Genomic DNA, 199,255 nt, shown 5'->3' with positions numbered 1-199,255 from the left:
GACCTGATGCTGAATGTTCAGGGAGTGGACTGGCCCTACCATGCGAAGGCCTATCTTGTGCTCAACAAACCGGCAGGTTTTGAATGCTCGCAAAAACCTTCCGCTCACCCCAGCATCTACACCCTTCTGCCAGCGCCTTTGCGCCAGCGACCCAACAAAAGCGCGATGGCGGGTGTGCAGGCTATCGGCAGACTTGATCAGGACACTACAGGGTTGCTCCTGCTCAGCGACGACGGTCAGTTCATCCACCGCATGAGCTCGCCCAAGAAACGCATGCCCAAGGTCTACCAAGTGACGACCAAGCATCCCGTGACCACGCAGCAGGTGGAACGCCTGCTCGCCGGGGTGGTGCTCGACGACGATCCCAAGCCTGTCAAGGCGGCCGATTGCGTGCAAACGGGCGAGTGCCGCATCGACCTTACGCTGACCGAGGGCAAGTACCACCAAGTCAAGCGCATGGTGGCTGCCGTAGGCAATCGCGTCGAAGGCCTGCACCGCTCGCAGATCGGAGCGCTGGAATTGCCGGCCGACTTGGTACCTGGCCAGTGGCGTTGGCTTGCCGCCGATGAGCTGCGCTTGCTGCAGGGATAAGCCTGTAGGTGTAAGCAGGCGTCAACCCGTGCATGCAACAGCGCGTTGACACACGCTCCAGCCTGCGGATTACGGAAAATGGTGACCTGTGCAGCAGCAGAACGGTGCGTCACTTTTCGGCACAGCACGGTAAACACCGGCAATCGTCGGCGGCTTCGACAACGAATGGGAACAGTGTGAAAAGCAACGGACGATGGATAGCTGCTCTGGCAATGAGCGCCTTGATGGCAGTGCCGAGTGGGGCGCATGCCGCTGACGAGCCGCCTGTCTTCGTGCTCAACTCGCTGCAAGCGGACGTCAGTGTGGTCGACCCCGTCACCTGGGCCGAGCGCGCGCGCATCGCCACCGGCAAGGAGCCCCACCACCTGTACCTGACGCCGGACGAAAAGTCCCTGATCATCGCCAACGCGCTGGGTGACAGCCTGACCTTCGTCGATCCTCGCACCGCCCAAGTGCAGCGTACGGTCAATGGCATCGTCGACCCGTACCACCTGCGCTTCTCACCCGACATGAAATGGCTGGTGACGGCCGCCAACCGCTTGAACCATGTGGACTTCTACCGCTGGGACGGCAGTGATCTGACCCTGGTCAAGCGCTTGGCTACCAGCCGCACGCCCAGCCATTTGTGGATCGACGCCCCCAGCCGCACCGTGTATTCCTCCATGCAGGACAGCGACGAGCTGGTGGCCATCGACATTCCCACGCAGACCATCCGCTGGCGCACGCCCACCGGCGCCATGCCGGCCGACGTCTATGGCCGCCCGGACGGCAAGCTGCTCTTCGTCGGCTTGACCGGCAGCGACAGCGTGGAAGTGTTCGACATCAGCGGGGCACAGCCGCGCAGCGTGCAGCGCATCCAAACCGGCAAGGGGGCGCATGCCTTCCGCGCGGCGGGCGACGGCCGCCACCTGTTCGTCAGCAACCGTGTGGCCAACACCATCAGCAAGATCGACATGCAGGATTTGCGCGTGGTGGACAGCTACCCCGCGCCCGGCGGGCCCGACTGCATGGACGTCTCTGCCGACGGCCGCTACCTGTACGTAAGTGCCCGCTGGGCACGCAAGCTGCTGGTGATCGACACGCAGCAGCGCAAGGTGGCGCACGAGGTGCGGGTGGGCAAGTCGCCCCACGGGGTGTGGACGCTCAGGCATGCGCAGCGCTAAAACCCATGGGCCTCTGCTGCGTAGCAGTGCTGCTCTGGTATTGATAGCTGCCAGCGCTTTATCCACGGGCTCTATAGCCCAAAATGGCTGCAAGGGCGCGGTCTACCTCACCTTCGACACCGGCCACATGGGCATCGCGCCGCTGGTGGCTCAAGTGCTGGCGCGTCAGCAGGTGCGGGTGACCTTCTTTGCAGCCGATGAGCGCACCCAGGACGGTGGCAGCAGCCTGGACGAGCATTGGGCGCCGTGGTGGCGCGCCAGGGCGGCCGAGGGGCACGAGTTTGCCTCCCACACCCTGCACCACACCTATTGGCAGGCGGACGTCCGGCAGGGCGGCGCGACGGCTTTTCGCGTCAAGCCTTCGGCCGGTCCACGCGCCGGGCAGAGCTTCACCCTCACACCGGCCGCCTATTGCCAGCAGATCGAAGCAGCCGCGCAGCGCCTGCGGGTCATCACGGGCCGCGAGCCCCTGCCGCTGTACCGTGCGCCCGGCGGCAAGACCTCGCCCGCGCTGCTGGCCGCCGCCAAGCGCTGCGGCTACACCCACGTTGGCTGGTCCAGCGCCGGCTTCCTGGGTGATGAACTGCCCAGTGACAGCCACCCCCACCAGGCCTTGCTGGCGCGCAGCCTGCGCAGCATCGGAGACGGCGACATCCTGCTGGCCCACCTGGGCATCTGGTCGCGCAAAGACCCCTGGGCCCCGGCGGTCCTGGAGCCGCTGATCGAGGGGCTCAAGGCCCGCGGCCTGTGCTTTCGCACGCTGGCCGAGCACCCTGCCTACGCGCCGCTGCTGAGCGGCCCACGCCCATGACCGACGTGCTGACCTGGCTGGCGGGCGGCTTCGATGCCGCCCAGCAGTGGCTCTTTGAAGCGGCCATGCAGCCGCTGATGTTCGCCCTGGGCCTGGGCAATCTGCTGGAGGACGGCTACACCGCCACCGGCTGGCTGCTGGTGGGTGTGCTGGAATTGGCCATCATGCTGGCGGTGATCGCGCCGCTGGAGCGATGGCGCCCCGTGGAGCCAGTGCATGACCGTGCCGCGGTGCGCACCGACATGGCCTACAGCCTCATTCACCGCCTGGGCCTGTTTCGTGTGGCACTGTTTTTCACCGTGCAGCCGCTGTGGGACGACCTCTTCGGCGCGCTGCGCGTGCAGGGCTGGCACGGCCTGCAGTTGGACGCGCTCTGGCCCGGCGTGACCGACCGCCCCATCGTCAGCCTGCTGCTGTACCTGCTGGTGTTCGACTTCGTCGACTACTGCATCCACCGCGCCCAGCACCGCTTCGGCTGGTGGTGGCGGCTGCATTCGCTGCACCACTCGCAGCGCCAGATGACGCTGTGGAGCGACAGCCGCAACCACCTGCTGGACGACCTGCTGCGCTCCATCATCATCGTGCTGGTGGCCCAGGCCATCGGCGTGGCCCCGGGGCAGTTCGTGGCCATCGTGGCGCTCACGCAGTTGAGCGAAAACCTGCACCACGCCAACCTGCGAACCGGCTTTGGCCGGCTGGGTGATCGGCTGTGGGTCAGCCCGTGCTTTCACCGGCGCCACCACGCCATCGGCATTGGCGAGCCGGCGCAGGGGCCGCGCCGCAACGTCTTCGGCGGCTGCAACTTCGGCGTGCTGCTGCCCTGGTGGGACATGCTGCTGGGCACGGCGGACTTCGCCCGGCGCTACGACCCCACGGGCGTGCGCGACCAGGTCGAGCCTGGCCGTGACGGCCGGGTGCGGGACTACGGGCGCGGCCTGTGGCAGCAGCAGTGGCTCGGGCTGCGACGCCTGTTCGGTGCCGGCTGACGCAGGCATAGCCAAAGCGGGCGCTATGCTTGCCGCCATGGGCCCGCTCATTGATTCCTTCTGGCGCGCCGCGGCGGGCTGCCTGTCGCCGCGCGTCATCCTGCTGTCGCTGCTGCCGCTGGCGGTGATCGCTCTGGTGGCGGCCGGCAGTGGCTGGCTGCTGTGGAGCAGTGCCGTGGCCTGGGTGCAATCGGTGCTGGAGAGCACGCATTGGCTCGCCTCCCTGTGGGGCTGGCTCGGCCACGTGGGGGTGGGCGACCTGCCCGTGGCGCTGGCGCCGCTGCTGGTGGTGATGGGCGCCACGCCGGTCATCGTCATCGTCTGCGTGCTGGCCGTGGCTGCCCTCATGACGCCGGCATTGGTGCGCCTAGTGGCCGAGCGGCGCTTTCCCCAGCTGCAGCGCAGGCATGGCGCCTCGTTGCTGGGCAGCCTGGTGTGGGCCACCGGCAGCACCATTGCCGCACTGGCGGCGCTGATCGCGTCCATACCGTTGTGGCTGATACCGCCCCTGGTGCTGGTGCTCCCGCCGCTCATCTGGGGCTGGCTGAACTACCGCATCATGGCCTTCGACGCCCTGGCCGAGCACGCCAGCCGGCCGGAGCGCCAGCTCCTGCTGCGCCGCCACCGCTGGCAGCTGCTGGCGATTGGCGTGGTCTGCGGCTTTCTGGGCGCGGCGCCCGGGGTGGTGTGGATCTCGGGCGTGGTCTTCGCCGCGGCCTTCCTCATTCTGGTGCCGGTGGCCATCTGGATCTACACCCTGGTTTTCGCCTTTTCCTCGCTGTGGTTCACCCACTACTGCCTAGCCGCGCTGCAGCGGCTGCGCAGCGAAGAGGCAGCTTCCGAACCCTCAACCCCATGACACCTCCAGCCTTCGGCCTGATCATCGTCGGCGACGAAATCCTCTCGGGCAAACGCGCCGACAAGCACTTGCCCAAGGTCATCGAACTGCTGGCCGCGCGCGGCCTGGGCCTGGCCTGGGCCACGTGCGTGGGCGACGACCCGCCGCGCCTGACGGCCCTGCTGGCCCAGGCCTTCGCGTCGGCAGACGTGGTGTTTTGCTGCGGCGGCATTGGCGCCACGCCGGACGACCACACCCGCCAGTGCGCCGCCGCGGCGCTGGGTGTGGCGCTGCAACCTCATGCCGGCGCGCAGGCGCTGATCCGCGAGCGCATGCAGGACATGGCGCGCGAGCAGGGTCAGCCCTTCGAGCCCGAACGCCCCGACAACCTGCAGCGCCTGCAGATGGGCGTGCTGCCGGCGGGCGCGCGCCTCATCCCCAACCCCTACAACAAGATCCCGGGCTTCTCGTGCGACGGGCCCGGCGGCGGCGCGGTGCACTTCGTGCCGGGCTTTCCCGTCATGGCCTGGCCGATGCTGGAGTGGGTGCTGGACGGCAGTTATGCCCAGTGGTTCGGCCGGGCACCGCAGACCGAGCACTCCGTGGTGCTCTACGGCGCGATGGAGTCGGCTCTGACGCCGCTGATGGAGCGCATCGAGGCCGCCCACCCCGGCATCAAGGTGTTCAGTCTGCCCAGCGTGGACCATCCCGTGCACGGTCGCCACATCGAGCTGGGCGTGAAGGGCGACGCCGCCCTGGTGCCCGCGGCCTGGCAGGCGCTACAGGCGGCTTTGCACCAATTTGGTGCAGCCCTGGGCCCTGAACTGGTGCGCCGGCGCTGATCCGCACCCCGGTTTGGCGCAGGCCAGCGGCACAATGGCAGGTTGTCGCCCCTGGCACGCAAAATGCAAATACCGTTTCGACATCCCCCTGGATGAGCCGTTCAACCCTGGAGAACCCTGATGGCAAAGACCGTTGCTGACGTGATGAACATGGTGGAGGAGAACGAAGTCAAGTTCGTGGACTTCCGCTTCACCGACACCCGTGGCAAGGAGCAGCACGTCACCGTGCCCGTATCCCATTTCGACGAAGACAAATTCAACCATGGCCACGCCTTCGACGGCTCGTCCATGGCCGGCTGGAAGGGCATCGAGGCCTCGGACATGCAACTCATGCCCGATGCGAACACGGCCAACATCGACCCGTTCTTTGAGGAAACGACACTGATCCTGCAGTGCGACGTGGTCGAGCCCGGCGACGGCAAGGCCTATGACCGCGATCCGCGCTCCATCGCCAAGCGTGCCGAGGCTTACCTGAAGGCCTCCGGCCTGGGCGACACAGCCTATTTCGGTCCGGAGCCTGAGTTCTTCGTGTTCGACGGCGTGCGCTGGAGCAACGAGCCCGGCCGCACCTTCTTCGAGATCGAAGAATACGAGGCGCCGTGGAACACCGGCACCAAGCTTGAAGGCGGCAACCGCGGCCACCGTCCGACGACCAAGGGCGGCTACTTCCCCGTGCCCCCCGTGGACAGCACGCACGACATGCGCGCCGAGATGGTGCTGATCCTGGAGCAGATGGGCATCCCCGTCGAGGTGTTCCACCACGAGGTGGCCGGCGCCGGCCAAAACGAGATCGGCACCCGGTTTTCCACCCTGGTGCAGCGTGCCGACTGGACGCAGACCATGAAGTACGTCATCTGGAACGTGGCCAACGCCTACGGCAAGACGGCCACCTTCATGCCCAAGCCCTACGCCGGCGACAACGGCTCGGGCATGCACGTGCACCAGTCCATCTGGAAGGATGGCAAGAACCTGTTCGCCGGCGACGGCTACGCCGGCCTGTCGGACTTTGCGCTGTACTACATCGGGGGCATCATCAAGCACGCTCGCGCGCTCAACGCCATCACCAACCCCGGCACCAACAGCTACAAGCGACTAGTGCCCGGCTTCGAGGCGCCGGTCAAGCTGGCCTACAGCTCGCGCAACCGCTCGGCCTCCATCCGCATCCCCTACGTGGCCAACCCCAAGGGCCGGCGCATCGAGGCGCGCTTCCCCGATCCGCTGATGAACCCCTACCTGGGCTTTGCGGCGCTGATGATGGCCGGCTTGGACGGCGTGGAAAACAAGATCCACCCGGGTGAGGCCGCCACCAAGGACCTGTACCACCTGCCGCCCGAAGAGGACAAGCTGGTGCCCACCGTCTGCCACAGCCTGGACCAGGCGCTGGAAGCGCTGGACAAGGGCCGCGCCTTCCTGACCAAGGGCGGCGTGTTCTCCGATGGCATGCTGGACGCCTACATCGAACTCAAGATGGCCGAGGTGCAGCGCTTCCGCATGGCGCCCCATCCGGTCGAGTACGACATGTACTACTCGCTATAAGGCGGTTTTTTGCGGCGGAATGTGATTAGGGGATACTCGCCCGCAACGTGCCCGTGCCCTCCATTTGGTGGCACGGGCCCAGCGAGGACCACTCTTTCCATGAAGCACACCCTGATCCTGATGACCCTGGCCTGTGCGGCGCTGACGCCCGCCTGGGCCCAGGACCGCATCTACCGCTGCGGCAACGAATACACCAACAACGCCAGCCAGGCCAAGGAGCGCGGCTGCCGCCTGGTGGAGGGCGGCAACGTCACCGTGCTGCAGGGGTCGCGCCCGGCCTCGGCCGCCGCGCCCGCCGCAGCGCCCTCGGGCGGCGCGGCCGCGGCGTCGCCGGCCAATGCGCCGCGCGTCAACGCCGCCGACCAGCGCGCTCGCGACTCGGACGCCCGCGCCATCCTGGAGTCCGAACTGCGCAAGGCCGAGGCGCGGCTGGCCGAACTGCGCACCGAATACAACGACGGCTCGCCCCAGCGCACGGCGCTGGAGCTGCGCAACCCGCAGGGCTACATCGAGCGCACGGCCGAGCTGAAAGCCTCGGTGACACGCGCCGAAGCCGACGTGGCCGGCATCAAGCGCGAACTGGCGCGCCTGAACAAATAGCCGGCAGCGCCGGCAGGGGCAGGGCACCATCGCGCAGCAGCCAAACACCCCCGCCCCGGCGCAGGTCCGCGCCGCCGAACCCTACCAGCCGCTGGACTGGGTGCGCACCCTGGTCGCCGTGCTGGCGCCGGACGGCACCACCCTTTTCGTCAACGCCGCGCTGGAAGACGCCCTGGGGCTGTCGCGCCGCGCGCTGCGCGGGGCCGACTTCTGCCCGCTGCTGGCCGACCCCGCGCCGCTGCGCCAGGCCCTGGCCGGCGTGCGCGCGCAGGATTTTGCCGCGCTGCACTTCACCGTCGAACTGCATGGCGCGCGCGGCCAGCTGCTGCCCGTGCAGGCCACAGCCAGCCTGCACGAGCCCACGGGCGGCGTGCTGCTGGAGCTGTGGCCGTTGTACGCCCAGGCCCGGCACGAGCGCGAGGAGCAGCTGCGCGCACAGGGCGAGACGCACAAGGAGCTGATCCGCAACCTGGCGCACGAGATCCGCAACCCGCTGGGCGGCATCCGCGGCGCAGCCCAGCTGCTGGAGCTGGAGCTGCCCGCCCCCGCCCTGGCCGACTACACCCGCGTCATCATTCGCGAGGCCGACCGCCTGCAATCTCTGGTGGACCGTCTGCTGGAGCCACACCGCCATCCCCAGCACATGGCCGACGTGAACATTCACGAAGTCTGCGAGCACGTGCGCGACCTGGTGCTGGCCGAGCACCCGCGCGGCCTGGAGGTGGTGCGCGACTACGATGCCTCCATCCCCGAGCTGCGCGGCGACCGCGACCAGCTGGTGCAGGTCGTGTTGAACATCGTGCGCAACGCCGCGCAGGCGCTGCAGGCGCGCATTGCGGCTGGCGACGCCCGCATCGAGCTGCGCACCCGCGTGGCGCGCCAGCTCACCCTGGGGCGCCAGCGCCACCGGCTGGCGCTGCTGCTGGACGTGGTGGACAACGGGCCCGGCGTGCCGCCTCATCTGCAGGAACGCATCTTCGTGCCCCTGGTCACTGGCCGCGCCGAGGGCACGGGCCTGGGGCTGACGCTGGCCCAGGCCTTCGTGCAGCGCCACGGCGGCATCATCGAATGCGAAAGCCGGCCCGGCTGCACGCGCTTCGGCGTGGTGCTGCCGCTGGCCACTTCTTCATAAACACACCTCCACACCTCCTCAAGAAAAGCCATGGCGCCTGTCTGGATCGTGGATGACGACCCCTCCATCCGCTTCGTGCTGGAGCGCGCGCTGGCGCGCGAAGGGCTGGACACGCGCAGCTTCGAGGCCGCCGCCGATGTCCTGGCCGCGCTGGACGACGCGGCCGGGCAGTTGCCGCGGGTGCTGCTAACCGACATCCGCATGCCCGGCATGAGCGGACTGGAGCTGCTGGCCCGGCTGCGCGAGCGCCAGAGCGGCCTGCCGGTCATCGTGATGACGGCGTATTCGGACCTGGACAGTGCCGTGGCCGTGTTCCAGGGCGGCGCCTTCGAATATCTGCCCAAGCCCTTCGACGTGACGCACGCCGTGGCCCTGGTGCGCCGTGCGTTGCACGAGCGTGCGGCCACGCTGCCGCCCGAGCCGGCGCAGTCTGCCGCGCCCGAGATGCTGGGCCAGGCCCCGGCCATGCAGGAGGTGTTCCGCGCCATCGGCCGGCTGTCGCAGAGCACGGCCACCGTGCTCGTGACAGGCGAATCGGGTACCGGCAAGGAACTCGTGGCGCGCGCCCTGCACCGGCATTCGCCCGTGGCGGCGGGGCCGTTCGTGGCCATCAACACCGCCGCCATTCCGCGCGAGCTGCTGGAGAGCGAACTGTTCGGCCACGAGCGCGGCGCCTTCACCGGCGCGGCAACCCAGCGGCGCGGGCACTTCGAGCAGGCCGAGGGTGGCACGCTGTTCCTCGACGAGATCGGCGACATGCCGCTGGAGCTGCAGACGCGGCTGCTGCGCGTGCTCTCGGACGGCCAGTTCTACCGCGTGGGCGGACACAGCGCCGTGCGCGCGCGGGTGCGCATCGTCGCCGCCACGCACCAGGACCTGGAGCAGCGCGTGCGCGCCGGCACCTTCCGCGAAGACCTGCTGCACCGCCTGAACGTGATTCGCCTGCAGCTGCCGCCGCTGCGCGAGCGGCGCGAGGACATTCCGGCGCTGGCGCGCCACTTCCTGGCGCACAGCGCGCGCCAGCTGGGCGTGGCGCCCAAGCAGCTGCAGCCCGACGCCCTGGCCCGGCTGGAACGCTTCGACTTTCCCGGCAATGTGCGCCAGCTGCAAAACGTCTGCCACTGGCTGGCCGTCATGGCGCCGGCCCAGCGCATCGCTGCCGCCGATCTGCCGCCCCAGCTGCTGCAGCCGGCGGCCAGTAGCGCCCCCGATGGCTGGGAGCAGGCCCTGGCAGCTGAGGCCGTGCAGCGCATGCGGGACGGCCAGACGCAGGTGTGGGACCAGCTGGCGCGCCGCTTCGAGTCGGCACTGATCGGCGCCGCCCTGTCGCTGACCCAGGGCCGGCGGGCCGAGGCGGCGCAGCGCCTGGGCGTGGGTCGCAACACGCTGGCGCGCAAGCTGCGGCCGGCGGGCGAAGACGAGAACGACGACACGCAGGACTAAGCAAGCCGAAAAGGGCTCCAGCCCTTGTCTGGCAAGCGCTGGCAGCTATCAATAGATGAGCTAAACGTATGCGCCTGGCTTACCGCTTGCGACAGCAGGCGTCCTACAACCCGCCGATCCGCCTGCTGACCCGACCGCCGCAACCCGGCTTTGACAATGAATTTCATTGTTCAACCAACCGGAGTCAAACACATGTCGGATTTCAAGGATGCCAACCGCGACCCCCTGACCAATGAGCCGGGTGCCCACCCCGTGGGGACCGGCGTGGGCGCCGCCGGAGGCGCCGTTGCCGGCGCTGCGGCGGGCTCGTTCGGTGGGCCCATCGGCGCGGCAGTGGGCGGCGTGGCCGGCGCCATCGTCGGCGGCCTGGCTGGCAAGGCTGCGGCCGAGTCGGTGAACCCCACGGCCGAGGACGCCTACTGGCGCGAAAGCTACGAACGCGAGCCCTACTACCAGGCTGGCCGCACCTATGACGAGTACCGCCCCGCCTATGAGCTGGGCTGGAGCTCGGCAGGCCGCTACGAAGGCGACTTCGCCGCCGTCGAACCCGAGCTGTCCCGTGACTGGGGCACGCGCCGCGGCACCAGCTCGCTGGAATGGGAGCACGCCCGCCCGGCCACACAGGCCGCCTGGGAGCGCGCCCGCCGCAACGTGGCCACCGGTGCCACCACCATGCCCATCACCGGCAACAACCCCAACACGCCCGTCACCGACACCGTGAGCAACGATGACGTGGTGGACGTGCTGGACGACCTGCTGGAGTGCAGCCGCGATGGTGAATATGGCTTTCGCACCTCCGCCGAGCGGGCCGACAGCCCTGAGCTCAAGCAGATCCTGCAGCGCCACGCCAGCGAGTGCGCCAGCGCCGCGGCCGAGCTGGAGCGCGAGATCCGTGCCCGCGGCGGCGAGCCGTCCTCGGGCGGCACGGTCAGCGGCGCGCTGCACCGCGGCTGGGTGTCGGTCAAGACGGCGCTCAGCACCAATGACGACAAGGCCGTGCTGAACGAGTGCGAGCGCGGCGAGGACGCCGCCGTGGCCCGCTACCGCAAGGCCCTGAAGGCCACGCTGCCGGCCGACGTGCGCGCGCTGGTGGAGCGCCAGGCCCAGGGCGTGCAGCGCAACCACGACGAGGTGAAGGCCCTGCGCGACCGTTATCAGGCTGCTTCGTAAGCGCCTGCTACAGCGCCAAAGCGCTGAAGCGCCCATGATAAAACCAGCCCCGACGGGGCTGGTTTTTCTGCGCCTGGGGGGAGTTGAGGCCGTCAGCCGCCCAGCGTCGCCACCACCGGGGCATGGTCGCTGGGCTGCTTGTTCTTGCGCGGCGCGCGGTCCACGTGGCAGGCCGTCACCTGCGGGCGCAGGGCGTCGCTGACGAGGATGTGGTCGATGCGCAGGCCACGGTTCTTCTGAAAGCCCAGCATGCGGTAGTCCCACCAGGAAAAGGTCTTGTCCGGCTGCTCGAACAGGCGGAAGGCGTCCGTCAGGCCCAACTCCAGCAGCGCGCGGAAATGGGCGCGCTCTTCCTCCGTGTGGTGGATGGTGCCGGCCAGGCCCACCGGGTCGAAGGAGTCGCGGTCTTCCGGCGCGATGTTGAAGTCGCCCACCAGCGCCAAGCGGGGGTGCTGTGCCAGTTCGCCTTGCAGCCAGGCGCGCAGCGCGTCCAGCCAGCCCATCTTGTAGGTGAACTTGTCGCTGTCCGGCGCCTGCCCGTTCACGAAGTAGCCGTTGACCAGGCGCAGCGGCCCGCCGGGCAGGTCCAGCGTGGCGGCGATCACGCGCGCCTGCTCGTCGTCGTGCCCGGGGATGTTGCGCACCACGTCGCGCAGCGGCGCGCGGCTGACGATGGCCACGCCGTTGTATGTCCGCTGGCCGAAGCTGACGGCCTGGTAGCCCAGGGCGTTGAAGGCCTCGTGCGGGAATTTTTCGTCCACCAGCTTGAGCTCCTGCAGGGCGAGCGCATCCACGGGGTTGGCCTGCAGCCATTCCAGCACCTGGGGCAGGCGCACGGACAGGGAGTTGACGTTCCAGGTGGCGATTCTTTGCATGTTTTTGGCCTCTAGCCCTTGCTGATCAAGCGCTGGCAGCTATCAAAAAAAGAGTGCTTCAGGTGCCGCGGCGCTGGTAGCGCACGAAGCTGAAAGGCAGGCCCTGGGCGCTGACGTGCCGGCTGCGAGCGGCCTCCAGCCAGTCGCTGCCCAGCGGCTGCACGAAGGTGTCGCCGCCAAAGTCGCGCTCGATCTCGGTGGCCTCCACCCGGCTGGCCAGGGGCAGCGCCAGGTCGAACAACTGGGCGCCGCCGATGACCCAGGCGGTGGGCGCGCCCTCGCGCCGGGCCATGTCCAGCGCCTCGTCCAGGCTGGCCGCGCGCCGCGCGCCGTCGGCTTGCCAGTCGCCCTGGCGCGTGACGACGATGTTGGCGCGCCCGGGCAGGGGACGAAAGCGCGGGGGCAGCGAGTCCCAGGTCTTGCGGCCCATGATGACCGGGCCGCCCTGGGTCAGCGCCTTGAAGTGCGCCAGGTCTTCGGGCAGGTGCCAGGGCATGGTGCCGCCCTGGCCGATGGCGCCGTTGGCGGCGCGGGCGTAGATGAGGGCGATTTCCATGGTGTCAGACGGCCACCGGCGCCCTGATGGCCGGGTGGTGTTCGTAGCCCAAGATCTCGAAGTCGTCGTACTCGTATTCGAAGACCGACGCCGGTCGGCGCTTGATGTGCAGCTGCGGGAACGGGTAGGGCGTGCGCGCCAGCTGGGTGCGCACCTGCTCGACGTGGTTGTCGTAGATGTGGCAGTCGCCGCCGGTCCAGATGAAGTCGCCCACCTCCAAATCGCACTGCTGCGCCACCATGTGCGTCAGCAGCGCGTAGCTGGCGATGTTGAAGGGCACGCCCAGGAAGATGTCGGCGCTGCGCTGGTACAGCTGGCACGACAGCCGCCCCTCGGCCACATAGAACTGGAACAGCGCGTGGCAGGGCATCAGGGCCATCTGGTCCAGCTCGGCCACGTTCCAGGCGCTGACGATGATGCGGCGCGAGTCGGGGTTGGCCTTGAGGGTGTCGATGACCTGGGCGATCTGGTCGATGTGGCCGCCGCCCGGCGTCGGCCAGCTGCGCCACTGCACGCCGTAGACGGGGCCCAGCTCGCCGTCCGCGCGCGCCCACTCGTCCCAGATGGTCACGCCGCGCTCCTGCAGCCAGCGCACGTTGCTGTCTCCGCGCAAAAACCACAGCAGCTCCAGCGCGATGCTCTTCCAGTGCACCTTCTTGGTGGTGACGAGCGGAAAGCCCTCGCGCAGGTCGAAACGCATCTGGTGGCCGAAGACGCTGCGCGTGCCGGTGCCGGTGCGGTCGCCCTTGGGACAACCGTGCTCGAACACGTGGCGCATGAAGTCTTCGTACTGGGTGCGGACGGGGGGGCTGGTCATGGGGATGGGGCAGCGGGACGATGTCCCGCAGGAATAATGGTCAAAAACGGCTCTAACCCTTGTTGGAAAAGCGCTAACAGCTATTCTTTCAATAGCACGCAGCCCGGGTTCATGATGCCCTGCGGGTCCAGCGCCTGCTTGATGGCCCGCATCATGCCCAGCGCCACGGGTGACTTGTAGCGCACCAGCGTCCCGGCCTTGAGCGCGCCCACGCCGTGCTCGGCGGAGAACGAGCCGCCGTGCGCCGCCACGGCGTCGTAGACCAGCGCGTTGACGCGCGGCTCCTGCTCGCGCAGAAAGGCGGCGGCGTCACCGCCCTCGGGCGCCTGCACGTTGTAGTGCAGGTTGCCGTCGCCCAGGTGGCCGAAGGTGACCAGGCGCGCGCCCGGCACCTCGCGCGCCAGCAGCGCATCGGTGTGCGCGACGAACTCAGGGATGCGCGAGGCGGCCACGGAGATGTCGTGCTTGATGTTCAGCCCCTCCTGCGCCTGGGCCAGGGGGATGCTCTCGCGCACGTGCCACAGCTCGCGTGCCTGGGCGATGCTTTCGGCCACCACGGCGTCCAGCACGCAGCCGTCCTCGAAGGCCAGCTCCATCAGGTGCTCAAAGCGCGCGCGGGCGTGCTCCTCCGACTCGCTGTCGCTGTTTTCCAGCAGCACGCACCAGGGCGCGCCCTCCAGGCCGGCGAACGGCACGCGCAGCTGCGGCATATGCCGCACCACCAGCGACAGGGCGAACTGCCCCATGGCCTCGAAGCCCGTCAACCCGGCGCCCAGGTGGCGGTGCGCCAGGCCCAGCAGCTGCACGGCGGCCTGCATGGACGGCACGGCTGCCCAGGCGGTGAGCCGCGCCACCGGCTGCGCGTGCAGCTTGAGCGTGGCGGCGGTGATGATGCCCAGCGTGCCTTCGCTGCCAACCAGCAGGTCGCGCAGGTCGTAGCCGGTGTTGTCTTTCCTCAGGCCCGACAGCCCGTCCCACACCTCGCCCTGGGGCGTGACCACCTCCAGGCCCAGGCACAGCTCGCGCGCATTGCCATAGCGCAGCACCTGCGTGCCGCCGGCGTTGGTGGCCAGGTTGCCGCCGATGGTGCAGCTGCCCTCGGCCGCCAGCGACAGCGGAAACAGCAGGCCCGCCTGGGCGGCGGCCTGCTGCACCGATTGCAGGACGCAGCCGGCCTCCACCGTCATGCTGAGGTTGTCCGCGTCGATGCCGCGCACCCGGTTCATGCGCGCCAGGCTCAGCACCACCTGGGTGCCGCTGGCGTCCGGCGTGCTGCCCACCGACAGGCCGGTGTTGCCGCCCTGCGGGACGATCGATGTGCCGGCGGCGGCGCAGGCGCGCACCACGGCAGCCACCTCGGCCGTGCTGGCCGGGCGCACCACGGCCAGCGCGCGGCCGCGCTGGCGCCGGCGCCAGTCCTGCTCATAGGCCGCCAGGTCGCCATCGGTCAGCACGTGGGCGGCGCCGACGATCTGGCGCAGGGTGTCGAGCAGGGCAGCGGTCATGTCGTGGATTCCAGCAGAGAGGCCCTCAGGCGGCCAGGGCGGCGGCGCGCGCGGCGCGCTGGCGCAGCCGCACGTGCAGCGCGCAGGCAACGAAGAGCAGCAGGCACAGGCCCACCTCGGCCAGCGCCAGCCAGCGGCCGGGCGCGGCGTCGCTCCAGGCGCGCACCACGCCTTCGGTGAAGTACAGCCACACCAGCAGGCTGACCCAGCGGTAGGTGTACATGCGCCGCTTGAGCAGCCCGGCCAGCGGCAGGGCCAGCGGCAGGCACTTGAGCGCCAGCCACGAGCCGCCCGGGCGCAGCGGCGCCAGCCACAGCTCCCAGGCCAGGCTCAGCACGATCAGGCCCAGCAGGCTGGCCACGGCCAGCCAGCGGGTGGCGGCCACGTCGGCGGCCGGCTGTGCGGGGGACAAAGGGGCGGACGCGGGCATGGGGCTGGCATCATATCGGCCATGCCGTTGACCCTACAGTCCGCCGTGCAGCGCCTGGAGGCATGGCTGCTGCAACTGTCGCAATTTCCCTGGCGCACCACCGCGCACACTCTGCGCGAGCGCTACCGCGAGGATCGTCTGGGCTTGACGGCCAGTAGCCTGACCTTCACCACGCTGCTGGCGCTGGTGCCCTTCATGACGGTGGCGCTGGCGGTGTTCACCGCGTTCCCCATCTTCGGCACCATGCAGCGCGGGCTGGAGCGCTGGCTGATGGACAGCCTGATCCCCGCCACCATCTCGCGCCAGGTGCTGGACTACATCACCCAGTTCGCCGCCCAGGCCAGCCGGCTGGGGGCGGTGGGCTTTTCCATCCTCACGTTGACGGCGCTGGCGCTGGTTTTGACCATCGACCGCACGCTCAACAACATCTGGCGCGTGCGCCGCCTGCGCCCGCTGGGCCAGCGGGTGCTGATCTACTGGGCCGTGCTGACGCTGGGCCCGCTGGTGCTGGGTGGCAGCCTGGCGCTGACCAGCGCCGTGGCCTCGGCCGCCTCGCGCGGCCTGGGCGAGGCCCTGCCCGGCGGGGCGCGGTTGCTGTTCGACGGCATCGAGTTCCTGGTGCTGACCAGCGGCATGGCGGCGCTCTACCACTATGTGCCCAACACGCACGTGCACTGGCGCCACGCCTGGGCCGGCGGGGTGTTCGTGGCGGCGGGCATCTCGCTGGCCAAGAACGTGCTGGTGCTGTACCTGGCCTCGGTGCCCACTTATTCGGTGCTGTACGGCACCTTTGCCACGCTGCCCATCCTGCTGCTGTGGATCTACGTGGCCTGGGTGGTGGTGCTGCTGGGCGCGGTGGTGGCCGCCTACCTGCCCAGCCTGCTGGCCGGCGTGGCGCGCCCCGTGGGCGGGCAGGGCTGGCTGTTCCAGTTGGCGGTGGAGGTGCTGCAGCAGCTGCACGCCGCGCGCCAGGAGCCGGACCACGGCCTGACGGCCGTGCAGCTGGCCTGGCGGCTGCGCGTGGACGTGCTGCACCTCGAACCCGTGCTGGACGCGCTCACCGCGCTGGACTGGGTGGCGCGCATCAGCGAGGCCGCGGCCAACGAGTCGGATGCGGTGGACGCGCGCTACGTGCTGCTGGCCCCGCCGGCCGAGACGGCCATGCAGCCGCTGGTGCAGCGCCTGCTGCTGGCACGCACCGAGCCGCTGGAGCGTTTTTGGCACCACACCGGCATGGAGATGCTGACCCTGGCCGATGTGCTGCAGCGCCCCGAGGCCATGCGCCCGCCGCCGTCCATGCTGCTCAAGCCATAGCCCGTTTCGGGGGGCGTGTCGCCTGCGGCGCCCGGTCGGGATGGATCGCCTGGCCGTAGCCCATCGGCGCGGCCGTGCAAGGGCTTCAACCCTGCCGGCCCAGTGCCTGCGCCGCCGCGGCGCCGTGCAGCACGGCGCCCTCCAGCGTCGCCGGGTAGGGCCCGGCGACATAGTCCGCGCAGCACAGCAGGCCCTGCGCCACCTGCAGCGGCGGGCGCTGCAGGCCGGGGCTGCAGACAAAGGTGGCCCGCTTTTCCACCACGGTCTGCACGAGGCGCAGGCCGGGCAGGGCCATGTCCTGCGCGGCTTGGGCCAGCACGGCGGATTCCAGCGCGGCGCGTTCCCCCTGGTGGGCGCTGATGACGAAGGCCAGCAGCCCGGCCGGCCCCCCCAACTGGCCGCGGTCGAAAGCGAACTGCGCCGGGCGTCCGGGCCCGGCGCGCAGCGCCAGCATGGGCGAGGCCAGCAGCGGGCCGGACGCGCCGGGCTGCTCGGCATAGACGGTGGCAATCGCGCCGAAGGCCAGCTGGCGCGCCAGCGTGGCCCAGCGCTGCAGCGCGGCGTGCTCGTGTGCGAAGGCGCTGGCGTCCCCCACCAGGCGCGCGGCCTCGGTGCTGCTGGTGGCCAGCAACACGGCGTCGAAAGGCTCGCCATCGACCCACCAGCCCGGGCTGCTCGCGTCGCGCTGCAGCGCCTGCACGCGCCGGCCGGTGTGCACGGCGTGGCCGCGCGCGCGCAGCCAGGCGGCGGCGGGCTCGGGCAGCAGGGCGCCCAGGTCGGTGCGCGGCAGCAGCAGGTGCGAGCCCCCGCGCCCGGCGAACAGGCTGTCTCGCACCACGCGCAGAAAGGTCTGGCCACAAGCTTGCTGCGCCGGTGTGTTCAGCGCCGACACGCACAGCGGATCGATGAATTCCTGCACCAGCCGCTGCGGCAGGCCGATGCACAAATCGGCCACGCTGTGCCCGGGCGGGCAGGAAAAGCCGGCCAGCTGCCAGCGCGCCGCGCGCCGCAGCAGGCCCAGGCGCTCGCCCAGGCTCCAGCCGCGCGCGCGGGCGATGCCGGCCAGCGCGTCCCAGGGCGGGGCAGCGTCGGGCAGGGCGATGCCGCTGCCGTCGGGAAAGCGCAGCGCCAGCGGCATGCGCAGCAGCGCCGCGCCCGTGTTCACCCCCACCGTGCGCATCAGCGCCAGGCAGGCGGCGTAGGCGCCGATGAGGATGTGCTGGCCGTTGTCCAGCAGCACCTGGCTGCCGTCCGCCAGCGTGGCCGGCACGGCCCGCGCCCGCCCGCCCAGCGTGCGCGCGGCCTCCAGCACGGTGACCCGATGCCCGGCCTGCGCCGCATGCACGGCCGCGGCCATGCCGCCCCAGCCAGCGCCGATGACGGCGACCTTCATGCCGCTCCCAGCAGGTCGAAGGGATCATGTGCCCTGTGCGGCGGGCGCGTCTTTGCCAGCGGACGGCGCGCAAGGGCCGCCCCGCAGCGCTGCCGTCGTCCCCCCTCCCGCGCGCAGCGCGGACAAAGAGGGGGGAAGCGGCGCAGCCGCTCAGGGGGGTGCTTCACACCTTCAGGGGGGTGTGTCACAGCTTGCCCAACGCCTGCACCTTCCACGCCAGCCACAGCTTGCGCAGCGGGGTGAGGCTGGTGCGCTGGTGCAGCACCTGAAAGCCGTCGGCCTCGATCTCGCGCAGCAGCGTGCGGTAGATGCTGGCCATCATCAGCCCGGGCTTTTGCGCGCGCCGGTCGGCCGCAGGAAGCAGGGCGAGGGCCTCGTCGTAGAGCTGGTGCGCGCGCTGCGCCTGAAAGCGCATCAGCGCCGTGAAGCGCTCGGAGTACTGGCGCTGCGTGATCTCGTGCGCCTTCACGTCGAACTGCTGCAGCTCGCTGATCGGCAGGTAGATGCGCCCGCGCAGGGCGTCCTCGCCCACGTCGCGGATGATGTTGGTGAGCTGGAAGGCCAGGCCCAGCTTGTGTGCGTACTGGGTGGTGGCGGCTTCGGTCTGGCCGAAGATGCGGGCCGCGACCTCGCCCACCACGCCGGCCACCAGGTGGCAGTAGCGCGCCAGGCCGGCAAAGTCCAGGTAGCGCGTCTGTGTCAGGTCCATGCGGCAGCCTTCGATAACGGCCTGCAGCTGCTCCTGGCGCAGGCCAAAGGGCTGGATGTGCGGGGCCAGCGCCAGCGTCACCGGGTGGGTGGGCGTGCCGGCGAAGGCCTTGGCGATCTCGCCGCTCCACCACGACAGCTTGGCGTCGGCCACGCCGGGGTCGGTGACCTCGTCCACCACGTCGTCCACCTCGCGGCAGAAGGCGTAGAACGCCGTGATGGCCGCGCGCCGCTCGCGCGGCAGGAAGAGAAAGGCGTAATAAAAGCTGCTGCCGGAGGCGGCAGCCTTTTGCTGGACGTACTGCTCGGGGGTCATGTGGGCGTGGATTGTCCCATGGCGGGGCGCAGCGCCGGCGGCCTTGCGATTAATGGCCAAAAAGGCCTCCAGCGCTTGTGGAACAAGCGCCGGCAGCTATGAATAGGTGAGCGCCTTCTACATGCGCACCGCGCGCGCCAGCATCAGCAGCCAGTCGCCGGCATGCAGGCGCGGGCGCCGCACCAGGCTGGCGCCGCCCAGGGCCTGCACCTTGTCCAGGATGCGCAGGCCGCCCTGCACCACCAGCCGCAGCTCCCAGCCGGCGCGCCCGGGCAGGCGATGGACCAGCGGCGCCCCCTCCAGCATCAGCGCGCGCGCCCAGGCGGCGCAGTCCAGGACCAGGGCGTCGCTGTGCGGCGTGCGGCGCAGCGCGGCCAGGTCGGCGCGCGCCACGCCGTGGGCGGCGCAGTCGGCGTCGGCCAGGTAGTGGCGCCCACGCGGCAGGTCCACGCTCAGGTCCTGCCAGAAGTTGATGAGCTGCAGCGCGCTGCAGATGGCGTCGCTGTGCGCCAGCGCGCCGTCGTCGTGCACGCCGTACAGGTGCAGCAGCAGCCGGCCCACCGGGTTGGCCGACAGGGCGCAGTAGCGCAGCAGGGACGCGCGATCGGCGTGGGTGGCGCCGGCCTCGGTCATGGCCACGTCCTGCTCGAAGGCGCAAAGCAGGTCGTCCAGCAGCTGCACAGGCAGGGCATGGCTGCGCAGCACGGCCGCCAGGGGGGCGAAAACAAAGGCCCAGCGCGGCGCAGGGGGCTGGCCGGCCGCCGCGGCGTGCAGCTGCTCGCGGTAGGCCTGCAGGTCCGCCAGGCGCTGCGTGGCGCTGGCCGTGCCCTCGTCGGCCAGATCGTCGGCGGTGCGGGCAAAGGCGTAGATGGCCGCAATGGGAGGCCGCAGCGCCGGCGGGCACAGCAGCGAGGCGACGGGGAAGTTCTCGTAATGCGTGACGGGCGGCGGCAGGGCGGGTGCGGCCGCGGCGCGGGGGGCTGGGGAGTTCACGGCCGCGATTGTCGTGCTTGACAGGCCCGGGCTGCCTCTTCCAAAATTTACTAACCAGTCAGTCAGTAACCAGCCCCGGGCTGTCCACCATGCCTTTTCCTGATTTCCTCCTGCGCTCCTCGGGTGCAGCCGCACGGCCTTCGCCCTCGCCCCAGCCCGGGGTTTTTTTGTGGGTCGGCCGTGCCGCGGCCGCGGGCGCCGCGGTGCTGGCGCTGGCCGGCTGCTCGCGCCCGGCGCCGCCGCCCGAGCCGCTGCGCGCCGTGAAGCTGGTGACCGTGGGTTCGCAGGCAGTGCAGGCACAGCATGAGTACGCGGGCGAGGTGCGGGCGCGGGTGGAGTCGCGCCTGTCCTTCCGCGTGGCCGGCAAGATCGTGCAGCGCCCGGTGGAGGCCGGCCAGCACGTGCGTGCCGGCCAGCTGCTGGCCGAACTGGATGCGCGCGACTACGAGCTGGCCGCCCAGGCGGCCCGCGCCCAGGTCAGCGCCGCGACCACGCAGCGCGACCTGGCGGCGGCGGACTTGGAGCGCTTTTCGCGCCTGCGGGCGCAGAACTTCATCAGCGGCGCCGAGCTGGACCGGCGCGAGGCCGCCCTCAAGTCGGCCCAGGCGCAGCTGGCCCAGGCCCAGGCGCAGCTGGCCGCGCAGGGCAACCAGGCCGGCTACACGCGCCTGCTGGCCGACGCGCCTGGAGTGATCACCAGCGTGGACGCCGAGGCCGGCCAAGTGGTGGCCGCCGGCACCCCCGTGGTGCGCATCGCCCGCGACGGCGCGCGCGACGCGGTGTTTGCCGTGCCCGAGGATCGCGTGGCCGGCGTGCGCGTCGGCCAGGCCGTGCAGGTGGCCGCCTGGGCCGGCGGCGCGCCGCTGGCCGCGCGCGTGCGCGAAGTGGCGGCCAGTGCCGACCCGGTGACGCGCACCTTCCTGGTCAAGGTGGCGCTGGAGGGCGGCGAGCCGCCCCCGCTGGGCGCGACGGTGCAGGTCACGCTGGCCGACGAGGCCGCACAGGGTGCGCCGGCGGGCGTGGCGCGGCTGGTGCACCTGCCCAGCAGCGCGCTGCGCCAGGACGCGGGCCAGACCGCCGTGTGGGTCTACGACCCGGCCAGCGCCACGGTGCGCTCGCAGGCGGTGCAGGTGCAGGGCCTGCAGGGCGGCGACGCCCTGATCAGCCAGGGGCTGGAGCCCGGCATGCAGGTGGTGGCCGCCGGCGTGCACGTGCTGGCGCCGGGGCAGAAGGTGTCCGTTTACAAGCCAAAATCGGCTCCAGCCCAGGCAGGGCAATCGTCAGCAGCTATCAATAGCGAAGCAGCGGACGGTGCCACGGCCCCGGCCGCGCGCTGAAAGCGGGGCGCCCGACATGAACGCCGCGCCGCAGCCCGCCCGCAACCAGGGCTTCAACCTCTCGCGCTGGGCGCTGGAGCACGCCGCGCTGACGCGCTACCTGATGGTGGTGCTGATGCTGCTGGGCGTGGCCGCCTACTTCCAGCTGGGGCAGGACGAGGACCCGCCGTTCACCTTCCGCGCCATGGTGGTGCGCACCTACTGGCCCGGCGCCACGGCGCAGCAGGTGGCCGAGCAGGTCACCGACAAGCTGGAACGCACGCTGCAGGAGGTGCCCTACGCCGACCGCATCCGCAGCTACAGCAAGCCGGGCGAGTCGCAGATCATTTTCGAGATCAAGGACTCCAGCAAACCGGCCGAGGTGGCCCAGGTCTGGTACCAGGTGCGCAAGAAGATCGGCGACATGCGCTGGCAGCTTCCGGCAGGCGTGCAGGGGCCGTTCTTCAACGACGAGTTCGGCGACGTGTACGGCGTGATCTACGCGCTGTCAGGCGAGGGCTTCACGCCGGCCGAGCTGAAGGACTTCGCCGACGACGTGCGCCAGCAGTTGCTGCGCGTCAAGGACGTGGCCAAGGTGGAGCTGTTCGGCGTGCAGGACGAGCGCATCTGGGTCGAGGTTTCGCAGCAGCGTCTGGCCCAGCTGGGCCTGGGCATGAACACCGTGCTGCAGCAGCTGGCCGGCCAGAACGCGGTGGAGGGCGCCGGCCAGATCGATTCTCCGCACGACGTGGTGCAGGTACGCGTGGGCGGGCAGTTCACCAGCGTGGAGCAGCTGCGCGCTATGCCGATCCGCGGCGCGCAGTCCAACGCCCAACTGCGCCTGTCCGACATCGCCGAGGTGCGGCGCGGCTACGTCGATCCGCCGTCGGTCAAGGTGCGCTTCCAGGGCCATGAGGTGGTGGCTCTGGGCATCTCCATGGCCCGGGGCGGCGACATCATCGCCATGGGCAAGGCGCTGCGCGCGGCCGTGGACGGCATCCAGGCGCGCCTGCCCGCCGGCGTGGAGCTGGCGCAGGTGCAGGACCAGCCGGCGTCGGTGGCCGCGTCGGTCAACGAGTTCGTGAAGGTGCTGATCGAGGCGGTGGTCATCGTGCTGGCGGTGAGCTTCGTGTCGCTGGGGCTGCACAAGGGCGGGCGTTTCGGCTGGTACGTGGACTGGCGCCCGGGGCTGGTGGTGGCCATCACCATCCCGCTGGTGCTGGCCGTGACCTTCCTGGCCATGCACTACCTGGGCATCGGGCTGCACAAGGTGTCGCTGGGCTCGCTCATCATCGCCCTGGGCCTGATGGTGGACGACGCCATCATTGCCGTGGAGATGATGGTGCGCAAGATGGAGGAGGGCTACGACAAGCCGCGTGCCGCGACATTTGCCTACGAGCTGACGGCCAAGCCCATGCTGACGGGCACGCTGATCACGGCGGCGGGCTTTCTGCCCATCGGCATCGCTAAGTCGGTGACGGGCGAATACACGTTCGCCATCTTCGCCGTCACCGTCATCGCGCTGGTGCTGTCGTGGATCGTGTCGGTGTATTTCGTGCCCTACCTGGGCACGCTGATCCTGAAGGTGAAGCCGCACGACCCGGATGCACCGCCGCACGAGCTGTTCGACACACCGTTCTACAACCGCTTTCGCCGCGCGGTGCACTGGTGCGTGGAGCACCGCTGGCTGACGATAGGCGCCACGCTGGCCATCTTCGCGCTGGGCCTGGTGGGCATGGGACGGGTGCAGCAGCAGTTCTTCCCCGATTCGAGCCGGCCCGAGGTCATGGTGGAGCTGTGGTTCCCCGAAGGTACGCCGCTGTCCGCCAACGAGGATGTCACGCGCCGTGCGGAAAGCGCACTGATGCGGCTGGACGGCGTGCAGAGCGTGGCCACCTGGGTGGGCTCGGGCACACCGCGCTTTTATCTGCCGCTGGACCAGGTGTTCCCGCAGTCCAACGTTTCGCAGTTCATCGTGCTGGCGCAGGACCTGCACCAGCGCGAGCTGCTGCGCCAGCGCCTGCCGGAGCTGCTGGCGCAGGAGGTGCCCGAGGCGCGCGCCCGCGTCAAGCTGCTGCCCAACGGGCCGCCCGTGCCCTATCCGGTGCAGTTCCGCGTGGTCGGCAGCGACCCGCAGCAGCTGCGCCTGCACGCCGAGGAGGTCAAGGCCGTACTGCGCGGCAATAGCCACATGCGCGGCGTGAACGACAACTGGAACGAATCCGTGAAAGCCCTGCGGCTGGAGGTGGACCAGGACAAGGCGCGCGCCCTGGGCGTGTCCAGCCAGGCGATTGCCCAGGCCACGCGCACGCAGTTCACGGGCACCACCGTGGGCCAGTACCGCGAGGGCGACCGGCTGATCGACATCGTGCTGCGCCAGGCGCCGGGGCAGGGCGAGGGCGCGTCCGGCATCGAAGGCGTGTACGTGGCCACGGCCTCGGGTCGCTCCATCCCGCTGGCGCAGATCGCCCGCGCGCAGCTGGCCTGGGAGCCGGGCGTGATGTGGCGCTACGGGCGCAACTACGCCATCACCGTGCAGGGCGACGTGGTCGAGGGCCTGCAGGGCGCCACCGTCACGGCCGAGCTGCTGCCGCAGCTGCGCGAGCTGGAGCAGCACTGGCGCGCGCAGGGCCAGGGCGACACGCGCATCGACGTCGCCGGCGCGGTGGAGGAAAGCAGCAAGGGTTCGAGCGCCATCGTGGCCGGTGTGCCGCTGATGCTGTTCCTGGTCTTCACGCTGCTCATGCTGCAGCTGCACAGCTTCAGCCGCTCGATGCTGGTGTTCCTCACCGGGCCGCTGGGCATCGCCGGGGTGGCGGCGGCACTGCTGCTGCTGAACCGGCCCTTCGGCTTCGTCGCGCTCCTGGGCGTGGTGGCGCTGATGGGCATGATTCAGCGCAACTCGGTCATTCTGGTGGACCAGATCGAGCTGGACCGGGCCGCCGGCGTGCCCGCCTGGGATGCGATCGCCGATGCGGCCGTGCGCCGGCTGCGCCCCATCGCGCTGACGGCGGCGGCGGCCGTGCTGGCCATGGTGCCGCTGTCGCGCAGTGTGTTCTGGGGCCCCATGGCGGTGGCCATCATGGGCGGGCTGATCGTGGCGACGGTGCTCACACTGCTGGCCCTGCCGGCCATGTACGCGGCCTGGTTCCGCGTGCGCCGGCCCACCGAAGAGGAGGCGGCCAGGCCTGAAACTGGCGGCGGGCTGCCGGCGTCAGGGTAAAATCCGCCGTTTGACCAGTTTCACCGGGCTTGCGGCAATGGCGCAGCCTGGTGGCACGAAAAGAACCGCGCGGGTGGCGAAATTGGTAGACGCACCAGGTTTAGGTCCTGACGCCAGCAATGGTGTGGGGGTTCGAGTCCCCCCCCGCGCACCAACGTGACACTGACGCACGCAGCCCACCGCCAGCGCGGCTCGCTGTCACGACCCCCTGCCTCCGACACCAGGAAACACCATGGCCGTAAACGTTGAAACCCTTGACAAGCTCGAGCGCAAGATCACGCTGAACCTGCCCCTTGCCTCCATCCAGAACGAAGTCGACGCGCGCCTGAAGCGCCTGGCGCGCACCGTGAAGATGGACGGCTTTCGCCCCGGCAAGGTGCCGATGAGCGTGGTGCAGCAGCGCTACGGCTACTCGGTGCAGTACGAGGTGCTCAACGACAAGGTCGGCCAGGCCTTCTCGCAGGCCGCCAACGAGGCGCAGCTGCGTGTGGCTGGCCAGCCGCGCATCACCGAAAAGGAAGGCGCGCCCGAGGGCGAGGTCTCCTTTGACGCCGTGTTCGAGGTCTTCCCCGAAGTGAAGATTGGCGACCTGGCAGACGCCGAGGTGGAGAAGCTGTCTGCCGAGGTGACCGACGAGGCCATCGACAAGACCGTGGACATCCTGCGCAAGCAGCGCCGCACCTTCGCCCAGCGCGCCAAGGGCACGCCTGCCGAGGACGGCGACCGCGTGACGGTGGACTTCGAGGGCAAGATCGACGGTGAACCCTTTGCCGGCGGCAAGGCCGAGGACTTCCAGTTCCTGGTCGGCGAAGGCCAGATGCTCAAGGAGTTCGAGGATGCCGTGCGCGGCATGAAGGTGGGCGAGAGCAAAACCTTCCCGCTGGCCTTCCCCGAGGACTACCACGGCAAGGACGTGGCCGGCAAGACGGCCGACTTCATGGTCACCGTGAAGAACATCGAAGCCGCTCACCTGCCCGAAGTGAATGAGCAGCTGGCCAAGTCGCTGGGCATCGAGGCCGGCACGGTCGAGGGCCTGCGCGCCGACATCAAGAAGAACCTGGAGCGCGAGGTCAAGTTCCGCCTGCTGGCGCGCAACAAGCAGGCTGCCATGGAGGCGCTGCTGTCCAAGGCCGAGCTGGACCTGCCCAACGCCGCCGTGCAAGGCGAGATCGAGCGTCTGCGTGACGCCGCCCGCGCCGACCTGAAGCAGCGCGGCATCAAGGACGCCGACAAGGCTGAGATCCCCGACGACATCTTCCGCCCGCAGGCCGAGCGCCGCGTGCGCCTGGGCCTGGTGGTGGCCGAGCTGGTCCGCGCCAACGAACTGCAGGCCAAGCCCGAGCAGCTCAAGGCCCACGTGGACGAGCTGGCTGCCAGCTACGAAAAGCCCGAGGACGTGGTGCGCTGGTACTTCAGCGACCGCAACCGTCTGGGCGAGGTCGAGGCCGTGGTGGTCGAGAACAACGTCACGGACTTCGTCCTGGGCAAGGCCAAGGTGACGGAGAAGGCCGTGTCCTTCGACGAACTGATGGGCGGCCAGCCGGCCTGAGGCTCGCGTCGTCAGCCTGCCGCTGGCAGCGGCCTTGCGGGGCTTGTGCTTTGCGGCGCAAGCCCCATTTCCTTTGGTGAATCTGTACCGCAACGGAGAAAGCAACACATGAGCGCACTGGACACCCAGGCCCTGGGCATGATTCCCATGGTCATCGAGCAGTCGGGCCGCGGCGAGCGGTCCTACGACATTTATTCGCGCCTGCTCAAGGAGCGCGTGATCTTCCTGGTGGGTGAGGTCAACGACCAGACCGCCAACCTGGTGGTGGCGCAGCTGCTGTTCCTGGAAAGCGAGAACCCGGACAAGGACATCTCGTTCTACATCAACTCCCCGGGCGGCAGCGTGACGGCCGGCATGGCGATCTACGACACCATGCAGTTCATCAAGCCCGACGTGTCCACACTGTGCTGCGGTTTTGCCGCCAGCATGGGCGCCTTCCTGCTGGCCGCTGGCGCCAAGGGCAAGCGTTTCTCGTTGCCCAACTCCAAGATCATGATCCACCAGGTGCTGGGCGGGGCGCGCGGCCAGGCCACCGACATCGAGATCCATGCCCGCGACATCCTGCGCACCAAGGAGCAGATGAACCGTATCCTGGCCGAGCGCACCGGACAGTCGCTGGAAAAGGTCAAGACCGACACTGAGCGCGACTACTTCATGACCGCCGACGAAGCCAAGGACTACGGCATCGTCGACCAGGTGATCGCCAAGCGCCCCTGAGCAAAAGCCGCTGTCCGGCGGCTGCTGAAAACGGCGTTTCCCACACGGGAAGCGCCTTTTTTATTTCGTTATCATCCTTGACAACTGTTTTGATCTAAGGCAACTGCATCCATGGCCGAGAAAAAAGGCTCCTCCGGCGAGAAAACCCTGTACTGCTCCTTTTGCGGCAAGAGCCAGCACGAGGTGAAGAAGCTGATCGCCGGCCCCTCCGTCTTCATCTGCGACGAATGCATTGACCTGTGCAACGAGATCATCCGTGACGAGTTGCCTACGGGCGAGACGGGGCAGGATGCACGCGGCGACCTGCCTTCCCCGTCGGAGATCAAGGCCAACCTGGACAACTACGTCATCGGCCAGGAAAAGGCCAAGCGCACGTTGGCCGTGGCCGTCTACAACCACTACAAGCGCCTGCGCCACAAGGAAAAGGCCGGCAAGGACGAGGTGGAGCTGTCCAAGAGCAACATCCTGCTCATCGGCCCCACCGGCTCGGGCAAGACGCTGCTGGCACAGACCCTGGCGCGCCAGCTGGACGTGCCCTTCGTCATGGCCGATGCCACCACGCTGACCGAGGCCGGCTACGTCGGCGAGGACGTGGAAAACATCGTCCAGAAGCTGCTGCAAAGCTGCAACTATGAAGTGGAGCGCGCCCAGCGTGGCATCGTCTACATCGACGAGATCGACAAGATCTCTCGCAAGTCCGACAACCCCAGCATTACCCGTGACGTGTCGGGCGAGGGTGTGCAGCAGGCCCTGCTCAAGCTCATCGAGGGCACCATGGCCAGCGTGCCGCCGCAGGGCGGGCGCAAGCACCCCAATCAGGACTTTCTGCAGATCGACACAACCAACATCCTGTTCATCTGCGGCGGGGCGTTTGCAGGGCTGGAGAAGGTCATCGAGGCGCGCACCGAGGCCTCGGGCATCGGCTTCGGCGCCACGGTGCGAGCCAAGTCGCAGCGCTCGCTGACCGAGATGTTCCAGGACATCGAGCCCGAGGACCTGATCAAGTTCGGCCTAATTCCCGAGCTGGTGGGCCGCATGCCGGTGGTTACGGCGCTGGCCGAGCTGGACGAGGATGCGCTGGTGCAGATCCTCACCGAGCCCAAGAACGCTCTGGTAAAGCAGTACAGCAAGCTGCTGGCCATGGAGGGCGTGGACCTGGAAATCCGCCCGGCGGCGCTCAAGGCCATCGCACGCAAGGCGATTGCACGCAAGACCGGCGCTCGCGGCCTGCGCTCCATCCTGGAGCACGCGCTCATCGGCACGATGTTCGACCTGCCTACCGCTACCAACGTGGAGAAGGTGGTCGTGGATGAGGCCACGATCGAGGAAAGCAAGGCGCCGCTGCTGGTCTACCGCGAGGCCGCCAAAACCGCCTGAGCACCGGCTGCGCCAAAGCGGGCAGCAACCGGTCGAGCCCGGCGCGCAAGCCGCACCGGTTGAAATAACCCGCCCATGGACCATATTCCATGGAGCTTTTCAAGGATTGCCCATGTCCGGACACACGCCCCTGCCTGACACGCCCATCGACCTGCCGCTGCTGCCCCTGCGCGACGTGGTGGTCTTCCCCCACATGGTGATTCCGCTGTTCGTCGGCCGTGCCAAGAGCATCAAGGCGCTGGAACAGGCCATGGAAGGCGACCGCCGCATCATGCTGGTGGCCCAGAAGGCCGCCTCCAAGGACGAGCCTCAGGTAGCCGACATGTTTGAGGTCGGCTGCATCTCCACCATCCTGCAGATGCTCAAGTTGCCCGACGGTACGGTGAAGGTGCTGGTGGAGGGCCAGCAGCGCGCAGCCGTGGTGGCCGTGCTGGAGAACGATAGCCACTTCACCGCCACCGTGCGCCCGCTGCTGCCCGAATCGCAGGAAGAGGGTGACACCAGCGAGGTGGAGGCGCTGCGCCGCGCCGTGATGCAGCAGTTCGACCAGTACGTCAAGCTCAACAAGAAGATCCCGTCCGAGATCCTCACGTCGATTGCCAGCATCGATGATGCCGGCCGGCTGGCCGACACCATCGCCGCCCACCTGCCGCTGAAGCTGGAGAACAAGCAATCCGTGCTGGGCCTTGGCAACGTGCGCGAGCGGCTGGAGAACCTGTTCGGGCAACTCGAGCGCGAGGTGGACATCCTCAACGTGGACAAGCGCATCCGCGGCCGCGTCAAGCGCCAGATGGAGAAGAACCAGCGCGACTTCTACCTGAACGAGCAGGTCAAGGCCATCCAGAAGGAACTGGGCGAAGGCGACGAGGGCGCCGACATCGAGGAGATCGAGAAAAAGATCAAGGCCGCCAAGATGCCTGCCGAGGCGCGCAAGAAGGCCGAGAGCGAACTCAAGAAGCTCAAGCTCATGTCGCCCATGTCCGCCGAGGCGACCGTGGTGCGCAACTACATCGACACGCTGGTGGGCCTGCCCTGGAGCAAGAAGACCAAGGTGCGCCACGACTTGGCGCTGGCCGAAGAGGTGCTGAACGAAGACCACTACGGGCTGGAGAAGGTCAAGGACCGCATCCTCGAATACCTTGCCGTGCAACAGCGCGTGGACAAGCTCAAGGCGCCCATCCTGTGCCTGGTCGGGCCGCCTGGCGTGGGCAAGACCTCGCTGGGGCAGTCGATCGCCAAGGCCACGGGGCGCAAGTACGTGCGCATGGCCCTGGGCGGCATGCGCGACGAGGCGGAGATCCGCGGCCACCGCCGCACCTACATCGGCGCCATGCCGGGCAAGGTGCTGCAGAACCTGAACAAGGTCGGCACGCGCAATCCGCTGTTCCTGCTGGACGAAATCGACAAGCTGGGCACCGACTTCCGGGGTGACCCCTCCAGCGCGCTGCTGGAGGTGCTGGACCCCGAGCAGAACCACAAGTTCGGCGACCACTACGTGGAGGTGGACTTCGACCTGTCTGACGTGATGTTCGTGGCCACGTCCAACTCCATGAACATCCCGCCCGCGCTGCTGGACCGCATGGAGGTCATCCGTCTGTCGGGGTATACCGAAGACGAGAAGACCAACATTGCCCTCAAATACCTGCTGCCCAAGCAGATGGAAAACAACGGCGTGCGGGACGGCGAGCTGACGGTAACCGAGCCCACGGTGCGCGACATCGTGCGTTACTACACCCGCGAGGCCGGCGTGCGTTCGCTGGAGCGCGAGCTGTCCAAGATATGCCGCAAGGTCGTCAAGGCCGTGCAGCTCAAGCAGACCAACGGGCCGGTGGAGGTCACGCCGGAGAATCTGCACGACTACCTGGGCGTACGCAAATACACCTATGGCCGCGCCGAGCATGACAACCAGGTCGGGCAGGTGGTGGGCCTGGCCTGGACAGAAGTGGGCGGCGACCTGCTGACCATCGAAGTGGCGACCATGCCCGGCAAGGGCCAGATCACCCGCACCGGCTCGCTGGGGGACGTGATGAAGGAGTCGGTGGAGGCCGCGCGTACGGTGGTGCGCAGCCGCGCACGCATGCTCGGCATCAAGGACGAGGCCTTTGAAAAGCGCGATCTGCACATCCACGTGCCTGACGGCGCCACGCCGAAGGATGGCCCAAGCGCGGGCGCGGCCATGACGACGGCCATCGTCTCGGCGCTCACCGGCATTCCCGTGCGTGCGGACGTGGCCATGACCGGGGAGATCACGCTGCGCGGTGAAGTGACTGCCATCGGCGGTTTGAAGGAAAAGCTGCTGGCGGCGTTGCGCGGGGGCATCAAGACGGTGCTGATCCCCGAGGAGAACGTCAAGGACCTGCAGGACATACCGGACAACGTGAAGAGCGGCCTGGAGATAGTGCCCGTCAAGTGGATCGACAAAGTGCTGGACGTCGCGCTGGAGCGCAGCCCCGAGCCCCTGACCGACGAAGAGGTGGCGGCCCAGGCCGCGCAGCGCGCGGCCCAGAGCGCACATGTCGCGGGCGCGGGCGCCGCGCCGCACTGACGGCGAAGAATTTGACGCATTTGCCGGCGCGGGCCAAAAAATGCGTTAAACTTCTCTCATCGACACCAAACGTTGTACAATGTGAGGCTTCGATAAATGCGGGAATAGCTCAGTTGGTAGAGCGCAACCTTGCCAAGGTTGAGGTCGTCGGTTCGAGACCGATTTCCCGCTCCAGATTCTTGAAAAAAGGGGTGCCAAGGCTCCCCTTTTTTTCGAAGAAAAAGGTTTGGCGCGGTAGCAAAGCGGTTATGCGTCGGATTGCAAATCCGTTGAGGCCGGTTCGACTCCGGCCCGCGCCTCCAGCCTTGTTCACCCTGAGGTAGCAAAAACGTTTGCACTTCGCGGTGAAGGTTGGAAAAAGTGCTAGAATTTCTTTCTTTCCGAAATGCAGCGCGAAAGTGCTGTAGCAGGAAAGAACAATGCGGGAATAGCTCAGTTGGTAGAGCGCAACCTTGCCAAGGTTGAGGTCGTCGGTTCGAGACCGATTTCCCGCTCCATATTTCGCAAGGGAAGCCTCGGCTTCCCTTTTTTATTGGTCGCATCCAGGCCGTTGCCATACCCCGCAATGCGGTCTGGCAGCCATTGCATGCAGGCGCCGGCGCGGTTACGCTGGCCCTCAGCCGGCCGGCCATGCCGGCCAGCGCCCCGGTGGTGAAATTGGTAGACACTGCGGACTTAAAATCCGCCGCTTTCCTGCAAAGGGGCGTGCCGGTTCGACCCCGGCCCGGGGCACCAGGGAGATTTCGCATGTCAGACTACAACGCGCCTTTCGAGATCCACGTGCATGGCCAAGTGCAGCTGCGCCCCGACGTGGACTTCAACCAGTTGCAGGACGCCCTCAAACCCTTGTGGACCTACGCTGGCGCCCGTTCGCTGGCCGATGGCGCCGAGAGCGCCTATGAGGACGAGCCCGGCATCCAGTTCGACCCCAAGGAGCGCGTGCTGCAAATGTGCTGGACGGTGCGCGGCGATGAGGACTTCCGCCAGTCGCTGGACGACATGTGCATGAGCCTGAACGAACTGGCCGAGCAGGGCGCCGCCATCGAGGTGACCTTCTACGACGCCGAGTTCGACGAGGAAGAGGCCGAGGACGAGGACGAATCGCGCGACGACTTCCTAATGCTGTTCGTCGGCCCCACGCCTGCGGCCATCATGCAGGTGCAGCGCGACCTGCTGGTGCAGGACGTGGTGAATCTCATGGAGCGCCACTTCGACGGCGCAGAACTGGGCGGCGTGGTGGGCGAGATCGACAAGCTGTTCTCCGAGCGCTTCGACGCGCTGGTCAGCTCGCTGGAGATCGGCAAGCCGCCGCGCGGCACCGGCGGTGCGGGCGGCAGCGGACATGGCGGCGGGCGCCGTCCGCGCCACTTGCACTGAGTGATAGGAGGCATTGCGCGTGCTATTGAAAAAATAGCTGCCAGCGCTTGATGGACGGGCCTTAGGGCCCGTTTTTCTTTATAACTCTGGCAGAAGTGTGCAGGCCTGCGGCGGCAGGCCCAGCCAGCGTCCGGCCGCAGCCTGCAGCGCGGGCAGGACGCCGGTGGTGAACAGCAGGGCCGCGGGTTCATCGCGCGGTGCATCCGGCGCCAACGTGTTGGTGGCTTCCAGCATGCGCCGCGTCTGCCGCGCCACGGCCTCGCCGGTGTCTATCAGTTGCACCTGCGGGCCGACCAGACTGCGCAACTGCTCGCGCGCGAACACATAGTGGGTGCAGCCCAGCACCAGCGTGTCGATAGCGCCCGGCTCGCTGCCGAAGCGGCCCAGCGCTTGCACGTAGCGCGCGCACAGGGCGGCGGTGCGGGCCTGGGCCGCGGCGGCCGGGGCGGGCTCGGCATCGGTGCTTTGCTCGATGGCATGGGCCAGCCCGTCGCAGGCCTGCACGGAGAACCGCACCTCCCGTCCCTCGTGCGCGCCGCGCAGGCGCGCGAAGCGCCCGCTGTGCACCGTGCCCCGCGTGGCAAGCACGCCGACGTGGCCGGTGCGCGTCAGGGCGGCGGCGGGTTTCAGGGCGGGCTCCACCCCAATCACGGGCAGGCCGGGCAGCTCCGCACGCAGGGCTTCCACCGCGGCGGCCGTGGCCGTGTTGCAGGCCACCACCAGGGCCTTGATGCCATGGCGCGCCAGCAGCCAGCGGGCGATGGCCAGCGAGCGCGCGGTGACGTAGGCGTCGCCCTTTTCGCCATAGGGTGCGCAGCCGCTGTCGGCCAGGTAGACGAAGCGCTCGTGCGGCAGCTCGCGGCGCAGTGCGGCCAGCACGCTCAGGCCGCCGATGCCGCTGTCGAATACGCCGATGGGTTGCTGGGCGGAAGGCTGGGGGTGCGGCAGGACGGACACGGGCGGCGGCGGGCTGGAACGGGGCGCCAAGTATGCCCGCGCGGGCCCTTTCCCGCAGGCCGGTGCGGCGGTTGGGGCTGCGACATAATGAATTGCTATCGACCCGCGGTACTGGCGCGCGGCGCAGCCCACGAGGCGCGTCGCCTGTCCAGGCCGGTCATGCCGGCGCGACAGGCCGGACTGCTTGCTTCACTCCACACCAGCGAATACGCCGTTCCCCTTTTTCTCTTTTCCCGCGCAGGTCCCACGATGCCCGAATACCGTTCCAAAACCTCCACCGCCGGCCGCAACATGGCGGGCGCACGCGCGCTGTGGCGCGCCACCGGCATGAAGGATGCCGACTTCGCCAAGCCCATCATTGCGGTGGTCAACTCGTTCACGCAGTTCGTGCCGGGCCACGTGCACCTGAAGGACTTGGGCCAGCTGGTGGCGCGCGAGATCGAGGCCGCCGGCGGCGTGGCCAAGGAGTTCAACACCATCGCCGTGGACGACGGCATTGCCATGGGCCATGACGGCATGCTGTACTCGCTGCCCAGCCGCGAGATCATCGCCGACAGCGTCGAATACATGGTGAACGCGCACTGCGCAGACGCCATGGTCTGCATCTCCAACTGCGACAAGATCACCCCTGGCATGCTGATGGCCGCCATGCGGCTGAACATTCCGGTGATCTTCGTCTCCGGCGGCCCCATGGAGGCCGGCAAGGCCAAGCTGGCCGTGCCGGGCCAGGCCACGGTGAGCTTCACCAAGAAGCTGGACCTGGTGGACGCCATGGTCATGGCCGCCGACGACAAGGTCAGCGACGCCGACGTGGCCGAGGTCGAGCGCTCGGCCTGCCCGACCTGCGGCTCGTGCTCGGGCATGTTCACCGCCAACTCCATGAACTGCCTGACCGAGGCCCTGGGCCTGTCGCTGCCGGGCAATGGCACGCTGCTGGCCACGCACGCCGACCGCGAAGAGCTGTTCAAGCGCGCCGGCCGCCGCATCGTGGAACTGGCGCGCCAGTACTACGAGCAGGATGACGAGCGCATCCTGCCGCGCTCGGTGGGCCTGCCGGCGTTCGAGAACGCCATCACGCTGGACATCGCCATGGGCGGCTCCACCAACACCATCCTGCACCTGCTGGCCATCGCGCAGGAGGCGGAGATCGCCTTCACCATGAAGGACATCGACCGCATGTCGCTGCAGGTGCCGCAGCTGTGCAAGGTGGCGCCCAATACCGACAAGTACCACATCGAGGATGTGCACCGCGCCGGCGGCATCATGGCCATCCTGGGCGAGCTGGACCGCGCCGGCAAGCTGCACACCGACGTGCCCACGGTGCATGCGCCCACCCTGGGCGAGGCGCTGGAGCAGTGGGACATCACGCGCACGCAGGACGAGGCCGTGCGGCGCCTGTACCTGGCCGGCCCCGGCGGCATCCCCACGCAGGTGGCCTTCAGCCAAGACGCGCGCTGGCCCAGCCTGGACCTGGATCGCGAGCACGGCTGCATCCGCAGCTACGACCACGCCTACAGCAAGGAAGGCGGCCTGGCCGTGCTGCATGGCAACATTGCGGTGGATGGCTGCGTGGTGAAAACAGCGGGCGTGGACGAATCCATCCTGGTGTTTGAAGGTCCGGCGCACGTCGTCGAATCGCAGGACGATGCCGTGGAACACATCCTGGGCGATCAGGTGCAGCCTGGCGACGTGGTCGTCATCCGCTACGAAGGTCCCAAGGGCGGCCCCGGCATGCAGGAGATGCTCTATCCGACCAGCTACCTGAAGTCCAAGGGCCTGGGCAAGGCCTGCGCGCTGTTGACCGACGGGCGCTTTTCCGGCGGCACTTCGGGCCTGTCCATCGGCCACGTCTCGCCCGAGGCGGCCTCGGGTGGCGCCATCGGCCTGGTGAGAAACGGCGACCGCATCCGCATCGACATCCCGGGCCGCACCATCAACGTGCTGGTCAGCGACGAGGAACTGGAGCGCCGACGCGCCGAGCAGGACGCCCGGGGCTGGAAGCCGGCCGAGCCGCGCCCGCGCAAGGTGTCCGCGGCGCTGAAGGCCTACGCCAAGCTGGTGACCAGCGCCGACAAGGGCGCCGTGCGCGACCTGTCGCTGCTCGATTGAGCGCCTCTGCGCCCGTTGCCCTGGTCACGGGGTCGACGTCGGGCATCGGCGCAGCCGTCGCGCGGCGCCTGGCGGGCGAGGGCTACGCGGTCATCGTGCATTCCCGCAGTTCCGCGCAGGCCGGCCAGGCACTGGCCGCCGAGCTGGGCCGCGCGGTCTACATCCAGGCCGACCTGGCGGTGGATGCGGACCGTGTGCGCCTGGTGCGCGAAGCCGTGGCCGCCTGGGGCCGGCTGGACGTGCTGGTGAACAACGCCGGCATCAGCCGCGTGGTGCCGCACGACGACCTGTTCGCCGCCACGCCGGACCTCTGGCACGCGCTGCACGAGGTCAACGTGGTGGCCCCGTTCCGCCTGGTGGCAGAGGCGCGCACCGCGCTGGAGGCGGCGGCCGAGCGTGGCCGGGCCGGCTGCGTCATCAACGTCAGCTCGCACGCAGGCGTGCGGCCCAAGGGCGCGTCCATCCCGTATGCCGCCACCAAGGCGGCGCTGAACCACGTGACGCGGCTGCTGGCCGTGTCACTGGCGCCGCGCATCCGCGTGAATGCCGTGGCGCCGGGCCTGGTCGATACGCCGCTGACGGCCGACTGGACGCAGGCGCAGGCCCTGTGGCGCGAGCGTGCGCCCCTGCGCCGCGCCGCGCAGCCCCAGGATATTGCCCAGGCCGTCGCCCTGCTGGCCGCCAGCGACTACCTGACGGGAGAAGTCCTGTTGCTGGACGGCGGACTGAATCTCACCTGACCCCTGCCTGTAAAAAATGCGACCATGAACGACCTGCACCAGCGCATCGCCACCAGTTTCGACGCCCAGGGCCTGATGGCCACGCTGGGCGCGCGTCTGATCCTCGTGGAAGACGGCGAAGTGCGCATCGAGCTGCCCTTTGCCGCCGCCTTGTCCCAGCAGCACGGCTACGTGCACGCCGGTGCCATCACCAGCGTCGTGGACAGCGCCTGCGGCTACGCTGCGCTGACGCGCGGGCCCGAGAACTGCGAGGTGGTGACGGCCGAGTTCAAGACCAACTTCCTGCGCCCGGCCATCGGCGAGCGCTTCGTCGCCGTGGGCCGGGTGGCCAACGCTGGGCGGCAGCTGGCGGTGGTAACCGGCGAGGTGCTGGCCTACGCCGCCGGCGCAGCCGAGCCCAAGGTGGTGGCCATGATGCAGGCCACCATGGTCTACGTGCAGCCGCGCGGCGGCTGAGGCGCCCCGCTGCCGTTGATTCAGTGCGCGGCGGCGCCTGTCGCGCGCATGCCGCCGAAGCGGCCGCTGCGCAGGTCGTCCACGGCCTGCTCGATCTCGGCGCGGGTATTCATCACGAACGGGCCGTAGCCCACGACCGGCTCGTTGATCGGCTCGCCCGATAGCCACAGCAGCGTGGCGGGGCCGTTGACGGCCTCGATCAGCACCTCGTCGCCCTCGCGGCCCAGCTGCACCAACTGGCCGGCGCTGGCAGACTCGTCGCCCACCCGCACCGCGCCATGCAGCACCACCAGCGCCAGCGTGTGGCCGGACGTGACCGGCAGCCGTGCCTGGGCGCCGGCGGACAGGCGCGCGTCCCACACCTGCAGCGGCGTGAAGGTGCGTGCCGGGCCGCTGGCGCCCTGCAGCGCGCCGGCGATCAGGCGCACCTGGCCGGCGCCGCCGGGCAGCTGCACCGACGGGATGTCGCCGGCCAGCAGCGTCTGGTAGCCGGGCGCGGCCTGCTTGTCCTTGGCAGGCAGGTTGACCCACAGCTGCACCATCTCCAGCGGCCCGCCGCGGGCGGTGAAGGCCTCGGAGTGGAACTCCTCGTGCAGGATGCCCGAGGCGGCCGTCATCCACTGCACGTCGCCGGGGCCGATGGTGCCGCCGGCGCCGGTGGAGTCGCGGTGCGCCACCTCGCCCTGGTAGACGATGGTCACGGTCTCGAAGCCGCGGTGCGGGTGCACGCCCACGCCGCGCGGCCGGGCGGCGGGCTCGAAGTGGTGCGGGCCGGCGTGGTCCAGCAACAGAAACGGCGACAGCGCGCGGCCGTGGTCGCCGTAGCTGAACAGCGAGCGCACGGGAAAGCCGTCGCCCACCCAGTGGCGGGGCGGGGCGTTGTGAACGGATTGGACGGTTCGCAGCATGGTCATGGGCTCCTCATTGGATGCAAGCGGCGGGCAGGCCGCCAAGGCACATGACTTGCAGATGGGGCCGCCGGAGTGACCGGGTAGGGGCGGGCGGCAGGTTTCAGCGTTGCATCGGTGGAACGCTGTGCCTGCGCCCCCCGTATATCAAAAATGTGAGCTGCCAGCGCTTGCCTGGCGGGTGTTTGGGGCTGTTTTAGCTTGGATCGGCGCCTGCGCCCATCTGGCTTTGCAGATAGTTCTGCAAGCCCACCTGCTCGATCAACGAAAGCTGCTTTTCCAGCCAGTAGGCGTGGTCTTCCTCGGTGTCGCGCAGTTGGGCCAGCAGCAGGTCGCGGGTGACGTAGTCGCGCTGGCGTTCGCACAGGGCGATGGCCTCCCTCAGGTTGGCGCGCACGCGGTACTCCGTCTCCAGGTCGATGCGCAGCATGTCCGGCACCGTCTCGCCCGGCGTGAAGGGCTCGGGGCGCATGTCCGGACGGCCCTCCAGCATCAGGATGCGGCGCAGGATGGCGTCGGCGTGCTGCGTTTCCTCCTGCATCTCGTGGTCGATGCGCTCGTACAGGCGCATGAAGCCCTGGTCCTCGTACTGGCGCGAGTGGATGAAGTACTGGTCGCGCGCGGCCAGTTCGCCGCGCAGCAGCGCTACGAGGCAGGCGATGACGTCGGGGTGGCCTTGCATGGTGGGATCTTCTTCTGGAAAAAAGGGCGGAGGTGATGGCCGGAGTATCGCCCGCGCGGCTCGGGGTGCCAATGCGCTGCGTCACAATGCCCGCCATGCTGATGTACCCGCAGATCGACCCCGTGGCCCTGCAGATCGGGCCCCTGGCCATCCACTGGTATGGCCTGACCTACCTGGCCGCCTTTGCCCTGTTCATGCTGCTGGGCACGCTGCGCCTGCGCCACGTGCCCTATGCCGCCCAGGGCTGGACCCGAAAGGACGTGGAGGACATCCTGTTTCTGGGCGTGCTGGGCGTGGTGGTGGGCGGGCGCCTGGGCTACTGCCTGTTCTACAAGCCGGGCTACTACGCGGCGCACCCGCTGGAGATCTTCGCCATCTGGCAGGGCGGCATGAGCTTTCACGGCGGGCTGCTGGGCGTGATCGGCGCCATGCTGTGGTTCGCCCACTCGCGCCGCCGGCCGTGGCTGGAGGTGGCGGACTTCGTCGCCCCCTGCGTGCCCACGGGGCTGGCGGCGGGGCGCATCGGTAACTTCATCAACGGCGAGCTGTGGGGGCGTTTTGCGCCGCCGGACCTGCCCTGGGGCATGGTGTTTCCGCAAAGCGGCTCGATGCTGGCGCGCCACCCCTCGCAGATCTACCAGTTTTTGCTCGAAGGCCTGCTGCTGTTCGTGCTGCTGTGGCTGTATGCCCGCCGCCCGCGCAAGCGCGGCGAGGTGGCCGGCGCCTTCCTGGTGGGCTATGGCGTGCTGCGTTTCACGGCCGAGTATTTCCGCGAGCCCGACGCCTTCCTGGGCCTGCTGGGCCTGGGCCTGTCCATGGGTCAGTGGCTGTGCGTGCCCATGGTGGTCGCCGGCGTGGCGCTGTGGCTGGGCGCGCAGCGCCAGCCCCGGCCGGCGCATATATAGCCAAAATGGCCTCCAGCCCTTGCCAAATAAGCGCTGGCAGCTATGATTTTTGATATTTCAATCGCCATCCATTCCCATCCACCCACCCCTTGAAGGAACGATGACCGCTTCCGCCACCACCCCCGATTCCTCTGCTTCGCCGTCTTCCTCGTCCTCCTGGATCTCGCGCAAGGTCGGCAGCCTGCGGGCGGAAAAGGGTGACAAGCCCGCGCCGCCCGAGCGCAGCACGCACGAGCGCCTGCAGGCCACGCTGCGCCGCGGCAGCGAAGCACTGGCTCCGCGGGCGCTGCGCCGGGTGCTGACGGACCTGCAGGAAGTGGTGGCGCCGCGCGTGAGTGAGATCGAGGCCGGCCGCCGGGCCCAGGCGGTGGCCGACTGGTATGCCGCCGCCGCGCCCGAGGAGCGGCGCGACCTGTGGTTGCTGATGTGCGAGCAGTTCGCCCCTGACGCCTCGCAGGTGCAGTCCGCCCAGCAGCGCTACAGCGAGGCCGCCGGCACGCAGGACGCGCCGCAGGCCGAGGCCCACCTGCGCCGCGCCCTGGTCTCGCCGCGCACGCGGCTGCTTCAGCGCTTTGCCGTGTTCCCGCAAGGCATGCGCTTCCTGGTGGACCTGCGCGCCGAGCTGCTGCCGCAACTCAAGGCCGACCGGCGCCTGCTGCCGCTGGACGCGGAGCTGGAGCAGCTGTTCTCCACCTGGTTCGACGTGGCCTTCCTGCAGCTCAGGCGCCTGTCATGGGATTCGCCCGCGTCGCTGCTGGAAAAGCTCATCAAGTACGAGGCGGTGCACGACATCAAGAGCTGGGCCGACCTGAAGAACCGGCTGGACAGCGACCGGCGCTGCTACGGTTTCTTCCATCCGCGTCTGCCCGATGAACCGCTGATCTTTGTGGAGGTGGCGCTGGTGGACGCCATGTCCGACAGCGTCACGCCGCTGCTGGACGAAGACGCCGCGCCCGCTGATCTGAAGCGCGCCACCACCGCCATCTTCTACTCCATCAGCAACACGCAGGTGGGCCTGCGCGGCGTGAGCTTCGGCGACTCGCTCATCAAGCACGTGGTGGAGACGCTGACCGAGGAATTCCCCCGCCTGCGCACCTTCGCCACGCTCTCGCCCATCCCCGGCTTTCGCTCCTGGCTCGCCAAGCAGGGCGCTGCGCAGCTGGCCCAGCTGCCTGCCAAGGAGCGCGCCGAGCTGGCCCGCGCGCTGCAGGCCCCGGGCGAACCCGAGATCGCCCAGGTGATCGCCGTCGCGGCCGACGGCGGGCTGCAGCTGACGCCGAAGTCGCCGGTGCGCCAGTTCGTCACCCGCTGCGCCGCCCTGTACCTGGGGCGCGAGACGAAGGACGGCCGCCCGCTGGACGCGGTGGCGCGCTTCCACCTGGGCAACGGCGCGCGCGTGGAGCGGCTGAACTGGGCCGGCGACCCGTCGGCCAAGGGCGTGAAGCAGTCCTTCGGCCTGATGGTCAACTACCTGTACGACCTCAAGCGCCTGGACCGCCACCGCGCGCAGCTGGCCGAGGGGCGCATCCCCGTGTCCAGCGAGATCGACGGCCTGTGCAAGGGCTGAGCGGCGTGGCGGGCGACACACGTGTGGCGGCCGTCGCCGCAACCCAGGAGGAGCCGGGCATCCTGCGCGTGGTGCTGCGCCACGACGGCCGGCTGAACGCCATGACCCGCGCCATGTGGCGCCAGTTGCGCACGGTGTTCGAGGACGCGCAGGCGCGCGCCGACCTGCGCTGCGTGCTGATCGAGGGCGAGGGCGGCGCGTTCTGCGCCGGCGGCGACATCTCCGAATACCCCGATTTCCGTTTCGACGCGCAGCAGCTGCGCGACTTTCACGAAGGCGACGTCTGGGGCGGCCTGGGCGCCATGCTGGCCTGCGACGTGCCCATCGTCGCCGCCATCGCCGGCGCCTGCATGGGCGCGGGGGTGGAGATCGCCAGCTGCTGCGACGTGCGCATTGCCGCCGCCGACGCGCGCTTCGGCGCGCCCATCGCGCGCTTGGGCTTTCCCATGGCGCCGCGTGAGGCGGCCCTGGTGGCGGGCGCCGTGGGCGAGACCATCGCCCGGCAGATGCTGCTGGAGGCGGCCACCTTCGGCGCCGAAGAGATGGTGCGCGCCGGCTTCCTGAGCCGCGTGGCGGCGCCGCAGGACGTGCGCGAGCAGGCCCTGGCCAGCGCCCGGCGCATCGCCGCACTGGCTCCGCAGGCGGCCCGCCTGAACAAGCAGACGCTGCGCGCCTGGCGCGAGTCAAAAATGGCTCCAGCGACCGCCAGTCAAGCGGTGGCAGCTATCGAAAAGGTAGCGGCCGACCCTTATGCCTATGCCAGCAGCGCCGAGCACCGCGAGGGCGTCGGCGCCTTTCTGGCCAAGCGCAAGCCCGTTTTCTGATGGATTGTTTGTTTGATCGACTGATTCACCGACCGCCAGCCATGCCGGACACCCTTTCGCCGCCCAGCCAGAACCTGTTTGCCGCCCTGCGCGCCGCCTTTCCTGCCGACCTGGACGCCGTCGCCATCGAGGCCGTGGCGCCCGATGGCCGTCCCCTCGCCTATAGCTGGCGCGACCTGGAGCACGCCAGCGCCCGCATGGCCAACCTGCTGGCCTCGCTGCAGCTGCCGCCGGGCAGCCGCATCGCCGTGCAGGTCGAGAAGTCGGTGGAGGCGCTGGTCCTGTACATGGCCACCCTGCGCGCCGGCCACGTGTACCTGCCGCTGAACACCGCCTACAAGAGCGCCGAGATCGAGTACTTCATCGGCAACGCCGAGCCGGCCGTGGTGGTGTGCACGCCGGGCAACTTCGGCTGGGTCTCGCGCATCGCCTTTGTGGCCGGCACAGGCCACGTCTTCACCCTGGGCGACGACCGCACGGGCAGCCTGCTGGAGCGCGCCGTGCACTTCGGCGACACGCACCTGCCGGTCGCGCGCGCAGCCGACGACGTGGCCGCCATCCTCTACACCAGCGGCACCACCGGCCGCAGCAAGGGTGCCATGCTGACGCACGGCAACCTGCTGTCCAACGCGCTGATGCTCAAGGGCTACTGGGGCTGGAGGACGCCCGAGGAGGGCGGCGACGTGCTGATCCACGCCTTGCCCATTTTCCACGTGCACGGCCTGTTCGTGGCCATCCACGGCGCCCTGATCAACGGCAGCAAGATGATCTGGCTGCCCCGGTTCGAGCCGCGCGCCGTGGTCGAGGCCCTGCCGCGCGCCACCGTCTTCATGGGCGTGCCCACGCTGTACGTGCGCCTGCTGGCCGAAGCCGGCCTGACGCGCGAGGCGGCGCGGCACATGCGCCTGTTCATCTCCGGCTCGGCGCCGCTGCTGATCGAGACCTTCCGCCTGTGGCAGGAGCGCACCGGCCACACCATCCTGGAGCGCTACGGCATGAGCGAGACCATCATGCTGACGTCCAACCCCTACCAGGCCGATGCCCGCTATGAAGGGCGCAACGAGCGCCGCGGCGGCACCGTGGGCTTTCCGCTGCCGGGCGTAGGCCTGCGTGTGGTGGACGAGCAGGGCGCGCCGCTGTCTGCAGGTGAGACCGGCCACATCCAGGTACGCGGGCCCGGCGTGTTCAAGGGCTACTGGCGCATGCCCGAGAAGACGGCCGAGGAGTTCACGGCGGACGGGTGGTTCCGCACCGGCGACGTGGGCCTGCAGGACGCGCAGGGCTACGTCACCATCGTCGGGCGCAGCAAGGACCTGATCATCAGCGGCGGTTACAACGTCTACCCGGCCGAGGTGGAGGGCGCCATCAACGAACTGCCCGGCGTGGCCGAGAGCGCCGTGGTCGGCGTGCCGCACCCGGACTTCGGCGAGGTGGGCGTGGCCGTCGTCGTGCCGCGCCCCGGCGCGCAGCCGCAGGCCGATGCCATCCTGGAGGCGCTGAAGACCCAGCTGGCCAACTACAAGGTGCCCAAGCGCTGCTTCATCGCCGCCGAACTGCCGCGCAACGCCATGGGCAAGGTGCAGAAGAACCTGCTGCGCGAGCAGTACCGGGGGCTGTTCGCCTGAACGCCCGCCTGCGGCGGAGAGGAAAAACGGGCTCCCGGGCCCGTTTTGCTATTGAAAGAGGAGCTGCCGGCGCTTGATGGATAAGCGCTGGAGGCCAATTTGACCCTTAACGCAGCACCAGCACCGGAATGTGCGAGTGCGTCAGTACGTGCTGCGTCTCGCTGCCCAGCAGCAGCCGCTTGATGCCCTTGCGCCCGTGTGAGGCCATGACGATCAGGTCGCAGTCGTGCTTCTTGGCGGCGGCGATCACCGCCTCGGCGATCAGGTCGGACTTGACCACCACCGGCTTGACGATCACGCCATCGGCCTTCGCGCGGGTCTTGATGGCCGTCACCATGGCCAGCGCCGCCTCGCTCCACTGCGCCTCCACGCGCTTGATCTCGGCCGGGTCGACCGCGGCGCCGCCCTCGAAGTAGCTGCGCGGGTAGCGCGGCACGACTTTCAGGGCCACCGCCGAGGCGCCGCACAGGCGGGCCAGCTCCAGACCGCTTTGCACGGCTTTTTCGGACAGTTCGGATCCGTCGGTGGCAATCAGGATGCGCTGGTACATGGAGTGGCTCCTCGTTTGTGGGTGATTGATTTGGCCTTGGTGTGCTTCGAGCATAGGATGGCTGGCCCCTGCAATCTTGATTCAAGTCAATGAGCCTGTCACGCGAGGCGGGTAATCTTTGCCTCATGTCAATTCCCTCATCCGGCCCGTATGCAGACGCTGGAGCGTCCGCCGTGGCCGATGCCGCGCCCGAACCGCAGGCCCTGGCCCTGCTGGACGATCCGCAGGAGTGGTCCGCCTTCGGCCGCCCGCACGGCGCAGGCGCAGCCGGCGCCGCGCCGCAGGACACGGCCTGGGAGTCGCACGTGGTGCTGGGCGGCATGCACTGCGCCGCCTGCGCGCTGACCATCGAGGAAGCGCTGCGCCGCGTGCCCGGCGTGTTGGAGGCCGACGTCAGCGCCGCCACCTGCCGCGCCCGCGTGGTCTGGCAGCCGGGCCAGGTGCTGCCTTCCGACTGGATGCGGGCCGTGGGTCGCGCCGGGTACCAGGCCATGCCGGCCATGGATGCGCTGGCGCGCGAGCACCGCGTGCGCGAGCACCGCCGCGCCCTGTGGCGCTGGCTGGTGGCCGGCTTTTGCATGATGCAGGTCATGATGTACGCCTGGCCCGCCTACCAGGCCATGCCCGGCGACCTGAGCATGGAGATGGAGCAGCTGCTGCGCTGGGCCTCCTGGGTCATCAGCCTGCCGGTGGTGCTGTTCGCCTGCGGGCCGTTCTTCTCCAGCGCGCTGCGCGACATCCGCCAGCGCCGCGTCAGCATGGACCTGCCGGTGGCTGCGGGCATGCTGATCACCTTCGTCGTCAGCATGCTGGGCACCTTCGACCCGACCGGGCCGTTCGGGCACGAGGTGTACTACGACTCGCTGACCATGTTCGTGTTCTTCCTGCTCACCGGCCGCTGGCTGGAGCTGCGCCTGCGCGATCGCACCGCCGGCGCTCTGGAGGCAGTGATGAACCGCCTGCCCGACAGCGTGGAGCGGCTGGACGGGGAGAAGGGTGGCTTCACCCGCGTGGCCACGCGGCGCCTGCGGGTGGGCGACGTGGTGCGCGTGCTGCCGGGCGAGGCCTTCCCGGCCGACGGCTGCATCGTCGCCGGCAGCACCCAGGCCGACGAGGCGCTGCTGACGGGCGAATCCACCGCCGTGGACAAGCCCCAGGGTGCGGCCGTGACGGCCGGCAGCTACAACCTGCGCGCCGCCGTGCAGGTGCGCGTGCAGTCGCTGGGCGAGGACACGCGCTTCGGCCAGATCGTCGCGCTGATGGAAAGCGCCTCGCTGCAAAAGCCGCGCCTGGCGCAGCTGGCCGATCGCATCGCCCGGCCGTTCCTCATCGGCGTGCTGCTGGCGGCCGCTCTGGCCGCCGCCTGGTGGTGGCCCACCGACCCCAGCCACGCACTGATGGTGGCCGTGGCCGTGCTGGTCGTCACGTGCCCCTGCGCGCTGTCGCTGGCCACGCCAGTGGCCATGCTCACCGCCGCCGGCACCCTGGCGCGCCGTGGCGTGCTGGTACGCAACCTGCAGGCGCTGGAGACGCTGGCGGGTGTAGACACGGTGGTGTTCGACAAGACCGGCACGCTGACGCGCGACGGCCTGTCCTTGCAGGAGGCGCACGTGGCGACGCAGGCCGGCCTGGCGCGCGACGACGTGCTAGGCCTGGCGGCGTTGCTGGCGCGCCATTCGCTGCACCCGGTCTCGCGCGCCGTGGCGGCCGCGGGTGGCGCTGACCTGACCGGTTGGTCGCTGGGCGAGGTGCAGGAGATCGGCGGCGCCGGCCTCGTCGCCGCCGTGCAGGGGCCGCTGGCCGGCACGCTGCGCCTGGGCTCGCCCGCGCATGCGCGCCTGGCCCCGCAGGGAGAGGGCCAGCAGGCCGCGCTGTCGCTGCAGCGTGGCGAAGAAGTGATCGAGCTGGCGCGCTTTGCCTTCGCGGAGGAGCTGCGCCCCGAGGCCGTGGCCGTGGTTCGGCAGCTGCAGCAGGCCGGCGTGGCGGTGCAGCTGCTGTCGGGCGACCGCGGCGGCGCCGTGCAGCGCGTGGCCGCCCGTGCGGGCATCGACACCGCCCAGGGCGACTGCACGCCTCAGGACAAGCTGGAACGCCTGCGAGCGCTGCAGCAGGCCGGCCACCGCGTGGCCATGGTGGGCGACGGGTTGAACGACGGCCCGGTGCTGGCCGGCGCTCACGTGTCGTTTGCCTTCGGGCGGGCCGTGCCCCTGGCCCAGTCAAAGTCCGATCTCGTGGTTATGGGCGACAATCTTGGCTTGGTCGCCCAGACCCTGACGCTGTCGCGCCGCACCTTGCGCATCGTGCGCCAGAACCTGTGGTGGGCGGCCGGCTACAACGCCCTGGGCGTGCCACTGGCCATTGCCGGGCTCATGCCGCCCTGGCTGGCCGGCTTGGGCATGGCACTCAGCTCGCTGCTGGTGGTGGCCAATGCCGCCCGCCTGGCCCGCGATCAAGGCAATGCCCGCGCCCTCGCAATACCCTCTGACGCGCCGCAGCCGGCGCCCATTCCGTTGGAGATGGCCTGAATGGACATTCTTTACCTCCTGATCCCGCTGTCCGTCGTGCTGGTGCTGTTTGTACTGGCCGGGCTGTGGTGGGCCGTGTATCGCGGCCAGTTCGAGAACGTGGAGCAGGAAGGTGAACGCATATTGAGGGATGGTTGACCCGGGTCAAATCCCATACCAGCTGTCTGGTTAACACTTTTGCCGCAATTACAAGAGGTCTCCGATGGAAACTGCAAATACGAAAGTAGCGCATTACGACGACACCGTCGTGCGCCAATTCACGATCATGTCGGTCGTGTGGGGGGTGGTCGGCATGCTGGTGGGGGTGTTCATCGCCGCCCAGCTGACCTGGCCTGAACTGAACTTCGGCATCCCGTGGCTGAGCTACGGACGCCTGCGACCGCTGCACACCAACGCGGTCATCTTCGCCTTCGGCGGCTGCGGCCTCTTCGCCACCAGCTACTGGGTGGTGCAGCGCACCTGCCAAACCCGGCTGTTCCTGCCCAAGCTGGCCGCCTTCACCTTCTGGGGCTGGCAGCTGGTCATCGTGGCCGCCGCCATCAGCCTGCCTCTGGGCTACACCTCGGGCAAGGAATACGCCGAGCTGGAGTGGCCCATCGACATCCTGATCGCCGCCGTGTGGGTGTCCTATGCCATCGTGTTCTTCGGCACCATCGGCACGCGCAAGGTCCGGCACATCTACGTGGCCAACTGGTTCTTCGGCGCCTTCATCATCGCCGTGGCCCTGCTGCACATCGTCAACAGCGCCGCCATCCCGGCCGGCTTCATGAAGAGCTACTCGGCCTACGCCGGTGTGCAGGACGCCATGGTGCAGTGGTGGTACGGCCATAACGCGGTGGGCTTTTACCTGACCACGGGCTTCCTGGGCATGATGTACTACTTCATCCCCAAGCAGGCCGGCCGCCCGGTGTACAGCTACCGCTTGTCCATCGTGCACTTCTGGGCGCTGATCTTCACCTATATGTGGGCCGGCCCGCACCACCTGCACTACACCGCGCTGCCCGACTGGACGCAGTCCGTGGGCATGGTGTTCTCGCTGATCCTGCTGGCGCCCAGCTGGGGCGGGATGATCAACGGCATCATGACCCTGTCGGGTGCCTGGCACAAGCTGCGCGACGACCCCATCCTGCGCTTCCTGATCGTGTCGCTGTCGTTCTACGGCATGTCCACGTTCGAGGGCCCGATGATGTCCATCAAGACCGTCAACGCCCTGAGCCACTACACCGACTGGACGGTGGGCCACGTGCACGCCGGCGCCCTGGGCTGGGTCGGCCTGATCACCATGGGTTCGCTCTACTACCTGGTGCCGCGCCTGTTCGGCAAGGAGAAGATGCACTCCATCAAGGCCATCGAGCTGCACTTCTGGCTGGCCACCATCGGCATCGTGCTGTACATCGCCGCCATGTGGATCGCTGGCGTGATGCAGGGCCTGATGTGGCGCGCGGTGAATGCCGACGGCACGCTGACCTACACCTTCGTCGAGAGCGTGAAGGCCACCTATCCCTTCTACGCCATCCGCTTCGCCGGCGGCGTGCTGTACCTGACCGGCATGTGCATCATGGCCTGGAACGTCTGGGTGACCGCCATCTCGGGCCGCTCCGTCCGCCTGCCCATCCCCGCCGTGAACGCTGCGCACGCCTGAGCGCCGAGGAGCCTTGAACCATGTCCAACACGAATAAAAGCACCGGCTTCACGCACGAGAAGGTCGAGACCAGCAACTTCCTGATGATCGTGCTGATCCTCATCGTGGTCGCCATCGGCGGCCTGGTGGAGATCGTGCCGCTGTTCTTCCAGAAGTCCACGACCGAGGCCGTGCAGGGCCTCAAGCCCTACACCGCGCTGCAACTGGCCGGGCGCGACGTCTACGTGCGCGAGGGCTGCTACAACTGCCACTCGCAGATGATCCGCCCCTTCCGCGCCGAGACGCTGCGCTATGGCCACTACTCGGTGGCCGGCGAGTTCGTCTACGACCACCCCTTCCAGTGGGGTTCCAAGCGCACCGGCCCGGACCTGCACCGCGTGGGCGGCAAGTACAGCGACGAGTGGCATCGCATCCACCTGAACAACCCGCGCGACGTGGTGCCCGAGTCCAACATGCCGGCCTACCCCTGGCTGGAAAAGAACCTGGTGGACGCCGAGGCCATGCCGCGCCACATGAAGGCGCTGCGTACCGTGGGCGTGCCCTACAGCGACGACGAGATCGCCAAGGCGAGCGCCGACGTCAAGGGCAAGACCGAGATGGACGCCGTCGTGGCCTACCTGCAGGTGCTGGGCCGCGCGCTGCGCTGAAGCCAGCGAAGCAACAAAGGAAAGCAAGTCATGGACATCACCACCATGCGCATCGTGGCCACGCTGGCTTCGCTCGCGTGCTTCCTGGGCATCTGGTTCTGGGCCTGGCGGCGCAGCAACCAGAGCCGCTTCGACGAGGCGGCGCAGCTGCCCTTCGCCGAGGACTGAGGGACTCGGCAAACACAACAAGAGAGATAACCCATGAGCGATTTCACCAGTAATTTCTGGTCCCTCTATGTGGCCGGCATCACGATTGCCGGCGTCGTCGGCTGCGGCCTGCTGCTGTGGCTGACCTCGCGCAAGAAGATCGAGTCGGCGGCCGACAACACCACCGGACACGTCTGGGACGAAGACCTGACGGAGATGAACAACCCCATGCCGCGCTGGTGGATGTGGCTGTTCGTGCTGACGCTGGTCTTCGGCGCCGGCTACCTGATCGCCTATCCCGGCCTGGGCACCTATAAGGGCCAGCTGGGCTGGACGCAGCTGGACGAGTACCGCGCGGAAGTCAGCAAGGCACAGACCGAGCTGGAGCCCATCTACGCCCGCTTTGCCAGCATGAAGACCGAGGAGCTGGCCGGCGACCCGGCCGCCATGGCAATCGGTGACCGCCTGTTCATGAACAACTGTGCCCAGTGCCACGGCTCCGACGCACGCGGCAGCAAGGGCTTTCCCAACCTGACGGACGGTGACTGGCTGCACGGCGGCACCACTGACAACATCCACCAGACCATCAAGGACGGGCGCGTGGGCGTCATGCCGCCGATGGCTGCCGCCGTGGGTTCGTCCGAGGACGTGCGCAATGTGGCCCACTATGTGCTGAGTCTGTCGGGCAGCCCGCACGACTCGCTGAAGGCGTCGCTGGGCAAGTCCAAGTTCACGGCCTGCGCCGCCTGCCACGGCATGGACGGCAAGGGCAACCCGGCCCTGGGCGCGCCCAACCTGACCGACGACATCTGGCTGCACGGCTGGGGCGAAGCCGCCATCGTGAATATCATCAACAACGGCAAAACCAATGAAATGCCGGCGCAGAAGGACAAGCTGACTGATGCGCAGATCAACGTGCTGACGGCCTACGTCTGGGGCCTGTCCAACAAGGCCGCCGCCCGCTGACGGCCTGCCGCCAGGCCGGCGCACCCGCTGTGGCGGGGCGCCGGCCCTTTTTCGTTTCCGCAAGCCAGGGAACTGACGCCCTGCTTGCCCTGCAGAGATAGCGTCCATGAAGCCAGACGACGGCCAACCCCGCAAGAAGATCATTCCCATCGTGCCTGCCGCGCAGGACAGCTCGCAGGGCGAGATGATCTCGCTGTACGAGGCGCAAAAGAAGATCTATCCGCGCTCCATCAGCGGGCTGTTCGCGCGCTGGCGCTGGGCCATGGTGTATCTCACGCAGCTGGTCTTTTACGGCCTGCCGTGGCTGCAGTGGGGCGAGCGGCAGATGGTGCTGTTCGATCTGGGCGCGCGGCGCTTCTACATCTTCGGGCTGGTGCTGTACCCGCAGGATTTCATCTACCTGACGGGCCTGCTCATCATCTCGGCGCTGTCGCTGTTCCTGTTCACGGCGGTGGCAGGGCGGCTGTGGTGCGGCTTTGCCTGCCCGCAGACGGTCTATACCGAGATCTTCATGTGGATCGAGCACAAGATCGAGGGCGACCGCAGCGCCCGCATGCGCCTGGACAACGGCTCCTGGACGTTCGAGAAGATCTGGAAGAAGACGCTCAAGCAGGCCGTGTGGATCGCCGTGTCCTTCTGGACGGGTTTCACCTTCGTAGGCTACTTCGTTCCCATCCGCCAGCTGGGTGGCGAGCTGATGGCGCTGCAAGGCTCCTGGCAGCTGTTCTGGGTGGTGTTCTACGGCTTCGCCACCTACGGTAATGCCGGCTTCCTGCGCGAGCAGGTGTGCAAGTACATGTGTCCCTACGCGCGTTTCCAGAGCGCGATGTTCGACAAGGACACCATGGTCGTGACCTACGACCCCGAGCGCGGCGAGCCGCGCGGGCCGCGCAATAAGAACATCGATCACAAGGAAAAGGGCCTGGGCGACTGCATCGACTGCACGCTGTGCGTGCAGGTCTGCCCCACGGGGATCGACATCCGCAACGGCCTGCAGTACGAGTGCATCGGCTGCGGCTTGTGTGTGGACGCGTGCAACACCGTCATGGACAAGATGAAGTACCCGCGCGGGCTGATCCGGTTCTCCACGCAAAACGGCGTGGCCAATCACTGGACCCAGTCGCAGATGATCAAGCGGGTGTTCCGTCCCCGCGTGCTGCTGTACAGCGGCGTGCTGGTGGCGCTGTGCCTGGGCATGCTGGCCAGCCTAGTGGTGCGCACGCCCTTCAAGGTCGACATCGTGCGCGACCGCGCGGCGCTGTCGCGCATCGTGGCCGGGGGCAAGCTGGAGAACGTCTACCGGCTGCAGATCATGAACGCCACCGAAAAACCGCAGCACTACACCATCGGCGCGCGCGGGCTGGAGGGGTTGGAGCTGGCCTCCGAGCCGCAGGTGGAGATCGACGCGGCCGACTCGCGCTGGGTGTCTGTGCGCCTGCACATCCCTTACGGCTCGGCGCAGCCGGGCTCGCACACCGTGTACTTCGACATCCGCGCCGAGGAAACCGGCGCCCAGGTCTCGGAGAAATCGGCCTTCCTCGTGCCGCGCTGATGACGCGGCCTCTGGGGCGGCCGTGCGCCGCCCCGGCCCTTGCGGCCCCGCTGCCGGGGCCTGAAAAAACTTCGAGAAATCATGTCCATCTCTTCGTCTCCCTCCGCCGCGCCCGAGCAACCCCCACAGTCCAAGCCCTGGTGGAAGTACGGCCACGTCTGGCTGATCATTGCCGGGCCGGCCATCGTCGTCGTGGCCGGTTTTTTCACGCTGTGGCTGGCGGTGCACGACCCCGACCCGGTCATCGCCGAGGACTACTACCAGCGCGGCCTGGACATCAATAAAACCCTGAACAGCGACAACCCCCAGGCCAGCATGCAGCCGGCCGTCAAGGGTCGCAACCACGCTGCCACGCCGGAGAAGGACCAGCCGCGCTGAGCGGGAGCAGGCGGAGGTAAACGCGCCCAGGTCCGACACAACTTCGGGTGAGCCACCTTTGCACGGCACATTCGCGGTGCTAGGCTTTGATCCATCGCAAGGAGGCTCTCGAATGCTGATGCAACGGATGATGTGGATCGCCTGGCCCGCCTTTTTGATGGCGGGCGTGATGGAGATGGTCGTGTTCGCGTTCGTCGATCCGGGGACACTGTACTGGTTCGACCAGCCGTTGCAGGTGTCGCGCGAAGGCATCTACACGCTGGCCTTCTTCGCCTTCTGGGCCATCATCATGGCCTCCAGCGCGCTCACCACGCTACTGGCGCTCTCGCCCTTCGAGATGAACCGCTGCCCGGTGCCCACGGACGAGCGGCCCCTCGACTGCGCCAAATACTCCCTCTGACGCGTCCGCCGGCGCCGCCGCGCCCGCTCAGCCCCGGCTGATGGCGGCGGCCACCGCCTGGCCCACCTCGGCGGTGCTGGCGCTGCCGCCCAGGTCGGGCGTGCGCGGGCCGCTGCGGATCACCTCTTCGATGGCCGCCACGATGGCGTCGTGCGCGGCGCGCCCGGCCCCTTCGCCCCGGGTCAGGAAGTCCAGCATCAGCGCGCCTGACCAGATCATGGCAATCGGGTTGGCGATGCCCTTGCCGTAGATGTCCGGCGCCGAGCCGTGCACCGGCTCGAACAGGCTCGGAAAGTTGCGCTGCGGGTTCAGATTGGCCGAAGGCGCCAGACCGATGGTGCCCGTGGTGGCCGGCCCGAGGTCGGACAGGATGTCGCCGAACAGGTTGGTGGCCGCCACCACGTCGAAGCGCCCGGGCTGCAGCACGAAGCGCGCGGCCAGGATGTCGATGTGCTGCTTGTCCAGCGCCACGCCCGGGTACTGACGCGCCACCTCGTCGGCGCGCGCATCCCACCAGGGCATGCTGATGGCGATGCCGTTGCTCTTGGTGGCCAGGGTCACGTGCTTGCGCGGGCGACTGGCGGCCAGATCAAAGGCGAACTTGAGCAGCCGTTCGGCGCCGTGGCGCGAATAGACTGATTCCTGGATGACGATCTCGCGGTCCGTGCCTTCGTACATCACGCCGCCCAGCGACGTGTATTCGCCCTCGGTGTTCTCGCGCACCACCACGTAGTCGATGTCACCGGGCTTGCGGCCGGCCAGCGGGCAGGGCACGCCCTCGAACAGGCGCACGGGGCGCAGGTTGATGTACTGATCGAATTCGCGGCGGAACTTCAGCAGCGAGCCCCACAGCGAAACGTGGTCCGGCACCGTGGCCGGCCAGCCCACGGCGCCGAAGAAGAGGGCGTCCATGCCGGACAGCTGCGCCTTCCAGTCGTCGGGCATCATTTTTCCGTGCTGGGCGTAGTAGTCGCAGTGCGCCCAGTCGAAGGTGTGCAGCTCCAGCGCGATGCCGAAGCGCTCGGCGGCGGCCTGCACGGCCCGCAGGCCTTCGGGCATGACCTCGCGGCCGATGCCGTCGCCGGCGAGTACTGCGATCTGGAAGGGCTGTGGCATGGGTTTGTCTCCTGGGTCGTTTGCTATGGATAGATGAGCTACCAGCGCTTGTTTCATAAGCGTTTCAGGTTCGAAACGATCTGAAGTCGTTGCCTGAAAAGCGCCAGCAGCTATGAATAAGAGAGCGTCAGCGGGCCAGCGCGGCCTTCACCGCGGCCGACACCAGGCCCATGTCGGCCTTGCCCGCCAGGCGCGCCTTGACCGCGCCCATGACCTTGCCCATGTCGCCGGGCCCGGCGGCGCCCAGCTCGGCCACGATGGCCTGAACGGCCTGCTGCACCTCGGCCTCAGACATGCGCTCGGGCAGGTAGGCGGCCAGCACGGCCAGCTCGGCCTTTTCCTTGTCGGCCAAGTCCTGGCGACCCGCGCCTTCAAAGGCGGTGATGGAATCCTTGCGCTGCTTGATGAGCTTGTCGACGATGGCGACGACGGCCGCGTCGTCCAGCACGATGCGCTCGTCCACTTCCTTTTGCTTCATCGCCGCCTGCAGCAGGCGGATGGTGCCCAGGCGCTCGCTGTCCTTGGCGCGCATGGCGGTCTTCATGTCTTCGGTGATCTGGTCCTTGAGGCTCATGTCTGTGGCTTTCGGTAAAAAACAAAAAACCCGCGCTCGGCGTCCCTAGCGCGGGTTTTGTGGGCGATTCCTGTGAAGGACGGCGCCGAAGCGGTGCTTAGTACAGCTTCTTGGGCAGCTGCATGCTGCGCACGCGCTTGTAGTGGCGCTTGACGGCGGCGGCCTTCTTGCGCTTGCGCTCGGCGGTGGGCTTCTCGTAGAACTCGCGGGCGCGCAGGTCGGTCAGCAGGCCCAGCTTTTCGATGGTGCGCTTGAAGCGGCGCAGGGCCACGTCAAAGGGTTCGTTCTCTTTTACACGGATGGTGGTCATTAGCTAATGTGTCCAAAATTTTGCCGTCAGAGGGCGGCCGGGAAGATCGGGCCCGGCAGCCTTGCACGGCGGGTGTGCCCGTCTCTAACTAGTATTGGCCGACGGGCGTTTGCCAGCAAAGCCCGAAATTATAGCGTTTCCCGTGTGGGAGAGAGCAGGCGGCCGCCGCGCTGTTGCTAGCCCGCTCCCGCCGCGTGGGCCGTGCGCGAATCGGCCGGCGCCTCGTCGCGCTCGCGCAGGCCGTAGTCGCGCAGCACGGCCGCCACGCGCAGGCGGTAGCCGGCGAACACGCTCGCGCGGCCTGCGGCCTGGGCCGCGCGGTGCTCGGGCAGCGTGCGCCAGCGCGCTACGGCCGCTTCGTCGCGCCAGAAGCTCAGCGACAGCAGCTTGCCCGGTGTGGACAGGCTCTCGAAGCGCTCCACGGAGAGGAAGCCGTCGATGGCCTCCAGCTGCGCGCGCAGATCGGCGGCCGTGTCCAGGTAGGTCTGGAGCCGACCGGCGGCGGGCTGCACCTCGAAGATGACGGCGATCATGGCTGCAGGGCGGCGCGGGCGAAAGTGCCGTCCACCACCTCGGTGAAGGTGCGCTGCTCGCGCACGATGAAACGCTGCTGCTGCGCCCGCTCGAAGTTGGCGCGGCCTTCGGGGTCGCTGCGCAGGCGGGCGCGGTAGGCCTCGTAGGCGGCCAAGCTGTCGAAGGCGATCAGGCCCCAGGCCTCGTAGTTCGTGCCCTCGCTGGGCAGGAAGTAGCCGACCAGGTGGCCGCCGCAGCGCGGAATGATGCGGCCCCAGGCCTGGGCATAGGCGCGGAAAGCCTCGCGCTGGAACGGGTCGATCTCGTAGCGGATGAAGCAGGTGACGGTCATGGCGGTCGGGCTCCGGTGGTGGTTGATGCCCGCCATGGTGCGCGGCGCCGGGCGGCCGATGCTTCGCTCGGGAGCGAAGCGTGCGCGCCGCGGCCTGCGGCACACTGGCGCCATGAACACCAACCGGCTCGCCCACGTCGCCGCCCTGGTGGGCGAGCCGGCCCGCACCGCCATGTTGCTGGCCCTGATGGACGGGCGGGCGCTGACCGCGCGCGAGCTGGCCGAGGCGGCGCGCGTGTCGCCCGCCACGGCCAGCCGGCACCTGGGTCTGCTGGTGGAGGCGCAGCTGCTGGCGCTGGAGCGTCAGGGCCGCCATCGCTACCACCGCCTGGCCTCGCCCGAGGTGGCGCGCATGCTCGAAGGCCTGATGCAGCTGGCCACCCCGGCCTCCGGGGCGCACCGCGCCGTGGTGACGGGCCCGCGCGACGCCGCGCTGCGCACCGCGCGCACGTGCTACGACCACCTGGCGGGGCGCCTGGGCGTGGCGATTGCCGCTCACCTGCTGCACGAGGGCGCCATCGCCTTCGACGGCGAGGACGGCGGACGCGTCACCGGGCGCGCCGCGGCGCTGCTGCAGCCGCTGGGGCTGGCGCTGCCCGAGCTGCCCGCGGCGCGGCGCCCGGCCTGCCGCCCGTGCCTGGACTGGAGCGAGCGGCGCCCGCACCTGGCCGGCCGCCTGGGCACGCTGCTGTGCGCACACTGCCTGGACAGCGGCTGGCTGCGCCGCCTGCCGGGCTCGCGCGCGCTGCAGATCACGCCGCCGGGCGCGCGGGTGCTGCGCGATTGGCTGGGCCTGGCGCGCTGGCAGGACGTGGTGGAGGCGGGCGCGGCCTGAAGCCGGCCAGGGTGGCGCGGTGCGCTCAGCCAGCCGGCAGCGCCTGCGCGCAGGCGTGCGCGCTGGCCCAGGCCCACTGGAAGTTGTAGCCACCCAGCCAGCCCGTCACATCCACCACCTCGCCGATGAAGTACAGCCCGGGCTGGGACTTGGCCTCCAGGGTGTGCTGCGACAGGGCGCGCGTGTCCACGCCGCCCAGCGTCACCTCGGCCTTCTTGTAGCCCTCGGTGCCGCTGGGCGTCAGCTCCCAGCGCGCCAGCTGCTCGGCCAGGCGGGCCAGGGCCTTGTCGGCGGCCTCGTTCACGGGGCGCTGCCAGTCGGCGCTGCGACCGGCCCAGGCGTCGGCCAGGCGGGCGGGCACCAGGGCGGCCAGCTCGTTGGCGATGAGCTTGCGCGACGAGCGCGCCTTGGCCTGCGCCAGCGCCTGGTGCATGTCGGTGCCCGGCGCCAGGTTGATGGCCAGCGGCGTGCCGGGCCGCCAGTAGCTGGAGATCTGCAGCACCGCCGGGCCGGACAGGCCGCGGTGGGTGAACAGCAGATCCTCGTGGAAGCTGGTGCGCGACTTCTTGCTGCCGGTGCTGATCTCCACCGGCAGCGCCAGGCCGGCCAGCTGGGCGTAGGGCGCCCAGGCTTCGCCGTCGAAGGTCAGCGGCACCAGGCCGGGGCGACGTTCCACCAGCGGCAGGCCGAACTGCTGCGCCAGCCGGTAGCCAAAATCCGTCGCGCCGATCTTGGGGATGGACAGTCCGCCCGTGGCGACGACCAGGCTGCGCGCCTCCACGCGTCCCCGGTCGGTATCGATTTGATAGCTTCCAGCGCTTGCCCCGCCTGGGCTGGAGGCCGAAAAGACTATATTTTTCACGCCGCAGGGCTGCCAACGCTGCACGCCGCCATCGGCGCATTCGGCCAGCAGCATGGCGATCAGGTCCTCGGCCGAGCGGTCGCAAAACAGCTGGCCCTTGTGCTTTTCATGGAAAGCGATGCCGTGGCGCTGGACCAGCGCGATGAAGTGCGCCGGCGTGTAGCGTGACAGGGCGGAGCGGGCGAACTGCGGATTGCCACCCACGAAGTGGCGCTGCGGCGCGTGCAGGTCCAGGTCGCGGTTGGTGAAGTTGCAGCGCCCGCCGCCGGAGATGCGGATCTTCTCGGCCACGCGCGGCGCGTGGTCGATCAACAGCACCTTCAGGCCGCGCTGGCCCGCCTGCGCGGCGCAAAACAGGCCGGCGGCACCGGCGCCGACGATGACGGCATCAAAGCTGGAGGAGGAAGAGGGCACGGACAGGGCGGAGCGGGAGGGCAAAGCCGGCGATTCTCCCCCAGCCGCCGCGCGTGCCGGGCCGGCGGCTAGCGCAGGTACTGTCCGCCGGGGCCGATCACGGCGATGTCCACGAAGCTGGAGCCGTGGTGGTTCTGCGCGCTGAACTGGTAGGCGTGCCCGCCCAGGTCCAGCCGGCCCAGGCCCTCCATGGCCTGCACCAGGCTGGGGCCGGTCACGCCGGGGCCGGCGGCGCGCAGGCCTTCGGCGAGCACGCGCATATCCAGGTAGCCGACATAGCGGTCGTAGCTCGGCTCCAGCCCGCGGCGCTTCATGGACGCCTGGAACTCGCGCGTGACGGCCAGACTGGTGCGCAGCGGCGAAGGTGTGGCGCGCGCCACGGCCAGGCCCCGGGCGTCGTCGCCCAACGCCTTGATGACCTGCTCGCCCGCGCCCAGCGACAGCGTGTACACCGGTACGCCCATCTGCGCGCGGTGGGCGCGCACGTAGGCCACCACGGACGGCCCGGCCGCCACCATGATCACGGCCTGGGGCTTCAGCGCATGCAGGGCGCGGGCGGCGGCGGCCGCATCGCTGCCGCTGCTGTCCATGGGCTGGCTGCCCACCAGCGTGGCCCCCTCGGCGGCGGCTGCCTGCTCCACCAGGGGCAGGGCGAGCTTGCCGAAGTCGTTGTTCTCGAAGGCCACGCCGATGCGTGTGCTCTGCACGGCCACCAGGTTGCGCACGATTTTGGTCAGCTCGTCGGCGTAGCTGACGCTGGTGGTGAACAGCCAGGGGCTGCCGGCCGCGCGCACCGCCGGGCTGCCGGTGTAGACACTCACCAGCGGCACGCGGGCCTGGGCCAGGTAGGGCAGCAGCGTCAGCACCTGCGAGGTGCCGGCCTGGCCGAACAGGGCAACCACGCCCTCGCTTTCGATCAGCGAGCGGGCGTTGGCCAGGGTGCGCTGGGGGTTGAAGCCGTCGTCCAGCGTCACCAGGCGCACCTTGCGCCCGGCCACGCCACCGCGCTCGTTCAGGTCGGCCAGGGCCGCCTCCTGCCCTTCATGGATGGGCGCCAGAAAAGGCGCCAGCGGACCCGACAGGGCGGTGGAGCGGCCGATGCGGATTTCGCCCTTGCCCGCCGGCGTGCCCTGCGCGCGGGCCAGCGGCGGCAGCGCCAGGGCCACGGCGCCGGCAGCAAGGCCGCGCAGCGCCCGGCGGCGACTGGGCAGGGAGGGGGCAGGGCGGCGCGGGCGAATGAAAAGGGTCACGCGGTCTTCCTCGAGCGGTCGTGGTGGAGGGCGGGTGCGGCCGGCATTGTTTCTGCGATGACCCCGCGCGTGCTGAGGACTAACCCGGCAATCGTGCCGCGCGCGTGACAGTGCAGGCGCGCGTCGCGCCCTTTTCAGCGCGACATCTGCGCCTGGTCAAGCGGGGCGTCCGCCCGCATGGCGCCGCCGCCTTCCCCCAGCGCGGCCACGCCGCGCACCACGTCGCCGACCACGATGACCGAGGGGCTGCCGAGCTGCTCACGCTGCACCGTGGCGTGCAGCTGGCCCAGGGTGGTCAGCGCGTGGCGCTGCTGCGGCAGGCTGACGTGCTGGATCACCACCGCCGGGGTGTGTGCCGGCAGCGCGGCCAACAGGCCGGCCTGGATGTGGGCGCAGCCGGCCATGCCCATGTAGATGACCAGGGTCAGGTGCGCGTCGCGCGCCGTGGCAGCCAGCAGCGGCCAGTCCGTGGCGCCGCTGCCCGGCTGCTGGTGGCCGGTGATGAAGAGCACGCCCTGGGCATGCGCGCGGTGCGTCAGCGGCGCGCCCAGCGCCGTCATGCCGGCCAGGCCAGCGGTGATGCCGCTCACCACCATGGGCTCGATGCCGGCCGCGCGCAGCATCTCCACCTCCTCGCCGCCGCGTCCGAAGATGAAGGGGTCGCCCCCCTTCAGGCGCACCACCGTCTCGCCCGCCAGCACCTCGGCGACCATGAGCCTTTCGATGAAGGCCTGGGGCGTGCTGCGGCAGCCCCCGCGCTTGCCCACGCGCACGATGCGCGCCTGCGGCGAGGCCAGGGCCACGATGGCGTCGCTGACCAGGTCGTCCACCAGCAGCACCGTGGCGGCAGCGATGGCACGGGCGGCCTTGACGGTCAGCAGCTCCGGATCGCCCGGGCCGGCGCCGACCAGGGTGCAGCTGCCTTGTTTTGGCGTGGTGGGGGTCGCGGTCATGCCGTGGTCTCCTGAGAAATATCGTGCGCCAGCCGCGCGATGTGCCGCACCTGCTCGGCGATGGCCGGCGGCACCGGCAGTTCGCCGGCCACCACGGCGCGGGTGTAGCGCGCGGTGCTGGCCACGTCGATGGCCTCGGGCAGGCCGGGCACGGTGGCGGCGGTGCCGGGCTGCTGCTCGGCCAGCAGACGGTGCCGGCCGGCCACGAAGCCGTCGTAGCGCGGCTGGCGGCGCGGGTCGGCGACCACCTCGCCCTCCAGCCCGCGCGACAGCAGCAGGTGCATGGCGCGCTGCTGCGCCACGGCGCTGCTGAGCTCGAAGTACTCGGCATGGGTGTAGCTGGACACCACCAGCGCCGGACCGTCGCACGGTGCCAGCAGCTTGACCACGCTGTGCGCCGGCGTGCGCAGGCCGATCTCCTGGCGCACCGCCAGCAGGCGGGCCAGGCCCGGGTGCAGCGCGGCGGTGGGCACGTGCGCGACCGTGCCTGGCGCCACGTTGTCGATGGCTGCGAGCGCAGGCGTGCCCAGCGCCTCCAGCACGTCGGCTGCCAGCACGCGGCGCTCCTCGGTGCGCATGCCGTGCAGCAGCACCGGCAGTCCCTCGCGCGCCAGCAGCAGCGCCAGCAGCGGCGTGAGCACCGGCAGCCGGCGCGCGCCGTTGTAGCTGGGCAGCACGATGAGCGGCAGGCCGCCACCTGCGGCAGGCACGCGGGCGATGCGGGCTTGCGCGGCATCGAGAAAGCCGCACATCTCCTGGGCCGTCTCGCCCTTGACGCGCATGGCCACGCAGAAGGCGCCCACCTGCAGGTCGCTCGCGCGCCCGTCCAGCAGCTGGCCGAACAGATCGGCCGCCTGCGCGTGGTCCAGCGCGCGGGCACCACGGGCGCCGCGCCCGATCTCCTTGATGTAGTGGCTGATGGCCATGCTGCGGTCGATGCTGATAGGGCGAAAGCGGGAATTTTCGGGCAGGTCTTATGCCTAGCAGGAATGGGCTTATCCGGCCCCGCGAAGGGCAGGGTCTCAGCCGGGCAGGCGCTGCGGCGCAGTGCGCAGGTGCGTGGTGTAGAGCGTCAGGCCGGTGAAGGCCAGGCCGCCCAGCAGGTTGCCCAGAACCACCGGGATCTCGTTCCACAAAAGATAGTCCAGCACCGAGAAGTTGCCGCCCATCATCAGCCCCGACGGAAACAGGAACATGTTCACCACCGAGTGCTCGAAGCCCATGGCGAAGAACAGCATGATGGGCATCCACATGGCGATGACCTTGCCGCCGACGGTGGTGGAGATCATCGCGCCGACCACGCCGGTGGAGACCATCCAGTTGCACAGCACGCCGCGCATGAAGATGGTCAGCCAGCCCATCAGCCCGTACTGCGCGTAGCCCAGCGTGCGCGCCTCGCCGATGTGCCCGATCTTTTCCCCGATCTCGCCCGGGGGCACGGAAAAGCCGAAGGTGAAGATGAAGGCCATCATGAAGGCCACGGTGAGCGCGCCCAGGAAGTTGCCGGCAAACACCAGCGCCCAGTTGCGCCCGATGGCGCGCCAGGTGGCACCGGGGCGCCGGTCCAGCCATGCCAGTGGGGTGAGCATGAACACGCCCGTGAGCAGATCGAAGCCCAGCAGGTAGAGCATGCACACGCCCACCGGGAACAGGATGGCGCCCACCAGCGCCGAGCCGCTCATGACGCTGGCCGTCACGGCGAACACCGCCGCCAGCGCCAGGATGGCGCCGGCCATGAAGGCGCGGATCAGCGTGTCGCGCGTGGACATGTGGATCTTGGCTTCGCCGGTGTCCACCATCTTGGTGACGAACTCGGCAGGGGAGAGATAGGCCATGGCGGGCGCTCCTGGTTGCGTGGAAGAAAGCGAAAGAAGGCGGTGCGTGCGGCGCCGGCTCAGGCCGACAGGGTGGGCGCGCCGGCGCCCGCCGCGGTCAGCGCCGCCGCCGCGGTGGCGCGCAACGCCGGGCCGGCGCGCTCTCGCCTGGGCTCCAGGGCGTGGTGCGCCAGCTCCTGCGCATCCAGGTGCACGGCGCCGTCCTCGTCGGTGCGCACGCGAAAGCACGGCGTGCTGCCCTCGTCGGGCGCCTGGGCCTGGCCGTCGGCCAGGCCGATGGTCCAGCCGTGCAGCGGGCAGGCCACGGCCGTGCCGAACACCAGGCCCTGCGACAGGGGGCCGCCCCGGTACGGGCTCCAGTCCAGCAGGGCGTAGATGCGGTCCTCCGCGGTGCGAAACAGCGCTACCTCCAGCCCCAGCGGCCGGGCCACGCGGCGCGCGCCCTGGCGGGGGATGTCCTCGATCCGGCAGATGTAGGTCCAGTGCGTCATTGCTATGCTTTCAGTAGCTGCCAGCGCTTGGTGGGTATGCGCTGGAGGCGTTTTTGATTGAAAGAAATCCGGCCTTCAGGCCACGGCGATGGGGATGAACTGGCGCGCGTCCACCTGGGCCTGCTCGCCTTCGAACCAGGGGTCGGGCTCGCCATCGAGCGCGAATTGCAGGCGCTGCCACAGCGCCTGGCGGTGCGCCGCGTCCTGCAGCACCTGGCGCTTGACGTGCTCCAGGCCCACGCGTGCCACGTAGTGCGTGGTGCGCTCCAGGTACCAGCCTTCCTCGCGGTACAGCTGCAGGAAGGCGCCGGCGACCTCCAGCACCTCTTGCGCGGTCTTGACCTTGGTGAAGAAGTGCGCCACCTCGGTCTTGATGCCCCCGTTGCCGGCGATGTGGATCTCCCAGCCCGAGTCCACGCCGATCACGCCCACGTCCTTGATGCCGCTTTCCGCGCAGTTGCGCGGGCAGCCGCTGACGGCCAGCTTGACCTTGTGCGGCGCGTACATGCGCCACAGCGCGCGCTCCAGGTCGCGGCCCAGCTGGCTGCTGTCCTGCGTGCCGAAGCGGCACCACTCGCTGCCCACGCAGGTCTTCACCGTGCGCAGGCCCTTGGCGTAGGCGTGGCCGCTGGGCATGCCGATGTCGCGCCACACGGCCTGCAGGTCCTCCTTCTTCACGCCCAGCAGGTCGATGCGCTGGCCGCCCGTGACCTTCACGGCCGGGATGCGGTACTTGTCCACCACGTCCGCGATGCGGCGCAGCTCGGCCGCGCTGGTCTCGCCGCCCCACATGCGCGGCACCACGCTGTAGCTGCCGTCCTTTTGGATGTTGGCGTGGCTGCGCTCGTTGATGGCGCGGCTTTGCGGGTCGTCCCGCGCCTCTTTGGGCCAGGTGCTGATCAGGTAGTAGTTGATGGCCGGGCGGCAGGTGGGGCAGCCGTCGGGGGTGCTCCATTCGAGAAAGGCGAAGACCTCTTCCTTGCTCAGCAGCCGGTGCGTGCGGATGGCTCCCCTCACGGCCTGGTGCCCGTGCTGCGTGCAGTTGCACAGCGGCTGCGCGGCGGGTGTGGTCGAGTGGTCGCCACCCACCGTGGCCACCAGGATCTGCTGCACCAGCCCGGTGCACGAGCCGCAGCTGGCGCTGGCCTTGGTGTGCCGACGCACCTCCTGCAGCGTGAACAGGCCCTTGTCGCGGATGGCCCGGCAGATCGTGCCCTTGGTCACGCCGTTGCAGCCGCAGATCTCGGCGTCGTCCGGCAGGCTGGCGGCGTGGCTCTGACCGGCGTGGCCGCCCTCGCCGATGTTGCTTTGGCCAAAGAGCAGCGCGTTGCGGATGTCGCCCACCGGCCTGCCTTCACACAGCAGCCGGAAGTACCAGCCGCCATCCACCGCGTTGCCATACAGGCAGGCGCCCACCAGCTTGCCGTCCTTGAGCACCAGCTTCTTGTACAGACCGCTGCCGGGGTCGCTCAGCACCAGGCTCTCCGTGCCCTCGCCGCCCTGGAAGTCGCCGGCGGAAAACAGATCGATGCCCGTCACCTTGAGCTTGGTGGAGGTCTGCGATCCCGTGTAGCGGCCGATGCCCAGCTCCGCCAGATGGTTGGCCGCCACCCGCCCCTGCTCGAACAGCGGCGCCACCAGGCCATAGGCCACGCCCCGGTGGGCCACGCACTCGCCCACAGCGTAGATGCGCGCGTCGGTGGTGGTCTGCAGCGTGTCGTTCACGACGATGCCGCGGTCCACGTGCAGGCGCATGCGCTCGGCCAGCTGCGTGTTGGGGCGAATGCCCACGCACATGACCACCAGCTCGGCGGGCACCTCGCTGCCGTCTTCGAAGCGCACGGCGCACACGCGGCCGGCACCGTCGTCCAGCAGCGCCTGGGTGCGCGCCTGCATCAAAAAGCGCATGCCGCGCGCGGCCAGGCTGGCCTGCAGCATGCGGCCGGCCGTGGCATCGAGCTGGCGCTCCATCAGCCACTCGCCGGCATGCACCACGGTGACCTGCATGCCGCGCCGCATCAGGCCGTTGGCCGCCTCCAGCCCGAGCAGGCCGCCGCCGATGACCACGGCGTGCCGCTGGTGTGCGGCGGCGTCGATCATGGCCTGCGTGTCGGCGATGTCGCGGTACGCCAGCACGCCGTCCAGCTGCGCCCCCGGGATGGGCAGCATGAAGGGCACGGAGCCGGTGGCCAGCACCAGGCGGTCGTAGGGCGCGCTGATGGTCTGTCCGTTGGCGCGGGTGGCCTGTACCAGGCGGCGCTGCCGGTCCACGTGTGTCACGGTGCAGCCGGCATGCAGGGTGATGCCGTGCTGCTCGTACCAATCCCAGTCGTTGAGCACGATCTCGGGCAGCTGCTGCTCGCCCGCCAGCACCGGCGACAGCAGGATGCGGTTGTAGTTGGGGTGCGGCTCGGCACCGAAGATGGTGATGTCGTACAGATCGGGAGCGACCTTGAGCAGCTCCTCGATCGTGCGCACCCCCGCCATGCCGTTGCCCACCATGACCAGCCGGTTTCTTTTCACCTTGCATCTCCCAGGGGCGTAGCCCCATGTCGCGGATCGGGCCGGCGCCTGCCGCGCCGGTTGCCAACCTGTTATTGCAACGGCTGTGCCAGCGCGGAAAATTCAAGGCAAAAAGGGCTGCAGCGCTTGTACAGCAAGCGCGAGCAGCTATGAAAAATATAGTGAGGTCGGCAGTGCATGGTGCACTGCAATGGTGCACACCGGCGCCCAAGCACGTGCGCTGGCGCCTGCTGCGGTGCGCGCACGGCGGCAGGCGCCGATGCGCGCAAGCTGCATTTCAAAAGGCGCGCCGCGCGGGCCGGCGCGCCGGCGGGGCTACTGCGTGGCGACCCCTTGCCACTGCCCGCCCAGCGCCTTGTACAGCTGCACGCGGTTGGCCTGCTCGGCCAGCTGCAGTGCGATGAGCGCCTGCTGCGCGGTGTACAGCGAGCGCTCGGCGTCCAGCACCGCCAGGTAGCTGTCGGCCCCGAGGCGAAAGCGCGCCTGCGACAGCTCCAGCGTGCGCTGGGTGGCGTCCACCAGCGAGCGCTGGGCGTCCAGCCGCTCGGTGAGCGTGGCCCGGTCGGCCAGCGCGTCCGCCACGTCGCGGAACGCCGCCTGGATGGCGCGCTCGTACTGGGCGATGGCCGTCTCGCGCGCCACCTCGGCCACGCGCAGGTTGGCGCGGTTGCGCCCGGCGTCGAAGATGGGCAGGCGAATCTGCGGGGCGAAGCTCCAGGTGCCGTTGCCGGCGCCGAACAGGCCGGACAGCTCGTTGCTGGCCGTGCCCACGCTGGCCGTCAGGCTGATGGACGGAAAGAACGCCGCGCGCGCCACGCCGATCTGGGCGCTGGCCGCCGCCAGCGAGCGCTCGGCCGCGCGCACATCGGGCCGCCGCAGCAGCACGCTGGAGGGCAGGCCGGGCGCGATGGAGGGCAGGGCGGTGGCGGTGGCTGGCGGCTCGGCGGTGCGCGGCTCCCCTGCGGGCGCCGTTCCCTGGGGCTGCGGCTGCGCCGCGGCGGGCTCGCGCACCGCTGGCTCGACGTTGGGCGGAAGCAGGTTGATCGGCACTGCGCTGCCCACCAGCAGCGCCAGGGCATTGCGCCCGCGCGCCACCTGCGCCTGGTAGGCGGCGACGTCGGCGCGTGCGCCATCCACCGTGGTCTGCACCTGCGCCAGGGTCAGGCCCGAGGCTGCGCCCAGCGCGTGCGTGCGCTGCGTCAGCGCGAACTGCTGCTGGCGCGCGCGCAGCGTGGCGCGTGCCAGCAGCAGGCGGCGTGCATCGGCGTCCAGGTTCAGCCAGGCTAGCATGACGTCCGAGGCGATGGCGATGCGTGCGCTGTCGCGGCTGTCCTGGCTGCGCAGGAACTCCTGCAGCGCCGCCTCGTTCAGGTTGCGCACGCGGCCCCAGAAGTCGATCTCATAGGCCGCCAGGCCCACGCTGGCGCTGTACTGGCCGGCGACGTTGCCGCGCCCGGCGGTGGTCAGGTCGTCGGCCGTGCGGGTGCGGGCGGCGTTGCCCGTGGCAGTCACCGTGGGCAGGCGGTCGGCCTGGGCGATGCCGTACTGCGCACGGGCGCGCTCCACGGCCAGCACGGCGACGCGCAGATCGCGGTTGTCCGCCAGCGCCATGCCCAGCAGCGTGCGCAGACGCGCGTCCAGCACGAAGGCGGGGCCGGTGGGCTCAGGAGCCAGCGCGGCCTCTGCGGGCGCGGGGGCATCCAGCGTAGCCGGCACGGGCGGCGCCGGCAGCTCGTGCGGCGGCGCCAGCGACATGCAGGCGCTGAGCAGCAGCAGCGGCGCGGCGGCCAGCGGGGCGCGCGCGAGAAAAAGCGGGCGAAGCATCGGGATCGTCGTCGTTATCGTCGTCATGGCGTGGCGGTGTGGGCCTCCGTGGCAGAGGCGCTCGCGCGGCGGCTGAACAGCCGGCGCACCACCAGGAAGAACACCGGCACGAAGAAGATGCCCAGCAGCGTGGAAAACACCATGCCGCCCAGCACGGCGGTGCCGATGGCCTGGCGCCCGCCCGCGCCCGCGCCGGTGCCGATGGCCAGCGGCAGCACGCCGAAGCCGAAGGCCAGCGAGGTCATCAAAATGGGCCGCAGGCGCAGGCGCACGGCCTGCACCGTGGCATCGATCAGGCCCAGGCCGCGCTCTTGCAGCTGCACGGCGAATTCGACGATCAGGATGGCGTTCTTGGAGGCCAGGCCCACGGTGGTCAGCAGGCCCACCTGGAAGTACACGTCGTTGGCCATGCCGCGGGTGTAGGTGGCGATCAATGCGCCGATCACGCCCAGCGGCACGGCCAGCATGACCGACACCGGCACGCTCCAGCTCTCGTACAGCGCGGCCAGGCACAGGAACACGAACAGGATGGACACAGCGTACAGCAGGGGCGCCTGCGAGCCGGACTGGCGCTCCTGCAGCGACGCACCCGTCCACTCGAAGCCGATGCCAGGTGGCATCTTGGCCATGATGGCCTCGACGGCGGCCATGGCGTCGCCGGAGCTGGCGCCAGGGGCGGTGCCTGCCTCCATCTCCAGCGCCGGGCTGCCGTTGTAGCGCATGAGCTGGGGCGAGCCGCTGGTCCAGTGCGTGGTGGCGAAGGAGGCGAAACGCACCATCTCGCCGGTCTTGTTGCGCACCGCCCACTGACCGATGTCCTGGGGCAGCATGCGGTACGGCGCGTCGCCCTGGATGTACACGCGCTTGACGCGGCCCTGGTGGATGAAGTCGTTGACGTAGCTGCCGCCCAGCGCGGCGGACAGCACGCTGTTGATGTCGCCGGTGGACACGCCCAGGGCGGCGGCCTTGCGGTCGTCCACCTCGACCTTCAGCTCAGACGTGTCGTCGAAGCCCGTAGTGCGCATGTTGGTCAGCTGCGGCACCTCGCGCGCGGCGGCGATCAGGTCGTCCCTGGCCTTCATCAGTGCCTCGTGGCCCAGGCCGTTCAGATCCTTCAGCACGAAGTTGATGCCGGCGCTGGAACCCAGGCCGCGCACCGGCGGCGGCAGCGTGACGAAGATGCGCGCGTCGCGGATGCTGGCCAGCTCCCGGTTGGCCTGGCGCGCGATGGCCTCGGCGGATTGGTGCGGCAGCGGGCGCTCGTCCCACGAGGTCAGGCGCACGAACATGCTGCCCGAGCTCTGGTTGCCGTTGAAGCCCAGGATGGCGTTGGTGCTGAACACCTCGGGCTGGTCCTTGAAGTACAGCCGCACCTGGTCCATGACGTCGGCCAGGCGCGCGTCGGTCGCTCCGGACGGCAGCGTGACGTTGACCCGCACGAAGCCCTGGTCCTCGTTGGGCAGGAAGGACGTGGGCAGGGTGCGGAACATGAAGGCCACCGCCGCCAGCACCACGCCGAACAGCACCGCCATGCGCCCGGTGCGGCGCAGCAGCCGGCCCACGCTGCCCTGGTAGCGTGTGGCGTTGCGGTCGAAGTGGCGGTTGAAGCCGTTGAAGAAGCGGTCCACCAGCCCCAGCGGGCCGGGACGCGGCGTGCGCCCGTGCTGGCCGTGGGCCACGGGCCTCAGCAGCGAGGCGCACAGCGCCGGCGTCAGCGTCAGCGCCACCAGCACCGACAGCGCCATGGCCGCCACGATGGTCACCGAGAACTGGCGGTAGATGACGCCCACCGATCCGGCGAAGAAAGCCATGGGCACGAACACCGCCGACAGCGTGAGGCCGATGCCCACCAGGGCTGGCGTGATCTCGGCCATGGACTTGCGCGTGGCCTCCTTGGCGGGCAGGCCTTCCTCGCTCATCACGCGCTCGACGTTCTCCACCACCACGATGGCGTCGTCCACCAGCAGGCCGATCGCCAGCACCAGGGCGAACATGGTGAGCATGTTGATGGAGTAGCCCATGGCCGAGAGCACGCCCAGCGTGCCCAGCAGCACCACCGGCACGGCGATGGCCGGGATCAGCGTGGCGCGGAAGTTCTGCAGGAACAAAAACATCACCAGCGTGACCAGCACCATGGCCTCGGCCAGGGTCTTGACCACCTCGTGCAGCGAGGCGCGCACGAAGGGCGTGGTGTCGGAGCTGACGAAGCCGGTGATGCCGTCCGGGAAGTAGGGCGCCAGCTCGGCAATCTTTGCCGCCACCGCGTCGGCCACGGCCATGGCGTTGGCGCCGTCGGCCAGCACGATCCCCAGGCCGGCGCCGGGCTGGCCGTTCAGGATGGAGCGCACGGTGAGGTTGTCCGCCTCCAGCGCCACGCGCGCCACGTCGGCCATGGTGACCACCGAGCCGTCGCTCTGCGCCTTGAGCACGATGTCCTGGAACTCCTGCACGGTTTGCAGCTTGGAGCGCGCCGTCACCGTGGCGTTGAGCATCTGGCCCGGCACGGCCGGCAGGGCGCCCAGCTGGCCGGCCGAGACCTGCACGTTCTGCGTGTTCAGCGCCGCCACCAGGTCGGAGGGCACCAGGGCGTACTTCTCCATCAGCGCCGGGTCCATCCAGATGCGCATGGCGTAGTTGGTGCCGAACACCGTCACGTCGCCCACGCCGTCCACGCGGGCAATCACGTCCACCACGTTGCTGGTCAGGTAGTCGCCGATGGTCACCTGCGATACGTGCGGATCGGGCGAGGTGAAGACGTAGGTGACCAGGTAGTCCTGCCCGCCTTTGTTCACGAACACGCCGCGGCTTTTCACCGCCTCGGGCAGGCGGTTGACGGCGCCCTGCAGCTTGTTTTGCGCCTGCACCTGGGCCACGTCGATGTTGGCGCCGGGCGCGAAGGTCAGCGTGGTGCGCGAGCGGCCGGCCGAGTCGCTGGTGGACTGCATGTACAGCAGGTTGTCCAGGCCCTTGAGCTGCTGTTCGATGACCTGGGTAACCGAGTTTTCCACCGTCTCGGCCGAGGCACCGGTGTAGGTGGTGTTGATGGTCACGCGCGGCGGGGCGATGTCCGGGTACATCTCCAGCGGCAGCGTGAAGATCGACAGCGCGCCGGCCAGCATGATGACGATGGCCAGCACCCACGCGAAGACGGGGCGGTTGATGAAGAACTGGGCCATGGCGGATCAGCCGGCGGTGGAGGCGGCGGAAGCAGCGGCGGCGGCCGGGGCGGCGGACGCGGGCGCGGGCGCGGCGCGCGGCACCCAGGGCACGGGCTTGACGCTGTCGCCCGGGCGCACGCGCTGCGCGCCGTCCACCAGCACGCGCTCGCCGGCGGCCAGGCCGGACAGCACCTCCCAGCGGCTGCCCACGGCCGCGCCGGTGACGATGCGCCGCGTCTCCACCTTGTCCTCGGGCGTCACGACCAGCACGCTGGCGTTGCCCGCCGGGTCGCGCCGCACGGACTGCTGGGGCGCCAGCAGCGCCTGCTCGTTCACGCCGGCCTCCAGCACGGCGCGCACGTACATGCCAGGCATCAGCACGCCGTCGGGGTTGGGCACCACGGCGCGCAGCAAGATGGCACCGGTGCCCGGGTTGACCTGCACGCCGCTGAACTGCAGCCGCCCGGCGTGCGGGTAGGGGCTGCCGTCGTCCAGCAGCAGCGTCACGCGCGCCTCGCCGTTCTTGCCGCCCTCGGCGCGCTGGATGCGGCCGCTGGCCAGGTCGTTCTTCAGGCGCAGCAGCTCGGTGCTGGACTGCGTCACGTCCACGTACAGCGGATCGATCTGGGTCACGGTGGTCAGCGCCGCCGCCTGGTTGGCCGTGACCAGGGCGCCGGGCGTGACGGTGGAGGTGCTGGTGCGCCCGGCGATGGGCGACTTGATGCGGGTGTAGCCCAGGTTGATCTGCGCGGCCTGCACGGCCGCCTGCGCCACCGCCACGTCGGACTGCGCCTGCGTGACCGCGGCCTGGCTGTCGTCATAGGCCTGCCGGCTGATGGCGTCGATCTTCACCAGCTCGGCGTTGCGCCGGGCGTTGGTCTGGGCCGTGCCCAGGTTGGCGCGGGCGCGCTCCAGCTGGGCACGGGCGGCGGACAGTGCGACCTCGAAGCTGGCCGCGTCAAGCTGATACAGCACCTGGCCTGCCTGGACCTGCGCACCTTCGGTGAAAAGGCGCTTTTGCACGATGCCACCGACCTGCGGGCGGATTTCGGCGGCCAGCCAGGCGCTGGTGCGCCCGGGCAGTTCGTTGGTCACCACCTGACGCTCGGGCTGCAGGGTGATCACGCCGACCTCGGGCAACTGGGCGGCCGGCTGGGCCGCGCCATTGCTGCCGCCGCCACCGCCGCAGCCAAGCAGTGCCGCCGCCAAGGCCAGCGCCACGCCTGCCCTGCGCGCTGCGATGGCCGGCGCCCGGGCCGAGCCGTTGGCCGAAGGGGGAGGGAGGCGGTCACGGATCGCTGTGGTCATGGAAGCTCAAGCGCAAGGGCGGGACGGCCGCGCTCTCAAAAAAGAAAGAGCGGGGCGTCGAAAAAACGAAGGGGAGGACAGGGGCCGCACGGGGCTCACAGCCCCGTACTTTCGCATGCTGGCACCGCACACCGATGCAGATGGTAGTGATCTTCATGCTTCTTTACATGACAGCTCCCTAGCAGGGCGCGGCATGCCCAGGTGTAAGCATGTGTTGTCCATTCATGCAAGTGGGAAAACCTTCAGCCGGCCTCAGCCGACGCGACGGGAAAGTGCGGATACGCTGCCATCCGCCCTCTCTGACCGAAGAGCCACCATGCGCGTCAACCTGCCCGTCCACGATATCCAGTACCCGTTTCCCCCTGGGCAGACCCTGGTGTCCACCACCGATCTCAAGGGTCGCATCCTGTACTGCAATCCGATGTTCATCGAGGTCAGCGGCTACACCCGCGAAGAGCTGCTGGGCCAGCCGCACAACATGATCCGCCACCCCGACATGCCCGAGCAGGCCTATGAGGACATGTGGCGCACCATCCAGGGTGGCCTGCCCTGGTCGGCCCCCATCAAGAACCGGCGCAAGGACGGCAGCTACTACTGGGTCATGGCCAACGTCACGCCGCTCATGGAGGCGGGCCGGCCGGTGGGCTACATGTCGGTGCGCACCGAGGCCGCCGACGCCCAGGTGCGCGCCGCGCAGGCGCTGTATGCGCGCATGCGCGCCGAGCGCCAGGCCGGGCGCCTGGTGCACGTCTTCCGCCAGGGCCGGCTGCAGCGCAATACCCTGGCCGGGCGACTGCGCCGCGGGTTGGCGCCCGGGCTTACCGGGCGCCTTGCCCTGGCCTTCGCGGCGGTGGCGCTTGCGGGGCTGGCTGCTGGCGCTCTGTCGGCCGGGCAGGGCTGGGCCATGCGGCTGCTGGCCTGGGCCGCGAGCGCCGCGGCGACCCTGCTGGCGCTGGGTTATGCGCGCCGCGCCGTGGTGGCGCCGCTGGCGCAGTTGGTGGTGGCGGCCAACCGCATGGCCGGCGGCGACCTGGGGCACCCGCCGGCGCAGACACGCGCCGATCTGGTGGGCGAGCTGCAAAAGGCGCTGAAGCAGCTGAACGTGAACCTGCTGTCCATCGTGCGCGACGCGCGCCAGGAAAGCGAGAAGATGCGCCAGGCCGCCGGGCACATCGCCCAGGGCAACAAGGACCTGTCCGCGCGCACGGAGAGCCAGGCCAGCAGCCTGCAGCAGACGGCCGCCTCGATGGAGCAGATGACCGGCACGGTACGCCACACCGCCGAGGCCGCGCACCAGGCGGCGGCCCTGGCCGCGCACGCCACGGCGGCGGCCGGGCGCAGCAGCCAGGCGGTGGGCGGCGTGGCCGACACCATGCAGCAGATCGACCAGGCCTCGCGGCGTATCGCCGAGATCACCCAGCTGATCGATGGCATTGCCTTCCAGACCAACATCCTGGCGCTGAACGCGGCGGTGGAGTCCGCCCGTGCCGGCGAGCATGGGCGGGGCTTCGCCGTGGTGGCCGGCGAGGTGCGAGCCCTGTCGCAGCGCACGCAGCAGGCGGCGCGCGAGATCCACACCCTGATCGACGCCGCCGTCGCCCAGGTGGGTGAAGGCCAGCGGCGCAGCGACAGCGCCGGCCAGGCGATGCAGGAGTCGCTGGCCCTGGTGCAGCGGGTGGGCACGCTGATCGGGCAGATCGATGGTGCCTCCAGCGAGCAGCTGGCCGGCATCTCGCAGATCAACGCCGCGGTGGCCCAGCTGGACACCATCACCCAGCACAACGCCGCGCTGGTCGAGCGCAGTGCCGAGCTGGCGGGCCAAGTGCAGCTGCAGGCCCAGACCGTGACCGAGGCGGTGCAGGTGTTCCGCCTGGAAGACAGCGCCGCCGCTCCCAGGGTGGACGCCGTGGCGCTGCGCCGTGCCGTCCGCGAAATACCGGCCAAATAGGCCTCCAGCCCTTATGGGAAAAGCGCTGGCAGCTCTTCTTTCAGGAGCGCCATCCATCCGCCCATCGTCAACATTGGTGTCCCCGTGGCCGTCTGGGCGCAGGCGGGCGGCGCGGCGCCCTACCATCGGCCTTTCGGGCCTGCGCTGACTGCGGCCGGGCCGGACCACCGAAAGGCATCGCCATGAACCCCTCTTCCTCCGAACCGCTAGCCGACCAGCTGCTGCAGCAACTGCAGGGTGCGCCCCTGGCGCAGATCGCCGCCCAGTTGGGCATAGGCGCCGAACAGGCGCAGAGCGCCGCCGCCATGGCCGTGCCATTGCTGCTGGGCTCCATGGGCCGCAACGCCGAGCAGCCCCAGGGCGCACAGGCGCTGCTGGGCGCCCTGCAGCGCGACCACATGCAGCCCGCCGCCGGGGGCCTGGACCTGGGCGGCCTGCTGGGTTCGGTGCTGGGCGGCGGCGGTGGCGGTGGCGGTGGCGGTGGCGGTGGCGGTGGCGGCGCAGGCCTGGGGGGCGACGGCGCAGCCATCCTGGGCCACATCCTGGGCGGCAAGCGCCCGCAGGCCGAGGCGCAGCTGGGCCAGGCCACGGGCCTGGGCGAGGGGGCCGGCAAGCTGCTGGGCCTGCTGGCGCCCATCGTCATGGCCTTCCTGGCGCAGCGCGTGCGCGCCGGCGGCATGGGCGCGGGCGACCTGGGCAGCCTGCTGGGGCAGGAACAGGCCCGTGCGCGCAGCAGCGGATCCCCTGCGGGCGACCTGCTGTCGCAGGTGCTGGACCAGGACGGCAACGGCCGCGTGGACCTGGGCGATCTCCTCAAGCTGGGCGGCAGTCTGCTGGGCGGGCGCCGCTGAGCTGCCTGGATGCTCCTGTATTAGTAGCTGCCTGCGCAGGTGTGGCGGGCGCCGCGGCCGTTTTTCGTAACAACGTGTGGCCACGGGGCACTGTGGTTGCGCCCGGCCCCGGATTCGGCGGACACTGCGCCCATACATCCACTACGCCTGGGAGGCTGCCATGACAACCGTCGCCGAAATCCTCAAGTCCAAACCCGACACCCAGGTGCACAGCGTGGCGCCGTCCGACACCGTGCTGACGGCCCTGCAGCGCATGGCCGACAAGGGCATCGGCGCGCTGATGGTCATGGAGGGCGGCGACATCGTGGGCATCTTCACCGAACGCGACTACGCGCGCAAAGTGGTGCTGCACGGCCGTGCCTCGGGAGACACGCCGGTGCGCGAGGTGATGACGCACGCGGTGCGCTTCGTGCATCCCACGCACAGCACGGAGCAGTGCATGGCCCTGATGACCGAAAACCGCCTGCGCCACCTGCCCGTGGTGGAGGGCGGCCGGCTGATCGGGCTGGTGTCCATCGGCGATCTGGTCAAGAGCGTGATCTCGCACCAGCAATTCATCATCGAACAGATGGAGCAATACATCACCGGCGCACGCTGAAGCCCCGCACCCGGCGCCAGCGCCACGGGATGAGCCTTATCCGGGCTTATCCCGTGGCATTTTTTTTGCCTTCTGGATTAACATTCGCTCACAAAACCAACGTGTACACACAAGGAGGGTCACGTGAAGCTTGAAATCAATCGCCGGCAGTTCGCAGCCGGCGCCGCCGCCCTGGGCCTCAGCCCCTGGATGGCCGGCTGCAGCAAGGTGCCGGACGTGGTGAAGATCGGCGTGGCGCAACCCCTGTCCGGGCCGCTGGCGGCGCTGGGCCAGGACCTGCTCAACGGCGTACGCCTGGCCGTGAGCGAGCTGAACAAGGCCGGCTACTCGGTGGACGGCAAGCGTGTGACCTTCGAGGTCATTGCCCAGGACGACCGCGCCGACGCCGCCGGCGGGCGGGCGGCAGCGGCGCAGCTGCTGGAGGCGGGGGTGTCCGCCGTCATCGGCCACCTCAACTCCGGCGTGAGCCTGGAGACGGCGCCCCTGTACGCGGCCAAGAACGTGCCGCAGCTCATCATCTCCACCAACCCCAAGATCACCCAGCTGGGGCTGCCCACCACCTTCCGCATCGTCGCCAACGACGCGCTGCAGGCGCGCGCCATCGGGGCCTTCGCCGCCGCGCAGCTGGACGCCAAGGCCTACGCCGTGGCCGATGACGGCACGCCGTACGGCAAGGGCCTGGCCGACGGCGCCGTCGCCGAGCTGAAGAAGGCCAACAAGAACGTCGCCCTGCACCAGAGCTTTGACGACAAGACCGTGGCCTTCAAGGACCTGGCGGCCAAGCTGAAGGAGGCCCAGGTCGGCGTGTTCGTCTGCATGCTCAACGACTTCCAGGCCCTGGCGCTGCTGCAGGAGCTAAAAAAGATCGGCCACACCCGCATGGCCCTGCTGGGTGGCGACCTGGTCAAGACCGCCGACATGGCCAAGGGCATGGACATGGTGGAGCAGATCTACGCCACCTCGCCCGTGCTGGACGTGACTGAATTCACCACCGGCCGCCAATTCCTGGAAAAGTACATCGCCGCCTACCAAAAGCCCCCGGCCTACGGCGGCCACTACACGTATGACGCGATGTACGTGGTCAGCGAGGCCATCCGCAAGGCCAACTCGGCCGACCCGGCGGCCATCACCAAGGTGCTGCGCAGCATCAACGGCTACGCCCCCGTGACCGGCACCATGACCTGGGATGAGACGGGCGAGCAGCGCTACGGCGCCGTCGGCGTGTACGAGCTGCGCAAGGCCAGCTGGGAGCTGCGCATGCGCTCCGACCGCTGGTAGGGGCACGCCCGCTGTCCTCCCTGCCCCGGCGCGGGGCAGGGGCCGCCCACTACACTCGCCGCCATGAGCGAGCTGATCCTGGGTATTGAATCTTCCTGCGACGAAACCGGCGTCGCCCTGGTGCGCACCGGCGCGCCCGGGCAGACGCCGCAGCTGCTGGCGCACGCGCTGCACAGCCAGATCGAGATGCACCAGGCCTATGGCGGTGTGGTGCCCGAGCTGGCCAGCCGCGACCACATCCGCCGCGTGCTGCCCCTGACCGGCGCGGTGCTGCGCGAGGCCGGCGTGGCGCTGGACCAGGTGAACGTGGTCGCCTACACGCGCGGGCCGGGCCTGGCCGGCGCCCTGCTGGTGGGCGCCGGCGTGGCCAGCGCCCTGGCCGCGGCGCTGGACCGGCCCACCATGGGCGTGCACCACCTGGAGGGGCATCTGCTGTCGCCCTTCCTGAGCGCCGACCCGCCACAGTTTCCCTTCGTCGCGCTGCTGGTCTCCGGCGGCCATACCCAGCTGATGCGCGTGGACGGCGTGGGCCGCTACGCGCTGCTGGGCGAGACCATCGACGACGCGGCTGGCGAGGCCTTCGACAAGTCGGCCAAGCTGCTCGGGCTGGGCTACCCCGGCGGGCCGGCGCTATCGCGCCTGGCCGGCGAGGGCGACGCGCGCGCCTTCAAGCTGCCGCGCCCGCTGCTGCACAGCGGCGACCTGGATTTCTCCTTCGCCGGGCTAAAGACCGCCGTGCTCGCCCAGGCCCAGCGCCTGGGCGACGCGCTGCCCGAGCGCCGCGCCGACCTGGCCGCCAGCACCCAGGCGGCCATTGTCGAGGTGCTGGTCAAGAAGACCCTGGCGGCCCTGGCCGCCACCGGGTTGCAGCGGGTGGTGGTGGCCGGTGGCGTGGGCGCCAACCGGCTGCTGCGCGAGCAGCTGGACGCCGCCTGTGCCCAGCGCGGCGTGCGCGTGCACTACCCGGAGCTGCACCTGTGCACCGACAACGGCGCCATGATCGCCATGGCCGCCGCCATGCGCCTGCAGGCGGGGGTGGCGCAGCTGCGGCGCGACTACGCCTTCGACGTCAAGCCGCGCTGGCCGCTGGAAGAGATTTCGGCTTCAAACCATTGACCAGCAAACGCTGAAAGCTATTGTTTCAATAGTGAAACGACCGGCCATGGGGTTTTCGCGGCTGCCGGCCTTGCCGCGTTGCACAATGGATGGCTGCCCTCCGTGTTGCGTTGCCACGATGCCGCTCCTGCCCACCTTCCGCCTTCCGCTTCGCTTTCTTTCCCTGGCCTGCGCCGCCTTTGTGGCCGGCTGCGGCAGCGTGTCCGACACCATGCCGGGGCTGGAGCGCAGCGGCACGTCCTTCACGCCCAATGACTTCGACAGCTCCAACACGCACATGCGCCACATCGCCGCCTCGCAGGATCGCACCTGCGAAGCGGCGCGACGCGCTTTGCTGAGCCAGGGCTATCTGGTGAACACGGCCACGCGCGAACTGGTGGCCGGACGCAAGTACTACCAGCCGCATCCGGACATCCACTACGAAGTGGAGATGCGCGTGGTATGCGCTCCCGAAGGCGTGCAGGATGAGCGCACCTCGGCGTTCGCCAGCGCGCTGCAGGACCGCTACGTCATCAAGAAGGTCAACAACTCCGCTTCGCTCGGGGTGGGTGGCATCGGCTCGGTGTCGCTGCCCTTCAGCGCCACCGACGACACCCTGGTCAAGGTGGGCAGCGAGACCATCTCCGACGCACAGTTCTACGAACGCTTCTTCCAGCTGTTTGAGCGCTATGTGCGGGTGATGCCGGCCCCTCAGGCCACCGCTGCGCAGAGCGTGCCACTGCAGGAACGGGAAGCGATAGAGCAGCAAGCGCAGTAGGCGCCGGCGCTTGCCGTTTTACTTCCCAAGCCAGGCCATGTGCCTGGCTTTTTTATTTCTGCTCGCATCTGCGTGCAATTTTTGCGCGTTAACAATAAAAAATGAAGAAAGTTAAGCTCTTTTGAATGCAATTTGGGTGAAGTTATAAAGCGAGACTGCCAGTGCTTTGATCTTTCATGTATCGACATGCATCTACAACTATCTTTCTATAAAAAATGCACTAGTTGCCCACATTTGCGGTCATTTCTTTGGTGCTCACTTTCTGTGGGCGCGAATCTTTCTTCCGGTGCCGGCCGGGCCAACAATCACCGCTGCCGCGTTAGACGCCTTGGCGCTTGTTATTCCCTATTTCCGTTCTTGCCGCATGCACACTCTCATTTCCTTGTCTCGCCGTGCCGCCTTGGCTGCCTGCACGCTGGCTTTTGCGGTCCTTGCGCCGATGCTTGCCCATGCGTCAGCGCCGCAAGCCGCCGGCGCTCCCATCAAGGTGGCGCTGGTGGAGTCGCTCTCCGGCAGTTTCGCCAACACGGGCGAGGCGGTGTTCCGCAACATCGCCTGGGCCATCGAGCGCGTGAATGGCCGCGGTGGTGTGGCGCTTCCGGCAGCCGCTGGCGGCAGCCGGCCGCTGCAGCTGGTGCGCTACGACAGCAAGGGCCAGAACGAAGAGGCACTGTCGGCCCTGCGCGCGGCCATCGACGATGGCGCCCGCGTCATCCTGCAGGGCAATTCCTCGGCCACCGCCGCGGTGCTGATCGAGGCCGTCAACAAGCACAACCAGCGCGAGCCGGACAAGCGCGTGCTGTTCCTGAACTACTCCGCCGTCGACCCCATCCTGACCAACGAGAAGTGCAGCTTCTGGCACTTCCGCTTCGATGCTCACGCCGACATGCGCATGGCCGCGCTGATGGACGTGATGCGCGAGGACAAGGCGCTGCAGCGCGTCTACCTGATCGGGCAGGACTACAGCTTCGGCCAGGCCGCGCTGCGCGAGGCCCGGCGCCAGCTGGGCGCCCAGCGCCCGGACGTGGCCATCGTCGGCGACGAGCTGCACCCCGTGGGCCGGGTCAAGGACTTTGCGCCCTACGCCGTGAAGATCAAAGCCAGCGGCGCGCAGGCGGTGGTGACGGGCAACTGGGGCAATGACCTGACGCTGCTGGTCAAGGCCGCGCGCGAGGTGGGCTACGACGGCATGTTCTACACCTTCTACGGCAACGCCCTGGGCGCCCCGGCGGCGCTGGGCGACGCCGGCGTGGGCCGCGTGGTGGCCGTGGCCGACTGGCTGCCCAACGTGCCCACGGCCGGCAGCCGCGCCTTCTATCAGTCCTTCCGCGAGCGCTTTCCCAAGCCCCAGGACGACTATGTGCACATGCGCATGCAGCTCATGGTGGAGGCGCTGGCCCAGGCGATCGAGCGTGCCGGCAGCACCGACGCCGCGGCCGTGGCCCGTGCGCTGGAGGGCGCCCAGGTCAGCCTGCACGGCCAGGGCGGGCGCATGCGCGCGCAGGACCACCAGTTCCAGCAGACGCTGGTGGTGGGCGTGATGGACCGCCTGGGCGCGCCGGGCGTGGAGTTCGACGTGGAAGGCTCGGGCTACGGCTTTCGCGTGGTGCGCCAGATCGCGGCGGAGCAGGCGGCACAACCCTCAAGCTGCCGCATGCAGCGGCCCTGACGATTCAAGTGTTTTAGGCCTCCAGCGCCCGTCCCTGCTGCGCAAGTAGCTATTCAAACGATAGCGCCTCGGCTTGGGACCGCGGTCACGGCCGCCGGGGCCAGTCCAGCCGCCGCAGCTCGCGCTGCAGCTGCGCCAGCGCCCGGCCCGGCTGGCGGGCGTAGCGCGCCTGCTCCACACGCAGCAGCCAGCGCGCGGCGGGCGTGGCGGCTTCGCCGAAGTGGGCACGCGCCGCCTCGGCCATGCCGCGCGGGGGCAGGTGGGCGGGCAGCGGCAGGCCGGCGCGCTCCAGGCGCTGGCGCGCGCTGGCCAGCAGGCGCTGCCAGGGGTCCTGGCGGTGGCGCTGCCAGGCAGCGTACGCGGCACCTGTGGCGGCGGCCAGTGCGGTGAGCAGGCCCAGCAGCTGCACCAGGTCCTGCCAACTGGGCGAGCGCACGCCCAGGCGCTTGAGCAGGTCCATCTGCCGGCCCTGCGTGTAGTTCAGCACCCACTGGTTCCAGCGGTTGTCCACCGCCTCCCAGACGGCGCGCAGGCGCTGCAGCGCCGTGGGGCTGATGACCAGATCCATGGCATTGCCGAAGCCGCTGCGCGGCGCCTGCAGGCGCAGGGGCAGGCCGATGCGGTCGGGGGCGACCGAGCCGGTGGGGTCGACGCGCACCCAGCCGCGGCCTTGCAGCCAGACCTCGGCCCAGGCGTGGGCGTCGCTTTGGCGCACCGTCCAGTAGCCATCCACGCTGTTGACCTGCCCGCCCTGGTAGCCGGTGACGATGCGGGCCGGCACGCCGGCCGCGCGCAGCAGGATCACGAAGGCCGAGGCGATGTGCTCGCAAAAACCTTCCTTGCGGTCGAACCAGAACTCGTCGGCGGTGTGCGTGCCGTACACCCCCGGCTCCAGGGTGTAGCGGTAGCCGCCGGTGCGCAGGCGCGCCAGTGTGGCCTGTACCAGTACGGCGGGGTCGCCGCCCGCCTGCTGCAGCATCTGCTGCGCCAGGGCCTGGGTGCGCGGGTCGTAGCCCTCGGGCAGCTGGCGGTAGGTGTTCAGCGCGCGCGTTTCCTGCAGCGGGCCGTGGCTGAAGTCCAGGTAGCTGTGCGCGCGGTAGCGCAGCACGCTGGTCGGGGGGCGGCTGGCCATCCACTGCAGCTCGGGTGTCATCACGGCGCCGTAGCCCTCGGGCATTTCGGGGCGCTGGCGCACGGCGTCTAGCGTCAGCAGCCAGGGGCGGCGCGAGGTCTCCAGCGTCAGCTCGTAGGCCAGCGGCTCGCCCTGCACGCGCAGCTCGGCCTGGGTAGGGTGCGCCCACGGGACCAGGCCACGTGCCTCGGCCTGGGGCAGGGCGTACCAGTCGCGCCCGTCGAAGGCGCTGAGCACCGGCCCGCGGAAGTACAGGCCGCTTTGCGGCGGCGCCTCACCGCCAGGCGTGTCAAAGCGCACGCGAAAGGCCACGCTGTCGTCCAGCGCCAGTTCGGCCACGCTGCCCACGCTCATCTGGCCCGACAGGCCGCTGCGCCCGCTGGCCGAATCCGCCGGCACGCCCCACAGCGGTGCCAGGCGCGGAAACAGCAGGAACAGCGCCACCATGACGGGCGCGCCCAGCAGCGCCATGCGCGCGGCGATGCGCATGCTGGCCGTCAGCGGCGGGCGGCCCACCGGCAGGTGGGCGTTGACCAGGGCCGTCAGCAGGCCCAGCAGCGCCAGCAGCATGGCGGCGGCGGTGGGCAGCGACTGCGAGAAGAAGAAGTTGGCCAGCAGCGTGAAGAAGCCCAGGAAGAACACCACCATGGCGTCGCGCCGGGCGCGCAGCTCCAGCGTCTTGAGGGCCAGCAGCATGGTGATCAGGGTCACGCCGGCCTCATAGCCGAGCACGGTGCGGTGCGTGGCCGCCGTCAGCGCCACGGTGGCGGCCAGCAGCACGGCCGTCACCCAGCGCCCGGGCAGCGGCCGGCTGCGCCAGGCCAGCCAGGCGCGCCAGCCCAGCAGGGCAGCGGCCATGGCCACGCCCCAGATGGGGATGTGCGCGGCCAGCGGGGCTAGGCAGCAGGCGACCACCAGCAGCAAAAACAGCGTATCGCGCGTCTCGCGCGGCAGCTGGGCGGCGCGGGCGTTCATGGCCTGCCTCCCCGCATCGTGCTATTTGATTGATAGCTGCTGGCGCTTGCCTGGCAATGGTTGGAGGCTAATTTGATGTAAATAACGGTCAGCACAGCGCCAGCACCTCCAGGCAGCGGCGGCGGTGGGCGGCGCCCTGGGCCGGGCGGATCTCCTGGCCGGGCACGCGCAGACCGTAGTCCAGGCCCAGGCGGTCGGCCTGCAGCACCCAGCTGGCCAGGCGCGAGGCGCGCGCCTCCGGGTCGGGCAGGCCGGTGGCGGCGGCGTCCAGCCACAGCTCGTGGCGCTGGCTCTGGTGCGTGTCGCGGCTGACCAGATCGTCCGAGCCGGTGGCCAGCGCGCGCGCGGCCTTCTTCCAGACCACCAGCTTCATCGGGTCGCCGCGCTGATAGGCGCGCACGCCCTCGAACTCGCCCATGCCGCGCGCGCTGGCGCTGGCGCCGCCGCCGGCCTGCGGCTGGCCGGGCGGCAGGGGCGGGGCCGGCAGCTCCGGGCGCGGGTAGACCAGCACCTGGGCGGCGGGCCGCCACAGCGTCCAGACACGGAAGGTGCCCAGGGGGAAGAGGGTCTGCGCCGTGAGCACCGGCACGTCCTGCAGGCCGCGCCGGGCGGGCGAGAAGGCCACCTGCAGCGTGGCGCTGCCACCCGCCGGCACGTCGGCCACGGCCCACTGGCCGCTGCCGTGCACCGCCAGCGCGATGGCGTGGCGCGGGCTGCGGCGGCGGTTGTGCAGCTGCACCTGCAGCACCGCCGCCGTGCCCAGGAACTGCGGCTCGGGCGCCAGCAGGTGCAGCGACAGGCCGCGCAGCGTCCCGTGGCTCAGGTGCACGCTGGCCGCCACGCTGCCGGCCAGCAAAAAGGTGAGCAGGTAGCCCAGGTTGAGCTGGTAGTTGATGGAGGCGATCAGCAGCACCAGCAGTGTCAGGGCCAGCCCCCAACCCGCGCCCGTGGGCAGGATGTAGATGTTGCCCTGGGTCAGCGTCAGCGTGTCGGTGCGGTGCAGGCGGGCCAGCCACCAGCGGCGCCAGCGCGCGGCCAGGGCGGCGAGCGGGCCGCGCGGGACGTGCGGGACGTGCGGTGTGGGGGCGGTGTGGCCGGCCATCAGGGCAGGGGCACGGCCTGCAGCATGGCGCGCACCTGCTCCACGGCGCCGCGCCCGGCGTCGCCCACGGGCACCAGGCGGTGCGCCACGGTCTGGGGCAGGATGGCCTGCACGTCGTCCGGCGCCACGTAGTCGCGGCCCTCGATCAGCGCCTGCGCCTTGGCCGCGCGCATCAGGGCGATGCCGGCGCGCGGCGACAGGCCCTGCAGGAACCAGCGGCCCGAGCGTGTGGCCTCCAGCAGGTCCTGCACGTAGTTGAGCAGCGGCTCGGCCGCGTGCACGCCCAGCACGCGCTGCTGCAACTGCGCCAGCTGCGGGCCGATCAAAAGTGGCTGCAGGCTCTCGACCATGTCGCGCCGGTCGCTGCCGGCCAGCAGCAGGCGCTCGGCGGCGCGGTCCGGGTAGCCCAGGGAGATGCGCATCAAAAAGCGGTCCAGCTGGCTCTCGGGCAGGGCGAAAGTGCCCAGCTGGTCGTGCGGGTTCTGCGTGGCGATGACGAAGAAGGGATCGGGCAGGGCGCGCGTGGCGCCTTCGACCGAGACCTGCTTTTCTTCCATGGCTTCGAGCAGCGCGCTTTGCGTCTTGGGGCTGGCGCGGTTGATCTCGTCGGCCAGCAGCACCTGGGTGAAGACCGGGCCGGGGTGGAAGGCGAAGGCCTGGCTGCCGCGCTCGTACACCGACACGCCGGTCAGGTCGCTGGGCATCAGGTCAGCGGTGAACTGCACGCGGGCGAATTGCAGTCCGAAGGTGCGCGCCAGGGCGTGCGCCAGCGTGGTCTTGCCCACGCCCGGCACGTCCTCGATCAGCAGGTGGCCGCCGGCCAAAAGGCACGCCACGCAGTCCTGAACCTGGCTGTTTTTGCCCACGATCACCGTGTTAAGCTGGTCCAGAAGCGCTTTGATTTGGTGCTGTGCATGCATGGCGCGACGTTATCCGAAAAATTTGGGGGCAAGAGCAATGAGTGCGGGCAAGACGGGCTATTACTCCCATCGCGACTTCTGGCTGCACGACATGGGCGTGGGACACCCCGAGTGCCCGGCGCGGCTGGACGCCATCGAGGACCGGCTGCTGGCCAGCGGCGTGGCCGATGCGCTGGAGCGGCGTGACGTGCCGCTGGCGTCGCTGGCCGACATCGAGCTGGCGCACGACCGCATGTACATCGCCTCGCTGCGCGGCATGAGCGATCGGCTGATCGAGGAAGAAGAGGCGGGCGGCCCGGCGCACGTGCAGATCGACACCGACACGGCCATGAACCGCCACACCTGGACGGCCGCGCTGCGCGCCGCGGGCGCGGCCCTGGCCGCCACCGACGCGGTCGTGGACGGCGAACTGGAGAACGCCTTTTGCAGCGTGCGCCCGCCCGGACACCACGCCGAGAAGGGCAAGGCCATGGGCTTTTGCTTCTTCAACAACGTGGCAATCGCTGCCAAATATGCGTTGGAGCGCCACCACCTGAAGCGCGTGGCCATCGTCGACTTCGACGTGCACCACGGCAACGGCACGGAGAACATCCTCTCGGGCGACCCGCGGGTGCTGATGGTGGGCATCTTTCAGCACCCGTTCTATCCTTTCAGCGGCGACCAGCACCCGGCCGAGAACATGCTCAACGTGCCCGTGCCGGCCTACACCAAAGGCATGGACGTGCGCGACATCGTCGAGATGATCTGGATGCCGCGCCTGGAGGCCTTCAAGCCCGAGATGATCTTCATCAGCGCCGGCTTTGATGCGCACCGCGACGACGACATGGGCCAGCTGGGCCTGACCGAGCAGGACTACACCTGGATCACCATGCGCATCAAGGATGTAGCGCGGCGTTTTGCCAAAAACCGCATCGTGTCCTGCCTGGAAGGCGGCTACATGATGGGGCCGCTGTCGCGCAGCGTGGAGGCGCACCTGCGCGTATTGGCGGACTTGTGACAACCCCCTGTGCCGCTGCGCGGCTTCCTTCTTCTCTGGCGCGCGCTTGCAGCGCGCTGGAAAGGGGACGGCGCCACTGGACCGGCGAAGCCGGATCCACGGCGCCTGCTGGCATGGGGTGCGCCTAGATTCGCGCGCTGCGTGATGATGACGCGCAGCGCCTCAAAGGAGTAAATACACATGACGACGAACCCCGATGCACTGGTGCTGGTCGAGCGCGACGCGCGTGGCGTCTACACCCTGACGCTGAACGACCCCAAGCGCTTCAACGCCCTGGGCAGCGAGATGCTGGACGCCCTGCAGCACGCCCTTGACGAGGTGGCGCACGACGACGAGGCCCGCGCCGTGGTGCTGGCCGCCAATGGCAAGGCGTTTTGCGCCGGCCACAACCTCAAGGACATGGCCGCCAACCCCGACCTGGCCTGGTACCAGCAGCTGTTCGCCCAGTGCAGCCGCGTCATGCTGTCCATCCACAAGCTGGCCGTGCCGGTCATCGCCCGCGTGCACGGCATGGCCACGGCCGCGGGCTGCCAGCTGGTGGCGCAGTGCGATTTGGCCGTGGCGACACACGAGGCCAGCTTTGCCACCAGCGGCATCCACTACGGCCTGTTCTGCGCCACGCCCAGCGTGCCGCTGGTGCGCAACGTGCCGGCCAAGCGTGCCATGGAGATGCTGCTGACCGGCGACTTCATCGACGCGCAGACGGCGCTGGACCAGGGCCTGGTCAACCGCGTGGTGGCGCCGGGTCGGCTCGATGCCGAAGTCCAGGCGCTGGTGCAGTCCATCGTGGAAAAGCCCCGCGTGGCCGTCGCCATGGGCAAGGCGCTGGTCTACCAGCAGCGCGAGCTGGGCCTGGAGGGTGCCTACCAGCTGGCCGGGCAGGCCATGGCCACCAACATGATGGACGACGCGGCGCAGGAAGGCGCCCGCGCCTTCGCCGAGAAGCGCCAGCCGGCCTGGAAGGCGGCGCACGGCGGCTGAGCCCGGCCGCCTGGCCTGTCGCCTGCCGGACCCGCCGAGCTCGACCCGCTGCGGCGAGGCTGGCATAATTCAGAAAAAGCACGATCGTTCGTTTTAGTTGCTTCGCGGCCTCATGCTGCGCTGCGCAATAGAATGGTCCGGTTTACGTCAACGTCAATCAATCATCCAATCAACATCGAAGGAGCCGCAGCAATGAAGGTCTTGGTCCCTGTCAAGCGCGTGGTGGACTACAACGTGAAAGTCCGCGTGAAATCGGACGGCAGCGGGGTGGACATCGCCAACGTCAAGATGAGCATGAACCCCTTTGACGAGATCGCTGTCGAAGAGGCCGTACGCCTGAAGGAAAAGGGCGTCGCCACCGAGATCATCGCCGTCTCCTGCGGCCCCACGCAGTGCCAGGAAACCCTGCGCACCGCCATGGCCATCGGCGCCGACCGCGCCATCCTGGTGGAGACCCCTGCCGACGCCGACCTGCAGCCCCTGGCCGTGGCCAAGCTGCTCAAGGCACTGGTGGACAAGGAGCAGCCCCAGCTCATCATCCTGGGCAAGCAGGCCATTGACGATGACTCCAACCAGACCGGCCAGATGCTCGCCGCCCTGGCGGACCTGCCCCAGGCCACCTTTGCCAGCAAGGTCGAGGCCGCAGACGGCAAGGTGAGCGTGACGCGCGAAGTGGACGGCGGCCTGGAAACCGTCGCCCTGCAGCTTCCCGCCGTGATTACCACCGACCTGCGCCTGAACGAGCCGCGCTACGTCACGCTGCCCAACATCATGAAGGCCAAGAAGAAGCAGCTGGACACCGTCAAGCCCGAGGACCTGGGTGTGGACATCGCCCCGCGCCTGAAGACGCTGAAGGTGGTCGAGCCCGCCAAGCGCGGCGCCGGCGTCAAGGTTGCCGACGTGGCCGCGCTGGTGGACAAGCTGCGCAACGAAGCCAAGGTCATCTGAAGTTACAAGGGATAGAGACACACCATGACTGCACTCGTTATTGCTGAACACGACAACGCGTCGCTCAAGCCCGCCACCCTCAACGTCGTCACCGCCGCCGCTGCCTGTGGCGGCGATGTGCACGTGCTGGTGGCCGGCGAGAACGCCGGCGCCGCCGCACAGGCCGCTGCGCAGATCGCCGGCGTGGCCAAGGTGCTGCACGCCGATGGCGCGTCCCTGAAGGACGGTCTGGCCGAGAACCTGGCCGCCCAGGTGCTGGCCGTGGCACAGGCCGGCAGCTACAGCCACATCCTGTTCCCCGCCACCGCCAGCGGCAAGAACGTGGCTCCGCGCGTGGCCGCCAAGCTGGACGTGGCCCAGATCAGCGACATCACCAAGGTGGTCAGCCCCGACACCTTCGAGCGCCCGATCTACGCCGGCAACGCCATCGCCACGGTACAAAGCGGCGACAGCGTGAAGGTCATCACCGTGCGCGGCACGGGCTTTGACGCCGCCGCCGCCAGCGGCGGCAGCGCGCAGGTCGAGACCGTGCAGGCCGCGGGCGACTCGGGCAAGAGCAGCTTCGTGGGCCGTGAGGTCACCAAGAGCGACCGCCCCGAGCTCACGGCCGCCAAGGTCATCGTCTCCGGCGGCCGCGCCCTGGGCAGCGCCGAGAAGTTCCAGAGCGTGCTCACCCCCCTGGCTGACAAGCTGGGCGCCGCCATCGGCGCTTCGCGCGCTGCAGTGGACGCCGGCTATGCACCCAACGACCTGCAGGTGGGCCAGACGGGCAAGATCGTCGCGCCCCAGCTGTACATCGCGGTCGGCATCTCCGGCGCCATCCAGCATTTGGCCGGCATGAAGGACTCCAAGGTCATCGTGGCCATCAACAAGGATGCCGAGGCGCCCATCTTCTCGGTGGCCGACTACGGCCTGGAGGCCGACCTGTTCGAGGCGCTGCCCGAGCTGGTCAAGGCGCTGTAACGCCGGCCCCGGAGCGTGAAGGCATCGCTTGCGATGCCTTTTTTTTGACTACTTTGCTGCATTCGTTTGCGTCGTTGAGGACCCCATGAGTTACACCGCCCCCGTCAAGGACATGCTGTTCGCCATCGAGCACCTGGCGAACATCGAGCAGGTCGCGCAGATGCCCGGCTTCGAGGACGCCGGCCTGGACACCGCCGCCGCCGTGCTGGAGGAGTGCGCCCGCTTCAACGAGGGCGTGGTGGCGCCGCTGAACGTGCCGGGGGACCAGAACCCCTCGTCGTGGAAGGATGGCGTGGTCACCACCACGCCCGGCTTCAAGGACGCCTTTGCGCAGTTCGCCCAGGGCGGCTGGCAGGGCCTGCAACACCCGGCCAGCTTCGGCGGCCAGGGTCTGCCCAAGACCATTGGCGCGGCCTGCGTGGAAATGCTCAACAGCGCCAACCTCAGCTTCGCGCTGTGCCCGTTGCTGACCGACGGCGCCATCGAGGCGCTGCTGACGGCCGGCAGCGACGAGTTGAAGGCCACCTACCTGGAAAAGCTGATCTCCGGCCAGTGGACCGGCACCATGAACCTGACCGAGCCCCAGGCCGGCAGCGACCTGGCGCTGGTGCGCACCCGCGCGGAGGCGCAAGGTGACGGCACGTACAAGGTCTTCGGCACCAAGATCTTCATCACCTACGGTGAGCACGACATGGCCGAGAACATCGTGCACCTGGTGCTGGCCCGCGTGGCCGGCGCGCCCGAGGGCGTGAAGGGCATCAGCCTGTTCGTGGTGCCGAAGTTCCTGGTGAACGCGGACGGCTCGCTGGGCGCGCGCAACGACGCGCACTGCGTGTCCATCGAACACAAGCTGGGCATCAAGGCCTCGCCCACGGCGGTGCTGCAGTTCGGCGACCATGGCGGCGCCGTGGGCTACCTGGTCGGCGAGGAAAACCGCGGCCTGGAGTACATGTTCATCATGATGAACGCCGCCCGCTACGCCGTGGGCGTGCAGGGCATCGCCGTGGCCGAGCGCGCCTACCAGCACGCCGTGCAATACGCCCGCGAGCGCGTGCAAAGCCGTCCGGTCGACGGTTCGGTCAAGGGCAGCGCCACCATCATCCACCACCCCGACGTGCGCCGCATGCTGATGACCATGCGCGCCTACACCGAGGGCTGCCGCGCGATGGCCACCGTGGCCGCTGCCGCCTACGACGCCGCGCACCACGACGCGGACGCCGAGGTGCGCAAGGACAACGCCGCCTTCTATGAATTCATGGTGCCGCTGGTCAAGGGCTTCTCCACCGAGATGAGCCTGGAAGTGACCAGCCTGGGTGTGCAGGTGCACGGCGGTATGGGCTTCATCGAGGAGACCGGCGCCGCCCAGTACTACCGCGACGCCCGCATCCTGCCCATCTACGAGGGAACGACCGCCATCCAGGCCAATGACCTGGTGGGCCGCAAGACCGGCCGCGACGGCGGGGCCACGGCCCGTGCCATCGCCGCGCAGATCGAGAAAACCGAGAGCGAGCTGCGCGCCAGCGCCAGCGACGCCGCCCGCTCCATGGCCGAGCGCCTGACCGCCGCGCGCACGGCCTTTTTGGAAGTGGTGGACTTCGTCGTCGGCGCCGCCAAGCAGGACCCCAACGCCGTGTTCGCCGGCAGCGTGCCCTACCTGATGCTGGCCGGCAACCTGGTGGCCGGCTGGCAGATGGCGCGCGCGCTGCTGGTGGCCGAGCGCCTGGCCGCGACGGGGCAGGACGCGGCCTTCATGCAGGCCAAGGTCGCCACCGCGCGCTTCTATGCCGAGCACATCCTGGTGCGCGCCCCGGCGCTGCGCGACGAGATCGTGCACGGCGGCGCCAGCGTCATGCAGCTGCCGCTGGAAGCGTTTTGACCTGCTCTTGAAAAGATAGCTGCCAGCGCTTGCTGCATAAGCGCTGGAGCCGTATTTCATTAAAAATTTCTTCTGGAGACACCCCCATGGCCCTGCCCGCAGCCCTGCAGAAAACCACGTTGCCCGTCATCGGCTCGCCGCTGTTCATCATCAGCAACCCCAAGCTCGTCATCGAGCAGTGCAAGGCCGGCATCGTCGGCTCTATGCCCTCGCTCAACGCGCGCCCGGCCGAGCAGCTGGACGACTGGCTGGCCGAGATCACCGAAACCCTGGCCGCCTGGGACAAGGCGAACCCCGACCGCCCCGCAGCGCCCTTTGCCATCAACCAGATCGTGCACAAGAGCAATGACCGGCTGGAGCACGACATGCAGGTCTGCGCCAAGTACAAGGTGCCGATCATCATCACGTCCTTGGGCGCGCGCGAGGACGTGAACCAGGCCGTCCACGGCTGGGGCGGCGTGGTGCTGCACGACATCATCAACAACAAGTTCGCCCGCAAGGCCATCGAGAAGGGCGCCGACGGCCTGATCGCCGTGGCCGCCGGCGCCGGCGGCCATGCCGGCGTGAAGAGCCCGTTCGCGCTGGTGCAGGAGATCCGCCAGTGGTTCGACGGCCCGCTGGCGCTGTCGGGCTCCATCGCCTCGGGCGGCGCGGTGCTGGCTGCGCAGGCTTGTGGGGCCGACTTCGCCTACATCGGCTCGGCCTTCATTGCCACCGAAGAGGCGCGCGCCAGCGAGGCCTACAAGCAGGCCATCGTCGAGTGCAACTCCGACGACATCGTCTACAGCAACCTGTTCACCGGCGTGCACGGCAACTACCTGGCGCCGTCCATCCGCGCCGCCGGCCTGGACCCGGACAAGCTGCCCGAGTCCGACCCCAGCAAGATGAACTTCGGTGGCAGCGCAGCGGCCAAGGCCTGGAAGGACATCTGGGGCTGCGGCCAGGGCATCGGCGCCATCGACGCCGTAGTGCCCGCGGCCGAACTGGTGGCCCGCCTGCGCCGCGAATACGAAGCCGCCCGCAAGCGTCTGCTGACCGCCGCCTGACGCGGCGCGCCACGCCCGTGGCGCCCGCAAGCCGCCTGCAGAAAATGTGCAGCAGGCGCACAATGCGGACCGCGCCGACCGCAACCGCACGGCCAGCCGGCCCCTGTTCAGGGGCCGGCTTTTTTGATCCCGTTTCCCTTTCCACCCCCATGTCCTCCGCTTCGCGCAGTGCGCTGATCGACTGCACCAAGGCCGTGGCGTGCGCCGCCATCGTGGCCCACCACCTGGCCTTCTACGGCCCGCTGCCGCAGCTGGTGGCGCAGGCAGTGCCGGGCCTGATGGCGGCGCTGGTGGACTACGCGCGCATGGCCGTGCAGGTGTTCCTGGTACTGGCCGGCTACCTGGCCGCCGCCAGCCTGGCGCCGCAGGGCAGCGCGCGCTTTGGCGCGCCGGCGGCCAAGATCGGCCAGCGTTTCGTGCGCCTGGTCGTGCCTTATGCGGTGGCGCTGGTGGTGGTCATCGCCACGTCGGCGGCCGTGCGGCCGTGGTTCGACGACCCGGCCGTGTCGCCCGACCCGGACCTGCCCCAACTGCTGGCCCACGCGCTGCTGCTGCACGGCGTAGCGGGCGAGGAGTCGTTGTCGGCCGGCGTGTGGTACGTGGCCATCGACTTCCAGCTGTTCGCGCTCACCGTGCTGCTGCTGGCCGGCGTGCGCGCCATGGTCCCGCCAGCGCTGCGCGCCCGCGCGGGCCAGGCGCTGGCGGCGGTGCTGGCAGCCGCGTCGCTGCTGGTCTTCAACCGCGACGCGGACTGGGACGTGTGGGCGCTGTACTTCTTCGGCGCGTACGGGCTGGGCATGATGGCCTGGTGGGCGGCGCATGCGGAGCAAAGCGAATCCCGCGGCTGGCTGCTGGCCATGGCCGCCCTGGTGGCGGCGGCGCTGCTGCTCGACTGGCGCGACCGCATCGCACTGGCGGGCGCCACGGCGCTGGCCCTGGGTGGGCTGATGCGCCTGCCGGCGGTGGCGCGCTGGCAGGGTGTGGCGCCGCTGCGCTGGCTGGGGCAGATCTCGTACTCCGTCTTCCTGGTGCACTTCGCCGTGTGCCTGCTGGTCAATGCGCTGGTGAGCAACCTGTGGCCGGACTCGGTGCCGGCTGCCGCTTTGGGCCTGCTGGCCGGCTTTGCGCTGTCGCTGCTGGCCGGATGGGTGCTGTATCAGCGGGTGGAGCGCCATGTGCCCACCTGGCACAAGGCGCTGCGCTGGCAACTGGGGCTGGTGGGCGCGGGGCTGGCGACGGCGCTGCTGGCCGCGCTGCGCTGAAAGGGAAAAACAAAGGCAGCCCGCGGGCTGCCTTGTCACTGGTGGCCGCGGAGCGGTTTTCAGCGGTGCAGTTCGCCCGCGCTCTCGGGCTGGAAGGTGATGGAGTCCACGCGCACCGTGACCTGGCCGGTCGGGCTGGGCATCTGGAATTCGTCGCCCACCGCCAGGCCCAGCAGGGCTATGCCCACTGGCGCGAAGACCGAGACCTTGTCGCCCGAGCCGTCCATCTCGCGCGGATAAACCAGGGTCAGCGTGTTGGCCTTGCCGGTCTCCAGGATGGTGAACTGCACGGTGGAGTTCATGGTCACCACGTTGGGCGGCATGTCCTTGGGGGCAAGCACGTCGGCGCGGTCCAGCTCGGCCTCCAGCTGGTCGCGGCCGGGGAAAGGCGCCGCGGTCTTGTCCAACAGCGCTTCCAGGCGCTCCATGTCCAGGGACGACAGGGTGATGGCGGGCTTGCGCAGCATGATGAGGCTCCGTGAGACGGTTTGTTTGTTCGTGTAGGAGGGACAAAGAAAGTCCCCCGGCGGCGGCCGCGGCGACCCGACCCAGACGGACAAAAGCCCGGGCAACGGGGTTGTCCGGGCCAGAGCGGTGGGTGGGCACCCGAGGGCGCGATGCCGTCCATTGTGCGGCCGGGCCTGCGCTTTGCCAAGCAATCTCATACGGACGCGCTGCGAATTGCGCCAGGCTTGCCAAGGGCGGCCAAACGGCGTAGGCGGGCATTGCGGCAAAATCTGTATGTTTGTACAGTTATTGCCATGAGCCACAACCCCTTCCCCAATGAGCACGATGGTGCTGGGCAAGCTCCCGCCGTCCGCATCCCGGCGCAGGCCGTCAAGGGCCGGGGGGTGGCCGGACGCCTGGCGCACCGCTTCAGCGTGGACCAGCGCGAGGCCTTCGACGACGGCTGGGCCGGGCTGGAGCAGGGCGCTGATGCCGCGCCTCTGCCCGTGCGCACGGAGGTCATCTGGGAGGACGCGCGCAGTGCCCTGACGCGCAACGACTCGCCCGACATCTTCTTCTCGCACTCGGTCAACCCCTACCGCGGCTGCGAGCACGGCTGTGTGTACTGCTACGCCCGGGCCACGCACAGCTACCTGGGCATGTCGCCGGGGCTGGATTTCGAGACGCGCATCATCGCCAAGCGCAACGTCGCCGCCCTGCTGCGCGCCGAGCTGGCGCGGCCCGGCCACCAGCCGAGCGTGATCAACATCGGCTCGGCCACCGACTGCTACCAGCCGGTGGAGCGCGAATTGCGCCTGACGCGCGCGCTGATCGAGGTGCTGGGCGATGCGCGCCACCCTTTTTCGCTGATCACCAAGTCCAGCGGGGTGGAGCGCGATCTGGACCTGATCGCCCCGCTGGCGGCCAACCGGCTGGCCGCCGTCTACGTCACCATCACCACGTTGGACGCGAAGCTGGCCCGCATTCTGGAGCCGCGCGCCGCCGCGCCGCACCGGCGCCTGCGCACCCTGCGCGCGTTGGCCGATGCGGGCGTGCCGGTGGGCGTGAGCGTGGCCCCGCAGATCCCCTTCATCACCGAGGACATGGAGCAGGTGCTGGCCGCCGCGCGCGAGGCCGGCGCCACGCGCGCCTTCTACACCGTGATCCGCCTGCCCTGGGAGGTGGACCCCTTGATGCGCGAATGGCTGCAGCTGCACTACCCCGACCGCGCCGCGCGCGTCATGGCGCGCATCCAGGACCTGCACGGCATCGACGATGCGCAGGCGCGCCAGCGCGGCAAGAGCTACGACAGCCGCCACGCCACGCGCATGAGCGGCACGGGCATCTGGGGCGAGCTGCTGCGCCAGCGCTTTCACAAGGCCTGCGCACGGCTGGGCCTCAACCGCGAGCGCTTTGAGCTGGACCTGTCGCAGTACCAGCCGGGTTTGGCGCGCGGGCAGGGCGCGCTGTTCTGAGAGCCGGGGCTGTCAAAGATGCTGTGCGTCGGGCGCGTTGGGTCTGCGCGAACGCGCTCAACGCCCGACCGGCCGGCAGCGCACGGAAGGTACGCCGGCCGCAACACCCTGAAATGGCCGCCCTTCAGCTGCCCAGCAACTGGCGCGCGTGGTGGCGCAGGTGGTCGTCCATAAAGGTCTGCACGAAGTAGTAGCCGTGGTCATAGCCCTCGTGGCGGCGCAGGGTCAGGGGCTGGCCCACGGCCTGGCAGGCGGCCTCCAGCAGGTGCGGGTGCAGCTGCTCGGCCAGGAATTTGTCGTCCAGGCCCTGGTCGACCAGGATGCCGGCCGGGTAGGGCGCGGCCTGCTGGCCGCTCATCAGTTCGGACGCATCGTGCGCGCCCCAGGCGGCGCGGTCGGGGCCCAGGTAGCCGGTGAAGGCCTTCTCGCCCCAGGGGCAGCGCGTGGGCGCGCAGATGGGGGCGAAGGCCGACAGACTCTTGAAGCGGCCGGGGTGGCGCAGCGCCAGAGTCAGCGCGCCGTGGCCGCCCATGCTGTGGCCGGTCAGGCCCAGGCGCGTGCCGTCGATCGGCAGCTCGTCGGCCACGGCCGGCAGTAGCTCGGCCATCAGCCAGCTTTCCATGCGCCAGTGGGCGGACCAGGGGGCTTGCGTGGCGTCCAGGTAGAAGCCGGCGCCCACGCCGAAGTCCCAGGCGTCGGCCTCGCCCGGTACATCGGCGCCGCGCGGGCTGGTGTCGGGCGAGATGAGGGCCAGGCCCAGCTCGGCGGCCAGGCGCTGGGCGGCGGCCTTCGTCGGAAAGGTCTCCTCGGTGCAGGTTAGCCCGGCCAGGTAGACCACGGCCGGCACGGGCGCGCCGGCCAGGGCCTTGGGCGGCAGGTAGATGGACACGCGCATGGGCAGGCCGGTTGCGTCCGAGGCGTGGCGGTAAAAGCGCTGCTCGCCGCCAAAGCAGGCGTGGGTGCTGAGCAGTTCAAGCGTGGCGGTCATGGGTTGCTCCATTTTTCATAGCTGCTCGCGCTTGCTGTACCTTGGTTTCAATATAAAAACCTATTGAATACAAGGGTGGATAAGCAGTGGCAGCTCCTGTTTTGATAGTGACTCAGTCGACGTAGTGCACCACCGAGCGGATGGATTCGCCCTTGTGCATCAGGTCGAAGGCCTCGTTGATGCCGGTGAGGGGCATGGTGTGCGTGACGAAGGGCGCCAGCTGGATGCGCCCGGCCATGGCGTCCTCGACCATATCCGGCAGCTCGCTGCGGCCCTTGACGCCGCCGAACGCCGTGCCCAGCCACTTGCGCCCCGTGACGAGCTGGAAGGGCCGCGTGCTGATCTCCTGCCCGCTGCCGGCCACGCCGATGATCACGCTCTGGCCCCAGCCGCGGTGCGCGCACTCCAGCGCCGCGCGCATCACGTTGACGTTGCCGATGCACTCGAAGCTGTGGTCCACGCCCCAGCCGGTCATCTCCACGATGACCTGCTGGATGGGCTTGTCGTAGTCCTTGGGATTCACGCAGTCGGTGGCGCCGAAGGTGCGGGCCAGCTCGAACTTGGCCGGGTTGGTGTCGATGGCGATGATGCGCCCGGCGCCGGCTATTTTTGCGCCCTGCACCACGGCCAGGCCGATGCCGCCCAGGCCGAACACGGCCACGCTGTCGCCCGGCTGCACCTTGGCGGTGTTCTTCACGGCGCCCAGGCCGGTGGTCACGCCACAGCCCAGCAGGCAGACCTGCTCAGGGTTGGCGTCGGGGCTGACCTTGGCCAGCGAGACCTCGGCCACCACGGTGTACTCGGAGAACGTGGAGCAGCCCATGTAGTGGTAGATGGGCTGGCCGTTGTAGCTGAAGCGCGTGGTGCCGTCGGGCATCAGGCCCTTGCCCTGCGTGGCACGCACGGCCACGCACAGGTTGGTCTTGCCGCTCTTGCAAAACAGGCATTCGCCGCATTCGGCGGTGTACAGCGGGATGACGTGGTCGCCGGGTTTGAGGCTGGTCACGCCCTCGCCGCACTCCACCACGATGCCCGCGCCTTCGTGGCCCAGCACGGCGGGAAAGACCCCTTCCGGGTCGTCGCCGGAGAGGGTGAAGGCGTCGGTGTGGCACACGCCGGTGTGCGTGATGCGCACCAGCACCTCGCCGGCCTGGGGCGGTGCGACGTCGATCTCGACGATTTCAAGCGGTTGCCCGGCAGCAAAGGCGACGGCGGCGCGTGATTTCATGGGGGGCCTTTCGTTGTATGTAGGGGGATTGGAGGGAAAACCCGTGCGTCCGACTGTAGGCCACGGGCTGCGAAAACGAAAAAGCCCGCAGGCAATCCACCTGCGGGCCGGGGGGCAAGGGCCGGGGCCCTTGCAAAGCCGGTGCGTCCGGTCAGCGCTGCGTCAGGTCGGGCACGTCGCGGCGGGGCGAGCCCACGAACAGCTGGCGCGGACGGCCGATCTTGTACTCGGGGTCGCTGATCATCTCGTTGAGCTGCGCGATCCAGCCCACGGTGCGGGCCAGCGCGAAGATGCCGGTGAACAGGTTGACCGGGATGCCGATGGCGCGCTGCACGATGCCCGAGTAGAAGTCCACGTTCGGGTAGAGCTTGCGCTGCACGAAGTAGTCGTCCTCCAGGGCGATCTTCTCGACCTGCTTGGCCAGAGCGAACAGGGGGTCGTTCTCCAGGCCCAGCTCGGCCAGCACTTCGTTGCAGGTTTCCTGCATCAGCTTGGCGCGCGGGTCGTAGTTCTTGTACACGCGGTGGCCGAAGCCCATCAGCTTGACGCCGCTGTTCTTGTCCTTAACCTGCTCCATGAACTCGCCCACCTTGGCCACGCCGCCGTTGGCCTGGATGTGCTCCAGCATGTTCAGGCAGGCCTCGTTGGCGCCGCCGTGGGCGGGGCCCCACAGGCAGGCCACGCCGGCCGCGATCGCCGCGAACGGGTTGGTGCCCGAGCTGCCGCACAGGCGCACGGTGGAGGTGGAGGCGTTCTGCTCGTGGTCGGCGTGCAGGATGAAGATGCGGTCCATCGCGCGCTCGATCACCGGGTTGACCTTGTAGGTCTCGCACGGCGTGCCGAACATCATGCGCAGGAAGTTGCCCGCGTAGGACAGGTCGTTGCGCGGATACATGTACGGTTCGCCCTTGCCGTACTTGTAGGCCATGGCCACCAGCGTGGGCATCTTGGAGATCAGGCGGATGGCGGCGATCTCGCGGTGCTGCGGGTTGTTGATGTCGGTGCTGTCGTGGTAGAAGGCCGACATCGCGCCCACCAGGCCGGTCAGCACGGCCATGGGGTGCGCGTCACGGCGGAAGCCCCGCAGGAAGAACTGCATCTGCTCGTGCACCATGGTGTGCTTGGTCACCAGGCGGTGGAACTCGTCGCGCTGGGCCTCGCCCGGCAGCTCGCCGTTGAGCAGCAGGTAGCAGGTGTCCAGGTAGTCGCACTTGGTGGCCAGCTGCTCGATGGGGTAGCCGCGGTACAGCAGCTCGCCCTTGTCGCCGTCGATGTAGGTGATGGACGACTGGCACGACGCCGTGGACAGGAAGCCCGGGTCATAGGTGAACATGCCCGTTTGCGCGTACAGCTTGCGGATGTCCACCACATCCGGGCCGATGGAGCCCTGATAGACGGGGAGCTCCACGCTCGGGCTGCCGTTGCTGAACGAGAGCGTCGCCTTGTTGTCTGCGAGTTTCATTTCCAGTTTCCTTTTGGTGGTTGACCGTGGAGCCGCGCCAAGCGGGCATGCTGCCCGCCGCGGCCTGTGACATGGTGGTGGGTTGTGCAGGTGAGGGCGTGCGGTCAGGCGGAGCGCTCGCGCATCTGCGCGAGCACGGCCTTCACCTCGTCGGTGGCAATGTCGCCGGTCGGCTCGCTGCGGGCCATGAGCAGGTCCAGCAGATCGTTGTCTGACAGGTCCATCAACGCCGTCAGCGCCCGCGCCTGGCCCAGCGTGAGCCGGTCGCCGTGGCGGGCGAAAAAGCGCTCGATGAACAGGTCGTTCTCGACCAGGCCGCGCCGGCAGCGCCAGCGCAGCACCGCCGCTTCGCGCTCGCCGAGCAGGGCTGACGACTCTTCTTCTTGCATGGCGGCGAGGGGATCAGATGGCACGGCGTGCCATCAGTTCCTTGATCTTGCCGATGGCCCGCGTGGGATTGAGGTGCTTGGGGCACACGTCCACGCAGTTCATGATGGTGTAGCAGCGGAACAGGCGGTAGGGATCCTGCAGGTTGTCCAGGCGCTCCTCGGTAGCCTGGTCGCGGCTGTCGGCGATGAAGCGGTAGGCTTGCAGCAGGCCGGCCGGGCCGACGAACTTGTCCGGGTTCCACCAGAAGCTGGGGCAGCTGGTGGAGCAGCTGGCGCACAGGATGCACTCGTACAGGCCGTTGAGCTCCTCACGCTCCTCGGGCGACTGCAGCCGCTCCTTGAAGGGCGAGACCGGCTCGTCGTTTTGCAGGTACGGCTTGATGGAGTGGTACTGCTTGAAGAACTGCGTCATGTCCACGATCAGGTCGCGGATCACCGGCAGGCCGGGCAGGGGCTTGAGCACGATGTCGCCCGAGAGCGTCTTCATGTTGGTCAGGCAGGCCAGGCCGTTCTTGCCGTTGATGTTCATGGCGTCCGAGCCGCACACGCCTTCGCGGCAGGAGCGGCGGAACGACAGAGACGGGTCCTGCGCCTTGAGCTTGATCAGGGCGTCGAGCAGCATGCGCTCATGGCCGTCCAGCTCCACCTGCAGCGTCTGCATGTAGGGCTTGGCGTCCTTGTCCGGGTCGTAGCGGTAGATCTTGAAAGTGCGTTGCATGGTGTGTTCTCTCGTGGGCTGCGACGGCGGAATCAGAACGTGCGGACCTTGGGCGGGATGCTTTCCACGCTCAGAGGCTTCATGTTGACCGGCTTGTAGGTCAGGCTGTTGCCCGCGCTGTGCCACAGCGTGTGCTTGAGCCAGTCGCGGTCGTTGCGCCCCAGGGGGAAGTCGGGGTGGTCGGCCGGGTGCTCGTAGTCGTCCACCGTGTGGGCGCCGCGGCATTCGTGGCGGGCGGCGGCGGAAGTCATCGTCGCCTGGGCGGCCTCGATCAGGTTGTCCACCTCCAGGGCTTCCATGCGGGCAGTGTTCCAGACCTTGGACTTGTCCTTCAGGCCGATGGCGGCCACGCGCTCGCGGATGGCGTTGATCTTGACCACGCCTTCGTCCATGCTCTTTTGTGTGCGGAACACGCCGGCGTGCTGCTGCATGGTCTGGCGGATCTCATTGGCGATGTCCTGCGCGTAGACCCCTTCCTTGGAATCGTCCAGCTGGTTCAGGCGCGCCAGCGTGCGGTCGGATGCATCGGCCGGGACCGGCTGATGCTCGCCATGGCCGCTGACGAACTGCACCAGGTGCTTGCCGGCGGACTTGCCGAACACCAGCAGGTCCAGCAGCGAGTTGGTGCCCAGGCGGTTGGCGCCGTGCACCGACACGGCGGCGCATTCGCCCACGGCGTACAGGCCGTTCACCACGTTGTTCTTCTCGCCGTCCCAGGTCACGACCTGGCCGTGGATGTTGGTCGGGATGCCGCCCATCTGGTAGTGGATGGTGGGCACCACGGGAATAGGCTCCTTGGTGATGTCCACGTTGGCGAAGTTGTGGCCGATCTCTTCCACCGAGGGCAGGCGCTTGCGGATGGTGTCGGCGCCCAGGTGGTCCAGCTTCATCAGGATGTAATCCTTGTTGGGACCGCAGCCACGGCCTTCCTTGATTTCCTGATCCATGGAGCGGGACACGAAGTCGCGCGGCGCCAGATCCTTCAAGGTGGGGGCATAGCGCTCCATGAAGCGCTCGCCTTCGCTGTTGAGCAAAATAGCGCCCTCGCCGCGGCAGCCCTCGGTCAGCAGCACGCCCGCGCCGGCCACGCCGGTGGGGTGGAACTGCCAGAACTCCAGGTCCTGCAACGGGATGCCGGCGCGCGCGGCCATGCCGAGGCCGTCGCCGGTGTTGATGAAGGCGTTGGTGGAGGCCGCGAAAATGCGGCCCGCGCCGCCGGTAGCCAGCAGCACGGCCTTGGCGTGCAGCTCGTACAGGTCGCCGGTTTCCAGTTCGATGGCTGTCACGCCGACCACGTCGCCCTGGCTGTTGCGGATCAGGTCCAGTGCCATCCACTCCACGAAGAAGTTGGTGCGCGAAGCCACGTTCTGCTGGTACAGCGTGTGCAGCATGGCGTGGCCGGTGCGGTCGGCCGCGGCGCAGGCACGCTGCACGGGCTTCTCGCCGTAGTTGGCGGTATGGCCGCCGAAGGGACGCTGGTAGATGGTGCCGTCGGGGTTGCGGTCGAACGGCATGCCGAAGTGCTCCAGCTCGATCACCACGTTGGGCGCCTCGCGGCACATGAATTCCACGGCGTCCTGGTCGCTCAGCCAGTCGCCACCCTTGATGGTGTCGTAGAAGTGGTAGTGCCAGTTGTCCTCGCTCATGTTGCCCAGCGACGCAGAGACGCCGCCCTGCGCAGCCACGGTGTGCGAGCGGGTGGGAAAGACCTTGGAGAGGCAGGCCACGTTCAGGCCGGCGCGCGACAGCTCCAGCGAGGCGCGCATGCCGGAGCCGCCGGCTCCCACGATGACGACGTCAAACTTGCGCTTGGTGATGTTGGCTTTGGAGTAGCTCATTGTTTTCTTTCTTTCCAGGGGATCACAGACGCCACAGCACTTGCGCGCCCCAGCCGGCGCAGGCCACCAGCCAGGCAGCGGTCAGCACATGAAGCGTGACGCGGATGCCGGCGGGCTTGACGTAGTCCATCCAGACGTTGCGCACGCCCACCCAGGCGTGCCAGGCGAGCGAGACGATGACCGCGAAGGTCAGCACTTTCATCCACTGGCGGCTGAAGATGCCGGCCCAGGTGTCGTAGCCAATGGGCCCGTGAGAGAAGATCACCTGCGCCAGCAGCGCCAGCGTGAACAGGGTGATGATGACAGCGGTGGCGCGCTGCACGATCCAGTCGCGCACGCCGTAGTGGGCACCGACGACGTTGCGCTTGGAGCCATAGGTCACAGCCATGGGGTTTCCTCGTTGTTCTTCAAAAAAGGGGTTGCAGGTGGCGCGTCGGCCGCTCAGTACAGGCCGAAGAGCTTGGCGCCCAGCACCAGGGTCAGGGCAATGCTCACGACCAGCGTGAAGGCGGCCGACTGGCGGCCGAAGTCCTTGTTCACCGCCGAGTGGCTGACGTCCATCCACACGTGGCGCAGGCCGGCGATCAGGTGGTGCAGGTAGGCCCAGATGAGGGCCAGCGCCACCAGCTTGACGAGCCAGCCGGGCACGAAGCCCACGCCCGCCGCGAACGCCGAAGTGAAGCGCGCGAAAGAGAATTCCGAGGACACCGACGTGTCGAACATCCAGATCACGAACGGCAGCAGGATGAACATGATCATGCCGCTGATGCGGTGCAGGATGGACACCAGCGCCGCCAGCGGCATGCGGTACGTGCGCACGTCGTGGAAGATGTTGATGTTGCGGAATTCGGGACGCTTCTTGGCAAGCTCTGTCATGGCGGGTGCTTTCGTGGATGTAACTGCTTTGTAATCGGGCGCAGGCGGACAGCCCAAAATTCTATTGCAATGCTGCAGCCCCGGGCTGCGGCGACTGCGTACGCAATGCCGCAAATGCGGGTGGATTAGCTCAGCTCGTTGTGATAGTGATGGGTGTCGGTGCGATACAGGCCGCGCCGCAGCTCCATGGGAATGTCGTTGTAGGTGTAGGCCAGCCGCTCCACGCTCAGCAGCGGTGTGGATGTGTCTACCGCCAGCCATTGCGCCTGCGCTGGGTCGGGCAGCACGGCGCGTAGTTTTTCTTCGGCGCGCACCATGCGCACGCCGAAATCAAGCTCGAACATGGCGTAGGTGGGGCCTTGGTAGCCAGCCATCTGTTCGGCCGTGAGGCCCTTGAAGGCCTGGCCGGGCAGCCAGATGTCTTCCAGGATGGTCGGCACGCCGGAAAACGACAGTACGCGCCGGGCCTGCATCACCGCATCGCCCGTGCGCAACGCCAGGGCGCGCGCCACTTCGGCGCTGGCGCGCACGCGCCGGCATTCCACGACGGTGCGCTCGGCGGGGGCCTCTTCGCGCACGTCGCCGTTGTCGGGCTGCAGCTTGAGGAAGCGGTATTGCACCTGCCGCTCGGCATGGGTGGCCACGAAGGTGCCCTTGCCCTGCCGGCGCATGACCAGGTTCTCGGCGGCCAGCTCGTCGATGGCCTTTCTCACCGTGCCCTGGCTGACGCGAAAGCGCGCTGCCAGTTCGGTCTCGCTGGGAATCGCTTCGCCGGGCTTCCATTCGCCATGCTGCAGGCTGTGCAGGATCAGGCCCTTGATCTGCTGATACAGAGGGCTGAAGGCCGGTGTCAAGGTGACGCCCGCGGCAGGGGTGCCGTCGGCGGAGGGGGGGATGGAGGACATCGGTTGCGGCGGGGGCGGGGCGATCGTCGCGGGGGTGGGGGAAGGCTGGAAACGTGTCGTGCACCGCGGCGCGGACGGGGCATCATAATCTTATATAAGACATAAGACAAATTGACCGGGCGCCGGATTCGGCAGTAAAATCGCTGGCTGTTTGCGGGGCACGAGGCTGCTGATGACCGGCGCTGGTGCTGCCTTGCACCACACCCATCCCTGTCTGTCATCTGGAGTTTTTCCCATGAGCAAGAAACCCGTCCGCGTTGCAGTTACCGGTGCAGCCGGCCAGATCGGTTACGCCCTGCTGTTCCGTATCGCTTCCGGCGAAATGCTGGGCAAGGACCAGCCCGTCATCCTGCAACTGCTCGAGATTCCGGATGAGAAGGCCCAGAACGCGCTCAAGGGCGTGATCATGGAACTGGAAGACTGCGCCTTCCCCCTGCTGGCCGGCATCGAGGCCCACAGCGACCCCATGCAGGCCTTCAAGGACACCGACTACGCCCTGCTCGTCGGCGCCCGTCCGCGTGGCCCCGGCATGGAGCGCGCCGACCTGCTGGCCGCCAACGCCCAGATCTTCACGGCCCAGGGCAAGGCCCTGAACGCCGTGGCTTCGCGCAACGTCAAGGTGCTGGTGGTGGGCAACCCCGCCAACACCAACGCCTACATCGCCATGAAGTCGGCCCCTGACCTGCCGGCCAAGAACTTCACCGCCATGCTGCGCCTGGACCACAACCGCGCTGCCTCGCAGCTGGCCGCCAAGGCCGGCTTCAAGGTTGGCGACATCCGCAAGCTGACCGTGTGGGGCAACCATTCGCCCACGATGTACGCCGACTACCGCTTCGCCACCGTCGACGGCAAGTCCGTGAAGGACATGATCAACGACCAGGCCTGGAACAAGGACGTGTTCCTGCCCACCGTGGGCAAGCGCGGCGCCGCCATCATCGCCGCCCGCGGCCTGTCGTCGGCAGCATCCGCCGCCAACGCCGCCATCGACCACATGCGCGACTGGGCGCTGGGCACCCAGGGCGAGTGGGTCACCATGGGCGTGCCTTCCAATGGTGAATACGGCATCCCTGCCGGCATCGTCTTCGGCTTCCCCGTGACCACGGAAAACGGCGAATACAAGATCGTGGAAGGCCTGGAGATCGACGCCTTCTCGCAGGAGTGCATCGACAAGACCCTGGCCGAGCTGCAAGGCGAGCAGGACGGCGTCAAGCACCTGCTGTAAGCCAGCGCAACAGCAACAGCTGGCCATGCAGGACTGGAACCCGGCGCTGTATCTGCGCTTCGCCGATGAGCGCACGCGCCCCGCAGCCGAGTTGCTGGCGCGCGTGCCGCTGGCACAGGCCCGCCATGTGGTGGACCTGGGCTGCGGGCCGGGCAATTCCACCGAGCTGCTGGTGCAGCGCTTCGCGGGAGCGCAGGTGCATGGCGTAGACCATTCGCCCGGCATGCTGGATGCCGCCCGCCAGCGCCTGCCCGGCGCCACCTTCGCGCACGCCGACATCGCCAGCTGGAGCCCGCCCGCCGGGCAGCCTGCGTACGACCTGATCTACGCCAATGCCTCGCTGCAGTGGGTCGGCCAGCACCAGCAGTTGATTCCCAGGCTGTTTGCGGCCCTGGCGCCGGGAGGCGTGCTGGCCATCCAGATGCCGGACAACCTGCAAGAGCCCTCGCACCGCCTGATGCGCGAGGTGGCCGGCCTGCCCCAGTTCGCACCACACCTCGGCGATGCTGCCGGCGTGCGCGCCCCCATCCTGGCGCCGCAGGCCTACTACGACCTGCTGGCGGCGCCCGGCCTGCAGGTGGCAGCCATCGACGTCTGGCACACCGTGTATCAGCACGTCATGGAGTCGCCGGCCGCCATCACCCTGTGGCTGAGCGCGACCGGCCTCAAGCCGTTCGTGGAGGCACTGCCCGAGGCCCTGCGCCCGCAGTTCATCGCCGAATATGAGCGCCGCGTGGGCGCCGCCTACGGCCCGCGTGCCGACGGCAGGCGCCTGTTGGCCTTTCCTCGCCTGTTCATCGTCGCCCAGCGCCAGCCATGAATAAGAACGAAACCGCCGCCCACCCGGCTCAGGTCCTGCTGGGCGCGCAGGCCGCCGCGGGCAGCTTGCCAGTGTGCGACCACTACAGCGGCGTGGAGCCGCGCATGCGCAAGAGCCTGCAGCTGCAGCAGGACATGGCGCGCGAGTTCGGCCACTGCGTATTCGACGTGACGCTGGACTGCGAGGACGGCGCTCCCGTCGGCCAGGAGCGGGAGCACGCCGAGCTGGTGGCACGTCTGGCCCGTGAAGCCGCGCCCGGCACGCGCGTGGCCGCTCGCGTGCACACCGTGGACCACCCGGCGTTTGCCGCCGACATCGACATCATTGCCGGCCAGGCCGGCGACCGGCTGTGCCACGTCATGCTGCCCAAGGTGGAATCGGTGGACGACGTGCTGCGCGCCGAGCGGGCGCTGCAGGCCGCCGGCGCGACCAGCCTGCCGCTGCACGCGCTGATCGAGTCGCCCGCGGCCGTGCACCGGGCTTTCGAGATCGCCGCCCACCCGCGCATCCAGAGCCTGAGCTTCGGTCTGATGGACTTCGTCTCCGCGCACGGCGGAGCCATTCCTGCTGCCGGCATGTCCTCCCAGGGGCAGTTCGAGCACCCGCTGGTGGTGCGTGCCAAGCTGGAGATTGCCGCCGCCTGCCATGCCCACGGCAAGGTGCCTGCGCATTGCGTAGTCACCGAGTTCAGCGACATGGCCGCCATGCAGGCCGCCGCCGGCCGCGCCGCGCGCGAGTTCGGCTACACGCGCATGTGGAGCATCCACCCGGCGCAAATCCGTCCCATCCTCGCGGCCTTTGCGCCGCAGCAGCAAGAGGTGGATCGTGCCGCGCGCATCATCGCCGCTGCCGTCGCCGCCGACTGGGCCCCTATCGGGGACGAGGGCGTACTGCACGACCGCGCCAGCTACCGCTATTTTTGGCAGGTACTGGAGCGTGCGCACCACACCGGCCAGCCGCTACCCGACGCGGCCCGGGCCTGGTTTTCCAGGGCGGCGACAATGTCGGCCCCGCATTGATCGGCCGGATCGCCGCCTACCACCGTTTTGCCGCAGGAATCACCATGAAGACCCTGATCGCTTCCGCCCTCGTACTGCTGGCGCCCGCCTGGGCCTGGTCGCAGACCGCGGCCCCCGCCAAGCCCGCAGCGGCCAAGCCCGAGGCCAAGAAGGCCAGCGCGCCCAAGCCCGCCGCCGCCAAGCCTGCGGCCAAACCCGCCGCCAAGCCGGCCGCAAAGTCAGCCGCTGTGGCCAAGGCCGCACCGCCCAGCAGCCGCCAGCAGCTGCACAACGGTGCCAAGCAGGTGGCATCGGGGCTGGCCGCGGCCGAGGCTGCCCTCACACCCGAAGAACTGGCCATCGCCGAGCGCGTGCACACGGGCCGCATTCCCTGCGAACTGGGCGCCTTCGTGAACATCGAGGCCGACGCCCAGGCGCCGGGCCACTTCAACATCGAGGGCAAAGGCTTCAAGTACCGCATGACGCCCGTGGCCACCTCCACCGGCGCCGTGCGCCTGGAGGACGTGCGCGCCGGTGCCGTCTGGCTGCAGATCGCCAACAAGTCCATGCTCATGAACCAGAAGCTCGGCCAGCGTCTGGCCGACGAATGCATGAGCCCGCAGCAGTTCGACGTGGCCGAAGGCTTCAAGAAGAACCCACCGCCCAGCCTGATCGACACCCCCGCAGGCAGCCGCTGACCGGCCACCCATCCCGACCCTGACCGGGCAGCAGTCCCGGCTGGCGCGCCGCGCACAGCGGCGGCGCGCCAGCTTGGCTTGCGCCCGGTCACCCCCACCTTGAACGAAAACCCTGTCCACCATCCTCCGGAGAACGAAGACATGTTGAAAGCCTACCGCGACCACGTGGCAGAGCGCGCCGCACTGGGCATCCCCCCGCTGCCGCTCGACGCCAAGCAGACGGCCGAGCTGATCGAGCTGATCAAGAACCCGCAAAGCCCCGAAGCGCAGGGCGAGGACGCTTTCCTGCTCGACCTGCTGACGCACCGTGTGCCGCCAGGCGTGGACGACGCCGCCAAGGTCAAGGCCTCTTTCCTGGCTGCCGTGGCCCATGGCGATGTCAAGGTCGCCCTGATCTCGCGCGCCAAGGCCACCGAGCTGCTGGGCACCATGGTCGGCGGCTACAACGTGCACCCGCTGATCGAGCTGCTGGACGACGCCGAAGTGGCCGGCGTGGCGGCGGAGGCGCTGAAGAAGACGCTGCTGATGTTCGACTTCTTCAACGACGTGGCCGCCAAAGCCAAGGCCGGCAATGCCAAGGCCCGCGAGGTGATGCAAAGCTGGGCCGATGCCGAGTGGTTCACCAGCCGCCCCGAGGTCGAAAAGAAGATCACCGTCACCGTGTTCAAGGTGCCCGGCGAGACCAACACCGACGACCTGTCGCCCGCGCCCGACGCCTGGAGCCGTCCCGACATCCCGCTGCACTACCTGGCGATGCTGAAGAACACCCGCCCCGACGCGGCCTTCAAGCCCGAGGAAGACGGCAAGCGCGGCCCCATGCAGTTCATCGAGGACCTGAAGGCCAAGGGCCACCTGGTGGCCTATGTGGGCGACGTGGTGGGCACCGGCTCCAGCCGCAAGTCGGCCACCAACAGCGTGATCTGGGCCACCGGCCAGGACATTCCCTTCGTGCCGAACAAGCGCTTCGGTGGCGTCACGCTGGGCGGCAAGATCGCCCCGATCTTCTTCAACACGCAGGAAGACTCCGGCGCGCTGCCCATCGAAGTGGACGTGTCCAAGCTGGAAATGGGTGACGTCATCGACGTGCTGCCCTACGACGGCAAGATCGTCAAGAACGGCGAGACCGTGGCCGAGTTCGCGCTCAAGAGCGACGTGCTGCTGGACGAAGTGCGCGCCGGCGGTCGCATCAACCTGATCATCGGCCGCTCGCTCACGGCCAAGGCGCGCGAGGCCCTGGGCCTGCCCGCGTCGACCGCCTTCCGCCTGCCCCAGGCGCCTGCCGAATCCAAGGCCGGCTTCACCTTGGCGCAGAAGATGGTCGGCCGCGCCGTCGGCCTGCCGGAAGGCCAGGGGGTGCGCCCCGGCACCTACTGCGAGCCGCGCATGACCACCGTGGGCAGCCAGGACACCACCGGCCCCATGACGCGCGACGAGCTGAAGGACCTGGCCTGCCTGGGCTTCTCGGCCGACATGGTGATGCAGTCCTTCTGCCACACGGCCGCCTATCCCAAACCCGTGGACGTGAAGACGCACCGCGAGCTGCCCCAGTTCATCAGCAACCGCGGCGGCGTGGCCCTGCGCCCGGGCGACGGCGTGATCCACAGCTGGCTGAACCGCCTGCTGCTGCCCGACACCGTGGGCACGGGCGGTGACTCGCACACGCGTTTCCCCATCGGCATCAGCTTCCCCGCCGGCTCCGGTCTGGTGGCCTTCGGCGCCGCCACGGGCGTGATGCCGCTGGACATGCCCGAGTCCGTGCTGGTGCGCTTCAAGGGCGAAATGCAGCCCGGCGTGACGCTGCGCGACCTGGTGCACGCGATTCCGCTGTACGCCATCAAGGCCGGCCTGCTGACCGTGGCCAAGGCCGGCAAGAAGAACATCTTCTCGGGCAAGATCCTCGAGATCGAGGGCCTGCCGGACCTGAAGGTGGAGCAGGCCTTCGAGCTGTCCGACGCCTCGGCCGAGCGCTCGGCCGCCGGCTGCACGATCAAGCTCAACCCCGAGCCGGTCAAGGAGTACCTGACCTCCAACGTCGTGCTGATGAAGAACATGATCGCCGACGGCTATGAGGATGCGAAAACGCTGCAGCGCCGCATCGAGAAGGTCGAAGCCTGGCTGGCCAAGCCCGAGCTGCTCGAAGCCGATAAGGACGCCGAATACGCCGCCGTGATCGAGATCGACCTGGCGGACATCAAGGAGCCCATCGTCTGCTGCCCCAATGACCCGGACGACGCCAAGTTCCTGTCCGAAGTGGCCGGCACCCCGATCGACGAGGCCTTCATCGGCTCGTGCATGACCAATATCGGCCACTTCCGCGCAGCCGCCAAGCTGCTGGGCGGCCAGCGCGACATCCCCGTCAAGCTGTGGGTCGCGCCGCCCACCAAGATGGACCAGAGCGAGCTGATCAAGGAAGGCCACTACGCCGCTTTCGGCACGGCCGGCGCACGCACCGAAATGCCCGGCTGCTCGTTGTGCATGGGCAACCAGGCGCAGGTGCGCGAAGGCGCGACGGTGATCTCCACCTCGACCCGCAACTTCCCCAACCGCCTGGGCAAGAACACCAACGTGTTCCTGGGCTCGGCCGAGCTGGCCGCCATCGCCTCGCGCCTGGGCAAGCTGCCCACCAAGGAGGAGTACCTGGCCGAGATGGGCGTGATCGACGCCGACAAGGCCAGCGTCTACCGCTACATGAACTTCGACCAGATCGAGGAATACGCGGAAGTCGCCCGGGGCGTCGCCACGGCCTGATGGCCTGCTGACGCGCGCGGGCGCCAGGCGCCCGCCAAGGCACAACCCCGCCGGACGCGAGTTCGGCGGGGTTGTTCTTTTTTGCTGTTATTTCAATAGCTGTTCGCGCTTGATTGGCGGGCGCTGGAGGCGTTTTTGATGCCTATTGCTGCACGCGCTCGCACAGCCGCCGCAGCGCCTGCCGGGTGGCCTCGTCGGCGGGGAAGAAGGATTCGATGGCCAGCTCCTGCAGCGTCACGTCCACCGGCGTGCCGAACAGGGTCACGGTGCTGATCAGGTTCAGCAGCCCCTCATCGGTGCGCAGCTGCAGCGGCATGGCGATGGCCCCAGCCGCCAGCGCCGGTTCGCTGCGGCCCTGCCCGGCGTCCGCGAGCGCGAGCGGGTAGGCCGCGATCTCGTCGTGCAGCGCCTGCAGCTGCGCGTCGGCCGTGGCGGCGAACTGCTGCTGCAGCCGGTGCAGCAGGTGGCCGCGCCACTGCGCGGCATTGGCCACGCGCCGGCCCAGGCCCTGGGGGTGCAGGCTCAGGCGCAGCACGTTGACGGGCGGCTCCAGCAGATGGGGCGCCACGCCGGCCAGCAGCGGCGCCACGGCGGCGTTGGCCGCCACCAGGTGCCAGTGGCGGTCCACGGCCAGGGCCGGGTTGGGCTCATGGGCGTGCAGCACCTGCTCCACGGCCTGGCGCGCGGCGGCCAGGTCGGGGTGGTCGAGCGCGCGGGCGCGGTACAGCGGCGCGAAGCCGGCGGCCACCAGCAGCGCATTGCGCTCGCGCAGCGGCACGTCCAGCCGCTCGGCCAGGCGCAGCACCATCTCGCGGCTGGGCTGGGAGCGGCCGGTCTCCACATAGCTCAGGTGGCGCGTGGAGACATCGGCCTGCAGCGCCAGGTCCTGCTGGCTCAGGCGGCGGTGGCTGCGCCAGTGGCGCAGATGGGCGCCGAAAGGCGCCTGAGCGCCGGGCGGCGCGGGCGGGGGCGCGAGGGCAGGGCTGGCGGTCATGCGACGCATCCTAGGGTCCGGCCGGGCAGGGCGGCAATGACCTGCGGGGTTATCGACGGCGCGCACCCGCGCCCCAATCATGGGGGCCAGCCGCTGGCACAGGGCTGGCGGCATTGGCCTTGGCTACAGGAGTTTTTTCATGACCTCGTCCCTCTTCGCTTCTCCCCGTTTCCTGCCTCGCGTAATGGCGCTCGATGCCGCCTCCTGCGCCGCCACGGGCGCCCTGCAGCTGGCCGCCGCCGGGCCGCTGGCCGCGCTGACCGGCCTGCCGCAGGCCCTGCTCAGCGGCACGGGCGTGTTCTTGCTGGCCTATGCCCTGGTGGCGGCGTGGCTGGCACGCGGGCAGGGCGCGCACCGCACCCTGATCGGCCTGGTGGCGCTGGGCAACCTGGCCTGGGCGGTCGGCTGCGTGGCCCTTGCCACTGGCGGCTGGCTGGCGCTGACGCGCTGGGGCGTGGTCTGGCTGGCGCTGCAGGCCGTGGTGGTCGTGCTGCTGGCCGACCTGCAGTGGATGGGCCTGCGCGCCACGCGCGGCGCCGTGCGGCTGGCTGCGGCCTGACCCGGAAGGTCGTTGCCGAGGGTTTTACCTAGCTATGTTCGTGCGCTCCCTGTCTCAAGAATGCAACGCAAACCCCACCGTTTGCGACCAACGACAAGGAGAAACGTGCGATGAAGCTGGAGCTCAAGGTCAACGGACAGCCCGTCAGCGTGGACGTGCCGCCCAACATGCTGCTGGTGCAGCTGCTGCGCGAGCAGCTGCGCCTGACGGGTACGCACGTGGGCTGCGACACCGCCCAGTGCGGCGCCTGCACGGTGCTGGCCAACGGCCGCGCCATCAAGTCGTGCAACGCACTGGCGCTGCAGATGCAGGGCTGCGAGATCACCACCATTGAAGGCCTGGCCCAGGAGGACGGCACGCTGCACCCGGTGCAGGCGGCCTTCAAGGAGTGCCACGGCCTGCAGTGCGGCTTTTGCACGCCCGGCATGGTGCTGAGCACGGTGGACCTGCTGGAGCGCCACCCGCAGGCCGGCGAGGCCGAGATCCGCGAGCAGCTGGACGGCAACCTGTGCCGCTGCACCGGCTACCAGAACATCGTGCGCGCCGTGCAGACAGCGCAGCAGCAGCAAACCACCGCCGCCTGAAGGCGTGCGCCACCAGGAGCCACACCATGGGTGCCAGCGACTTTGCCAAGCTGCCGCATATCGGCGAATCCCTGAAGCGCAAGGAAGACGCGCGCTTTCTGACCGGCGTGGGCAACTACACCGACGACATCCTGCAGCCCCACCAGAAGGTGGCGGTGTTCGTGCGCTCGCCGCACGCGCACGCCGTCATCCGCAGCGTGGACACCGCCGCCGCCGCGGCCATGCCGGGCGTGGCGCGCGTCTTCACGGGCCGCGACCTGGAGGGAAAGATGGGCGGCCTGCCCTGCGGCTGGCTGATCAGCAACCCCGACGGCTCGCCCATGAAGGAGCCCCTGCACCCGGTGCTGGCCATCGACAAGGTGCGCTACGTGGGCGACCACGTGGCCATGGTGGTGGCCGACACGCTGCAGCAGGCCAAGGACGCCGCCGAGGCGGTGGAGGTGGACTATGAGGTGCTGGCCCCCGTCATCGACATGCGCCGTGCCAAGGACGGCCCTGCGCTGCACCAGGAGGCGCCGGACAACCACTGCTACAAGTGGACGCTGGGCGACAAGGGCGCGGTGGACGCCGCCTTTGCCGGCGCCGCGCACGTGACCAGGATCGACCTGGTGAACAACCGGCTGATCCCCAACGCCATCGAGCCGCGCGCGGCCAACGCCAGCTACAACCGCGCCACCGACGAGTACGTGCTCTACACCACCAGCCAGAACCCGCATGTGGCGCGCCTCCTGATGACGGCCTTCGTGCTGCAGCTGCCCGAGCACAAGGTGCGCGTCATCGCGCCGGACGTGGGCGGCGGCTTCGGCTCCAAGATCTTTCTGTACGCCGAAGAGGTGGCCCTGACCTGGGCCGCGCGCCAGCTGGGCTGCCCCGTGCGCTGGACGGCCGAGCGCAGCGAGGCCTTCTTGTCCGATGCGCACGGGCGCGACCACGTCACCCACGCTGAGATGGCGATGGATGCGAACGGCAAGTTCCTGGCCATGCGGGTGCACACCGACGCCAACCTGGGCGCCTACCTGTCCACCTTCGCTTCCTGTGTGCCCACCATCCTGTATGGCACGCTGCTGGCAGGGCAGTACACCGCGCCGCAGATCTACGTGGAGGTTGACGGCTGGTTCACCAGCACGGCGCCGGTCGATGCCTACCGCGGCGCCGGCCGGCCGGAGGCGACCTATGTGGTCGAACGCCTGGTCACCCGCTGCGCGTGGGAGCTGGGCCTGTCGCAGGACGAGATCCGCAAGCGCAACTTCATTACCGAGTTTCCCTACCAGACGCCGGTGGCGCTGCAGTACGACACCGGCGACTACCACGCCTGCATGGACAAGGCGCAGCAGCTGGCCGACGTGGCCGGCTTCGACGAGCGCAGGAAGGCCAGTGAGGCCAAGGGTTTGAGGCGCGGCATCGGCTACAGCAGCTACATCGAGGCCTGCGGCCTGGCGCCGTCCAACATCGCCGGGGCACTGGGGGCGCGCGCCGGCCTGTTCGAGGCTGGGGAAGTGCGTGTGCACCCCACCGGCAGCGTGACGGTGTTCACCGGCTCGCACAGCCACGGCCAGGGGCACGAGACCACCTTTGCCCAGCTGGTGGCCGCGCGCCTGGGGCTGGACCCGTCCCAGGTGGACATCGTGCACGGCGACACCGGCCGCGTCCCCTTCGGCATGGGCACCTACGGCAGCCGCTCGCTGTCGGTGGGCGGCACGGCCATCATGAAGGCGCTGGACAAGATCGAGGCGAAGGCCAAGAAGATCGCGGCGCACCTGATGGAAGCCGGCGAGGCGGACATCGAGTTCGCCAATGGCGAGTTCACGGTCAAGGGCACCGACAAGAAGGTGCCCTTCGCCCAGGTGGCGCTCACTGCCTACGTGCCGCACAACTACCCGCTGGACAAGCTCGAGCCCGGCCTGAACGAGACCGCCTTCTACGACCCCACCAACTTCACCTACCCGGCAGGCACCTACATCTGCGAGGTGGAGGTGGACCCGCAGACCGGCGTGGTGCGCGTGGACCGCTTCACGGCCGTGGACGACTTCGGCGTCATCGTCAACCCGATGATCGTCGAGGGCCAGGTGCACGGCGGGCTGGTGCAGGGCATCGGCCAGGCGCTCATGGAGCACGGCGTGTACGACCCGGAGTCCGGCCAGCTGCTCACCGGCAGCTACATGGACTACACCATGCCGCGTGCGTCCGACTTCCCGCAGTTCACGCTGGGCCACGTGTGCACGCCCTGCACGCACAACCCCATCGGCAGCAAGGGCTGCGGCGAGGCCGGGGCCATCGGCTCGCCGCCGGCCGTCATGAACGCCGTGCTGGATGCGCTCATGGACCTGGGCGTGCGCGACCTGGACATGCCCGCCACGCCGCACCGCGTCTGGCAGGCCATCCTGGCCGCCCAGGCCTGACCGACCGAACGGGAGAACGCACACATGTACGACTTCACCTATGAACGCCCGACCAGCCGCGACGCGGCGCAAAGCCTGGCCCGCGCCGGCGGACAGCTGCTGGCCGGCGGCCAGACCCTGCTGCCCTCCATGCGGCTGCGTCTGGCGGCGCCGGAGCAGGTCATCGACCTGGCCGGCGTGGCCGACCTGGCCGGCATCCGCCGCGAGGGCAACGCCGTGGCCATAGGCGCCATGACGCGCCACCACCAGGTGGCTGAAAGCGCGGACGTGCAATCGGCCATCCCCGCGCTGGCGCAGCTGGCCGCCGGCATCGGCGACCGCCAAGTGCGTGCGCGCGGCACGCTGGGCGGCTCGGTGGCCAACAACGACCCTGCCGCCGACTATCCCGCCGCCGTGCTGGGTTTGGGCGCCACGGTGCACACCACGCAGCGGCAGATCGCGGCCGACGACTTCTTCCAGGGCCTGTTCGCCACGGCGCTGGACGAAGGCGAGCTGATCACCGCCATCCATTTCCCCATCCCGCGGCGCGCCGCCTACGTCAAGTTCCGCCAGAGCGCCTCGCGCTTCGCGCTGGTCGGCGTGTTCGTGGCGCAGATGGACGATGGCAGCGTGCGCGTGGCCGTCACGGGCGGGGGCAACGGCGTGTTCCGCCACTCGGCGATGGAGCAGGCCCTGGCCGGCAGCTTCACGCCGCAGGCCATCGCTGGCGTGGCCACGGACGCGGCCCATATGTCCGGCGACCTGCACGGCAGCGCCGCCTACCGTGCCCATCTGGTCGGCGTGATGGCACAGCGCGCCGTGGAAAAAATGGTGACACCCCCCTGAGCGGCTACGCCGCCTTCCCCCCGCTCTCGCAGCGCGTTGCGCTGCGGGCAGGGGACGACGCAGGCGGACTGGCGAAGCCAGATCCGCGGCGTCCGCGGGCCTTGCGCGTGCCGGTTGCAAAGTTCAGCACCGATGGGTACGCACTGGATTTATAGTCTTTTTGGCCTCCAGCGCCCGCCCAACAAGCGCTGGCAGCTCTTTATTTGATAGCGTACTTTCCATGCCCACAGCTCCTGCAGCCGCCTCTCCCGGCTCTCTCGGCGCCACCGACTCCATCGACGGGCTGCTGGCGGCACTGCAGGGCGTGGGCTACTTTGCCGACCGGCGCCTGGCCACGGCGGTGTTCCTGGCGCTGCGCCTGGGCCGGCCGCTGCTGCTGGAGGGCGAGCCTGGCGTGGGCAAGACCGAGCTGGCCAAGGCGCTGGCGGCCGTGCTGGGCCGCGAGCTGCTGCGACTGCAGTGCTTTGACGGCATGGAGCAGCGCGAGGCCCTGTACGAGTGGAACTACACCGCCCAGCTGCTGCACCTGCGCGCGGCCGAGGGCACGGCCCCCACCGACGCGCTGGAGCAGGAGCTGTACCAGCCCCGCTACCTGGTGCGCCGCCCGCTGCTGCAGGCGCTGCAGGCGCCGGCGCCCGGCGCCGTGCTGCTGATCGACGAGGTGGACCGCGCCGACGAGCCCTTCGAGGCCTTCCTGCTCGAATATCTGGGCGAGTACCAGGTCAGCATCCCCGAGCTGGGCACGGTGCGCGCCGCCATGCCGCCCGTCACGTTGCTGACCAGCAACCGCACGCGCGACCTGAGCGAGGCCACACGCCGGCGCTGCCTGTACCACTGGCTGGACTACCCGGACCGCGAGCGCGAACTGGCCATCGTGCGGGCGCTGGTGCCGCACGCCCCGGAGGCGCTCAGCGCCCAGGTCACCGCCTTCGTGCAGCAGCTGCGCACGGGCCCGCAGGGCGCGCACTTCCAGCGCGCGCCGGGCATCGCCGAGACGGTGGAATGGGCGCGCGCCCTGGTGGCGCTGGACACCCTGGTGCTGGACCCGGAGATCGTCGTCGACACCGCCGGCATCCTGTTCAAGCAGCGTGACGATGTGGCCGCCCTGGATCCCGCCCTGGCCGGACAGGTGCTGCAGGCTGCAGGCCAGGGGATTTGAGCGCAGGGACGCGTGCATGCAGACAGCCGCATCAGGCCATCACGTGCCCCAGCTGGGCGACGCCCGGCGCGGCAAGCTGGCGGCCAACCTGGGCGCCTTCGGCCGCGCGCTGCGCCGTGCCGGCGTGCCGGTGGACGCCGCCCGCATGGCGCTGGCGCAACAGGCCCTAGCCCTGACCGGCCTAGCGCGGCGCGAAGACGTCGGCGCGGCGCTGGAGACGGTGCTGGTCAGCCGCGAACAGGACCGCGGCGTGTTCCGCGAGCTGTTCGACTCCTTCTTCCGCGACCCCCAGCTGGCGCACAAGCTGCTGGCCCAGATGCTGCCGCGCGCCGATGGCTGCGCCGCGCCGCTGCCCGAGCGCCCGCGCGTACGCGAGGCGCTGGCCCCGCCCAAGGCCCAGACACCGGCCGCGGCCCCGCAGGCCATGGATCTGGACGCTGCCATGAGCGCTAGCGCCCTGGCCCGCCTGAAAGCGGCCGACTTCAACCAGCTCAGCGCCAGCGAATACCAGCTGGTCGAGCGGCTGGTGCGCGACATCGCCCTGCCGCTGCCCACGGTGGCCGCGCGCCGCGTGCGCGCCGGCAGCCGCGGCGCGCGCGTGCACTGGCCGCGCAGCCTGCACGCGGCCGGGCGCAGCGGGGGCGAGCTGCTGGCCCTGGCGCGGCGCCAGCGCCGGCGCGAGTCGCTGCCGTTGCTGCTGCTGGTGGATGTGTCCGGCTCCATGGAGCGCTATGCGCGGCTGCTGCTGGCCTTTTTGCATGCCGCCACGCGGCAGGTCAGCCTGGGCGGGCGCCGGGTGCGGCTGCGCCGCGACGCGTTCGCCTTCGGCACCCATTTGACCGATCTGACCCCCGCCTTCGCCCAGGCCGACACCGACGCCATGCTGGCCCAGGCCGGCCGCAGCATCCGCGACTACGCCGGCGGCACCCGCCTGGGCGAATGCCTGGCCGAGCTGCGCACCCGGCACGCGCGGCGCCTGGTGGGCCGACGCACGCTGGTGCTGATCGTCAGCGACGGGCTGGACACGGGCGCGCCCGAGACGCTGGCGCAGGAGCTCGCCTGGCTCAAGCGCCACGCGCGGCGTATCCTGTGGCTCAACCCGCTGCTGCGCTTTGGCGGCTACGCGCCACTGGCGCAGGGCGCGCAGGCGCTGCACCGGGCCGCCGACGGCATGCTGGCCGTGCACGACGTCACGCGGCTGGAGCAGCTGGCCCGGGCCATCGCGGCGCTCGTCAGATAGACCGAGAAGAAAAGGAGACCCACCATGGACATGCAAGGCACACGCCAGCTCCCCGTCACCCAGCAGCAGGCCTGGGACGCGCTGAACGACCCGCAGGTGCTGCAGGCCTGCATCCCCGGCTGCGAGAGCATCGAGGCCACAGGCGAGGGCGCCTACGCGCTGGTCAACGCCATCAAGGTCGGCCCGGTGGCCGCGCGCTTCAAGGGCGCCATCGAGCTGGCGGACGTGCAGGCGCCCAGCAGCTACACCCTGCGTTTTGAAGGCAACGGCGGCGCCGCTGGCTTCGGCAAGGGCAGCGCCCAGGTGTCGCTGGCGCCGCAGGGCGAGGGCTGCGAGCTGGCCTACACCGTGCACGCCAGCGTGGGCGGCAAGATCGCGCAGGTCGGCCAGCGGCTGATCGACGGCGTGGCCAAGTCCATGGCCGAGAGTTTCTTCAAGCGCTTCGAGGAAGAAATGCAGCGCCGCCACGGCCCGGCCGAGGAGGAGGCGCCGGCTGAGCAGCCCGGCGCCCTGAAAAAGATGTGGGGCAAGCTGACCGGCGGCGGCAAGGATGGCGCGGCGCAGGACGGCGAGTCCGCCGCATCCTGAACGCCTGAAGGACGGGAAGAAAGGGCCACGCCATGGAAAACCTCGACGTCACCGTGCTGCGCGCGCTGCGCGATTGGCGCCTGGCCGGGCGGGGCGCGCTGCTGGCCACTGTCGTGCGCACCTGGGGCTCGTCGCCCCGGCCGGTGGGCTCCATCATGGCGCTCTGCGCCGACGGGGCGGTGGTGGGTTCGGTCTCGGGCGGCTGCATCGAGGACGATCTGATCGCCCGCTACACCCAGCCGCAGGCTGCCGACGCGCTGCCGCAGGGCAGCCAGCCGCCGCGCCTGGTCAAGTACGGCGTCAGCGCCGACGAGGCGCACCGCTTCGGCCTGCCCTGCGGGGGCACGCTGGAGCTGCTGCTGGAGTTCGACCCCGACGCCGGCGCGCTGCAGCAGCTGGTGCAGGCGCTGGACGGCGGCCGGCTGATGCACCGGCGCGTGCGTCTGGCCGATGGCCAGGTGCAGCTGGAGCCGGCCGACGCGCCGGCCGAGCTGGCGATGGACGCCGGGCAGCTGGTCAACACCTTCGGGCCGGAGTACCGCATGCTCATCATCGGCGCCGGCCAGATGAGCGAATACCTGGCCACCATGGCGCTGTTTTGCGGCTTTGCCGTCACCGTCTGCGATCCGCGCGAGGAATACCGGGGCAGCTTCGACGTGCCCGGGGCGCGGCTGCTGGCGACCATGCCCGACGACACCGTGGCCGACATGCAGCCGGACGCGCGCACCTGCGTCATCGCCCTGACGCACGACCCCAAGCTGGACGACCTGGCCCTGTTGCAGGCGCTGCAGACGCCGGCCTTCTACATCGGCGCCATCGGCAGCCGGCGCAATAACGCCGCGCGGCGCCAGCGCATGATTGACTACCTGGAGCAGACCGAGGAGAGCCTGGCGCGCCTGCGCGGCCCGGTGGGCATCTACATCGGCAGCAAGACCCCGCCCGAGATCGCCGTGAGCATCATGGCCGAGGTGCTGGCTGTGAAGAACGGCGTGGCGCTGCCGCCCGGTGTGGACGTGGCGCACGTCAAGGACAGCCAGGCCCTGGCGGCAGCCGGCTCGTCCTGCATCGTGGGCTGATGCGCGGCGCCGTGGTGATGGCGGCCGGCGCCGGCCGGCGCATGGGCCTGATCCCCAAGAGCCTGCTGCGCCGGGGTGGCGAGCCGCTGCTGCTGCGCCAGCTGCGTCTGCTGCGCGCGGCCGGCGTGGAGCGCATCGCCGTGGTGCTGGGCCACCACGCACCGGCGCTGCGTGCCGCGCTGCAGCAGTGCGGCCCCGGCGTTTCTCTGGCCGTGAACCCCGCGCCGGAGGATGGCCCGGGCGGCTCGCTGCGCTGCGGCCTGGCGGCCCTGGGGGACGACGTGGACGAGATCCTGGTGCTGCTGGGCGACCAGCCGCTGCTGGAGCTGCAGGACGTGCAGGCCGTACAGGCAGCGTGGCGCACGCGGCCGGCCGGTGTGGAGCTGGCCGTGCCCTGGCACGACGGCCAGCCCGGCCACCCCATCGCCTTTGGTCCGGCTTTGCGCACCGCCATCCTGCGAACCGAAGGTGGCCTGGGCGTGCGCGAGTGGCGCCGGGCCCATCCGCAGCAGGTGCTGGCGGTGCCCATGGACCACGCGCGCTGCACCACCGATGTGGACACGCCCGAAGACCTGCTGCGGCTGCAGCGCGCGCACGGGGTGCGGCTGGAGTTTGAAGGGCTCAGCCCCCGTGTTCGGCCAGCAGGTCCTGCAGGGCCTTGACCTGCTCGCGCAGGCGCTGGTTCTCCGCCTCCAGCTCGGCCACGCGCGCCTGCAGGGCCGTGGCGTCGGCAGGTGGGGTGGTGGCTGCGGCCTCATCGGCCTCGGCCGTGGCGCGGGGCTTCTTCTTGGACTCGCGCACGCGGCGCGCGGCCTGTTTTAGTTCCTGCGCGCCACCGGCAGCGGCGGCCTTTTGCTCGTCCTGCGGCAGGCTGGCGACCACGGCGGCGGTGTTCAGCGACAGCTCGCCCGACTTGACGGCGGCCACCACCTCCGGCGTGGCACTGTGGTGGATGGCCTCGATCATCTTGACCTGGGCGGCCGTCAGCCGCGCCGCGCGGGCCAGCGCCTCGCGCGTGTCCAGGGCGTCGTCGGGCACGCGCGGCACGCTGGACAGGGCGCGCGTCACGGCCGGGTCGGCCTCGCCCTCCCACGGCGCCTCTTCATCGGCGGGCTGGGCCTTGGCGGCCACCACCGCGGCGGCCGCAGCGGCGCGCCGGCTGGCGATGATCTCGCGCTTGCGCAGCGCCAGCACGCCGCGCTGGAATTCGGAGACACTGCGCCGACCCAGGTGCTGGTCGATCATCCACAGGTGCACGTCCTCCATGTTCTGAAAGCGCGTGTTCTGCACCGTCTGGAAGGGCAGGCCGTGGCGGGTGCACAGGCGGTAGCGGTTGTGGCCGTCCACCAATACGTTGCCCCACAGCACCAGCGCGTCGCGGCAGCCCTCGGCCAGCAGGCTGCGTTCCAGCGCCTCGTCTTCGTCGGGGGTGAGCGGGTCGATGTAGGCCTGCAGCTCGGGCAGGACGATGATGTCTTCGGGGTTCACAGAGGTCATGGGAAACAGGGAAAAACGAAAGGCCCGGGAGGGCCTTTTTTCAAAAACAATAGCTGCCAGCGCTTGCTGCGCCTGGTTTTCAACAGGGCTTTGCCGTCAATTCGGCTTCTATCCTGCGCGGGCAGCTACGCAAATCAGAGCAGGCGAGCGATTAGCGCGCCCTCGGCCGGGCCGTCGAGCGGAATGCGCACGCGGATGGGGCTGCCCTGGGCGACCTGCACCGGTGCGCCGTCGAGGTTGAACATTTCCTTCAACTCGATCTGCCGGTTGCCGGAGGGATGGATGATCTCCAGCGTGTCGCCGACCGAGAAACGGTTCTTGGTCTCCACCTCGGCCATACCGTCCGCAAAGCCGCGCACCTCGCCCACGAAGTGGGCGCGCTGCAGCACGCTGTTGCCGGTCTCGTAGTTCTGGTAGTCGTTGGCGGGGCGGCGCTCCAGCAGGCCGCCGGTGTAGCCGCGGTTGGCCAGGCCTTCCAGGTCGGTGATCAGGTGCGGGTTGAACGGCCGGCCGGCCACCGCGTCGTCGATGGCGCGGCGGTAGACCTGGGCGGTGCGCGCCACGTAGTACAGGCTCTTGGTGCGGCCCTCGATCTTGAGCGAATCGACGCCGATCTTGACCAGCCGCTCCACGTGCTCCACGGCGCGCAGGTCCTTGCTGTTCATGATGTAGGTGCCGTGCTCGTCCTCCATGATGGGCATGTGCTCGCCGGGGCGGCCCATTTCCTCGAGCAGGTAGACCTGGTCCGCCTTGGGGTGGCGCAGGCCGCTGCCACACGTGCCCGGGACCGTGCTGGTGAACTGGCTGTCGGCCTCCTCGCGCGCCTGGGCGAAGTCAAAACCCTTGTCCATGCCGGAGGCCAGCGCCTCGCCGGTGTTGGGGTCCACTTGCGCGTCGTGGGTCTTGTATTCCCAGCGGCAGGCGTTGGTGCAGGTGCCCTGGTTGGGGTCGCGGCGATTGAAGTAGCCGCTGAGCAGGCAGCGGCCCGAGTAGGCGATGCACAGCGCGCCGTGCACGAACACCTCCAGCTCCATGTCCGGGCATTCCTGGCGGATCTTCTCGATCTCGTCCAGGCTCAGCTCGCGCGACAGGATGATGCGCGACACGCCCATCTTCTGCCAGAACTTCACCGTCGCCCAGTTGGTGGTGTTGGCCTGCACCGAGAGGTGCACCTCGGTCTCGGGCCACTTCTCCTTGACCATCATGATCAGGCCCGGGTCGGCCATGATGAACGCGTCGGGCTTGCACGCGATGACCGGCTCGATGTCGCGCAGATAGGTGCGCACCTTGTCGTTGTGCGCGATCAGGTTGCTGGTGACGAAGAACTTCTTGCCGCGCGCGTGGGCCTCGGCGATGCCTTCGGCAATCTGCTCCATGCGGAATTCGTTGTTGCGCGCGCGCAAGGAGTAGCGCGGCTGGCCGGCATAGACGGCGTCGGCGCCGAAGTCATACGCCGCGCGCATCTTGTCCAGCGAGCCGGCGGGCAGCAGCAGTTCGGGGCTTTTCAGGGTCATGGGGCGCGATTTTCGTCGAAGCGCCGGCGCCGGCGTGCGGCGCGGTTAATTCCCCACGGCCTTCGGTACTACGAAAAGAATAGCTGCCAGCGCTTATGCAGCAAGGGCTGGAGGCAAATTTGCCTGCTAAACCCGCCGCTTGTCCAGCTTGCGCGTGAGGGTGCGCCGGTGCATGCCCAGCCGCCGCGCGGCCTCGGAGATGTTGAAGCCGGTCTCTGCCAGCACCTCGTGGATGCGCTCCCACTCCAGCGTCTTGATGGAGCTGGCGCGGTTGGTGAGCTCCACCTCGGTGTCGCCTTCGGTGCGGGCGAAGGCGGCTTCGATGTCGTCGGTGTTCGACGGCTTGGCCAGGTATTGGCAGGCGCCCAGCTTGATGGCCTCGACGGCGGTGGCGATGCTGGCGAAGCCGGTGAGCACGACGATCAGCATGTCGGCACTGGCCGCGTGCAGGGCCTGCACGCAGGCCAGGCCGGTGGCCTCGCCGCGCAGCTTCAGGTCCACCACCGCGTGGCTGGGCTGGTGCTCGGCCAGCTGCTGCTGCACCTCGGCCAGGCTGCCGGCGTGCAGCACGCGCCAGCCGCGCCGCTCGAACGAGCGGGCCAGGGTGCGCGCGAAGGCCTCGTCGTCCTCCACGATCAGCAGCAGGCGGTCCTCAGGGGTGTCCATGGTTGTCAAATCTAGATCGAAACCGCGGCCAGCGGCAGCGTGATGGTGACACGGGCGCCGCCGCCGGGCAGGTTGCCGGCCTGCAGCCGCCCGCCCAGGGTGCGCGCCACCTGCATCGCCAGGAACAGGCCCAGGCCGCTGCCGGCGCGGCCCTTGCTGGAGTGGTAGGGCTTGCCCAGCTGGCGCAGTATGTCGGGGGCGAAGCCGGGGCCGCGGTCGGTCACGGTGATGCACAGCGTCTGGCCGCCTTCGCCGCAGGATTCGGCCGCCAGCCCTACCCAGTCGGGCGAGGCTTCGCGGGCATTGTCCAGCACGCTGAACACCATTTGCTCCAGCGTGGCATCGGCCACCATGGCGCGGTCGGGCGCAAAGCGGTTGTCGTAGAAGAAGTCGGGCATGGAGCGGGTGGCGCGCCACTCGGCCACCAGCGAGTCGAGAAAGCGCCAGACGGTGGTCTGCGCCGAGGCCTCGCCGCGCGCCTCGCCGGCCGACAGCAGGATGCCGCTGACGATGGCCTTGCAGCGCTGCACCTGGGCCTGCATCTCGGCCACGTCCTGCTGCAGTTGGGCATCACGCGCCAGCTGCGGGTCGTGCTGCCAGTCGCCCAGGATGACGGCCAGCGTGGACAGCGGCGTCCCCAGCTCGTGCGCGGCGCCCGAGGCCAGCAGGCCCATGCGCAGCACGTGGTCTTCCTCGGCGGCGCGCTGGCGGATGGCGGCCAGGCGCGCGTCGCGCTGGCGCAGGTTGCGCCCGATGCGGCTCATGAACACGGCTACCAGCGCGGCGTTCAGCACGAAGCACGCCAGCAGGCCCAGCACATAGGGGCTGGCCAGGCCGCGCGAGAAGTCGATGGTCAGCGGCAGCGGCAGATGAAAGCGCGTGAGCAGCGCCACGCACAGCGTGGTCACGGCCACCAGCGTCCACACGTGCCGGCTGCGCAGCAGCGCCGCGCCCAGGGTGACCTGCAGCAGGTACAGGAAGATGAAGGGGTTGCCCGCGCCGCCGCTCAGGTACAGCTGCACGGTAAGCACGGCCACGTCCACCAGCAGGGCCAGCAGCAGCTCCACCGGCCGCACGCGCAGGCCCAGGCGCCAGCGCAGCCAGCTCATCGCGTTGTAGGCCGCCAGGCAGGCGACCACCATGAGCATCTCGGCCAGCGGCAGCCGCAGCGCCAGGCTGTAGTGCGCCACCTCGATGGTGAAGACCTGGCCGATGACGGCGAACCAGCGCAGCTGGATGAGCTGGTGCAGGTTCTTCAGTCCCGCGGCCGCGTCGGCCGAGCGGGCCTTGTGACCGGGGGCGACGGGAGAGGCAGTGGGGCGTTCGGTCATCGTGGCTGGCGGGCGCGCACGCGAAGCTCGTAGCGTGCCACAAGCACGGCCGCGCCCAGCACCATGGCCGCCAGGCCCCACCAGGTGAAGACGTACACCAGGTGGCTGTTGTGGAACTGCACCACGGTCAGACCCGGGCGCGGCCAGGGGCCGTCGCTGCCGGCCGCGGGCGCCGCCGCGGGGCGCGTGCCGGGAATGCCGGCGTCGATGAAAAAGGGTGCGGCATCGCCCAGCCCCTGGGCCTGGGCGATGGCGGCCACGTCGCGCGAATGCCAGCGGCCCTCGGCGGGTGCGTTGCGGCGCAGAAATCCGCCGCCGGGCTCGCTCATGCGCAGCAGACCGGTGACCTGGGCGGGGGCGCCTTCGGCCTGCCGGGCCAACGGGTCGCGTGCCGGCCATTGGGCGCGCAGCGTGTCGGGGATGAAGCCGCGGTTGACCAGTACCTGGCCGCCGCCCGCCACTGCCAGAGGCGTCAGCACCCACCAGCCGGAGCCCAGCTCGGTGGTGGCCTGGGTCAACACCGTCTTGGCGGTCAGCCAGCGGCCCTGCACCTGCACGGGCAGGTACTCGTGGTCGGCGGCGCTGGCCTGCGGCCACTGGCTGCGCGGGGGCAGGGCGGCGGGCGCGGCATGCAGACGCTGCTCCACCCGCTCGATCAGCGCCAGCTTCCAGACGCGGCGCTCGGCCTGCCACCAGCCCAGCGCGGCGAACAATACAAACAGGCCGGCCCCTGCCAGCGCCAGCAGGGCCAGCACGAAGGCGGAGCGCGGCCTGCCGTGGGTCGCGCTGGAGGGTGGTGCGGTCAAGGCGTGGCGGCGTGGCCGTGCGGGGCCGCAGGCTGCATGGCCATGGGGTTGGCGTGGTCCGGCATCATGTGGGCGTTCATGTGGAACATGACCCACAGGGTGCCGGCGATGGTCACGCCCACGAAGATCACGGCAAAGATGGTGGACAGCAGCGTCCAGCCGCCCTGGACCTTGCCGTTCATGTGCAGGAAATACACCATGTGCACGACGATCTGCACGGCGGCCAGCACGCCCAGCACCACCACCAGGGTGGCACGGTCCTGGATGACGCCGGCCATGACCAGCCAGAAGGGAATGACCGTCAGGATGACGGCCAGCACGAAGCCCTTGACATAGTCGGACATGCTGACGTGCAAGTCGTCGCCGTCGTGGTGCTCGTCGTGGTGCTCGCCGTGGGCAGGATGAAGTTGTTGTGTGCTCATGATGCTTACAGCACTCCCATCAGGTACACGAAGGTGAACACGCCCACCCAGACCACGTCCAGGAAGTGCCAGAACATGGACAGGCAGTTGACGCGGCGCACGTTGGCGGGGGTCAGCCCATGCTTGGAGATCTGGATCATCAGCGTGATGAGCCAGATGATGCCGAAGGTCACGTGCAGGCCGTGCGTACCCACCAGCGTGAAGAACGCGGACAGGAAGGCGCTGGTCTGCGGCGTGGCGCCGACGTGGAAGAGGTGGGCGAACTCGTACAGCTCCACCCCCAGGAAGGCCAGGCCCAGCACGCCGGTGACGGCCAGCCACAGCAGCGTGCCGCCCACGTTCTTCGCCTGCTTTTGCAGCATGGCGAAGCCGAAGGTGATGGACGACAGCAGCAGGAAGGCCGTGTTGATGGCCACCAGCTTCAGGTCGAACAGCTCGGCGCCCGTGGGGCCGCCGGCATAGGCCCGACCCAGCACGCCATAGGTGGCGAACAGGGCCGCGAAGATGAGCACGTCGCTCATCAGGTACAGCCAAAAGCCCAGCGAGGTGCCGTTTTGCGGGTGCGGCTCGTGCGCCAGGTGGTACTGGCGCGGCGCGGCGGCGGCAGCAGCAGCGCCGCCGGCGGGGTTCAGGGTGACGTCAGACATGCGATGCGGCGGCCAGTTGCTGGGTGCGCGACTCTTCCACGGCGGCCACTTCGGCCGCGGGGATGTAGTAATCGCGCTGGTAGTTGAAGGTGTGCACGATGGTGGCCAGGATGATGGCGGCCAGCGAGCCGATGGCCAGCGGCCACATGTGCCAGACCATGGCGAAGCCGAAGACCGTGGACAGCATGGCGATGACGAAGCCGGCGCCGGTGTTGGCCGGCATGTGGATGGGCGCGAAGCCCGACAGCGGACGGCGGTAGCCGTGCTTCTTCATGTCCCACCAGGCGTCGATCTCATAGGCCACGGGCGTGAAGGCGAAGTTGTACTGCGGCGGGGGCGACGAGGTGGCCCACTCCAGCGTGCGCGCGTCCCACGGGTCGCCCGTCACGTCGCGCAGCTCGCTCCTGCGCTGGTAGCTGACGAACAGCTGCACGAAGAAGCAGGCGATGCCGATGGCGATCAGCGCGGCGCCGAAGGCGGCGATCACGAACCAGATCTGCAGGGATGGGTCCTCGAAGTGGTTCACGCGGCGCGTCACGCCCATCAGGCCGAGGATGTACAGCGGCAGGAACGCCACCCAGAAGCCCACCAGCCAGAACCAGAAGGAGGCGCGGCCCCAGGACTCGACCAGGCGGTAACCGAAGGCCTTGGGGAACCAGTAGTTGATGCCCGCGAACACCGCGAACACCACGCCGCCGATGATCACGTTGTGGAAGTGGGCGATCAGGAACAGCGAGTTGTGCAGCACGAAGTCCGCCGGCGGCACGGCCAGCAGCACGCCCGTCATGCCGCCGATGGCGAAGGTGCACATGAAGCCGATGGTCCACAGCATGGGCACCGTGAAGCGGATGCGGCCCTTGTACATGGTGAACAGCCAGTTGAAGATCTTGGCGCCCGTCGGGATCGAGATGATCATCGTCGTGATGCCGAAGAAGGTGTTCACCGTGGCGCCCGAGCCCATGGTGAAGAAGTGGTGCAGCCACACCAGGTACGACAGCAGCGTGATGACCACGGTGGCGTAGACCATGGAGGTGTAGCCGAACAGGCGCTTGCGCGTGAACGTGGGCACGATCTCGGAGAACACGCCGAAGGCCGGCAGCACCAGGATGTAGACCTCCGGGTGGCCCCAGATCCAGATCAGGTTCACGTACAGCATGGAGTTGCCCCCCAGGTCGTTCGTGAAGAAGTTGGTGCCCAGGTAGCGGTCCAGGCTCATCAGCACCAGGGCGGCCGTCAGCACCGGGAAGGACGCCACGATCAGCGCGTTGGTGCACAGGGCCGTCCAGGTGAAGATGGGCATCTTCATGAGCGTCATGCCCGGCGCGCGCATCTTGACGATGGTGACGATCAGGTTGATGCCCGACAGCGTCGTGCCCACCCCCGCCACCTGCAGGCCCCAGATGTAGTAGTCCAGCCCCACGCCGGGGCTTTGCGCCCCGAGGTTGGACAGCGCCAGCCAGCCGGAGGTGGAGAACTCGCCCAGGAACAGCGACACCATGATCAGCACGGCGCCGCCGGTGGTCATCCAGAAGCTGAAGTTGTTCAGGAACGGGAAGGATACGTCGCGCGCGCCGATCTGCAGCGGCACCAGGTAGTTCATCAGCCCGGTGACGAAGGGCATGGCCACGAAGAAGATCATGATCACGCCGTGGGCGGTGAAGATCTGGTCGTAGTGGTGTGGCGGCAGGTAGCCCATGCTCTCGCCGAAGGCCATGGACTGCTGCAGCCGCATCATGACCGCGTCGGCGAAGCCGCGCAGGAACATGACCAGGCCGAGGATCATGTACATGATGCCGATCTTCTTGTGGTCGATGGAGCAGATCCAGTCGCGCCACAGCGGTGTCCACAGGCGGTACTTGCTCAGGCCGGCCAGCACCACCAGGCCGCCCAGCACCACGGCGATGAAGGTCCACAGCAGGATGGGCTCGTGCACCATGGGGATGGAATCCCACGTGATGCGGCCCAGCAGCCAGTGGTTGGGAGTCATTTGTTCAGGCATGTCGAATCTCGGGGGTCAGGGTGCGTCGCTGGCGCGCAGGCCGAGCGCGGCGACGATCTGCGGCGCATCGGCCGGGGTGCACATGTCGCGCGGCAGGCCGGCGGCGGCGCGCGCGTCCATGGCCATCTGCTCGTGCATGCAGGTGCGGCCGTCCTCCACGCAGCGGTTCAGGATGCGGTCGTACAGCCCGCCCTGCACGCTGGCAAAGCGCTGCACAGGGTCGCGCTCGCTGGGCTGGGCCAGCTGCAGGTAGCTGGCCTGGTCCAGCGCCTTGCCCTCGGCGCGGGCCTTGTCCACCCACTGAGCGAAGCCCTCGTCCGACAGGCCGTGGAACTTGAACGTCATGCCCGAGAAGCCCGGGCCGCTGTAATGCGAGGCCAGGCCGTGGAACACGCCCGGCTGGTTGATGACGGCGTTCAGCTCGGTCTGCATGCCGGGCATGGCGTAGATCATCCCCGCCAGGTCGGGCACGTAGAAGGCGTTCATGGTCGAGGTGGCCGTCAGCTTGAACAGGATGGGCCGGTCCACCGGCGCGGCCAGCTCGTTCACGGTGGCGATGCCCTGCTCGGGGTAGAGGAACAGCCACTTCCAGTCCATGGCCACCACCTGCACCTCCAGCGGCTTGACGCCTGCGGGCAGCGGGCGCTGGGCGTCGATGCGGTCCAGCGGGCGGTAGGGGTCGAGCTTGTGCGTGCCGATCCAGGTCAGCGCCCCCAGGGCGATGATGATCATCAGGGGCACGGTCCAGATGATCAGCTCCAGCGTGGTGGAGTGGTGCCAGTCGGGCTCGTAGGCGGCGTCCTGGTTGCTGTGGCGGTACTTCCAGGCGAACAGCAGGATGAGGATGATGACCGGCACGATGATGATCAGCATCAGCAGCGTGGCGGTGACGACGAGGTTGCCCTGCTGGGCGGCCACGTCGCCGGCCGGGTTGAGCACGACGGCCTTGCTGCAGCCGGCCAGCAGCAGGCTGGCCAGCGCGGCCGCCGGCCAAGCCAGCCGTCGGGGTGTTGGAGTGTGAACGGGCATGCGGGAAAACGCGGATTACGGAACTCCCGGCAATGTAATACTGCTAGCGCGTTTGTCGATTGGACATTTTGTCCAGGGTCAATGTAGGACGCTCCGCGCAAGAGGAAAAAGCCTGATGTTGATGCAGGACAAGGCGAAATGCGGGTTTCTCCGGCCATGCAAAGAGCGCCTGTTCGCTTGTTGGCGCCCCCTGGCGGGTGTAGAACGCACTTGAGGCGGATCAAGGGGCGCCCGGGCGCCCGGCCGCAACCGCCATGCAGGCAGTCAGAAGGAGCGTTTCGTCTATGAGCAGCAGCAGTTCGATGGCATTGCCCGTCTACGGGCACGAGAGCGAGGCCTCGCTGGCCCGGGCCCACACCGACGAGGACGTGACCCCCTCCGAGATCGCGGTCGGCGTGATCATCGGGCGCTCGTCCGAGTACTTTGATTTCTTCGTCTTCGGCATTGCCTGCGTGCTGGTGTTTCCGCAGCTGCTGTTTCCCTTCTTGTCGCCGCTGGCGGGCACGCTGGCGGCGTTCGCCATCTTCTCGCTGGCCTTCATCGCGCGGCCCTTCGGCACGGCGCTGTTCATGGCCGTGCAGCGGCGCTGGGGGCGCGGCACCAAGCTGACGCTGGCGCTGTTCCTGCTGGGCAGCAGCACGGTCAGCATGGCCCTGCTGCCCGGCTACGAGACGGCCGGCGTGGCCGCCATCGCCGCGCTCATCGTGCTGCGCATCGGCCAGGGCGTGGCTCTGGGCGGCTCGTGGGACGGCCTACCGTCCCTGCTGGCCATGGCGGCCCCGAAGGAGCGCCGCGGCTGGTACGCCATGGTGGGCCAGCTGGGCGCGCCCGCGGGCTTCGTGCTGGCGGCCTCGCTGTTCGCCTACCTGTACGGGCAGCTGACCAGCGAGGAATTCCTGGCCTGGGGCTGGCGCTACCCGTTCTGCGTGGCCTTCGCCATCAACGTGGTGGCCCTCTTTGCCCGCCTGCGCCTGGTGGTAGGCCAGTCCTACGCCGAGCTGCTGGAGGAGAAAGAGCTGGAGCCCATCGGCGCCGCACAGCTCATGCGCGAGGAGGGCGGCAACGTCTTCCTGGGCGCCTTTGCCGCGCTGGCCAGCTTTGCGCTGTTCCACGTGGTGACCATCTTCCCGCTGTCGTGGATCTCGCTGTACTCCGAGCGCAGCATGACCGAGGTGCTGGGCGTGCAGATCGCCGGCGCCTTCCTGGCGGCCTGCGCCGTGATGCTGTCGGGCCGGCTGGCCGACCGCATCGGCCGGCGCAACCTGCTGGGCGGCATGGCGGTGCTGATCGGCCTGTTCAGCCTGGCCGCGCCCTGGCTGCTGGACGGCAGCGTGGCGGGCAGCAACACCTTCCTGCTGCTGGGCTTCGTGCTGCTGGGGCTGTCGTACGGCCAGTCGGCCGGCACGGTGACGGCCAATTTCTCGTCGCACTACCGCTACACCGGCGCGGCGCTGTCGTCGGACCTGGCCTGGCTGTTCGGCGCGGCCTTCGCGCCGCTGGTGGCGCTGGGGCTGTCGGCGCGCTTCGGGCTGGGGGCGGTGTCGCTGTACCTGCTGTCGGGCGTGGTCTGCACGCTGGCGGCGCTGCGCATCAACCGGCTGATCGAGCAGCGCAGCTGAAACTCCGGGCGCCGCTGGGTGCTCTTAAAAGAATAGCTGCCAGCGCTTGAGCTGCGCGGGTTTGCGATAGAAAACCATCGCAAACCCTTGCAAATCAAGCGCTGGCAGCTCTTTTTTTGCTAGCGCGCCCCGGCGTCTCAGTCCTTGGGCCGGAAGCCGATGACCAGCGAGGAGGGCACGCGCCCGTCCACGTCGCGCGGCAGGGTCTCGGTCTTGTGCAGGGCGCGCACCACGGCCTCGTCCCACGACTTGTTGCCGCTGGACTGCACAACGCGCACGCCGACGATGGTGCCGTCCGGCGCGGCGCGCACCTCGACCTCGGCGCGCGGGTTGCCCGCCACCGCGTCGGGGTAGACGATGTTGGGCCGCACCTTGGCCGCCACCTTGCCGCCGTAGCTGCCCGACGGCCCGCTGCTGCGCTGCGCGGTGCCGGTGGCGGTCTCGCCGCCGGTGGCGCCGGCCAGGCCGGCGATGCGGCGCAGCTGCTCCTGGCGCAGCTCTTCGGCGCGCTTTTCTTCAGCCTCGGCGCGGCGCTTGTCGTCGGCGGCCTTTTTCTTCTTTTCCTGCTCGGCGCGGGCCTGCTTTTCCTTCTCGGCCTTCTCGGCTTTTTCACGCTCGGCTTTTTCGCGTTCCGCCTTCTCGCGCTCGGTCTTCTCCCGCTCGGCCTTTTGCTGGGCCGCGCGCTCCTTCTTTTCCTGCTCCAGCCGCTCGCGACGCTCCTCTTCCTTGCGCTCGCGTTCACGCTTCTCGCGCTCGGCGATCTGCTGCTGGCGCTTCTTCTCTTCCTCGGCGCGCTTTTTCTCGCGCTCCAGGGCGATGTCGGCCTCGCGCGGCTCGGCCACCTTGGGCGGTGGCGGGGCCGGCGGCGGTGCCGGGGTGGGGGCTGGCGCCGGTGTTGGAGCCGGAGCCGGTGTTGGAGCCGGAGCCGGGGGTGGCGGAGGGGGTGGCGGTGGCGCCACCGCGCGTGGCGCGGCCTGCTGGGGCACGGCGGACCACAGCTCGGCCTCGACGGCCGGGGCATCGTCGCTGGCCTTCCAGTGCACACCCCAGGTCAGTGCGCCGATGAGCGCCAGGTGCGCCAGCACCGCCAGCGCGACGGCGCGCGAGCGCCCGGGCGGGCGCGGCGGGGCGAACTGGTCGCGGTCGTTGGTGGCCTGCATGCGGGGCGTCAGCGGGTCAACCACCGCTCTTGACCGCCAGGGCCACGCGCGCCACGCCGGCGCGCTGCAGCGCGGCCATGGCCTGCATCACGGAGTCATAGGGGACGGACTTGTCCGCGCTGATCAGCACGGGCGTGTCCTCGGGCTGGTCCTTGAGCCAGTTGCTGGCCGTCGCGCCCAGGTTCTGCAGCGCCACGGGGCGCTCGTTGCCGTCGGTCTTGAAGCGGATGCTGCCGTCCTTGTCCACGAACACGTCGGCGCGGGTCTTGGGCACCTTGGCGCCCTTGCCCACGGAGGGCACGTTCACCGAGCTGGGCGTGAGCATGGGCGCCGTCACCATGAAGATGATGAGCAGCACCAGCATCACGTCGATGAAGGGCACCATGTTGATCTCGTTCATGGAGCGGCGGCGGCTGCCGCTGCGCGAGGCCATGGAGGGCATGCCGCGCTCCTTCTCAGTGCGCGCCCTGGGCAGCGGGGTGCGCCGCCAGGTTGCGCTGCAGGATGTTGGAGAACTCCTCGATGAAGGTCTCCTGGTGCGTGGCCACGCGGTCGATGTCGCGTGCGAAGCGGTTGTAGGCGATCACGGCGGGAATGGCGGCGAACAGGCCGATGGCGGTGGCCACCAGCGCCTCGGCGATGCCGGGGGCAACGGTCGCCAGCGTCACCTGCTCCATGCCGGCAAAGCCGGTAAAGGCGTGCATGATCCCCCACACCGTGCCGAACAGGCCCACATACGGGCTGACCGAGGCCACCGAGCCCAGGAAGGACAGGCTGGACTCGATCACGTCCATTTCGCGCTGGAAGCTCGCCCGCATGGCGCGGCGCGCGCCGTCCAGCAGCGTGCCGGCGTCCAGGATGCGGCGCTCGCGCAGCTTTTGAAACTCGCGCATGCCGCTGGCGAAGATGCGCTCCATGGGGCCGACGCGCCCCGGGTCCTGTGCGGCCGAGGCGTACAGGTCGTTCAGGCTGGTGCCCGACCAGAACTCGCGCTCGAACTCGTCGTTCAGGGCGCGCACGCGCTTCAAGGCAAACAGCTTGCGGAAGATGGCCGCCCAGCTGGCCACCGAGACCCCCAGCAGCAGCAGCATGACGAGCTGCACGACCCAGCTGGCGCCCAGCACCAGGCTGAGGATGGACATATCTTGGGAATTCATGATGCGGATAGTCGTTGCAATACGGCAGGCGGGATGCGCGCCGGGCGCATCGTGGCGGCGTCCACCCAGCCGATGCGGATGGAGCCTTCGCACAGCAGCGGGCCGTGGGCGGCGCCGGGCTCCTGCGGGGCCAGGGCCTGCTGCGCGATTGTCAGGGATGCCCGCGCGCTTTCCGCGAGCTGCGCCGTAACAATCAGTTCATCGTCCAGCCGCGCCGGGCGCAGGTAACGCACACGCGCGTCGGTTACGACGAACATCCCGCCCGTGAGTTCCCGCAGCGCCTGCTGCGACAGGCCCAGCGAGCGCAGCCACTCGGTGCGTGCGCGCTCGAAGAACTTGAGGTAGTTGGCGTAGAACACGACGCCCCCGGCATCCGTGTCCTCCCAGTAGATGCGCACCGGCCAGCGGAAGGCCATCGCGTCAGCCGATCAGCGCGCGCAGGCGGGCCACCGACTCCTGCAGCTGCGCCATCGAATTGGCCGTGGAAAAGCGCACGAAGCGCTGCGTGTCGGCCGTGCCGAAGTCGCGCCCGGGCGTGATGGCCAGGTGGGCGCGGCGCATCAGCTCGAAGGCGAAATCCCAGCTGCCCTGCACGCCGAGTTTTTGCGCCGCCTGCGTGCAGTCGGCCCAGGCGTAGAAGGCGCCGTCCGGCGCCACCGGCACATCCAGGCCCAGCGACTGCAGGGCAGGAATGAAGAAGTCGCGCCGGGCGCGGAACTCGGCGCGGCGGCGCTCGTACTCGGAGATGCTGTCCGGCTCGAAGCAGGCCAGCGCCGCGTGCTGCGAGATGGTGGAGGCGCAGATGAACAGGTTCTGCGCCAGCCGCTCGACCACCGGCACCATGGCCTCGGGCACCACCATCCAGCCCAGGCGCCAGCCCGTCATGTTGAAGTACTTGCTGAAGCTGTTGATGCTGATGATGTCGTCGCCGATGGCCAGCGCCGACTGCCCGAACGCCTCGTCGTAGGACAGGCCCAGGTAAATCTCGTCGATCAGCGTGATGCCGCCGCGCGCGCACACCACCTCGTGGATGCGGCGCAGCTCATCGGGCGCGATGGACGTGCCCGTGGGGTTGGACGGCGAGGCCAGCAGCACACCGCGCGTCTTGTCGGTCCACGCCGCCTCGACCTTGGCGGCGCTGAGCTGGAAGCGTTCTTCCGCCGTGGTCGGGATCAGCACCGCGCGGCCCTCCGCCGCGCTCACGAAATGCCGGTTGCACGGGTAGCTGGGATCGGGCATCAGTACCTCGTCGCCGGCCTCGATCAGCGCCAGGCAGGCCAGCTGCAGCGCGGCGGACGCGCCGGCCGTCACCACGATGCGCCGCGCCGGCACGTCGATGCCGAAACGCTGCGCATACCAGCCGCTGATACGCTCGCGCAGAGCGTCCAAGCCCAGCGCGTTGGTGTACTGCGTGCTGCCGGCGCGCATGGCGCGCTCGGCGGCCTCCTGCACCAGCGGGGGGGCGGTGAAGTCCGGCTCGCCGATGTTCAGGAAGATCATCGGCTCGGCCGTGGCCGCCACCTCGCGCGCCATCTGCTGCGCGGCCTTGGCCACTTCCATCACGTAAAACGGTTCGATGCGCTCGGCGCGGGTAGAGAACTTCATAAAAAAAGAGGCTGCCTGGTGAGCCTGCCGCAGTGCCGGCAGAAAAAAAGCGGGGTGAACGCGCCGGTCAGCCCTGGGCGCCGTCCTGCGTCGGGGCGGGCGGCGCGCCGCGGTCCGCCGCCACTTCGGCCGCGCGCAGCTGCGGCGCCAGGTTGCCCAGGGCGCCGTTGACCCAGCGGTGGCCGTCGGTGCCGCCGAACTCCTTGGCCAGCTCGATGCACTCGTTGATGACCACGCGCCAGGGCACGTCCAGGCAGTGCTGGAACTCGTAGGCGCCGATCCACATCACGGCGTGCTCGATGGGCGAGACCTCGGAGAGCTTGCGGTCCAGGTGGGGTTCGATCAGCGCGTCCAGCTGCGCCGCGCCTTCGATGCAGCCGTGCAGGAGTGCGTCGTAGTGCGCCGAGTCGGCCTTGTGAAAGCCCGCCAGGTCGCGCGTGAAGGCGTCTACGGCGGCGGCGTCGTTGCCGCCCACCAGGTGCTGGTACAGCGCCTGCAGGGCGAACTCGCGGGCGCGGCTGCGGGTGGACTTGGAGGCCGCTTTGCGCGCCCCCGTGCTGGTGGTGCCGGTGCGCGGCTGGCGCGGCGGGCGTTTGGAGTCCGGGGTGTTGCCGCTCATGCCAGGCCTCGCAGCAGCTGGGCCATCTCGACGGCCACACGGGCGGCGTCCGAGCCCTTTTCGCTTTGGCGGGCGATGGCCTGCTCCATGTTCTCGGTGGTCAGGATGGCGTTGGCAATCGGCACGTGCCAGTCCAGCCCCACGCGGGTGACGCCGGCGCCGGACTCGTTGGCCACCAGCTCGAAGTGGTAGGTCTCGCCGCGAATGATGCACCCTAAGGCGATTAGCGCGTCAAACGGCTCGCCGGAGGCTTCCTCATCCTCGGCGCGCTGGGCCATGGCCTGCAGGGCCAGCGGCACCTCCAGGGCGCCGGGCACCAGCACATGCTCGATGTCGTCCTCGGCCACGCCTAGGCGCAGCAGCTCGGCGCGGCAGGCGGCGGCCAGGGTGTTGGTGATGCTCTCGTTGAAGCGCGCCTGGACGATGCCGATGCGCAGGCCCTGGCCGTTCAGTTGCGGGGCCGTTCCTTTTTCTGCGTCAAACATGGCTGTTCTTTCGTTCGTGTTCGTGGTTATGCGTTGGCGACGTAGCCGGTGATCTCCAGCCCGTGGCCGGCCATGCTGGGCATGCGCCGCGGCTGGCCCATGAGCTGCATGCGCGCCACGCCGCATTCGCGCAGGATCTGCGCGCCCACGCCGTAGGTGCGCAGGTCCATGCGGCCGCGTTCGGGCGCCTGGGCGGCGCGGGCGCTGCCCTCGAACTGGGCCAGCAGCTGGTCGGCGCTCTCGTTGCAGTTGAGCAGCACGGCCACGCCGCGCCCGTGCTCGCTGATGTGGCGCAGGCTGGCGTCCAGGCTCCAGGAATGCATGCTGCGCCCGACCTCCAGCACGTCCAGCACCGACAGCGGCTCGTGCACGCGCACCGGCACCGATTCATCGGCCTGCCACTGGCCCTTGACCAGGGCCAGGTGCACGGCCTGGCTGGGCACGTCGCGGAAGGCGTGGGCGGTGAATTCGCCAAACGCCGTCTGCATGCTGCGCGTGCCCACCTTTTGCACCAGCGACTCGTTGCGGCTGCGGTACTCGATCAGGTCGGCAATCGTGCCCACCTTGATGCCGTGCTCGGCGGCGAACAGCTGCAGGTCCGGCAGGCGGGCCATGGTGCCGTCGTCCTTCATCACCTCGCAAATCACGGCCGAGGGGCTGCAGCCGGCCATGGCGGCCAGGTCGCAGCCGGCCTCGGTGTGGCCGGCGCGCATCAGCACGCCGCCGTCCACCGCCTGCAGCGGAAAGATGTGGCCGGGCTGCACCAGGTCGCCGGCCTGGGCGCCGGGCGCCACGGCGGCGGCCACGGTGCGGGCGCGGTCGGCGGCGCTGATGCCGGTGGTCACGCCCTCGGCCGCCTCGATGGAGACGGTGAAGGCCGTGCCCATCTTGGTGCCGTTGCGCGCCACCATGGGCGGCAGCTTGAGCAGCTCGCAGCGCTCGCGCGTCAGCGTCAGGCAGATCAGGCCGCGGCCGAAGCGGGCCATGAAGTTGATGGCCTCGGGCGTAACGTGGTCGGCGGCCAGGACCAGGTCGCCCTCGTTCTCGCGGTCTTCCTCGTCGACCAGGATGACCATGCGGCCGGCGCGCAGCTCGGCCACGATGTCGTGAACCGGCGAGATGGGGGCGGGCGTGCGGGGGGTGTTCATGCGAAGGGCTCTCGTCAGGCGCCTTGCGGCCGGGCCCCGGGCAGCGCGCGTTCTCCGGCGCGGTGCCACCAAAGAACGGGTCGCTGCCGCAGGCGCGGGCCGCGCGGCAGGAGAAGATGGGATGCGTCGGTCGATCCCGAAGCGGGCGATTTTAAGCGCCCGCCTCAAACCGCCGGGGCGGCCAGGGTCACGTCGCTGGCCGGGTAGGCCACGCAGGGCAGCACGCAGCCCTCCGCGCGCTCCTCGGGCGACAGGCCCGGCCAGTCCACGCGGTAGCGCACCTCGCCGCTTTCCAGCACGCCGATGCAGGTGCGGCACGTGCCGTTGCGGCACGAGCTGGGCCAGTCGATGCCGCCTTGCTCCAGCGACAGCAGCAGCGGCTGCTCGGGCCAGGCGTCGCACTGCGTGCCGTCGTCACCCACGCGGGCGATGAAGAAAGGCGGGGTGGCGGGGTGGGTCATGGTGCGCTGAATGAATATGGATAAAAAACGGCTCCAGCGCTTACTGTGCAAGCGCTGGCAGCTATCAAAACAGAAGTAACGCCGGCGCCTGAGCGGGCCGGCGTGTGTGCCCAAAAAACAGGCAGTACAGGCGGTTGCCTTGCAGATCAAGCACTTGCGCGCGCCGTACAGCGGTTGTCCGAAGTTATCCCCATGATTGTCCAACGGCGGCTGGGATAACCGGTTCATGCACTGCGTAAAAAACGGGCAGTGCGGTGCTTTTCATTGCAAATCAAGCACTTGCGCGGCCCATACAGCGCTGCTCCGCAGTTATCCACACGATTGTCCAACGCCTTCAGGGATAACCCCCGGCCGGCTTGCGCCCGCTGGCCGCGGCCGGGAACATGGCCGGCCTATGGACCAGCACGACTACTCCCAAGGCGCCGCCTACGTTCGCGGCCAGTACCTGCCCATCGGCCAGGCCAGCATCCCGATCACCGACTGGGGCTTTCTGCGCTCGGACGCCACCTACGACGTGGTGACGGTGTGGGAGGGCGCCTTCTTCCGACTGGACGCGCACCTGGAGCGCTTCATGGCCAGCTGCCGGCGCTTCCGGCTGGACGCCGGCCTGTCGCCCCAGGCCATCGCCCAGGTGCTGGAGCAGTGCGTGCGCCTGTCCGGCCTCCGTGCTTCCTATGTGGAGATGATCGTCACGCGAGGCCAGCCGCCCTGGGGCTCGCGCGACCCGCGCCAGGCGGTCAACCAGTTCTACGCCTTCGCCGTGCCCTTCGTGTGGATCGCGAACGAAGAGCAGCGCCGGCGCGGCCTGCACCTGCAGGTCAGCGACGTGCAGCGCATCCCCGCCACCAGCGTGGACCCGCGCGCCAAGAACTACCACTGGAACGACCTGACCATGGGCCTGCTGGGCGCGCTGGACGCGGGCTTTGACACCGTGGTGCTGAGCGACGGCGCCGGCAACGTGGTCGAGGGGCCGGGCTTCAACGTCTTCTGCGTGGATGCGCAGGGCTGCATCGCCACGCCGGCCGAAGGCGTGCTGGAGGGCATCACCCGCCGCACGGTGATTGAGATGGCCGCCGCGCTGGGCCTGCCCCTGGCGCAGCGCGCGCTGCCCGCCGCCGAGCTGCGCGGCGCGCGCGAGGTGTTTCTGTCCACCTCCGGCGGCGGTGTGCTGCCCGTCACGCGGGTGGACGGCGCGCCCGTGGGCGACGGCCAGGTCGGCCCCGTCACGCGCCGGCTGGTCGACACCTACTGGGCCTGGCACGGCGACGCGCGCTACAGCACGCCGGTGCGCTACTAGCGCCCGGCCCGCATCCTTCGCTGCATTGCAGCAAAATCGTCCTCCAGCGCTTGCAGGACAAGCGCTGCAAGCTATTGTTTTTGATATTCCACAGGAGACTTCATCCATGACTCTCGACTTTGCGGGCCGTGTGGCCATCGTGACCGGTGCCGGCGGCGGCCTGGGGCGCCAGCACGCGCTGGCGCTGGCCGCGCGTGGCGCCAAGGTGCTGGTCAACGACCTGGGCGGCGCGGTGGACGGCAGCGGCTCGGGCGCCTCGGCCGCGCAGGCGGTGGCCGACGAGATCCGCGCCGCGGGCGGCGAGGCGCTGGCCAACAACGCCTCGGTGACCGACTTCGACGCCGTGCTGGCCATGGTGCAGCAGGCCGTCGATGCCTGGGGCCGGGTGGACATCCTGGTCAACAACGCTGGCATCCTGCGCGACAAGTCGTTTGCCAAGATGGACATGGCCGACTTCGCCCTGGTGGTGCAGGTGCACCTGATGGGCGCCGCCTACTGTGCCAAGGCCGTCTGGCCGCACATGCAGGCGCAGGGCTACGGGCGCATCGTCATGACCACGTCTTCCACCGGCCTGTACGGCAACTTCGGCCAGGCCAACTACGGCGCCGCCAAGCTGGCGCAGGTGGGGCTGATGCAGACCCTGGCCATCGAGGGCGCCAAGCACGGCATCCACGTCAACGCCCTGGCGCCCACGGCCGCCACCCGCATGACCGAGGGCCTGATGCCCCAGCAAGTGCTGGACGCCTTGAAGCCCGAGGCCGTGGTGCCCGCCATGCTGGTGCTGGCGCACGAAAGCGCGCCCACCCGCACCATCCTGTGCGCCGGCGCCGGCGCCTTCGAGGCCGCCCATATCACCATGACCCAGGGCGTGTACCTGGGCGTGGGCCCGGACGTGCCCGAGCAGCTGGCCGCCCGCCTGGACGAGGTGACCGACCGCGCCGACGAGCAGGTGCCGCAAAGCGGCGCCGCCCAGAGCACGCACGAGGTGGGCCGCGCCCTGGCGGCGCACGGCGCCCGCTAGTTGCCTTCAGGCCGCCAGCCCGGCCGGGCATTGCCTGCATTGCATATGACACGCCCGGCGCGTGCCGGCAGAGGTTGCAGGCAGTGCCCCGCCGCGGCACCGGCGCTTGATCCAGCCACCGGGCAGGGCACTGCCGGGCGTGCTAAGTTCCGGCCCCTTCATACGGAACGCACAACAACAAACGCGCCCACCCCATGAGCACACTGCACCAGCGAATCGCTGCCCTGAGCGCAGACCGCCTGACCGGCATGCGCCGCGGCATCGAAAAGGAGGGGCTGCGCGTGCTGCCCACGGGCCAGCTTGCGCTCACGCCGCACCCGGTGGCACTGGGCTCGGCCCTGACCCACACGGCCATCACCACCGACTACAGCGAGTCGCAGCTGGAGCTGATCACCGGCGCGCACCGCACGGTGCAGCAGTGCCTGGATGAGCTGACCGAGCTGCACCAGTTCACACACCGCGTGCTGGCCCAGCAGCAGCCGGGGGGCGAGCTGATGTGGGCCTCCAGCATGCCCTGCCAGCTGCCGCCGGACGAGACCATTCCCCTGGGCCGCTATGGCGGCTCCAACGCCGGGCGCGCCAAGAGCGTCTACCGCATGGGCCTGGGCCACCGCTACGGCCGGCGCATGCAGACCATCTCGGGCATCCACTACAACTGGTCGCTGCCGGGCGTGGGCAGCGATGAGTACTTCGCGCTGATCCGCAACTTCCGCCGCAACGCCTTCGTGCTTTTGTTCCTGTTCGGCGCCTCGCCCGCGCTGTGCCCGTGCTTCGTGCAGGGGCGCCAGCACAGCCTGCAGCCCCTGGAGAGCGCCGGCGGGGGTGCCGTCCGCGCCCTGTACCTGCCGCATGCCACGTCGCTGCGCATGGGCCGGCTGGGCTACCAGAGCGACGCCCAGGCCAGCCTGCGCGTGAGCTACAACGGCCTGCAGGGCTATGCCGATTCGCTGCACGAGGCCTTGACCAAGCCCTATCCGGCTTACGAGGCCATCGGCCTGCGCAGCCTGGGCGGCGACTACAACCAGCTTGGCACCAGCCTGCTGCAGATCGAAAACGAGTTCTACGGCACCATCCGCCCCAAGCGCACCGTGCACAGCGGCGAGCGCCCGCTGCACGCGCTGCGCGAGCGCGGCGTGGAGTACGTCGAGGTGCGCCTGATGGACCTGGACCCCTTCGTGCCCGTGGGCATCACGGCCCAGACCATGCGCCTGCTGGACGTGTTCTTGCTGCACTGCCTGCTGACCGACAGCCCGCCGGACACGCCCGAGGAAATCGCCGTGCTGAAGCACAACCAGCAGCTGACGGCCGAGCGCGGGCGCGAGCCCGGGCTGATGCTGTCGCGCAATGGCGCCCAGGTGCCGCTGGTGGAATGGGGCGACCAGGTGCTGGCCGAGTGCGAGCCCATCGCCCAGGCGCTGGACGCCGCCCACGGCGGTGGCGACTACGCCCAGGCCCTGGCGGCGGCCCGCGCCACCCTGGCCAGCCCCGACGCCACGCCGTCGGCGCACGTGCTGTCCGAGCTGGTGCAGCAGCACGAGAGCGACTTCACCGCCTTCGCGCTGGACCACTCGCGCACCTCGCGCGACGTGCTGCTGGCCCAGCCCTGGACCGAGGCGCAGCAGCAGCGCTACCTGGCCCTGGCCGAGCAATCCCTGGCCGACCAGCGCGCCATCGAGGCGGCCGACAATCTGTCGTTCGAAGACTGGCGCGAGCGCTTCATGGCTGTCGAGCAACTGGGCTGAGCGCGCACAGGGTTTGAGGCCTTTTTGGCCTCAAACCCTTGCCAGTCAAGCGCTGGCAGCTATGCTTTTTGAAGCCGCTGCAGCGCTGCGGCGCGCATCCCGTCCAGCGTGCCCGTGGGCGTGATCGCCTGCGGATCGATCAGGCAGTGCAGCACGCTGGGCAGGCCGCTGGCCCGCGCCCGCGCCAGGGCCGGCGCGAAATCCTCCGTGCGCTCCACCCGCTCGCCGTGCCCGCCGAAGGCCTGGGCGTAGGCCTTGAAGTCGGGGTTCTTCAGCTGCGTGGCGCTGATGCGGCCGGGGTATTCGCGCTCCTGGTGCATACGGATGGTGCCGTACATGGCGTTGTCCAGCAGCACCACGATGAGGGGCAGCCCGTACTGCACGGCGGTGGCGAACTCCTGGCCGTGCATCAGGAAGTCGCCGTCGCCGGCGAAGACCACCACCTCGCGCTCGGGCCACAGCCGCTTGGCCCCCACGCCGGCCGGCAGGCCGTAGCCCATCGAGCCGCAGGTGGGCGCCAGCTGGCTGCCGTAGGTGGTGAAGCGCCAGAAACGGTGCACCCAGGTGGCGAAGTTGCCCGCGCCGTTGCAGAAGATGGCGTCAGCCGGCAGCACCTCGCGCAGGTGCTGCATCACCGCGCCCATCTGCAGGCTGCCGGGGATGCAGATGGGGGCCGGGTCGCTCCAGGCCAGGTATTCGGCGCGGGCGGCCTGGGTGTGCGCGGCCCAACGCGGCGCGCCCTGGGGCTGCAGGCCGGCCAGCGCCGCGGCCATGGCCTGCGGCGTGGCGTGGATGGCCTGCGCGGGGCGGTACAGCCGGCCCAGCTCATCCGCGTCGGCATGCACGTGCACCAGGGGCTGCGCGGGCACGGGAATGTCCAGCAGCTCGTAGCCTTGCGAAGGCACCTCGGACAGCCGCCCGCCCAGCAGCAGCACCAGGTCGCTGGCGCGGATGCGCGCGAGCAGCTGCGGGTTGGCGCCCAGGCCCAGGTCGCCGGCGTAGCTGTCGTGGCTGGCCGGAAACAGCATCTGCCGGCGGAACGAGCAGTACACCGGCAGCTGCCACGGGCCGGCGAAGGCCGTCACGTCGCGCACCGCCTGGTCTGACCAGCGGCTGCCGCCCAGAATGACCACCGGCCGCTCGGACGCCTGCAGCCGCGCCGCCAGCTCCTGCAGCGCGGGGGCGCCGGGGTAGGTCTCGGGCACGGTGTAGGGCAGGGCGTCGGCCGTCTGCACGGTGTCGGTCAGCATGTCCTCGGGCAGGGCGACCACCACCGGGCCGGGCCGGCCCGAGGTGGCGACGTGGAAGGCGCGCGACATCAGCTCGGGCAGGCGCCGGGCGTCGTCGATCTGCACCACCCACTTGGCCATGGTGCCGAAGACGGCGCCGTAGTCGATCTCCTGGAACGCCTCGCGCCCCAGCGCGCCGCGCGCCACCTGGCCGACGAAGACGATCAGCGGCGTCGAATCCTGCTGGGCAATGTGGATGCCCGCCGACGCATTCGTCACCCCCGGCCCGCGCGTGACGAAGCAAATCCCCGGCCGCCCGGTCAGCTTGCCCTGCGCCTCGGCCATCATGGCCGCGCCGCCCTCTTGGCGGCACACGGTGACGGCAATGCTGGCGTCGTGCAGGGCGTCGAGGACGGCGAGGTAGCTTTCGCCAGGGACGCAGAAGAGCTGCTGGACGCCGTGCAGGAGGAGTTGCTGGACGAGGATTTGGCCGCCTGTGCGGGAGGGCTTGGCGGAGGTGTTGTGCGGCTGGGTGGTCATGGGGCTGACGGGGAAAAGTCGTGACTATCGCGCAGGGTGTGCGGGTGTGCTGGGCGGCGGGTGCGGCGGTGTTGGGATAGGGGCTTGCTAAGTCGAAGCCAAATTGGCCTCTAGCGCCTACTGGATAAGCGCTGGTAGCTATCTTTTTAGAAGAAGGCGCGCGAGGTTGGGATACTTTTGAAGAGGGGCTGGCATTGGGTGCGGGCCCACCTTCTTCGCAACGTCGGCTCTCGGCCAGGAGCGGTCCTTGAACGCATTCCCACAAGCGACTGCGTCAGACTGCCTGATCGACATTCGACATTCGACATTCGACATTCGACATTCGACATCGTCGATCATGAGTCGGCTCAGTTGTTGGTTGTAAGTATCCGGAAGTTTGAGAGCGTGCTGTAGGCGGGTGTAGCGGGAGTCTCCAAACCCCAGCCGGAAGGCTTGCTAGTTGGTCCCGTTCCTAGCAATCACGCATACCTTGAGGTTGGCGTTAGCATGCACTGACACTTTGGTAGAAGTTCGATATGAGGTTGCAGCATAACACCTAAACCTGGCGCCCCAAAACGCACGAGTGACCTGCACTTTCGCTTATTATTATTACGAGAGGTTGAGGGGATAAGCAATGGCGATTGAGATGGATTGTTTTTTGCAAATGACTACCGCATTGCGGGGTTAAAGGCCGAACAAACCATCACAGTCAACCCCTCTAAACACAAAATTTCCGAGGGCGTAAGAGGCAATGGTAACAATGAAACGTAGTTCGTTGAGAAAGCCGAGCCAAGTGCGTGAGAACGCAGCAGAAAGTTCTTGGCGAGACCATCCAGTCGTGGTTGCTTCAATTGCCGTAGCTGCGACGCTGACCTTAATGGGAGGTGTTGTCTTCCCGCTACTTACGGCTCACCTCTCATCTGAGATCGCGGAATTGCGTAAAGTGGTCGATGCGAAAAGCGAAGAGATTGGCGGCTTAAAGAAACAGATCGAGGGATTGGACCTCAAGCTCTCTGAGGAAAGGGCGGCGGTCCAGAAAATCGAGAATGAAAATACGAAAATCTCCGAAAAATTCCGCCTGGCGACCATAGAAAATCCATTTGTTTTGCCGAGTGGCTATCCAAAGGGGTTGGACACTATACGGATTGGGTCCACTCCAACCGAAGTAGAAGCAGCCTTTCTCGATGTACCAATAGACAAGAAGAATGAGGACTATTGGTCAATTGATGTTACTCATCCAATTTTCTCTTCAGTGACCTACTACTTTGGATTCAATAATCGAGAAATCACGCATATTCTATTTCATAACAAAATCAAAGGTCCCGTCAGAGATGAAGACTTCTTGCCATTGGTAAAGCGATATTTTGGAAGGCCAAGGATCTCCATCGATGAGAACCATCTGTGGGTAACTGGAGGCGTTCATAAAGAAAGAATTTCGGTGGAGGATGGCGGATTATTTTTGATCCTCGGTAAAGATGTCCTGCCCCACTGGATTACACGCGCTTTGGCGAGATGCGAGCGTAGTGACGTAGCCCCCGAGGGGGACCTCAAAGCATTCTGCGAGCACTTTGCAAAAGCAAGAAAGCAACCGAACAAAGAGCGTTGAGCCATCCTACCGTTGCCGCAGGGAAGGTGACAGGCTTCCACTTTTCAACCGAGCTGTTTGAATAATTCCCTGGCACACCGGCATACAAATACCGCAGCGTTACCTTTCGACTTCAACGCGCATAGTTCAACAGGAGGCATGTGGGCCTAATCCAAAGCCCGCAGGGCGCGTAGTGAAGTCGTTTACGCTGAACCAGCAGTTCTTGGCCTAAATTCAGTGTGTGGTGCCCGCCAGTCCGCAGGAAGCGACTCGTCGATTGGTTGAATTCACACTGAAAAGCAGACATAGACTGGCGAGATCCGAGCGGCTGCAAGGGGTCGGAAGCCTTCAGTGCTCTTATCTGTCGGCCGGGTGGGTCTTTTTCAATTTCTCCAATACCTCCTGCGCATCCTCACACCACCACTGCGCCGCCGCATAAAACCCCTCCCACACGCACCCGTTGCACCCTCGCCCGCAGCAGGTGGTCGGCTCGGGTGGCGGCGGGCGCAGGCGCACTCCGGCGTGCGCAGCTTCGTCTTGCAGGGTGGCAAAACGCTGGCGTGTAGCTTCAAGCATTTAGTTGGTCGCTGTCTGCATGATTGATGAAGTGAGCGATGAGGCAATCACGGCTTTGCATTCGGCTGATTACGACCGTCCTTCCCAAGCCGCAGACGATGCCCGCTCCACTAACCGCCCCGGCAGCTCGATAGTCCGCGCCGGCTGCGTATCACCCTCCAGCCGCTCCAGCAGACAGCGCACGGCCTCCCGTCCCAGCTCGTCGGTAGGCTGCGCGATGGTGGTCAAACCCGGGCCGATCAGCGCCGTCCACTCGGTTTCGTCGATACCGGCAAAGCCCACGTCGCGGCCCAGTTGCCAGCCCAGGTCGCGGGCGGCGCTGGCGGCCAGCAGGGTGGCGACGGCGTTGCCGGTGACGATGGCGCAGCCGCCGTCCACAGCTCCGCCTTGTTTCTTCGTCCCAGCCGTCTGCTGCGCGTGCCAGCGCTGCAGCTGCAGCCGGCATTCCTCCTGGGCGCCGCGGGGGATCTCCAGATGCACGCCGGTGCAGCCCTCTGGCCCCGCCAACGGGTGGGCCAGCCAGTCGCGGAAGGCCTGCTGACGCGCGATGCGCGAGCTGACGCCGGCGCTGGGTTCGCTCACCAGCACGAAGCGGCGCCAGCCGCGCCGGGCCAGGTGCTCCAGCAGCAGCGCCATGGCGCCGCGGTTGTCCACGCTGATGAAGTCGGCCTCCAGCCCCGGCTGGCGGCGGTCCACCAGCACGATGGGCTTGCCGGCGTCCAGGGCCAGCTGGCGCAGCTGGCCGGTGGCGGTGGCGCGGTTCAGGATCAGGCCGTCCAGCTGTGAGGTCTGCAGCGCCCGCAGCACGCCGCGCTCGCGCTCGGCGGCGTTGCCCAGGTTGAACAGCACCAGCAGGTAGCCGGCCTCCTGGCAGGCGCGCTCGGCGCCCTGCATCACGGCGACGGAAAACGGGTTGGTGATGTCGGCCACCGCCAGGCCGATGAGCCGCGTGCGCCCGTGCTTGAGCGACTGGGCCATGGGGCTGGGGTGGTAGCCCAGCTGCTGCATGGCGCGCGCCACGCGCGCGGCCGTCTCCGGGGCCAGCAGGGTGTCGCCACCGTTCACGTAGCGCGAGACGGTGGCCTTGGAGACACCCGCGGTGCGCGCCACGTCGTTGATGGTGGTGCGCTGGCGGGGCGCGCGGGCGGCGGGGCGGGGTTCTTCTTCGTGCATGGCAGAGGAGGTTCAGGCAGACAGACGGGCGGGCAGGGCGGCGGCAGACAGGGCAGGCGCCGCAATGTAGCGGCGGGGGCAGGGCGCAGGCGTTGCGGCGGCATCGGGTAAACCCCGTACACGTCGCCGCGACAACGCGCTCTAGAATCATGAAACCGGTTTCAGTGAGCCGTCAACCGTTCCATCCCTCATGCAATACCAGTTCGAGTTTGGCCCCGTTTTCGCCGCCTGGCCCACGCTGCTGCACGGCACCCTGGTCACCGTGCAGCTGTCGCTCACGGCGACGGTGCTGGGGCTGGTGGTGGCGGTGTTCTGCGCCTGGGGCAAGACCTCGGGGCCGGCGGCGCTGCGCTGGGTGATCAACGCCTACATCGAGCTGATCCGAAACACGCCCTTTCTGGTGCAGCTGTTTTTCTTCTTCTTCGCGCTGCCGGCGGTGGGGCTGCGCTGGCCGCCCTACACGGCCGCGCTGGTGGCCATGGTGGTGAACCTGGGCGCCTACGCCACGGAGATCATCCGCGCCGGCATTGAGGCCGTGCCGCGCGGGCAGATCGAGGCGGCGCAGGCGCTGAACCTCAAGGCCTGGCAGATTTTCCGCTTCGTGGTGCTCAAGCCCGCGCTCAAGACCATCTACCCGGCGCTGACCAGCCAGTTCATCCTGCTGATGCTCAGCTCGGCCGTGGTGTCGGTCATCTCGGCGGACGACCTGACCTCGGTGGCGGCCAACATCCAGTCCGAGACCTTCCGCAGCTTCGAGGTCTACATCGTCGTGGCGGTCATCTATCTGCTGCTGTCGCTGCTGTTCTCCGCGCTGTTCCGCCTGGCTTATGAGCGCTGGCTGAACTACCCGGACCGTCGCTGAAGCACAACCCCAGGAGCACCACGCCATGCGTACCTTCGGCTGGGCCGAATTTCTGTTCATCGTCGAGGCAGCCAAGTGGACCATCACGCTGTCCGTGCTGGCCTTCGTCGGCGGCTCCCTGGTGGGGCTGCTGGTGGCGCTGGCGCGCACCTCCGACGTGCCCGCGCTGCGCCACGTGGCGATGCTGTTCACCCGCGTCTTCCAGGGCACGCCGCTGCTGCTGCAGCTGTTCTTGGTGTTCTTCGGCGCGCCCGTGCTTGGGCTGGAGATCGACCCGCTGATCGCCGCGGCTGTGGCGCTCACGCTCAACAGCGGCGCCTTCCTGGGCGAGATCTGGCGCGGCTGCATCGACGCCGTGCCGCGCGGCCAGTGGGAGGCTGCCCACGCCCTGAGCCTGAGCTACTACTGGCGCATGCGTGCCATCGTGCTGCCCCAGGCCTTCAAGATCGCCGTGCCGCCCACCGTGGGCTACCTGGTGCAGATCGTCAAGGGCACGTCGCTGGCGGCCATCATCGGCTTCACCGAGATCACGCGCGCCGGGCAGATCATCAACAACGCCACCTTCCAGCCGCTGCTGGTCTTTGGCGCCGTCGGGGCGCTGTACTTCGTGCTGTGCTGGCCGCTGTCGCTGTGGGCCGGCCGGCTGGAGCGGCGCAACCTGCGCGCCGGCGCACGCTGACGCCCATTACCGCCCCGGGCACCCCTGCTTTCAACCCCAACCCCCGAAGGAGACACGTCATGGCATTCACCCGCCGCCAATTCACCGCCGCCGCTGCCGCCATGGCTGCCGCCGGCCTGCTGCCCACCTTTGCCTCGGCCCAGACCGTGGAGGACATCCGCAAGAAGGGCAAGCTGGTCGTCGGCATGCTGGTGGACTTTCCGCCCTACGGCATCCTGAACGACAAGAACCAGCCCGACGGCTACGACGCCGACGTGGCCCGCCTGCTGGCCAAGGACCTGGGGGTGGAGCTGGAGATCGTGCCCGTCACCGGCCCCAACCGCATCCCCTTCTTGCTGACCAACAAGGTGGACGCGCTGGTCGCCTCGCTGGCCATCACGCCCGAGCGTGCCAAGCAGGTGCTGTTTTCCAAGCCGTACTCGGCCGCCTCCATCGTGCTGTACGGCGAGGCCAAGACCAAGATCACCGGCCCGGCCGACTTGAAGGGCCTGCGCGTGGGCGTGGCCCGCGCCTCCACGCAGGACGTGGCGGTGACCAAGGTGGCGCCCGAGGGCACGCAGATCCGCCGCTTCGACGACGACGCCTCGGCCATGCAGGCACTGCTGTCGGGCCAGGTGGACGCCATCGGCTGCTCCGTCACCGTGGCCGCGCAGATCGCCCAGCGCGCCCCCGCCGGCCGCTTCGAGAACAAGTTCCCGCTGCTGCAGCAGAACATGGCCGTGGCCCTGCGCCCCGGCCAGGACGCGCTGGCCGCCGCCATCAACGCCGCCATCGACAAGCACATCGCCAGCGGCGAATTCAACCAGCGCTACAAGAAGTGGCTGGGCGCCGACCTGCCCAAGCTGGACTGACTTTGACAAGGGCCGGCCGAGCGCCGGCCCGGCAGGACCCCCAGGCATGACGGAGTTTTTTGCATGAATACGACCACCGAGCAGCCCATCATCCAGTTCCAGGGTGTGGAGAAGTGGTACGGCCAGTTCCAGGTGCTCACCGACATCAACCTGGACGTGAAGGCCGGCGAGCGCATCGTGATCTGCGGGCCCTCGGGCTCGGGCAAGTCCACGCTGATCCGCTGCATCAACCGGCTGGAGAGCGTGCAAAAAGGCCGCCTGCTGGTGGACGGCATCGACCTGACAGCCGGCGGCCCCAACGTGGACAGCGTGCGCCGCGAGGTGGGCATGGTGTTCCAGCAGTTCAACCTGTTCCCGCACCTGACCATCCTGGAGAACTGCACGCTGGCGCCCATGCGCTCGCGCGGCCTGTCCAAGGCCGAAGCCGAGGAGCGCGCCATGCACTACCTGACGCGGGTGCGCATTCCCGAGCAGGCGCACAAGTACCCCAGCCAGCTGTCGGGCGGCCAGCAGCAGCGCGTGGCGATTGCCCGTGCGCTGTGCATGTCGCCGCGCATCATGCTGTTCGACGAGCCCACCAGCGCGCTGGACCCGGAGATGGTCAAGGAAGTGCTGGACACCATGATCGGCCTGGCCGAGGACGGCATGACCATGCTGTGCGTGACGCACGAGATGGGCTTTGCCCGCAGCGTGGCCGACCGCGTGATCTTCATGGCCGAAGGGCGCATCGTGGAGCAGGGCGCGCCGCGCGATTTCTTCACCGCCCCGCGCGACCCGCGCACCCAGGCCTTCCTGGGGCAGATCCTCAGCAACCACTGACGGCGGGTTGCCGGCGGGTTGCCGGCGGGTTGCCTCCCCTCTCACTTTCCTTGTCCCTTCGCATGTCCTTCCTGCCCGAATCCGCCGCGCTGCCCGATGCGCTGGTCTCGCTCACCTCCTTCGGCGCCGCCGAGGTGTGCCGCCACGGCCAGCTGTGGTTTGCCCGCCTGTGCCACGAGGCCGGCGCCCAGGGCGTGGAGGTGCGCGAAGAGCTGTTGACCGACCCGGCCGCCGAGCTGCCCGCCCTGGCCGAGTGGCTGCGCAGCACGCCGCTGCGCAGCGTCTATTCCTGCCCGCGCCCGCTGTTTGCCGCCGACGGCCAGCTGGACGCCGCGGCCCTGGCCCACGCCCTGGCCGCCACGCGCACGCTGGGCGCGCTGTGGCTGAAGATGTCCATCGGCCACTTCGCCGCGCAGGGCGAGCAGGCCTCCGCCCTGGGCTTCGCCCCGCTGGCGCAGGCGCTGCAGCAGGCCGGCGTCACGCTGCTGATCGAGAACGACCAGACCCCGCAGGCCGGCAGCCTGCGCGCGCTGCGGCGCTTCTTCGCCGCCGCCGACGCGGCTGGGCTGGTGCTGCCCATGACCTTCGACATGGGCAACTGGCACTACGTGGGCGAATGCCCGCTACAGGCCGCGCGTGAGCTGGGCGAGCGCGTGGGCTACGTGCACGCCAAGGGCGTGCAGCACCGCGGCAAGTGGGTCGCGGTGCCGCTGGCCGAGTCCAGCGCGCCCTGGCGCACGCTGCTGGACGCACTGCCGCAGGACGCGCCCCGCGCCATCGAATACCCCCTGATCGCCGACGACCTGGCCGCCCTCACACGCACGGCGCTGCAGCAGTTGCGCCACGCCACCCGCGTGTAAACCTTTTTGCCCGTCCGCCATGACCACCCCTGACGCGAAGACCTACGACATCGCCACCTTCGGCGAGGCCATGCTGCTGCTGATCGCCGACCGGCCCGGCCCGCTGGAATATGCCGAGGGCTTTACCAAGCGCATCGCCGGCGCCGAGATCAACGTGGCCACCGGCCTGTCGCGCCTAGGGTTCGACGTGCACTGGGCCAGCCGCCTGGGCGCCGACTCCATGGGCCGCTACCTGGTGCGGCAGATGCGTGGCGAGGGCGTCAATTGCGATCACGTGGTGCTGGATGCGGCGCAGAAGACCGGCTTTCAGTTCAAGGGCCGGGTCGACGGCGGCGGCGATCCCGAGATCGAATACCACCGCAAGGGCTCGGCCGCCAGCCTGATGCAGCCGGCCGACATCGACGAGCCCTGGCTGCGCGCCGCGCGCCACCTGCACGCCACGGGCGTGTTCGCCGCCATCTCGCCCACGTCGCTGGCCACGGCCCGGCGCACGCTGCAGGTCGCGCGCGAGGCGGGCAGCACCATCTCCTTCGACCCCAACCTGCGCCCCACGCTGTGGGAGAGCGAGGCCACCATGCGCCGCGAGATCAACGCCCTGGCAGCGGGCGCCGACTGGGTGCTGCCGGGCCTGGCCGAGGGCCGGCTGCTGACCGGCGAGGCCACGCCCGAGGGCATCGCCGCCTTCTACCGCGCGCAGGGCGCGCAGCTGGTCGCCGTGAAGCTGGGCGAGCAGGGTGCCTACTACGACGACGCCCGCGCCGGCACCGGCTACGTGCCCGCTTGCCCGGTGGACGTGGTGGTGGACACCGTGGGTGCCGGTGACGCCTTTGCCGTGGGCGTGGTCAGCGGCCTGCTGGACGGCTTGGCCGTGGACCGGGCCGTGCGCCGCGGCTGCTGGCTGGGCGCGCGCCAGGTGCAGGTGCTGGGCGACTCCGAGGGCCTGCCCACGCGCGCCGAACTGCAGGCGGCCGGCTACTGATGGGCATGCAGGCCACCGCCATGCCGGGCCCCGCCCACGTGCTGGTGTTCCGCGAGCTGCCGCCCGAGCAGCTGGCGCGCATCCAGGCGCAGCACCGCGTCACCATGGCCAACCCGCGCCGGCCCGAGCAGCGGGCGGCCTTCGAGGCCGCGCTGCCCACGGCACACGGCCTGATCGGCTCCAGCTACCAGCTCACGCCCGAGCTGCTGGACCGCGCGCCGCACCTGCGCGTGGTCTCCAGCATCTCCGTGGGCGTGGACAACTACCCGCTCGCGTATTTGCGCGGGCGCGGCATCGCCTTGTGCCACACGCCGGGCGTGCTGACCGAGACCACAGCCGACCTGATCTTCGCGCTGCTGCTGGCCACCAGCCGGCGCCTCGTCGAGCTGGCGCAGCTGGTGCGCAGCGGGCAGTGGACGAGCAACATCGGCCCGTCGCTGTACGGCCACGATGTGCACGGCAAGACCGTGGGCATCCTGGGCATGGGCCGCATCGGCCAGGCGCTGGCGCGGCGCGCGGCGCTGGGCTTCGGCATGCCGGTGCTCTACCACAGCCGCCAACCGGTGCCACCCGAGACGCTGGGTCCGCTGGCGCCCCTGGCCCGGCACGTGCCGCGCGACGAGTTGCTGGCCCGCGCGGATTTCGTGGTCTGCACCCTGGCCCTGACCGAGGACACCCGCGCCAGCCTGGACGCGGCGGCCTTTGCCGCCATGAAGCCCGGCGCCATCTTCATCAACGGCTCGCGCGGCGCCATCGTCGATGAGGTCGCCTTGCTGGCCGCCCTGGACAGTGGCCACCTGCGCGCCGCCGGGCTGGACGTGTTCGCGGCCGAGCCGCTGCCGCTGGATTCACCCCTGCGCACCCACCCCCAGGTGGTGCCGCTGCCGCACGCCGGCTCGGCCACGCACGAGACGCGCCAAGCCATGGCCGTGCTCGCCACCGACAATCTGCTGTCCGCGCTGGCCGGCCGGCTGCCCGCCGGCCGCGTCGCCAACGCCTGAAATCCCGCGTGCCGCCCGGCCCCCCGGCCGCGCGCACCCTTGCCCAGGAGATCCGCATGAGCCACCCCACCGCCCCCCTGACCGCCGACGACGTGGTGCAGGACGCCGCCGTCATCCCCGTCATCGTGCTGGACGAGCCGCACCACGCCGTGCCCATGGCACGCGCGCTGGTCGCAGGCGGCATCCGCATGCTGGAGGTAACGCTGCGCACGCCCGCCGCGCTGGCCTGCATCGAGGCCATTGCCCGCGACGTGCCCGCTGCCGTGGTGGGCGCCGGCACGGCGCGCACGGCCGCCGACGTGCAGGCCGCCGCGCGCGCCGGCTCGCGCTTCATCGTCAGCCCGGGCTACCTGCCGGCGCTGGGCCAGGCCTGCCGCGACGCCGGCCTGCCGCTGCTGCCCGGCGTGGCCACGGCCAGCGAGATCATGGCCGCCGGCGCGGACGGCCTGCGCGTGCTCAAGTTCTTCCCGGCCATGGCGGCCGGCGGCGTGCCGCTGCTCAAGTCCTGGCACGGCCCGTTCGGCGACGTGCGCTTTTGCCCCACGGGCGGTGTCTCGGCGGACAACGCGGCGCAGCTGCTGGCTCTGCCCAACGTGGCCTGCGTGGGCGGCTCGTGGCTGACGCCCCCGAAGCTGCTGGCCGAGGGCGACTGGGCCGGCATCGAAGCCCTGGCGCGCCACGCGGCCGCGCTGCGCGGCTGAGTTGCTATTGAATCAATAGCTGCCAGCGCTTATCCAGTAAGCGCTAGAGGCCAAAAAGACTGATATTTCAAGGTGCGGGCCGCACCAGGCGCAGGGGCAGCCGCGTGCCCCGGCCCACGTCGCCGCGCGCGTCGCCGCTGCCCATGTCCACGGCCCAGCCCTGGGACGCTGACAGCCGGCTTTCGCCCGCGCCGCCGCGCTCCACGTTGCCGTAGGCATAGGGGTTGACACGCGCGGTGTTCACGCTGGCCGTGCCCGTCCAGTGCCATTGGCGCGGCGCGGCGGGCAGCAGCGCGTCCTGCTGCGCCACCAGGCGCTTGAGCTCGGGCACGCGCGGCAGGCGCCAGCGCAGGCCCTCGGCCTGGCCGCGCTGGCGGGCGCGCGCCTGGGCCTCGCCGTAGGTGAACAGCGCGGGCCGGCCGGTGCAGGTGGCACCGTTCCAGTGCATGCCTTCGGCGCAGCGCGCCCAGGCCAGGCGGGCGCGCTCGTCCACCACCCACGCGCCGTCGGGCGAGACGCTCCAGCCGTCCGGCGCCGCCTGCGCGCCCAGGGCGGCGCAGCCCAGCGCCAGGGCGGGCAGCGTGCGAAGGAGGATGAGGGCGGGCGTGCGCATGGTGCGGCCATTCTCGGCCATCGCTGCGCAGGGCGATCGCAGGATCAGCGCCACCAGGCCGGTCCGTCTCGGGGAAATGCGGTGGCGCGCCAGCGCGCCGGGGCGCGACTCGCGACAATCGGGCCGATGGCTTTTTCTCCCTTTTTCCGCATGGCCCTGGTGCTGGGCCTGCTCTCGGCCATCGGCCCGTTTGCCATCGACATGTACCTGCCGGCGCTGCCGGCCATCGGCGCCAGCCTGAGCGCCGACGTGGGCGCCGTGCAGTGGAGCCTGACGGCCTTCTTCCTGGCGCTGGGCGTGGGACAGCTGGCCTACGGCCCGGTCTCCGACATGGCGGGGCGCAAGGCGCCGCTGTACTTCGGCCTCGGCTTGTTGCTGCTGGCCAGCATGGGCTGCGCCCTGGCCAGCGACGTGCACACGCTGGTCGCCCTGCGCTTCGTGCAGGGCCTGGGCGCGGCCGCCGGCATGGTGGTGCCGCGCGCCGTGGTGCGCGACCTGCACACCGGCACCGAGGCGGCGCGCCTGATGTCGCTGCTGATGCTGGTGTTCAGCGTGTCGCCGCTGCTGGCGCCGCTGGCCGGCAGCGCCGTGATCGCCCTGGCGGGCTGGCGCGGCGTGTTCTGGGTGGTGGCCGTGGCGGCGCTGGCCGGGCTGGTGTTGGTGCACCGCGCGCTGCACGAGACGCGCCCGGCCGCGCAGCGCGTGGCCAGCAGCCTGGGCAGCGCGCTGGCCGGCTACGGCGCGCTGCTGCGCGACGGGCACTACCTGGGGCTGGTGGGCATCGGCGGCTGCTCGATGGCGGGCTTTTTCGTGTATCTCGCCGGCTCGCCCTTCGTGCTGATCAACCACTACGGCCTGTCGCCGGTGCAGTACAGCCTGGCGTTCTCGGTCAATGCGGCGGCGTTCTTTGCCAGCGCGCAGTTCACGGCGCGGCTGGGGCGGCGCTTCGGGCTGGTGCCGGTGGTCAAGGCGGCGGCCTCGGGCGCAGGCATCACCATGACGGCGCTGCTGGCGTTCTACCTGGCGGGCGGCGACCAGCTGGCGGTGCTGCTGGGGCTGTACTTCATCGCCAGCGCCTTCATGGGGCTGGTGATACCGACGACCTCGGTCCTGGCGCTGGAGGAGCACGGCGCCATCGCCGGCACGGCGTCGGCGCTGATGGGCACGCTGCAGATGCTGATCGGCGCGGCGGCCATGGGGCTGGTGGGGCTGTTCGCCTCCGACCGGCCGCTGCCCATGGTCGTCGGCATGGCCACGGGCGCGCTCATCGGCGTGCTGCTGACCTGGACCACGCTGGGCGCGGCGGGCAGCCGGCGCGTGGCGCAGCAGGGGTGCGCATGAGCGGTGAAAAGAGTGCCCCGGCAGATCAAATGACAAGTGACGGCCTGGCGCAGCCCGCGCGCGGCCAGGCCATGCTGGCCATCATCCTGGGCCTGACGCTGGCGGTGCTGGACACCAGCATCGTCAACCTGGCGCTGCCGGGCATCGCGCGCGAGCTGCACTCCAGCGCCGCGCATTCGATCTGGGTGGTCAACGCCTACCAGCTGGCCACGCTGGTCACGCTGCTGCCGCTGGCGGCGCTGGGCGAGCGTGTGGGCTACCGGCGCGTGTATCTGGCGGGCATGGCGGTGTTCACCGTGGCCTCGCTCGGGGCCATGCTGGCGCCCACCATGCCAGCGCTGATCGCGGCGCGCGCGGTGCAGGGTCTGGGCGCGTCGGGCGTGATGGCGGTGAACGCGGCGCTGGTGCGCCTGATCTACCCGCGCGCGCTGCTGGGGCGCGGCATGGCCATCAACTCGCTGGTGGTGGCCACGGCCGCCATGGCCGGGCCGTCGGTGGCGGCGGCCATCCTGTCGCTGGCCTCGTGGCACTGGCTGTTCGCCATGAACCTGCCACTGGGTCTGCTGGTGTGGCGCCAGGCGCGGCGCTCGCTGCCGGGCAACCCGCCGGCGGGCGGTGCGGTGCCGCGCTTTTCGGTGGTGGACGTGCTGCTGAACGGCGCCATGTTCGCGCTGCTGTTCCTGGGCGGGGCGCGGCTGGGCACGCGCGGCGACGGCCATGCCGCCGGCTGGCTGCTGCTGGCCGCCGGCCTGGCGGTGGGCGCACTGCACCTGCGCCGCCAGTGGGGACGGGCGGCGCCGCTGTTTCCCGTCGACCTGGTGCGCATCCCCGTGTTCGCGCTGTCCATGGCCTCGTCGGTGGGCGCGTTCTGCGCGCAGATGCTGAGCTTTCTGGCGCTGCCCTTCCTGCTGCTGGAGGCCCAGGGCCGCAGCCACATGGAGGCCGGGCTGCTCATCACCGCCTGGCCGCTGGCCACGGCGCTCACCGCGCCCGTGGCCGGCCGGTTGATCGGCCGCTACCCCGACGGCGCGCTGGGCGGCGTGGGCATGGTGTGCTTTGCGGCCGGGCTGCTGGCGCTGGCCCTGATGCCGGCGCACCCGGCGCCGTGGGACGTGGCCTGGCGCATGGCGCTCAGCGGCGCGGGCTTCGCGCTGTTCCAGTCGCCCAACAACCACACCATCGTCACCTCCGCCCCGCTGCACAGGAGCGGCGCGGCCAGCGGCATGCTGGGCACGGCGCGCCTGACGGGCCAGACCCTGGGCGCCGTGCTCCTGGCGGCCATCTTCGCGCTGCGCCCGGGCCAGGACGGCAGCGCCGAGACGCTGGCGCTGATGGTGGCCGCGGGCTGCGCACTGGCGGCCGGCGTGACCAGCTCGCTGCGCGTGAAGCAGGCCGCGCGGGACTGAGGCCGGCCGGCTGTGCCGGTTTCAGGTCAAATTAGCCTCCAGCCCTTGTCATACAAGCGCAGGCAGCTATTAATTTGGTAGTGTACGTGCCGTGCCTGCCTCTGCTGCACGCCAAGGTGGTGGCGGGCTATTTGCCGCTGCGCAGCCGCCGCGCGTTGGCGCGTGCCCGGCGGTGAAAGGGCTGCAGCGCGCTGTCCAGCGTCTTGGCCATGCTGGCAGCGCTGGGCGGGCGCGCCGTGGGTAGGGCGCCCATCCACAGGCCCAGCCAGGTTTGCTGCAGTTGCACGGCACCGGCGGCCATCAGGGCACTGCAGGCCTCGAAGGCGGCCGCCTGCTTCTCCCAGACCATGCGCAGGTTTTCCGCCTGGACGGCCGGCGACAGGGCGGTGGCTGGGTCGAACATGCGTGACACGCGGGTGGCGATGACGAAGGGCGCGTCCATGGCCAGGCCGGTCAGGGTCCGGTTCAGCGATGCGTGGTGATGTTTCTTGCGGCTCATGGGGGCTGCCTGTGAAGTGGGAGGGATGCAGCGCCCCATCATGCGCCGCGCTGGGCCGTCCCAGGGTCGGACGCCAGCCTGTCCACCACCTCTTGCGCCAGCCGCTGCGCCGTCAGCGGGGCGCTGCCCTCGGCGTGGTTGCTGATGCTGACGAAGGCGTTCTGCCCGCCGCGCCCGCACACCCCGGCCAGGGTGCGCGCCAGCAGGGCCAGGTCCTCGGGCGCCGGGTCGTGGATGCGGTCGTAGGGGGCGTACAGGCGCTCGGCCTGGTCGTAGCCGTGCGCGCCGTGCGCCGGGTTCAGGTTCCAGCGGCACACCAGCGGGCCGGGCCAGAGCCGCCTCAGCAGCGCCAGCTGTTCGGACAGCGGCGGCATGCGGGCGTGCATGCCCAGGCAGTAGGTGGCGCCGGTGCTCTTCAGTACGTCGGCGAAGTGCTCGGCGTGCTCGGGCGAGATCCATTCGCCGTTGCGCACCTCCACGGCCAGCACGGCGTCCGGCGCTCCTGCCAACACCGGCTGGGCGGCCAGCAGGGCACGCAGGCGCTCCAGCACCTCGGGCAGGCGCTCGACCAAATGCCAGGGCAGGGGGCTGAGCTGGAACACCAGCGCGCCGGTGCGCACGCCCAGACCCTCCAGCGCTGGCAGGGTGAAGTGCTGCGCGGCCAGCTCGCCGTTCAGAAAACCCGGGTTGGCCTCGCGCCCACGCCCGTCCTCGCTGCGCACCAGCGCGTCGGTGACCATGCTGGGCGCCTTGACCACGAAGCGGAAGTCGGCCGGCACCTGCGCCGCGTATCGCGCGAAGTCGCTGGCGCTCAAGGGGCGGTAGAAGCCGCGGTCGATGCCCACGCTGCGCAGCAGCGGGTGCTGGCTATAGGCGGTGAGGCCCTGGCGCGCCAGCGTCTGCTCGCTGTAGCTGCCGTCCCAGACCAGGCCATCCCAGCCGGGGTAGCCCCACGACGAGGTGCCCAGGCGCAGCGTGGGCGGCAGCCGGGCCGCCAGGGCGCGCAACTCGTCGCCGTGCACGGCCGGCTGCACGCCCTTGGGACGCGCGGCGGCCGGGGCCGGCTTGGGCTTGGGGGCCGGGGCCGGCGGCGCGGGCGGGGCGCCGAAGAGGTCTTCCTGCATGTCAGGCATTCCCCGCGAACAGGCCGCCTTCATCCAGCAGCGCCCACGCGATCTGCGGGCGCTGCTCCAGCCCCTTGCGGATGGCAGCGGGGATGGACTGGCGCGTCTTGCGGCACAGGCCGGGCTGCTCGTGCACCACGATGGCGATGCCGCGCAGGCTGCGCACCTCCTGGGTGGCGGGCTCCAGCGTCAGGCGCACGCCCAGCTGCTCGTGCAGGCGCCGCTGCAGGCGGCGCAGCTCGGCCAGGCTGGCGACGTTCTCCAGGCGCTGCAGCAGGCGGTTTTCTTCCTCTCGCGTGAGCAGCAGCACGCGCAGCGCGTCTTCGGCGCCGTCGCGCAGCAGGGCGTCCCGCTGGCAGATGCACGCGCCGGGCGGGCATTCGGTACGCAGGGGAGAAGGCAGCGTCGGCATGGCGGCAAACATTATGGTGGCCGCCCCCGCGGCCTTGCAGGAGGGCGCCGCAAGGCCCTGTGGCAAACTCCCGCGCTTCGTTTTTTCCCAGCGTTTTCCAGGCACATGCAGCAGATCGTCCGGCAGTTGGCCGCAGAAATCCGAATCACCGAAACCCAGGTGCGCGCAGCGGTGGAGCTGCTCGACGGCGGCGCCACCGTGCCCTTCATCGCCCGCTACCGCAAGGAAGCCACGGGCGGACTGGACGACGTGCAGCTGCGCGAGCTGGAGGCGCGCCTGTCCTACCTGCGCGAGCTGGATGAGCGCCGCGGCGCGGTGCTCAAAGCCATCGACGAGCAGGGCAAGCTGACCGATGCCCTGCGCGCCCAGATCGCGGCGGCCGCCACCAAGCAGGAGCTGGAGGACATCTACCTGCCGTTCAAGCAAAAGCGCCGCACCAAGGGCCAGATCGCCCGCGAATTCGGCATCGAGCCGCTGGCCGAAAAGCTGTTTGCCGACCCCACGCTGGACCCGCACGAGGAGGCGCAAGCCTTCTGCCAGCCCGCAACGCTGCTCGACGACGGCAAACCCGGCCCGGACTTTTCCACCACCTTCGCCGTGCTGGATGGCGTGCGCGACATCCTGTCCGAGCGCTGGGCCGAGGACGCGGCCCTGGTGCAGTCGCTGCGCGAGTGGCTGTGGGCCGAGGGCCTCTTGCGCAGCAAGAAGGTCGACGGCAAGAACGAGAACGACCCCGAGATCGCCAAGTTCCGTGACTATTTCGAGTACGACGAGCCCATCGGCCGCGTGCCCTCGCACCGCGCGCTGGCGGTGTTCCGCGGCCGGGCGCTGGAGATCCTGGAGGCCAAGCTGGTGCAGCCGCAGGAGCCTGAGGCCGGCCAGCCCAGCCTGGCGGAGGGCCGCATCGCTCTGCACCTGGGCTGGAGCCACCAGGGCCGGAAGAGCGACGACCTGATCCGCAAGTGCGTGGCCTGGACCTGGCGCGTCAAGCTCAGCCTGTCGACCGAGCGCGACCTGTTCTCGCGCTTGCGCGAAGAGGCCGAGAAGGTCGCCATCAAGGTCTTCGCCGACAACCTGCGCGACCTGCTGCTGGCCGCGCCCGCCGGCCCGCGCGCCGTGATGGGACTGGACCCGGGCATCCGCACCGGCGTGAAGGTGGCCGTGGTGGACGCCACCGGCCGCCTGGTGGAGACCGCCACCGTCTACCCGCACGAGCCCCGCCGCGACTGGGACGGCAGCCTGCACACGCTGGCGCGGCTGGTGGACAAGCACGGCGTGCAGCTGATCGCCATCGGCAACGGCACGGCCAGCCGCGAGACCGACAAGCTGGCAGGCGAACTGATCAAAATGTGCCAAAAAGCGGCGCAAACCCAGGCGGGGCAAGCGCTGGCAGCTATCGAAAAAGTAGTGGTGAGCGAGGCCGGCGCCTCGGTCTACAGCGCCAGCGAGTACGCCAGCCAGGAGATGCCCGACGTGGACGTGAGCCTGCGCGGCGCCGCCTCCATCGCCCGCCGGCTGCAGGACCCGCTGGCCGAGCTGGTCAAGATCGAGCCCAAGGCCATTGGCGTGGGCCAGTACCAGCACGACGTGAACCAGGCCGAGCTGGCGCGCACGCTGGACGCCGTGGTCGAGGACTGCGTGAACGGCGTGGGCGTGGACCTGAACACGGCCAGCGTGCCGCTGCTGTCGCGCGTGTCCGGCTTGCCGGCCAGCGTGGCGCGCTCGGTGGTGCGCTGGCGCGAGACGCACGGCGCGTTCAAGAGCCGCAAGCAGCTGCTGGAGGTGAGCGGCCTGGGCCCGAAGACCTTCGAGCAGGCGGCGGGCTTCCTGCGCATCCGCGGCGGCGACAACCCGCTGGACATGACCGGCGTGCACCCCGAAACCTACCCGCTGGCCGAGCAGATCATCACCGCCACCGGCCGCCCGGTGCAGGAGCTGATGGGCCGCACCGAGGTGCTCAAGGGCCTGAAGGCCGAGCAGTTCGCCAGCGAGCAGTTCGGCGCCATCACGGTGCGCGACATCCTGGCCGAGCTGGAAAAGCCCGGGCGCGACCCGCGGCCGGACTTCCGCGTGGCCCGCTTCAACGAGGGCGTGCTGGACATCGCCGACCTCAAGGAGGGCATGGTGCTGGAGGGCACGGTGAGCAACGTGGCCCAGTTCGGTGCCTTCGTGGACCTGGGGGTGCACCAGGACGGGCTGATCCACGTCAGCCAGCTGAGTGCAAAGTTTGTGCAGGACGCGCGCGAGGTGGTGAAGACCGGCGACATCGTCAAGGTGCGCGTGCTGGAGGTGGACGCCGCCCGCAAGCGCATCAGCCTGAGCATGAAGCCCGAGGGCAGCGGCGGCGACCGGGGCGGCGCTGGCCGGGGCAACCGTTTCGAGGGCGCGGGCCGGGACGGCCGCTATGCCCAGCCGGCGCGTGCTGCTGGCGCCGCCCGGCCGCAGGCGCCGCAGCAGTCGGCCATGGCCTCGGCCTTCGAGCGCCTGCAGCGCGGCGAGCGCAAGTAGGCCGGACGGGGCCGCGGCCGCACCCATAATCGGCGCCTTTCCCCGACTGCCGCCGAGGCCCCGATGGACCTGCCGACCCTGCTCGCCCAGCCGCTGGCACTGCCCAGCGTGCCCCGCGTGGTGGCGCTGTTGATGAGCGCGCTGGCGGCGCCCGAGCCCGACCTGCGCCGCGTCAACCAGCTCTTCGCCACCGACCCCGCCCTGGCCGCGCGCCTGCTGGAGGAGGCCAACCGCCCCGCGCACGGCGCCCACCGGCAGATTGCCGGCGTGGCCGAGGCCCTGGCCTTGCTGGACGCCGGCGCGCTGCGGGCGCTGGTGGCGTCATCGGCCGTAGGCACCACCTCGGGTTCGGTGCCGGGCATGAATCTGCAGCAGTTTTGGCGCTACAGCGTGCACACGGCCAAGCTGGCGCGTTCGCTGGCCGGGCTGGTGCACCACAGCCCGCTGGCGGCCTACACGGCCGGCCTGCTGCACGGACTGGGCGAGCTGGTGCTGCACACCGCCGATCCGGGCCGCATGGAATCCATCAACACCCTGATGCGGCCGCTGCAGGTGCGTCGCGCCCGGCTGGAGCAGCACCTGCTGGGCTACAGCTACGCCCAGGTCAGCGCCGCCCTGGCCGAGCGCTGGCAGCTGCCCGAGGTGGTGGTGGACGCCGTGCGCCACCACACCCTGCCGCTGGACAACCCCAGCTACGAGCCGTTGGCCGGCGTGCTGCACCTGGCCAGCTGGGCGGCGCGGGCGCGCGGGGCGGGCATGGGCGAGCGCGAGATGGCTGGCTCCTTCCCCGGCGAGGTGGGCGTGGTGCTGGGCCTGGACATCGACGTGGTGCTGCAGCAAGACCCCATCGACTGGCGGGTGCCGCCGCAGGCGGAGTACGCCTGACCTAGAATTGCTGGCTTTCGCCGTGGCCGCCACCAGCGCCGGCCGCCCATGGGTTCCCTCGCCCCCATCCATCAAAAAGGACCACCATGTCTTACCCTGCGGCAGCGCACGCGCGCCTGCCTTCCTCCCCCTTGGCCCTTCTGGTGGCGCTGCACATCGCCATCGTCATCGCCAGCAACTATCTGGTGCAGCTGCCCGTCATGCTGCTGGGCTTTCACAGCACCTGGGGGGCGTTCAGCTTTCCCTTCATCTTTTTGGCCACCGACCTGACGGTGCGGCTGATCGGCAAAGCGCCGGCGCGTCGCGTGATCGCCCGGGCCATGCTGCCGGCGCTGGCGGCCTCGTACGTGGTGGGCGTGCTGTTCCATGACGGGCGCTTCAACGGCTGGGGCGCGCTGCAGGACTTCAACACCTTCGTGTTCCGCATTGCGTTTGCCAGTTTTGCCGCCTATGTGCTGGGGCAACTGCTGGACATCCAGGTCTTCGACCGCATCCGCCAGAAGAGCCGGGCCTGGTGGCTGGCGCCGGCCGCGGCCTCGGTGGTCGGGCAGGCGCTGGACACGGCGGCTTTCTTCTCGATCGCCTTCTGGCGCAGCACTGACCCTTTCATGGCCGCCCACTGGGTGGAGATCGCCGCCGTCGACTACGCCATCAAGCTGGCCGTCAGCCTGCTGCTGTTCGTGCCCGCCTACGGCGTGGTGCTGGCCGCCATCGTGCGCAGCATGCGAGCGCAGGACGGCGTGCCCACCGCGGCGGCCGGCTGATCACACGCTGCGCATCAGCCCGCCATCCACGCGGATGTTCTGGCCGGTGATGTAGGCCGCGCCCTCGGAGGCCAGGAAGGCCACCGTCGCGCCGACCTCCTCGGCCCGGCCGTAGCGCTGCAGGGGCACGGCAGCGCGCCGCTCGTCCTTTTGCGGCAGGCTGTCGATCCAGCCGGGCAGCACGTTGTTCATGCGGATGTTGTACGCCCCGTACTCATCGCAGAAGATCTTGGTGAACGCCGCCAGGCCCGAGCGCGCCACCGCCGAGGTGGGAAACAGCGCCGACGGCTCGAACGCCCAGGCCGTGGAGATGTTGATGATGCTGCCGCCGCCCTGCCGCTGCATGAGTGGCGCCACCAGCCGTGTGGCGCGCACCACGTTCAGGAAGTAGACCTCCAGCCCGCGCATCCAGTCCTCGTCGCTGATCTCCAGCAGCGCACCCTTGGGGCCGTGGCCCGCGCCGTTGACCAGCACGTCGATGCGGCCGAAGCGCTGCACCACGGCATCCACCAGTCTCTGCAGGTCGGCCACGCTCTGGTTGGAGCCGGTCACGCCCACGCCGCCCAGTTCGTGCGCCAGCGCCTCGCCCTTGCCGGAGGACGACAGGATGCCCAGCGCAAAGCCCGCCTCGTGCAGCTTCCTGGCCGCGGCGGCGCCCATGCCGCTGCCCCCGGCCACCACCACGGCCACGCGTTGTTGTTCGCTCATCGCTTGTCTCTTGAAAGTGATCGAAGCGCCTATCGTAAAAACAAAACCGCCCGGCTGGCGGGCCGGGCGGTTGCTCTTCTTTCAATAGCGGCCGGCGCTTGCCTGGCAAGGGCTGGAGGCCTATTTGGCTCTTATTGGCCGTTGGTGAGGGAATCGCCTTCCAGCTGCGCCAGCGCCGCATTGCCGCCCAGCGACAGCAGGCCGGCGCGGGCGTACACGCCCAGCTTGTCGCGGGTGTCGGAGATGTCCAGGTTGCGCATGGTCAGCTGGCCGATGCGGTCCAGCGGGCTGAACGGGGCGTCCTCCACCTTTTCCATGGACAGGCGCTCGGGCGCGTAGGTCAGGTTGGGGCTGTCGGTGTTCAGCAGCGAGTAGTCGTTGCCACGGCGCAGCTCCAGCGTCACGGTGCCGGTCACGGCGCGCGCCACCCAGCGCTGGGCGGTCTCGCGCAGCATGATGGCCTGGGGGTCGAACCAGCGGCCCTGGTACAGCAGGCGGCCCAATTTGAGGCCGTTCACGCGGTACTGCTCGATGGTGTCCTCGTTGTGGATGCCGGTCACCAGGCGCTCGTAGGCGATGTGCAGCAGGGCCATGCCGGGGGCTTCGTAGATGCCGCGGCTCTTGGCTTCGATGATGCGGTTCTCGATCTGGTCGCTCATGCCCAGGCCGTGGCGGCCGCCGATGCGGTTGGCCTCCAGGAACAGCTCCACCAGGTCGTCGATGCGGCGGCCGTTCAGGGCCACGGGGCGGCCTTCCTCGAAGGTAACGGAGACCTCCTCGGCCTTGACCTCGACCTCGGGCTTCCAGAAGGCCACGCCCATGATGGGGTTGACGATGCGGATGCCGCTGTTCAGAAACTCCAGGTCCTTGGCCTCGTGCGTGGCGCCCAGCATGTTGCTGTCGGTGGAGTAGGCCTTCTCGGCGCTCATCTTGTAGCCGAAGCCTTCGCGGGTCATGAAGGCCGACATCTCGGCGCGCCCGCCCAACTCGTCGATGAAGGCCTGGTCCAGCCAGGGCTTGTAGATCTTGAGCTGCGGGTTGGTGAGCAGGCCGTAGCGGTAGAAGCGCTCGATGTCGTTGCCCTTGTAGGTCGAGCCGTCGCCCCAGATGTGGACGTCGTCCTCCTTCATGGCTGCCACCAGCATGGTGCCCGTCACGGCGCGGCCCAGCGGCGTGGTGTTGAAGTAGGTGGCTCCGCCGGTGCTGACGTGGAAGGCGCCGGCCTGGATGGCGGCCACGCCCTCGTGCGCCAGCTGGGTGCGGCAGTCGATCAGGCGGGCTTTTTCAGCGCCGTACTCCATGGCCTTGCGCGGGATGGCGTCGTAATCCTCCTCGTCAGGCTGGCCCAGGTTGGCCGTGTAGGCGTAGGGCAGGGCGCCCTTGTTCTTCATCCAGCGCAGCGCGGCGCTGGTGTCCAGGCCGCCGGAGAAGGCGATGCCGACCTTCTGGCCGACGGGGAGGTTTTGCAGGATGGTTGCCATGGCGGATGCAGTCAGAAGAGGAGGTAAAGGGGAATCAGCCGAAGTGGCAGATGTAATGGAAGACCTCGGCCACGCGGATGTCGAACCGGGAGTTGCCGGGCACGCTGAACGTCTCGCCCACGCCCACCTTCACCCAGGTGTCGGAGCCGTCGAGCTGGTATTCGCAGGAGCCGCCCACGCATTCCATGATCTCGGGCGCGCCGGTGCTGAAGGTGAGCGTGGCCGGCAGGATGACGCCCACGGACTTCTTCGTGCCGTCCGGCCAGCTCAGGCCGTGGCTCACGCACTTGCCGTCGAAGTAGACATTGGCCTGGGTGGCGACGGTGGCGCCGGCTAGCTGCTGGGTGGTCATGAGAGGGTGGGCCCGGGAGTGGACAAAACCAGCGATTTTAGGCGGGCAAAAAAAAGGGAGCCCCGAAGAGCTCCCTGGATGAGGTGCGCACGATGTGTGCGTGTTCAGCGCCAATAGCGGTCGCCGTGGTGGCGCGGCGGGCGATAGGGGTTGCCCCAGGTGTCGCGGTACTCGATCACGGTGACGGGCGGCGACATGTACACGGGCGGGCCGGGCTGGGTGGCGACCACCACGCCAGGCTGCACGTAGCGGCCGCCGTCGCCATAGACGGGCGCCTGGCCCGGGTAGGGCGCCTGACCAGGGTAGGGTGACTGGGCCATGCCGGAGACGGCGGGCTGCACGCTCAGGGGGATCCAGCTGCCCGGGTCGGTCTGGGTGCGGGTGCTGTACTGGCGGCCGGCGTATTCATACACCACGTCGTAGCCGATCACGCGGTTGTCGTAGTAGGTCTCGGTGGTGCAGCGCTGCACGTTCTCGTAGCCGGGGCGGCCGGCCTCGATGCTGTTGCCCAGCACTGCGCCGCCGATCAGCCCGATGGCCGTGGCCGCGGCCCTGCCGCTGCCCCCGCCGATGGCGTTGCCGGCCGCGCCGCCGGCAATGGCGCCCAGCACGGCACCGGCGCCGCTGGGGGCGCGGCCACCGCTGTAGATGGTTTCGTTGCCGCAGACCTGCTGGGGCGTAGCAACTTGCTGCGTGATGGGCGTGGCGGACAGCACGCGGCCCATCTCCTGCGCCTGGGCGGCCAGCGTGGTGCTGGCCGCCAGGGCGGCGAGCACGAGGGTTTTCTTGGTCAAGGTCATGGGCGAAAAGCTCCTTTCGGTCGGCAGATAACGCGCCAGGGATGAAGGAAGTTTCACCCGAGCCCGTCAAGCCCGTTGTGCCCAGGCGTAAAGATGCGTAAAGGGCGAGGTCAAGCCGCGGATCGCGTGGCCAGGCGCTCGCTCCAGGCCTGGGGGCTGAAGCCCACCGTGATGGCGTCGCCCCACTCGACCACCGGGCGCTTGATCAGGGACGGCTGCTCGGCCAGCAGGGCGGCCAGGCCGGCCGGGTCGGCGGCGCGCGCCTGGGCCGCCTCGTCCAGCCGCCGCCAGGTCGTGCCCTGGCGGTTGAGCACGCGCTCGGGGCCGGCGGCCTGCAGCCATTGCTGCAGCCGGTCCGGCGGCACGCCGAGCTTCTTGAAGTCGTGGAAGGCGTGCGGCACGCCGTGCTCGGCCAGCCAGGCGCGGGCCTTCTTCACGGTGTCGCAGTTGGGAATGCCGTAGATGGTGACGGTGTGGGTACTCATGGCCGCCGATCATGGGCCATGCCCGGCTCGGCGACAATCACGCCCGCCATGCAAACCGCCACTGCCAAGACCCTGTCCGACTGGCTGCACCACTGCGAGCAGCTGCACCCCAAGAACATCGAAATGGGCCTGGAGCGCGTGGGCGAGGTGGCCCGGCGGCTGCAGCTGGCCTTCAAGTGCCCGGTCATCACCGTGGCCGGCACCAACGGCAAGGGCTCGACCTGCGCCATGCTGGAGGCCATCTGCCTGCAGGCTGGCTACCGACCGGGCGTCTATACCTCGCCGCACCTGGTGCACTTCGAGGAGCGCTGCCGCATCCACGGCGAGATCGTGTCCGCCGACGCCCTGGCGCCGCATTTCGAGGCCGTGGAGCGCGCCCGCACGCAGGGCGGCGACCAGGTCTCGCTGACCTACTTCGAGTTCACCACCCTGGCCATCCTGCGCCTGATGAGACAGGCGCCGCTGGACGTGGCCATCCTGGAGGTCGGCTTGGGCGGGCGGCTGGACGCGACCAACGTCATCGACGCCGACTGCGCCGTGATCACCAGCGTGGACGTGGACCACGTGGAGTTCCTCGGCCCCGACCGCGAGAGCATCGGCCGCGAAAAGGCCGGCATCATGCGCACCGGCCGCCCGGTGGTCGTCAGCGACCCCGTGCCGCCCGCCAGCGTGATCGACCGCGCCCGCGAGATCGGCGCCGACCTGTGGCGCTTCGGCCAGGATTTCAACTACACCGGCGACAAGCAGCAGTGGGCCTGGGCCGGGCGCGGGCGGCGCTACGCCGGCCTGGCCTACCCGGCGCTGCGCGGAGCCAACCAGCTGCTCAACGCGTCGGGCGCGCTGGCCGCGCTGGAGGCGCTGCGCGAGCAGCTGCCGATTACCGCGCAGGCGGTGCGCGCCGGCCTGGCGCTGGTGGAGCTGCCCGGGCGCTTCCAGATCGTGCCGGGCCAGCCCGCGCTGGTACTGGACGTGGCACACAACCCGCATTCGGTGGCGGCCCTTACGGCCAACCTGGACGCCATGGGCTACTTCCCCACCACGCACGCCATCTTCGGCGCCATGGCGGACAAGGACCTGGGGCCCATGCTGGCCAAGGTTGGTCCGCTGATCGACCGCTGGTACTTCACCGACCTGGACACGCCCCGCGCCCTGAAGGCGCAGCAGCTGCAGCAGCGCTGGGGCGCCCTGCAGATTGCCGCCGGCGCCAAGCGCGAGGTGCCCACCAGCACTCACGCCAGCCCGCTGCAGGCGCTGGCCGCCGCCATGGAAGTGGCGGTCCCGGCTGATAGAATCGTGGTCTTTGGCTCCTTCTATACGGTGGGTGGCGTGCTCCAGCAGGGGGTGCCCCGCCTGCAGGCCAAGCACCTGGGGGCTTAGATCGTCGATACGCTCTTAAGTCCCTCTCTCCCTGTCCATGGCATTTTTCAAGTTCCGCTGGCCCGGCAAGCCCGAGGCCCCGGCCGACAAGGCCAAGCCGGCCAAGCGCACCTCCTCGTCCTCCGCCTCACGCACCTCCCAGGCCGAGAGCCTGGAGGACATGCGTCGGCGCGCTCGCCACCGCCTGATCGGGGCGGCCGTGCTGGTGCTGGCCGGCGTGGTGGGCTTTCCGCTGCTGTTCGACTCCCAGCCACGCCCCATCCCGGTGAACGTGGCCATCGACATTCCCGACCGCAACAAGGTCGCGCCTCTGGTGGTGCCGCAAGAGGCGCAGGCCGCACCGGCAGACCCGGCCGCGCCAGCGACGCGCGAGGCCCCGTCGGCCAGCCTGGGCGAGGGCGAGGAATTCCTGCCCGCCATCCCGCCCAAGCCCGCTGCCGCCTCAGAGTCGGCACCCACGTCCAAGCCCGAGCCCAAGCCGGAAGCGAAGCCTGAGCCCAAGCCGCAGCCCAAGGCCGAGCCGAAGCCGGAACCCAAGCCTGAGCCCAAACCCGAACCTAAGGCCGAACCCAAGCCCGCCGCACGCAGCGATGACGCGGCCCGTGCCCGCGCGCTGCTCGAAGGGCGCCAGCCCACAGCGCCGGCCGCCGCTGCCGCGCCGGCAGTCGAGGCCGCCGGCCGCTTCATCGTGCAGGTGGGCGCCTTTGCCGACGCCGACAAGGCGCGCGAAGTGCGCGAGAAGCTCGAGCGCTCGGGCCTGAAGACCTATACCCAGGCGGTGGACACCAAGGACGGGCGCCGCACCCGCGTGCGCGTGGGGCCGTTTGCCAGCCGCGCCGAGGCCGACAAGGCGGCCGAGCGCGTGAAGGGCGCCGGCCTGGCCGGCGCGGTGCTGGCCCTGTAGGCGCGCGCGCCACGCGGCTTTTTTCACGCACACGCACAACGACGACGGCCCATGGCGGCGCTGGACTGGATCTTCGTGGCGGTGCTGGGCGCTTCGCTGCTCGTCGGCGCGTGGCGCGGGCTGGTGTTCGAGCTGCTGTCGCTGGCCGGCTGGGTGGTGGCGTTCTTTGCGGCGCAGTGGTTCGCGGCCGACGTCGGCGCCTGGCTGCCCATGGGCGAGCCGGACGCGGCCTGGCGGCACGTGGCCGGCTTCGCGCTGGTGTTCGTCGGGGCGGTGTTCGCCTGCTCGCTGCTGGCCTGGCTGATCAAGAAGCTGATCGACGCCGTGGGCCTGCGGCCGGCGGACCGGGCGCTGGGCGCGCTGTTCGGCGTGCTGCGCGGCCTGGTGCTGCTGCTGGCGGCGACGCTGGTGGTGGGCTGGATGCAGCTGGGCGACGCGCCCTGGTGGCGCCAGTCGCAGGGCGCGCCGCTGCTGCAGCTGGCCCTGCAAGGCCTGCAGCCGGCGCTGCCGCAGGCGATGGGAAGGCATGTGCCGGCCTGGTAGCGCAGGCGGCGAGGCGGACAATTTATTCGGGGCGGCCACAAGCGGTCCTTTGGCAACACAACACTCTCACTTCAGCGCGAGAAACATCTATGTGTGGAATCGTCGGCGTGGTCAGCGCCAACCCCGTGAACCAGCTCATCTACGACGCGCTGCTGCTGCTGCAGCACCGCGGCCAGGACGCGGCCGGCATCGTCACCCAGGAAGGGCGCAAGTTCTTCATGCACAAGGCCAAGGGCATGGTGCGCGACGTGTTCCGCACGCGCAACATGCGGGCGCTGCCCGGCAGCCTGGGCCTGGGCCAGGTGCGCTACCCCACGGCCGGCAACGCCGCCAGCGAGGAAGAGGCCCAGCCGTTTTACGTGAACGCACCGTTCGGCATCGTCATGGTGCACAACGGCAACCTGACCAATGCACGCCAGCTGCGCCGCGAACTGGCCGAGACCGACCACCGCCACACCAACACCGAGAGCGACTCCGAGGTGCTGCTGAACGTGCTGGCGCACGAGCTGGCCCGCGCCAGCCGGGGCGCGCCGTTGCAAAGCGAGGACGTCTTCGCCGCCGTGCGCGCCGTGCACCAGCGCGTGAAGGGCTCCTACGCCGTGGTGGCCCTGATCGCCGGCTACGGCCTGCTGGCCTTCCGCGACCCCTTCGGCATCCGCCCGCTGTGCCTGGGCCGCGGGCCCGGCAACACCGTGATGCTGGCCAGCGAATCGGTGGCCCTGGAGGGCACGCTGCACCATCTGGAGCGCGACGTGGCGCCAGGCGAGGCGATCTTCGTGCACCCCGATGGCCGCATCGAGACCCAGCAGTGCGCTGCCGCCAGCCAGCTGGTGCCGTGCATGTTCGAATACGTCTACCTGGCCCGGCCGGACTCGGTCATGGACGGCATCTCGGTCTACCAGGCGCGCCTGAACATGGGCGAGACGCTGGCCAAGCGCGTGGTCTCCACCGTGCCGCCCAGCGAGATCGACGCCATCATTCCGGTGCCCGAATCCAGCCGCCCCAGTGCCATGCAGCTGGCGCAGCTGCTGGGCATTCCGTACCGCGAGGGCTTCGTGAAGAACCGCTACGTGGGCCGCACCTTCATCATGCCGGGGCAGTCCACGCGCAAGAAGTCGGTGCGCCAGAAGCTCAACGCCATCGCCAGCGAATTCAAGGGCAAGCGTGTGCTGCTGGTGGACGATTCCATCGTGCGCGGCACGACATCCAAGGAGATCGTGCAGATGGCGCGCGACGCCGGCGCCACGAAGGTCTACCTCGCCTCCGCCGCGCCACCCGTACGCTACCCCAACGTGTACGGCATCGACATGCCTACCTCCGAGGAGCTGATCGCCCACGGCCGCACGGTCGAGGAGATCCGCCAGTGGATCGGCGCCGACGCGCTGATCTACCAGGACGTGGAGGCCATGAAGCAGGCCGTGGGCCGCATCAACCCGCAGGTGCAGGGCTTCGAAGCCTCGTGCTTCGACGGCCGCTACATCACGGGCGACATCTCCGATGAGGACGTGGCGGCGCTGAACGCCGGGCGCAACCGCGGCGGTGACGAGGATGAGCAGGACACTTCGCGCCTGTCCCTGCCCAATGCGGACGTCGCCTGAGGCGGCGTGGCGCTCCTGAAAAGTGAGCAGCTGGCGCTTGATTTGTAGGGGCTTCAATATGAAATTACATTGAAAGCCTCACCAATCAAGCACAAGCAGCTATTGTTTTTGATGCAAGGATCACCACCGTGACCGAATCCACCCTGCCGGAGGGCCTGCACCCCGAGACCCTGGCCGTGCGCGAGGCCGTCGCCCGCAGCCACTTCGGCGAGCACAGCGAGGCGCTCTACCTGACCAGCAGCTTCGTGCAGACCGACTGCGCCAGCGCCGCGCGCCGCTTCGCCAACGAGGAGCCGGGCTACACCTACACCCGCACCGCCAACCCCACGGTCGCCAGCTTCGAGCGCCGCCTGGCCGCCATGGAGGGCACGGAATGCGCCGTGGCCACGGGCACCGGCATGTCCGCTATCCTGCTGATGGCGCTCACCGTGCTCAAGAGCGGCGACCACGTGGTGGCCTCGCAGTCCATGTTCGGCTCCACGCTGAAGCTGCTGGGCAGCGAGATGGCGCGCTTCGGAGTGGAGACGACCTTCGTCTCGCAGACCGACGTGCAGGCCTGGGAAGCAGCCATCCGCCCCAACACGCGCCTGCTGTTTGCCGAAACGCCCACCAACCCGCTGGGCGACCTGTGCGACATCGCCGCGCTAGCGAACATTGCGCACGCCCGCGGCATCCTGCTGGCGGTGGACAACAGCTTTTGCTCGCCAGTGCTGCAGCGCCCGGCGCTGCTGGGCGCCGACCTGGTGGTCTATTCCGGCACCAAGATCCTGGAGGGCCAGGGCCGCGTCATGTCCGGGGCCGTCTGCGGCACGCGGGCGCTGGTGGACAAGGTCATGGGCACCTTCATGCGCAGCGCGGGACTGAATCTGTCGCCGTTCAACGCCTGGGTGGTGCTCAAGGGCTTGGAGACGCTGGGCCTGCGCGTGCGCACGCAAAGCGCTGCGGCGCTGGAGCTGGCCGGGTGGCTGGAGCAGCATCCCAAGGTCGCCCGCGTGCATTACTCGGGCCTGGCCAGCCACCCGCAGCACCAGCTCGCCATGCGCCAGCAGGGCGGGCTGGGCGGGCCGGTGCTGGCGTTCGACGTGGTCGGGCAGGGGGCAGAGCAGCTGCGCGCCAACGCCTTCCACGTCATCGACAGCACCCGCGTGTGCTCCATCACCGCCAACCTGGGCGACGTGAAGACCACCATCACCCACCCGGCCAGCACCTCGCACGGGCGCCTGAGCGAGGAGCAGCGCCAGGCTGCCGGCATCGGGCAGGGGCTGATCCGCATCTCCGTGGGCCTGGAGCACCTGGACGACCTGAAGGCGGATTTGCTCCGCGGACTGGACACCCTCGCATGACTACGAACACCAAAGTACGCACCCGTTTCGCCCCGTCGCCGACGGGCTTCATCCACCTGGGCAACATCCGCTCGGCGCTGTACCCCTGGGCGTTCGCGCGCTCGCAGGGCGGCACCTTCATCCTGCGCATCGAGGACACCGACCTGGAGCGCTCCACCCAGGCCGCCGTGGACGTGATCCTGGAAGGCATGCAGTGGCTGCAGCTGGACATCGACGAAGGTCCGTTCTTCCAGATGCAGCGCATGGACCGCTACAAGGAAGTGCTGTCCCGGCTGCAAGCCAGCGGCCACGTCTATCCCTGCTACATGAGCGTGGAAGAACTCGACGCCCTGCGCGAGCGCCAAACCGCCGCCAAGGAAAAGCCCCGCTACGACGGCACCTGGCGGCCCGAGCCGGGCAAGGTGCTGCCTCCCATCCCTGAGGGCGTCAAGCCCGTGCTGCGCTTCAAGACGCCGCAGGGTGGCGTGGTTGCCTGGGACGACAAGTGCAAGGGCCGCATCGAGTTCCAGAACAGCGAGCTGGACGACCTGGTCATCGCCCGCCCGGACGGCACGCCCACGTACAACTTCTGCGTCTGCGTGGACGACATCGACATGGGCATCACCCACGTCATCCGTGGCGACGACCATGTGAACAACACGCCGCGCCAGATCCACATCTTCGAAGCGCTGGGCGCGCAGGTGCCGGTCTTCGCCCACCTGCCCACCGTGCTGAACGAGCAGGGCGAGAAGATGAGCAAGCGCAATGGCGCCAAGGCCGTCACGCAGTACCGCGACGAGGGCTACCTGCCCGACGCCATGGTCAACTATTTGGCCCGCCTGGGCTGGAGCCATGGCGACGACGAGATCTTCTCGCGCGCGCAATTCCTCGAATGGTTTGGCCTGGACCATCTGGGACGCAGCGCCGGCCAGTTTGACGAGGCCAAGCTGCGCTGGGTCAACGCCCAGCACTTGAAGGCCCTGGACGACGCCGAGCTGGCTGCGCTGGTGCGCCCCTTCGTGCTGCAGGTCGGTGTGAGCGCCGAGCAGCTCGACCAAGACGACCGCCTGCCCCGCATCTGCGCGCTGTTCAAGGACCGCTGCGAAACCCTGGTGGATTTGGCCGGCTGGGTGCGGCTGTTCTATGTGGACGCCATCGAGCGCAATCCCGAGGACGCCGCCAAGCACCTAACGGAGGCCCCGGCCCCGCTGCTGCAGGCCTTCGCCGCCGCCATCGCAACGGTGCAGTGGGATCGCGAGTCGATCGCCGCCGCCATCAAGCAGGTGCTGAAAGAGCAGGGCGCCAAGATGCCGCAGCTGGCCATGCCCGTGCGCGTGTTGACCCTGGGAACGGCCCACACGCCGTCGGTGGATGCAGTGCTGGAACTGCTGGGCCGCGAAAAAATCCTCGCGCGTTTGAAAAGCCTCTGAAAACCTGTCTATAATTCGAGGCTCAGCAGATGACGGGCAAGTGAAAACGAGTCACATCATCTAAGTGGGGGTATAGCTCAGCTGGGAGAGCGCTTGCATGGCATGCAAGAGGTCATCGGTTCGATCCCGTTTACCTCCACCACTGGTTGTTTTGAACGCAAGTTCTTAGGTTTTGACCCTATCGTCTAGAGGCCTAGGACACTACCCTTTCACGGTAGGTACCGGGGTTCGAATCCCCGTAGGGTCGCCAAGTTTGGCTGCACTTGGACTCATTTGAGTCGCAAAGCAGCTCCGACGCGGAGTGGTAGTTCAGTCGGTTAGAATACCGGCCTGTCACGCCGGGGGTCGCGGGTTCGAGTCCCGTCCACTCCGCCAAAGTTTTCGGGGGTATAGCTCAGCTGGGAGAGCGCTTGCATGGCATGCAAGAGGTCATCGGTTCGATCCCGTTTACCTCCACCACTGGTTGTTTTGAACGCAAGTTCTTAGGTTTTGACCCTATCGTCTAGAGGCCTAGGACACTACCCTTTCACGGTAGGTACCGGGGTTCGAATCCCCGTAGGGTCGCCAAGTTTGGCTGCACTTGGACTCATTTGAGTCGCAAAGCAGCTCCGACGCGGAGTGGTAGTTCAGTCGGTTAGAATACCGGCCTGTCACGCCGGGGGTCGCGGGTTCGAGTCCCGTCCACTCCGCCATAGGTTCCAAGCAAACGGGCCACATCGCACGATGTGGCCCGTTTTGTTTGGTGCTTGTGCATTGCGCATGAAAAACGCCTGCAACGCAGGCGTGTCAAGCGTTAGGTGCTATCGAAACGATATCACTTCGGTGCCAGACGGATGGCGCCGTCCAGGCGGATCACTTCGCCATTGAGCATGTCGTTCTCGAAGATGTGACGCACCAGCTTGGCATAGTCCTCGGGCGTGCCCAGGCGGCTGGGGAAGGGCACGCCAGCGGCCAGCGCGTCCTGCACCTCCTGCGGCATGCCGAACAGCATGGGCGTGCCGAAGATGCCGGGGGCGATGGTCATGTTGCGGATGCCGTTGCGTGCCAGGTCACGGGCGATGGGCAGCGTCATGCCGACCACGCCGCCCTTGGAGGCCGCGTACGCCGCCTGGCCGATCTGCCCGTCGTAGGCAGCCACGCTGGCGGTGGAGATCATCACGCCGCGCTCGCCTGTGGCCTCGGGCTCGTTCTTGCTCATGGCCTCGGCGGCCAGGCGGATCATGTTGAAGCTGCCCACCAGGTTGACCGTGATGGTCTTGCTGAAGGTGGCCAGAGCGTGGGCGCCGTTCTTGCCCACGGTCTTCTCGGCCGGGGCAATGCCGGCGCAGTTCACCAGGCCCATCAGCTTGCCCAGCGACACGGCCTTGGCCACCACGGCCTGACCGTCGGTCTCGCTGCTCACGTCGCAGCGCACAAAGGCACCACCGATTTCGCGCGCCACGGCCTCGCCCTTGTCTGCCTGCATGTCGGCGATGACCACCGTGCCGCCGGCCTGCGCCAGCATGCGTGCCGTGCCTTCTCCCAGGCCGGATGCGCCGCCCGTAACGATGAATACCTTGCCTTTGATGTCCATGTGGCTGTCTCCTGTGGTGCCGTTGACGTAAACGTCAATTATCACCGACGCATGGGTAAAAAAATGCCCGGCAGAGCCGGGCATCTGGGAGAGCAGGGTAGGTGATCAGCGGAAGCCCACGCGGTCCAGCATTTGCTGCACCTTGACCTGGTTGGCGCCTACCGCGCCGATCGGGATGGTTTCCGCCTTGAAGGGCTTGCCGCCCGTCATTGCCTTCAGCGCCGGGTTTTCCAGTTCTACGCCCTTGGCGGCAGGCCACTCGTTGTTGGCGTTGGCGAAGTAGTTCTGCGCCTCGGGGCTGGCGAGGTATTCCAGGAACTTGACGGCATTGTCCTTGTGCTTGGCGTGGCGCGCCACGCCGCCACCGGCGATGTTCAGGTGCGTGCCCCAGGATTCCTGGTTGGGGAACACCACGCCCACCTTCTGCATGATGGCTTTGTCGTCAGCCTTGTCGGAACGCATGATGCGCGCCAGGTAGTAGCTGTTGGTGACGGCCACTTCGCACTCACCCGTGGCCACGGCCTTGATCTGGTCGGTATCGCCGCCCTTGGGCCAGCGTGCCATGTTGTCCACCATGCCCTTGAGCCAGGCCTGGGTCTTTTGCTCGCCCATGTGCTCCATGACGGCGCCGAACAGGCTCAGGTTGTAGGGGTGCGAGCCAGAGCGGATGCACAGGCGGTCGCGGTTCTTGGGGTCGCCCAGCTCTTCATAGGTGTCCACGTCCTCGGGCTTGACCTTGGCCTTGTTGTAGACGATGACGCGGGCCCGCGTGGAGAGGCCGAACCAGGCGATGCCGCCATCCGGCGCCGGCTGGGCGCGCAGGTTGGCCGGGATGACGTCTTCCAGCAGCTTCGAGCGCACAGGCAGAAACAGGCCCTCGACCTCGCCGCGGTAGAAGCGCGCGGCATCCACCAGCAGGATGACATCGGCGGGCGAGGCCGCGCCTTCGGCCTTCAGGCGCGCCATGATGCCGGCGTCGTCCGAGTCCACACGGTTGATCTTGATGCCGGTGGTCTTGGTGAAGCCTTCGTACAGCGCCTCGTCCGTGGCGTAGTGGCGGGCGGAGTAGAGGTTGAGCACCTTTTCCTCCTGCGCACTGGCCGTGCCGGCGGCAGCCAGGACGCAGGTGAGCAGCAGGGTCTTGAGGCGGATGGACATGGGCCGGGGTTCTTTCTGCGAAATAGAAACGTCGGGATGATAAGGCAAACGAGAATCGTTCCCAAAAAAGCCGGTGCCTGAGCGGGACTCTCTGCAGGCAAAAAATGGGCAAAAAAAAGCCCAGTCAAGGACTGGGCTTGAAAGGATCCAGAAACGGAGTTTCGAGAGGATCCAAGGAGACAACTGGAGGATCTGGCGAGCCAGATCAGGTAGGTGCAATTATACGGGTAAACCCTGTGAATTGTCCAGCGATCAGCGCTTGCGTTGCGTGCTGGCCACTTCGGCCGTGGCGCGGCTGGCGCTGGTGGCCATGGCGTTGAAGTTGGCTTCGGCAACGTCGCTGGCCTGCTTGACGGCTTTTTGCACCGACTCAAAAGCGTTGTTGGCGGCGGAGACGGCGCTCTTGATCACGGCAACCGAAGTCTCCGAGCCGGCGGGAGCATTCTTGACGGCGGTGTCCACGAAGTTGCTGACGTTCTGCTGGACCTGGGCAGCCTGCGCTTCAAAAGCCTTGCCGAACTCGGTGCCGGTGCCCGAAGCGATCTCGTACAGGTGGCGGCTGTAGGCCACGGCCTTTTCGGCCAGGGGCTGGAACTGGCTGGCCTGCAGGGCCAGCAGCTGCTGCACGTCCTTGGCGGACAGCACGGCCTGGGTGTGGGTCGCGGCTTCGGTCAGAGCGGCGCGCGAGGCGGCCACATTCAGTTCCACAAGCTTTTCCATGCCTTCGAAAGCCTTGCTGGTCAGGCCGAACAGGGTTTCCAGGTTGGCCTTGTGGGAAGCGAGCAGTTGGTCTTGGGTCAGTGTCATGTCTTCTCTCCTGTGAGATGCCCCCGAAAAGAGGCGGGGTTGAGATGGCTGCGCTGTCCGGCCCTAAGGCACTTGCTCATGTTGCAGTGCAGCATAAGGCGAATTCTACAATGCTGAGGCGAACTTGCAAGAATTTTGTTGCAGTGCAGCAATTTACTTCGTAACAAGGTTTGAACGGTACCGCGGCCGGGCGCCGGCCTGGCTGGCACAATCGTTCGCCCATGAACGCTCCGCAATCCGCCAGCGCCCAGGACGGCCGCCAAGCCCGGCCCGCGCCGCAGCACCGCTCGTCCTATGCCGCCTTTCGCACCATCGGCTCGCGCTGGGCCGACAACGACATCTACGGCCACGTCAACAACGTCGTTTACTACTCGTGGTTCGATACCGCGGTGAACGGCCACCTGATAGAGCAGGGCGCGCTGGACATCCACGGCGGCGACACCATTGGCCTGGTGATAGAGACACAGTGCAACTATTTCGCACCGCTGGCCTTTCCGCAGACGGTGGAGGCCGGCCTGCGCGTGGCGCGCCTGGGCACCAGCAGCGTGCGCTACGAGGTCGGCCTGTTCGCCCAGGGCGAGGCCCTGAGCGCCGCCTGCGGCCACTTCATCCATGTCTACGTGGACCGGCAGGAACGCCGCCCGCGGCCGCTGCCAGAGCGCCTTTTGCAGGTGCTTCAGGCCCTGCAGATGCCCCCGGCGCCTCGCTAGTGCCCGCAGGACGGGTCGCGGCGTTGGTGCAACAATCGGGGCCGCTGCCGCCAGCCTCGTGCCTTTCTTTTTCTCCCGCGCGCGTTCTCGTCTCCGGTGCGCCGCCGCGTCTGCTTCCATGATCATCACCAGCCTGCTCGACACCGACCTGTACAAGTTCACCATGATGCAGGTGGTGCTGCATCAGTTTCCCGGCGCGCAGGTGGAGTACCGCTTCAAGTGCCGCAACCCCGGCGTGCAGCTGGCGACCTGCGTGAGCGAGATCCGCGACGAGATCCGCGCGCTGTGCAGCCTGTCCTTCCAGGACGCGGAGTTGAGCTACCTGCGCTCGCTGCGCTTCATCAAAAGCGATTTCGTGGACTTCCTGGGGCTGTTTCGCCTCAACGAGAAGTACATCCGCGTGAGCGCGCTGCCCTCGGGCGAGATCGACATCACCATCGCCGGGCCCTGGCTGCACACCATCCTGTTCGAGATTCCGGTGCTGTCCATCGTCAACGAGGTGTACTTCCGCCATCTGCACAACGTGCCGGACTACCTGGAGGGCCGCCGCCGGCTGGACGAGAAGATGGCGCAGCTGCAGCAGACCGGCCTGGAAGGCCTGAAGATTGCCGATTACGGCACGCGCCGGCGCTTTTCGCGCGCCTGGCACGAGGAAATCCTGCACGTGCTGCGCGCCCGCGCGCCCGAACAGCTGGCCGGCACCAGCAACGTGCTGTTCGCCATGAAGCTGGGCCTGACCCCCCTGGGCACCATGGCGCACGAATACCTGCAGGCCTGCCAGGCGCTGGGCCCGCGCCTGCGCGACACGCAGGTCTTTGGCTTCGAGGTATGGGCCAAGGAATACCGCGGCGACCTCGGCATCGCGCTGTCCGACGTGTACGGCATGAACGCCTTTTTGCGCGACTTCGACCTGTATTTCTGCAAGCTGTTCGACGGTGCGCGCCACGATTCGGGCGATCCGTTCGCCTGGGGCGAGCGCATGCTGCAGCACCTGCGCGACAACCGCGTGGACCCGCGCACCAAGACGCTGATCTTCAGCGACGGCCTGACGGTGCCGCGCATCGTGGAGCTGCATCGCCAGTTCCATGGCCGGTGCCAGCTGGCCTTCGGCATCGGCACCAACCTGACCAACGATCTGGGCTACGAGCCGCTGCAGATCGTCATCAAAATGACGCGCTGCAACGGCCAGCCGGTGGCCAAGGTGTCGGACGCGCCCGGCAAGAACATGTGCGACGACGAGAAATACCTGGCCTACCTGCGCCAGGTGTTCGAGATTCCATCCGTGCCTGAAGGCGCGTGAGCGTCCTGCAGCCGCACGCTGGCCGGGCGGTGGCAGGACAACGACCAGAGAGAGATCCAAGGAGATGAAATCCATGAAGCCCCTGCGCGCGCTGGCCCTGTCCGCGTTCTTCCTGGCGCCCGCCCTGGCCGCGGCCGCGGACATTGACGGCGCCCGCCTGTCCGTGCTGTGGGGCGTGCCTTTTGCCGGTGTGCTGCTGTCGATCGCGCTGCTGCCGCTGCTGGCGCCGCACTTCTGGCACCACCACTTTGGCAAGGTGACGGCTGCGTGGTCCCTGGCCTTCCTCGTGCCGTTTGCCGCCGCCTTCGGGCCGGCGGCCGCGGGGGCCGGCTTCGTGCATGCGCTGCTGGCCGAATACCTGCCCTTCGTCATCTTGCTGGGGGCACTGTTCACCGTGGCCGGCGGCATCTACATCCGCGGCAACCTGCAGGGCAGCGCGGCGCTGAACGCCGGGCTGCTGGCCATCGGCGCGGTGCTGGCCAGCTTCATGGGCACGACCGGCGCGTCCATGCTGCTGATCCGCCCGCTGATCCGCGCCAACGACGGACGCAAGCACATCACCCACGTGGTGGTGTTCTTCATCTTCATCGTCTCCAACGCCGGCGGCTCGCTCACGCCGCTGGGGGACCCGCCGTTGTTCCTTGGCTTCCTCAAGGGCGTGGACTTCTTCTGGACGATGCAGCACATCTGGATGGAGACGCTGTTCCTGGTGAGCGTGCTGCTGGTGCTGTTCTTCCTGCTGGACAGCTGGTTCTGGCGCCAGCCCGGCGAGCGCCTGGCCGTCGACCCCACGCCCGACACGCCGCCGGCCCGCTTCGGCTTCGACGGCAAGGTGAACTTCCTGCTGCTGGCCGTGGTGGTCGGGCTGGTGCTGATGAGCGGCGTGTGGAAGTCCGATGTGCAATGGGACGTGGCCGGCACCGCCGTGGGCCTGCCGGGCCTGGTGCGCGACGCCGGGCTGGTCCTGGTCACGCTGGTGTCGCTGGCCCTCACGCCGCGCCAGGTGCACGAGGACAACCAGTTCAACTGGGGCCCCATGCAGGAGGTGGCCAAGCTGTTCGCCGGCATCTTCCTGACCATCATCCCCGTCATCGCCATGCTCAAGGCGGGCGTGGACGGGCCCTTCGGCGCCATCGTGTCCGCCGTCACGCGCGCCGATGGCTCGCCCGACCCGGCCATGTACTTCTGGGCCTCGGGCCTGCTGTCGTCCTTCCTGGACAACGCGCCGACCTACCTGGTGTTCTTCAACACCGCCGGCGGCGACCCGGTGACCATGATGACGACGCACGCGGCCACGCTGGCGGCGATCTCCGCCGGCTCGGTCTTCATGGGCGCCAACACCTACATCGGCAACGCGCCCAACCTGATGGTCAAGGCGATTGCCGAGGACCGCGGCGTGAAGATGCCCAGCTTCTTCGGCTACATGCTGTGGTCGGTCGGCATCCTGGTGCCGCTGTTCGTCGTCATCACCTTCATCTGGCTGCGCTGAGCGCCATGCCCGCCAGCCCAGGAGCATTCCCCCTCATGACCAAGCCCCGCATCCTCATCGCCCGGAAGATCTTTCCGGAGGTCGTGCAGCGCCTGTCCCAGCATTTTGAGGTGCAGGCCAACGACGCCGACGTGCAGTGGACACCGCAAGAGCTGGCCGCCCAGCTGCAGGACAAGGACGGCGCCCTGACCACCGGCAGCCAGCGCATCGACGCGCAGCTCCTGGCCGCGTGCCCGCGCCTGAAGGTGGTGGCCAACATGGCCGTGGGTTACAACAACTTCGACGTGGCCGCCATGACGGCCGCCGGCGTGCAGGGCACCAACACGCCGGACGTGCTGACCGAGACCACGGCCGACTTCGGCTTTGCGCTGCTGATGGCCACGGCCCGGCGCATGGCGGAAGCCGAGCATTACCTGCGCGCCGGCCTGTGGAAGAACTGGAGCTATGACATGTTCGCCGGCAGCGAAGCGCACGGCAGCACCCTGGGCATCCTGGGCATGGGTCGCATCGGCCAGGGCGTGGCCCGGCGCGGTGCGCACGGCTTCGGCATGCAGGTCATCTACCACAACCGTTCGCGCCTGTCGCCCGAGCTGGAGGCCGAGTGCAAGGCGCAATACGTCTCCAAGGACGAGCTGCTGGCGCGCGCCGACCACCTGGTGCTGGTGCTGCCCTACACGCCCGAGTCGCACCACTCCATCGGCGCGGCCGAGCTGGCACAGATGAAGCCCACGGCCACGCTGATCAACATCGCGCGCGGCGGCATCGTCGACGACGCGGCGCTGGCCCAGGCGCTGAAGGACCGGCGCATCGCCGCCGCCGGGCTGGACGTGTTCGAGGGTGAGCCCAGCGTGCACCCGGCGCTGCTGGAGGTGCCCAACGTGGTGCTCACCCCGCACATCGCCAGCGCCACCGTGGCCACGCGCCTGGCCATGGCCAACCTGGCAGCTGACAACCTGATCGCCTTCTTTGACGGGCGCGGCGCCCTCACGCCGGTGAATGCGGTGGCCCCATAATTGCAAGCAAAAACGGCCTCCAGCCCTTGCTGGGCAAGCGCTGGAAGCTATCAAAACAGTAGTCCCATATGGCCCTTGAAATGATCGCCGCACTGGCCTTGCTGGTGCTGATCGCCCTGCTTTTGGGTGCGCTGCTGCTGCGCCCGGCGCGCGTGCAGCTGCCTCCCGAATGGCTGCAGCAGCTGAGGAGCCTGGAAGCAGCCGTGCAGTCCACCCAGCTGGCCGTGGCGCGCAACGACGGCGCCCTGGCCGCCATGGACCAGCAGCTGCGCGGCTTCGCCCAGGCCACGCAGTCGCTGCTGGACGAGCGCCTGGCGCAGGCCCGCCAGGACGCCGCCGCCGGCCGCAAGGAGCTGTCGGAGGCGCTGGCGTCCTTTCGCGCTGAGCTAGCGCAGACCACGCGCACCCTGACCGACGGCAGCACCAAGTCGCGCGAGGCCATCGGCGAGAGCACGCAACTCTTCGGCCAGCGCATCCAGGAGCGTTTCGATGCTTTAAGCCTGTCCACGCACAGCACGCTGGATTCGCTCAAGGGCGACATCCACACCCAGCTGTCGGCCATGGCGCTGGCGCTCAAGGAGCAGCTGGCCGGCAACACGCGCCAGCTGGGCGAGCTGGCCGCCAGCAGCCAGCAAAGCGCAGAAGCCCTGCGCGGCGCGCTCAACGAGCGCCTGGCCGCCATCCAGAGCGACAACGCCGTGCGGCTGGAGGAGATGCGCCGCACGGTGGACGAGAAACTGCAGTCCACGCTGGAGCAGCGCCTGGGCGAATCCTTCAAGCTGGTCAGCGATCGGCTGGAGCAGGTGCACAAGGGCCTGGGCGAGATGCAGACCCTGGCCGGCAGCGTGGGCGACTTGAAGCGCGTCATGACCAACGTGAAGACGCGCGGCACCTGGGGCGAGCTGCAGCTGGGCATGATCATCGACAACGTACTCACGCCCGAGCAGTACGCCAAGAACGTCAAGACCATGCCCGGCAGCGAGGACCTGGTGGAGTTTGCCATCCGCCTGCCGGGCCGCCTGGACGAGCAGCCGGTATGGCTGCCCATCGACTCCAAATACCCGGTGGAGCATTACCAGCGCCTGCTGGACGCGCACGACGCGGCCGACAAGGCGCTGCTGCTGTCGGCCGGCAATGCCTTCGAAACCTCGATTCGCCTCGAGGCGCGCAAGATCTCGGCCAAGTACGTCTCGCCGCCCTACACCACCGACTTCGCCGTGCTGTACCTGCCCACCGAGGGGCTGTTCGCGGAGGTCATGCGCCGGCCCGGCCTGGTGGAGGCGGTGCAAAACGAGTGCCGGGTGATGATCACCGGCCCGGCCAACCTGGCGGCCATGCTCAATAGCCTGCAGATGGGCTTCAAGACCCTGGCCATCGAGAAGCGCTCCTCCGAGGTGTGGGGCGTGCTGGGCCAGGTCAAGACCGAGTTCGCCAAGTTCGGCGACGTGGTGGAGGCCACGCGCAAGTCCATCGACGCGGCGGCCAAGAAGTTCGAGCAGGTGGGCGTGCGCACGCGCGCCATCCAGCGCCGCCTGCGCGACGTGCAGGAGCTGCCCGCGCCGCAGGCCGACGGTGCCGTCGCTGCTGCTGCCGCCGCCGCGCTGGCGCAGGAAGAGCTGGAGATCGAATCCGGCGACGAGGTGGGTGACCAGGCGCCAGGCGGCGCCGCATGACGGCGCCGCCGCCGGCGCCGGCAGGGGCCACGGAAGACGAGCCCGCCACACTGCGCACGCTGGCGCGGCTGATCGCGGCGCAGGTCTGCATCCACGCGGCCATGACCGGCCTGCGCATGGCCGCGCCGCTGCTGGCCCTGCGCGAGGGCTATGGGCCGGCGGCGGTGGGCTTTTTGCTGGCGCTGTTCGCGCTGTCCCAGGTGTTCCTGGCGCTGCCGGCCGGGCGCTACGCCGACCGCCACGGCCTGAAGCGCCCGGTGCGCCTGGCCGTGGTGGCCGCCAGCCTGGGCGCCGCTGCGGCGCTGGCGCTGCCGGTGTTCGCGATGCTGTGCGTGGGCGCACTGCTCACGGGCGGGGCCACCGGGGTGGCGACCATCGCGCTGCAGCGCCACGTGGGCCGCGCCGCGCACGACGCCACGCAGCTGCGCAGCCTGTTCAGCTGGCTGGCCATCGGGCCGGCCGTCTCCAACTTCATCGGCCCGTTCAGCGCCGGCCTGCTGATCGACCATGCGGGCAGCGAGGCCGGCAGCCTGACGGGCTTTCGCGCGTCGTTCGCGCTGATGGCGCTGTTTCCGCTGTTCACCTGGCTGCTGGTGCGCCGCACGCAGGAGCTGCCGCCGGTGCTGGCGCCGGTGGGCGGGCCGCGCGCCAGCGCCTGGGACCTGCTGGCCGACGAGCGCTTTCGCCGGCTGCTGCTGGTGAACTGGCTGCTGTCCTCGTGCTGGGACGTGCACACCTTCGTCGTGCCGCTGCTGGGGCACGAGCGCGGGCTGTCGGCCTCCGTCATCGGCACCATCCTGGGGGCCTTCGCCGTGGCCGCCGCCGTGGTGCGGGTGCTGATCCCGCTGGTAGCCAAGCACCTGCGCGAGGCCAGCGTGGTGGCAGGCGCCATGCTGGCCGCGGCGGTGCTGTTCGGCGCCTACCCGCTCATGCCCACGGCGCTGCTGATGGGTGCGTGCTCGGTGCTGCTGGGGCTGGCGCTGGGTTCGGTGCAGCCCATGGTCATGAGCCTGCTGCACCAGATCACGCCGCCGCACCGCCACGGCGAGGCCCTGGGCTTGCGCGTGATGGCCATCAACGGCTCCAGCGTCGCCATGCCGCTGCTGTTTGGCAGCGTGGGTACGGTGATCGGCGTGAGTGGGCTGTTCTGGGTGGTGGGTGCCCTGGTGGGCGTGGGCTCGCGCATGGCCCTGCGGCTGCGGGCCTGAAGCCGGCTTTTTCTACAGCCCGTAGAAGGTGCGGATGATGTCCCAGGCCTCGGCCGGGTCGTCGGTGATGTGGAACAGCTCCAGATCGGCCGGCGAGATGGTGCCATGCTCCAGCATCACATCGAAGTTGATGAGCGCGCGCCAAAAGGCGCTGCCGAACAGCACGATGGGCACGGGCTTGGCCTTGGTGGTCTGCACCAGGGTCAACACCTCGAACAGCTCGTCCATGGTGCCGAAGCCGCCGGGGAAGACCACCAGCGCCTTGGCGCGCATCATGAAGTGCATCTTGCGCATCGCGAAGTAGTGGAACTTGTACGACAGCGACGGCGTGATGTAGCGGTTGCCGCTTTGCTCGTGCGGCAGCGTGATGTTCAGCCCCACGTTGGGCGCGCCGACCTCATGGGCGCCGCGGTTGGCGGCCTCCATGATGCCCGGGCCGCCGCCGGTGCAGATGTACATGCGCTCAGGCAGAGGACGCGCCTCGCTGAAGGTGGCCACCAGCGCGGCGAAGCGGCGGGCGGCGTCGTAGTAGGTGGCGTTGCGCACGGCGCGCTCGGCCAGGGCAATGCGCTGCTCGTCGCCGCTGGCGCGCGCGTCTTCCAGCAGGCGCTGGGCGTCCTCGGGCGCGAGAAAGCGCGCGCTGCCATACACCACGATGGTGTTTTCCACACCCTGGGCGGTCTGGCCCAGGTCGGGCTTGAGCAGCTCCAGCTGAAAGCGAATGCCGCGCGTCTCGCGGCGCAGCAGGAATTCCGGGTCGGCGAAGGCCAGGCGGTAGGAATCGGCGTGCAGCGGGTTGCCGGAAACGGCGTAGTTGTGCAGCTCGGACCAGGCGTGGGCCAGGCGGCTGTCCTGCAGTTGGGTATTGGCGTCCATGGGGTTATCTTAATGAAATCGGCCTCCAGCGCTTGTTGGACAAGCGGTGGCAGCTATGAAAATGGTAGTGGTCAAAGGCTGCGCAAGAGCCAGGCGCCACTGTGCAGCCCGGCCCAGGCCGCCATCAGCGAGCCTGCCACGTGCAGCAGCGTCACCAGGAGCGCCAGGCCCAGCCGGCCCTGCAGCAGCAGGCCCAGCACCTCGGCCGAGAAGGTGGAGAAGGTGGTCAGCGCCCCCAGAAAGCCGGTTATGGCCATCAACCGCCACACTGGGTCCAGCTGCGGCAGTGCCTGCAGCAGGGCCAGGGCCAGGCCGACCAGGTAGCCGCCGGCCAAGTTGGCCGCCAGCGTGCCCCAGGGCAGCAAGGCACCGGGCGTGTTCAGCCACAACGCCAGGCGCCAGCGCGCCAGGGCGCCGGCGCAGGCGCCTATGCAGATGGCGGCAACTTGCAGCATGGGCTGCGATTGTAGGAAGAGGAGGGTGGCGGGCGTGCCGGCTCAGCGCACGGTCATCTGCTGCGGCAGCCAGGTGGCGATGCCGGGGAAGAGGTAGATCAGCGTCACCGCCACGCACATCAACAGGAACATGGGCAGGGTCACCTTGGCGATCCAGGGCAGGTGGCGGCCCGTCATGCCCTGCAGCACGAACAGGTTGAAGCCCACGGGTGGCGTGATCTGCGCCATCTCCACCACCAGCACCACGAAGATGCCGAACCAGATCGGGTCGATGCCGGCGGCCTGCACGGTGGGCATGACCACACCCATGGTCAACACCACCATGGAGATGCCGTCCAGAAAGCACCCCAGCACGATGTAGAACACCGCCAGCGCCGCGATGAGCTGCGCACGCGTGAGGCCCAGCGAGGCGATCCACTCCGCCAGGTGCCGCGGCAGGCCGATGTAGCCCATGGACAGCGTCAGGAAGGCGGCGCCGGCCAGGATCAGGGCGATCATGCAGTACAGCCGCGTGGCGCCCATGAGCGATTCGCGAAAGCTTCCCCAGTTCAGCGAGCCCTGCACCGCCGACAGCACGAGCGAGCCGACCACGCCCACGGCGGCGGCCTCCGTGGCCGTGGCCAGTCCGGTGTAGATGGAACCCAGCACCGCGGCGATCAGCAGCACCACGGGGATCAGCGCGCGCGACTCGGAGAGCTTTTGCATGAACGACATGCGGTTCTCGGCCTGCGGTACCTGATCCGGATGGCGCAGCGCCCACAGCATGATGTAGCCGGAAAACAGCGCCGCCAGCAGCACGCCCGGCAGCACGCCGGCGATGAACAGCTGGCTGATGGACACCTCGGCCGTCACGCCGTAGACGATCATGATGATGGACGGCGGAATCAAGAGGCCCAGCGTGCTGGCCCCGGCCAGGGTGCCGACCACCATGTGGGCCGGGTAGCCGCGGCGGGTCAGCTCGGGCAGCGTCATCTTGCCGATGGTGGCGCAGGTGGCTGCGCTGGAGCCGGAGACGGCGGCGAAGATGGTGCAGCCCACCACGTTGGTGTGCAGCAGCCGCCCGGGCAAGGACTGCACCCAGGGTGCCAGGCCCCGGAACATGTCCTGCGACAGCCGGGTGCGAAACAGAATTTCGCCCATCCAGATGAACAGGGGCAGGGCGGTGAGCGTCCAGCTCGACGACGAACCCCAGATGGTCACCGCCATGGCGTCGCCCGCCGGGCGCGACGAGAACAACTGCATGCCGATCCAGGCCACGCCCGACAGGGTCAGGCCGATCCAGACGCCGCTGGCCAGGATCAGGAACAGCGATGCGATCAGCAGGCCGGTGATGGCGAGGTCGCTCATGCGGACGGTTCTTTCTGGTTGTCTTTGGGTCCTGCCGTGGGCAGGCCGCTTTATTCGTTGCGCAGCGCCTCGCCGGGCTGGGGCTGGACGCGGCGGCCCCGCATCTCCAGCACCAGCTCGTCCAGGCAGGCGATAGCCATCACGGCCGCGCCCAGCGCCATGCACAGCTGCGGCAGCCACAGCGGCGTGGCGTCGTTGCCGGTAGAGATGTCGTTGAACTCGTGCGACTGCCAGGCCAGGCGGATGCTGTACCAGGCGAACAGCAGCGCCAGCAGGGTGCCCAGCGCCAGCGCGAACAGCTCCAGCGCCCGGCGCCAGGGCCCGCGCAGGCTGCTGATCACCAGCGTGACGCGAATGTGCTCGCCGCGCTTGAGCGTGTGCGCCAGGGCGAGGAAACCCGCGCCGGCCATCAGGTAGCCGGCGTAGGCGTCGATGCCCGAGATGTGGAAGTTGAGCTGCCGCCCGGCGATGGACAGCAGCACTGCCCCCAGCAGCGCCACCATGCATACGGCGGCAAGAAAGGCGGTGCTGTCATACAGCTGATCAAGCAGGCGGCGCATCGTCGGGACGGCTGGCGCTTACTGCTTGCGGTAGGCGTCCACCAGCGCCTTGCCGTCGGGACCGGCCTTGTCCAGCCATTCCTTGAGCATGGTTTCGCCCACCTTGGCCATGTCGGCCTTCAGCTGGGCGCTGGGAGGCAGCACTTGCATGCCCTCGGCCTTGAGCTTGGCGAGGGTGTCGTCGTTCACGCGGCGGCTGGCGGTCCAGCCGCGCTTTTCGGCCTCGGCGGCGGCCTTGAGCACTGCGTCCTGGGTGGGTTTGTCCAGCGCGTCGAAGGCCTTCTTGTTCATGATGACGGCGTTCTTGGGCAGCCAGGCCTGGGTGTCGTAGTAGTACTTCAGGTGCTCGTAGAGCTTGCTGTCCACGCCGGTGGCGCCAGAGGTCATGGTCGACTCCACCACGCCTGTGGCCAGCGCCTGCGAGAACTCCGCCGCCTGCACCGTCACGGGCTGGGCGCCCACCAGTTCCGCGATGCGCGCGGTGGCCGGGCTGTAGGCGCGCCATTTGATGCCCTTCAAGTCGGCGGCCGTCTCGACCGGCTTCTTGGTGTAGATGCCCTGCGGCGGCCAGGCCACGGCGTACAGCAGCACCATGCCCTGGTCGGCGAGCTTTTTCTCCAGGTAGGGCTTTTGCGCCTGGTACAGCTTCATGGAGGCGTCGTAGCTGTCCGCCAGGAAGGGCAGGCCGTCCACGCCGAAGATCTGCCACTCGTTCTGGAAGTTGACCAGCAAAATCTCGCCCAGCTGCGCCTGTCCGCCCTGCACGGCGCGCTTGATCTCCGGTGCCTTGAACAGCGCGGCATTGGCATGCAGCGTGATCTTGAGCTTGCCGCCCGAGGCCTTGTCCACGTCGCTGATGAACTGCGCCATGTTCTCGGTGTGGAAGTTGGTCGCCGGGTAGGCGGCGGCCATGTCCCACTTGGTCTGCGCCAGCAGGGCGGGGGTGCTGAAGGCGCCGGCTAGCGCAACGGCCAGGGCTGCAAGATATCGTCGCTGCATCTCGTGTCTCCGTGAGGTGGGTGTCGTCCGTCAGCCCGGGGTCAGGGCCCGTTCAATGTAGCGGTGCACCGGTGCCCTGGCCCTAGGTGATTCACCTGAATGTCAACAAAATGCTGGCAAATCGTCACAAGGAGAGGAATGCCTGTGAGCTGCTGCCTTAGCATGCCGGCACGCAACTCCATGGGAGACGGACCATGAATGCAGCCGGCAAGAACGCCAAACCCGCCCGCCGGACCGCCCCGTCCGCCGGCGAGACGCGTGCGCCCATCGTCTCCTCCTCGCACCTGGTGTCCACCCACAGCGCGGAGATGAGCGAGTTCGAGTTCGGCCTGATCGTGGCCGGCAACGCCTTCCACCGCTGGGTGGTGCACTGCATGGCCGCCGCCGGGCTGCGCGACCTGACGCCGCTGGACGTGGTGGTGTTGCACCATGTCACGCACCGCGCCCGCGACAAGCGCCTGGCCGACATCTGCTTCATCATGAACGTGGAGGACACCCACGTGGTTAACTACTCGCTCAAGAAGCTGCAGGCTTTGGGCGTGGTGGTCGCCAGCAAGAACGGCAAGGAGGTCACCTATGCCCCCACCGAGGCCGGCCGCGCCCACGTGGAGCGCTACCGCGCCATCCGCGAGGCCTGCCTGATCGACGCGCTGCATGCGCACGACGACCTGAACCGCGACATCGGCGAGCTGGCGCGCCTGCTGCGCATGCTCTCGGGCATGTACGACCAGGCGGCGCGGGCAGCGGCTTCCATGTAGGGTATTCCTGCCGCCGCGGCGGGGGGCGCTGCCTAGAATCTGCTGCACTGCAATACGAAACCCCGGCGGCCCGCGCCGCCGGACTCAGCGAGGATTCCCCGGTGCCAGAAAAAACCCCCGACCCCAGCCAGGACCCGAGCGCTGGCGCCGCCGCACCGCGCGAGCGCATCATCAAGAAGTACCCCAACCGGCGCCTGTACGACACCAACACCTCCACCTACATCACGCTGGCCGAGGTCAAGCAGCTGGTCATCGACGGCGAGCCCGTGATGGTGCGCGACGCCAAGACCGGCGACGACCTCACGCGCAGCATCCTGCTGCAGATCATCCTGGAGGAAGAAGCCGGCGGCGCGCCCATGTTCAGCGAGGCGGCGCTGGCCAACATCATCCGCTTCTACGGGCACGCCATGCAGGGCTTCATGGGGGCCTACCTGGAGAAGAACGTGCAGATGTTCAGCGAGGCCCAGGCCCGCCTGGCCGAGCAGGCGCAGGGGATGTCGCCGGACAAGTGGGCCCAGTTCATGCAGCTGAACTCGCCGCTCATGAAAAATTGGATGGGCAGCTACGCAGAGCAGTCGCAAAACGCCTTCGCCCAGATGAACGAGCACATGCAGCGCCAGACCGAGCAGATGCTGGAGGCGTTCGGCCTGAAAAAGCGCTGAGAAAAGCCCGGGCAGAAGCCGCACGGCAGCGCCGCCCGGGCGCAACCTGGGAAAATGCGGGCGATGAGCGAAGCACACGCCCCTACCCACCCCACTGCCGAGCAGGCGCCCAAGATCGCCTTCGCCAGCCTGGGCTGCCCGAAAAACCTTACCGACTCCGAACTCATCCTCACCCAGCTGTCGGCCGAGGGCTACCGCACCTCCAAGTCCTTCGAGGGCGCGGACCTGGTCATCGTCAACACCTGCGGCTTCATCGACGATGCCGTCAAGGAAAGCCTGGACACCATCGGCGAGGCCCTGGCCGGCAACGGCCGCGTCATCGTCACCGGCTGCCTGGGCGCCAAGGCGGGCAAGGAGGGCGGCACGCTGATCCAGGACGTGCACCCCAGCGTGCTGGCCGTAACCGGCCCGCACGCCGCGCAGGAGGTGATGGACGTGGTGCACCGCCATCTGCCCAAGCCGCACGACCCGTTCATCGACCTCGTGCCCGGCGCCTTCGGCGAGGCCGGCATCAAGCTCACGCCGCGCCACTACGCCTATCTCAAGATCAGCGAGGGCTGCAACCACCGCTGCACCTTCTGCATCATCCCGTCCATGCGCGGCGACCTGGTCTCGCGGCCCATCGGTGACGTGCTCAAGGAGGCGCGCGCGTTGTTCGAGGGTGGTGTCAAGGAGCTGCTGGTGGTCAGCCAGGACACGTCCGCGTACGGCGTGGACGTGAAGTACCGCACGGGTTTCTGGGACGGCAAGCCGGTGCGCACGCGCCTGTACGAGCTGGTGCAGGCCCTGGGCGAGCTGGCTAAGCCCCACGGCGCCTGGGTGCGGCTGCACTACGTCTACCCCTACCCCAGCGTGGACGAGCTGATTCCGCTGATGAACGAGGGCCTGGTGCTGCCCTACCTGGACGTGCCGCTGCAGCACAGCCACCCCGACGTGCTCAAGCGCATGAAGCGCCCGGCCAGCGGCGAGAAGAACCTGGAGCGCATCCAGCGCTGGCGCGAGGCCTGCCCGCAGCTGGTCATCCGCAGCACCTTCATCGCCGGCTTTCCGGGCGAGACGGAAGAAGAATTCCAGCACCTGCTGGATTTCGTGCGCGAGGCGCGGATCGACCGCGCCGGCTGCTTTGCCTACAGCGACGTGCAGGGCGCCGTGGCCAACCAGCTGCCCGGCATGCTGCCCGTGCAGCTGCGCGAGGAGCGCCGCGCGCGCTTCATGGCGGTGGCCGAGGAGGTCTCCACCGCCCGCCTGCAGCAGCGCGTGGGCAGCACCATGCAGGTGCTGGCCGACAAGGCCGTCGGCCTGGGCAAGAAGGGCGGCGTAGCCCGCACCTATGCCGACGCACCCGAGATCGACGGCGTGGTGCACCTGCTGCCGCCCGAGAAGGCCAGCAAGACCTACAAGGCCGGCGAGTTCGTTCGCGCCCGCATCGTCGGCACGCAGGGCCACGACCTGGTGGGCCTGCCGGTCTGACTGGCGCGCTTCTGTTTTGATAGCTGCCAGCGCTTGCCAGTCAAGCGCTGGAGGGCAAAAAGACCATGAAAAAAGGCTTCCCGAGGGAAGCCTTTTTGCTGCTGAGAGGCCGAAGCCCGATCAGACGCGCTTGCGGTACTCGCCGGTGCGGGTGTCGATTTCGATCTTGTCGCCCTGGTCCACGAACAGCGGCACGGGCACTTCGAAGCCGGTGGCGATCTTGGCAGGCTTGAGCACCTTGCCCGAGGTGTCGCCCTTGACGGCCGGCTCGGTCCAGGTGATCTCGCGCTCGACGCTGGTGGGCAGCTCGACCGAGATGGCCTTGCCGTCGTAGAACACCACTTCGGCGGTCATGCCATCTTCCAGGTAGCTGATGGCGTCGCCCATGTTGCTGGCTTCCACCTCGTACTGGTTGTATTCGGAGTCCATCCAGACGTACATCGGGTCGGCGAAGTAGGAGTAGGTGCACTCCTTCTTGTCCAGCACGACGTTGTCGATCTTGTCGTCGGCCTTGAAGACGATTTCCGTGCCCATGTTGTTGAGCAGGCCCTTGAGCTTCATGCGCACGGTGGCGGCGCCGCGGCCGCCGCGGGCGTATTCGGTCTTCAGGACGATCATGGGGTCCTTGCCCTGCATGATCACGTTGCCGGCGCGGATTTCTTGAGCGATTTTCATGGCTGGTTGCCTGGGTAGTGAAGGGTGGGCCGCTGCACCGTCGGGCAGGGCGGGCTGGCAGCGCGGGCTGCCTTTTCCACCCCGGCGCCAGGTGCGTGCGCGGCGGGGGCGCCGGCGGGGCGTCGCTACCCAGGGGCAGCTGCCGATCGTTAGTGGCGCAAAGCCTGCGATTCTAACTTTTCTGCTGAACAAAACCCAGCAGTTGTGTCAACAAATCCGGCTGCTGCATAAGGCGATTGTGCGCCGCCAGGGTGCATTCGCGCCAGTCCTGCAGCGTGGCGGGCTGCAAGGCGGGCAGGGCGGCGGGCGCTGCCAGGCCGTTCCAGGCCAGGTGCGCCTGGCGCAGCGAGGCGGGGGCCTGCAGCCAGTCCAAAAAAGCGTGCAGCTTGGCGTGGTGGGCGTCGTCGTGCTGGGGATAGATGTGCCATACGAAGGGCTGGCCGGCCCACAGGGCGCGCACCAGCGAGTCCTCCCCGCGCACGAAGTTCAGGTCGCAGGCCCACAGCATCTCGTCGAAGGCGGATTGCGGGCGGGGCGGCAGGTATGAAACTGATAGCTGCCCGCGCTTGTCTAGCAAGGGTTTGAGGCCGATTTCATGCAAATCGGCGCCCAGCACGGCGTGCAGCGCCGCGGCGGCCCGGCCGGGCGTGGCCAGCAGGTGGGCGCCGGCCAGGCCCTCCAGCTGCCGCACCAGCTGCGCGAGGGCCGGTGGTTCATAGCAAAACAGCGAGACGGCCAGCGCATCCGGCGCGATGCCGTGGCGCGCGCGCCAGGCGCCGCGGTCGAAGGCGCCCTGGCGCGCGGCCAGATCCGCCTCGCGCAGCAGGCCGCCGGTGCGCGGCGTGAAGCCGGGGTAGAAGAACCAGCGCGTCAGCCCCGCGCCGGGGCCGGTGCCCAGAGGCGACGGCAGCTGGTGGCAGCGCTCCACATAGCCCTCGGCCGACAGGTACTCCAGGTTGATCCACACGGGTTTTCGGGCCCTGGCCCTTGTGGCATCTGCGATGGCAGCTATGAATGCGGGAGCAATCTCGCAGCCGAAGGCCTCCACCACCACGTCGCCCGGGCCGCCCTGCGGTGCCTGCGCGGGCCAGGGCAGCACCTGCACGCCGGGCGCGCCCTGCGGTGCCATCCACGCCAGGGCGCTGGTGTCGTCCGTCCACAGGCGCACGGTGTGCCCGCGCGCGCCCAGCTGCGCGGCCAGGCGCCAGCACACGCCGATATCGCCGAAGTTGTCGATGACCTGGCAGAAGAGGTCCCAGCGCAGCCCGCTCATGCACCGTCCTCGGAGGCGGGGGCACGCAGGTGTTCGACGAACAGCCGCGCCACGCTGGACAGCGATTCGTCCGCGCGCACGCACAGCGACAGGCGCCGCCGCGCCCAAGGCTCGGCCAGGGTGACGGTGCGGATGGCCAGCGTGCCGCGCAGCAGCTGCGCGCTGCCGCGCGGCAGCACGGCCACGCCCAGCCCGGCGGACACCATCAGGCACAGCGCGTCGTAGCTGGTGACCTGCATGCGCAGCTTCAAAGGCGCCTCCAGCTCGGCCGCGGCGCGCGTCAGCTGGTGGTTGATGGCGCTGCCCGGGTGCATGCCGACGAAGTCCCAGGGCAGGGCCTCGGCCAGGCGCACGCTGCGCCGTCGCGCCAGGGCATGGCCGGCGGGCACGATCAGCACCAGCTCGTCCTCGCGCCAGGGCAGCAGCTCCACGCGTTCGCCGTAGCTGCCGTGGTGCAGGATGCCCACGTCGGCCGCGTTCTCCGCCACGGAGCGCGCCACGGCGGTGCTGATCTGCTCCTGCAGCTGCACCTGCACCTGCGGGTGCGCGGCCATGAAGCGCTGCAGCTCGCCCGGCAGGAACTGCGTGATGGCCGAGATGTTGGCCACCACGCGCAGGTGCCCGCGCACGCCGGCGCGAAAGTCGCGCATCTGCGCACCGATGCCATCCAGGTCGTTGAGCACGCCCCGCGCCAGGTGCAGCAGGGCATAGGCAGCGGCGGTGGGCTCGGTGCCGCGGTTGCTGCGCGCGAACAGCTCCACGCGCAGCACGCTCTCCAGCTCGGCCAGGCGGCGGCTGGCGGCCGAGGGGGCGATGTGCTCACGCGCGGCGGCGCGGGCGATGGCGTTTTCCTCCATCACCGCGACGAACAGGCGCAGCGAGAGCGGGTCGAGTTTCATGGGCGGCGATGTTAGAGCCTGTTCAATGCCTTACGCCCTGCCATGCCGCTTTGCGATGGCAGCGTCGCGCTTGAGCGTTTTGCACGCGCGGTGCGGCCACGCATCATGCGCGCGGCTATCGCAGGAGACATATGACGAGCAAGCAAGACACCGCCGCCCCCGCCGCCCTGGCCGGGGTGCGCGTGATCGAGATGGGGCAGCTCATCGCCGGACCGTTCTGCGGCAAGACGCTGGGCGAGTTCGGCGCCGACGTGGTGAAGATCGAGGCCACCGGCACGGGCGACCCGCTGCGCAACTGGCGCCTGCTCAAGAACGGCACCTCGGTGTGGTGGCAGGTGCAGTCGCGCAACAAGAAATCGGTGGCGCTGGACCTGCGCCAGGCCGAGGCGCAGGACATCGTGCGCAAGCTGGTGGCCGAGGCCGACGTGCTGATCGAGAACTTCCGCCCCGGCACGCTGGAGGGCTGGGGCCTGTCGCCCGAGGCGCTGCATGCCCTCAACCCGGGCCTGGTCATCCTGCGCATTTCGGGCTACGGCCAGACCGGGCCGTACCGCGACCTGCCGGGCTTCGGCGTGATTGGCGAGGCCATGGGCGGGCTGCGCCATCTCACGGCCGAGCCCGGGCGCGTGCCGGTGCGCGTGGGCGTGTCCATCGGCGACACGCTGGCAGCGCTGCACGGCGCCATCGGCGTGATGATGGCGCTGTACCACCGCAAGGTGAACGGCGGCGCCGGCCAGGTGATCGACGTGGCGCTGCACGAAGCGGTGTTCAACTGCATGGAGAGCCTGATCCCCGAGTACAGCGCCTTCGGCGCCGTGCGCGAGGCCGCGGGCAGCGCGCTGCCGGGCATCGCGCCCAGCAACGCCTACCCCTGCCAGGACGGCTGGGTGCTGGTGGCCGGCAACGGCGACAGCATCTTCAAGCGCCTGATGGCCGCCATTGGCCGCGCAGACCTGGGCGACGACCCGCAGCTGGCCGACAACGCCGGCCGCGTGGCCCGCGTGGCCGAGATCGACGCCGCCATCGGCGCCTGGACGCGGCAGCGCACCGTGGCCGACGTGATGCAGCTGCTGGGCCAGGCGCGCGTGCCGGCCGGCAAGGTCTACACCGCCCGCGACATCGCCGAGGACCCGCACTACCGCGCCCGCGACATGCTGCTGACGCAGCGCACGCGCGACGGCGACGAACTGCTGGTGCCGGGCATCGTGCCCAAGCTGTCGGCCACGCCGGGCCGCGTGCGCAGCAGCGCGCCCAACCTGGGCGATGACACCGACGCGGTGCTGGCCGAGGCCGGCCTGACGGCCGAGCAGATCGCGCTGCTGCGCGCCAAGGGAGTGATCCAGTGAAGACCAACAACGTATGGAACGGCGCCGGCCGGCGCATCGAGATCTGCGACGTGGGCCTGCGCGACGGGCTGCAGATGGAGGCGCAGTTCGTGCCCACCGAGGACAAGATCGCCCTGGTGGACGCCCTGTCGGCTGCGGGGGTGCGCAAGATCGAGGTGACCTCGTTCACCTCGCCCACGGCCATTCCCGCGCTGCGCGACGCCGAGATCGTGATGCGCGAGATCGCGCGCCGCCCCGGCGTGACCTACACCGCCCTGGTGCCCAACGTGCGCGGGGCCGAGCGCGCCATCGAGTCCGGCACCGACGAGCTGAACCTGGTCATGTCGGTGAGCGAGACGCACAACCTGGCCAACCTGCGCATGACGCGGGCGCAGTCCTTCACGGCGCTGTCGCAGGTGATCGCTGTGGCGCGAGGCGCGGGCGTGCCGGTGAATGTGTCGCTGTCGTGCGTCTTCGGCTGCCCCATGGAGGGCGACGTGCCGCAGGAGGAAGCCCTTGCCTGGGTGCAGCGCTTCGCCGACATGGGGGTGGCCGGCATCACGCTGTGCGACACCACCGGCATGGCCTACCCGACGCAGGTGGCGCAGATCGTGGCAGCGGCGCTGGCGCGCTGGCCGCAGCGGGCTTTCACGCTGCACTTTCACAACACGCGCGGCTTGGGCCTGGCCAACGTGCTAGCGGCCATCGACGCGGGCGCCACGCGCTTCGACGCATCGCTGGGTGGCCTGGGTGGCTGTCCGTACGCGCCGGGCGCGTCGGGCAACGTCTGCACCGAGGAGGTGGTGCACGCGCTGCAGCTCATGGGCTATGACACCGGCATCGATCTGCCGGCGCTGCTGGACACGGCGCGGCGTCTGCCGGCGCTGATCGGGCACGAGGTGCCCGGCCAGATCACCAAGGCCGGCCAGCGGCTGGACCTGCACCCGCCGCCGGCCGAGCTGCCGGCCATCCGCGAGCGGGCACTGGCACGCGCCGCGGCTGCCTGAATTGCTTATTCCCTTTTTTCATTCACATCACCACTATCCATAAGAGGAGACATCCACCATGCACATGACTCGCCAACGCTTTCTGCTCGCCAGCCTGGGTGCCGCTGCCCTGGCCTGTGCCGGCGGCGCCGCCGCCCAGGCCTATCCGGCCAAGCCCGTAACCTTCGTCGTGCCCACGGCGGCCGGCGGCACCACCGACCTGTCGGCGCGCATGGTCGCGCAGGCGCTGTCGCCCGTGCTGGGCCAGTCGGTGGTGGTGGACAACAAGGGCGGCGGCAACGGCGCCATCGCCGCTGCCATCGTCAAGCGCGCCGAGGCCGACGGCTACACGCTGCTGATGCAGTACTCGGGCTACCACGTCATCTCGCCCCACCTGATGAAGACGCCGCAGTGGGATCTGAAGGACTTCCGTCCCGTCGCCAACGTGATCTCGGCGCCGCAGATCATCGTGGTGCGCGGCGACCTGCCGGTGAAGACGCTGCCCGAGCTGATCGCCTACGCCAAGGCCAACCCGGGCAAGCTGAACTACGCCTCGTCGGGCAACGGTTCGCTGCAGCACGTCACAGGCGCCATGCTGGAACAACAGGGCGGCGTGAAGATGGTGCACGTGCCCTACAAGGGCACCGGCCCGGCGCTGCAGGACCTGCTGGGTGGGCAGGTGGACCTGACGTTTGGCACCGCGCCGCCGTTCATGCCGCACATCCAGGCCGGCAAGCTGCGCGTGCTGGCCGTCACCGGCAAGGAGCGCCTGCCCAGCCTGCCGGACGCGCCCACCACCGCAGAGGCCGGCTATCCGGGCGTGAACGCCACCTCGTGGTTCGCGCTATTCGCGCCCGCCGCCGTGCCCCAGCCGGTGGTCGACCGCCTGGCCGCCGACCTGAAGAAGGTGGTGGAAGACCCGGCCTTCCGCAAGAAGGCGCAGGAGCAGGGCGCCAGCGCCGACTACCAGGGCCCGCAGCAGCTGGCCGAGCGCGTGAAGGCGGACTACGCCAATTGGGCGGGCGTCATCAAGAGCTCGAAGATCGAAGCTGAGTAAGTAAGGTGGCGTTTCCGGGTTGATCCCGGACCAAGAGCCAAATAGGCTGCCAGCGCTTGTCCGACAAGCGCTGGCAGCTCTTTTTTTGATAGTGAGTGGCCCGCGCCCCAGGCCTAGGTGGCGTGGCAGGCGGGCTGGATTTCCTGTAAATTCGTACAGTGAATTTGCAATCCAAGCTCGCCATCCTGGCCGACGCGGCCAAGTACGACGCCTCCTGCGCCTCCAGCGGGGCGGCGCCGCGCGACTCCGTCGGCGGGCGCGGCATGGGCTCCACCGAGGGCATGGGCATCTGCCACAGCTATGCGCCGGACGGGCGCTGCATCTCGCTGCTGAAGGTGCTGCTGACCAACTACTGCCAGTACGACTGCCTGTACTGCGTCAACCGCGTCAGCAGCAACGTGCCGCGCGCCCGCTTCGCGGTGCACGAGGTGGTGCGGCTGACGCTGGATTTTTACCGGCGCAACTGCATCGAGGGGCTGTTCCTGTCCAGCGGCATCATCCGAAGCCCCGACTACACCATGGAGCAGGTGGTGGAGGTGGCGCGCGTGCTGCGCGAGCAGCACGACTTTCGCGGCTACATCCACCTCAAGACCATCCCCGACGCCGCGCCCGAGCTGCTGGAGCGCGCCGGGCGCTTCGCCGACCGCCTGAGCATCAACATCGAGCTGCCGACGCCCGCAGGCCTGGCGGCACTGGCGCCGCAAAAGGACGGCGCGGCCATCGGGCGCTCGATGGCGCGCATGGCCGTGCACATCGAGGACGCGCGCCAGGCGCGGCGCGAGCAGGCGAGGGCGCCCGCCGTGTCGCTGGGCGCGGCGCGGCCTGCGCGGCGCGCGAGGCCGCCGGCCTTCGCCCCGGGCGGGCAGAGCACGCAGATGATCGTCGGCGCGGATGCCACCGACGACCGCACCATCTTGGACACCAGCGCCCGTCTGTACGGCTTGCACCGTCTGCGGCGCGTGTACTACTCGGCCTTCAGTCCCATTCCGGATGCGTCGCGCGGCCTGCCTTTGGCGGCGCCGCCGCTGCTGCGCGAGCACCGGCTGTACCAGGCCGACTGGCTGATGCGCTACTACGGCTTCGCACCCGGCGAGATCGTCTCGCCCACGCAGGGCGGCATGCTGGCGCTGGACATGGACCCCAAGCTGGCCTGGGCGCTGGCGCATCGCGAGCGCTTTCCGGTCGACGTGAACACCGCCCCGCGCGAGCTGCTGCTGCGCGTGCCCGGCCTGGGCGTGGGCTCGGTGGACCGTTTGCTGGCCGCGCGCCGCGTGCGCCGTCTGCGCCACGCCGACCTGGCGCGGCTGCACGTGCCGCTCAAGAAGGTGCTGGCCTTCGTCGAGGCCGCCGACCACCGCCCCGGCCGAGCGCTGGAGGCCGCCGACCTGGCCGCCCGTCTGGCCCCGCCGCCCGTGCAGCGCGGCCTGTTTGACTAGCGCCCAGCATGACCCTGCACACCGCCACCCTGGCGCACGCCACGGACTGGGACGGCTTTCGCCACGCTGCCCGTGCGCTGCTGCAGGCCGGCGTGCCGCCGCAGCACGTGCAGTGGTTCACTGAGCAGGACGCGGCGTGCGACCTGTTTGGGGACTGTGCCGGGCCGGCCCCGGAGCTGCCGCCAGCCGCCGGCCGGTGCGGCACTCGCTCCCACGCGCAGCCGCAACCCGTCGTCGGCCCGCGCGTGCCCGAAGGCTTCGTGCGTCTGTGCCAGCACCTGGTGCTGCACCGCGACCCGGCGCGCTTTGCCCTGATGTACCGCCTGTTGTGGCGCCTGCTGCACGAACCCGCGCTGCGCCACGACCCGCTGGACGCCGACCGGCTGCAGGCGCGGCACATGGCCCGCGCGGTGGCGCGCGACCTGCACAAGATGCACGCCTTCGTGCGCTTTCGCCCGGTGGTGGATGGGCAGGGGCAGACCGTGCACGTCGCCTGGTTCGAGCCCCGGCACTACATCGCCGAGGCGGCGGCGCCGTTCTTCGTGCGGCGCTTCACGCACATGCACTGGGCCCTGCTGACGCCGGACGCCAGCGTGCGCTGGGACGGCTGCCAGCTGCACCGGGGCCCGGGCGCGCAGCGCGCCGACGCGCCGCCGCCCGACGCCGGCGAGGCGCTGTGGCTCACCTACTACCGGCACATCTTCAACCCGGCGCGCCTGAACACCGCCGCCATGCACAAGGAAATGCCGCGCCACTACCGGCGCAACCTGCCCGAGGCGGCGCTGATCGGCGAGCTGGTGCAGGGCGCGCACGAACGCAGCGCGCGCATGGTGGAAGCGGAGCCGACCACGCCGCGCCGGCGCATTGCGCCGCTGGTGCCGCCGCGCGCCCAGGATTGAGAGCCTTTTTGGCCTCCAGCCCTTGTCCATCAAGCGCAGGCAGCTATTATTTTTGAAGCTGCCGCGGCTGCCACCACAATAGCGTCATGTCCGCTTCCCATTCCGATGAATTGCTGGCCCAGGTGGCGGCGCTGCCCCCGCTTCCGGGGGTGTACCGCTACTTCGACGCGCAGGACACGCTCTTGTACGTGGGCAAGGCGCGCAACCTGAAAAAGCGCGTCTCCAGCTATTTCACCAAGCAGCACGGCGGCACGCGCATCGGCCACATGGTGGGCCGCATCGCGCGGCTGGAGACCACGGTGGTGCGCTCCGAGGCCGAGGCGCTGCTGCTGGAAAACAACCTCATCAAGTCGCTCGGGCCCAAGTACAACATCCTGTTTCGGGACGACAAGAGCTATCCCTATCTGAAGATCACCGGCATCGCGCCCAAGGACGGCACGGGCGATGCCCCGGGCCAGCGCTTTCCGCGCATGGCCTACTACCGCGGCAGCACGGACAAGCGCCACCGCTACTTCGGGCCGTATCCTGGGGCCTGGGCGGTCAAGGAAACCATCCAGTTGCTGCAGAAGGTGTTTCGCCTGCGCACCTGCGAGGACACGGTCTTCGCCAACCGCACGCGGCCCTGCCTGCTCTATCAGATCAAGCGCTGCTCCGCCCCCTGTGTGCAGCTGGTCACGCCCGAGGCGTACGCCGGCGACGTGGCCAGCGCCGAGGCCATGCTGCGCGGCGAAACGCAGGAGCTGCTGGCCCAGCTGGAGCAGCGCATGCTGGGGTATTCGGAGCAATTGCAGTTCGAGCAGGCGGCCGAGGTGCGCAACCAGATCACGGCGCTGTCGCGCGTGCTGCACCAGCAGGCCATCGAGACGGTGAGCGACAAGGACGTGGACATCCTGGCTGTGCGCGTGCAGGGCGGGCGCGCCTGCGTCAACCTGGCCATGGTGCGCGGCGGCCGCCACCTGGGCGACCGCGCCTACTTCCCCGTGCACGTGGAGGAAGCCGCCGCTATCTATCACGCCGAGGACGAGGCGGCGCAGCAGCCGGGCCCGGACGGGCACGGCGTGGCGGCGCAGGTGCTGGCGGCCTTCATTGCCCAGCATTACCTGGGCGTGCCCGTGCCGCCCACGCTGATCGTCAGCGAGCCGGTGGACCCCGAGTTGCTGCTGGCCCTGGGCCAGCAGGCGGGCGTGCGCGTGACGGCCGTGCAGCAGCCGCGCGAGCAGCGCCGCGCCTGGCTGGACATGGCCCAGCGCGGCGCCGAGCTGCAGCTGGCCCGGCTGCTGGCCGAGGAGGGCTCGCAGCAGGCGCGCACCCGCGCGCTGGCCGAGGCGCTGGACCTGGAGCTGGAGAGCCTGGATCAGCT

185 protein-coding genes, 11 tRNA genes and 1 pseudogene (1 of these 197 running past the window's edge) are annotated in these 199,255 nt (G+C 69.1%); 115 read left to right on the top strand and 82 right to left on the bottom strand.

The annotated features are described in order from the left end of the window. From RT282_RS11150 to RT282_RS11100, 11 genes are all read left to right on the top strand, one after another. A partial coding sequence (locus RT282_RS11150; RefSeq protein WP_313313964.1) for a 16S rRNA pseudouridine(516) synthase occupies nucleotides 1–591 on the top strand: 591 nt, incomplete at its 5' end. Between the two features lie 224 nt (nucleotides 592–815). Continuing rightward, a complete protein-coding gene (locus RT282_RS11145; RefSeq protein WP_313313962.1) occupies nucleotides 816–1,754 on the top strand; it encodes a beta-propeller fold lactonase family protein in 939 nt (312 codons plus the stop codon). Next, a complete protein-coding gene (locus RT282_RS11140; protein WP_313313961.1) occupies nucleotides 1,741–2,565 on the top strand; it encodes a polysaccharide deacetylase family protein in 825 nt (274 codons plus the stop codon). Before RT282_RS11145 ends, RT282_RS11140 begins: the two co-directional genes overlap by 14 nt. After that, on the top strand, nucleotides 2,562–3,551 hold the full coding sequence (locus RT282_RS11135) for a sterol desaturase family protein (protein WP_313313959.1): 990 nt from the start codon (nucleotides 2,562–2,564) through the stop codon (nucleotides 3,549–3,551). Before RT282_RS11140 ends, RT282_RS11135 begins: the two co-directional genes overlap by 4 nt. Nucleotides 3,552–3,576: 25 nt before the next feature. After that, a complete protein-coding gene (locus RT282_RS11130; RefSeq protein WP_313313956.1) occupies nucleotides 3,577–4,410 on the top strand; it encodes an EI24 domain-containing protein in 834 nt (277 codons plus the stop codon). Beyond that, complete coding sequence (locus tag RT282_RS11125) at nucleotides 4,407–5,231, top strand: molybdopterin-binding protein (RefSeq protein WP_313313954.1); 825 nt, start codon at nucleotides 4,407–4,409, stop codon at nucleotides 5,229–5,231. The genes RT282_RS11130 and RT282_RS11125 overlap by 4 nt, the downstream gene beginning before the upstream one ends. A gap of 120 nt (nucleotides 5,232–5,351) precedes the next feature. Then, entirely contained in the window at nucleotides 5,352–6,767 is a 1,416-nt protein-coding gene (glnA, locus tag RT282_RS11120) for a type I glutamate--ammonia ligase (protein ID WP_312306689.1), read from the top strand. 99 nt (nucleotides 6,768–6,866) lie between these two features. Beyond that, nucleotides 6,867–7,367, top strand: a complete 501-nt coding sequence (locus tag RT282_RS11115; RefSeq protein ID WP_312306688.1) for a hypothetical protein — start codon at nucleotides 6,867–6,869, stop codon at nucleotides 7,365–7,367. Between the two features lie 100 nt (nucleotides 7,368–7,467). Beyond that, nucleotides 7,468–8,499 carry a nitrogen regulation protein NR(II) gene (gene glnL, locus RT282_RS11110; protein ID WP_409519472.1) on the top strand — a complete coding sequence of 344 codons (1,032 nt, stop codon included), beginning with the start codon at nucleotides 7,468–7,470 and terminating at the stop codon, nucleotides 8,497–8,499. Nucleotides 8,500–8,529: 30 nt separating this feature from the next. Next, nucleotides 8,530–9,942, top strand: a complete 1,413-nt coding sequence (gene ntrC, locus RT282_RS11105) for a nitrogen regulation protein NR(I) (RefSeq protein WP_313313950.1) — start codon at nucleotides 8,530–8,532, stop codon at nucleotides 9,940–9,942. A gap of 192 nt (nucleotides 9,943–10,134) precedes the next feature. Then, on the top strand, nucleotides 10,135–11,112 hold the full coding sequence (locus RT282_RS11100) for a PA2169 family four-helix-bundle protein (protein ID WP_313313948.1): 978 nt from the start codon (nucleotides 10,135–10,137) through the stop codon (nucleotides 11,110–11,112). A 92-nt stretch (nucleotides 11,113–11,204) separates the two neighbouring features. On the opposite strand, the gene RT282_RS11095 is transcribed toward RT282_RS11100, so the two are convergent. The 5 genes from RT282_RS11095 to RT282_RS11075 form a co-directional block, all read right to left on the bottom strand. Next, nucleotides 11,205–11,987: an exodeoxyribonuclease III gene (locus tag RT282_RS11095; protein ID WP_312306684.1), complete on the bottom strand. Its 783-nt coding sequence runs from the start codon at nucleotides 11,985–11,987 to the stop codon at nucleotides 11,205–11,207. A gap of 58 nt (nucleotides 11,988–12,045) precedes the next feature. Then, the gene (locus RT282_RS11090) at nucleotides 12,046–12,543 is read right to left on the bottom strand and encodes a dihydrofolate reductase (protein ID WP_313313946.1); all 498 of its coding nucleotides are present in this window, start codon (nucleotides 12,541–12,543) and stop codon (nucleotides 12,046–12,048) included. A 4-nt stretch (nucleotides 12,544–12,547) separates the two neighbouring features. Then, nucleotides 12,548–13,360 carry a thymidylate synthase gene (locus RT282_RS11085; RefSeq protein WP_313313944.1) on the bottom strand — a complete coding sequence of 271 codons (813 nt, stop codon included), beginning with the start codon at nucleotides 13,358–13,360 and terminating at the stop codon, nucleotides 12,548–12,550. A gap of 80 nt (nucleotides 13,361–13,440) precedes the next feature. After that, nucleotides 13,441–14,865 (bottom strand): FAD-binding oxidoreductase, encoded by a 1,425-nt coding sequence (locus tag RT282_RS11080; protein WP_313313943.1) that lies wholly within the window; start codon nucleotides 14,863–14,865, stop codon nucleotides 13,441–13,443. 25 nt (nucleotides 14,866–14,890) lie between these two features. After that, entirely contained in the window at nucleotides 14,891–15,295 is a 405-nt protein-coding gene (locus tag RT282_RS11075) for a DUF2069 domain-containing protein (protein ID WP_312759245.1), read from the bottom strand. Between the two features lie 21 nt (nucleotides 15,296–15,316). Here RT282_RS11075 and RT282_RS11070 point away from each other — a divergent pair, with 21 nt between their 5' ends. Continuing rightward, on the top strand, nucleotides 15,317–16,609 hold the full coding sequence (locus RT282_RS11070; RefSeq protein ID WP_313313941.1) for a YihY family inner membrane protein: 1,293 nt from the start codon (nucleotides 15,317–15,319) through the stop codon (nucleotides 16,607–16,609). A gap of 85 nt (nucleotides 16,610–16,694) precedes the next feature. On the opposite strand, the gene hpnE is transcribed toward RT282_RS11070, so the two are convergent. The 3 genes from hpnE to hpnC form a co-directional block, all read right to left on the bottom strand. Beyond that, nucleotides 16,695–18,002, bottom strand: coding sequence for a hydroxysqualene dehydroxylase HpnE (hpnE, locus tag RT282_RS11065; protein ID WP_313313940.1), 1,308 nt, complete (start codon nucleotides 18,000–18,002; stop codon nucleotides 16,695–16,697). Nucleotides 18,003–18,186: 184 nt separating this feature from the next. Next, the gene (gene hpnD, locus RT282_RS11060; protein ID WP_313313938.1) at nucleotides 18,187–19,026 is read right to left on the bottom strand and encodes a presqualene diphosphate synthase HpnD; all 840 of its coding nucleotides are present in this window, start codon (nucleotides 19,024–19,026) and stop codon (nucleotides 18,187–18,189) included. 117 nt (nucleotides 19,027–19,143) lie between these two features. Then, nucleotides 19,144–20,019, bottom strand: coding sequence for a squalene synthase HpnC (hpnC, locus tag RT282_RS11055; RefSeq protein ID WP_313313935.1), 876 nt, complete (start codon nucleotides 20,017–20,019; stop codon nucleotides 19,144–19,146). 89 nt (nucleotides 20,020–20,108) lie between these two features. Between hpnC and RT282_RS11050 the strand changes: the two genes are divergently transcribed. The 12 genes from RT282_RS11050 (at nucleotide 20,109) to RT282_RS10995 (ending at nucleotide 32,123) form a co-directional block, all read left to right on the top strand. Further along, nucleotides 20,109–21,356 carry an efflux RND transporter periplasmic adaptor subunit gene (locus tag RT282_RS11050; RefSeq protein ID WP_313313932.1) on the top strand — a complete coding sequence of 416 codons (1,248 nt, stop codon included), beginning with the start codon at nucleotides 20,109–20,111 and terminating at the stop codon, nucleotides 21,354–21,356. A 16-nt stretch (nucleotides 21,357–21,372) separates the two neighbouring features. Continuing rightward, nucleotides 21,373–24,558, top strand: coding sequence for an efflux RND transporter permease subunit (locus RT282_RS11045; RefSeq protein ID WP_313313930.1), 3,186 nt, complete (start codon nucleotides 21,373–21,375; stop codon nucleotides 24,556–24,558). A gap of 67 nt (nucleotides 24,559–24,625) precedes the next feature. Then, a tRNA-Leu gene (locus RT282_RS11040) sits at nucleotides 24,626–24,712 on the top strand. A 78-nt stretch (nucleotides 24,713–24,790) separates the two neighbouring features. Further along, nucleotides 24,791–26,107, top strand: coding sequence for a trigger factor (gene tig, locus RT282_RS11035; RefSeq protein WP_313313927.1), 1,317 nt, complete (start codon nucleotides 24,791–24,793; stop codon nucleotides 26,105–26,107). Between the two features lie 108 nt (nucleotides 26,108–26,215). After that, nucleotides 26,216–26,824 (top strand): ATP-dependent Clp endopeptidase proteolytic subunit ClpP, encoded by a 609-nt coding sequence (gene clpP / locus RT282_RS11030; RefSeq protein ID WP_312306327.1) that lies wholly within the window; start codon nucleotides 26,216–26,218, stop codon nucleotides 26,822–26,824. Between the two features lie 111 nt (nucleotides 26,825–26,935). Then, nucleotides 26,936–28,201, top strand: a complete 1,266-nt coding sequence (gene clpX / locus RT282_RS11025) for an ATP-dependent Clp protease ATP-binding subunit ClpX (RefSeq protein ID WP_312306325.1) — start codon at nucleotides 26,936–26,938, stop codon at nucleotides 28,199–28,201. 112 nt (nucleotides 28,202–28,313) lie between these two features. After that, on the top strand, nucleotides 28,314–30,746 hold the full coding sequence (gene lon, locus RT282_RS11020) for an endopeptidase La (RefSeq protein ID WP_312759279.1): 2,433 nt from the start codon (nucleotides 28,314–28,316) through the stop codon (nucleotides 30,744–30,746). A gap of 98 nt (nucleotides 30,747–30,844) precedes the next feature. Beyond that, nucleotides 30,845–30,920, top strand: a tRNA-Gly gene (locus RT282_RS11015). Between the two features lie 54 nt (nucleotides 30,921–30,974). Beyond that, nucleotides 30,975–31,048 (top strand) — tRNA-Cys (locus RT282_RS11010). A 119-nt stretch (nucleotides 31,049–31,167) separates the two neighbouring features. Then, nucleotides 31,168–31,243, top strand: a tRNA-Gly gene (locus tag RT282_RS11005). A gap of 145 nt (nucleotides 31,244–31,388) precedes the next feature. Continuing rightward, nucleotides 31,389–31,481: transfer RNA gene (locus RT282_RS11000), tRNA-Leu, on the top strand. A 12-nt stretch (nucleotides 31,482–31,493) separates the two neighbouring features. Continuing rightward, entirely contained in the window at nucleotides 31,494–32,123 is a 630-nt protein-coding gene (locus RT282_RS10995; RefSeq protein ID WP_312302806.1) for a DUF6806 family protein, read from the top strand. A 78-nt stretch (nucleotides 32,124–32,201) separates the two neighbouring features. On the opposite strand, the gene murI is transcribed toward RT282_RS10995, so the two are convergent. Then, nucleotides 32,202–33,080: a glutamate racemase gene (gene murI, locus RT282_RS10990; RefSeq protein WP_313313923.1), complete on the bottom strand. Its 879-nt coding sequence runs from the start codon at nucleotides 33,078–33,080 to the stop codon at nucleotides 32,202–32,204. 249 nt (nucleotides 33,081–33,329) lie between these two features. Between murI and ilvD the strand changes: the two genes are divergently transcribed. Genes ilvD through RT282_RS10975 form a run of 3 tightly spaced genes read left to right on the top strand, consistent with a single transcriptional unit; the run spans nucleotide 33,330 to nucleotide 36,385 of the window. After that, complete coding sequence (gene ilvD, locus RT282_RS10985) at nucleotides 33,330–35,189, top strand: dihydroxy-acid dehydratase (protein WP_313313921.1); 1,860 nt, start codon at nucleotides 33,330–33,332, stop codon at nucleotides 35,187–35,189. Then, nucleotides 35,186–35,929, top strand: a complete 744-nt coding sequence (locus RT282_RS10980) for an SDR family oxidoreductase (RefSeq protein ID WP_313313918.1) — start codon at nucleotides 35,186–35,188, stop codon at nucleotides 35,927–35,929. Before ilvD ends, RT282_RS10980 begins: the two co-directional genes overlap by 4 nt. 24 nt (nucleotides 35,930–35,953) lie before the next feature. Further along, complete coding sequence (locus RT282_RS10975) at nucleotides 35,954–36,385, top strand: PaaI family thioesterase (RefSeq protein ID WP_312759273.1); 432 nt, start codon at nucleotides 35,954–35,956, stop codon at nucleotides 36,383–36,385. A gap of 20 nt (nucleotides 36,386–36,405) precedes the next feature. On the opposite strand, the gene RT282_RS10970 is transcribed toward RT282_RS10975, so the two are convergent. After that, nucleotides 36,406–37,293 carry a pirin family protein gene (locus RT282_RS10970; protein WP_409519471.1) on the bottom strand — a complete coding sequence of 296 codons (888 nt, stop codon included), beginning with the start codon at nucleotides 37,291–37,293 and terminating at the stop codon, nucleotides 36,406–36,408. Between the two features lie 196 nt (nucleotides 37,294–37,489). After that, on the bottom strand, nucleotides 37,490–37,975 hold the full coding sequence (gene bfr / locus RT282_RS10965; RefSeq protein ID WP_313313914.1) for a bacterioferritin: 486 nt from the start codon (nucleotides 37,973–37,975) through the stop codon (nucleotides 37,490–37,492). 95 nt (nucleotides 37,976–38,070) lie between these two features. On the opposite strand from bfr, the gene lgt reads away from it, so the two are divergent. The 4 genes from lgt (at nucleotide 38,071) to RT282_RS10945 (ending at nucleotide 42,896) form a co-directional block, all read left to right on the top strand. Further along, nucleotides 38,071–38,880: a prolipoprotein diacylglyceryl transferase gene (gene lgt / locus RT282_RS10960; RefSeq protein ID WP_312302795.1), complete on the top strand. Its 810-nt coding sequence runs from the start codon at nucleotides 38,071–38,073 to the stop codon at nucleotides 38,878–38,880. A 100-nt stretch (nucleotides 38,881–38,980) separates the two neighbouring features. Continuing rightward, on the top strand, nucleotides 38,981–40,447 hold the full coding sequence (locus RT282_RS10955; protein ID WP_313313911.1) for a malonyl-CoA decarboxylase: 1,467 nt from the start codon (nucleotides 38,981–38,983) through the stop codon (nucleotides 40,445–40,447). A 5-nt stretch (nucleotides 40,448–40,452) separates the two neighbouring features. Then, complete coding sequence (locus tag RT282_RS10950) at nucleotides 40,453–41,271, top strand: enoyl-CoA hydratase/isomerase family protein (RefSeq protein ID WP_409519479.1); 819 nt, start codon at nucleotides 40,453–40,455, stop codon at nucleotides 41,269–41,271. Nucleotides 41,272–41,312: 41 nt separating this feature from the next. Continuing rightward, nucleotides 41,313–42,896: a malonyl-CoA synthase gene (locus RT282_RS10945; RefSeq protein ID WP_313313909.1), complete on the top strand. Its 1,584-nt coding sequence runs from the start codon at nucleotides 41,313–41,315 to the stop codon at nucleotides 42,894–42,896. 106 nt (nucleotides 42,897–43,002) lie between these two features. Here RT282_RS10945 and RT282_RS10940 read toward each other — a convergent pair whose 3' ends face one another. Further along, nucleotides 43,003–43,446, bottom strand: a complete 444-nt coding sequence (locus RT282_RS10940; protein ID WP_312302787.1) for a universal stress protein — start codon at nucleotides 43,444–43,446, stop codon at nucleotides 43,003–43,005. 125 nt (nucleotides 43,447–43,571) lie between these two features. Here RT282_RS10940 and RT282_RS10935 point away from each other — a divergent pair, with 125 nt between their 5' ends. The 9 genes from RT282_RS10935 (at nucleotide 43,572) to RT282_RS10895 (ending at nucleotide 51,703) form a co-directional block, all read left to right on the top strand. Next, entirely contained in the window at nucleotides 43,572–45,971 is a 2,400-nt protein-coding gene (locus tag RT282_RS10935; RefSeq protein WP_313313906.1) for a cation-translocating P-type ATPase, read from the top strand. Beyond that, entirely contained in the window at nucleotides 45,972–46,109 is a 138-nt protein-coding gene (ccoS, locus tag RT282_RS10930) for a cbb3-type cytochrome oxidase assembly protein CcoS (RefSeq protein WP_152915866.1), read from the top strand. A gap of 64 nt (nucleotides 46,110–46,173) precedes the next feature. Continuing rightward, on the top strand, nucleotides 46,174–47,613 hold the full coding sequence (gene ccoN / locus RT282_RS10925) for a cytochrome-c oxidase, cbb3-type subunit I (RefSeq protein ID WP_312302777.1): 1,440 nt from the start codon (nucleotides 46,174–46,176) through the stop codon (nucleotides 47,611–47,613). 20 nt (nucleotides 47,614–47,633) lie between these two features. After that, nucleotides 47,634–48,260 (top strand): cytochrome-c oxidase, cbb3-type subunit II, encoded by a 627-nt coding sequence (gene ccoO, locus RT282_RS10920; RefSeq protein WP_312302775.1) that lies wholly within the window; start codon nucleotides 47,634–47,636, stop codon nucleotides 48,258–48,260. A gap of 30 nt (nucleotides 48,261–48,290) precedes the next feature. Next, nucleotides 48,291–48,428 (top strand): cbb3-type cytochrome oxidase subunit 3, encoded by a 138-nt coding sequence (locus tag RT282_RS10915; protein WP_091565382.1) that lies wholly within the window; start codon nucleotides 48,291–48,293, stop codon nucleotides 48,426–48,428. A gap of 33 nt (nucleotides 48,429–48,461) precedes the next feature. After that, nucleotides 48,462–49,373 (top strand): cytochrome-c oxidase, cbb3-type subunit III, encoded by a 912-nt coding sequence (ccoP, locus tag RT282_RS10910; protein WP_312759154.1) that lies wholly within the window; start codon nucleotides 48,462–48,464, stop codon nucleotides 49,371–49,373. 106 nt (nucleotides 49,374–49,479) lie between these two features. Further along, entirely contained in the window at nucleotides 49,480–50,925 is a 1,446-nt protein-coding gene (gene ccoG, locus RT282_RS10905) for a cytochrome c oxidase accessory protein CcoG (RefSeq protein ID WP_312302758.1), read from the top strand. Nucleotides 50,926–51,006: 81 nt separating this feature from the next. Next, nucleotides 51,007–51,303: a FixH family protein gene (locus RT282_RS10900; protein WP_313313892.1), complete on the top strand. Its 297-nt coding sequence runs from the start codon at nucleotides 51,007–51,009 to the stop codon at nucleotides 51,301–51,303. Between the two features lie 112 nt (nucleotides 51,304–51,415). Next, the gene (locus RT282_RS10895) at nucleotides 51,416–51,703 is read left to right on the top strand and encodes a hypothetical protein (protein WP_312759152.1); all 288 of its coding nucleotides are present in this window, start codon (nucleotides 51,416–51,418) and stop codon (nucleotides 51,701–51,703) included. 27 nt (nucleotides 51,704–51,730) lie between these two features. On the opposite strand, the gene RT282_RS10890 is transcribed toward RT282_RS10895, so the two are convergent. The 5 genes from RT282_RS10890 to RT282_RS10870 all read right to left on the bottom strand — a co-directional run bounded on the left by RT282_RS10890 (nucleotide 51,731) and on the right by RT282_RS10870 (nucleotide 54,568). Next, nucleotides 51,731–52,819: a tartrate dehydrogenase gene (locus RT282_RS10890; RefSeq protein WP_313313891.1), complete on the bottom strand. Its 1,089-nt coding sequence runs from the start codon at nucleotides 52,817–52,819 to the stop codon at nucleotides 51,731–51,733. Nucleotides 52,820–52,946: 127 nt separating this feature from the next. After that, complete coding sequence (locus tag RT282_RS10885) at nucleotides 52,947–53,393, bottom strand: GatB/YqeY domain-containing protein (protein ID WP_313313889.1); 447 nt, start codon at nucleotides 53,391–53,393, stop codon at nucleotides 52,947–52,949. 97 nt (nucleotides 53,394–53,490) lie between these two features. Further along, on the bottom strand, nucleotides 53,491–53,703 hold the full coding sequence (gene rpsU / locus RT282_RS10880) for a 30S ribosomal protein S21 (protein WP_007833691.1): 213 nt from the start codon (nucleotides 53,701–53,703) through the stop codon (nucleotides 53,491–53,493). 176 nt (nucleotides 53,704–53,879) lie between these two features. Then, nucleotides 53,880–54,236: an antibiotic biosynthesis monooxygenase gene (locus tag RT282_RS10875; protein ID WP_313313886.1), complete on the bottom strand. Its 357-nt coding sequence runs from the start codon at nucleotides 54,234–54,236 to the stop codon at nucleotides 53,880–53,882. Next, nucleotides 54,233–54,568, bottom strand: a complete 336-nt coding sequence (locus tag RT282_RS10870; protein ID WP_313313884.1) for an NIPSNAP family protein — start codon at nucleotides 54,566–54,568, stop codon at nucleotides 54,233–54,235. The genes RT282_RS10875 and RT282_RS10870 overlap by 4 nt, the downstream gene beginning before the upstream one ends. 112 nt (nucleotides 54,569–54,680) lie before the next feature. Here RT282_RS10870 and RT282_RS10865 point away from each other — a divergent pair, with 112 nt between their 5' ends. After that, nucleotides 54,681–55,403 (top strand): winged helix-turn-helix domain-containing protein, encoded by a 723-nt coding sequence (locus RT282_RS10865; protein WP_313313881.1) that lies wholly within the window; start codon nucleotides 54,681–54,683, stop codon nucleotides 55,401–55,403. A gap of 25 nt (nucleotides 55,404–55,428) precedes the next feature. On the opposite strand, the gene RT282_RS10860 is transcribed toward RT282_RS10865, so the two are convergent. From RT282_RS10860 to RT282_RS10815, 10 genes are all read right to left on the bottom strand, one after another. Continuing rightward, on the bottom strand, nucleotides 55,429–56,703 hold the full coding sequence (locus RT282_RS10860) for an NAD(P)/FAD-dependent oxidoreductase (RefSeq protein WP_313313879.1): 1,275 nt from the start codon (nucleotides 56,701–56,703) through the stop codon (nucleotides 55,429–55,431). A gap of 44 nt (nucleotides 56,704–56,747) precedes the next feature. Further along, entirely contained in the window at nucleotides 56,748–57,929 is a 1,182-nt protein-coding gene (locus RT282_RS10855) for an ABC transporter substrate-binding protein (RefSeq protein ID WP_313313877.1), read from the bottom strand. 134 nt (nucleotides 57,930–58,063) lie between these two features. Next, entirely contained in the window at nucleotides 58,064–58,882 is an 819-nt protein-coding gene (gene cobA / locus RT282_RS10850; RefSeq protein WP_313313875.1) for a uroporphyrinogen-III C-methyltransferase, read from the bottom strand. Next, nucleotides 58,879–59,808, bottom strand: coding sequence for a DNA-binding protein YbiB (gene ybiB, locus RT282_RS10845; protein ID WP_312302732.1), 930 nt, complete (start codon nucleotides 59,806–59,808; stop codon nucleotides 58,879–58,881). Before ybiB ends, cobA begins: the two co-directional genes overlap by 4 nt. Nucleotides 59,809–59,904: 96 nt before the next feature. Continuing rightward, nucleotides 59,905–60,717 (bottom strand): formate/nitrite transporter family protein, encoded by an 813-nt coding sequence (locus RT282_RS10840; RefSeq protein WP_312302729.1) that lies wholly within the window; start codon nucleotides 60,715–60,717, stop codon nucleotides 59,905–59,907. Between the two features lie 59 nt (nucleotides 60,718–60,776). Further along, the gene (gene nirD, locus RT282_RS10835; RefSeq protein WP_312302727.1) at nucleotides 60,777–61,208 is read right to left on the bottom strand and encodes a nitrite reductase small subunit NirD; all 432 of its coding nucleotides are present in this window, start codon (nucleotides 61,206–61,208) and stop codon (nucleotides 60,777–60,779) included. 75 nt (nucleotides 61,209–61,283) lie between these two features. After that, nucleotides 61,284–63,710 (bottom strand): nitrite reductase large subunit NirB, encoded by a 2,427-nt coding sequence (nirB, locus tag RT282_RS10830; RefSeq protein WP_313314055.1) that lies wholly within the window; start codon nucleotides 63,708–63,710, stop codon nucleotides 61,284–61,286. A 336-nt stretch (nucleotides 63,711–64,046) separates the two neighbouring features. Beyond that, on the bottom strand, nucleotides 64,047–65,582 hold the full coding sequence (locus RT282_RS10825) for an efflux transporter outer membrane subunit (RefSeq protein WP_313313871.1): 1,536 nt from the start codon (nucleotides 65,580–65,582) through the stop codon (nucleotides 64,047–64,049). Continuing rightward, entirely contained in the window at nucleotides 65,579–68,731 is a 3,153-nt protein-coding gene (locus tag RT282_RS10820) for an efflux RND transporter permease subunit (RefSeq protein ID WP_313313868.1), read from the bottom strand. Before RT282_RS10820 ends, RT282_RS10825 begins: the two co-directional genes overlap by 4 nt. A 6-nt stretch (nucleotides 68,732–68,737) precedes the next feature. Beyond that, nucleotides 68,738–70,021, bottom strand: a complete 1,284-nt coding sequence (locus tag RT282_RS10815) for an efflux RND transporter periplasmic adaptor subunit (RefSeq protein WP_313313867.1) — start codon at nucleotides 70,019–70,021, stop codon at nucleotides 68,738–68,740. Between the two features lie 316 nt (nucleotides 70,022–70,337). Here RT282_RS10815 and RT282_RS10810 point away from each other — a divergent pair, with 316 nt between their 5' ends. From RT282_RS10810 to RT282_RS10780, 7 genes are all read left to right on the top strand, one after another. Further along, complete coding sequence (locus RT282_RS10810) at nucleotides 70,338–71,969, top strand: methyl-accepting chemotaxis protein (protein ID WP_313313865.1); 1,632 nt, start codon at nucleotides 70,338–70,340, stop codon at nucleotides 71,967–71,969. A gap of 182 nt (nucleotides 71,970–72,151) precedes the next feature. After that, nucleotides 72,152–72,820, top strand: coding sequence for a DUF937 domain-containing protein (locus tag RT282_RS10805; RefSeq protein ID WP_313313863.1), 669 nt, complete (start codon nucleotides 72,152–72,154; stop codon nucleotides 72,818–72,820). Between the two features lie 160 nt (nucleotides 72,821–72,980). Continuing rightward, on the top strand, nucleotides 72,981–73,418 hold the full coding sequence (locus RT282_RS10800) for a CBS domain-containing protein (RefSeq protein WP_312302714.1): 438 nt from the start codon (nucleotides 72,981–72,983) through the stop codon (nucleotides 73,416–73,418). A gap of 123 nt (nucleotides 73,419–73,541) precedes the next feature. After that, nucleotides 73,542–74,696 (top strand): branched-chain amino acid ABC transporter substrate-binding protein, encoded by a 1,155-nt coding sequence (locus RT282_RS10795; protein ID WP_313313861.1) that lies wholly within the window; start codon nucleotides 73,542–73,544, stop codon nucleotides 74,694–74,696. 63 nt (nucleotides 74,697–74,759) lie between these two features. Continuing rightward, the gene (gene tsaD / locus RT282_RS10790) at nucleotides 74,760–75,812 is read left to right on the top strand and encodes a tRNA (adenosine(37)-N6)-threonylcarbamoyltransferase complex transferase subunit TsaD (protein ID WP_313313859.1); all 1,053 of its coding nucleotides are present in this window, start codon (nucleotides 74,760–74,762) and stop codon (nucleotides 75,810–75,812) included. 118 nt (nucleotides 75,813–75,930) lie between these two features. Next, nucleotides 75,931–76,569 (top strand): DUF2242 domain-containing protein, encoded by a 639-nt coding sequence (locus RT282_RS10785; protein WP_313313857.1) that lies wholly within the window; start codon nucleotides 75,931–75,933, stop codon nucleotides 76,567–76,569. A 364-nt stretch (nucleotides 76,570–76,933) separates the two neighbouring features. Beyond that, entirely contained in the window at nucleotides 76,934–78,238 is a 1,305-nt protein-coding gene (locus tag RT282_RS10780) for a branched-chain amino acid ABC transporter substrate-binding protein (protein ID WP_409519470.1), read from the top strand. 85 nt (nucleotides 78,239–78,323) lie between these two features. On the opposite strand, the pseudogene RT282_RS10775 reads toward RT282_RS10780, so the two are convergent. The 3 genes and pseudogenes from RT282_RS10775 to RT282_RS10765 form a co-directional block, all read right to left on the bottom strand. Continuing rightward, a pseudogene (locus RT282_RS10775) lies at nucleotides 78,324–80,362 on the bottom strand (DUF3488 and transglutaminase-like domain-containing protein). A 71-nt stretch (nucleotides 80,363–80,433) separates the two neighbouring features. After that, entirely contained in the window at nucleotides 80,434–81,447 is a 1,014-nt protein-coding gene (locus tag RT282_RS10770) for a DUF58 domain-containing protein (protein ID WP_313313852.1), read from the bottom strand. Further along, nucleotides 81,447–82,367, bottom strand: coding sequence for a MoxR family ATPase (locus RT282_RS10765; RefSeq protein WP_313313849.1), 921 nt, complete (start codon nucleotides 82,365–82,367; stop codon nucleotides 81,447–81,449). The genes RT282_RS10770 and RT282_RS10765 overlap by 1 nt, the downstream gene beginning before the upstream one ends. 37 nt (nucleotides 82,368–82,404) lie before the next feature. On the opposite strand from RT282_RS10765, the gene RT282_RS10760 reads away from it, so the two are divergent. The 7 genes from RT282_RS10760 to RT282_RS10730 all read left to right on the top strand — a co-directional run bounded on the left by RT282_RS10760 (nucleotide 82,405) and on the right by RT282_RS10730 (nucleotide 90,440). Beyond that, the gene (locus RT282_RS10760; protein WP_312302703.1) at nucleotides 82,405–83,364 is read left to right on the top strand and encodes a histone deacetylase family protein; all 960 of its coding nucleotides are present in this window, start codon (nucleotides 82,405–82,407) and stop codon (nucleotides 83,362–83,364) included. 180 nt (nucleotides 83,365–83,544) lie between these two features. Continuing rightward, nucleotides 83,545–84,345, top strand: a complete 801-nt coding sequence (locus tag RT282_RS10755) for an enoyl-CoA hydratase (protein WP_312302701.1) — start codon at nucleotides 83,545–83,547, stop codon at nucleotides 84,343–84,345. A 192-nt stretch (nucleotides 84,346–84,537) separates the two neighbouring features. Next, a complete protein-coding gene (locus RT282_RS10750; protein WP_312302699.1) occupies nucleotides 84,538–85,293 on the top strand; it encodes an electron transfer flavoprotein subunit beta/FixA family protein in 756 nt (251 codons plus the stop codon). A 24-nt stretch (nucleotides 85,294–85,317) separates the two neighbouring features. Continuing rightward, nucleotides 85,318–86,256: an electron transfer flavoprotein subunit alpha/FixB family protein gene (locus RT282_RS10745; protein ID WP_313082396.1), complete on the top strand. Its 939-nt coding sequence runs from the start codon at nucleotides 85,318–85,320 to the stop codon at nucleotides 86,254–86,256. An 85-nt stretch (nucleotides 86,257–86,341) separates the two neighbouring features. Then, nucleotides 86,342–88,132, top strand: a complete 1,791-nt coding sequence (locus RT282_RS10740) for an acyl-CoA dehydrogenase (RefSeq protein WP_313313845.1) — start codon at nucleotides 86,342–86,344, stop codon at nucleotides 88,130–88,132. An 86-nt stretch (nucleotides 88,133–88,218) separates the two neighbouring features. Beyond that, nucleotides 88,219–89,178: a nitronate monooxygenase family protein gene (locus RT282_RS10735; RefSeq protein WP_313313843.1), complete on the top strand. Its 960-nt coding sequence runs from the start codon at nucleotides 88,219–88,221 to the stop codon at nucleotides 89,176–89,178. Between the two features lie 149 nt (nucleotides 89,179–89,327). Beyond that, a complete protein-coding gene (locus RT282_RS10730; RefSeq protein ID WP_313313841.1) occupies nucleotides 89,328–90,440 on the top strand; it encodes an acyltransferase family protein in 1,113 nt (370 codons plus the stop codon). 59 nt (nucleotides 90,441–90,499) lie between these two features. Here the strand turns inward: RT282_RS10730 and rnk are convergent, their stop codons facing one another. Next, nucleotides 90,500–90,907: a nucleoside diphosphate kinase regulator gene (rnk, locus tag RT282_RS10725; protein ID WP_313313839.1), complete on the bottom strand. Its 408-nt coding sequence runs from the start codon at nucleotides 90,905–90,907 to the stop codon at nucleotides 90,500–90,502. A gap of 294 nt (nucleotides 90,908–91,201) precedes the next feature. Here rnk and RT282_RS10720 point away from each other — a divergent pair, with 294 nt between their 5' ends. Then, complete coding sequence (locus tag RT282_RS10720; RefSeq protein ID WP_313313836.1) at nucleotides 91,202–92,362, top strand: PA0069 family radical SAM protein; 1,161 nt, start codon at nucleotides 91,202–91,204, stop codon at nucleotides 92,360–92,362. A 124-nt stretch (nucleotides 92,363–92,486) separates the two neighbouring features. On the opposite strand, the gene fghA is transcribed toward RT282_RS10720, so the two are convergent. From fghA to RT282_RS10675, 9 genes are all read right to left on the bottom strand, one after another. Continuing rightward, nucleotides 92,487–93,350 (bottom strand): S-formylglutathione hydrolase, encoded by an 864-nt coding sequence (fghA, locus tag RT282_RS10715; protein WP_313313833.1) that lies wholly within the window; start codon nucleotides 93,348–93,350, stop codon nucleotides 92,487–92,489. Between the two features lie 112 nt (nucleotides 93,351–93,462). After that, entirely contained in the window at nucleotides 93,463–94,578 is a 1,116-nt protein-coding gene (locus RT282_RS10710) for an S-(hydroxymethyl)glutathione dehydrogenase/class III alcohol dehydrogenase (RefSeq protein WP_313313830.1), read from the bottom strand. Between the two features lie 151 nt (nucleotides 94,579–94,729). Further along, nucleotides 94,730–96,040, bottom strand: a complete 1,311-nt coding sequence (locus tag RT282_RS10705; protein WP_312302677.1) for a citrate synthase — start codon at nucleotides 96,038–96,040, stop codon at nucleotides 94,730–94,732. A gap of 104 nt (nucleotides 96,041–96,144) precedes the next feature. Further along, nucleotides 96,145–96,429, bottom strand: coding sequence for a succinate dehydrogenase assembly factor 2 (locus RT282_RS10700; RefSeq protein WP_313313827.1), 285 nt, complete (start codon nucleotides 96,427–96,429; stop codon nucleotides 96,145–96,147). A 13-nt stretch (nucleotides 96,430–96,442) separates the two neighbouring features. Beyond that, complete coding sequence (locus RT282_RS10695; protein ID WP_312302671.1) at nucleotides 96,443–97,147, bottom strand: succinate dehydrogenase iron-sulfur subunit; 705 nt, start codon at nucleotides 97,145–97,147, stop codon at nucleotides 96,443–96,445. A gap of 32 nt (nucleotides 97,148–97,179) precedes the next feature. After that, nucleotides 97,180–98,985, bottom strand: coding sequence for a succinate dehydrogenase flavoprotein subunit (sdhA, locus tag RT282_RS10690; RefSeq protein WP_312758636.1), 1,806 nt, complete (start codon nucleotides 98,983–98,985; stop codon nucleotides 97,180–97,182). A gap of 22 nt (nucleotides 98,986–99,007) precedes the next feature. Further along, nucleotides 99,008–99,373: a succinate dehydrogenase, hydrophobic membrane anchor protein gene (gene sdhD / locus RT282_RS10685; protein WP_312302663.1), complete on the bottom strand. Its 366-nt coding sequence runs from the start codon at nucleotides 99,371–99,373 to the stop codon at nucleotides 99,008–99,010. A 53-nt stretch (nucleotides 99,374–99,426) separates the two neighbouring features. Beyond that, nucleotides 99,427–99,861, bottom strand: coding sequence for a succinate dehydrogenase, cytochrome b556 subunit (gene sdhC, locus RT282_RS10680; protein WP_312302660.1), 435 nt, complete (start codon nucleotides 99,859–99,861; stop codon nucleotides 99,427–99,429). Nucleotides 99,862–99,986: 125 nt separating this feature from the next. Continuing rightward, complete coding sequence (locus RT282_RS10675) at nucleotides 99,987–100,766, bottom strand: GntR family transcriptional regulator (RefSeq protein ID WP_312302657.1); 780 nt, start codon at nucleotides 100,764–100,766, stop codon at nucleotides 99,987–99,989. A gap of 235 nt (nucleotides 100,767–101,001) precedes the next feature. On the opposite strand from RT282_RS10675, the gene RT282_RS10670 reads away from it, so the two are divergent. From RT282_RS10670 to acnB, 5 genes are all read left to right on the top strand, one after another. Continuing rightward, nucleotides 101,002–101,988: a malate dehydrogenase gene (locus tag RT282_RS10670; protein WP_312758634.1), complete on the top strand. Its 987-nt coding sequence runs from the start codon at nucleotides 101,002–101,004 to the stop codon at nucleotides 101,986–101,988. A 25-nt stretch (nucleotides 101,989–102,013) separates the two neighbouring features. Further along, nucleotides 102,014–102,808: a trans-aconitate 2-methyltransferase gene (tam, locus tag RT282_RS10665; RefSeq protein WP_313313823.1), complete on the top strand. Its 795-nt coding sequence runs from the start codon at nucleotides 102,014–102,016 to the stop codon at nucleotides 102,806–102,808. Further along, complete coding sequence (locus RT282_RS10660) at nucleotides 102,805–103,827, top strand: aldolase/citrate lyase family protein (RefSeq protein WP_313313821.1); 1,023 nt, start codon at nucleotides 102,805–102,807, stop codon at nucleotides 103,825–103,827. Before tam ends, RT282_RS10660 begins: the two co-directional genes overlap by 4 nt. A 44-nt stretch (nucleotides 103,828–103,871) precedes the next feature. Further along, nucleotides 103,872–104,504 (top strand): hypothetical protein, encoded by a 633-nt coding sequence (locus RT282_RS10655; protein ID WP_313313817.1) that lies wholly within the window; start codon nucleotides 103,872–103,874, stop codon nucleotides 104,502–104,504. A gap of 141 nt (nucleotides 104,505–104,645) precedes the next feature. Next, nucleotides 104,646–107,252: a bifunctional aconitate hydratase 2/2-methylisocitrate dehydratase gene (gene acnB, locus RT282_RS10650; RefSeq protein WP_313082366.1), complete on the top strand. Its 2,607-nt coding sequence runs from the start codon at nucleotides 104,646–104,648 to the stop codon at nucleotides 107,250–107,252. Nucleotides 107,253–107,394: 142 nt separating this feature from the next. On the opposite strand, the gene RT282_RS10645 is transcribed toward acnB, so the two are convergent. Further along, nucleotides 107,395–108,246, bottom strand: coding sequence for a helix-turn-helix transcriptional regulator (locus RT282_RS10645; RefSeq protein WP_313313816.1), 852 nt, complete (start codon nucleotides 108,244–108,246; stop codon nucleotides 107,395–107,397). Nucleotides 108,247–108,385: 139 nt separating this feature from the next. Between RT282_RS10645 and RT282_RS10640 the strand changes: the two genes are divergently transcribed. From RT282_RS10640 to RT282_RS10600, 9 genes are all read left to right on the top strand, one after another. After that, nucleotides 108,386–108,805: a hypothetical protein gene (locus tag RT282_RS10640; RefSeq protein WP_313313814.1), complete on the top strand. Its 420-nt coding sequence runs from the start codon at nucleotides 108,386–108,388 to the stop codon at nucleotides 108,803–108,805. A 110-nt stretch (nucleotides 108,806–108,915) separates the two neighbouring features. Further along, on the top strand, nucleotides 108,916–109,389 hold the full coding sequence (locus RT282_RS10635) for a 2Fe-2S iron-sulfur cluster-binding protein (protein WP_312307371.1): 474 nt from the start codon (nucleotides 108,916–108,918) through the stop codon (nucleotides 109,387–109,389). Between the two features lie 26 nt (nucleotides 109,390–109,415). Beyond that, entirely contained in the window at nucleotides 109,416–111,788 is a 2,373-nt protein-coding gene (locus tag RT282_RS10630; protein ID WP_313313811.1) for a xanthine dehydrogenase family protein molybdopterin-binding subunit, read from the top strand. Between the two features lie 24 nt (nucleotides 111,789–111,812). Continuing rightward, nucleotides 111,813–112,613 (top strand): xanthine dehydrogenase family protein subunit M, encoded by an 801-nt coding sequence (locus RT282_RS10625; protein WP_313313808.1) that lies wholly within the window; start codon nucleotides 111,813–111,815, stop codon nucleotides 112,611–112,613. 220 nt (nucleotides 112,614–112,833) lie between these two features. Next, entirely contained in the window at nucleotides 112,834–113,772 is a 939-nt protein-coding gene (locus tag RT282_RS10620; RefSeq protein ID WP_312306665.1) for a MoxR family ATPase, read from the top strand. 16 nt (nucleotides 113,773–113,788) lie between these two features. Beyond that, nucleotides 113,789–115,012, top strand: coding sequence for a VWA domain-containing protein (locus tag RT282_RS10615; RefSeq protein WP_313313805.1), 1,224 nt, complete (start codon nucleotides 113,789–113,791; stop codon nucleotides 115,010–115,012). Between the two features lie 24 nt (nucleotides 115,013–115,036). Then, on the top strand, nucleotides 115,037–115,600 hold the full coding sequence (locus tag RT282_RS10610; RefSeq protein WP_313313803.1) for a carbon monoxide dehydrogenase subunit G: 564 nt from the start codon (nucleotides 115,037–115,039) through the stop codon (nucleotides 115,598–115,600). Nucleotides 115,601–115,632: 32 nt separating this feature from the next. Next, complete coding sequence (locus RT282_RS10605; protein ID WP_313313801.1) at nucleotides 115,633–116,676, top strand: XdhC family protein; 1,044 nt, start codon at nucleotides 115,633–115,635, stop codon at nucleotides 116,674–116,676. Then, nucleotides 116,676–117,338 (top strand): nucleotidyltransferase family protein, encoded by a 663-nt coding sequence (locus tag RT282_RS10600; RefSeq protein ID WP_313313798.1) that lies wholly within the window; start codon nucleotides 116,676–116,678, stop codon nucleotides 117,336–117,338. Before RT282_RS10605 ends, RT282_RS10600 begins: the two co-directional genes overlap by 1 nt. Here the strand turns inward: RT282_RS10600 and RT282_RS10595 are convergent. The 9 genes from RT282_RS10595 to cyoA form a co-directional block, all read right to left on the bottom strand. Continuing rightward, nucleotides 117,298–118,173 (bottom strand): plasmid replication/partition related protein, encoded by an 876-nt coding sequence (locus tag RT282_RS10595; RefSeq protein WP_313082348.1) that lies wholly within the window; start codon nucleotides 118,171–118,173, stop codon nucleotides 117,298–117,300. The two genes, RT282_RS10600 and RT282_RS10595, sit on opposite strands and share 41 nt — an antisense overlap. A gap of 134 nt (nucleotides 118,174–118,307) precedes the next feature. Beyond that, a complete protein-coding gene (gene yegQ, locus RT282_RS10590; RefSeq protein ID WP_313313795.1) occupies nucleotides 118,308–119,687 on the bottom strand; it encodes a tRNA 5-hydroxyuridine modification protein YegQ in 1,380 nt (459 codons plus the stop codon). A gap of 126 nt (nucleotides 119,688–119,813) precedes the next feature. After that, complete coding sequence (locus RT282_RS10585; protein WP_312759898.1) at nucleotides 119,814–120,353, bottom strand: response regulator transcription factor; 540 nt, start codon at nucleotides 120,351–120,353, stop codon at nucleotides 119,814–119,816. Nucleotides 120,354–120,364: 11 nt separating this feature from the next. Next, nucleotides 120,365–121,684, bottom strand: a complete 1,320-nt coding sequence (locus RT282_RS10580) for an ATP-binding protein (protein WP_313313791.1) — start codon at nucleotides 121,682–121,684, stop codon at nucleotides 120,365–120,367. After that, nucleotides 121,681–122,490, bottom strand: a complete 810-nt coding sequence (locus tag RT282_RS10575; RefSeq protein ID WP_313313776.1) for an SURF1 family protein — start codon at nucleotides 122,488–122,490, stop codon at nucleotides 121,681–121,683. The genes RT282_RS10580 and RT282_RS10575 overlap by 4 nt, the downstream gene beginning before the upstream one ends. Then, nucleotides 122,487–122,912, bottom strand: coding sequence for a cytochrome o ubiquinol oxidase subunit IV (gene cyoD / locus RT282_RS10570; protein WP_313313774.1), 426 nt, complete (start codon nucleotides 122,910–122,912; stop codon nucleotides 122,487–122,489). Before cyoD ends, RT282_RS10575 begins: the two co-directional genes overlap by 4 nt. A gap of 5 nt (nucleotides 122,913–122,917) precedes the next feature. Then, a complete protein-coding gene (gene cyoC, locus RT282_RS10565) occupies nucleotides 122,918–123,559 on the bottom strand; it encodes a cytochrome o ubiquinol oxidase subunit III (protein WP_313313771.1) in 642 nt (213 codons plus the stop codon). Further along, nucleotides 123,552–125,558 (bottom strand): cytochrome o ubiquinol oxidase subunit I, encoded by a 2,007-nt coding sequence (gene cyoB / locus RT282_RS10560; RefSeq protein WP_313313762.1) that lies wholly within the window; start codon nucleotides 125,556–125,558, stop codon nucleotides 123,552–123,554. The genes cyoC and cyoB overlap by 8 nt, the downstream gene beginning before the upstream one ends. 15 nt (nucleotides 125,559–125,573) lie before the next feature. Beyond that, complete coding sequence (gene cyoA / locus RT282_RS10555) at nucleotides 125,574–126,587, bottom strand: ubiquinol oxidase subunit II (protein WP_313313759.1); 1,014 nt, start codon at nucleotides 126,585–126,587, stop codon at nucleotides 125,574–125,576. Nucleotides 126,588–126,871: 284 nt separating this feature from the next. Between cyoA and RT282_RS10550 the strand changes: the two genes are divergently transcribed. After that, nucleotides 126,872–128,206, top strand: coding sequence for an MFS transporter (locus RT282_RS10550; protein ID WP_313313756.1), 1,335 nt, complete (start codon nucleotides 126,872–126,874; stop codon nucleotides 128,204–128,206). A 137-nt stretch (nucleotides 128,207–128,343) separates the two neighbouring features. On the opposite strand, the gene tolA is transcribed toward RT282_RS10550, so the two are convergent. The 9 genes from tolA to RT282_RS10505 form a co-directional block, all read right to left on the bottom strand. Continuing rightward, a complete protein-coding gene (tolA, locus tag RT282_RS10545) occupies nucleotides 128,344–129,366 on the bottom strand; it encodes a cell envelope integrity protein TolA (RefSeq protein ID WP_313313753.1) in 1,023 nt (340 codons plus the stop codon). A gap of 16 nt (nucleotides 129,367–129,382) precedes the next feature. Then, nucleotides 129,383–129,808 (bottom strand): ExbD/TolR family protein, encoded by a 426-nt coding sequence (locus RT282_RS10540; protein ID WP_313313750.1) that lies wholly within the window; start codon nucleotides 129,806–129,808, stop codon nucleotides 129,383–129,385. A gap of 13 nt (nucleotides 129,809–129,821) precedes the next feature. Then, the gene (tolQ, locus tag RT282_RS10535; RefSeq protein ID WP_312306881.1) at nucleotides 129,822–130,523 is read right to left on the bottom strand and encodes a protein TolQ; all 702 of its coding nucleotides are present in this window, start codon (nucleotides 130,521–130,523) and stop codon (nucleotides 129,822–129,824) included. Beyond that, the gene (gene ybgC / locus RT282_RS10530) at nucleotides 130,520–130,939 is read right to left on the bottom strand and encodes a tol-pal system-associated acyl-CoA thioesterase (protein ID WP_313313747.1); all 420 of its coding nucleotides are present in this window, start codon (nucleotides 130,937–130,939) and stop codon (nucleotides 130,520–130,522) included. The genes tolQ and ybgC overlap by 4 nt, the downstream gene beginning before the upstream one ends. A gap of 4 nt (nucleotides 130,940–130,943) precedes the next feature. Further along, nucleotides 130,944–132,128 (bottom strand): pyridoxal phosphate-dependent aminotransferase, encoded by a 1,185-nt coding sequence (locus tag RT282_RS10525; RefSeq protein ID WP_313313745.1) that lies wholly within the window; start codon nucleotides 132,126–132,128, stop codon nucleotides 130,944–130,946. A 67-nt stretch (nucleotides 132,129–132,195) separates the two neighbouring features. Next, nucleotides 132,196–132,747, bottom strand: a complete 552-nt coding sequence (gene nusB / locus RT282_RS10520; RefSeq protein WP_313313743.1) for a transcription antitermination factor NusB — start codon at nucleotides 132,745–132,747, stop codon at nucleotides 132,196–132,198. After that, nucleotides 132,744–133,232: a 6,7-dimethyl-8-ribityllumazine synthase gene (gene ribH / locus RT282_RS10515; protein ID WP_313313741.1), complete on the bottom strand. Its 489-nt coding sequence runs from the start codon at nucleotides 133,230–133,232 to the stop codon at nucleotides 132,744–132,746. The genes nusB and ribH overlap by 4 nt, the downstream gene beginning before the upstream one ends. Before the next feature lie 26 nt (nucleotides 133,233–133,258). Then, a complete protein-coding gene (ribBA, locus tag RT282_RS10510) occupies nucleotides 133,259–134,380 on the bottom strand; it encodes a bifunctional 3,4-dihydroxy-2-butanone-4-phosphate synthase/GTP cyclohydrolase II (protein WP_313313739.1) in 1,122 nt (373 codons plus the stop codon). 164 nt (nucleotides 134,381–134,544) lie between these two features. Further along, entirely contained in the window at nucleotides 134,545–134,841 is a 297-nt protein-coding gene (locus RT282_RS10505; RefSeq protein ID WP_313313736.1) for a 2Fe-2S iron-sulfur cluster binding domain-containing protein, read from the bottom strand. 394 nt (nucleotides 134,842–135,235) lie between these two features. On the opposite strand from RT282_RS10505, the gene RT282_RS10500 reads away from it, so the two are divergent. The 3 genes from RT282_RS10500 to gshA all read left to right on the top strand — a co-directional run bounded on the left by RT282_RS10500 (nucleotide 135,236) and on the right by gshA (nucleotide 138,901). Continuing rightward, a complete protein-coding gene (locus RT282_RS10500) occupies nucleotides 135,236–136,138 on the top strand; it encodes an aminotransferase class IV (protein WP_313313735.1) in 903 nt (300 codons plus the stop codon). Between the two features lie 106 nt (nucleotides 136,139–136,244). Beyond that, a complete protein-coding gene (locus RT282_RS10495) occupies nucleotides 136,245–137,159 on the top strand; it encodes an SDR family NAD(P)-dependent oxidoreductase (protein ID WP_313313733.1) in 915 nt (304 codons plus the stop codon). Between the two features lie 194 nt (nucleotides 137,160–137,353). Next, complete coding sequence (gshA, locus tag RT282_RS10490; RefSeq protein ID WP_313313731.1) at nucleotides 137,354–138,901, top strand: glutamate--cysteine ligase; 1,548 nt, start codon at nucleotides 137,354–137,356, stop codon at nucleotides 138,899–138,901. Nucleotides 138,902–138,960: 59 nt separating this feature from the next. On the opposite strand, the gene RT282_RS10485 is transcribed toward gshA, so the two are convergent. Beyond that, nucleotides 138,961–140,670 (bottom strand): thiamine pyrophosphate-binding protein, encoded by a 1,710-nt coding sequence (locus RT282_RS10485; protein ID WP_313313729.1) that lies wholly within the window; start codon nucleotides 140,668–140,670, stop codon nucleotides 138,961–138,963. Nucleotides 140,671–141,409: 739 nt separating this feature from the next. Between RT282_RS10485 and RT282_RS10480 the strand changes: the two genes are divergently transcribed. Next, on the top strand, nucleotides 141,410–142,255 hold the full coding sequence (locus RT282_RS10480; RefSeq protein WP_313313726.1) for a hypothetical protein: 846 nt from the start codon (nucleotides 141,410–141,412) through the stop codon (nucleotides 142,253–142,255). A 336-nt stretch (nucleotides 142,256–142,591) separates the two neighbouring features. Here RT282_RS10480 and RT282_RS10475 read toward each other — a convergent pair whose 3' ends face one another. Both RT282_RS10475 and RT282_RS10470 read right to left on the bottom strand, forming a co-directional pair. Beyond that, nucleotides 142,592–142,810, bottom strand: a complete 219-nt coding sequence (locus tag RT282_RS10475; RefSeq protein ID WP_313313723.1) for an oxidoreductase-like domain-containing protein — start codon at nucleotides 142,808–142,810, stop codon at nucleotides 142,592–142,594. A 69-nt stretch (nucleotides 142,811–142,879) separates the two neighbouring features. Then, on the bottom strand, nucleotides 142,880–143,983 hold the full coding sequence (locus RT282_RS10470) for a LacI family DNA-binding transcriptional regulator (protein ID WP_313313722.1): 1,104 nt from the start codon (nucleotides 143,981–143,983) through the stop codon (nucleotides 142,880–142,882). A 190-nt stretch (nucleotides 143,984–144,173) separates the two neighbouring features. On the opposite strand from RT282_RS10470, the gene RT282_RS10465 reads away from it, so the two are divergent. From RT282_RS10465 to eda, 8 genes are all read left to right on the top strand, one after another. After that, nucleotides 144,174–144,845, top strand: coding sequence for an amino acid ABC transporter permease (locus RT282_RS10465; RefSeq protein ID WP_313313719.1), 672 nt, complete (start codon nucleotides 144,174–144,176; stop codon nucleotides 144,843–144,845). 25 nt (nucleotides 144,846–144,870) lie between these two features. Then, nucleotides 144,871–145,524 carry an amino acid ABC transporter permease gene (locus RT282_RS10460; protein ID WP_313313718.1) on the top strand — a complete coding sequence of 218 codons (654 nt, stop codon included), beginning with the start codon at nucleotides 144,871–144,873 and terminating at the stop codon, nucleotides 145,522–145,524. A 59-nt stretch (nucleotides 145,525–145,583) separates the two neighbouring features. Further along, the gene (locus RT282_RS10455) at nucleotides 145,584–146,375 is read left to right on the top strand and encodes a transporter substrate-binding domain-containing protein (RefSeq protein WP_409456839.1); all 792 of its coding nucleotides are present in this window, start codon (nucleotides 145,584–145,586) and stop codon (nucleotides 146,373–146,375) included. A 63-nt stretch (nucleotides 146,376–146,438) separates the two neighbouring features. After that, the gene (locus RT282_RS10450) at nucleotides 146,439–147,194 is read left to right on the top strand and encodes an amino acid ABC transporter ATP-binding protein (protein ID WP_313313716.1); all 756 of its coding nucleotides are present in this window, start codon (nucleotides 146,439–146,441) and stop codon (nucleotides 147,192–147,194) included. A gap of 62 nt (nucleotides 147,195–147,256) precedes the next feature. Beyond that, on the top strand, nucleotides 147,257–148,054 hold the full coding sequence (locus RT282_RS10445) for a TIM barrel protein (protein ID WP_313313714.1): 798 nt from the start codon (nucleotides 147,257–147,259) through the stop codon (nucleotides 148,052–148,054). A 19-nt stretch (nucleotides 148,055–148,073) separates the two neighbouring features. Then, complete coding sequence (locus tag RT282_RS10440; protein WP_313313713.1) at nucleotides 148,074–149,033, top strand: sugar kinase; 960 nt, start codon at nucleotides 148,074–148,076, stop codon at nucleotides 149,031–149,033. Between the two features lie 20 nt (nucleotides 149,034–149,053). Beyond that, nucleotides 149,054–150,034 carry a D-glycerate dehydrogenase gene (locus RT282_RS10435; protein WP_313313711.1) on the top strand — a complete coding sequence of 327 codons (981 nt, stop codon included), beginning with the start codon at nucleotides 149,054–149,056 and terminating at the stop codon, nucleotides 150,032–150,034. Nucleotides 150,035–150,090: 56 nt separating this feature from the next. Continuing rightward, the gene (gene eda, locus RT282_RS10430) at nucleotides 150,091–150,735 is read left to right on the top strand and encodes a bifunctional 4-hydroxy-2-oxoglutarate aldolase/2-dehydro-3-deoxy-phosphogluconate aldolase (protein ID WP_313313708.1); all 645 of its coding nucleotides are present in this window, start codon (nucleotides 150,091–150,093) and stop codon (nucleotides 150,733–150,735) included. A gap of 67 nt (nucleotides 150,736–150,802) precedes the next feature. Here the strand turns inward: eda and RT282_RS10425 are convergent, their stop codons facing one another. Next, a complete protein-coding gene (locus RT282_RS10425; RefSeq protein ID WP_313313706.1) occupies nucleotides 150,803–151,348 on the bottom strand; it encodes a DUF1566 domain-containing protein in 546 nt (181 codons plus the stop codon). 126 nt (nucleotides 151,349–151,474) lie between these two features. Here RT282_RS10425 and RT282_RS10420 point away from each other — a divergent pair, with 126 nt between their 5' ends. Both RT282_RS10420 and RT282_RS10415 read left to right on the top strand, forming a co-directional pair. Next, on the top strand, nucleotides 151,475–152,689 hold the full coding sequence (locus RT282_RS10420; RefSeq protein ID WP_313313701.1) for a multidrug effflux MFS transporter: 1,215 nt from the start codon (nucleotides 151,475–151,477) through the stop codon (nucleotides 152,687–152,689). Beyond that, nucleotides 152,686–154,095, top strand: a complete 1,410-nt coding sequence (locus RT282_RS10415; RefSeq protein ID WP_409519469.1) for an MFS transporter — start codon at nucleotides 152,686–152,688, stop codon at nucleotides 154,093–154,095. The genes RT282_RS10420 and RT282_RS10415 overlap by 4 nt, the downstream gene beginning before the upstream one ends. Nucleotides 154,096–154,222: 127 nt before the next feature. On the opposite strand, the gene RT282_RS10410 is transcribed toward RT282_RS10415, so the two are convergent. From RT282_RS10410 to RT282_RS10400, 3 genes are read right to left on the bottom strand one after another with little or no spacing between them, the layout of a single operon-like run. Continuing rightward, complete coding sequence (locus RT282_RS10410; protein WP_313313695.1) at nucleotides 154,223–154,594, bottom strand: hypothetical protein; 372 nt, start codon at nucleotides 154,592–154,594, stop codon at nucleotides 154,223–154,225. A gap of 38 nt (nucleotides 154,595–154,632) precedes the next feature. Beyond that, nucleotides 154,633–155,718, bottom strand: a complete 1,086-nt coding sequence (locus tag RT282_RS10405) for a DUF72 domain-containing protein (RefSeq protein WP_313313693.1) — start codon at nucleotides 155,716–155,718, stop codon at nucleotides 154,633–154,635. 1 nt (nucleotide 155,719) lies between these two features. Then, the gene (locus tag RT282_RS10400; RefSeq protein ID WP_313313691.1) at nucleotides 155,720–156,130 is read right to left on the bottom strand and encodes a hypothetical protein; all 411 of its coding nucleotides are present in this window, start codon (nucleotides 156,128–156,130) and stop codon (nucleotides 155,720–155,722) included. 105 nt (nucleotides 156,131–156,235) lie between these two features. Here RT282_RS10400 and RT282_RS10395 point away from each other — a divergent pair, with 105 nt between their 5' ends. The 3 genes from RT282_RS10395 to RT282_RS10385 all read left to right on the top strand — a co-directional run bounded on the left by RT282_RS10395 (nucleotide 156,236) and on the right by RT282_RS10385 (nucleotide 160,287). After that, nucleotides 156,236–158,638 carry a Tex family protein gene (locus RT282_RS10395; RefSeq protein WP_313313689.1) on the top strand — a complete coding sequence of 801 codons (2,403 nt, stop codon included), beginning with the start codon at nucleotides 156,236–156,238 and terminating at the stop codon, nucleotides 158,636–158,638. Nucleotides 158,639–158,701: 63 nt separating this feature from the next. After that, nucleotides 158,702–159,523, top strand: coding sequence for an HDOD domain-containing protein (locus RT282_RS10390; RefSeq protein WP_313313686.1), 822 nt, complete (start codon nucleotides 158,702–158,704; stop codon nucleotides 159,521–159,523). A gap of 86 nt (nucleotides 159,524–159,609) precedes the next feature. Next, on the top strand, nucleotides 159,610–160,287 hold the full coding sequence (locus RT282_RS10385) for a 7-cyano-7-deazaguanine/7-aminomethyl-7-deazaguanine transporter (RefSeq protein WP_313313684.1): 678 nt from the start codon (nucleotides 159,610–159,612) through the stop codon (nucleotides 160,285–160,287). On the opposite strand, the gene RT282_RS10380 is transcribed toward RT282_RS10385, so the two are convergent. The 5 genes from RT282_RS10380 to RT282_RS10360 form a co-directional block, all read right to left on the bottom strand. Next, nucleotides 160,288–160,995, bottom strand: a complete 708-nt coding sequence (locus RT282_RS10380; RefSeq protein ID WP_313313681.1) for an SDR family oxidoreductase — start codon at nucleotides 160,993–160,995, stop codon at nucleotides 160,288–160,290. 131 nt (nucleotides 160,996–161,126) lie between these two features. Next, the gene (gene argG / locus RT282_RS10375) at nucleotides 161,127–162,476 is read right to left on the bottom strand and encodes an argininosuccinate synthase (RefSeq protein ID WP_312306724.1); all 1,350 of its coding nucleotides are present in this window, start codon (nucleotides 162,474–162,476) and stop codon (nucleotides 161,127–161,129) included. 34 nt (nucleotides 162,477–162,510) lie between these two features. Continuing rightward, complete coding sequence (locus tag RT282_RS10370; protein ID WP_313313679.1) at nucleotides 162,511–162,828, bottom strand: pyrimidine/purine nucleoside phosphorylase; 318 nt, start codon at nucleotides 162,826–162,828, stop codon at nucleotides 162,511–162,513. A gap of 104 nt (nucleotides 162,829–162,932) precedes the next feature. Continuing rightward, a complete protein-coding gene (locus RT282_RS10365; RefSeq protein ID WP_313313677.1) occupies nucleotides 162,933–163,628 on the bottom strand; it encodes a glycine zipper 2TM domain-containing protein in 696 nt (231 codons plus the stop codon). A gap of 110 nt (nucleotides 163,629–163,738) precedes the next feature. After that, on the bottom strand, nucleotides 163,739–164,113 hold the full coding sequence (locus RT282_RS10360; protein WP_313313675.1) for an arsenate reductase: 375 nt from the start codon (nucleotides 164,111–164,113) through the stop codon (nucleotides 163,739–163,741). Nucleotides 164,114–164,161: 48 nt separating this feature from the next. Between RT282_RS10360 and folC the strand changes: the two genes are divergently transcribed. From folC to RT282_RS10300, 12 genes are all read left to right on the top strand, one after another. Further along, nucleotides 164,162–165,490 (top strand): bifunctional tetrahydrofolate synthase/dihydrofolate synthase, encoded by a 1,329-nt coding sequence (gene folC / locus RT282_RS10355; protein WP_313313673.1) that lies wholly within the window; start codon nucleotides 164,162–164,164, stop codon nucleotides 165,488–165,490. 37 nt (nucleotides 165,491–165,527) lie between these two features. After that, the gene (locus RT282_RS10350) at nucleotides 165,528–166,394 is read left to right on the top strand and encodes an SPOR domain-containing protein (RefSeq protein WP_313313671.1); all 867 of its coding nucleotides are present in this window, start codon (nucleotides 165,528–165,530) and stop codon (nucleotides 166,392–166,394) included. A gap of 51 nt (nucleotides 166,395–166,445) precedes the next feature. Then, the gene (locus RT282_RS10345; protein WP_313313668.1) at nucleotides 166,446–166,937 is read left to right on the top strand and encodes a CvpA family protein; all 492 of its coding nucleotides are present in this window, start codon (nucleotides 166,446–166,448) and stop codon (nucleotides 166,935–166,937) included. A gap of 89 nt (nucleotides 166,938–167,026) precedes the next feature. Further along, a complete protein-coding gene (gene purF / locus RT282_RS10340; protein WP_312307161.1) occupies nucleotides 167,027–168,535 on the top strand; it encodes an amidophosphoribosyltransferase in 1,509 nt (502 codons plus the stop codon). A gap of 128 nt (nucleotides 168,536–168,663) precedes the next feature. Beyond that, nucleotides 168,664–169,878: an O-succinylhomoserine sulfhydrylase gene (locus tag RT282_RS10335; protein ID WP_313313666.1), complete on the top strand. Its 1,215-nt coding sequence runs from the start codon at nucleotides 168,664–168,666 to the stop codon at nucleotides 169,876–169,878. Continuing rightward, the gene (gltX, locus tag RT282_RS10330; protein ID WP_313313663.1) at nucleotides 169,875–171,287 is read left to right on the top strand and encodes a glutamate--tRNA ligase; all 1,413 of its coding nucleotides are present in this window, start codon (nucleotides 169,875–169,877) and stop codon (nucleotides 171,285–171,287) included. The genes RT282_RS10335 and gltX overlap by 4 nt, the downstream gene beginning before the upstream one ends. A gap of 66 nt (nucleotides 171,288–171,353) precedes the next feature. Next, nucleotides 171,354–171,429 (top strand) — tRNA-Ala (locus RT282_RS10325). Nucleotides 171,430–171,461: 32 nt separating this feature from the next. After that, nucleotides 171,462–171,537 (top strand) — tRNA-Glu (locus RT282_RS10320). Between the two features lie 48 nt (nucleotides 171,538–171,585). Further along, nucleotides 171,586–171,662: transfer RNA gene (locus RT282_RS10315), tRNA-Asp, on the top strand. 8 nt (nucleotides 171,663–171,670) lie between these two features. Then, nucleotides 171,671–171,746 (top strand) — tRNA-Ala (locus RT282_RS10310). 32 nt (nucleotides 171,747–171,778) lie between these two features. After that, a tRNA-Glu gene (locus RT282_RS10305) sits at nucleotides 171,779–171,854 on the top strand. 48 nt (nucleotides 171,855–171,902) lie between these two features. Continuing rightward, nucleotides 171,903–171,979 (top strand) — tRNA-Asp (locus RT282_RS10300). A gap of 122 nt (nucleotides 171,980–172,101) precedes the next feature. On the opposite strand, the gene RT282_RS10295 is transcribed toward RT282_RS10300, so the two are convergent. The 3 genes from RT282_RS10295 to RT282_RS10285 all read right to left on the bottom strand — a co-directional run bounded on the left by RT282_RS10295 (nucleotide 172,102) and on the right by RT282_RS10285 (nucleotide 174,825). Beyond that, nucleotides 172,102–172,860 (bottom strand): 3-hydroxyacyl-CoA dehydrogenase, encoded by a 759-nt coding sequence (locus RT282_RS10295; protein ID WP_312305395.1) that lies wholly within the window; start codon nucleotides 172,858–172,860, stop codon nucleotides 172,102–172,104. Nucleotides 172,861–172,965: 105 nt separating this feature from the next. Beyond that, a complete protein-coding gene (locus tag RT282_RS10290) occupies nucleotides 172,966–174,018 on the bottom strand; it encodes an extracellular solute-binding protein (protein ID WP_312305396.1) in 1,053 nt (350 codons plus the stop codon). Nucleotides 174,019–174,270: 252 nt separating this feature from the next. Further along, nucleotides 174,271–174,825: a phasin family protein gene (locus RT282_RS10285; protein ID WP_312305398.1), complete on the bottom strand. Its 555-nt coding sequence runs from the start codon at nucleotides 174,823–174,825 to the stop codon at nucleotides 174,271–174,273. Between the two features lie 221 nt (nucleotides 174,826–175,046). On the opposite strand from RT282_RS10285, the gene RT282_RS10280 reads away from it, so the two are divergent. The 6 genes from RT282_RS10280 to RT282_RS10255 all read left to right on the top strand — a co-directional run bounded on the left by RT282_RS10280 (nucleotide 175,047) and on the right by RT282_RS10255 (nucleotide 182,218). Next, on the top strand, nucleotides 175,047–175,535 hold the full coding sequence (locus tag RT282_RS10280; RefSeq protein ID WP_313084453.1) for a thioesterase family protein: 489 nt from the start codon (nucleotides 175,047–175,049) through the stop codon (nucleotides 175,533–175,535). A 118-nt stretch (nucleotides 175,536–175,653) separates the two neighbouring features. Beyond that, a complete protein-coding gene (gene pncB / locus RT282_RS10275) occupies nucleotides 175,654–176,835 on the top strand; it encodes a nicotinate phosphoribosyltransferase (RefSeq protein WP_312305403.1) in 1,182 nt (393 codons plus the stop codon). A 73-nt stretch (nucleotides 176,836–176,908) separates the two neighbouring features. Then, nucleotides 176,909–178,324 carry a sodium:proton antiporter gene (locus RT282_RS10270; protein ID WP_312305405.1) on the top strand — a complete coding sequence of 472 codons (1,416 nt, stop codon included), beginning with the start codon at nucleotides 176,909–176,911 and terminating at the stop codon, nucleotides 178,322–178,324. 35 nt (nucleotides 178,325–178,359) lie between these two features. Beyond that, entirely contained in the window at nucleotides 178,360–179,337 is a 978-nt protein-coding gene (locus RT282_RS10265; protein ID WP_313313661.1) for a D-glycerate dehydrogenase, read from the top strand. A gap of 68 nt (nucleotides 179,338–179,405) precedes the next feature. Continuing rightward, nucleotides 179,406–181,010 carry a DNA recombination protein RmuC gene (gene rmuC, locus RT282_RS10260; RefSeq protein ID WP_313313660.1) on the top strand — a complete coding sequence of 535 codons (1,605 nt, stop codon included), beginning with the start codon at nucleotides 179,406–179,408 and terminating at the stop codon, nucleotides 181,008–181,010. Then, on the top strand, nucleotides 181,007–182,218 hold the full coding sequence (locus tag RT282_RS10255) for an MFS transporter (protein WP_313313658.1): 1,212 nt from the start codon (nucleotides 181,007–181,009) through the stop codon (nucleotides 182,216–182,218). The genes rmuC and RT282_RS10255 overlap by 4 nt, the downstream gene beginning before the upstream one ends. A gap of 12 nt (nucleotides 182,219–182,230) precedes the next feature. Here RT282_RS10255 and RT282_RS10250 read toward each other — a convergent pair whose 3' ends face one another. The 5 genes from RT282_RS10250 to RT282_RS10230 all read right to left on the bottom strand — a co-directional run bounded on the left by RT282_RS10250 (nucleotide 182,231) and on the right by RT282_RS10230 (nucleotide 186,455). Continuing rightward, entirely contained in the window at nucleotides 182,231–183,094 is an 864-nt protein-coding gene (locus tag RT282_RS10250; RefSeq protein ID WP_312305416.1) for a TIGR00730 family Rossman fold protein, read from the bottom strand. A gap of 71 nt (nucleotides 183,095–183,165) precedes the next feature. Continuing rightward, complete coding sequence (crcB, locus tag RT282_RS10245) at nucleotides 183,166–183,549, bottom strand: fluoride efflux transporter CrcB (RefSeq protein ID WP_313313655.1); 384 nt, start codon at nucleotides 183,547–183,549, stop codon at nucleotides 183,166–183,168. Nucleotides 183,550–183,591: 42 nt separating this feature from the next. Beyond that, nucleotides 183,592–184,896, bottom strand: coding sequence for a TRAP transporter large permease subunit (locus tag RT282_RS10240; RefSeq protein ID WP_313313652.1), 1,305 nt, complete (start codon nucleotides 184,894–184,896; stop codon nucleotides 183,592–183,594). A 50-nt stretch (nucleotides 184,897–184,946) separates the two neighbouring features. Further along, entirely contained in the window at nucleotides 184,947–185,456 is a 510-nt protein-coding gene (locus RT282_RS10235) for a TRAP transporter small permease (protein WP_312305422.1), read from the bottom strand. 18 nt (nucleotides 185,457–185,474) lie between these two features. Then, a complete protein-coding gene (locus tag RT282_RS10230) occupies nucleotides 185,475–186,455 on the bottom strand; it encodes a TRAP transporter substrate-binding protein (RefSeq protein ID WP_313313650.1) in 981 nt (326 codons plus the stop codon). Between the two features lie 194 nt (nucleotides 186,456–186,649). On the opposite strand from RT282_RS10230, the gene RT282_RS10225 reads away from it, so the two are divergent. The 3 genes from RT282_RS10225 to rimO all read left to right on the top strand — a co-directional run bounded on the left by RT282_RS10225 (nucleotide 186,650) and on the right by rimO (nucleotide 189,345). Continuing rightward, entirely contained in the window at nucleotides 186,650–187,213 is a 564-nt protein-coding gene (locus RT282_RS10225) for a winged helix DNA-binding protein (protein WP_312305427.1), read from the top strand. Nucleotides 187,214–187,314: 101 nt separating this feature from the next. After that, a complete protein-coding gene (phaR, locus tag RT282_RS10220) occupies nucleotides 187,315–187,875 on the top strand; it encodes a polyhydroxyalkanoate synthesis repressor PhaR (RefSeq protein WP_313313647.1) in 561 nt (186 codons plus the stop codon). A gap of 63 nt (nucleotides 187,876–187,938) precedes the next feature. Next, nucleotides 187,939–189,345, top strand: a complete 1,407-nt coding sequence (gene rimO / locus RT282_RS10215) for a 30S ribosomal protein S12 methylthiotransferase RimO (protein WP_313313645.1) — start codon at nucleotides 187,939–187,941, stop codon at nucleotides 189,343–189,345. A gap of 120 nt (nucleotides 189,346–189,465) precedes the next feature. On the opposite strand, the gene efp is transcribed toward rimO, so the two are convergent. The 3 genes from efp to RT282_RS10200 all read right to left on the bottom strand — a co-directional run bounded on the left by efp (nucleotide 189,466) and on the right by RT282_RS10200 (nucleotide 192,192). Beyond that, complete coding sequence (gene efp / locus RT282_RS10210; protein ID WP_312305432.1) at nucleotides 189,466–190,020, bottom strand: elongation factor P; 555 nt, start codon at nucleotides 190,018–190,020, stop codon at nucleotides 189,466–189,468. Nucleotides 190,021–190,192: 172 nt separating this feature from the next. After that, nucleotides 190,193–191,293, bottom strand: coding sequence for an elongation factor P maturation arginine rhamnosyltransferase EarP (gene earP / locus RT282_RS10205; protein WP_313313640.1), 1,101 nt, complete (start codon nucleotides 191,291–191,293; stop codon nucleotides 190,193–190,195). Next, the gene (locus tag RT282_RS10200) at nucleotides 191,290–192,192 is read right to left on the bottom strand and encodes a LysR family transcriptional regulator (protein WP_313313638.1); all 903 of its coding nucleotides are present in this window, start codon (nucleotides 192,190–192,192) and stop codon (nucleotides 191,290–191,292) included. The genes earP and RT282_RS10200 overlap by 4 nt, the downstream gene beginning before the upstream one ends. A gap of 131 nt (nucleotides 192,193–192,323) precedes the next feature. Between RT282_RS10200 and RT282_RS10195 the strand changes: the two genes are divergently transcribed. The 6 genes from RT282_RS10195 to uvrC form a co-directional block, all read left to right on the top strand. Then, nucleotides 192,324–193,538: a CoA transferase gene (locus tag RT282_RS10195; protein ID WP_313313636.1), complete on the top strand. Its 1,215-nt coding sequence runs from the start codon at nucleotides 192,324–192,326 to the stop codon at nucleotides 193,536–193,538. Beyond that, entirely contained in the window at nucleotides 193,535–194,524 is a 990-nt protein-coding gene (locus RT282_RS10190) for a hydroxymethylglutaryl-CoA lyase (protein WP_313313633.1), read from the top strand. Before RT282_RS10195 ends, RT282_RS10190 begins: the two co-directional genes overlap by 4 nt. A 58-nt stretch (nucleotides 194,525–194,582) precedes the next feature. Further along, nucleotides 194,583–195,560 (top strand): tripartite tricarboxylate transporter substrate binding protein, encoded by a 978-nt coding sequence (locus tag RT282_RS10185; RefSeq protein ID WP_312305443.1) that lies wholly within the window; start codon nucleotides 194,583–194,585, stop codon nucleotides 195,558–195,560. Between the two features lie 158 nt (nucleotides 195,561–195,718). After that, complete coding sequence (locus tag RT282_RS10180) at nucleotides 195,719–196,996, top strand: putative DNA modification/repair radical SAM protein (RefSeq protein WP_313313630.1); 1,278 nt, start codon at nucleotides 195,719–195,721, stop codon at nucleotides 196,994–196,996. 8 nt (nucleotides 196,997–197,004) lie between these two features. Further along, nucleotides 197,005–197,895 carry a TIGR03915 family putative DNA repair protein gene (locus RT282_RS10175; protein ID WP_313313628.1) on the top strand — a complete coding sequence of 297 codons (891 nt, stop codon included), beginning with the start codon at nucleotides 197,005–197,007 and terminating at the stop codon, nucleotides 197,893–197,895. A gap of 86 nt (nucleotides 197,896–197,981) precedes the next feature. Beyond that, on the top strand, nucleotides 197,982–199,255 hold the 5' portion of the coding sequence (gene uvrC, locus RT282_RS10170; protein WP_313313625.1) for an excinuclease ABC subunit UvrC. 682 nt of this gene lie beyond the right edge of the window; 1,274 of the gene's 1,956 nt are visible here — the first part of the coding sequence; the start codon lies at nucleotides 197,982–197,984; its stop codon lies beyond the right edge, outside the window.

Source organism: Pulveribacter sp. (genome assembly GCF_032079985.1).
Taxonomy (GTDB): domain Bacteria; phylum Pseudomonadota; class Gammaproteobacteria; order Burkholderiales; family Burkholderiaceae_C; genus Melaminivora.
Note: the sequence above shows the minus strand (reverse complement) of the source record. Positions and strands in the feature narration are given on the sequence as shown.

Bases quoted from the DNA above. Each gene is read 5' to 3' on its own strand.
- RT282_RS11145 (WP_313313962.1), top strand. From the start codon at position 816: ATGGCAGTGCCGAGTGGGGCGCATGCCGCTGACGAGCCGCCTGTCTTC.
- RT282_RS11140 (WP_313313961.1), top strand. From the start codon at position 1,741: ATGCGCAGCGCTAAAACCCATGGGCCTCTGCTGCGTAGCAGTGCTGCT.
- RT282_RS11135 (WP_313313959.1), top strand. From the start codon at position 2,562: ATGACCGACGTGCTGACCTGGCTGGCGGGCGGCTTCGATGCCGCCCAG.
- RT282_RS11130 (WP_313313956.1), top strand. From the start codon at position 3,577: ATGCTTGCCGCCATGGGCCCGCTCATTGATTCCTTCTGGCGCGCCGCG.
- RT282_RS11125 (WP_313313954.1), top strand. From the start codon at position 4,407: ATGACACCTCCAGCCTTCGGCCTGATCATCGTCGGCGACGAAATCCTC.
- glnA (WP_312306689.1), top strand. From the start codon at position 5,352: ATGGCAAAGACCGTTGCTGACGTGATGAACATGGTGGAGGAGAACGAA.
- RT282_RS11115 (WP_312306688.1), top strand. From the start codon at position 6,867: ATGAAGCACACCCTGATCCTGATGACCCTGGCCTGTGCGGCGCTGACG.
- ntrC (WP_313313950.1), top strand. From the start codon at position 8,530: ATGGCGCCTGTCTGGATCGTGGATGACGACCCCTCCATCCGCTTCGTG.
- RT282_RS11100 (WP_313313948.1), top strand. From the start codon at position 10,135: ATGTCGGATTTCAAGGATGCCAACCGCGACCCCCTGACCAATGAGCCG.
- RT282_RS11095 (WP_312306684.1), bottom strand. From the start codon at position 11,987: ATGCAAAGAATCGCCACCTGGAACGTCAACTCCCTGTCCGTGCGCCTG.
- RT282_RS11090 (WP_313313946.1), bottom strand. From the start codon at position 12,543: ATGGAAATCGCCCTCATCTACGCCCGCGCCGCCAACGGCGCCATCGGC.
- RT282_RS11085 (WP_313313944.1), bottom strand. From the start codon at position 13,360: ATGACCAGCCCCCCCGTCCGCACCCAGTACGAAGACTTCATGCGCCAC.
- RT282_RS11080 (WP_313313943.1), bottom strand. From the start codon at position 14,865: ATGACCGCTGCCCTGCTCGACACCCTGCGCCAGATCGTCGGCGCCGCC.
- RT282_RS11075 (WP_312759245.1), bottom strand. From the start codon at position 15,295: ATGCCCGCGTCCGCCCCTTTGTCCCCCGCACAGCCGGCCGCCGACGTG.
- RT282_RS11070 (WP_313313941.1), top strand. From the start codon at position 15,317: ATGCCGTTGACCCTACAGTCCGCCGTGCAGCGCCTGGAGGCATGGCTG.
- hpnE (WP_313313940.1), bottom strand. From the start codon at position 18,002: ATGAAGGTCGCCGTCATCGGCGCTGGCTGGGGCGGCATGGCCGCGGCC.
- hpnD (WP_313313938.1), bottom strand. From the start codon at position 19,026: ATGACCCCCGAGCAGTACGTCCAGCAAAAGGCTGCCGCCTCCGGCAGC.
- RT282_RS11050 (WP_313313932.1), top strand. From the start codon at position 20,109: ATGCCTTTTCCTGATTTCCTCCTGCGCTCCTCGGGTGCAGCCGCACGG.
- RT282_RS11045 (WP_313313930.1), top strand. From the start codon at position 21,373: ATGAACGCCGCGCCGCAGCCCGCCCGCAACCAGGGCTTCAACCTCTCG.
- tig (WP_313313927.1), top strand. From the start codon at position 24,791: ATGGCCGTAAACGTTGAAACCCTTGACAAGCTCGAGCGCAAGATCACG.
- clpP (WP_312306327.1), top strand. From the start codon at position 26,216: ATGAGCGCACTGGACACCCAGGCCCTGGGCATGATTCCCATGGTCATC.
- clpX (WP_312306325.1), top strand. From the start codon at position 26,936: ATGGCCGAGAAAAAAGGCTCCTCCGGCGAGAAAACCCTGTACTGCTCC.
- lon (WP_312759279.1), top strand. From the start codon at position 28,314: ATGTCCGGACACACGCCCCTGCCTGACACGCCCATCGACCTGCCGCTG.
- RT282_RS10995 (WP_312302806.1), top strand. From the start codon at position 31,494: ATGTCAGACTACAACGCGCCTTTCGAGATCCACGTGCATGGCCAAGTG.
- ilvD (WP_313313921.1), top strand. From the start codon at position 33,330: ATGCCCGAATACCGTTCCAAAACCTCCACCGCCGGCCGCAACATGGCG.
- RT282_RS10975 (WP_312759273.1), top strand. From the start codon at position 35,954: ATGAACGACCTGCACCAGCGCATCGCCACCAGTTTCGACGCCCAGGGC.
- RT282_RS10970 (WP_409519471.1), bottom strand. From the start codon at position 37,293: ATGCTGCGAACCGTCCAATCCGTTCACAACGCCCCGCCCCGCCACTGG.
- bfr (WP_313313914.1), bottom strand. From the start codon at position 37,975: ATGCAAGGCCACCCCGACGTCATCGCCTGCCTCGTAGCGCTGCTGCGC.
- lgt (WP_312302795.1), top strand. From the start codon at position 38,071: ATGCTGATGTACCCGCAGATCGACCCCGTGGCCCTGCAGATCGGGCCC.
- RT282_RS10955 (WP_313313911.1), top strand. From the start codon at position 38,981: ATGACCGCTTCCGCCACCACCCCCGATTCCTCTGCTTCGCCGTCTTCC.
- RT282_RS10945 (WP_313313909.1), top strand. From the start codon at position 41,313: ATGCCGGACACCCTTTCGCCGCCCAGCCAGAACCTGTTTGCCGCCCTG.
- RT282_RS10940 (WP_312302787.1), bottom strand. From the start codon at position 43,446: ATGTACCAGCGCATCCTGATTGCCACCGACGGATCCGAACTGTCCGAA.
- RT282_RS10935 (WP_313313906.1), top strand. From the start codon at position 43,572: ATGTCAATTCCCTCATCCGGCCCGTATGCAGACGCTGGAGCGTCCGCC.
- ccoS (WP_152915866.1), top strand. From the start codon at position 45,972: ATGGACATTCTTTACCTCCTGATCCCGCTGTCCGTCGTGCTGGTGCTG.
- ccoN (WP_312302777.1), top strand. From the start codon at position 46,174: ATGGAAACTGCAAATACGAAAGTAGCGCATTACGACGACACCGTCGTG.
- ccoO (WP_312302775.1), top strand. From the start codon at position 47,634: ATGTCCAACACGAATAAAAGCACCGGCTTCACGCACGAGAAGGTCGAG.
- RT282_RS10915 (WP_091565382.1), top strand. From the start codon at position 48,291: ATGGACATCACCACCATGCGCATCGTGGCCACGCTGGCTTCGCTCGCG.
- ccoP (WP_312759154.1), top strand. From the start codon at position 48,462: ATGAGCGATTTCACCAGTAATTTCTGGTCCCTCTATGTGGCCGGCATC.
- ccoG (WP_312302758.1), top strand. From the start codon at position 49,480: ATGAAGCCAGACGACGGCCAACCCCGCAAGAAGATCATTCCCATCGTG.
- RT282_RS10900 (WP_313313892.1), top strand. From the start codon at position 51,007: ATGTCCATCTCTTCGTCTCCCTCCGCCGCGCCCGAGCAACCCCCACAG.
- RT282_RS10895 (WP_312759152.1), top strand. From the start codon at position 51,416: ATGCTGATGCAACGGATGATGTGGATCGCCTGGCCCGCCTTTTTGATG.
- RT282_RS10890 (WP_313313891.1), bottom strand. From the start codon at position 52,819: ATGCCACAGCCCTTCCAGATCGCAGTACTCGCCGGCGACGGCATCGGC.
- RT282_RS10885 (WP_313313889.1), bottom strand. From the start codon at position 53,393: ATGAGCCTCAAGGACCAGATCACCGAAGACATGAAGACCGCCATGCGC.
- rpsU (WP_007833691.1), bottom strand. From the start codon at position 53,703: ATGACCACCATCCGTGTAAAAGAGAACGAACCCTTTGACGTGGCCCTG.
- RT282_RS10875 (WP_313313886.1), bottom strand. From the start codon at position 54,236: ATGATCGCCGTCATCTTCGAGGTGCAGCCCGCCGCCGGTCGGCTCCAG.
- RT282_RS10870 (WP_313313884.1), bottom strand. From the start codon at position 54,568: ATGACCGTCACCTGCTTCATCCGCTACGAGATCGACCCGTTCCAGCGC.
- RT282_RS10865 (WP_313313881.1), top strand. From the start codon at position 54,681: ATGAACACCAACCGGCTCGCCCACGTCGCCGCCCTGGTGGGCGAGCCG.
- cobA (WP_313313875.1), bottom strand. From the start codon at position 58,882: ATGACCGCGACCCCCACCACGCCAAAACAAGGCAGCTGCACCCTGGTC.
- ybiB (WP_312302732.1), bottom strand. From the start codon at position 59,808: ATGGCCATCAGCCACTACATCAAGGAGATCGGGCGCGGCGCCCGTGGT.
- RT282_RS10840 (WP_312302729.1), bottom strand. From the start codon at position 60,717: ATGGCCTATCTCTCCCCTGCCGAGTTCGTCACCAAGATGGTGGACACC.
- nirD (WP_312302727.1), bottom strand. From the start codon at position 61,208: ATGACGCACTGGACCTACATCTGCCGGATCGAGGACATCCCCCGCCAG.
- nirB (WP_313314055.1), bottom strand. From the start codon at position 63,710: ATGGTGGGCAACGGCATGGCGGGGGTGCGCACGATCGAGGAGCTGCTC.
- RT282_RS10825 (WP_313313871.1), bottom strand. From the start codon at position 65,582: ATGACGACGATAACGACGACGATCCCGATGCTTCGCCCGCTTTTTCTC.
- RT282_RS10820 (WP_313313868.1), bottom strand. From the start codon at position 68,731: ATGGCCCAGTTCTTCATCAACCGCCCCGTCTTCGCGTGGGTGCTGGCC.
- RT282_RS10815 (WP_313313867.1), bottom strand. From the start codon at position 70,021: ATGACCACAGCGATCCGTGACCGCCTCCCTCCCCCTTCGGCCAACGGC.
- RT282_RS10810 (WP_313313865.1), top strand. From the start codon at position 70,338: ATGCGCGTCAACCTGCCCGTCCACGATATCCAGTACCCGTTTCCCCCT.
- RT282_RS10805 (WP_313313863.1), top strand. From the start codon at position 72,152: ATGAACCCCTCTTCCTCCGAACCGCTAGCCGACCAGCTGCTGCAGCAA.
- RT282_RS10800 (WP_312302714.1), top strand. From the start codon at position 72,981: ATGACAACCGTCGCCGAAATCCTCAAGTCCAAACCCGACACCCAGGTG.
- tsaD (WP_313313859.1), top strand. From the start codon at position 74,760: ATGAGCGAGCTGATCCTGGGTATTGAATCTTCCTGCGACGAAACCGGC.
- RT282_RS10785 (WP_313313857.1), top strand. From the start codon at position 75,931: ATGCCGCTCCTGCCCACCTTCCGCCTTCCGCTTCGCTTTCTTTCCCTG.
- RT282_RS10780 (WP_409519470.1), top strand. From the start codon at position 76,934: ATGCACACTCTCATTTCCTTGTCTCGCCGTGCCGCCTTGGCTGCCTGC.
- RT282_RS10770 (WP_313313852.1), bottom strand. From the start codon at position 81,447: ATGGCCGGCCACACCGCCCCCACACCGCACGTCCCGCACGTCCCGCGC.
- RT282_RS10765 (WP_313313849.1), bottom strand. From the start codon at position 82,367: ATGCATGCACAGCACCAAATCAAAGCGCTTCTGGACCAGCTTAACACG.
- RT282_RS10760 (WP_312302703.1), top strand. From the start codon at position 82,405: ATGAGTGCGGGCAAGACGGGCTATTACTCCCATCGCGACTTCTGGCTG.
- RT282_RS10755 (WP_312302701.1), top strand. From the start codon at position 83,545: ATGACGACGAACCCCGATGCACTGGTGCTGGTCGAGCGCGACGCGCGT.
- RT282_RS10750 (WP_312302699.1), top strand. From the start codon at position 84,538: ATGAAGGTCTTGGTCCCTGTCAAGCGCGTGGTGGACTACAACGTGAAA.
- RT282_RS10745 (WP_313082396.1), top strand. From the start codon at position 85,318: ATGACTGCACTCGTTATTGCTGAACACGACAACGCGTCGCTCAAGCCC.
- RT282_RS10740 (WP_313313845.1), top strand. From the start codon at position 86,342: ATGAGTTACACCGCCCCCGTCAAGGACATGCTGTTCGCCATCGAGCAC.
- RT282_RS10735 (WP_313313843.1), top strand. From the start codon at position 88,219: ATGGCCCTGCCCGCAGCCCTGCAGAAAACCACGTTGCCCGTCATCGGC.
- RT282_RS10730 (WP_313313841.1), top strand. From the start codon at position 89,328: ATGTCCTCCGCTTCGCGCAGTGCGCTGATCGACTGCACCAAGGCCGTG.
- rnk (WP_313313839.1), bottom strand. From the start codon at position 90,907: ATGCTGCGCAAGCCCGCCATCACCCTGTCGTCCCTGGACATGGAGCGC.
- RT282_RS10720 (WP_313313836.1), top strand. From the start codon at position 91,202: ATGAGCCACAACCCCTTCCCCAATGAGCACGATGGTGCTGGGCAAGCT.
- fghA (WP_313313833.1), bottom strand. From the start codon at position 93,350: ATGACCGCCACGCTTGAACTGCTCAGCACCCACGCCTGCTTTGGCGGC.
- RT282_RS10710 (WP_313313830.1), bottom strand. From the start codon at position 94,578: ATGAAATCACGCGCCGCCGTCGCCTTTGCTGCCGGGCAACCGCTTGAA.
- RT282_RS10705 (WP_312302677.1), bottom strand. From the start codon at position 96,040: ATGAAACTCGCAGACAACAAGGCGACGCTCTCGTTCAGCAACGGCAGC.
- RT282_RS10700 (WP_313313827.1), bottom strand. From the start codon at position 96,429: ATGCAAGAAGAAGAGTCGTCAGCCCTGCTCGGCGAGCGCGAAGCGGCG.
- RT282_RS10695 (WP_312302671.1), bottom strand. From the start codon at position 97,147: ATGCAACGCACTTTCAAGATCTACCGCTACGACCCGGACAAGGACGCC.
- sdhA (WP_312758636.1), bottom strand. From the start codon at position 98,985: ATGAGCTACTCCAAAGCCAACATCACCAAGCGCAAGTTTGACGTCGTC.
- sdhD (WP_312302663.1), bottom strand. From the start codon at position 99,373: ATGGCTGTGACCTATGGCTCCAAGCGCAACGTCGTCGGTGCCCACTAC.
- sdhC (WP_312302660.1), bottom strand. From the start codon at position 99,861: ATGACAGAGCTTGCCAAGAAGCGTCCCGAATTCCGCAACATCAACATC.
- RT282_RS10675 (WP_312302657.1), bottom strand. From the start codon at position 100,766: ATGTCCTCCATCCCCCCCTCCGCCGACGGCACCCCTGCCGCGGGCGTC.
- RT282_RS10670 (WP_312758634.1), top strand. From the start codon at position 101,002: ATGAGCAAGAAACCCGTCCGCGTTGCAGTTACCGGTGCAGCCGGCCAG.
- tam (WP_313313823.1), top strand. From the start codon at position 102,014: ATGCAGGACTGGAACCCGGCGCTGTATCTGCGCTTCGCCGATGAGCGC.
- RT282_RS10660 (WP_313313821.1), top strand. From the start codon at position 102,805: ATGAATAAGAACGAAACCGCCGCCCACCCGGCTCAGGTCCTGCTGGGC.
- RT282_RS10655 (WP_313313817.1), top strand. From the start codon at position 103,872: ATGAAGACCCTGATCGCTTCCGCCCTCGTACTGCTGGCGCCCGCCTGG.
- acnB (WP_313082366.1), top strand. From the start codon at position 104,646: ATGTTGAAAGCCTACCGCGACCACGTGGCAGAGCGCGCCGCACTGGGC.
- RT282_RS10645 (WP_313313816.1), bottom strand. From the start codon at position 108,246: ATGACCGCCAGCCCTGCCCTCGCGCCCCCGCCCGCGCCGCCCGGCGCT.
- RT282_RS10640 (WP_313313814.1), top strand. From the start codon at position 108,386: ATGACCTCGTCCCTCTTCGCTTCTCCCCGTTTCCTGCCTCGCGTAATG.
- RT282_RS10635 (WP_312307371.1), top strand. From the start codon at position 108,916: ATGAAGCTGGAGCTCAAGGTCAACGGACAGCCCGTCAGCGTGGACGTG.
- RT282_RS10630 (WP_313313811.1), top strand. From the start codon at position 109,416: ATGGGTGCCAGCGACTTTGCCAAGCTGCCGCATATCGGCGAATCCCTG.
- RT282_RS10625 (WP_313313808.1), top strand. From the start codon at position 111,813: ATGTACGACTTCACCTATGAACGCCCGACCAGCCGCGACGCGGCGCAA.
- RT282_RS10620 (WP_312306665.1), top strand. From the start codon at position 112,834: ATGCCCACAGCTCCTGCAGCCGCCTCTCCCGGCTCTCTCGGCGCCACC.
- RT282_RS10615 (WP_313313805.1), top strand. From the start codon at position 113,789: ATGCAGACAGCCGCATCAGGCCATCACGTGCCCCAGCTGGGCGACGCC.
- RT282_RS10610 (WP_313313803.1), top strand. From the start codon at position 115,037: ATGGACATGCAAGGCACACGCCAGCTCCCCGTCACCCAGCAGCAGGCC.
- RT282_RS10605 (WP_313313801.1), top strand. From the start codon at position 115,633: ATGGAAAACCTCGACGTCACCGTGCTGCGCGCGCTGCGCGATTGGCGC.
- RT282_RS10600 (WP_313313798.1), top strand. From the start codon at position 116,676: ATGCGCGGCGCCGTGGTGATGGCGGCCGGCGCCGGCCGGCGCATGGGC.
- RT282_RS10595 (WP_313082348.1), bottom strand. From the start codon at position 118,173: ATGACCTCTGTGAACCCCGAAGACATCATCGTCCTGCCCGAGCTGCAG.
- yegQ (WP_313313795.1), bottom strand. From the start codon at position 119,687: ATGACCCTGAAAAGCCCCGAACTGCTGCTGCCCGCCGGCTCGCTGGAC.
- RT282_RS10585 (WP_312759898.1), bottom strand. From the start codon at position 120,353: ATGGACACCCCTGAGGACCGCCTGCTGCTGATCGTGGAGGACGACGAG.
- RT282_RS10580 (WP_313313791.1), bottom strand. From the start codon at position 121,684: ATGACCGAACGCCCCACTGCCTCTCCCGTCGCCCCCGGTCACAAGGCC.
- cyoD (WP_313313774.1), bottom strand. From the start codon at position 122,912: ATGAGCACACAACAACTTCATCCTGCCCACGGCGAGCACCACGACGAG.
- cyoC (WP_313313771.1), bottom strand. From the start codon at position 123,559: ATGTCTGACGTCACCCTGAACCCCGCCGGCGGCGCTGCTGCTGCCGCC.
- cyoB (WP_313313762.1), bottom strand. From the start codon at position 125,558: ATGCCTGAACAAATGACTCCCAACCACTGGCTGCTGGGCCGCATCACG.
- cyoA (WP_313313759.1), bottom strand. From the start codon at position 126,587: ATGCCCGTTCACACTCCAACACCCCGACGGCTGGCTTGGCCGGCGGCC.
- RT282_RS10550 (WP_313313756.1), top strand. From the start codon at position 126,872: ATGAGCAGCAGCAGTTCGATGGCATTGCCCGTCTACGGGCACGAGAGC.
- tolA (WP_313313753.1), bottom strand. From the start codon at position 129,366: ATGCAGGCCACCAACGACCGCGACCAGTTCGCCCCGCCGCGCCCGCCC.
- RT282_RS10540 (WP_313313750.1), bottom strand. From the start codon at position 129,808: ATGCCCTCCATGGCCTCGCGCAGCGGCAGCCGCCGCCGCTCCATGAAC.
- tolQ (WP_312306881.1), bottom strand. From the start codon at position 130,523: ATGAATTCCCAAGATATGTCCATCCTCAGCCTGGTGCTGGGCGCCAGC.
- ybgC (WP_313313747.1), bottom strand. From the start codon at position 130,939: ATGGCCTTCCGCTGGCCGGTGCGCATCTACTGGGAGGACACGGATGCC.
- RT282_RS10525 (WP_313313745.1), bottom strand. From the start codon at position 132,128: ATGAAGTTCTCTACCCGCGCCGAGCGCATCGAACCGTTTTACGTGATG.
- nusB (WP_313313743.1), bottom strand. From the start codon at position 132,747: ATGAGCGGCAACACCCCGGACTCCAAACGCCCGCCGCGCCAGCCGCGC.
- ribH (WP_313313741.1), bottom strand. From the start codon at position 133,232: ATGTTTGACGCAGAAAAAGGAACGGCCCCGCAACTGAACGGCCAGGGC.
- ribBA (WP_313313739.1), bottom strand. From the start codon at position 134,380: ATGAACACCCCCCGCACGCCCGCCCCCATCTCGCCGGTTCACGACATC.
- RT282_RS10505 (WP_313313736.1), bottom strand. From the start codon at position 134,841: ATGACCCACCCCGCCACCCCGCCTTTCTTCATCGCCCGCGTGGGTGAC.
- RT282_RS10500 (WP_313313735.1), top strand. From the start codon at position 135,236: ATGGACCAGCACGACTACTCCCAAGGCGCCGCCTACGTTCGCGGCCAG.
- RT282_RS10495 (WP_313313733.1), top strand. From the start codon at position 136,245: ATGACTCTCGACTTTGCGGGCCGTGTGGCCATCGTGACCGGTGCCGGC.
- gshA (WP_313313731.1), top strand. From the start codon at position 137,354: ATGAGCACACTGCACCAGCGAATCGCTGCCCTGAGCGCAGACCGCCTG.
- RT282_RS10485 (WP_313313729.1), bottom strand. From the start codon at position 140,670: ATGACCACCCAGCCGCACAACACCTCCGCCAAGCCCTCCCGCACAGGC.
- RT282_RS10480 (WP_313313726.1), top strand. From the start codon at position 141,410: ATGAAACGTAGTTCGTTGAGAAAGCCGAGCCAAGTGCGTGAGAACGCA.
- RT282_RS10475 (WP_313313723.1), bottom strand. From the start codon at position 142,810: ATGCTTGAAGCTACACGCCAGCGTTTTGCCACCCTGCAAGACGAAGCT.
- RT282_RS10470 (WP_313313722.1), bottom strand. From the start codon at position 143,983: ATGCACGAAGAAGAACCCCGCCCCGCCGCCCGCGCGCCCCGCCAGCGC.
- RT282_RS10465 (WP_313313719.1), top strand. From the start codon at position 144,174: ATGCAATACCAGTTCGAGTTTGGCCCCGTTTTCGCCGCCTGGCCCACG.
- RT282_RS10460 (WP_313313718.1), top strand. From the start codon at position 144,871: ATGCGTACCTTCGGCTGGGCCGAATTTCTGTTCATCGTCGAGGCAGCC.
- RT282_RS10455 (WP_409456839.1), top strand. From the start codon at position 145,584: ATGGCATTCACCCGCCGCCAATTCACCGCCGCCGCTGCCGCCATGGCT.
- RT282_RS10450 (WP_313313716.1), top strand. From the start codon at position 146,439: ATGAATACGACCACCGAGCAGCCCATCATCCAGTTCCAGGGTGTGGAG.
- RT282_RS10445 (WP_313313714.1), top strand. From the start codon at position 147,257: ATGTCCTTCCTGCCCGAATCCGCCGCGCTGCCCGATGCGCTGGTCTCG.
- RT282_RS10440 (WP_313313713.1), top strand. From the start codon at position 148,074: ATGACCACCCCTGACGCGAAGACCTACGACATCGCCACCTTCGGCGAG.
- RT282_RS10435 (WP_313313711.1), top strand. From the start codon at position 149,054: ATGCCGGGCCCCGCCCACGTGCTGGTGTTCCGCGAGCTGCCGCCCGAG.
- eda (WP_313313708.1), top strand. From the start codon at position 150,091: ATGAGCCACCCCACCGCCCCCCTGACCGCCGACGACGTGGTGCAGGAC.
- RT282_RS10425 (WP_313313706.1), bottom strand. From the start codon at position 151,348: ATGCGCACGCCCGCCCTCATCCTCCTTCGCACGCTGCCCGCCCTGGCG.
- RT282_RS10420 (WP_313313701.1), top strand. From the start codon at position 151,475: ATGGCTTTTTCTCCCTTTTTCCGCATGGCCCTGGTGCTGGGCCTGCTC.
- RT282_RS10415 (WP_409519469.1), top strand. From the start codon at position 152,686: ATGAGCGGTGAAAAGAGTGCCCCGGCAGATCAAATGACAAGTGACGGC.
- RT282_RS10410 (WP_313313695.1), bottom strand. From the start codon at position 154,594: ATGAGCCGCAAGAAACATCACCACGCATCGCTGAACCGGACCCTGACC.
- RT282_RS10405 (WP_313313693.1), bottom strand. From the start codon at position 155,718: ATGCAGGAAGACCTCTTCGGCGCCCCGCCCGCGCCGCCGGCCCCGGCC.
- RT282_RS10400 (WP_313313691.1), bottom strand. From the start codon at position 156,130: ATGCCGACGCTGCCTTCTCCCCTGCGTACCGAATGCCCGCCCGGCGCG.
- RT282_RS10395 (WP_313313689.1), top strand. From the start codon at position 156,236: ATGCAGCAGATCGTCCGGCAGTTGGCCGCAGAAATCCGAATCACCGAA.
- RT282_RS10390 (WP_313313686.1), top strand. From the start codon at position 158,702: ATGGACCTGCCGACCCTGCTCGCCCAGCCGCTGGCACTGCCCAGCGTG.
- RT282_RS10385 (WP_313313684.1), top strand. From the start codon at position 159,610: ATGTCTTACCCTGCGGCAGCGCACGCGCGCCTGCCTTCCTCCCCCTTG.
- RT282_RS10380 (WP_313313681.1), bottom strand. From the start codon at position 160,995: ATGAGCGAACAACAACGCGTGGCCGTGGTGGTGGCCGGGGGCAGCGGC.
- argG (WP_312306724.1), bottom strand. From the start codon at position 162,476: ATGGCAACCATCCTGCAAAACCTCCCCGTCGGCCAGAAGGTCGGCATC.
- RT282_RS10370 (WP_313313679.1), bottom strand. From the start codon at position 162,828: ATGACCACCCAGCAGCTAGCCGGCGCCACCGTCGCCACCCAGGCCAAT.
- RT282_RS10365 (WP_313313677.1), bottom strand. From the start codon at position 163,628: ATGACCTTGACCAAGAAAACCCTCGTGCTCGCCGCCCTGGCGGCCAGC.
- RT282_RS10360 (WP_313313675.1), bottom strand. From the start codon at position 164,113: ATGAGTACCCACACCGTCACCATCTACGGCATTCCCAACTGCGACACC.
- folC (WP_313313673.1), top strand. From the start codon at position 164,162: ATGCAAACCGCCACTGCCAAGACCCTGTCCGACTGGCTGCACCACTGC.
- RT282_RS10350 (WP_313313671.1), top strand. From the start codon at position 165,528: ATGGCATTTTTCAAGTTCCGCTGGCCCGGCAAGCCCGAGGCCCCGGCC.
- RT282_RS10345 (WP_313313668.1), top strand. From the start codon at position 166,446: ATGGCGGCGCTGGACTGGATCTTCGTGGCGGTGCTGGGCGCTTCGCTG.
- purF (WP_312307161.1), top strand. From the start codon at position 167,027: ATGTGTGGAATCGTCGGCGTGGTCAGCGCCAACCCCGTGAACCAGCTC.
- gltX (WP_313313663.1), top strand. From the start codon at position 169,875: ATGACTACGAACACCAAAGTACGCACCCGTTTCGCCCCGTCGCCGACG.
- RT282_RS10295 (WP_312305395.1), bottom strand. From the start codon at position 172,860: ATGGACATCAAAGGCAAGGTATTCATCGTTACGGGCGGCGCATCCGGC.
- RT282_RS10290 (WP_312305396.1), bottom strand. From the start codon at position 174,018: ATGTCCATCCGCCTCAAGACCCTGCTGCTCACCTGCGTCCTGGCTGCC.
- RT282_RS10285 (WP_312305398.1), bottom strand. From the start codon at position 174,825: ATGACACTGACCCAAGACCAACTGCTCGCTTCCCACAAGGCCAACCTG.
- RT282_RS10280 (WP_313084453.1), top strand. From the start codon at position 175,047: ATGAACGCTCCGCAATCCGCCAGCGCCCAGGACGGCCGCCAAGCCCGG.
- pncB (WP_312305403.1), top strand. From the start codon at position 175,654: ATGATCATCACCAGCCTGCTCGACACCGACCTGTACAAGTTCACCATG.
- RT282_RS10270 (WP_312305405.1), top strand. From the start codon at position 176,909: ATGAAGCCCCTGCGCGCGCTGGCCCTGTCCGCGTTCTTCCTGGCGCCC.
- RT282_RS10265 (WP_313313661.1), top strand. From the start codon at position 178,360: ATGACCAAGCCCCGCATCCTCATCGCCCGGAAGATCTTTCCGGAGGTC.
- rmuC (WP_313313660.1), top strand. From the start codon at position 179,406: ATGGCCCTTGAAATGATCGCCGCACTGGCCTTGCTGGTGCTGATCGCC.
- RT282_RS10255 (WP_313313658.1), top strand. From the start codon at position 181,007: ATGACGGCGCCGCCGCCGGCGCCGGCAGGGGCCACGGAAGACGAGCCC.
- RT282_RS10250 (WP_312305416.1), bottom strand. From the start codon at position 183,094: ATGGACGCCAATACCCAACTGCAGGACAGCCGCCTGGCCCACGCCTGG.
- crcB (WP_313313655.1), bottom strand. From the start codon at position 183,549: ATGCTGCAAGTTGCCGCCATCTGCATAGGCGCCTGCGCCGGCGCCCTG.
- RT282_RS10240 (WP_313313652.1), bottom strand. From the start codon at position 184,896: ATGAGCGACCTCGCCATCACCGGCCTGCTGATCGCATCGCTGTTCCTG.
- RT282_RS10235 (WP_312305422.1), bottom strand. From the start codon at position 185,456: ATGCGCCGCCTGCTTGATCAGCTGTATGACAGCACCGCCTTTCTTGCC.
- RT282_RS10230 (WP_313313650.1), bottom strand. From the start codon at position 186,455: ATGCAGCGACGATATCTTGCAGCCCTGGCCGTTGCGCTAGCCGGCGCC.
- RT282_RS10225 (WP_312305427.1), top strand. From the start codon at position 186,650: ATGAATGCAGCCGGCAAGAACGCCAAACCCGCCCGCCGGACCGCCCCG.
- rimO (WP_313313645.1), top strand. From the start codon at position 187,939: ATGAGCGAAGCACACGCCCCTACCCACCCCACTGCCGAGCAGGCGCCC.
- efp (WP_312305432.1), bottom strand. From the start codon at position 190,020: ATGAAAATCGCTCAAGAAATCCGCGCCGGCAACGTGATCATGCAGGGC.
- earP (WP_313313640.1), bottom strand. From the start codon at position 191,293: ATGAGCGGGCTGCGCTGGGACCTCTTCTGCCAGGTCATCGACAACTTC.
- RT282_RS10200 (WP_313313638.1), bottom strand. From the start codon at position 192,192: ATGAAACTCGACCCGCTCTCGCTGCGCCTGTTCGTCGCGGTGATGGAG.
- RT282_RS10195 (WP_313313636.1), top strand. From the start codon at position 192,324: ATGACGAGCAAGCAAGACACCGCCGCCCCCGCCGCCCTGGCCGGGGTG.
- RT282_RS10185 (WP_312305443.1), top strand. From the start codon at position 194,583: ATGCACATGACTCGCCAACGCTTTCTGCTCGCCAGCCTGGGTGCCGCT.
- RT282_RS10175 (WP_313313628.1), top strand. From the start codon at position 197,005: ATGACCCTGCACACCGCCACCCTGGCGCACGCCACGGACTGGGACGGC.